Below are 230,686 nucleotides of genomic sequence, written 5' to 3'. Positions count from 1 at the left end.
GCTCATTGTTCAGTTCTCCTTCCGCACCCGCACCGGATGTTTGCTCATAATCGACACTCGATTGAACGCGCCGATAGTGGTGGCAGCCCAGATGAGAACGGACATCTGGTCATCCGATATATGTTGCCGCGCAGCAGCATACTCACGCTGCATGCTTTCCTCATCCGGCAATGAAGTGACGGTCTCGGCCACCGAGAGCGCCGCCTGCTGCAGTTCCGTGAACAGATAGGGGCTGCGCCGCCAGGCGGTGAGCACATCCAATTGCTGTTGCGTGACGCCGGCGTCGCGGGCCGCGCGGGAATGCAGGTCGAGGCAGAACGGGCAGCCGGTGAGCTGGGACACACGTACGTTCACCAATTCCATGACCGCCCGGTCCAGATCGGCTGCCGCGGCGGCGTTCCGGATCGCGAACGCGACACTGTTCAGCGCGTGGAAGACCTCGGGGGATTGCTTGTCGATCCATACCCGGTCGTGAGTTACAGGGGACTGCATAGTGGCTGCATCGTAAGCCGAGAACGTGAACCGTGCCCTCCGGTCTGAAATAACCCGCGGATGTTCTTGGTTCATCTCATCGACACGGTCCTCGGCCTCACTGGAGCAATCGATGAGCAGCAGCCTCGCCGGCGTCCGCACCCGCGTGCGGATCCCGTTGACCTTCGCCGACGGCTACGCGACCACCGCCCAGGCGGTCACCTTCGACGGGTTGGCGGACGGCCGCGAGCACGTCGCCCTCATCCTCGGCGACCCCGACCTGAACGGCTCGGCGACCCCGCTGGTGCGCCTGCACTCCGAATGCCTCACCGGCGACGTCTTCGGCTCCGACCGCTGCGACTGCGGACCCCAGCTGCGCGAATCCGTCGAGCGCATCTCCGGCGCCGGCGGCGTCCTGCTCTACCTCCGGCAGGAGGGCCGCGACATCGGCCTCTACAACAAGCTCGACGCCTACGCCCTGCAGGACGACGGCCTCGACACCTACCAGGCCAACACCGCCCTCGGCTTCGACGAGGACGCCCGCGACTACACCGCCGCCGCCCAGATGCTGACCGCCCTCGGCATCGCCGAACTCGACCTGCTCACCAACAACCCCGACAAGGTCCGCCAGCTCACCGCCCTCGGCGTCAGCGTCCGCGACACCGTCCCCACCGGCGTCCACGCCAACCCCGGCAACCTCCGCTACCTCCGAGCCAAGGCCGAACACACGGGCCACACCATCCGCCTCGTCGGCTGACCGGCCGCAACGACGGAACGGGAAGGGCCCCTCGCGAATTCGCGAGGGGCCCGAGTCGATCGGAGCGGCTGGACTATTCGCGGCCCGCCGAGGTGAAGTTCATGTCGGCGTTGGTCATCGATCAATCCCCCTTGGTAGCACTGCTTTTCGCCCGGGGCGGCGGATCGCAGACCGGGCCGCCCTGGTAGAGGGCGATCTTGCGGTCGAGGACCACCAGCGTGGACCGGAGTTCCTCGATCTGCGCGAGGACGTCCTCGCGGGTGCGGCGGAACATGTCCAGGCGCTCGGGGAAGGTGTGGTCGCCGGCGCGGACCAGCTCCGCGTAGCGCACCATGTCGGCGACCGACATCCCTGTGGAGCGCAGTTTGCCGATGAAGCCGAGCCACTGCAGGTCGCGGTCGCTGAAGCGGCGCTGGCCGGAGTGGTCGCGGTCGACGTAGTCCATCAGGCCGATGCGCTCGTACCAGCGCAGCGTGTCCCGGGTGAGACCGCAGCGCTCGGAGACCTCGCCGATCGAATAGCGCGGACGCTCGAGTTCCACGGTGTCGAGCGGTGCGGCTTCCCGCTGCGCTGCCGGTGCTGCGTTCATCGGTCTCACCCTCCTGTGCCGAACCCTGCCTCCGACGCTACTGGGTTGGAGTGCACTCCAAGCAAGCCTTGGGCGCGCGAAGTTTCGTTCCGTCGGGCGAACCGGCCGATTCCGGGCCTACCCTGGGGGCATGCCTGGAAAAGACATGGATCGGATCAGGGCGCGTTCGGCTCTGGAGACGGCCAAGGAACAGCCGGTGATCACCGCCATCGCGGTCCTGCCGGTGCTGGCGGTGCTCGGCGTGGTGTGGGCGCTGGCCGGGTTCGGCTGGGCGCTGCTGCTCCTGCTGATCATCGCGGGAGTCGTGGTGTGGAAGGGCAAGCTATTCGGCTGAGCCCGGCCCCGGACTAGCGCGGCACGTGGAAGCGCACCAGATCACCCGTGCCCGGGTCGGCGGCCGCCCACGGCCGGTCGAATTCGAGCACGGCCAGCGCCGAGGTGGGGAACTTCTCGCTCAGCTCCCCGGCCGGTCCGGAGTCCCGATTGGCCGCCAATTCCCATGCCGTCCACGGCATTCCGGGGGAGTGGCCGACCAGTAGCAGGGTCTCGACGGCGGGGTCGGTGAGCTGCACCAGTTCGATGAGGGTGTGCGGGGAAGCCTCGTACATCGACTTCTCGTAAGACACCGGCGCGGTGACCTCGGTGGCCGCCAGCGTCTCCCGCGTCCGGGCCGCGGTGGAACACAGCACGGCGTCGATCGCGGGCTGGGTGGCCCGCAGCCAGTCGCCCGCCAATGCCGCTTCCCGCCGTCCCCGTGGAGCGAGTGGGCGGTCGTGGTCCGCCACGCCCTCGGGGTATCCGGACTTGCCATGCCGCATCAAGATGAGAGTCCGCACCATACGGACTACGGTAGGTGTCCTCGAGGAGCGCCGGGAGACCGGTCTCACAGCGGTGCGCCCCGGTGCCGCCGGGAGACACTGCTCACACTCGAGGCACACTGAAGGTGGTGGCACACAGCCGTGCCGACACCCGTTGGAATGCCGCCTATATTAGAACGTGTTCTACCGCCCTGCTCGAACCCCGAGCGGAGTAGCACCACGCGACAGTTTCGAGGATCTGCGAGATATGGCCTATGTGATCACGCAGCGTTGTTGCAACGACGCCAGCTGCGTACCCGAATGCCCGGTCGATTGCATTCGTCCCACGCCTGAGCAACGCGAGTTCGCAACGACCGAGCAGCTCTACATCGACCCGGATACCTGCATCGACTGCGGCGCCTGCGTCGACGCCTGTCCGGTCGACGCTATCTTCTCCGAGGACGACCTGCTCTCCTCGCTGGCGCGGTTCCGCGACATCAACGCGGCCTACTTCCAGCGCCACCCGCTCGAGTCCAACTTCGAGCCGCTGGTCGCCCCGACCCGCGCGCCCAAGGAGCTGGGCACGCTGCGCGTCGCCATCATCGGCGCGGGCCCCGCGGCCTGCTACGCCGCCGAGGAGCTACTGCGCCGCGCCGACGTCGAGGTGGAGCTGTTCGACCGGCTGCCCACCCCGTACGGCCTGGTGCGCGCGGGCGTCGCGCCCGACCACCCGGGCACCAAGTCGGTGGCGAACCTGTTCGAGTCGGCCTTCCGTCGTGAGGCGCTGCAGTACCGGCTGAATGTGGAAGTCGGCAAGCACATCTCGCACGAGGAGCTGCTCGGCCACCACCACGCCGTCATCTACGCCGTCGGCGCGGCCACCGACCGCCACCTCGGCGTCCCCGGTGAGGACCTGCCCGGCAGCCACTCGGCCACCGAGTTCGTCGCCTGGTACAACGGCCACCCGGACTTCGCCGACCGCGAGTTCGACCTGTCGGGCGAGCGCGCGGTCATCGTCGGCAACGGCAACGTGGCGCTCGACGTGGCCCGCGTGCTCACCGTCAACCCGGACGAGCTGGCCAAGACCGACATCGCCGACCACGCCGTGGATGCGCTGCGCCGCAGCAACATCAAGGAGGTCGTGGTGCTGGGCCGCCGCGGTCCGCTGCAGGCCGCCTACACCTCGCCGGAGTTCCTGGCGCTGGCGCACCTGAAGGGCGTCGACATCATCGTCGACCCCGAGGACCTGGTCCTGGACCCGGCCTCGCAGGCCGAGCTGGACAGCCCCGAGGTCGAGCCCTCGCTGCAGCTGAAGTACACCCTCGCCCAGGAATACGCCGCCGGTTCCCGCAACCCGGACAACAAGCGCATCGTGTTCCGCTACCTGGTCTCGCCCACCGCCGTCACCGGCGAGGGCAAGGCCGAGGGCGTGGAGTACGTGCACAACGAGCTGGTCGAGGAGAACGGCCGCACCGTGGCCCGCGCCTCCGACCGCACCGGCAGCCTGGAGGCGTCGCTGGTGCTGCGCTCCATCGGCTACAAGGGCGAGCCGGTCGCGGACGTGCCGTTCGACGAGGCCAGCGGCGTCATCCCGAACGACAAGGGTCGAGTCCTGGCCGACGGCAACCCCGTTCCGGGCGTGTACGTCTCCGGCTGGATCAAGCGCGGCCCGCGCGGCGTCATCGGCTCCAACCGGGTCGACTCGACCGAGACCGTCGATCAGCTCATCGAGGACTTCACCAACGGCAAGCTGGCCGCCCCGCAGGGTGACCGGGCCGCCCTGGACGCCCTTCTCACCGAGCGTCAGCCCGACCAGATCGGCCGCGACGGCTGGAAGGCCATCGACGCCGCCGAGAAGACCGCGGGCAAGGCCGCCGGCCGCCCCCGCGTGAAGTTCACCAGCATCGAGGACCTGCTCAAGGCCGCCAAAGGCTAGACCCAACTCTCGGGACTCTCAGGGGCTTCGCCCTCGAACCCCCTAGGGCGGCACGGGCTCTGCCCCGACCCCCAGGGGCGACGGGGCCCTGCCCTCGAAACCCTGGACTCGGGCGGCCCTGCCGGCCGGAGCCCAGGGGCGTTGGCGGTCCGACCGCTCCGCTCAGGGGCGTCGGCGACCTCGCGGCACGAGACACTGCGGCCCCACCCGAATCGGGTGGGGCCACAGCCGTTTTCGTGGGTTCGGTCAGTTGCCGAGGTTGATGACGAGGCCGTCCTTGGCGCACATGGACGGGACGCCCGGGTTGCCGGGGACGGCGTTGCAGGACCAGCCGTCGATGGTGGCGACATCGGTGTTGCTGACCTGCTGGACGTATTTGGTGGCCACGTTGATGGCCTCGGTGCAGCCGACGCGGCCGGAGGGGGTGCCGACGGCGATGACGGTGCGGGCGCCGCCGCCCGCGTCGGTCACGGTGCCGCAATTGGCGTCCGCGATCGGGGCCTCGCCGGTGGTGGTCGGCGGGGGCGTGGTGGTCGGGAGTGCGGGCGGGTTCGGGGCCGCGCCGCCGCGCAGGCCGATCAGGAAGCCTTCCTTGAAGCAGATGTGCGGGACCGCGCCGTCGGGCTGCGGCTGGCAGGTCCAGCCGTCCACCTGGGCGGCGTCACCGGTTCGGATCGCCTGCACGTAGCGGGTCGCGACGGTGATGGCCTCGGTGCAGCCGGGTACGCCGCCCGAGCTGGCGTAGGCAATGACATTGGCGCTCTGGCCGTTCGCGCCGGTAACCGGCCCGCAATCGACGTCGGCGGCGGACTGGGTGGTGGGGACCGGCGGGTGGGTCGGGCCGGGCGACTGCGTCGTCGTGGTGGCGGATCCGCTGGTGCTGCTCGCCGAGACCGTGGTCGACGTGGCGTTATTCGACGAATCCTTGGAACTGCTACAGGCCGTCATACCGATGACCAGGGCGGGCGCGGCCGCGAGCAGCGCGATATGAGCGAATCGCATGGCGAACGATCTCCTGTCCTCGACCGCCACCCCTGGGCGATCGACCTGCCGCTCAGTGTCGCAGGCAAACGTTCAGCGAACGCGATGCCGAACCGGGAATGTCGCGGCCGGTCAGTCGATTTCGCAGTTGCGACAGGCGTCCCAGGTACGACGCGCGGCCGGGTCAGGCGCCGGGCAGCGGCCCGATGCGCACCGCGGTGGTGGTCACCCCGCCCACCACGAACCACAACCGCAGCGAGGTCGGATGCCCGGCCCGGTCGCCCGGCTCGTACCGGCTGCGCACGCTCACGTGCTGGCGTGCCAGCACCGGCGCCACGTATTCGATAACCGCGCGATGCGGTCCCGCCACCAGCTTCGGGTAGTCGACCAGATACTGCTCCACGGCCTGCCAGTAGGCGGCGTTGTTCACGTGGTTGTACTGGTCGATGTCGGTGGCGCGCACCGGGAACGGCAGGTCCACGTCCGATTCTGGCGGGGTGGGGTCGGTGAGCCAGGGCCGCCAGCGCAGCCGGTGCTCATCGGTGGTGCGGGCCAGCTCGGCCAGGCCCTCGTCGCTGATCCGGGTCGGCATGTTGGTGAACTCGTTGATATTGATCCAGAACCCCTCGGTCTCGATGAGACCGCCGTTCTCGCTGGTGATGCGCACCCGCATATTGGTCCAGCGCGTCGACATGGCCGAGCACCAGCGCCGCAGTTCCACCCGGTCCGGCCAGTGGATGGGCCGCACCACGTCCACCACGGTGCGGCGCACGATCCAGGCCGGATCGGTCCGATGGAAGAAGCCGGATTGCATTTCCTCCCAGGCGATGTCCTGGAGGTAGCGGGCCGTGGCGTCGAATCGCAGCCGCTGATACGGGTCCACATCACCGGCTCGCACCGGCCACGCGGAAGCGAAGCCCATGCCCTCCTGGGGAAGCGGGGCGAGTGGCTCATCGAGTGACACTGGTGCTCCTCGCGCTGCACGGTGTGCCGCATGTCTATCCAGCGGCGCCGGGGTGAGACGCCTGCCGACCGAAGTCGGTGACATGACTCTACGGGGCGCGCGGTACCCGTTCGCGTCGAGTCGAAGGAATGCTGCCCGCTGTTCGAGGGAATGACACTGGGCCTTGCGCCCCGTAGCCTTTCCTGTTGTACATCCAGCAGTAGGGAGGACGACGCGGGTGGCCGCAGGGGAGAGGGCTGGTTCGCGGTTCGGGCAGTACGAGTTGCGGCGGCTGCTCGGCGTCGGCGGCATGGGCGAGGTCTACGAGGCCTACGACACCGTGCGCGACCGCGTGGTCGCCGTGAAACTGCTGGATGTGGATCTGGCCCGGCAGCCCACCTACGTCGAACGCTTCCGCCGCGAATCCCGCACCGCCGCCAAACTGCAGGAACCCCACGTCATCCCGGTGCACGACTGGGGCGAGGTGGACGGCGTCCTGTTCATCGACATGCGACTGGTCCGCGGCCGCGACCTGAAGGCCTACCTGTACGAGGAGGGCCCGCTGCCGCCCGAGCGGGCCGTCACCGTGGTGGAGCAGATCGCCGCCGCGCTCGACGCCGCCCACGAGAGCGGCCTGGTGCACCGCGACGTGAAGCCCGCCAACATTCTGCTCACCGGCGAATTGTTCGCCTACCTGGTGGATTTCGGCATCGCGCACACCGAATCGGACGTCCAGCTCACCCAGACCGGCAACGCCATCGGCTCCTTCGCCTACATGGCGCCGGAACGCTTCGAGCACAACGCCTCCGTCTCGCCCGGCGCCGACATCTACGCCCTGGCCTGCGTGCTCTACGAATGCCTGACCGGCGGCCCCCCGTTCCGGGTGGTCGGCAATCTGGCCAATATCCGCGCCCACATGCTCACGCCGCCGCCGCGCCCCAGCGTCCGCACCGGCATCCCCGTCGGCCTGGACCAGGTGGTCGCCATCGGCATGGCCAAGGAACCCGGCCGCCGCTACGCCACCGCCGGCCAGCTCGCCCGCGCCGCGCGCGCCGCCCTGCTCCGCGCCGCCCACGGCGAACCCACCCGCACCACCGTGCCACCCGCCCCACCGACCATCCCCAGCCCGCCCGTCCGGGCCGGCCACTCGGAACCGCACTCCGCCGATCGCCCCTCCGGCCCGGCCGGTACCCCACGCCCCGGCCCCCAGCAGGGCGGCGACGCCCACGGCATCGACCCCTCCGCACAGGTCCGCTATTCGCCTGGCGTGCAGCCACATCCGTCAGGCCCGGCGGCTACCCCACGTAGCGCGCACGCTCACCTCTCCGGTTCGGGCGATTATTCGCCTGGCGGGTACGCGCAGCCCTTGGGTTCGGGCGACTTTTCGCCCGGCGGGCAGGTGCAGCCTTCGGGCTCGGGGGACTATTTGCCCGGCGGACAGGCGCGTCCATCCGGTCCGGCGGACTATCCAGGTGGCGGGCAGGCGCAGCCCTTGGGGCCCGTGGATTACTCGCGGGGCGGGCAGCCTGGCGGGTCGGTGGATCCTTCCGGGCCGCAGCGGTTGTCCGGGCCGGCGGATTATTCGCGCGGGGAACAGGTTTCGGGGCAGCCGATCTATGCCGCGCAAGGCAACGTGGATCCGACCCTGCGGCGGCAAGGTGTCGTCGGGCAGCCGGGCGGGTATCTGCCCGGGGGCGTGGATCCGGCCGGGCCACGCGACCATCCGTCCGCGCCGCTGCCGCTGCCGCCCAAGGATCGCGGGTCGCTACCGCTGGTGGTGGGCGCGCTGCTGGGCATTGTCCTGGTCCTGGGCGCGGTGCTCGCCTGGGTGTTGTTGTCCGGCAGCGATACCGGCGGCGGCACCGACACTGCCGGGGGCACGACGACTCGCGCGGCGAACAGCACCGGCACGTACACGACGTCGGCCTCCGCCCCGACCACCACGCTGGTCCCGCTGAGCGGTGCCGTATCCGGTACGGACGCACAGGGTTTCACCCAGACGCCCCGCTGCAATGCGAACGACCCCGCCATGTCCATCGGCCGCACCGACAAGTCGCGGCTGGTGGTGTGCCGCAGCCCGACAGGTCGGTACTACTACAAGGGTTTGCGGATCAGCGACAGCGCGGAGATCCAGCTCAACGATCCCGTGCCCGACGGCAACGGCGGCTTCACCGTCACCAACCCCACCGACGGCACCCAGTACAAGATCACCGCCTACGGCCTGGTCATCACCAAGGACGGTCAGGTCCAAGCCAACGAGCCCATGGTCGAATACGCCCACCGCTGAAGGGCCCGGCTGCAGGAGTATGCGGAGGCCAACGGCTTCCGTCCGCCGGATGTATGGTGGCGTTTACTTGACGATGCGTGAGGTGACGACAGATTTCGCGGCGCTCGGGGAAACTCCCCGGGTACGTCCAGAATTCGGTTGGCACCCGACGCAAGTACGGATGCAGGACAGTCGGCGGCTCTCAGCCGCCCGCTGAAGGTACGGAGAGGCGGTCGAGTTCGCGAATGCGCGCAGCTGTGGTGAGCAAGCTGGAAGGCCCGGAAGCGATCGAGGTTCTCGATATCCCGGAGCCGGTCGCCTACCCGGGCGGTGTCGTCATCGACGTGCACGCGGCCGGGATCGCGTTCCCCGACGTGCTCATGACCCGCGGGCTCTATCAGATGAAGCCGCCGCTGCCCTATGTGGTGGGCTGCGAGGTCGGCGGCATCGTGCGTGAGGCGCCGGAGGGTTCGCATGTGAAGCCGGGGGACCGGGTGATCGCGTTGACGCTGCTCGGCAATGCCGCCGCGGAAGTCGCGGTCGCGCCCGCCGACATGGTTTTCGAACTGCCCGACAACGTGTCGCTGGAGTCCGGTGCGGGCGTGCTGTTCAACGACCTGACCGTGCACTTCTGCCTGCGCAACCGCGGCCGCCTGGCCCCGGGTGAGACGGTGCTGGTGCACGGCGCGGCCGGCGGCATCGGCACTTCCACACTGCGCATGGCGCAGGCGCTGGGTGCGGGCCGGGTGATCGCGGTGGTCAGCACCGAGGAGAAGGCCGAGGTCGCGCGCGCGAACGGGGCCACCGACGTGGTGCTCACCGACGGCTGGCTGGCCGCGGTCAAGGAACTGACCGGGGGCCGCGGCGTCGACATCGTGCTCGACCCGGTCGGCGGTGACCGCTTCACCGACAGCATCCGCTCGCTGGCCTCGGGCGGCCGCGTTCTGGTGGTCGGCTTCACCGCGGGCGACATCCCCACCGTGAAGGTGAATCGCCTGCTGCTCAAGAACGTCGAGGTGATCGGCGCGGCCTGGGGCGAGTGGGTGATGACCCACCCGGGCTACCTGCGCGAGCAGTGGGCCGAGGTGGCGCCGCTGCTGGCCAACGGCAAGATCAGCCCGCCGGAGCCGGTGCTCTACAGCCTCGCGCACACCGCGGAGGCGGTCTCGGCGCTCGACAAGCGCACCGCCACCGGCAAAGTCGTGGTGACCCTCCGCTGACCTGTGACGGTCGTGCTGCGCTGACGGGGGCGAATCGGGTGCGGCTCCCGTAGCGTCACGAATCGTGAAGCTGTCCAACCGGGTCCTGAACCGCACCCTGCTCCAGCGTCAGCATCTGCTGGAGCGGTCCACCCTCGGCGTGCACGACCTGTGCGACCACCTGATCGGTCTACAGGCCCAGGACATGTTGCCGCCGTTCGTCGCATTGTGGAGCCGCGCAGCCGATTTCGATCCGGCGGCGGTGTCGAAGGCGCTCGACGACCGCTCGCTGGTGCGAATCACCTTGATGCGCGGCACCATTCACCTGGTCACCCCGCCGGACGCGCTGCGCATCGCCCCGCACATCCAGCCGGAGCTGGAGAAGATCCCCTTCCGCAAGGGCTTCAACTACGGCGCGCTGGTCGGCCTGGACCCGGAAGAGGTTCGCGCCCACGGCGAATCGGTGCTGGGCGACGACGCGACCCCCGCCGGCGCCCTGCGCGAGCACGCCGCCGCTCTGTACCCCGATCGCGACCCCGGCGCGATCGTGCAGGCCTGGCTCTACCAGCTCCCCGTCCTGCAAACCCCGCCCCGCGGCCGCTGGGGCGACAGCAGTCGTCCGGTCTGGTCCCGCGTGCAACCTTGGCTCGGCGCACCTCTCGACCCCGCCTACCCGCTCGAGGAACTCCTGCTCCGCTACCTGCGCGCCTTCGGCCCGGCCACCACCATGGACATGCAGACCTGGTCGAAGCTCACCGGCATGAAGCCGGCCGTCGCGAAACTGGGCGACCGCGTCCGCACCTACACCGACGACCGCGGCCGCACCCTCTACGACGCCGCCGACGCCGATCTCGCCGACCCGGACCTGCCCGCCCCAGTCCGTCTGCTCGGCTGGTACGACAACGCGATCCTCTCGCACCAGGACCGCACCCGCATCGTCCCCGACGGCAACGCCCCGCCCTTGCGCGCCTTCGCCAATCAGGTCTCCCCGATCCTGGTCGACGGCTACCTGACGGGCGTCTACAAGGTCTTCGCCAAGGGCGGCGTGGCCTCGCTGCGAATCAGCCCGAGCGTCGAATGGTCCCGCGCCGACCGTGAGGCGGTCGAAGCGGAAGCGCTTGCCCTGCTGGCGTTCTCGGAACCGGACCGGCAGCCCGTCGTCGAAATCCTCGAGATCGGTGCCGACCTGCGCCCCTGACGTCAGTGCGCGGTGCGGTAGGCCGGGGCCTTGCTCGACCCGGCCGGGGTGAGCGTCCGCAGCAGCGGCAGCGTGCGATGCGGGACGACCGTGGACAGCACCACCACACTGTGCGACCGCACCACCGAACTGGTGCGGTCGATGCTCAGCAGAACGGCCTGCAGCCCGGCGTGGGAGTCCGCGCCGATCCGGCACAGGACGTCGCCCGTGCCGGTGGTGGCGTACGCCTCCAGCACCCCGGGGATGGCGTCGAGGTCGACGCCGACCTCCTCGAGCGCGCCCTGCGCGATCTCCAGGGTGACGAACGCCTGCACGTCGAATCCGGCGGCGGTGACGTCGATCTGCGGGTCGTAGGAGGCGATCACGCCCGCCTCCTCCATGCGCGCGATGCGGGACTGCACGGTGGCGCGGGCGACGCGGGTGCGGCGGGAGAGTTCCAGGATGCCCGCCTTCTGGTACTCGTGCATGGCGGTGAGGATGGCCAGATCGAGATCGTCCAGCCGGGCGGGCGTGCGGGACATGGCGGATCCTCCGCTCGTCGGTTCGCTGCTATTCAAATTGTCCAGCACCGGGTGGTGGATGGTGGTGCAATTCACCACAGTGTTCAGTGAATTTCAGCGATATTGCCTAGTGTCGACCGCTGGCATTTCCTGATCACATGAGCATCGACGCAGGACCTCAGCGCCCCCGGTCCGGCGACCTGCCCGGCGACGACGAGCTGCGCCGGCTGGTCGGCCTGGTGGACCATGACGCCGCCGCCGACCCGTTCCCCGTGCTCGGCTGGGACGCGCTGGTGTGGGTGGTCGGAAATGCCACCCAGACCGCGCACTACCTGCAGTCCGCGTTCGGCATGCGGCTGGAGGCCTACGCCGGGCCCGAGACCGGCAATCGCGACCACAAGGCGTTCGTGTTGCGCAGCGGCGGCGCCCGGTTCGTCGTCAAGGGTGCGGTGGATCCGGCCAGTCGGCTTGTCGCACACCATGATCGGCACGGCGACGGGGTGGTGGACATCGCGCTCGAGGTCCCGGACGTGGACCGCTGCATCCGCCACGCCCGCGCCCAGGGCGCCACCGTGCTGGCCGAACCGCACGACGACACCGACGAGTACGGCACCGTCCGTACCGCGGCCATCGCCACCTACGGCGACACCCGCCACACCCTCGTCGACCGCTCCCGCTATTACGGCCCGTACCTGCCCGGCTATCAGCCCCGCCGCTCCGCGTACGCGCCGCGCCCCGGGCACCCCATGCGCATCTTCCAGGCCATCGACCACGTGGTCGGCAATGTGGAACTGGGCCGCATGGATCAGTGGGTCGATTTCTACCGCCGCGTCATGGGATTCGAGAACATGGCCGAATTCGTCGGCGACGACATCGCCACCGACTACTCGGCGCTGATGAGCAAGGTGGTGGCCAGCGGCAACCACCGGGTGAAGTTCCCGCTGAACGAACCCGCCCCGAGCCGCAAACGCTCCCAGATCGACGAATACCTGGAGTTCTATCGCGGCCCCGGCGTCCAGCACATCGCCTTGGCCACCGGCGACATCCTCACCGCCGTCGACGTGCTGCGCCGCGAGGGCATCGAGTTCCTCGACACCCCGGCCAGCTACTACGAGGACCCGGAACTGCGCGCCCGCATCGGGCACGTCCGGGTCCCGGTCGCCGAACTGCAGCGCCGCGGCATCCTGGTCGACCGCGACGAGGACGGCTACCTGCTGCAGATCTTCTGCAAGCCCGTCACCGACCGCCCCACCGTCTTCTTCGAGCTCATCGAGCGGCACGGCTCGCTGGGTTTCGGCAAGGGCAACTTCAAGGCGCTCTTCCAGGCAATAGAGCGTGAACAGGAGGCGCGCGGAAACCTCTGAACAGCAAAGCAACACGACCGCAAACCCTCACGCCGAGCCGGATCCGGCAAAACCAGTAGAGTTCACGCCATGCGAATGGCGTCAGCGATCGTCGCGGGGTCGGTCCTCGCTTTGCTGCTGTCGGCGTGTGGGGGGACCAAGGATTCGGAGGACACTCCGGGGCTACGCCCGCCGCCGAAGGTGGCGACGCTGGGCCCGTTCGTCGGGGAGTGCGGTCACCTCACCGACGACGAGGTCCGCGACCTGGGTGGGCTCGGCACCATCACCAACGTCTTCAAGAATTCCACCGGCTGCAACTGGCAGGCCGGCGGAATCAGTTCCTCCAGCGTCACTTTCGCCTCCTATCGGGGCAGCCCGATCGACCGCGAGAAGGCGTGGGTGGCCAGCGTCGGCCGCACTCCCGACACCATCGAGGTCGGCGGTCGCAAGGGCTTCCAGGCCCTGGACCCCAGCAATGCCGTGTGCGATCTGGCGGTGCAGCTGGACGACGACTTCTTCGAATGGTCCATCTCCTACGGCGCGTTCAGCAGCGGCAATCTCGGCAACCCGTGCGACCGCACCCGCAAGATGGCAGAACTGACCGTGCAGCGGCTCGGATGAGGGGGACCCGGATGCCCCGTCGTTCCCGGCTGGCGATCGCCGTCTCGGTGCTGGCGCTGACCGCGGGCCTGGCCGGCTGCGGCAAGACGGTGCCCGGCACCGCCCTGCCCGCGGGCGGCACCACCGGCACCGGCGGCGCTCCCCGCATCAACACCAACTTCGACAAGCTGCTGCGCGAGTGCCAGGTGGTCGCCGTCGACGACATCGGTAAGTCGGTCGGCGACAACATGTATGTGGAGCCGTCGTTCAACGGCGCGGTCTGCATGTGGAATCTGACCGGCGGCGCCGCGGGCAGCGGCATGGTGACGCTGAGTTGGTACGAGCTCGGTTCGCTCGCGAACGAGAAGGCCAACAACGATCGCCTGAAGTATGTGACGAACGACATAACGGTGCAGGGCCGGCGGTCGCTCGAGACGCATCGCCCGAACGATCCGGATTCGTGCGGCGTGAGCGCTCCGGCCGCGGACACCGGCATCGTGGGCTGGTGGGTCAACTACCGCAACGGTTCTCGGCACGCGGACCCCTGCGAAGCGGCTCGCAAGCTGGTGGAGTTGACGTTGAACCTGGCTCGTTAGGGGCTCTACCAGCCCCGGCGGGGGGACCCTCTTTTGCCCCCTTCAGAGCCCGCGGGTATCGTGGACCGCTGTGCCCGGAAGCATTCGGGCAAGTTGATGCGCAGTACGTAGGCCAGCGAGAGCGGCTGACCTTTTCAGCGTGCCTTGAAATGGGCTCCGAGCTGCGTACGACACGCCCGACCCCGTGGCGACGAAATGCCGCGGGAACAGGGCGGGAAGCTCGAATGACAAAGACATGAAGTTCCAGACACCTGGTTACTAATAAGGAAAGCCGGTCTATGCCAACCATCAACCAGCTGGTCCGCAAGGGTCGCCGCGACAAGGTCGCCAAGACCAAGACTGCGGCCCTCAAGGGGAGCCCGCAGCGTCGTGGCGTGTGCACTCGCGTGTACACCACGACCCCGAAGAAGCCGAACTCCGCGCTCCGTAAGGTCGCGCGTGTTCGCCTGACCAGCGCGGTCGAGGTCACGGCCTACATCCCCGGTGAGGGCCACAACCTCCAGGAGCACTCGATGGTGCTCGTGCGCGGCGGTCGTGTGAAGGACCTCCCGGGTGTGCGCTACAAGATCATCCGCGGTTCGCTCGACACCCAGGGTGTCAAGAACCGCAAGCAGGCCCGCAGCCGCTACGGCGCCAAGAAGGAGAAGAGCTAATGCCGCGTAAGGGTCCCGCTCCCAAGCGTCCCCTGATCAACGACCCGGTCTACGGCTCGCCCCTGGTGACGCAGCTGGTCAACAAGATCCTGCTGGACGGCAAGAAGTCCACCGCCGAGCGCATCGTCTACGGCGCCCTTGAGCAGGCTCGCGAGAAGACCGGCACCGACCCGGTCGTGACCCTCAAGCGCGCGCTCGACAACGTCAAGCCCGCCCTCGAGGTCAAGCCCCGTCGTGTCGGTGGCGCCACCTACCAGGTGCCGGTCGAGGTCCGTCCGGGCCGCGCCAACACCCTGGCGCTGCGCTGGCTGGTCAACTACTCCCGCGCCCGTCGCGAGAAGACCATGGTCGAGCGTCTGGCCAACGAGCTGCTGGACGCCAGCAACGGCCTGGGCGCTTCGGTGAAGCGTCGTGAGGACACCCACAAGATGGCCGAGTCGAACCGGGCCTTCGCGCACTACCGCTGGTGACCTGTGGCCCGGCCCTCCGTTCGGAAGTGCCGGGAGACGAGTCACATGTCGGGCGCGACCGCTGAGCTGTTGCAAGCGAGGCACTTACGCGTCGCGCCCGACGTTGACACCGAGGGCTCTCGGAAAAATCCGAGGCTCATCCCGTTGAATCCCAACTAGCTACGAGCGGGGAAGTTTCCGTGGCACAGGAAGTGCTCACCGACCTGAACAAGGTCCGCAACATCGGCATCATGGCCCACATCGATGCGGGCAAGACCACCACCACCGAACGCATCCTGTTCTACACCGGTATCACGTACAAGATCGGTGAAGTTCACGATGGCGCCGCCACCATGGACTGGATGGCGCAGGAGCAGGAACGCGGCATCACCATCACGTCCGCCGCGACGACCTGTTACTGGAACGACAACCAGATCAACATCATCGACACCCCCGGCCACGTCGACTTCACTGTCGAGGTGGAGCGGTCGCTGCGCGTGCTCGATGGCGCCGTCGCGGTGTTCGACGGCAAGGAAGGCGTCGAGCCGCAGTCCGAGCAGGTGTGGCGTCAGGCCGACAAGTACGACGTGCCGCGTATCTGCTTCGTCAACAAGATGGACAAGCTGGGCGCTGACTTCTACTTCACCGTTCAGACCATCAAGGACCGCCTGGGCGCGAAGCCGCTGGTCATCCAGCTGCCGATCGGCGCCGAGGACACCTTCGAGGGCATCGTCGACCTGGTCGAGATGAACGCCAAGGTCTGGAAGGGTGAGACCAAGCTCGGCGAGCAGTACGAGGTCGTCGAGATCCCGGCCGATCTCAAGGAGCGCGCCGAGCAGTACCGCGAGGAGCTGCTCGAGACCGTCGCCGAGTCCGACGAGGAGCTGCTGGACAAGTTCGCCGGCGGCGAGGAGCTCTCGGTCGAGGAGATCAAGGCCGCGATCCGCAAGATGACCGTCAACTCCGAGCTCTACCCGGTGTTGTGCGGTTCGGCGTTCAAGAACAAGGGCGTTCAGCCCATGCTCGACGCCGTCGTCGACTACCTGCCGTCGCCGCTGAACGTCGAGTCGGTGCAGGGCCACGTGCCCGGCAAGGAAGACGAGATCCTGACCCGCAAGCCGTCCTCGGACGAGCCTTTCGCGGCGCTGGCGTTCAAGATCGCGACCCACCCGTTCTTCGGCAAGCTGACCTACGTCCGTGTGTACTCCGGCAAGGTCGACTCCGGCGCCCAGGTCATCAACGCGACCAAGGGCAAGAAGGAGCGTCTGGGCAAGCTGTTCCAGATGCACTCCAACAAGGAGAACCCGGTTCCCGAGGCCGTGGCCGGCCACATCTACGCGGTCATCGGTCTGAAGGACACCACCACGGGTGACACCCTGTGCGATCCGCAGAACCAGATCGTGCTGGAGTCCATGACCTTCCCGGATCCGGTCATCGAGGTGGCCATCGAGCCGAAGACGAAGGCCGACCAGGAGAAGCTGGGCACCGCGATCCAGAAGTTCGCGGAGGAGGACCCCACCTTCAACGTGAAGCTGGACCAGGAGACCGGCCAGACCGTCATCGGCGGTATGGGTGAGCTCCAGCTCGACATCTACGTCGACCGCATGAAGCGCGAGTTCAAGGTCGAGGCCAACATCGGTAAGCCGCAGGTGGCCTACCGTGAGACCCTGACCAAGACGGTGGACAAGTACGAGTACACCCACAAGAAGCAGACCGGTGGTTCGGGTCAGTTCGCCCGCGTCATCATCGCGCTCGCGCCGCTGGTCGACGCCGAGGACGGCGCCACTTACGAGTTCGAGAACAAGGTCACCGGTGGCCGCGTTCCTCGTGAGTACATCCCCTCGGTCGACGCCGGTATCCAGGACGCCATGCAGTACGGCGTGCTCGCCGGCTTCCCGCTGGTGAATGTGAAGGCTTCGCTGCTCGACGGCGCCTACCACGAGGTCGACTCCTCGGAAATGGCGTTCAAGATCGCCGGCGCGATGGCCCTCAAGGAAGCGGCCCGCAAGGCCGGTCCGGTGATCCTCGAGCCGCTGATGGCGGTCGAGGTCACCACGCCCGAGGACTACATGGGCGAAGTGATCGGCGACCTGAACTCCCGCCGTGGCCAGATCCAGGCCATGGAGGAACGCAGTGGTGCCCGTGTCGTCAAGGCGCTGGTTCCGCTCTCGGAGATGTTCGGCTACATCGGTGACCTGCGGTCGAAGACCCAGGGCCGGGCGAACTTCTCGATGGTGTTCAATTCGTACGCGGAGGTTCCGGCCAACGTGTCGAAGGAGATCATCGCCAAGGCGACCGGCGAGTAATTCGCTGTTCGGGGCGGATTCGCGAGAGTTCGCCCCGGAGTGGTCGTCGAACGACCCCCTGTAATACAAACCGCACTGCTGCAAAAAAGCACGCACTAACTAGTCCAGGAGGACCACAGTGGCGAAGGCGAAGTTCGAGCGGACGAAGCCCCACGTCAACATCGGCACCATTGGTCACGTCGACCACGGCAAGACCACGCTGACTGCCGCGATCACCAAGGTGCTGGCTGACACCTACCCGGACGTGAACGCCGCGTTCGCGTTCGACCAGATCGACAAGGCGCCGGAGGAGAAGGCTCGTGGTATCACGATCAACATCTCCCACGTCGAGTACCAGACCGAGAAGCGCCACTACGCGCACGTCGACGCCCCCGGTCACGCGGACTACATCAAGAACATGATCACCGGTGCCGCCCAGATGGACGGCGCGATCCTGGTCGTGGCCGCCACCGACGGCCCGATGCCGCAGACCCGTGAGCACGTGCTGCTCGCCCGCCAGGTCGGCGTGCCCTACATCCTGGTCGCGCTGAACAAGTCCGACATGGTCGACGACGAGGAAATCCTCGAGCTCGTCGAGATGGAGGTCCGCGAGCTGCTGGCTTCGCAGGAGTTCGACGAGGACGCCCCGGTCGTGCGCGTCTCCGGCCTGAAGGCCCTCGAGGGTGACCCGAAGTGGGCCGCCTCGGTGCTCGAGCTGATGAACGCCGTCGACGAGTCGATCCCGGACCCGGTCCGTGAGACCGACAAGCCGTTCCTGATGCCGATCGAGGACGTCTTCACGATCACCGGTCGTGGCACCGTCGTCACCGGTCGTATCGAGCGCGGTGTGATCAACGTGAACGAGGAAGTCGAGATCGTCGGCATCCGCGAGAAGTCGCAGAAGACCACCATCACCGGTGTCGAGATGTTCCGCAAGCTGCTGGACCAGGGCCAGGCGGGCGACAACGTCGGTCTGCTGGTTCGTGGTCTGAAGCGTGACGACGTCGAGCGTGGTCAGGTCGTCGTGAAGCCGGGCACCACCACCCCGCACACCGAGTTCGAGGGCCAGGCGTACATCCTGTCGAAGGACGAGGGTGGCCGCCACACCCCGTTCTTCAACAACTACCGCCCGCAGTTCTACTTCCGTACCACGGACGTGACCGGCGTCGTGACCCTCCCCGAGGGCACCGAGATGGTCATGCCCGGCGACAACACCGAGATGAGCGTCAAGCTGATCCAGCCGGTCGCCATGGACGAGGGCCTGCGTTTCGCGATCCGTGAGGGTGGCCGCACCGTCGGTGCCGGTCGCGTCACCAAGATCGTCAAGTGATTCGCTGAATCACCTGGTGATTTCTTGAATCGCTGACGAACGGCGTCGCCCCGAAAGGGGCGGCGCCGTTCGGGTTTTCGGGTGCGACCGCGTTCCCGAATGCGAAAGGGCCGCTTCCCCAGGGGGAGCGGCCCTTTCGTGTGTCCGTGGTCGGTCAGGAAGCGGTGAGCTGGTCGCCGCAGGTCGCGCCGAGTAGTCGGCCGGATTCGAAAGCGGCTGCGGCGGAAGGAAGTTGGGCGAGCCGGCCGGAGGCGAGGATGCGCACCGTGCCGGTGCCGGTGGTGGGCCGTCCCAGGGCGTCCATGCGGCGCAGGGTCTGTCCGGCCACCGCCTCGGCGCTGTCGAAGACGCGCACGCCCGCGGGCAGCGTGGCGAGGATGTCGTCGAGCACCAGCGGGTAGTGCGTGCAGCCGAGCACGATGCCCTCGGTGTCGGCGGGGGTGCGCGCGGCGGCGTCGGCGATGGCCTCGGCGATGACGGGCAGATCGCCGCGGTCGATGGCGTCGGCAAGTCCGTGGCAGGCGACCCCGGTGACCTCGGCGTCGCCGCCGAACTGCGCGATCAGCCCGGCCTGGTAGGCGCTGTCGGTGGTGGCCGCGGTCGCCCAGACCGCGACCTTGGCGCAGGCGGCTGCGGCGGGCTTGATCGCCGGGACGGTGCCGATCACCGGCACGTCGGGCCCGACCATGGCGCGCACGTGTTCGAGTGCGGTGACGCTGGCCGTATTACAGGGCAGCACAATGACTTCCGCGCCCTCGCGCAGGGCGAGGCGCGCGGTGTCCAGTACCCGGTCGACGACCCACTGCTCGGGCTTGGGTCCCCAGGGCGCGCCGTCGGGGTCGTTGAGCAGCAGCAGGTCGAGATCGGGCCGCAGCTTCCGCAACCAGGCGGCCGTGGGCAGCAGCCCCAGTCCGGAGTCGATGAGCGCGACGATCACACCCTGCACGGTAGTGAAGGCACCGGCCTGATCGCGAACCGCGGGTCGGAATGTCGTGGTTGCCGGGATGCTGCCGAACGGGTCCGGCGGCACGCCCGGGCCTCGGTCAGCCGGCGGTCGCCACCGGCTGCAGGTTCGCGGCGAGTTCGCCGCGGGCCTTCATGACCTTGCCGGCCATGCTCGCGCCGACGATCGCGACCAGTTCGCCCGCGCGCCGGTAGTGGGCCAGGAACTTGCGGCCCTTGTCCTCGACGATCTCGATTTCGTCGGCCAGTGCCGGGATGCCCAGCACCTGGATCTTCATGTCGTACTGGTCGCTCCACACGTACGGCACCTGGATCTCGGCGGCCGGTTCGGCGCCCAGCAGCGCGGCGGCCAGGACCTGGGCCTGCTCGCCGGCATTGGTCCAGTGCTCGACGCGCTTGGGGTGGCCGACGGCGTGCGGCCAGGCCGCGACGTCGCCGAGGGTCCAGACGCCGGGTACCGAGGTGCGTCCGGTCTCGTCGGCCAGCACGCCGCCGCCCTGGCCGGGTGCGGCGAGCGGGATGCCGGAGTCGGCCAGCCAGTCGGTGACGGGCACCGAGCCGATGCCGATGACCACCAGGTCGGCGTCGACGACGCTGCCGTCGGCGAGCTGCACGCCGCGCACCGAGTCGCCCTCGGTGACAAGGGTTTCCACGCCGACGCCGCAGCGCAGCTCGACGCCCTCGGCCTCGTGCAGCCGGGCGACCAGTGCGCCGACCTGCTCGCCGAGCGCGGCGAACAGGGGAGTGGGCTGGGGTTCGACGATGGTGACGTCGAGTCCGCGGGCGCGGAAGCTGGCGGCGAGTTCGCAGCCGATGAAGCCCGCGCCCACGATGACGGCTTTACGCGCGGTGCCGAGGTGTTCGCGCATCGCCTGGGCGTCGGCGTGGGAGCGCAGCACGTGCACACCGCTGACCTCGGGCAGGCCGGGGATGCGGCGCGGGCGCAGGCCGGTGGCGATCACCAGGGCGTCGTAGGCGGCTTCGGTGCCGTCGGAGAGTCGGACCCGGCGGGCGGTGGTGTCGACGCCGGTGGCGGTGACGCCCAGGCGCAGCGTGATGTCGTGTTCGGGGTAGAACTCGGCGGGCCGCAGGGCGGTGTCGTCGGTTTCGCCGCGCATGTACTGCTTGGACAGCGGCGGCCGGTCGTAGGGCGCGTGGTTCTCGTCGCCGAGCAGGGTCAGTTCGCCGGTGTAACCCGCACGTCGGAGCTCTTCGGCGGTGCGCAGGCCCGCGAGTCCACCACCAACAATTAGAACCTGTTCTACCGAGTGCGACATGTGCCCACCTTAGCGGTTCCCCGGGGTGGGTACCGACGTGTCGGCAGTCACACCCGAGATGCCGCTCAATCGTATCCATGCATTTATTGATCGGGCGGTCAATCAGGAATACAACGGACTCAGAACATATTTCCTGGCCTTTCAAAGGAGGCATTCCATGTTCACCGTGAGTCGCACCGAGCACGCCCTGACGTTCGTGCTCGGTGCAGTAGCCGCGCTGTCCCCGATCTGGGTGGCGCACAGTGACCGCGCACTGTGGACCCTCGTCGTGCTCGGTGTGCTGATCGCACTCGCGGGCCTGGCGCAGTTGCGCGAGATGGCGACCGGTATGGCGGGCCGTGCGCTCGGCGTGCTGGGCGTCCTGATGTTCATCTCCCCGTGGGTGATGAACTTCCACTCCTTCAGCGGCGCCTCCTGGGTCGCATGGATCGTGGGCGCGTTGACCGTGGTGGTCGCATTGGCCGAGATGCCCGAGGTTGCGGGTCGTTTCGGCGCCGCGGCGCACCACTGACCGGGTCGCGGCGCGCCGGCCTCGGTCTCCCGTACCGACGGGAGACGCCACGAGGCCGGCGTACTCGCGCGATATGCTTGTTCCCTACGTCCGCCCGACCGGTGGCGGCCGCCTCCGCTTCGAAGCGTGAGGAGGAATTCGAGCAGTGCCTGCACCACGCAAGCGTCGTAGCAAGAAGGTCGACGGGGACGCTCGCCAGCTCATTCTGGATGCCGCCGAAATTCTTTTCGCTGCCAATGGATTCGACGCGACCGCGACCGCGGCCATCGCCGAGGCGGCCGGGGTGCCCAAGGGCCTGGTCTTCTATTACTTCCCGACCAAGGACGCGATTCTGTCGGCGCTGATGGCCGAGCGGGTCCCGCCCCAGCCGATCGACGACATCGATGCGGTGGTGGTGCCGGGTGATCCGGCCAAGAGCCTGGTCAACATGGATGCCGCGCTGAATCTGCGCGATCACAATTCGTCGGTGCTGCGGGTGATCATGTGGCGCGAGGCCGACACTCATCCGGATGTGCGGAAGCAGTTGCGCCGCATGCGCGATCAGTTGCTGGACGCGACGGCGCGGGTGCTGGCGGCGAGTGCGCCCGGCCCGGTGCAACCGGGGACGTTGCGGGCGTGCGCGGCGGCGTGGGTGTCGGCGATGCTGGCGATCGCGAGCACGGATCGGTTGCACGCGTTGGACGGGCTGCCGTTGCCGACGGCCGACGAAATCTTGAACGTCGCGAACGTGGTGGCCGCTGGAATGACCCAAATGGGCTGATTGCTGGCGTGTCGCTGGCTCATTCTCGAACACTCCCGACCACACTCTTTGTGGGGCAATCGTGTGATTCTCACTGCGAGGTTCGTGGAGGAACCAGTGAAGGCCAAGTTGTTGCTGCGTGTTCTCGGAGTGCTTTCGGCAGGTCTGACGCTGGCGGGTCTGGCACCCGCGGCGCACGCGGACCCGATCTATCCCGCGCCGGATCCGGACCCGTTCTACGCGCAGCCGGCCGATGTCGCCGACCACGATCCGGGTGATGTGCTGGCGGTGCGGCCGATGCCGCCGCTGCTGATGTTCCCCGAGACCGCGGTCACCATGGTGAAATTCCGGTCCACCAATTCCGAGGGCGGCCCGATCGCGGCCATCACCACGGTGCTCACGCCGCGCGAGCATCAGCCGGGCGGGCCGCTGCTGTCCTATCAGCACATCATCAACGGCCTCGGCGCCCAGTGCGCGGTGTCGCGCGTGCTGTACACCAACGACCCGAATCTGCAGGTGAAGGAAGCCGTCGCGTTGAACGTGGCGCTGCGGCGCGGCTGGTCGGTGGCGCTGCCCGACCATCTGGGCCCGAACTTCGCCTACGGCGCGGCCAAATTGGGCGGTCAGATCACCCTGGACGGGGTGCGCGCCGTCAAACGAGTGCCGGAACTGGGCGTCGCCGACAGCCGGGTGGCGATGGCCGGTTACTCCGGCGGCGGCATGGCGACCGCGTGGGCGGCGGCGCTCGCGCCCACGTACGCGCCGGAACTGGAGTTCGCGGGCGCGGCCACCGGCGGCGTGCCGATGAATCTGGAGAAGATGGTGAGCCAGCTGGGCTGGCAACCGCATCCGGCGTTCGGGCTGGCCATGGCGGCCGCCATCGGCCTGGAGCGGGAGTATCCGGATCGGCTGCCGATCAGTACCCAGATGAACGGTGCGGGCCTGGCCGCGCGCAATGCCATGGCCAATGGCTGCACCAACGAGATCATGGCCATCGGCGCGGGTCACAGCGCGCGCGAATTCGCGGCCGGCGACTCGATGATCGACGATCCGACGGCGCGGTCGGTGTTGCGGGAGAACAGCCTGGAACTGTTCGACGGCGTGCCGAACATGCCCATCTTCGAATGGCATTCGGCGAGTGATCCGCTGATTCCGGTGGACGCCATCGTGAATACCGACAACCGGTATTGCGCGGCCGGGGTGCGGGTGGACGCGGATGTGAATCCGTCGCCGGAGCACCTGTCCGCGGCGGTGCTCGGACTGCCGTCGGCACTGGAGTGGATCGACGCGCGCATGCGCGGCGTACCCGCTCCGACCACCTGCTGAGCCGATCCGGTCCCGGTCCGGGGCAGGCGTCAATGCCCCAATACCGTTGGTCGTGAGCCGGTTTCGTGGCGACCGGGCGCACGGCCGGACCGTGGCCCGAGTCGCACCGGCTCCCGGGGCCCGGTAAGAATGGCGGCCATGGATGCCGATTTCACCACCGGCCCGGGGGATTCGCGCTCTTCGCGTCAGCCGGGCTACCGTCTCACCCACCCGGACGCGCCGGGCACCTCGCCGAATCCGGTGCTGACCGGCATCGATACCGGCGGCCCGGGCCGCAACGGCCACGACGCGCTCGGCCGCAACGGCCATGACGGGCTCAGCCGCAACGGCCACGACCAGCAGGTGCAGTGGTCCTCGGCGCCGGTAACCCTGCGCGGCACACCGGAATCGGACGCGCTGTCGCGCCGGATCGCGCCCGATCTACCGCAGCGCTCCGCCGACCTGCCGCAGCGTTCGCCCGACCTGCCGCAGCGCAATATCGATCTGACGCAGCGCGCTCCCGAACTGCCGCAGCGCACCGCGGACCCCGAGGCGGTGGCCGCCCGCCTGGCCGCGGACAACGAGCCGTTCTCGGCCCGCATCACCACCGACAGTGAGCCGTTCGGCGCGCCCACCACCGATGGCGAGTCCTACAGCTTGCGCCCGGCCGCGAACGGATCGCCGTTCACCCATTCGGTCAACGACAGCGGCGCGCTCACCCGGCCGGCGGCCGACAGCGGCCCGTTCACCCGCTCCGTCGCCGACATCGAGTCTTTCGCTTCGCCGCTCGTGCCCGAGAGCGACACCCTGCGCCCCGCCGCCGAGGCGCCCGCCTACGCTCCGCGCACCGACTCGCACGAGAGGCTCTTCGGCGCCGCCCCGGCGGTCGACTTCGAGGCCCCGGTGTCGCGCCGCTACGCGCCGGACCCCGAGCCGTCGGTCCGGTTCGAGGTCCCGGAACGGCTGGAAGCTCCTGCCCGCCTGGAGAATCTGGACGCCCCCGCCAGCCTGGAGAGCTTGGAGGCGGTCGCCGCGTCTCTGCGGGAGAGCGCCCAGGACGCGCCGCGTGAGTCCGTGCGCCCGACGGGAACCCCGTCGCGTCGTCGCGCCGCGCCGGAACCCGTTGTGGAGCAACTGGATTCGATTGTGACCGAACTCGTGACCGCCACGCCGGCGGCTACCGAGGTGGCCGCCCCGGAGCCGGTGGTGGTGACCGCGCCGGTGACCGAGACCGCCGTGACCGAGTCCAAGGCCGCCGAATTCCGCACCAGCGACGCCACCATCGATCTGCACCACATCATGCGTCTACTGCTCGCCAGCCACGAACTGGAGGTGGCCGCGACCGCCGCCGAATCCGGCGCCGGCGATATCGAGAAGCTGGCCCAAGCCGCGCACCGGACCCGTTCGGCAGCCGTGGAATTGGTGGCCGCCTGGTACGGAGGGGCGGACCATATGCGAAATTTTGGCGAGGTGCTGTTGCAGGCTGCGGCTGAAACAGCATGATGTAGATCTAGGATTCGGGGCGTGACGTCGAATGCGTTGACCGCCGAGGCGGTCCGAGCGGATTTGGCGGCGCTCGCCGATCCGGCCGATGCGGTGCATCTGCAGCGCTTTTTCAAGACCGGGCCGGGGGAGTACGGCGAAGGGGATGTTTTTATCGGCGTCCGGGTTCCGCAGACCCGGAAGGCGGTGAAACGGTTTGCCGGGATGCCGCTTTCGGAGATCGATGTGCTGCTGGACAGTCCGGTGCATGAGCATCGGCTGGCGGCGTTGGTGATTCTGAATGGCGAGATGGCGCGCGCGTCGCGCAAGCGCGGGGCCGATGTGGGGCGGCAGCGCGAGATTGTGGAGTTGTATCTGGCGGCGGTGCGCCGGGGCCGGGTGAACAACTGGGATCTGGTGGATGCGTCGGCGGAGTTCATTCTGGGTCCGTGGTTGCTGGAACGCCCGCGCGATCTGCTCGATGAATTCGCGGCGGGGGATTCGTTGTGGGAGCGGCGGGTGGCGTTGCTGACCACGTTCGCGTTCATCAAACAGGGCGATACCGCGACGACCCTGGAATTGTGTGAGCGGTTGCTCGACGACCGCCGCGATCTCATCCAGAAGGCGGTGGGCTGGATGCTGCGGGAGATCGGCAAGCGGGTGGATCCCGCGATTCTCACCGGATTTCTGGACGCGCACGCGGCGGATATGGGCCGCACCGCGTTGAGCTACGCGACCGAGCATCTGACCTCTGACCGGCGCGCGCACTACCGCGCGCAGCGGTGAGTGTCGCGGCGTAGACCACGCTGCCGGGTAGCTGTGACGGAGTACTCGGGCGATTCGGATTGATTGTTCACCCTGTGTTCAGTTTACGTTCATTTGTCGAGACCACTCTGTGATCAGTCGACGACGACCGATACCAGCTCGAAACGAGTTGGTGCACCACACGCGGAGACCGCCGCCCTTCGGCGAGAGCGTGAACGAACGGTGATAGCTGGGAAATCTCCCGAATCTCGTTCCGCCACCTTGCACATCACAATCCATGCAGTGCATCGACAGGCTCCCCAGGGAGACCCGCCGTGGTCAGCGCTGCGCCAGTGAGACTCGCCATGAATAAATTCTTCGCTCAGCCCGTCAAAACCGTCACCGGCCTGGCCGCCGCCGCGCTCGCCGCGTCGGCCGTGATCGCCGCCGGCACCGCCTCCGCGGACGTCAACGGTGTCCCGCCCGAGTTCCAGGCCACCGCCCAGCAGGTGCAGCAGCAGGCCGTCGGCCTGAACGCGTCACTCCCGGCGGCGCAGCAGGACCAGGTCCGCGCGGCCGTGCAGGGCCTGCCCGCCCCCTTGAATCAGGTGCTGCCCCCGGCCTTCACCAACGATCTCGACGGCTGGATCCGCAATGCCCTGTACGTGCTGAACCAGCACGGCATCCCGGGCAGCTACGACGGCATCTTCCGCAACATTCAGCGGGAGTCCGGCGGCAACCCGCAGGCCATCAACCTGTACGACTCGAACGCCGCCGCGGGCATCCCGTCCAAGGGCCTGCTCCAGGTGATCGATCCGACCTTCCAGGCGTACCACGTCGACGGCACCTCGTGGGACATCTACGATCCGGTCGCCAACATCACGGCCGCCTGCAATTACGCGGCGCACCGCTACGGCTCGATCGACAACGTCTTCTCGGCTTACTGAGCAGCGCACAGCAAACCGGCCGCCACATCGTGAGATGTGGCGGCCGGCTGTCGTTTTCGGGGACCCGCTAGAACTGGATCTTCAGGTGGTCGGTCACCGGCCGCGCCTGGCAGCCCAGGATGTAGCCGTTGGCGATGTCCTCGGGGTCGAGGATCTCCGCGTTCTCCATCTCCACTTCGCCTTCCAGGACGGTGCAGGCGCAGGAGCCGCATTCGCCCTCGAGGCAGGAGTAGGGCACGTCCAGGCCCTTGGACAGCATGATGTCGACCAGGGTCTGGCTGCGCGGCCAGGTCATCTCGTGGGTCTCGCCGTCGAGTTCGACCTCGACGCTGGCGGCGTCGGCGGCTTCCTCGGCGCTGATCTCGGTGGGGGCGACGTCGGCGAACGGGTCACCGGACAGCGAGTTGAACACCTCGGCGTGGGTGCGGTTGCGCGGCATGCCGAGCTGGCCGAGGGCGTCGTGGACCCGGTCCATGAACGGCTTGGGGCCGCACATGAACGCCTCGTAGGCGGTGTAGGGGGCGACCAGGGCGGCGAAGGCGTCGGCGGTCGGCAGGCCCTGGAGGGTTTCGAGCCAGTGGATGACGACGACCCGCTGCGGGTTCTTGTCGGCGAGTTCGCGCAGTTCCCGGGCGAAGATGACCGACTCGTGGTCGCGGTTGGCGTAGACCACCACGATGCGGCCGTTGCCGCGGGCGAGGGCCGACTTGAGGATGGACATCACCGGGGTGATGCCGCTGCCGGCCGCGAACAGCAGCAGGTCCTCGTCGAGGTTCCGGGGGGTGAAGATGCCGGAGGGCGGCAGCACCTCGATGGTGTCGCCGGCTTTCAGGTTGTCGCACACCCAGTTCGACGCGTAGCCGTCGACGGTCCGCTTGATGGTGACCTTGGGCTGGTCGTCGGTGTGCGGCGAGCTGGCCAGCGAGTAGCAGCGGGCGACGGACCCGGTGAGGTCGCTCGGGATGCGCAGCGTCAGGAACTGGCCCGGCTGGTAGGAGAAGCGCTCACGGAGGTCCTCGGGCACGTCGAATACCAGCGAGCAGGCGTCGGTCGTCTCGTTGATGACCGCGGAGACCCGCAGCACGGCCGATCGTGAGCTGTGCGGTACGTCGACGGTGGTCATAGTGTCCTCTCGAACCCGGCAGTGATGGTCAGCCGGAGCAGTCTACCCAAACTAGAACGTGTTCTAGTTTGACTATACGTGGGTGTCGCGCTGCCGGACAAGCTGAGCTTCCAGCCCCGCGATCAGCACATCCATCGAGAAGTCGTAGGAGTACCGGCCGCGCAGATCACCCAGGTGTTTGGTGGCGCGTTCCACGGCCTCGGGCAGCACCCGATCCAGCAGCGACGAACGGTCGCGCGGGTTCACCTTGGAGCGCCCGAACAGGTAGGTGTGAATGGTGGCGTAGGCGGAGAGCACATTGCGCTCGTCGAAACCGGCGTCGAAGAGGATTTCCATCACGGCCGCGATCAGGTCGAGCTGTTTGCCGAGCATCTGCTCGATCAGTACGTCGCCGAGACCCGGGTGCTTGCGCAATTTCTCGTCGATCTGGTCGATCAGGTCGCGCAAACGCATTTGCCACGTACCGAATTCGGGTGGCGGCTTGCGCACGCCGGTCAGCGCCGCGGTCGCCACCAGATCGAGTAGCTCACGCTTGTCGGCGACATAGTAATAGGGGGCCATCGGCGAAACTCCGAGTTCGCGGGAGAGTCGTCGCATGGACAGCTTCTCCACGCCGTCCTGCCGGACCACCCGCAGGGCGGCCTCGACGATCTCGGATTCCGAGAGGGTGTTACCGCCCCCGCCTGTCTGCATGCGCCCGACTCCCATACCGCCTCGACCACCACGGGCACGGATATCCGTCCCTACCTGTTCAACTGCCGATTTTCCTCCCGCAGTGTAGAGCGCCCGCCATGTGACTCGTCGAGCTACGGTCCGATGTGCGCCGGACTCGAATGCGGCTGCGGTGCCACGGGGATGCCGCACGCCCTCGGGTTCGTGGCCGTCCCGATTCCGGATCGAGTGGAGCGGAGGAGCGAACGGCTCCATAGTCCTGCGCCTCGGGGGAGCGGAGGGAGGGAAGAATCGGGACCTCAGGGCCGCGAACCCGCCCGTAGCGAAGCGGAGGGCAAATAACCCAGCGTGGCAATCATCATTGCCAACGGTGTGCTGACTTAGCATTCGGGAATGCGCCATGATCGCCTTCCCGATGGTTTCGGGGTGCGAATCGATCCCAAGGTGCGCACTTATTCCGGTGGACGGCTCCTGGTCGGTGGCACTCCGACACGGTTGCTGCGGCTCGCTCCGGAAGCTGCGGCCTTGATCGGTGACGGGTACCTCGAGGTGACCGACCCGGCGTCGGCCCGGGTTGCCAGACGTCTTCTCGATTCCGGTGTCGCGAATCCGCGTCCGCGGCTGCTGCCGTCGCTGGAGGACGTCACCGTCATCGTGCCGGTGCACAACAACACTCCCGAGCTGTCGCGCCTGCTGTCGGCGCTGCGCGGGCACACCGTGATCGTGGTGGACGACGGCTCGGATCGGCCGGTGCGGATTCCGGAGGCGCGCAGCCGATGCCGGATCACCGTGCTGCGGCGGGATCGCCGGCACGGTGCGGCGGCCGCCCGGAATTTCGGATTGCGATCCGCGTCAACCGAATTCGTGGCGTTCCTGGATCCGGAGGTGGTGCCCCGCACCGGCTGGCTGGAGGTGATGCTGGGCCACTTCAGCGATCCGAAGGTGGCGTTGGTGGCTCCGCGCATCCTCGCCATGGATCCGGATTCCACGCTGCTGGCCCGCTATGAGCACACCCGCGGTTCGGTGCATCGCGGCCGCCGCGAGTCGGCGGTGCACGCGCACGGCCCGGTGCCCTACGTGCCGAGTTCGGCGGTGCTGGTGCGCCGGCTGGCGCTGCTGGCCGAGGGCGGTTTCGACGAGAGCATGGATGCGGGCGGCGATGTCGATCTGTGCTGGCGGCTGGATCGCGCGGGCTGGCGGCTGCGCTACGAGCCGGCCGCCCGGGTCGCGCACAGCAATCCGGTGTCACTACGAAAGTGGTTCGCGCACAAGGTGACCCATGGCACCGGGGTGGCCCCGCTGGCGCAGCGCCATCCGGGTCTGGCCGCGCCGCTGTCGCTGCCGATCTGGACGGCGGTCTCGGCGACGCTGCTGAGCACCATGTCGGGCTGGGGCATCTTCGGCGGCGTGCTGACCCTGGGTGCGACGCTGGTCCGATTACGCCGGGTCTTCGCCGGGCTCGACAATCCGACCCGGGTGGCGGCCATATATATGACGCGCGGTTTCACCGGCGCGATCTGGCGGCTGGCGTCGGCCATGTGCCGCCACTACTGGCCGATCACCTTGCTGGGCATGCTGTGCTCGCGCCGGGTCCGGCACATCGCGATCACCCTGGCCATGGCCGAAGGTCTGGCGGACTGGTTCACCCACCGCGAGCCGGGCAGCCTGGACCCGGTCCGGTACGTGTTCTGCCGCCGGCTGGACGACATCGCCTACGGCACCGGCGTGTGGTGGGGTGCGGCGCGCACCAAGAGTGCGGCGGCGTTGAAGCCGACGCTGCCGACCGGCTGATCAGCGGTAGTAGATCTCCAAGGTGGCGATGCGCCCGTCCGGGTCGAGGCTGAACACGTCGATGGCGTAGGTGCGGTTGCCCGGCGCGCCGAGCGGGCTGGTGGCCTCGAGCTGCGCGACTTCCACTGCCGGGCCCGGGATTACGCGGGTGATCCGGGTCTGTGCCCGGCCCGCGAACACGACATTCCGATAGAACCCCGCGATTTCGTCGTGACCGCTGAAAATGCCGCGGGGATTGCGGAGTTCGGCCCCGGTCGCGAACAGCGCCAGCAGGGCGGATTCGTCGGCGGCGTTGACCGCCCGCACGTAGTCCTCGGCGATGCTCATCGACTCTCCTTATCTCCCTGGAGCCGGACCGGCATGTGCCGCACCCCGGTGTGCTTGTTGCTGCGCGTGTATTCGACGGGCCCGGTCAGTTCGGCGATCTCGACGCCGTCGAGCAGCGCGTCGAAGACCACCCGCATCTCCATCCGGGCCAGGTTGGAGCCGAGGCAGAAGTGCCCGCCGCGCCCGAAGGCGAGGTGCGGGTTGGGTCGCCGGGTGATGTCGAAGGTGTGCGGGTCGGGGAACACGCTCGCGTCGCGGTTGGCGGAGGTCCACCACAGGGTGACCTTGTCCCCGGCCCGGATGCGCCGGCCGCCGAGGTCGGTGTCGCGGGTGGCGGTGCGCCGGTTGTAGGAGGTGGAGGACGCCCACCGCAGCATTTCGTCGACGGCGCCGTCCAATTGGGTGCGATCGTCGCGCAGGGTGCGCCAGACGTCGGGCCGTTCGATGAGCGCGAGCATCCCGACCGCTATGGAGTTGCGGGTGGTCTCGCTGCCCGCCGCGATGAGCAGGCTGAACAGCATCGCCTTCTCCATGTCGGTGAGCGGTTGCCCGTCGATGGTGGCGTGCGCGGCCAGTGACAGCAGGTCGTCGGCGGGTGTGGCGGTCTTGGCGGCGAGCAGTTCCTTGCCGTAGGCCCGGGTTTCGGCGACGGCGCGCTGGGTGCGCGCGGTGGCCTCGCCGAGTTCGCGATCGTCGTAGTCGAGGGCCACGTTGGCCCAGCCGAACAGCCGGTGCCGGTCCTGTTGCGGCACTCCGAGCAGTTGCGCGACGGCCTGCAGCGGGAGTTCGGCGGCGAGGTCGAGCAGAAAGTCGCACTCGCCCTTGGCCAGTGCCGCGTCCACCAGGTCGGCGGCGCGTTGCCGCAGGTCGTCCTCGATGAGTTTCAGGGTTCGTGGTGCGACGCTGGGCATGAGCAGTTTCCGCACGCCGGCGTGCCGGGGGTCGTCCATCATGTTGAGCAGCACCCCGACGGCCCAGTCCACCGGCAGATCTTCGATGAGGGTGCCCCCGCCGCGTCGTTCGCCTCCGGTCTCGGAGGAGTAGGTGACCGAATCCCCGGCCACGGCAACGATGTCGGCGTACCGGCTGACCACCCAGAACCCTTCCCCGTCGGGGGTGTGCGCGGTGGGTGGATGCCACCACACCGGTGCTTCGGCGCGCAGCCGGTCGAAGACCGCGTGCGGGAAGCCGTGCGCGAAGCGGTCGAGGTCGGTCAGGTCGATGTCCTCCACGGACCCACCCTGGCACAGGGCCCGGCGGCGGGACGGTACATTCGATGAACCGTCCAGTCGCAAAAACGTTTCACCGCAAGGGTTTCGATGCGGAGCGCGGATCCGCGGCCCGGTCAGCCGCGCCGCCGCTACCGCGCCCGGTGGAGCGCGACGCGCGGACCACGCGCCGTGACTGAACACGGCGTGTTTAACAAGATGCTGTGTAGCTCACATTTCCCGTGGGCACGGTTGCTGTGTGACCTGCCGGACAAACGTCCGGCTTCCGCCTTGGGCGCTCAGGTGCGCCGGTACCCTTTGGGTGCGGAAAGAAAGGCAAATGGTCAGCAATCTTGCGGGTGGGGGAAACCCTAACCACGGCGTCGAACCGGGCAGTCAACTCGGGGCGCTCGAAACTTACGCCGCCCAGGCACACGGATATCTCAGCCTGGGCGGGGATCAGCTGGGGCAACTGCCCGGCTTGTTGCGTCCGATGGTGCTGGAATCGTGGCTGCGCAGTGTGCGCGGCGGCGTGGACCCCATGGACGACGGGGACGGTCGCGGCCTGCGCGGCTCGGACCTCGAGCGCTATCGCGACGCGCATCCGATCGCCGCGGTCATGCCCCTGGTGGACAAGTTGTTGCTGCGGGACGCGACCAGTACCGGTTTGATCGTGGTGGTGGCCGATCAGTTCGGCCGAGTGCTGTCCGTGCACGGCAACGCCGATCGAGTGCAGCCGGCCGCCGAGGCGGGTCTGCGCGAGGGCAATGACCTGAGCGAACGCCGGGTCGGCACCAATGCGGTGGGCTTGGTGGTGCGCACCGGCCGCGCGGCCTGGATCCACGGGCCGGAACATTTCCTGCATCGCATGCACCAGATCACGGGAGCGGCTGCGCCGGTGCACGATCCGGACGGCCGCCTGGTGGGGGTGCTGATGATCGCCGGTGGCGTGCGGGTCGCGCGTCCGGAGATCCTGGCCCTGGTGAAGGCGGCGGCGACGGCGGCGGAGATGGATCTGCTGCTGGCCGCGGTCCGTTCGGGCCACGACCGGCGTTCACCCGCCGACGCGCCCGCGCCCGAACGACTGGGCCTGGAGGTGCTCGGGCTGGGGCAGCCGCAGCTGACGGTGGCGGGGGAGCGGGTCCCGCTGTCGCAGCGGCATGCCGAGATCCTGTTGCTGCTGGCCGAGCATGCCGAGGGGTTGTCGGCCGATCACCTGGCCCTGCTGCTCGATGACGCCGATCTGGACAACGCCACCATTCGCGCCGCCATGTCGCGGCTGCGCTCGGTGGTCGGTTCGAATGTCTTCGGTTCGCGCCCGTATCGGTTGCGCGTGCCGATCGCCACGGATGTGGAGGCGCTGCGCGCCGCCCTGGATTCCGGGGACGTGGATGCCGCCGTGCGCCTGTACGCGGGCCCGGTGTTGCCGCGTTCGACGGCCCCGGGAGTTATAGACATTCGCGATGAATTGCGTGTGCGCTTGAGAACAGCTGTATTACGTTCCGGCGACGCTTCGGTCCTGAGCCGGTGGACGGCGGGTGCCGAGGGGCGTGACGATGCGGCCGCGTGGGCGGCCTATCGGGCCACCGTGGACCGCGAGTCTCCGCTGTATGCGCAGATCGAGGCCAAGATCCGGGTGCTGGACCGGCGGCTCGGCGCCGATGCAACGCAGTTGCAACGTTTCGACTCCTAATGTCCACTTCCGAAAGTGCGGTTGGTCACACCGCGGCCTTGTTATGTGGTCTGACCCACAGACATCGCGATCTCTGAGCCGGATCGGCTCCCAACTAGACGCTCGTCCAACTTTTTTTCAGGAAAAAGTTCCTTTTTATTGTGTAAACGCCTAGTGTTCGCATGCATGAACGGCATCCCTGTGATGCAGGTGACAGTTGGAGGAGATCGGCAGTAGGACACCCCGGATGCGATGACCCGGAGGCAACCGCATCCCGGCCGGCGAGCCAGTAAGCCCGGCCGATTCGAGCACTAGTTGGATCACGCGCGGATTTCGCCGCGCATTCGTCGAAAAACCCAGGGCGATGCGATACCTCGCGGCCTGGTGCGCCCTCGTCAGCCAAGCGCACCCAGGTCTATTTCGTGATGCCCCGAAACCGTTGGTCGACATAGCAATTCGCCATGACAAGGGAGGCTCTGGTGCAGGGTACGGACTCGAGTGCGCTCGGACCGCGGGAAGTTCCGACGTCGGATATCGCCGCGCCTTTCCCGCTCGGACCCGCTCAGATCGGGCTCTGGTACGCCCAGCTGCTGGCTCCCGAAACACCCCTGGTCCTGGCCCAATACGTCGACATCGAGGGTGATTTCGACCCCGACCTGCTGTTGCGCGTCTCCGAGGACGGCGTCCCGATCTGGCGCTCGTCACAGCTGCGCTTCACCGAGATCGACGGACAGCCCTACCAGTACATCGACCCCACCGCCGGTTCCAACACCGAGCTGCTGGACCTGCGCGCGGAGGCCGATCCGATTGCGGCCGCGCAGGAATGGATGCGCGCCGAGATCGTAGCGCCGCGCGACCTGCTCACCGGCAAGCTCTTCGCGCCGACCCTGATCCGGGTCGCCGATCAGCGCTGGTTCTGGTTCGTGGTCGGCCACCACATCCTGGGTGACGGCTACGCCGCGCTGAACACCATGCAGTGGACGGCGCGCCGCTACACCGCGCTGCAGCGCGGGCTGGAGCCGGACACGGCGAAGGTCGGCACGCTGCGCGAACTGGTCGAGTCCGAGCTGGCCTACCGGGAGAGCAGCCGGTTCCGGACCGACCGCGCGCACTGGCTGGAGCGCACCGCCGGCCTGGAGAGCGCCACCTCGATCAAGGGCCGCACCGCGCCCGCTCGATCGGACAACACCCGCGTCGGCGTAGTGCTGTCGGACGACCTGCTGAAGCGCGCCGAAGCGTGTGGCGCACACCGTGATTCGGGCCTGGCCGGCGTGGTCATCGCGGCCTTCGCGGCGTATATGGCCCGGCTCACCGGCCAGGACGAGGCGGTGCTGAGCCTGCCGGTCGCCGCGCGCACCACCGCGGTCATGCGCCGCTCGACGGGCATGCTGTCCAACATCGTGCCGATGCGTATGGCGGCCGGCCCGGACACCACCTGGGGTGACCTGCTCACCGCCGCGCGCCTGGAGGTCTCCGGCGCGCTGCGGCACCAGCGCTACCGGCACGAGGACATCCGCCGCGACGCCGCCGAGCGGCAGGGCGCCCCGGCCTCGCGCGAGCTGTACGGCCCGATGGTCAATATCATGCTGTTCCACCCCCAGCTGGACTTCGGGGACATCCAGGGCCGACTGAACCTGCTGTCCACCAGCCCGGTCGAGGACATGAGCCTCAATGTCTTCTACGGCGAGAACGACCGGGTGCGCCTCGATTTCGAGGTGAACCCGAACCTGTACACCGAGGACGAGACCCGCCGTCACGTCGAGCGTTTCGTGGCGTTCCTCGAGCAGTTGGTGGATCTTGATCCGGCGGCCCCGCTGTCCGCGGTCGAGGTCACCACCGAGCGGGAGCGCGAGGTGGTGCTGCGCGAGTGGAACGACACCGCGTTCGCGGTGGACCCCGAGGCGACGCTGGTGTCGATGTTCGAGGCGCAGGCCGCCCGGACCCCGCAGGCCACGGCCGTGCGCTTCGGCGGCGAGCCGGCCTGCGATCTGACCTACGCCGAGTTCTCCGGTCGCGTGAATCGTCTTGCCCGCTACCTGATCTCGCGGGGCATCGGCCCGGAGTCGCTGGTGGCGCTGCACCTGCGCCGGTCGCCGGAGCTGCTGGTCGCGGTGTACGCGGTGCAGGCCGCCGGTGGCGCGTACGTGCCGCTGGACCCCGATCACCCGGCCGATCGCATCGCCCACATCCTGGCCACCGCCGCGCCCGCGCTGGTGGTGTCGACCGCCGCGGATCGTCCCGAAACCGATGCCGCCGTCCTGGATCTCGCCGATCTCACCGATGAGCTGCTGGCCGGATTCTCCGACGCGCCGGTGACCGACGCCGACCGGCGCGCCGCGCTGCGTCCCGCGAACACCGCGTACGTCATCTTCACCTCGGGTTCCACCGGCCGCCCCAAGGGTGTCGCGGTGAGCCACCGCTCGATCGTGAACCGCATGGTGTGGATGCGGGAGACCTTCGAGTTGTCCGCGTCCGACGTGATGCTGCAGAAGACGCCGATGACCTTCGACGTGTCGGTGCCGGAGCTGTTCTTCGCGCTGCAGATCGGCGCGACCCTGGTGCTGGCGCAGCCCGACGGCCACCGCGACCCCGCCTACCTGCGGGCCGTGATCGCCGAATTCGGGGTCACCGTGGCGCATTTCGTGCCGTCGATGATGGATCCGTTCGTGGCCGAGCTGGAGGCCGCCGCGGCCGCCGGTGCGCAGCCGCTGCGGCTGCGTCAGCTGTTCGCCTCGGGTGAGGCGCTGCCGGGCCCGATCGCCCAGCGGCTGCGCGCCCTGACCGGCGCCCCGCTCCACAATCTCTATGGCCCCACCGAAGCTGCGGTCGAGGTCACCTCGCACGAGGTGACCGCCGCGGACACCACCGCCGTGCCGATCGGCGCGCCGGTGTTCAATACCCGGCTGTACGTGCTCGACGCACGCCTGCGGCCGGTTCCCATGGGAACTCCGGGTGAGCTGTATCTGTCGGGGGTTCAGCTCGCCCGGGGTTACATGGCGCGTCCGGGTCTGACGGCCGAGCGGTTCGTCGCCGACCCGTTCGCCGCGGCGGGTGAACTCATGTACCGCACCGGCGATCTGGTCTGCTGGACCGAGCAGGGTGAGATCGACTACCTGGGCCGCACCGACTTCCAGGTGAAGGTGCGCGGTCTGCGCATCGAGCTCGGTGAGATCGAGACGGTGCTGGGCGATGTCGAGGGCGTGTCGCGCGCGGTGGTGATCGTGCGGGACGACCAGCTGGTGGCCTACGTGGTCGCCGCCGACGAGGTGGACGCGGTCCGGCTCAAGGCCGCGGCGGCGCGGGCGCTGCCGGCGTACATGGTGCCGAGCGCGTTCGTGCTGCTGGAGGCGTTGCCGGTCAATGCTTCCGGCAAGCTGGATCGGGCGGCGCTGCCCGACCCGGTCCGGGTCGCGGCGGTGCACGAGGCGCCGGTGACGGTGACCGAGCGGGCGGTGGCCCGGATGTTCGGCGAGGTGCTGGGCACCGATGAGGTCGGCCGCACCGATGACTTCTTCGCCCTGGGCGGCAACAGCCTGATCGCCACCCAGGTGGCGTCGCGGCTGAACGCCGAGCTGGGCTGCCACCTGACGGTGCGCGAAATGTTCTCGGCCACCGGCGTGGCCGAGCTGGCCGCCGTGATCGACGCCCAGTTCCTGGATGCCGACGCCGAGTCCGGCAGTGCCGTCGCCCTGGTGCGCCGGGAGCGGCCGGAGTCGCTGCCGTTGTCCCCGGCGCAGCAGCGCATCTGGTTCCTGAACCGCTTCGACACCGCGAGCGCGGGCTACAACATGCCGTTCGTGGTGCGACTGCGTGGCGAGGCCGATCCGCAGGTGATGCGGGCGGCATTGGCCGACGTGCTGGACCGCCACGAGGTGTTGCGCACCGTATTCCCCACGACGGCAGCGGGTTTCGCGCAGCAGCAGGTGCTGCCCGTCGCGGTGGCGGCCGAGCCGGTGGCGCAGGAGTCCTGCGACGCCGACGAACTGGACGCCCGCTTGCATGCCTTCGCCGCCCAGGGCTTCGACCTGGAGCGCGAGATCCCGTTCCGTGCACGACTGTTCACCGTGACCGGCGCGGTCGCGTCGGATTGCGGACTGGGCGGTCCGGTACTTGTCGACGCCGCCGACCTCGACGTGCCCGAGTACGCCGTCGCCATCGTGCTGCACCACATCGCCGCCGACGGCCTCTCGCTGCCGATCCTGGCCCGCGATCTGATCACCGCCTACCTGGCCCGCTCCGGCGGCCAGGAGCCCGGCTGGGCGCCGCTGGCGGTGCAGTACGCCGATTACACGCTGTGGCAGCGGGATCGGCTCGGCGCGGCCGACGATCCGGAGTCGCTGCTGTCGCGGCAGCTGGACTTCTGGCGTGGCGCGCTGTCCGGCGCGCCGGACGTGCTGGACCTGCCCGCCGACCGTCCGCGCCCGGCCGTCGCCACCGGCCGCGGCGGCAAGCTGGACGTCGAGCTCACCGCCGAGTTGCACACGGCCATTTCGGAAACCGCCCGGGCCGAGGGCATTTCGACCTTCATGCTGATGCACGCCGCCCTGGCCGTGCTGCTGTCGCGCCTGTCCGGAGAGTCGGACATCGTCATCGGCACCCCCGTCGGCGGGCGCGGCGCGCGCGAACTCGACGACCTGATCGGCATGTTCGTCAACACGCTGCCGCTGCGCACCGAGGTCGACGGCGAGCTCGCTTTCCGCGACCTCGCGCACCGCGTCCGCGACACCGATCTGGCGGCATTCGCGCACGCCGACGTGCCTTTCGAACAGCTTGTGGAGACACTGAATCCGGTGCGCTCGGCGTCGCGCCATCCGCTGTTCCAGGTGGCCCTGTCGTTCACCGCCGCCGGAGACATCAGTCTCGAACTGCCCGGGTTGCTTGCCACGACGAGTACGCTGGACACCGAGGTGACGAAGTTCGACCTGTCGGTCGCGGTCACCGAAAGCTTCGCCGGTGCCGGTCCCGGGGAAGGTCCGGCACCGGCGGGGATCCACGCGGAGTTCGAATTCGCGATGGATCTGTTCGATCCCGCCACCATCGAGGTCTTCGCGCACCGCTACGTGCGCCTGCTCGAGGCGATCACCGCCGACCCGGCCGTGATCGTCAACGCGCTGCCGCTGCTCTCCGCGGCCGAATACACCGATCTGACAACCCGTTCCGGCGGCACGGTGGACGCGGTCCGCCTGCTGCCCGAGATCATGGCCGCGGCCGTGGCCGAGGCCCCGGATCGAATTGCCTTGATCGAGCGCGATGTCCGGTTCACCTACGCGGAACTGGACGCCACCTCCAATCGCCTGGCGCGCCTGCTGATCGAGCGCGGCCTCGGCCCCGAGAACCTGGTGGCCGTGAGCCTGCCGCGGTCGGTGGAGTACATCGTCGCGGCGTGGGCGATCGCCAAGACCGGTGCCGCCTGGGTGCCGGTGGACCCCGCCTTCCCGGCCGACCGCATCGAGTACATCGTCCGCGACGCCGGCGCGGTGCTCGGCCTGACCGTGGCCCCGGTGCGCGACGCGCTGCCGGACACGCTGTCCTGGTTGCTGCTCGACGACGCCGAATTCACCGCCGCCTGCGCGGCTTTCCCGGCCGCGCCGATCACCGACGCGGATCGGGTCCGCCCGCTGCGCAGCGCCAATGTCGTGTACTCCATCTACACCTCCGGGTCGACCGGTCTGCCCAAGGGCGTCGTGGTCACCCATTCGGGTCTGGCCGGTCTGTCCGAGGCGCAGTACGAGCGCTTCAGCGGTTCGCCCGACGCCCGGGTGCTGCACGTCACCAGCTCCTCGTTCGACGTCTCGATCGGCGAGCTGCTGCTGGCCCTGCGTTCGGCCGCCACCCTGGTGGTCGCGCCCACCGGTGCGCACATCGGTGACGAGCTGGCGGAAGTGATTCGGACGCACGGGGTCACCCACGTCTTCATGACGCCCTCGGGCGCCAGCACCATCGATCCGGCCGACGTGCCCACCCTGCGCCATGTCGCGGTGGGCGGCGAGGCGCTGTCGCCGGAGATGGTGCGGCGCTGGGCCGAGGCCGGGCGCGACATGATCAACGCCTACGGTCCCACCGAGGCCACCGTGGTCGTGAACATCACCGGGGCGATGGAAGCGGGCAAGCCCGTGACGATCGGCCGGCTGGTGCCGGGCGCGCGGGAATGGATCCTGGACAGCCGGCTGCGTCCGGTGCCGGTCGGCGCGATCGGCGAGCTGTACCTGGGCGGCCTGCCGGTCACCCGCGGCTACCGCAACCGCGCCGAGCTGACCGTGAGCCGGTTCGTGGCCTGCCCGTGGGCTCCCGGTGAACGCATGTACCGCACCGGCGACCTGGTGCGCTGGACCGCCGACGGCGAGGTCGAGTACCTGGGCCGCAACGACTCCCAGGTGAAGCTGCGCGGCTTCCGCATCGAGCTCGGCGAGATCGAGGCCGCGCTGGCGGCGCTGCCGCAGGTGCGCCGGGCCGTGGTGGTCCTGCACCACGACGCGGCGCGCGGCGATCAGCTGGTGGCCTACCTGGTGCCGGCCGCCGGCGGCGTGGAGGTCGCGGAGCTCAAGACCGCGCTCGCGGATCGCCTGACGGCGTACATGATTCCGTCCGCCTTCATGGTCCTCGACGCCATGCCGATGACCGTCAACGGCAAGCTCGACTACCGCGCGCTGCCCGCCCCGGTCTTCGCGGCCCGCGAATTCCGCGCTCCCGCAACGCCGATCGAGCTGCTGGTGGCGGAGGTCTTCGCCGAGGTGCTGGGCCTGACGCCGGCCGCCGGTGCGGAGCCGGTGGACGCGGCCCTGACCGCGGCCGTGGCCGCAGCCCCGAACGCGGCCGCCGGTGACGTCACCCTGTCCTCGAATGCGCCTGCGGTGCAGATGGATTCGGAAATCGTCACGCCCGCCGCCGGAGTCGGCGCGGACGACGACTTCTTCGAACTGGGCGGCAACTCGCTGATCGCCACCCAGGTGGTGGCCCGCCTCGGCGCGGCCCTGGACACCACCGTCCCGGTGCGCCTGCTGTTCGAGGCGTCCAGTGTCGCCGAGCTGGCGGCCCGCCTGACCGAACTGGCCGGTCAGGGTGGCCGCGCGCCGCTGGTGGCGGGGGAGCGGCCCGAGGTGGTCCCGCTGTCCTACGCCCAGCAGCGCATGTGGTTCCTGAACCGCTTCGACAACAGCTCGATCGCCGACAACCTGGTCGCGGCGATCCGCCTGGACGGCCCGCTGGACGCGGACGCGCTGGCCGCCGCCGTCACCGATGTGGTGGCCCGGCACGAGACCCTGCGCACCGTGTACCCGGCCGTGGACGGCGTCGGCCGCCAGCTGGTGCTGCCGGTCGAGAACGCCGGTGTCGCACTGGCGGTCGAGCAGGTCGCCGCCGATGAACTGGAGACCCGTATCTTCGGGCTCGCGGTGCTGCCGTTCGCGGTGGACGAGCAGGCTCCGGCGCGGCTGACCCTGCTGAAGGTTGCGCCCGAGACCCACGTGCTGGTGCTGGCCGTGCATCACATCGCCGCCGACGGCTGGTCCATCGCGCCGCTGACCCGGGATCTGATGCTGGCCTACGCGTCCCGGACCGCCGGTGCGGCTCCGGCGTGGACGCCGCTGCCGGTCCAGTACGCGGACTACACGCTGTGGCAGCGGGAGCTGCTCGGCGCCGAGGACGACCCGGAATCGATGCTGGCCGACCAGGTTCGCTTCTGGCGCGCCGAACTGTCCGGCCAGCCCGACACCCTGGAGCTGCCCGGCGACCGGCCCCGCCCGGCCGTGGCCACCCGCCACGGCGCGCAGTACCGGTTCGCCATCTCCGCCGAGCGGCACGCGCGCCTGCGTGACCTCGCCGAGGGCGATCGCGCCACCCTGTTCATGGCGCTGCACGCGGCCTACGCCACGCTGCTCGCGAAACTGTCCGGCACCAGCGACATCTCGATCGGCTCGGTCGTCGCCGGCCGTGGCGAGCAGGCGCTGGACGATCTGGTCGGCATGTTCGTCAACACCCTGGTGCTGCGCGCCGAGGTCGCCCCGGACCGTTCCTTCCGGGAGCTGCTGGCCCAGGTCCGCGAGGCCGATCTGCGGGCCTTCGCGCACGCGGACGTCCCGTTCGAGCGCCTGGTCGAGGTGCTCAGCCCGATGCGTTCGCAGGCCCGCCACCCGCTGTTCCAGGTGGCCCTGGACCTGCAGAACACCACGCAGACCACGCTCGAGCTGAACGGCCTGACCGCCTCGCGGGTCGAGCTGGACCCGGGCATCGCCAAGTTCGATCTGCAGCTGTCGCTGGTCGAGGACCGCGCCGCGGGCGGGCTCGACGCCGTGTTCACCTACGCCACCGACATTTTCGACGAGGCCACCATCGCGGCCTTCGCCCGTCGGCTCGACGTGGTGCTGGACGCCGTCACCGCCACCCCGGACCGCCCGGTCGGCGACATCGACCTGCTGACCGACGACGAGCGCGCCCAGGTGCTGACCGAGTGGAACGACACCGCCCACGACATCGGCTCGGTGCTGCCGGTCGGCGCGTTCGGTGAGACCACCCCCGCGACCCTGGTCGCCCTGTTCGAGGCGCGGGCGCTGACCTGCCCGAACGCCCCGGCCGTGGAATTCGAGGGGACGACTCTGTCCTACGGCGAGTTCTCCGACCGCGTGCACCGCCTGGCCCGCAAGCTGGTCGAGTCGGGCGTCGGACCGGAATCCCGGGTGGCGCTGGCGATCCGGCGTTCTCACGAACTGCTCGTCGGCATGTACGCGATCCTGGCCGCCGGTGGCGCGTATGTCCCGGTGGACCCGGATCAGCCCGAGCTGCGCACCGACTACGTGCTCGACGCGGCGGGCCCGGTGATCATCCTGACCACCGACCGCGACGGCTTCACCACCGCGCGCGACATCCCGGTGCTGGCCATCGACACCGTCGATCTGACCGCCTACGCCGCGACCCCGCTCACCGACGCGGATCGCCGTGCGCCGCTGCGTGATTCGAACGCCTGCTACGTCATCTTCACCTCCGGCTCGACCGGCCGCCCCAAGGGTGTGGCGGTGTCGCACGCCTCGGTGGTGAACCGCCTGGTGTGGGGTCAGTCCCGTTACGGCCTGACCGCCTCCGACGTGGTGCTGCAGAAGACCCCCTTCACCTTCGACGTGTCGGTGTGGGAGTTCTTCTGGCCCTTGCAGATCGGCGCCCGCCTGGTGGTGGCCGCGCCCGACGGGCACCGCGACCCGAAGTACCTGGCCGAGTTGATCATTCGCGCGGGCATCACGCACGCGCACTTCGTGCCGTCGATGATGGCGGTCTTCGTGACCGAGCCGGCCGCGGCGCAGTGCACCGGCCTGCGGGACGTCTTCGCCTCCGGTGAGGGCCTGCCCGTGGCCACCGCCTTCAAGCTGCGCGAGCTGACCGGCGCGCGCCTGCACAACCTGTACGGCCCCACCGAGGCGGCCGTCGAGGTCACCCACCACGAGGTCGTTGACACCGATACCGCGTTCGTGCCGATGGGCCGTCCGGTGTGGAACACCCAGACCTATGTGCTGGACGGCCGCCTGAACCCGGTCGCGCCCGGCGTCGCCGGTGAGCTCTACCTGGCGGGCGATCAGCTGGCCCGCGGCTACCTGGGCCGCCCCGACCTGTCGGCGGATCGCTTCGTGGCCAACCCCTTCGGGACCGGCGCGCGCATGTACCGCACCGGCGACCTGGTCACCTGGACCGCCGAGGGCGAGCTGATCTACCTGGGCCGCACCGACTTCCAGGTGAAGTTGCGCGGTCTGCGCATCGAGCTGGGCGAGATCGAGGCCGCGCTGCTGGCGCAGCCCGGCGTCAACCAGGCGGTGGTGCTGGTGCGCTCGGACGCGCACGCCGGTGATCAGCTGGCCGGTTACCTGCTGCGCGAACCGGGCCACGCGCTCGACCTGGACGCCATCAAGGTGGCGCTGGGCGGCCTGCTGCCCGCGTACATGATTCCGGCCGCGTTCGTGGTGCTGGACGCCTTCCCGGTCAACGCCTCCGGCAAGCTGGATCGCGCCGCGCTGCCCGCCCCGGTCTTCGAGACCGCGGCCTACCGCGCGCCGGAGACCGTGGCCGAGGATGTGGTCGCGGGTGTCTTCGCGGATCTGCTCGGCCTCGACCGGATCGGCGCGAACGACGACTTCTTCTCCCTCGGCGGCAGCTCGCTGCTGGCCGCCCGGGTGGTGGCCCGGGTGGGCGCGGCGCTGGACGCCGAACTCTCGGTGCGCGACCTGTTCGACGCCCCGACGGTCGCCGGACTGGCGGCGGTCGCGGAATCCCGTTCGGGCAGTGGCACTCTCGTGCCGCTGGCGCCGCGGCCGCGCCCGGCCCTGGTGCCGCTGTCGGACGCGCAGCGCCGCATGTGGTTCCTCAACCGCTTCCACGCCGACGCCACCGGGGTCGGCCCCGGCGCGGCGGCGGACAACATTCCGATGGTGCTGCGGGTGACCGGTCCGCTGGCCGCGGCCGCGCTGCGCGACGCCCTGCGCGACGTGGTGGCCCGCCACGAGACGCTGCGCACCATCTACCCCGGCGGTCCGGACGGGCCGGTGCAGCAGGTGCTGGCCGAGGCCGACGCCGAGCTGGTCACCGCTCCGATCACCGCCGACGAGATCGTCGCCCGGGTGGCGGCGGTGGTCGGCCGGCCGTTCGACCTGACCATCGAAACCCCGGTGCGCGCGGCTGTTTTCAGCCTGTCGCCCACCGATCACGTGCTGGTGCTGGTGGTGCACCACATCAGCTCGGACGGCTTCTCGATGGGCCCGCTGGCGGTGGACTTCATGACCGCCTACCAGGCCCGCCGGGCCGGCGACGCGCCCGCGTGGGCCCCGCTGCCCGTGCAGTACGCCGACTACACGCTGTGGCAGGCCGAGCGTCGCGGCGACGAGTCCGATCCGGCCTCGCTCGCCCACCGTCAGCTGGCCTTCTGGAAGCAGCGCCTGGCCGGGCTGCCCGAGCAGCTGGAGCTGCCCGCCGATCGTCCCCGCCCGGCGGTGGCCTCGCTGCGCGGCGGCACCCACCGCATGCACGTGGACGCCGAATTGCACGCCGGCCTGGTCGAATTGGCCCGCACCCATGACACCACCCTGTTCAGCACCGTGCACGCGGCGCTGGCGGTGCTGCTGGCCCGGATCTCGGGCAGCACCGACATCGCGATCGGCACCCCGGTCGCGGGCCGCGGCGAGCAGCAGCTCGACGCCCTGGTCGGCATGTTCGTCAACACCCTGGTGCTGCGCAGCGAGATCGACCCTCGGGCCGGCTTCGGCGCCGTGCTGGACGCGGTCCGCGCCGACGACATCGCGGCGCTGTCGAACGCGGAGGTGCCGTTCGAGCGCCTGGTCGAGGTGCTGTCCCCGGCCCGCTCGCAGGGCCGGCACCCGCTGTTCCAGGTGGCCCTGACCTTCCACAACTACGCGCTGCCCGCGGTGGAACTGCCCGGGCTGACGGTGCGTCCGGAGGCCCTGGACGCCGGGGTGTCCAAGTTCGATCTGCAGTTCACCGTGCTCGAGCAGCACGGACCGGACGGCGGCGCGAACGGCCTCGACATCGAGATCACCTACGCCAGTGAGCTGTTCGACCTTGACACCGTCGCGGCGCTGGCCGGCCGCTTCGACCGCGTGCTGTCGTCGGTGGTCGCCGACGCCGCCGTGGTGGTCGGCGACATCCCGCTGCTGACCATCGAGGAGAGCGCCCGCGTTCTGCACGAGTGGGCGGGCACCGGCCCCGACATCGCCGAATTCACCACGCTGGCAGACCGTTTCGCCACCGCGGCGGCGCTGGACCCGGCCGCCCCGGCGGTGCGCGCGGGCGATGTCACCCTCTCCTACGGCGAGCTCGACGCCCGCTCCAACCGCCTGGCCCGCTGCCTGATCGCGGCCGGTGTCGGACCGGAATCCCTGGTGGCGGTGGCCCTGCCGCGCACCGAGGAGCTGGCGGTGGCGCTGCTGGCCGTGGTCAAGGCGGGCGGCGGCTACCTGCCGATCGACCCCAACTACCCGGCCGACCGCATCGAGTACGTGATCGACGACGCCCGCCCGGTGTGCGCGATCAGCAGCGGTGCGGCGCAGCTGCCGTCCGGCTGGTTCGGCGGTCCGGTGGTCTGCCTCGACACCATCGACCTGGACGGCTACGACGCCGCCCCGGTCACCGACCGCGACCGGCGCGCTCCGCTGCGCCCGGCCGACACCGCCTACGTCATCTACACCTCGGGCTCCACCGGCCGCCCCAAGGGTGTGGTGATCCCGCACCGCAATGTGATCCGCCTGTTCGACAACGCGCAGGGGCACTACGGTTTCGGGCCCGCCGACGTGTGGACCATGTTCCACTCCTACGCCTTCGACTTCTCGGTCTGGGAGCTGTGGGGCGCGCTGCTGTACGGCGGCAGCGTGGTGGTGGTCGACTACTTCACCTCCCGGTCGCCGCAGCAGTTCCGGGAACTGCTGTCCACCGCGGGCGTGACCGTGCTCAACCAGACCCCGTCGGCCTTCTATCAGCTGATCACCGCCGACGCCGAGAGCGACTCCGAGCTCTCGCTGCGCTACGTGATCTTCGGCGGTGAAGCGCTGGAGCCGCAGCGGCTCTCGGGCTGGTTCGCCCGGCACCCGCAGGGCCCGGCACTGATCAACATGTACGGCATCACCGAGACCACGGTGCACGTGTCCTACCGCCCGATCACCCCGGACACCGGTTCGGCCAGCGTGATCGGCGGCGCGCTGCCGGGTCTGACCGTGCGCGTGCTGGATTCGCGGCTGCGTCCGGTCCCGGTCGGCGTCCCCGGCGAGATCTACGTCTCCGGTGGGCAGTTGGCGCGCGGCTACCTGAACCGCCCCGCGCTCACCTCCGGCCGCTTCGTGGCCGACCCGTACGGCGCTCCCGGCGAATCCGCCTACCGCACCGGCGATCTGGCGCGCTGGACCGCTACCGGCGACCTCGAGTACCTGGGCCGCATCGACCAGCAGGTGAACCTGCACGGCTTCCGCGTGGAACTGGGCGAGATCGAGGCGGCGCTGCTGCTGGCTCCCGAGGTGCGCGAGGCCGCGGTCATCGTGCGGCACGACGAGGCCGCCGAGGTCTCCCGCATCATCGGTTACGTGGTGCCCGCGGCGGATGCCGTGGTCTCCACCGCGGACCTGCGCACCGCCCTGGCCCGGGAGCTGCCCGAGCACATGGTGCCCGCCGCCGTGGTGGTGGTGGACCGGATCCCGTTGACCGTCAACGGCAAACTGGATCGCGCCGCGTTGCCCGCCCCGGTCTTCGAGGGCACCGAGTACCGGCAGCCGGCCACGGTCGCCGAGGAGCTCATCGCGAACGTGTACGCGGATCTGCTCGGTGTCGAGCGGGTCGGCGCGGACGACGACTTCTTCGCCCTGGGCGGCAGCTCGCTGCTCGCGGCCAAGGCGGTCGCCCGCATCGGCGCGCTGTTCGACACCACCGTCGGCGTGCGCGCGCTGTTCGAGGCGCCGAGCGTGACGGCGCTGGCCGCGCGCGTGCAGGCCGAGGCCGACGGCCCGAAGCGGCCCGTGCTGGTCGCCGGGGCCCGCCCCGAGCACCTGCCGCTCTCACCCGCCCAGCAGCGCATGTGGTTCCTCAACCGCTTCGACCGCGCGTCGACGGCCTACAACATTCCGGTGGCGCTGCGCCTGTCCGGCGAGTTGGACGCCCCGGCGCTGGAGGCCGCGTTCGCGGCCGTGATCGAACGCCACGAGACCCTGCGCACCGTCTACCCGGAGCTGGCCGAGGGGCCGGCGCAGGTGATCCTGCCCGCGGCCGAGGTGGTCGCGGAGCTGAAGCCGGTCGACCTCACCGAGGCCGAGCTGGTGGGCCGGGTCACCGAGTTCGCCATGACCACCTTCGACGTGACCGTGGACGTGCCGGTGCGGGTGCTGCTGCTCCGCATCGTCGACGCCGACGGCGCGCCCACCGGTGATCACGTGCTCGCCGGTGTGCTGCACCATATTTCGGCCGACGGCTCCTCGGTGGTGCCGTTCGTGCGCGACCTGATGGTGGCGTACGACGCCTGCCTGGGCGGCGCCAAGCCGTCCTGGTCGCCGCTGGTCGTGCAGTACGCCGACTACGCGCTGTGGCAGCGCGCCCTGCTGGGCTCCGAGGACGACCCGGAGTCGGTGGCCGCGGGCCAGCTCGCCTACTGGCGCGAGACCCTGGCCGGGCTGCCCGACCAGCTGGACCTGCCCGCCGACCACCCGCGTCCGGCGCGACAGAGCCTGCGCGGCAGCTACATCCGGCTGCCGCTGGACGCCGAACTGCACGCCGGCCTGACCGAGCTGGGCCGCCGCCACGGCGCGACCCTGTTCATGGTGGTGCACGCGGCCTACGCGGCCCTGCTGTCGCGGCTGACGGGCACCTCCGACATCGCGGTCGGCACCCCCATCGCGGGCCGCGGCGACGCCGCCCTCGACGACGTGATCGGCATGTTCGTCAACACCCTGGTGCTGCGCACCGGAACCGATGCGGCCGAGCCGTTCACCGACCTGCTGGCCCGGGTCCGCGCCGGTGACATCGCCGCCTTCGGCAACGCGGACGTGCCGTTCGAGCGACTCGTCGAGGTGCTCAACCCGGCCCGCTCCACCGCCCGGCACCCGCTGGTCCAGGTGGGCCTGTCCTTCCAGAACCACGAGCGCGCCGCCCTCGAACTGCCCGGCCTGACCGTGTCGGCGGTCGAATTCGACACCCACGTGGCGCAATTCGATCTGCACCTGTTCGCGGTGGACCATTACGCCGAGTCCGGCGCGCCCGCCGGACTGGAACTGACCCTGGGCTACGCCCACGACCTGTTCACCGAGGCCACCGCGCAGCGCTTCACCGCCGCCCTGGCCCGGCTGCTGGAAACCGTTGCCGGGCAGCCCGATACCGCCATCGGCGATATCGACCTGCTGGGCGCGGGCCTGCGGCAGCGCATCCTGCACGACTGGAACGCCACCGCCCGCCCGCTGGCCCCGGCCACCCTGGTCGACCTGGTGGACGAGTCGGCGGCCACGGCCCCCGGCGCGGTCGCGCTGCTGGACGGCGCCGGAACCGCGCTCACCTACTCCGAATTCGACGGCCGGGTGAACCGCCTGGCCCGGCGCCTGATCGCGGCCGGTGTGGGTCCCGAGACCGGCGTGGTGCTGGCCATGCGCCGCGGCATCGACCTGGTGGTCGCCATGTACGCCGTGGTCAAGGCGGGCGGCGCGTACGTGCCGATCGACCCCGACCACCCGGCCGACCGCATCGCCTACATCGTCGAGACCGCCGCTCCCGCGGTGGTTCTCACCACGGCGGCCGACGGTGTCCCGTTCGGCACCGAGGTCCCGGTGTTCGAGGTGGACCGGCTGGAGCTGTCGGGTCTGTCCGCGGCCCCGATCACCGACGCCGAGCGCGTGCGCCCGCTGCGCGAGCAGCACCCGGCCTACGTCATCTTCACCTCCGGCTCGACCGGCCTGCCCAAGGGCGTGGCGGTGCCGCACGCGGCCATCGTCAACCAGTTGCGCTGGCTGCGGGCCACGTTCGAGCTGGGCGCGGGCGACCGCGCGCTGCTGAAGACCCCCGCCACCTTCGACCTGTCGGTGTGGGAGTTCTGGTCCGCGCTGACCACCGGCGGCAGTCTGCTGGTGTCCGCCGCGGGCGACGAGCGCGATCCGGACCGCCTGCGCGCCCTGATCGAGGACCACGGCGTCACCGTCCTGCACCCGGTGCCCTCCCTGCTGGGCATGCTGCTGGCCGGCGGCCCGCTGCCCGAGTCGGTGCGCGCGGTGCTGGCCATCGGCGAGGCGCTGCCCGCCGCGACCGCCGCCGAATTCCTGGACCGGCACCCGGTCGCCGAGAACGCCGGTGGTGCAACGCTGTTCAATCTGTACGGCCCCACCGAGGCGGCCGTGTCGATCACCTCCTTCGAGGTGCGCGAGCGGCACCGCCAGGCCGTGCCGATCGGTGCGCCCGCCTGGAACAGCCGCGTCTACGTGCTCGACGCGCGCCTGTCCCCGGTCCCGGTCGGCGTGCCCGGCGAGCTGTACCTGTCCGGCGCCCAGCTGGCCCGCGGCTACCACGGCCGCCCGGCCCTGACCGCCGACCGCTTCGTGGCCGACCCGTTCGCCGGCGACCGCATGTACCGCACCGGCGACATCGTCCGTTGGCGTGAGGACGGGGCGCTCGAGTACATCGATCGCGCCGACTTCCAGGTCAAGATCGGCGGTTTCCGCATCGAGCTCGGCGAGGTGGAGACCGCGCTGCGCCGGCAGCCCGGTGTCACCGCCGCGGTCGCGGTCGCCCGCACCGCCGCGGACGCCGGTTCCCGGCTGGTCGCCTACGCCGCGGTGCCCGGCACCGCCGCGGAGCGTCGCGAGGAGGTGTCGGCCGCCCTGCGCGCCGCCCTCGGCGCGGAGCTGCCCAAGTACATGGTCCCGGCCGCCCTGGTGGTCCTGGACGCCCTGCCGCTGAACGCCAACGGCAAGGTGGATCGCGCGCAGCTGCCGGAGCCGGTCTTCGCGGTGGCCGCCTACCGCGAGCCGGTGACGGCCGTCGAGCAGGCGGTCGCGGCGGGCTTCGCGGAGGTCATCGGCGCGGCCGAGGGCACCCTGGTCGGCCTCGACACCGACTTCTTCGCCCTCGGCGGCAACTCGCTGATGGCGACCCGCCTGACCGCCCGCCTGGGCTCGGATCTCGGTGTGCGCGTTCCGGTCTCGGCGCTGTTCGAGGCGCCGACCGTGGACGGCCTGGCCACCTGGATCGCCACCGCCGACCACGCCGACTCGCTGCCGCCGCTGGTGCGCCGCACCGACGCGGGCCCGGCCCCGCTGTCGCTGGCGCAGCAGCGCATGTGGGTGCTCAATCGCCTGCACCCGGAGTCGGGCGCCTACAACGTGCCCGCCGCCATCCGCCTCACCGGCGAGCTGGACCGGGACGCCCTCACCGCCGCCCTGCGGGATGTGCTGGAGCGCCACGAGATCCTGCGCACCCGCTACCCCGAGGTGGACGGCGAGGCCGTGCAGGTGGTGCTCGACCTGGCCGAGCTCGACGGCGAGCTCACCCCGATCCCGGTGTCGGAGCAGGACCTGAACGCCCGCCTGCTGGAGGTCGCCACGGCCGGCTTCGACGTGACCGCGGCCCCGCCGGTGCGGGTCCAGCTGTTCGAGCTGGCCCCGGCCGAGCACGTGCTGATCGTGGTGCTGCACCACATCAGCGCCGACGGCTACTCGGTGCTGCCGATGACCCGGGATCTGGTGCTGGCCTACACCTCTCGCCTGACCGGCGCGGCTCCGGTGTGGGCTCCGCTCGAGGTCCAGTACGGCGACTTCGCCGCCTGGCAGCGCGCGGCGCTCGGCTCCGACGCCGATCCGCAGAGCCCGCTGTCGCGGCAGCTGGCGTTCTGGGTGAACGAACTGGCCGGCGCCCCCGAGCAGTTGGCGCTGCCCACCGACCGTCCCCGGCCGGCCCGGCGCGAAATGCTCGGCAAGACCCTGGCTTTCGAGATCGCCGGCGACACCGTCGAGAAGCTGTCGGAGCTGGCTCGGGCCAATGGCGCGACGCTGTTCGGCGCGGTGCACGCCGCGTTCGCGGTGCTGCTGTCGAAACTGTCCGGGCAGCGCGACATCTCGGTCGGCGTCCCCGTCGCCGGTCGTGGCGAGCGGGCGCTGGACGACCTGATCGGCATGTTCGTCAACACCGTGGTGCTGCGCGCCGAGGTGGACGCCAAGCTGGCCTTCACCGACCTGCTGCGGCAGGTGCGCGATCGCGACCTGGCCGCGTTCGACAACGGTGACGTGCCGTTCGAGCGGGTGGCGGAGGCCGTGCTGGCGGCTACCGGCCGGCCCCGCTCGGCGTCGGTCAGCCCGCTGTTCCAGGTGGCCTTCGCGTTCCAGAACATGGCGCCGGTCTCGGCCGAACTGCCCGGCCTGACCGTGCGGGCGCTGGAGCCGGAGCTCACCGAGGCCAAGTTCGACCTGCAGCTCACCGGTATCGAGCAGCACGACGACACCGGCCGGGTGGTCGGCCTGGACATGCGATTCACCTATGCCACCGACATTTTCGACGCCGCTTCGGTGCGCCTGCTGGCGCAGCGGTTGCAGCTGGTGCTCGACACCGTGGTCGCCGATCCGGCGGCGGCGGTGCGCGCCATCGACATCCGCACCGAGGCGGAGCGCACCCGCCGTCCGGGTACGGGCGCGCCGAAGACCGAATCCGTCGCGCCGCGGCAGCCGTCCTCGGACGCCGCCCCGGCCGACCTGCCCGCACTGATCGCCGCCGCGGCGGCGACCGCTCCCGAAGCGGTCGCTCTCACGCACGGCGAGCACCAGGTGACCTACCGGGATCTCGCCGAGAAGATCGCAGTCACCGCCCGCGCCATGGGCGCCGCCGCGAAGCCGGAGGCGCTGGTCAACGTGGCACTCGCCGGGCTGGTGCCCGGCATTCTGGCCGCCCTCGGCGCGGCCGGACTCCATCAGGCCCTGAGCACGCTCACCGCGGACGCGCAGGCCCTGATCCTTCGCTCGGACAGCTCGTCGGAAGGAAGTCTCTGATGCACTACGCAGAGTCGATCGCCACCCATCGGACCGGACGTGCCACGGCCTTGCGCCGGGCCTACGGTGTGGGCGACCTACCATGCTTGATCGCCGTTGTGGCCGAGATCGATGCCGACCGCACGGCCCTGAGTTACGCCGGCGACACCGTCGCCTACGGCGTACTGGCCACCGAGATCGCCATGTTGAGCGAGGCCATGGGCGGCGCCCTGGAGCCCGAGGCGCTCATCCAGGTGGTGGTCTCGGGCCAGCTGCCGGGCCTGATGGACGGTGCGGAGGGCGGGCTGACCGCGGCGCTCGAGGCACTGGTCGACGACGCCGTGCTGGCCGCCGCCGACATCCTCGACCCGAAGCTCGCGCCCGTCGAGACGCTGAGCACGCAGTTCCGCGCGCAGGCGCGGCGGACCCCGGACGCGATCGCCCTGGAGTCCGACGGCGAGACCCTCACCTACGGCGAATTCGCCACCCGCGTCACGGTTCTCGCGCGCCACCTGCGCACCCTGGGCGTCGGCCCGGACGTGCTGGTGGGCCTGGCGGTGCGCCGCTCCTTCGAAATGCTGATCGGCATGTACGCCGTGATCGAGGCGGGCGGCGCGTACGTGCCGATCGACCCCGATCACCCGGCCGATCGCATCGCCTACGTGCTCGACGTGGCGCAGGTGGCGGTGGTGCTGACCACCACCGCGGACCAGCCGGACTTCGCGATCGCCGCCCCGGTGCTGCGCATCGACGAATTCGAGGACAACGCACGGGAACTGGGCATCGACGGCACGCGACTGCTGTCGCCGGCCGACGATCCCGAGCTGCCGCAGCCGGGCCCGGACAACCTGGCCTACGTCATCTTCACCTCCGGTTCCACCGGCCGCCCCAAGGGCGTGGCCGTCACGCACGCCGCGATCACCACGTTCCTGCGCTGGCAGCAGCGCCGATTCCGGCTGACCGAGAACGACCGCGTCCTGGTCAAGACCACCATCGTGTTCGACGCCTCGGTGTGGGAGGTGCTCAGCCCGCTGCAGATCGGCGCCCGGCTGGTCTTCACGACCCCGTACGGTCATCTGGACCCCGCCTACCTGGTGCGCGTGATCCGCGAATCCGGGATCACGGTGGCGGTTTTCGTGCCGTCCATGCTCGCGGTGCTGGTCTCCGAAGTCGAGCGCGGGGGCGTAGAGCTGCCCGAAACCCTGCGCTACGTGATCTGTGGCGGCGAGACCCTCACCGTCGAGACCGCCGCTGGCCTCCGCAGCGTCAGTGGCGCGACTCTGGTGAACGGGTACGGCCCCACCGAGACCACCGTGATCGTCACCGCCCACGAGGTCACCGCCGAGGACGTCGACAATATTCCGATCGGCCCCGCCGGCGACGATGTCGACCTGCTGGTGCTGGACGAGGATCTGCGTCCGGTTCCGGTCGGGGTGGTGGGCGAGCTGTATGTGGGCGGCGTGCAGCTGGCCCGCGGCTACCTCGGCCGCGCGGGGATCTCGGCCGAACGGTTCGTGGCCAATCCCGAAGGCCCGGCCGGTGATCGCATGTACCGCACCGGTGACCTGGTGCGCTGGGTGTCGAATGTGGACGGTGGCCCGGACGAGCTGGAATACGTGGGGCGCAGCGACTTCCAGGTGAAGCTGCGCGGCCTGCGCATCGAGCTCGGCGAGGTCGAGGCCGCGCTGCGGCGGGACGCCGCGGTGGCGCAGTCGGCCGTGCTGCTGCACACCCACCCCAACGGCGAGCAGGCCCTGGTCGGGTACGTCGTGCCGGTCGACGGCCACGAGATCGATTCGGCCGCGGTGCTTTCCGCGGTGCGCGCGCACATTCCCGAGTACATGGTGCCGTCGCTGCTGGTGACGCTGGCCGAGATGCCGGTGACCATGGTCGGCAAGCTGGACCGGCGTGCCCTGCCCGATCCGGTGTTCGCCGAGACGACCCGCGAGTACCGCGCGCCCGCCACGCCCGCCGAGGAGGCGGTCGCGGCGGTCTTCGCCGACCTGCTCGATATCGAGGTGGTCGGCGCGGACGACGACTTCTTCGCCCTGGGCGGCAACTCGCTGATCGCCACCCGCGCCATCGCCCGGATCCGCGAGGCGCTGGGCGTCACCGTCGACGTGCGCGACTTCTTCGAGCGGTCCTCGGTGTCGGCGCTGGCCACGCTGGCCGACGGCGCGGGCGTCGCGGCCCGGCCGCCGCTGCGCCCGGTCTCCCCGCGCCCGGACCACATCCCGCTCTCGCCCGCACAGCAGCGCATGTGGTTCCTCAACCACTACGCGCGCAGCGAATACGATTCGGCCGCCGACGAATTCGACCCGTCGGCGGTGGACAACATTCCGTTCGCGCTGCGCCTGCGCGGCGACCTGGACACCGCGGCGCTGGCCGCCGCCTTCGCCGACGTGGTCGAGCGCCACGAGTCGCTGCGCACCTACTACCCGGCCGGCGAGCAGGGCCCGGCCCAGATGGTGCTGCCCGCCGCGGCCGTGGACCTGACTCCGCGCGAGGTGCCCGAGGATCAGTTGGTCGCGACCGTACTCGGTTTGGCCGCACAGGGATTCGACGTGACCGCCGAGGTGCCGCTGCGCGCCCGGCTGCTGCGCTCGGGCCCCGGCGACCACACCCTGGTCGTGGTGGCGCACCACATCGCCGCCGACGGCGCCTCGATCGGCCCGATGGTGCGCGACCTGGTGGTGGCCTATGTGGCCCGCCAGTCCGGTCAGCGCCCGCAGTACGAGCCGCTGGCCGTGCAGTACGCCGACTACGCGCTGTGGCAGCGGGAATGGATGGGCGACGAGGCCGATCCGGAATCGGTGTCGGCGCGCCAGATCGCCTTCTGGGCCCAGGAACTCGACGAGCTGCCCGCGCAGCTGGACCTGCCCGCCGATCGCCCCCGGCCCGCCGCCTCCAGCGGCCGCGGCGCGATCCTCGAGACGGTGCTCGACGCCGACCTGCGCGCCGCGGTGGACAAGCTGGCCGCCGCGCACCGCGCCACCCCGTTCATGGTGCTGCACGCCGCGCTGGCCGCGGTGCTGGCCCGGCTGTCGAACACCGCCGACATCGCGATCGGCACCCCGGTCGCCGGTCGCGGCGACGAGGCGCTCGACGACCTGGTCGGCATGTTCGTCAACACCCTGGTGCTGCGCACCGAGGTGCGCGGCGCGGATTCCTTCGGCGACCTCATCGCCCATGTGCGCGACCGGGATCTGCGCGCCTTCGCCCACCGGGACGTCCCCTTCGAGCGTCTGGTCGAGGTGCTCAACCCGCCGCGCGCCCGCAACCGCCACCCGCTGTTCCAGGTCGCGCTGTTCATGCAGAACCTCGGCGACCTGACCGCCGGACTGCCCGGCCTGGCGGCCGAGGAGCTGGACTTCGATCCAGGCATCGCCAAGTTCGACCTGCAGCTCACCGTCAACACCGCCGGTGAGGGCTACCGCGTCGAATACACCTACGCCACCGACCTTTTCGACGACCACACGGTGCGCGAGTTCGCGGCCAAGTTCACCCGCCTGCTGACCGCGGCCACCGCGGACGCCACCGTCGCGGTCGGCGACATCGACCTGCTCGACGCCGGGGAATACGACTACGTCACCTCGAGCTGGAACGCCACCGGCTCCCGGGTCCCGGATCTGTTCCTGCACCAGGGTTTCGACGCCCAGGTCGCGCGCAGCCCGAAGGCCCGCGCGCTGGTCTTCGGCGACACCGAACTGACCTACGCCGAGTTCTCGGAGCGGGCGAATCAGCTCGCCCGCCACCTGATCGCCGCCGGCGTGGGCCCGGAATCCCTGGTCGTGCTGGCCATGGCACGCTCGGTGGAGCTGGTCGTCGCCATGTACGCCGTGCTGCGCGCCGGCGGCGCGTACGTGCCGGTGGATCCCTCGCACCCGGCCGAGCGCATCGGCCACATCCTCGCCACCGCGGGCCCGCACTCGGTGCTCACCACCCGCCGCGACGGTTTCACGCTGCCCGAAACCATCGACGTGCCCCTGCATCACCTCGACGAGCTGGAGCTGGGGGAGTACTCCGCGGCCAAGATCGGCGACAAGGAGCGGCGCGGGATCCTGCATCCCGACCACCCGGCCTACGTGCTGTTCACCTCCGGCTCCACCGGCAAGCCCAAGGGCGTCGCGGTCACCCACCGCGCCATCGCCAACCAGCTGGCCTGGATGCAGGCCGAGTACGGCATCCGCGGCCAGGACGTCTACCTGCAGAAGACCGCCACCACCTTCGACGTCTCGCTGTGGGGCTACTTCCTGCCGCTGCGCGCCGGCGCGACCCTGGTGGTCGCCACTCCCGACGGCCACCGCGACCCGCGCTACATCGCCGAAACCATTGCCCGGCACCAGGTCACGCTGACCGACTTCGTGCCGTCCATGCTGTCGGTGTTCGCGGCGCACGCCGAGGCCGGCGAACTCGACTCGCTGCGCGACGTCTTCGTCATCGGCGAGGCGCTGCCGCCCGAGACCGTCACCGCCTTCTGGGCGGTCAGCGACGCCGGTGTGCACAACCTGTACGGCCCCACCGAGGCCGCAGTGTCCATCACCTTCCGGGAGGCGCACCGCTCCGACACCCTCGCCGTCCCGATCGGTGAGCCGGAGTGGAACTCCCAGGTGTTCGTGCTGGATTCGCGCCTGCACCCGGTCGCCATCGGCGTGCCCGGCGAGCTGTACCTGGCCGGCACCCAGCTGGCCCGCGGCTACCACAGCCGCTTCGACCTGACCTCGGATCGCTTCGTGGCCAACCCCTTCGGCCGGCCCGGCGAGCGCATGTACCGCACCGGCGACCTGGTGAAGTGGACCGAGGACGGCGAGCTGGTCTACCTCGAGCGCCTGGACTTCCAGATCAAGTTCCGCGGCCAGCGCATCGAACTGGCCGAGATCGAGAGCGCGCTGCTGCTGGCCCCCGAGGTGGCCCAGGCCGCGGTTCGCCTGATCAGCGCTGACGCCGGTGACTTCCTGGCCGGCTACGTGGTGCCGGCCCCCGGTGTCGAGCTGGACCCGGAAACCCTGCGCGAGGGCCTGACCCGGGTGCTGCCGCCCTACATGGTGCCGACCGCCCTGACCGCGCTGACCGAACTGCCGCTCAACTCCAGCGGCAAGCTGGACCGCAAGGCGCTGCCCGTTCCGGAGCTGCGCGCCAAGACCTTCCGTGAGCCCGTGGACCCCGCGCAGCGACTGGTGGCGGCCGTGTTCGCCGAGGTGCTGAACGCCGAGCGGACCGGTCTCGACGACGACTTCTTCGCCCTCGGCGGCAGTTCGCTGGACGCCGCCCGGGTCACCTCGCGCATCGGCGCGGAGCTCGGCTCGCGGGTGCCGGTGCGCCTGTTGTTCGAGTTCTCCACCGTGGAGGGCCTGGCCGCCGCGCTGGTCGCCGCGAATCCCGATGCGGCCCGGCCGATGCTGGCCGCCCGCCCGCGCCCGGAGCGCATCCCGCTCTCGCCCGCCCAGCAGCGCCTGTGGTTCCTCAACCGCATCGAGGCCGAGGACGGCGAACACAGCGTCTACAACCTGCCGATGGTGCTGCGCCTGCGCGGCGAGCTGAACATCGCCGCCCTCGAGCAGGCCACCCTGGACGTGCTGGCCCGCCACGAATCCCTGCGCACCAGCTACCCGGACTCCGAAGCCGGTCCGTACCAGCAGATCCTGGACGTCGAGGACATCGGCCTGAGCCTGAGCCCGGTGCCGGTCACCGCCGCCGAGGTGACCGGGGCGATCACCGCCTTCGCCACCGCGGGATTCGATGTCACCGCCGAGCTGCCTTCGCGCATCGCGCTTTTCATGGTCGACGACGAGGCCGCCACTGAGACCGAGTACGTGCTGGCCGTGGTCGTGCACCACATCGCCGCCGACGCCTTGTCGCTGGAACCGCTCATCGGCGACCTGATGCGCTCCTACCTGGCCCGGGTCGCCGGCCAGGAGCCCGGCTGGGAACCGCTGGCCGTGCAGTACGCCGACTACAGCCTCTGGCAGCACGAACTGCTCGGCGACGCCGCCCAGTCCGGCACCGTCGCCCACCAGCAGATCGAGTTCTGGCGCGAGACCCTGGCCGGCCTGCCGCCGCAGCTGACCCTCCCGGCCGACCGCCCCCGTCCCGCCGTCGCCACCAATGCCGGTGCGGCCGTGCCGTTCTCGGTCGACGAGACGGTCGCCGCCGGACTGCGCGAGCTGGCCCGCGCGCACGGCGTCACCATGTTCATGGTCGTGCACGCCGCCTTCGCGGCCCTGCTGGCCCGCAACTCCGGCACCGCCGACATCCCGGTGGCCTCCCCGATCGGCGGCCGCGGCGAGCGCGAACTCGACGCCCTGATCGGCATGTTCGTCAACACCCTGGTGCTGCGCACCCAGGTCGACGCCGACCTGTCCTTCACCGACCTGCTGGCCCGCGTGCGCACCGCCGACCTGGCCGCCTTCGCCAACGCAGAGCTGCCCTTCGAGCGCATCGTGGACGCGCTGGCCGTCGACCGCACCACGGGCGCGCCGCCGCTCGCCCAGGTCATGCTGTCGTTCAACGACGCCCGGATCAACAGCGGCGCAGGCACTTTCGAGCTGCCCGGCCTGGCCGTCACCCCGGTCGAGATCGACGACCCCACCGTCAAGTTCGACCTGCACCTGGTGGTCGGTGAACTCGGCGAACAGGCCGGACTGACCGGCAACCTGCGCTACGCCACCGAACTCTTCGACGCCGCCACCGCGGCCTCGCTCACCGAGCAGTTCGGCCGCCTGCTGGCTGCCGTGGCCGCCGACGCCACCGTCCGGGTCGGCGACATCGAACTGCTCGGCGCCGCCGAACGCGAACTCGTGGTCCGCGGCTGGAACGCCACCGCCTTCGACGTGGACGCCGCGCTCGCGCTGTCTTCGGCCGCGGAGTCGACGACCCTGATCTCGCTCTTCGAGGAGCAGGTCGCCCGCACCCCCGACGCGACCGCGCTCACCTTCGAGGGCACGAGTCTGTCCTACGCCGAGTTGGCGGTGCGCGTGCGGCAGCTGGCGCGCTGGCTGATCAGCGAGGGCGTCGGCCCGGAATCCCTGGTGGCGCTGGGCATGCGCCGCTCCCTCGACCTGGTGATCGGCATGTACGCGGTGTCCGCGGCCGGCGCGGGCTACGTGCCGCTGGACCCCGACCACCCGGCCGAGCGCATCGAGTACATCCTCGAGACCGCCGACCCGGTGACCGTGCTGACCTCCGGCGCCGACCTGCTGCTCGACACCGCCCAGGTGCGGATCGACCTGCTCGACCTGACCGGCATCTCCGACGCGCCGGTCACCGACGCGGATCGCAGTGCCCCGCTGCGGGATTCCAACACCGCCTACGTCATCTTCACCTCCGGCTCCACCGGCCGCCCCAAGGGCGTGGCCGTTGCGCACTCCGCGATCGTCAACCGCCTGGTCTGGGGACAGGCCGCCTACAACCTGACCGCCGCCGACGCGCTGCTGCAGAAGACGCCCGCGACCTTCGACGTGTCGGTCCCGGAATTCTTCTGGCCCCTGCAGGTCGGCGCACGCCTGGTGATCGCCAAGCCCGAGGGGCACACCGACCCGGTCTACATCGCTGAACTCATTGCCCGCGAAGCCATCACGGTCGCCCACTTCGTGCCGTCCATGATGGCAGTCTTCGCGGCGGAGGAGGCCGCCGCGCAGTGCACCTCACTGCGCCTGGTGCTCTCCTCCGGCGAGACGTTGCCCCCGAAGACCGCGCACAAGCTGCGCGAGCTGACCGGTGCGGAAGTACACAACAACTACGGCCCGACCGAGACCGCCGTCGAGGTGACCTATCACCGGGTGGTGGACGCGGACGTGGAAACCGCGCCGATCGGCCGTCCGGTGTTCAACTCGCGGGCGTACGTGCTGGATTCACACCTGCGGCCGGTTCCCGTCGGTGTCGCGGGTGAGCTGTACCTCGCGGGCGACCAGCTGGCGGTGGGCTATGTCGCGCGCCCCGGCCTCACCGCGGATCGCTTCGTGGCCAACCCGTTCGGTGATTCCGAGCGCATGTACCGCTCCGGTGACCTCGTCAAGTGGAACCGGGACGGTGAGCTGGAATACCTGGGCCGCACCGACTTCCAGGTGAAGCTGCGCGGTCTGCGCATCGAACTCGGCGAGATCGAAGCCGCGCTCGTCGCGGAGCCGGCCGTCGCCCAGGCGGCGGTCGTGGTGCACGGTTCGGGCACCGACGCGCAGCTGGTCGCCTACGTGGTGCCCGCTGCGGGCGCGGCCCCCTCGGCGGCGGAGCTGAAAGCCGCTCTGGCGCTGCGACTACCGGTCTACATGGTGCCCGCCGCCTTCATGCTGCTAGACTCCTTCCCGGTCGGCAGCACCGGCAAGATCGACCGCCGCGCGCTGCCCGCGCCGGCCGCCGTCGCCACCGCGTTCCGCGCGACCACCGGTCCCGAGGAGCGGATCGTGGCGGAGGTGTTCGCGTCGCTGCTCGGCATCGAGCGGGCCGGCGCGGACGACGACTTCTTCACCCTGGGTGGCAACTCGCTCATCGCCACCCAGCTGGTGGCGCGCCTGGGCCAGGCCGCGGGCGTGCGGATTCCGCTGCGCGCGGTGTTCGAGGACGCCACCGTGGCCGGTCTGGCCGCCCGCATCCGCGCGGCCGACGCCGAGAACCTGGTGGAGCTGCCGCCGCTGGTCGCCCAGGAGCGCGACGGCGACATCCCGCTGTCCATCGCCCAGCAGCGTCTGTGGTTCCTCAACCGCTTCGATATTCGCGACGGCTACACCATTCCGTTCGCGCTGCGGCTCACCGGCAACCTCAATGTCGAGGCCCTGCGCGCGGCCGTGGCCGACGTGGTGGACCGGCACGAGACCCTGCGCACCATCTACCCCGAGCACGACGGCCAGGCGAGCCAGCTGGTGCTGCCCACCGGCACCCGCCTGATCGACCTGGTGCCCGAGCCCGTCACCTCCGGTGAACTGCCCGGCCTGGTGGAAGCGGTGGCGCGCACCGCCTTCGACGTGACCGTCGAGGTGCCGTTCCGCATCCGACTGCTGGAGCTGACCGACGAACCGGGCGCCTACCTGCTGGTCATGGTGGTGCACCACATCGCCGCCGACGGCTGGTCCTTCGGCCCCCTGACCCGGGACATCGCCACCGCCTATGTGGCCCGCTGCGCCGGCGAGGTCCCCAACCTCGCGCCGCTGCCGGTGCAGTACGCGGACTTCGCGCTGTGGCAGCGCGCCGCCCTCGGCGGCCCCGACGACGCTGATTCCGTACTGGCCCAGCAGCTGGCGCACTGGACCCGCCGACTCAGCGGCGTGCCCGACGTCCTGCCGCTGCCCACCGACCGCCCCCGGCCCGCCGTGGCCAGCGGTCGCGGCGCGGGCTTCACCGGCCGCTTCGACGCCGAATTGCACGCCGCCATCCTGGATTTCGCGGCCGCCCGGCGGGTCACCCCGTTCATGGTGCTGCACACCGCACTGGCGGTCACCCTGGCGCGGCTGTCCGGCACCGGCGACATCGTGATCGGCGCTCCGGTGGCCGGTCGTGGTGACCAGGCCCTCGACGACCTGGTCGGCATGTTCGTCAACACCCTGGTGCTGCGCACCGAGGTGCGGCCGGAAGCGTCGCTGAGCGAACTGCTCACCCAGGTCCGCGACACCGACCTGACCGCCTTCGACCACGCCGTGGTCCCCTTCGAGATGCTGGTCGAAGCGGTGAATCCGGTGCGCTCCCAGGCGCACGCGCCGCTCGCGCAGGTGACGCTGACCCTGCAGAACCACGCCCGGCCCAGCGTCAAGCTCAACCGCCTGACCATCGAGGCGCTCCCGGTCGAGGCCACCGCCACCCAGTTCGACCTGGACTGGACCCTGGCCGAGACCACCGGCGCCGACGGCGCCCCCGACGGCATCGACGTCTACATCACCTACGCCACCGACCTGTTCGACGCCGCCACCATCGGCGGCTTCCAGCAGACCTTCGAGCGCGTGTTGCGGGCCCTGCTCGCCGATCCGCGCACCAATGCCGGCGATGTGACGATCATGTCGGGCGCCGAACGCGGTGTGCTGCTGGTGGATCGCAACGCCACCACCCGCGCGCTGCCCGCCGAGACCCTGGCCGGGCTGCTCGACGCCCGCGCCGCACAGGACCCCGACGTGGACGCGCTGATCTTCGAGGGCGAGCGGGTCGGCTACGCGGACCTGGCCCGGCGCGCGAATCGCCTGGGCCGCCTGCTGATCTCGGCCGGCGTCGGCCCGGACGCCATCGTCGGCGTCACCGCGCAGCGCTCCATCGACATGGTGGTCGCGCTCTACGCCGTCGTGTCCGCGGGCGCCGCCTACGTGCCGGTCGACCCGTCGCATCCGGCCGACCGCATCGCCCACGTGCTCGGCACCTCGAACGCCACCCTGGTACTGACCGTCGGCGGCGCGACCCTGCCCGAACTCGACGGCGTGCGCGTGCTCGACGTCGCCGGGCTGTCGGAATCCGGTGCCCTGGACGGTCTTTCGGACCAGCCGATCACCGACGCCGACCGGCTCGGCGTGCTGCACCCGGACAACCTGGCCTACGTTCTGTACACCTCCGGTTCCACCGGTCTGCCCAAGGGCGTGGCCACCAGCCACCGCGCCATCATGAACCAGCTGCGCTGGCTCGAGGAGCGCTACGGCGTCACCCGCGACGACCGCATCATGCAGCGCGCCCCGCTGGCCTTCGACGTGTCGGTCTGGGAGTGCTTCCTGCCCGCCATGGTCGGTGCGCCCCTGGTGATTCCGCGGCCCGGCCTGCTGGAGCTGGACTACCTGGCCGACCTGATGCTCGAATTCGGCGTCACCATCGCCGAACACGTGCCGTCGGTGCTGGCGGCGCTGATCGCCGAGGGCCACGGCGACGCGCTGAAGTCGTTCCGGCACCTGCACACCGGCGGTGAGGCGCTGCCCGTCGAACTGCTCGGCCGGCTGCGCGAACTGGTCGGCGGCGAGGTGCACAACGCCTACGGCCCGACCGAGGCCGCCATCTCGACCATCTACCACCAGTTCTCCGACGCGGACCCGGATTTCGAGGTTGCCATCGGCCGCCCGAACTGGAACACCCGCGCCTACGTGCTCGACGCCCGCATGCGCCCGGTGCCCATGGGCGTCATCGGCGAGCTCTACCTGGCCGGCGCCCAGCTGGCCCGCGGCTATCAGGGCCGCGGCGCGCTCACCGCCGACCGCTTCGTGGCGGACCCGTTCGGGGTGCCCGGTGCGCGCATGTACCGCACCGGCGACCTGGTGCGCTGGAACCGCTCCGGCGATCTGGTCTACATGGGCCGCAACGACTTCCAGGTGAAGCTGCGCGGTCAGCGCATCGAGCTCGGTGAGATCGAGGCCGCCCTGTCGTCCGCGCCCGGCGTGGCGCACACGGTCGTGCTGCTGGCGAAGGACACCACCGGAGCGGACTGCCTGATCGGCTACGTCTCCGGCGACCAGCTCGACGCCGAGACCGTGCTGGCGCACGCCCGCACCCAGCTGCCCTCCTACATGGTGCCCGCGCACGTCGCGGTGCTGGAGGCGATGCCGCTCACCAGCGTCGGCAAGCTGGACCGGGCGGCCCTGCCCGCCATCGAGTTCACCGCCGCCTCGGTCGCCTACCGCGCACCCGCGCCGGGCGCCGAGACCACGCTGGCCGCGCTGATCGGCGACCTGCTCGGCGGCGTCACCATCGGCGCCGACGACGACTTCTTCGCCCGCGGCGGCAATTCGCTGCTGGCCATGCGCCTGGTGGCGCGCGCCAACGCCGCGTTCGGCGCCGAACTGAGCGTGCGCCAGGTGTTCGAGGCCCCGACCGTGGCCGAACTGGCGACCCGCCTCACCGGCGGCGCGTCCGGGGTGCCGCTGCGGCGGATGCCGCGTCCGGAGCGAATCCCGCTGTCGCCCGCCCAGACTCGCATGTGGCTGCTCAACCGCCTCGACCCCGAGTCCGCGGCCTACAACGTGCCCGCGGCCGTGCGGGTCACCGGCGAGATCGACACCAGCGTGCTCGGCGCGGCCATCGCCGACGTGATCGAGCGGCACGAGGTGCTGCGCACCATCTACCCGGCCGGCGCGGACGGCGTCGGCTACCAGCAGGTCCTGCCCGCGCACGCCGTCACCCCCGAGCTGGAGCTGCGGACCGGCGCCGACGCGGCGGACCTGACCTGGATCGAAGGGTTCGTCGGCCGCGGCTTCGACGTCACCACGTCGGTGCCGTTGCGTGCCGCGCTGATCCGCGAATCCGAGCACAGCCACGTGCTGGTGGTGGTGTTGCACCACATCGCCGGCGACGGCCAGTCGATGGATCCGCTGCTGCGCGACACCATCACGGCCTACCTGTCGCGGGCCGCGGGCACCGCCCCGGCCTGGTCGGAACTGCCCGTGCAGTACGCCGACTTCACCCTGTGGCAGCGGGCGTCGCTGGAACGGATCGGTGAGCGCGAGCTGACCTACTGGACCGAGACGCTGGCGGGGCTGCCCGAGGAACTGCCGCTGCCCACCGACCGGCCGCGGCCGCCCGTCGCCTCCGGGCGTGGCGCGCGCGTGCAGGCTCGACTGGACGGCGGCCTGGCCCTGGCGATCCGCCGGGTCGCGGAGGCGCACGACGCGACTCCGTTCATGGTGTGGCACGCCGCGCTGTCGGTGCTGCTGGCCCGGATGTCCGGGTCGGCCGATGTCGCAATCGGCACCCCGGTCGTGGGCCGCGGCCACGCCGACCTCGACGATCTGGTCGGCATGTTCGTCAACACCCTGGCGTTGCGCACCCGGCCCGAACCCGGCCTCGGCTTCGACGAGCTGCTGGCCCGCACCCGCGCGGTCGACCTGGCCGCCTTCGACCACGCGACCGTGCCGTTCGAGCAGGTGGTGGACGCTCTCGGCGTGCCCCGCACGCCGGCCCGCAATCCGCTGTTCACGGTGGTGCTGAGCTACCTGAACCTGGGCGCGCAGACCTACGGGGTGCCCGGCCTGACCCTGGAGCCGGTCGATTTCGAGCAGCGGGTCGCCCGGTTCGATCTGCAGTTCACCGTGTCCGACGAACCGGACGTCGACGGCCACCTGGCCATCGAATTGAACTACGCCACCGACCTGTTCGACGCCACCACCGCCGCCGACCTGCTGCGCCGGCTGACCCGCATCCTCGGCGCGGTCGCCGCCGACGCCACCGTGCGGGTCGGCGACATCGAGCTGATGTCGCAGGTCGAGCGCGCCGGGATGCTGGATCGGGCCGCGACGCGGCAGGTCACGCAGCGCACCCTGGGCGACTACTTCGCCGAGGCCGCCGCGTGGTTCCCCGACGCCGTCGCGGTGCGCCACCGGGACCGCGAGCTCACCTACCGTGAGCTGGACGCCGAGTCCTCGCGCCTGGCCCGGGTGCTCATCGAGCGCGGCATCGGCGCGGAAGACTATGTCGCCCTGGCGATTCCGCGTTCCGAGCTGACCCTGCTGGCGGTGTGGTCCATCGCCAAGACCGGCGCCGCGTTCGTCCCGGTCGACCCGAACTACCCGGCCGACCGCATCGAGCACATGCTGACCGACTCGGGCGCGACCTTCGGCCTGACCGTCGCCGCGAGCCGCGACCGGCTCTCCGGCACAGCCGAGTGGCTGGTCCTCGACGCACCCGAATTCCGTTCGGCCACCGCGGAAATCGCCACCACCCCGATCGCGGCGAGCGAACTGCGCCGTCCGGTGCGGATCGCCAACCCGGCCTGGATGATCTACACCTCCGGCTCCACCGGCCTGCCCAAGGGCGTCGTCGTCTCGCACGGCGGTGTCGCGGGCATCGCGGTCACCCAGCGCGAGCGCTACCGGGTCGACGGCGACGCGCGCGTCCTGCAGGTGTCCTCCCCGAGCTTCGACGCCTACCCGCTGGAGATCCTGATGGCCACGCCGGTCGGCGCGCGCCTGGTGGTCACCCCGGCCGAGGTGTACGGCGGCGAGGAGCTCACCGCCCTGATGGCCGCCGAGGGCGCGACCCACGCCTTCATCACGCCGTCGGTGCTGCAGACCCTGGACCCCGAACGACTGCGCGAGTTCCGTGAACTCTCCATCGGCGGTGAGGCTTTCGGCCCGGAGACGGTGGCCCGCTGGACCACCGCCACCCGCTCGGTGCACAACGGCTACGGCCCGACCGAGACCACCATCACCTGTCACATCAGTGCGCCGCTGCTGCCGGGCGAACCGGTGGAGCTGGGTGCGTCGGCGGCCGGGATGACCCCGGTTGTGCTCGATGCCCGGCTGCGGCCGGTGCCCGTCGGCGTCACCGGTGAGCTGTACGTGAACGGCCCGGGCGTGGCCCGCGGATACCATGCGCGGCCGGGACTCTCGGCCGAGCGCTTCGTCGCCGACCCGTACGGCGCCCCCGGCGAGCGGCTCTACCGCACCGGCGACCTGGTGCGCTGGGTGGATCGGGCCGGTCGCCGCACCCTCGAATACGTGGGCCGCGCCGACCACCAGGTGAAGGTGCGCGGTCTGCGCATCGAGCTCGGCGAGATCGACGCCGCGCTGACCGCCCACGAGACGGTCGAATTCGCGGTCACCCTCGGCCACACCGACGCCGCCGGCGCGGTGGCGCTGGTGTCGTACGTGGTGCCCGCGCCGGGCCGCACCGTCGACGTCGACGAGTTGGTGGCCCACGCCGGCCGCTCGCTGGCCGCGTACATGGTGCCCGCCGCGGTCATGGTGCTCGACCGGATCCCGCTGACCCCGGTCGGCAAGCTGGACCGGAACGCGCTGCCGGAGCCCGTCTTCCGCACCGCCGAATTCGTCGCCCCGCGCACCGAGGCCGAGCGCACCGTCGCCGGTATCGTCGCCGCGGTGCTCGGCCTCGACGACACGGCCCGGGTCGGTCTGGCGGACGACTTCTTCGCCCTCGGCGGCAACTCGCTCACCGCCACCCAGGTGGCCGCGCGACTGAGCGCCGCGTTCGGCGCGCAGGTGCCGGTGCGGACGGTGTTCGAGCACTCGAACGTGGAGGCGCTGGCCGCCGCCGCGCTCGCGGCCGACCCGAACGCCCCGGTCCGCCCGCCGCTGCTGCCCCGCACCGGGGACGGCCCGGTGCCGGTTTCGCCCGCGCAGCAACGCATCTGGTTCCTCAACCGGCTGGATCCGGACTCCACCGCCTACAACATCCCGCTCCCGATCCGCCTGACCGGACCGCTGGACGTGGCGGCCCTGCAGGCCGCGATCGCCGACGTGGTGGTTCGCCACGAGGTGCTGCGCACCGTCTACCCGGAGACGGCAACGGGCCCCGCGCAGGTGGTGCTGCCCGCCGCCGCGGTCGCGGAACTGCCCGCACTGCAAGCGATTCCGGTCACCGAGGCGACCGTCGTCGCCGCGGTCACCGGACTGATCGGCCAGGGCTTCGACGTCACCGCGGCCGTCCCGCTGCGGGCGGCGCTGTACGAGCTGGCTCCCGAGGATCACGTCTTCGTCGTGGTCATGCACCACATCGCGGGTGACGGCACCTCGCTGGCCCCGCTGGCCCGCGACGTCATGACCGCGTACGCGGCCCGCAAGTCGGGTGTCGCACCGGCCTGGACGCCGTTGCCGGTGCAGTACTCGGACTTCGCGGTCTGGCAGCGTGAGGTGCTGGGCGCCGAGGACGATCCGGCCTCGCTGATCTCGCGCCAGCTCGGCTTCTGGACCGAGCGCCTGGCCGGACTGCCGCCGCTGCTCGCCCTTCCGACCGACCGGCCCCGGCCGGTGGTGCTGGAGACCGCGGGCCGGCGCGTCGACTTCACCGTCGACGCCGAAACCCACACCGCCCTCACCGAATTGGGCCGGGCGCACGGGGCCACCCTGTTCATGACCGTGCACGCGGCCTTCGCGACCCTGCTGTCTCGGCTCACCGGTTCGGCCGATATCGCGGTCGGCACCCCGGTCGCCGGGCGCGACGACGCCGCGCTGGACGACCTGGTCGGCATGTTCGTCAACACGCTGGTGCTGCGCACCGGCATCGACCCGGCCGAGGGCTTCGACGCGCTGCTGCGCCGGGTCCGGGCCGAGGACGTCGCCGCTTTCGGCAACGCGGACGTGCCCTTCGAGCGTCTGGTCGAGGTGCTCAAGCCGGAGCGCTCCACCGCGCGTCACCCGCTGGTGCAGGTCGGCTTCTCCTTCAACAACCAGCAGCCGGCCGCCTTCGACCTGGACGGGCTCACCGTCGCCGCCGTCGAATTCGACAGCGACGTCACCCAGTTCGATCTGCACCTGGTGATCGTGGACAGCTACGACGCCGACGGCACGCCCGCCGGCCTGACCGCGACCATGACCTACGCGACCGCACTGTTCGACGCCGCCACCGTGGAGTCCTTCGTGCGCCGCTTCCAGCGGGTGCTCGGCGCGGTGCTCGCCGACGCGACGGTGCCGACCGGCGACATCGACATCCTCGAGGCCGACGAGCGCACGCTCATCCTCGAGGAGTGGAACGACTCCGCGGTCAGCTTCGGCGTCGCACCCGAACCCACCCTGGTCTCGCTGTTCGACGCGGCCGTGGCCGCCAACCCGGACCGCGTCGCCCTGATCGAGGACGGCGCGGGCCGACCGGAGCTCACCTACGCCGAACTCGACGCGCGCGTGAACCGCCTGGCGCGCTTCCTGATCGAACGCGGCGTCAGCCCGCACGACACGGTCGCGCTGGCGCTGCCGCGCTCCGCGGACCTGGTCGTGGCGATCTACGCGGTGATCAAGACCGGCGCGGCGTACGTGCCGGTCGACCCGGCGCAGCCGGGGGAGCGGATCGCCCACATCCTCGACACCGCGCGGCCCGCCCTGGTGCTGACCGCGTCGGATCTGGCTGTGGACGAGTCGATTCCGGCCGTGCGCCTGGCCGAGCTCGAGTTCGAACTCGGCGGGTACGCGTCCGGGCCGATCGCCGCGTGGGAACGCCGGGGCCGCCTGGTCGCCGGGAGCACCGCGTACGTCATCTTCACCTCCGGCTCCACCGGCCGCCCCAAGGGCGTGGCGGTGTCGCACAAGTCGATCGTCAACCGGCTGGTGTGGATGCAGTCCGAATACCGGCTCACCGCCGACGACGTGGTGCTGCAGAAGACCCCGGCCACCTTCGACGTGTCGGTGTGGGAGTTCTTCTGGCCCTTGCAGGTCGGCGCGCGTCTGGTGGTGGCGTCCCCCGAGGGTCACCGCGACCCGGGCTACCTGGCCCGCCTGATCGGCGACGAAGCGGTCACCACCGTGCACTTCGTGCCCTCGATGCTGGCGGCCTTCGTGGCCGAGCCCGCGGCGGCCGGCTGCACCGGGCTGCGCAAGGTCTTCGCCTCCGGTGAAGCGTTGCCCGGCGGCGTGGCCCAACGGCTGCGCGCGCTGACCGGCGCGGAGCTGCACAACCTGTACGGCCCGACCGAGGCCGCGGTCGACGTCACCTACCACCAGGTGGTCGACGCCGACATCGATACCGTGCCGATCGGCCGCCCGGTGTTCAACACCGAGGTCTACGTGCTGGATTCGCGGTTGCAGCCGGTTCCGGCCGGCGTCGCCGGCGAGCTGTACCTGGCAGGTGACCAGCTCGCCACCGGGTATGTGGCCCGTCCGGACCTCACTTCGGATCGCTTCGTGGCCAATCCCTTCGGTTCGGGCGAGCGCATGTACCGCACCGGTGACCTGGTCAAGTGGAACCGCGACGGCGAACTCGAGTACTTGGGTCGCACCGACTTCCAGGTGAAGCTGCGCGGCCTGCGCATCGAGCTGGGCGAGGTCGAGACGGCGCTGACCGCGCTGCCCGGCATCGAACAGGCCGTGGTCGTGGTGTGGCCGGGGCAGGACAGCGGCGGCGAGCACCTGGTCGCCTACGTCGTGCCCGCCGCGGGCGCCGCGGCGCCGGACACCGACGGTCTGCGCCGCGCGCTCGCGCAGCGCCTGCCGTCGTACATGGTGCCGTCGGCGTTCGTGACCCTGGCGGCGCTGCCGCTCAACCCGTCCGGCAAGCTGGACCGCCGGGCGCTGCCCGCTCCGGAGTTCGCGGCCCGCGAATTCCGGGCTCCGGCAACGGAGTTGGAGGCCACCGTGTGCGCCGCCTTCGCCGAGGTGCTGGGCGTCGAGCGGGTCGGTCTGGACGACAACTTCTTCGAGCTCGGCGGCACCTCGCTGGTCGCGGCCCGGTTGGCGTCACGACTCGGTGAGCTGCTCGGCACGCCGGTTCCGGTGCTGTTGCTGTTCACCGCCTTCACCCCGGGCGAGCTGGCCCGGGAACTGGAGTCGGCGAACGGCGCCGCCGCGGAGGCCGCGCTCGACGTGCTGCTCCCGCTGCGGCGGGAGGGCAGTGCGGAACCGCTGTTCTGCATCCACCCGGTCGGCGGCATCTCCTGGTCCTTCGCGGGCCTGGGCGCCTACCTGGACTCGGACCGCCCGATCTACGGGCTGCAGTCGCCCGCGCTGAAAGCCGGTGGCGTGCTGCCGGACTCGATCGAGGACTGGGCCGACGTGTACGTGGCCGCGATCCGGTCGGTGCAGCCGTCCGGGCCGTACCACCTGCTCGGCTGGTCGCTGGGCGGCGTGCTCGCGCACGCGGTCGCGGTGCGGCTGCAGGGCGACGGCGAGCAGGTCGCCATGCTGGCCATGCTCGACAGTCACCTGGCCCCGGCCGGAGTCCGGGCGGTCGCGCACGATTCCGGCGCGGCCCTGGCCGAGGTGCGGGAACTGCTGGGCAGCCTGCTCGGCGACCGCGCCGGCGAACTGGACCTCGGCACCGTCACCCAACCGTCCGAGCTCGCGGCCCGCCTGGTCGCGCTGCCGGATCAGGGTGACGGCTGGAGCCTGGCGGCCCTGGGCGTCGACCGGATCACCGGGATCCTGGCATCGAGCCTGCGCTCGATGGATCTGGCCCAGGCCTACCGTCCGGCTCGATTCCACGGCGACATCACGTATTTCACCGCGGCTCTGGAGGTGCCGGCCCTGGCCGGCGCCGCCGGCTGGACCGCCGCCGTCGACGGCACGGTCCACGAGCACGCGGTCGCGGCAACCCATTGGCAGATGACCTCGCCGGAGGCACTCGCGCCCGTCGCGCGGACGCTGAACGCACTGTGGCGCTGAAGAAACGCACCGTGGCGCTGAAGAAACGCACTGTGGCACTGAACATCCCAGGTGAGAAAGGCTGATCCACCATGAGCAATCCGTTCGACGACGAGAACGCCCAGTTCTACGTGCTCGTCAACGAGGAGGCCCAGCACTCGCTGTGGCCGGTGTTCGCCGCCATCCCCGGCGGCTGGACCGCCGCGCACGGCCCGGCCCTGCGACAGAGCTGCCTGGACTACGTCGAGGCGCACTGGACCGACATGCGACCGGCTTCGCTGGTCCAGGCCATGTCGGTCGAGCCCGAATAGACCAGCGGAATACCACGTTCCGCATCCACAAACCCGGGGCCAAACGGCCCCGTGCGGCGGTCCCGAGAAGAAACCACACATCGAGGGGGTCTGTCCGCGTCGTGAAAGAAAGGGAATCACCATGACTACCACTCCTCCGGATCCCGGCACCGCGCCCTCCGTCGACATCGGCGCCGTCGTCTCCCAGGTTCTGAAGTTCCTGGGCGCCGGCTCCACCGCGAGCTACAACCCCAAGGGCCCGAAGCTCAAGTCGCACGGCGCGAAGTAATTCGCCCAGGCTTCACCGAACAAAATCTCGAAAGGAATTGCCATGCCTCTCTACACCGGCAGCGGCTTCACCGACCTGCTCCTGGCGTTCGCCCACCTGGTCGGCGCCGGTTCGTCCACCTCGGTCACCCAGCCCGGCGGCGGCACCACCCCGGCTCCGGTCGTCTAGGAGGACACCATGTTCAGCGGTAGTGCTGTGAACGACTTCTTCGGTTTCCTGGCGAAGTCGCTGGGCACCGGCTCCTCCTACACCTGGCCGCCGACTACGACGTAGCGCTCGGGTAGGTGTGTGAAGGCCGCCAGGACCGCGCGTCCTGGCGGTCCCGGCGCTCTGTGGTTTCCTTCCCTTTCCGCCTCGTCCGATGCCCGGGCGAAGGTGTCAGCGGCCCAACTGCCGCAGCACCCAGCCCGCGGTGTCGTCACTGGACCGGATCAGCGAGTGATCCACCGGCGCTGCATCCGGAAACAGATCCTCGAATACCTCGTTCACCACTCCCGGCTCGTCGATGACCGAGCAGGCCGGAGCGGGCGTGGCGAGCTGATCGCGACGGGTCGCGATGACCGAATAGGTGACGCCGGGCTGCGTCACCGCGGTGTCGAAAATGGCCTTGTAGACCGGAGAATCCGGCGTCATCTGCATGGCCACGGCGAACTCGTGCGAGCTCGCCGCCAGCGCCGACCGCAGGAACGGCAGCGCGTGCAGCAATTGCACGGGCGTGATCGGCGGATTCGGAATTCCGACGACGCCCGCGCCGTCGCACCCGCGCACCTCGGGTGTCATGAACACGGCATGACTCACCGCGGGCGCTCCGCCCAGCACTTTGAGGTAGTAGTTCGACACAATGCTGCCCGCCGAGTGCGCCACGATCTCGACTTTCGCCGCTCCCGTGGTCTGACGCACCTTCGTGACGAAGTCCGCGACCTGCCCCGCTTCACCGGGCATATCGCCGTTCCAGCGCCGGTCGTTCGAAATGCCGCCTTGGAACAGCAGCGTGCAGTACCCGGCCCCGCGCAATGCGCCGACCATGGTGTCCCATTGCGCGGCAGTCTGTTCCGGGGTGCCGTCCGCGCCGGGCAGCACCACCACGGGATACGGATGCGCCGCGGTCGGCGCGCAATCGATCGGCGGCTCGATGGTCGACCCGACCGGCAGTGGCTGTTCCGCGGACCCGGTGTCCGGCTGGGCTTGCGCCCCGGCGGCCGTCCCGAGGGCTGCGGCCGCGAGCGCGGCAGCGACGATTCTGGAAATTCTGATGTACGACAACGGCTTCCGGTCCCCTTCGTGCAGTCCACCCCGACCGTGCGCGACTCCGCGCGTACCGCACGATACCGGTGATCGGGAGCCGCCGCCCGAACGATCAGTGCGTGTCGACCGGTGTGCGCCGAGCCTGCCGGGGCCGGCCTCGGAGCCGCGTCGCGTGACGACCACCAGTGTGTAACCGGATGATTCGGACATGAGGGGGTGGAGGGGGCTCGGCCGAAACCGGAGAAGCGCGGGCGGAAACGGGCAGCCGAATTCGACTCGCGCACGCAGCTTCCTGGGCGAGCGAATGATTGGCAAATATATTTGTTTAGAAGACAAGCCCCCTTCACCACGAAACAGCCCCCGAAGCGAAGCGGCGAATCCTTTTCGTTGTGACCGCTACTCAGGGATTGGCGATGGTGACAGTTATGAGCCAGAGCGAAGACTATGAGGCCGTGCTCGCGCGAATCATGAATGCGGAGTCCGGCCGCCCGAACTCACGCAATCGCTGACGGTTAGCTATGAGAGGGAAACAATGAGCCGGCCCAAGACTGTCGAACCCCACATCATCGGTCTCTACTGGGACCGCGACGGCGATATCTGGCAGCGCGAGGACGGCGGCTGGCGGCTGATCCTGCAGAGCGGCGTCGCCGTCGACCCGGTCTCGCTGTGGGGGTGGGAGAACGGGCCCGTCAGCGACTACGCGCCGTTCGTGCCCCTCACCGCCCTCGAGGCCTAGACACCGCGCGCTCAGCTGCCGAAGAGGGTGACCTCCATCAGCCGGATCACCCTGGGCTGCGGGCAGATCGACCCGTGCGCGCCGAACTCCCGGCCCAGATCCACCACCAGACCGAACCCGGCCTGCACCAGAATGCGCGCCTCGGCCTCGGACAGCTCCGGGCGCACCGCCACCAGCAGTCGCACCCACTCGGCCACGATGAGCCGCTGCACATTGCGCAGCATGGTGCGCTCCTCCGCCGAGACGTGTCCGAACTCGGCGTAGTACACGAATGTCAGCTCGCGCTCGGCGAACGAACCCGCCACATACAGGTCCACCAGCGTGCGCAGCGCCTCGGCCGGACTCGACGAGGACGCCACCGCCGGGCCGATCGCCCCCGACACCCGGTCCGCCGCCCGGCGGAACGCGGCGGCCAGCAGATCGCCCTTGCTGCGGTAGTACCGGTACACCGCCGAGGCCGCCGACAGATCGGCTGCCGCCGCGATGTCCTCCACGCTCACATTGGGATAGCCGCGCTGATGGAACAGCTCGACGGCCTTCTTCAGCAGCAGCTCGTGCTTGAAGCTGCGCGGGATCTCCGCCGCCCGCGGCGCCTCGGTGACGGTGCCCTCCGGCGGCAGTTCAGTGTCGAGGATCGCGTCGCAGGCCGAATGCAGCAGGGCCGTCAAGGATTTCGCGGGCAGCGTGGCGTGGTGGTCGCCGATGCTGGAGATGACGCTGAGCATCGACACCGCCCGCACCGCGCGATCGTGCCCGTCGAGTTCGGGCCGCACATCCGCGATGAGCGCGCGCAGCGTGGTCAGCGCCACGATGAACTGCTCCTCCAGGATCTGCCGATCGGTGTCGTCGAGATAGCGGCGCTCCCAGCGCACCAGGGTGACGGTGGCGCGATTGGCGATGGTCTCGGCGATCATCCGATCCAGCACCCGGTTCAGCCGCTCCCGCGCGGACAGGCCCTCGGAGTCCTCGGGCAGCGTGGCCGCCTCCGCGGTGAGCCGCGACAGCCGTAGCAATTCCTCCCGGAACAGCGCGTATTTACTCGGATAGTGCCGATACAGGGCGGCGGAGGAAATGCCCAGCCGCGTCGCGATGTCCTCCATGCTCACGCCGTGATAGCCGAGCGATCCGAACGCGGCGGCCGAAGTGGCGGCGATCTGCGCCCGCCGGTTCTTCGGGCGACGGCGGATCACGCGCGGTGGCTGCTCCTCGACGGTCATATCGCAATGGTAGTCACCGGTCGATCTCGGTATTGCCGCAGTGTATGACGCCGAGCCGCCGGTCTGGGTAGTCTGCCGGAATGCGCACGGTCGACGTCGAACGCACCATCGCCGCCCCGCCCGCGGATGTCTTCGACTGGCTCACCGATGTCGCCAATTATCAACGGGTTCCGCTGGTCCGCCGGGTCACCCTGGTCCGCCCCGGAAACACCGCGGGCAACGGCGTGGGCGCGGTGCGGCTGGTGGTCACCCCGCTGATGCGTCTCACCCAGGAGATCACCGAATACGATCCGCCCCGGCTGATGCGCTACCGCGGACTGAAATCCGTTCCGCGCCTGCGACATCAAGAGGGTTTCATCAGCTGCGAGCCGGTCGCGGGCGGCACCCGGGTGCACTGGTCGACCTCCTTCGAGCTCGCCGCGCCTGTGCTCTCACCGCTGTGGACGACCCTGTCCGTGCCGGTGGTGCGCGCCAGCTTCGAGATGGTGCTGCGGACCGCCGCGCGCGAACTGCGCGGTGCGTGACGGGGGTTACCATCTGGGGCCATGGCCGAGATCAAGGTGGAGCGCCTGAACGCCGTGGCGCTCGTGACTGTGCACGACCCCGACAAGCGGAATGCGTTGACGCTGGATCTATCCGCCGATCTCGCGGACGCGGTGGCGGACGCGGAAGCCGACGAATCGGTGCACGCGCTGGTGGTCACCGGCACGCCCCCCGCCTTCTGCGCGGGCGCGAACCTGACCGCCCTGGGTGAGGCGAAGGAAGAGGGCCTGCGGGCCATCTACGAAGGCTTCCTCGCGGTGGCCCGCTGCAAGCTGCCGACCATCGCGGCGGTCGGCGGCCAGGCCGTGGGTGCGGGCCTGAACCTGGCGCTGGCCGCGGACCTGCGCTTCGCGAATCCCGCGGCCCGCTTCGACGCGCGCTTCCTGCGCCTGGGCATCCACCCCGGCGGCGGCATGACCTGGATGTTGCAGCGCGCGGTCGGACCGCAGCAGGCGACGGCGATGACCCTGTTCGGTGAGGTGCTCGACGCCCACGCCGCGGCGGCCGCCGGACTGGTGCACCGGGTCATCGACGGCGATCACGCCGCCCTGGTGGACGCCGCCGTCGAATACGCCTGCGCGACAGCGGAAGTCCCCCGCGAGCTGCTCATCACCACCAAGCGCACCATGCGCGCCACCCGCGCCCTGGCCGCGCACGCCGAGGCGGTGAGCACCGAGGTGATCCCGCAGCTGGCCTCGCTCGAATCCCCGGAGTTCGCGGCCCGCCTGGCCGCGGCGCAGACCCGGATCAGCGGTTCGACCAGCTGAAACTGGCAACGATGAAGTGAAACGAACAGTGGCGCAGTCGGATTCGCATCCGGCTGCGCCATTCTTTTCGGTACTCCGTGCCGCCGTCGGGCTCTCAGCCGAGCGCGGCCAATGCCATGCGGCGCAGCACGGGGCGAGCGCGGGTCGCCAGGGTGGCCGGCGCGCTGTGCGGGGTGGAGTTGATCAGGCCGAAGGTGGCGTGCGCTTGCACTCGCGCGGCCTGCTCGGGTAGTTCCGGGTGGAGTTTGCGCAGCACCTCGACCCAGACCTCGACGTACTGCCGCTGGGTGCGGCGGACCTGCCGCCGGGCCGAGTCGGGCAGATTCTCCAGGTCACGGTCCTGGATCCGGATGAGTTCGGGCTCGCCGAGGGCGAAGTCGAGGTGGAACTCGACGAGCGCCTCCAAGGCCTCGCGCGGTGAGGCCGCATGCTCGGAGACGGCCCGGCCGCCGTCGAGCAGCCGCTGACTGATCCCGACCAGCAGCTCGACCAGCAGCGCCTCCTTGTTGGGGAAGTGCCGGTACACCGCGGGCCCGCTGATGCCGGCCGCCGCGCCCAGATCGTCGAGCCGCATGCCTAGGAAGCCGCGGTCCGCGATCAGTCGCGCCCCCGCCTCCAGCAGCTGCTCGCGTCGTTGCGCCTTGAGCTGCTCGCGACGGGTGAGCCCGGCGGTTTCCGCACTGTTCACCGTGGCTCCTCTCAGCGGTGCTGGACAACTCAGTTAGTGAAGATTATCTTATTTTCCAGTTATTGGTGACTAACCGAGCGGACCGAAAAGGTTGCACGGGGAGGCGGAGCGCATGACGCTGACCGAACAGACGCGGACCGGGAACCGGGACGCGCACCTGGCGTTGGTCGAGGAGTTGCGGGACCGATTGGCCGTCAGTGCGCTGGGCGGACCCGAGAAGTCCCGGGAACGGCACCTGGCCCGCGGCAAACTGCTGCCGCGTCAGCGGGTGGACCAGCTGCTCGACACCGGCAGCCCGTTCCTGGAGCTGTCGCCGCTGGCGGCCAACGGCATGTACGACGACGAATGCCCGGGCGCGGGCATGATCGGCGGCATCGGCCGGGTCTCCGGGCGTGAGTGCGTGATCCTCGCCAATGACGCGACCGTCAAGGGCGGCACCTACTACCCGATGTCGGTGAAGAAGCACCTGCGCGCCCAGGAGGTGGCGCTGCAGAACAACCTGCCGTGCATCTACCTGGTCGACTCCGGCGGCGCCTACCTGCCGCGGCAGGACGAGGTGTTCCCCGACCGCGAGCACTTCGGCCGCATCTTCTTCAACCAGGCCAATATGAGCGCCAAGGGGATCGCGCAGATCTCCGCGGTCATGGGCTCCTGCACCGCGGGCGGCGCCTACGTCCCGGCCATGAGCGACGAGACCGTCATCGTGCGCAACCAGGGCACCATCTTCCTGGGCGGCCCGCCGCTGGTGAAGGCCGCCACCGGTGAGATCGTCACCGCCGAGGAACTGGGCGGCGGCGACCTGCACTCGCGTACCTCCGGCGTCACCGACCACCTGGCCGAGAGCGACCAGGACGCGCTGCGCATCGTGCGCAATATCGTGGCCACGCTGGGCCCGAAGACGCCGACGCCGTGGGATGTCGCACCGACCGTGGACCCCATCGCGCCGCAGGACGAGCTGTACGACGTGGTGCCGGTGGACCTGCGCACCCCCTACGACGTGCGCGAGGTCATCACCCGCATGGTCGACGGCGGCGAATTCCAGGAATTCAAGGCCGAATACGGCAAGACCCTGGTCACCGGCTTCGCCCGGATCCACGGCCACCCGGTCGGCATCGTCGCCAACAATGGCGTGCTGTTCGCCGAATCCGCCATGAAGGGCGCGCATTTCATCGAACTGTGCGACAAGCGCAAGATCCCGCTGCTGTTCCTGCAGAACATCACCGGCTTCATGGTCGGGCGCGACTACGAGGCCGGCGGCATCGCCAAGCACGGCGCGAAGATGGTGACCGCGGTGGCGTGCGCCCGGGTGCCCAAGCTGACCGTGGTCATCGGCGGCTCCTACGGTGCGGGCAACTACTCCATGTGCGGGCGCGCGTATTCGCCGCGCTTCCTGTGGATGTGGCCGAATGCCCGCATCTCGGTGATGGGCGGCGAGCAGGCCGCCTCGGTGCTGGCCACCGTGCGCGGTGACCAGTCGGAGGCGGACCTCGAAGCCTTCAAGGCCCCGATCCGCGAGCAGTACGAGGCCCAGGGCAATCCGTACTACTCCACCGCCCGCCTCTGGGACGATGGCGTCATCGACCCGGCCGACACCAGAACCGTTGTCGGCCTGGCCCTCTCGGCCTGCGCGCAGGCCCCGCTCGAGCCCGTCTCCTACGGCGTCTTCCGGATGTGATGACCTTGATGAACACTGTTCGCACATTTGTCTCCGACAAAGCTCAGCCCGTCGTGTTCGACACCGTCCTCGTCGCCAATCGCGGCGAGATCGCGGTTCGTGTCATTCGCACCCTGCGCGACATGGGAATTCGGTCCGTCGCCGTCTACAGCGACGCCGACGCCGACGCCCGCCACGTGCGCGAAGCCGACACCGCGGTCCGCCTCGGCCCGGCCGCCGCGCGCGAGTCCTACCTGAACATCGACAAGGTGGTCGCGGCCGCCGTGCGCTCCGGTGCACAAGCTGTGCACCCGGGATACGGCTTCCTGTCCGAGAATTCGGCCTTCGCGGCCGCGCTCGACGCCGCGGGCATCGCCTTCCTGGGCCCGTCCGCGCGCGCCATCGAGATCATGGGCGACAAGATCACCGCCAAGAACGCGGTCGCCGAATACGGCGTCCCGGTGGTGCCCGGCATCGCCAAGCCCGGCCTCACCGACGCCGAATTGATCGACGCCGCAACCGAGATCGGTTACCCGGTGCTGGTCAAGCCGTCCGCCGGTGGCGGCGGCAAGGGCATGCGCCGCGTCGACGACCCGGCCGATCTGCCCGCCGCCCTGGTCAGCGCCCGCCGCGAGGCCGGCGCCGCCTTCGGCGACGACACCCTGTTCCTGGAACGCTTCGTCACCAAGCCCCGCCACATCGAGGTGCAGATCCTGGCCGACCAGTTCGGTCACGTGCTGCACCTGGGCGAACGCGAATGCAGCCTGCAGCGCCGCCACCAGAAGGTGATCGAGGAAGCGCCCTCGCCGCTGCTGGACGCGCAGACCCGCGCGCGCATCGGCGCGGCCGCCTGCAACACCGCGCGCAGCGTCGACTACGTCGGCGCGGGCACGGTCGAGTTCATCGTCTCCGCGGACGCGCCGGACGAGTTCTTCTTCATGGAGATGAATACCCGGCTCCAGGTGGAACATCCGGTCACCGAACTGGTAACCGGCGTGGACCTGGTGGAATGCCAGGTGCGGATCGCGGCCGGGCAGAAGCTGGCCGCCGCGCAGGAGGACGTGCGCCTGACCGGGCACGCCATCGAGGCGCGCGTGTACGCCGAGGACCCGGGCCGCGACTTCCTGCCCACCGGCGGCACCGTGCTCGCCCTGTCCGAGCCGGAAGGCCCGGGGGTGCGGGTGGATTCGGGCCTGCGCACCGGCACCGTGGTCGGCTCCGACTACGACCCGATGCTGTCCAAGGTCATCGCCCACGCCGCCGATCGCGGCGCGGCCATCGCCAAACTCGATGCGGCCCTGCGGGACACCCAGATCCTCGGCGTGCGCACCAACACCGATTTCGCGCGTTTCCTGCTCGCCGACCCGGACGTCCTGGCCGGCCGGCTCGATACCGGCCTGCTGGACCGCCGCGCCGCCGACTTCGCGCCCGCCGCCGTCACCGACGAGCAGTTCATCGCGGCCGCCGCGCAGCTGTGGCTGCGGCACTGGCCGACGGGCCCGGTCGACCCCTGGCAGCAGCCCACCGGCTGGCGGGTCGGCGCGCACGCGCCCATCGGCATCCGCCTCACCGGCGGCGACCGCACCGCGCACGTGTTCTTCACCGGTACTCCCGAGCAGGCCACGGCTCAGCTCGAGGACGGTGAGAAGCGCACACTGACAGTCCATTCCGAGGGCGAGGAACTCATCCTCGCCATCGACGGCCTGCGCATCCGCTACCGGGTCGCCACCGCGCCCGGCCACATCTGGGTCGCCGACCGCACCGGCACCGCCCTGCTGCGCGAGGTCGCCGAGGCCGACGTCCGCGGCGGCGACGCCCACGTCGGCGACGCCGAGATCCAGAGCCCCATGCCGGGTTCGGTCATCGCCACCCCCGCCGCCGACGGCGACGTGGTCGCCGCGGGCACGCCCATCGTGGTGGTGGAGGCCATGAAGATGGAACACACCCTCACCGCACCCATCGCCGGCCGCGTCGAAATGCTGGTAGCGCCCGGCGCGCAGGTGAAACTCGAACAGCCGCTGGCTCGCATCATCGCCGAGGAGAACACCCAGTCATGACCGATTTCCTGTCCACCGGAACGCTTCCGGACGAGTACCGCGACCTCGCCCTCACCGTCCGCGACTTCGCCAACCAGGTGGTGGCGCCGGTCGCCGCCAAGCACGACGCCGAGCACAGCTTCCCGTACGAGGTCGTCTCCGGGATGGCCGACATGGGCCTGTTCGGGCTGCCCTTCCCCGAGGAGTTCGGCGGCATGGGCGGCGACTACTTCGCGCTCTGCCTGGCGCTCGAGGAGCTCGGCAAGGTCGACCAGAGCGTGGCCATCACCCTGGAGGCCGGTGTCTCCCTGGGCGCCATGCCGATCTACCGCTTCGGCAACGACAAGCAGAAGGCGGAATGGCTGCCGCTGCTGGCCAGCGGGCGCGCCCTGGGCGCGTTCGGCCTGACCGAGCCGGGCGCGGGCAGTGACGCGGGCGGCACCCGCACCACCGCCGTGCTCGACGGCGACACCTGGGTCATCAACGGCTCCAAGCAGTTCATCACCAACTCGGGCACCGATATCACCCGGCTGGTGACGGTCACCGCGGTGACCGGGGGAGTGGACGGCAAGAAGGAGATCTCCACGATCATCGTTCCCGCCGACACCCCCGGCTTCACCGCCGAGCCCGCCTACAACAAGGTCGGCTGGAACGCCTCCGACACCCACCCGCTCAGCTTCGTCGACGTCCGGGTGCCCGCCGAGAACCTGCTCGGCGAGCGCGGCCGCGGCTACGCCAACTTCCTGCGCATCCTCGACGAGGGCCGCATCGCCATCGCGGCGCTGTCGGTCGGCGCGGCCCAGGGCTGTGTCGACGAGAGTGTCCGCTACGCCAAGGAGCGCGAGGCGTTCGGCCGTGCCATCGGCAGCAACCAGGCCATCGCCTTCAAGATCGCCCGCATGGAGGCGCGCGCCCACATGGCCCGCACCGCCTACTACGACGCGGCCGCGCTCATGCTGTCCGGCAAGCCGTTCAAGAAGCAGGCCGCCATCGCCAAGCTGGTCGCCAGCGAGGCCGCCATGGACAATGCCCGCGACGCCACGCAGATCTTCGGCGGCTACGGGTTCATGAACGAATATGCTGTGGCCCGGCACTATCGCGACAGCAAGATCCTGGAAATCGGTGAGGGCACCACGGAGGTGCAGTTGATGCTGATCGGGCGGGAGCTCGGGCTGTGACAGACGCAGCCCCGAAGCGGGTCGTCCAACGGGGCTTGTGGTTCGACGAGTTCGAGATCGGCGTGGTGTACGAGCACCGGCCCGGGCGGACCATCACCGAAGCCGACAATGTGCTGTTCACGACGCTGACCATGAACACCCAGGCGTTGCACCTGGACGCGGCGTTCTCCGAGGCGCTGCCGCCGTTCCATCAGCGGCTGGTGAACTCCATGTTCACGCTGTCCACGCTGGTGGGCCTGTCGGTCGCGCAGCTGACCCAGGGCACCATCGTGGCCAATCTCGGCTTCTCCGACATCGCCTTCCCCAAGCCGCTCTTCCACGGGGACACGCTGTACGCCGAGACCGTGGTGACCGACCTGCGGGAATCCAAGAGCCGTCCGGGCGAGGGCATCGTGACCTTCGCGCACACCGGACGCAACCAGCACGGTGACATCGTGGCCACCGCGAACCGCAAGACCCTCGTCAGAAAGCAAACTGCATGAGTTGGGAAATGCCCGGCCCCGCTTGGCTTTTCTGCCCCGCGGACCGGCCCGAGCGGTACGGCAAGGCCCTGACCGCCGCCGACGTGGTCATCATCGACCTCGAGGACGGCGTCGCCGAGGCGGACAAGGCGGCGGCCCGCGAGGCGCTGATCGCCAACCCGCTGGACCCCGAGCGCACCGTCGTCCGCGTCAACGCCGCGGGCACCCTCGAGCACATGCTCGACCTGGACGCCCTGGTGCGCACCGAATACCGGCGCATCATGCTGCCCAAATGCGAATCGGCCGAGCAGATCACGCGACTGGCCGACTACGAGGTGATCGCGCTCATCGAATCTCCGCTGGGCGCGCTCGCGGTGGGCCGTGCGGTCATGGTGCGCAATGCCATCGGCGTCATGTGGGGCGCGGAGGACCTGGTCGCGGCGCTCGGCGGCAACTCCAGCCGGCACGCGCACGGCGGCTACCGCGATGTGGCCCGGCACGTGCGATCCCAGTCGCTGCTGGCGGCCAAGGCGTACGGCAAGTTCGCGCTGGACTCGGTGTACCTGAACATTCCTGATCTGACCGGGCTGGCCGCCGAGTCCGCGGACGCGGTCGCCATCGGCTTCGACGCCAAGGTAGCCATCCATCCCAGTCAGGTGCCGGTCATCCGGACCGCCTACGCGCCGGCCGCCACCGAAGTCGACTGGGCGCAAAGACTGTTGGTGGAAGCGCCCAACCATCGGGGTGTCTTCACCTTCGAAGGGCGCATGGTGGACATGCCGGTCATCCGGCATGCCGAACGCATCGTGCAGCGGGCCGACGCGGCCGGCAGCGCGGGATTCGCGTCGTAGGAGGTATTGCGGTGGAACCACAGTGGGTGCCCGGCGACGACGACATCGCCGCCGCGGCCGTGACCAGCTTCGCGTTGTTCGTGGAGCAGCGCACGGGACTGTCCCTGCCCGACTATCAGGCGTTGTGGCAGTGGTCGGTCGACGACCTGGCCGGGTTCTGGGGCGCGCTCTGGGACTACTTCGACCTCGGCGACCGCACCGGCGGGGTGCTCGGATCCACGGAAATGCCAGGCGCGCAGTGGTTCCCGGGCGCCCGGCTGAACTACGTCGAGCAGGTGCTGCGGCAGGTCCGCGACGACCGCCCGGCGATCCTGTCGGTCGACGAGACCGGTGTGATCACCGAGATCTCCTGGGCCTCGATGATCGCCACCGCCGCCGCGTTCGCGCGCACCCTGCGCGACCTGGGCGTGGGCCCGGGTGACCGCGTCGCCGGCTACCTGCCCAACATCCCCGAAGCGGTGATCGCGTTCCTGGCCACGGCCAGCCTGGGCGCGATCTGGAGTGCCTGCGGTCAGGACTATTCCGCGCAGGCCGCGCTCGACCGGCTCGGCCAGCTCGAGCCCACGGTGCTGGTCACCGCCGACGGCTACCGCTTCGGCGGCAAGGTGCACGACAAGACCGCCGATATCGCCGCGCTGCGGGCGGGGCTGCCGTCACTGGCGGGAACTGTCGTGGTGTCGCGCATCGGCGCGGACGTGCCCGACGCGATCGCCTGGGAGAGTGTCGATCCCGGGGACGCGGACGTCGACCTCGATATCGAATCGGTGGACTTCGCGCACCCGCTGTGGGTGCTCTACTCCTCCGGCACCACCGGCAAGCCGAAGGGGATCGTGCACGGGCACGGCGGCGTGCTGCTCGAGCATCTGAAAGCCGTTGCCCTGCAATCGGACATCGGGCCGGAGGACACCTTCTTCTGGTACACCAGCCCCAGCTGGATGATGTGGAACTTCCAGGTCGCCGGACTGCTGGTGGGCGCGACCATCGTCTGCTACGACGGCAGCCCGGGCGCGCCGACGACGGACGCCCTGTGGGAGCTGGCCTCGCGAACCCGCGCGACCGTCCTCGGCACCAGCCCCGGCTACGTCCTGGCCTGCGCCAAGGCCGGTTCCGTGCCCCGCACCGACCACGACCTGTCCGCGCTGCGGCTGGTCGGCATCACCGGTTCGTCGCTGCCGCCGTCGTCCTCACTGTGGCTGCGCGACAATGTCGGTGAGCAGGTGCCGGTGGCCTCGATCAGCGGCGGCACCGACGTGGTGTCCGCGTTCATCGGCGGTGTCCGCACCGTGCCCGTCTGGCCGGGTGAACTGTCGGCCCCGTATCTGGGTGTGGCCCTGGACGCATGGGACGAACAGGGCAACCCGGTGCGCGAGGAGGTCGGTGAACTGGTCATCACCAAGCCGATGCCGTCCATGCCGGTGTCGTTCTGGAACGATCCCGACGGTTCCCGCTATCGCGATGCCTATTTCGAGATGTTCCCGGGCGTGTGGCGGCACGGCGACTGGATCACCCTCACCGGGCACGGCAGCATCGTCGTGCACGGGCGTTCGGATTCGACCCTGAATCGGCAGGGCATCCGGATGGGCAGCGCTGACATCTATCAAGCGGTGGAACGCATTCCGGAAATCGCGGAGGCACTGGTCATCGGCGCCGAACAGCCCGACGGCGGTTACTGGATGCCGTTGTTCGTGGTGTTGACCCCCGGCGTCGAATTGACCGACGAATTGCGTGGCCGCATCAACGCGACCATTCGCACCGAGGTGTCGCCGCGCCATGTGCCGGACGAAATCATTGCCGCCCCCGGCATTCCGCACACCCGCACCGGCAAGAAGCTGGAAGTACCGATCAAGAAACTGTTCCAGGGCGCGGAGGCCGCCACCGTGGTGGCCCCCACGGCCGTCGACGTTCCCGAACTCCTCGACTGGTACGCCGCGCAAAAGCCTGGCAAGTAGCGGAGTTTCTCAGTGTGCACCGTTTCTCAGTGTGCACCGGGCAGCCGTCGCCGCCCGGTGCACACCTCCGACGCCAAATCCTCGTAGCCGACCGCCAATTCGGCCAGGTGCTCCCACGCCACGGTGAGTTCCTGACCGGATTCGCGGGCCAGCGCGGCGTAGGCGGCGGCGGTGAGCCGGGCCAGCCGATCGATGACCGAGCCCAGCGTCTCGGTGTGGATCCGGGCCGCACCGTGCGACGGCGGCAGTTGCGCGGTCACCCAGCAGTCGATCTGGTGCACCAAATCCGTTCGCAGCGAATCGAGTTCGACATGCTGTTCCGGGCGGGCGCTCAGCAGGCGTTCGTGGACCCCGGTCAGATCGTGTGCGGCGCGTAGTAGCGGATGTCCGGGGAAGCCTGTCCCTCGGCAAGCCTGAAGGACTTGGTTCTTGGATGGCAGTGTGTCCCTCATCGCTACTGCTCCTAATACCGCGACCTGCGAATTCCAAGCACGTTAGTCAGCGCAGATGACAGGCACATGTCTGCCGGTTCAACAACCCACTGCCATTCCGCTAGGAGAACCTCCGGTCGGCGGCGCGCAATCGGTGAGATCAGGCGGTGGCGCCGCCGTCGATCACCAGATCATGCCCGATGACGAATGCGGATTCCGGCGAGGCCAGCCACACCACGGCCGCCGCGATCTCCGCCGGATCCGCGACCCGGCCCAGTGGAATTGCCGAGGCCACCCGCGCATCCCGGTCGTCGCGAGTTTCACCGGGACGGAACGACATTCGCGTATCCGTCGCCCCCGGGCTGACCGCATTGATGCGAATGCCGTCACCGATATGATCCCGCGCGGCGGTCTGCGACAGCACGCTCACCGCCGCTTTGGACGCCGCATACGCGGCCAGCCCCGGACGCCGGCCGTGTGAACCGATATTCGACGCCATATTCACGATGACACCGCCGCCGTTGCCGCGCATATGGGCGATCTCGTGCTTCATGGACAGGAAAACGCCGGTCAGATTGATATCCAGCACCCGCTGCCAGTCGGCCTCCGGCAGATCGCCGACCGCGGCCGGGGTACCCAAAATTCCGGCATTGTTGAACGCCACGTGCAGGCCGCCGTGCCGGCGCACGACCTCCTCGACCATGGCGGCCACCTGCGCCGCGTCGGTGACGTCGGCGACCACCCAGTCCGCCTTCCCGCCCTGGGTGCGGACCTGCCCGGCGGCCTCGGCCAGCCGCTCCGCATCGCGGCCCGCCAGCACCACCGTGGCCCCCAGCCCGGCGAACGCCTGGGCCGTCGCGCCCGCGATCGTGCCCGCGCCGCCGGTGATCAGCACAACCTTGTCATCGAAACGTGCGTTCATGACGGTCGACAGCTCCTTATATAGAACGATCAGTCTTGAATATTGACAGACGTGAAACTTGTGGATAGATCGAAAACCGTTCAAACGAGCATGGATACGGCGACCCGCGCGGCATCACGCAGGCGCGCAGCGGAATCCGGCGCGCGCTCCAGCACTCGCACGCCCTGAAAGAAGACCAGGATGAATCGGGCAAGTGCACGCGGATCGGAATCCGGGGCGAGTTCACCCTGTGCGCGGGCCCGGAGCAGGGCCGATGTCAGCGTCGTTTCCAGGTGCGCCCAGCTGGACTCGACGAGTCGCGCGACCGCCTCGTCGCGGTGCGCCAACTCGACCGCGCCGTTCACGACCATGCAGCCCAGATACGAATCAGGACTGGAAGCTTCGCGCACGTAGCGTTCCACCAGGCCCCGCACCGCGGGCAGTACCGGACCCGGCTGTGACAGCTCGGCCATGATCGCCGGATCGGTGGTCTCCAGGTAGCGCTGGAGCGCCTTCAGGTAGAGGTCGCGCTTGCCGCCGAAGGTCGCGTAGATGCTCGCCTTGGCAATCCCAAGATGCTCAACCAGATCCGCCATCGACGTCGCTTCGTAGCCGTGCTCCCAGAACAATTCGAGAGCGCGGCGCAACGCGGTGTCGGGATCGAACTCCTTGGTCCTCGCCATGACGAGCAGCGTACGTCTATCGAGACCGAACGGTCAAATATTGGTCAGGAGATCAGGTCGAAGAACCGCTGGATATCGGCCGCATGCGCCCGGGGTACGTCCATGGCCAGGAAGTGGTTCCCCGTGTTGCCTTCGGGCCAGTACGCGATCGTGTTGTCACGCTCGGCCAGCCGGCGCATGAGCGGTGAACCACCGGAGTACACACCCATCGGGACCAGTTTCTGGCCGACCGGCCAGGCGAAACCGTCGTCGCCGAGTCCGTTGTACATGGGCCAGGACGAGGTGGCTGCGGTATCGGTGAACCAGTAGACGGCGGCATTGGTCAGCAGCTGATCGCGGTCCACCGCCTCCTCCAGGTGGTCCGCCAGCGGCGAGAACTCGTTGAACTTGTGCACCAGCCACGCCAGCAGGCCGACGGGGGAATCGGTCCAGGCGTGCGCGAAGGTCTGCGGCGCCTGACGCAGCAGGACATGGTGATTCACGCCCGACTGCCACTTCTGCATCAGGTCCCATTCGGCGCGCTCTTCGGCCGTCATGGTGGGCACGTCGGCCGCGGTCGGCAGCCCGATGCCGCCGTCGATGTGCACGCCGATCAGGTGGTCCGGATCGGCGATCGCCATCTCCTGAACCACATACGCTCCGAGATCGCCGCCCTGCGCGCCGTACCGGTCGTAGCCCAGGCGGGCCATGAGTTCCACCCACATACGGGCCACGTCGCGCGGCTTCATCCCCGATTCGCGCGGGGCCGCGGAGAATCCGAATCCCGGCACCGACGGAATCACGACATGGAACGCCTGCGCCGATTCCATGCCGTGCTCGCGTGGACTGGTCAGCAGGGGAATGGTTTTCGTGAACTCTACGAAGCTGTTCGGCCAGCCGTGCGTGAGGATGAGCGGCTGTGCGTCCGGATCTTCCGAGCGCACGTGCAGGAAATGCACGTCCAGTCCATCGATCTCGGTGCGGAACTGGGGAAACTCGTTGAGCGCCGCTTCCTGCGCGCGCCAGTCGAATTCGGTGCGCCAGTACTCGGACAGTTCGCGCAGGTAGTCCACCGGGACGCCGCGCTCCCAGCCCTGCCCCGGGAGTTGCCGGGGCCGGCGGGCCCGCGCCAGCCGATCGATGAGGTCGTCGAGATCCGACTGCGGGACGTCGATTCGGAACGGACGGATATCTGCGCTGGTCATCGTGGCTCCCGGTGGTCTCGTCGAACGATCTGAGGACCAAGTTAGGAGTCATATAGGACCATTTCGGTCCTACTTCTGAGGGAGGATGGTGACATGAGCGATACGTCGGCGCGGCTGCTGCGGTTGCTGTCTCTGCTGCAGACCCCGCGTGAATGGCCCGGTAGCGAATTGGCCGATCGGCTCGGTGTCACGGACCGGACCGTGCGCCGGGACGTGGACCGGCTGCGGGATCTCGGGTATCCGGTCGAGGCCACCATGGGGGCGACCGGCGGTTATCGGCTGGTCGCCGGGGCTGCCATGCCGCCGCTGCTGGTCGACGACGAGGAGGCGGTGGCCATTGCCGTCGGTCTGCGGGCGGCGGCGGGCTCCGCGATCTCGGGGATCGAGGAGGCCTCGGTTCGGGCGCTGGCCAAGCTCGAGCAGGTGTTGCCTGCCAAGCTGCGGCGGCGCGTGCGGGTGCTGGGGGCTGCGACCATCGCGCCTGGCGCGGGTGCGAATCCGGTGGATCCGGAACTGCTTACGGCGCTGGCCGCGGCTATCACCAATACCGAGCGGGTTCGGTTCGCGTATGAGGCAGCGGATGGTGCGGAGACTCGGCGCAATGTCGAGCCGGTTGGGCTGGTTCCGTATCGGCATCGTTGGTATCTGGTTGCGTTCGATGTCGACCGTGGGGATTGGCGGAGTTTTCGGGTGGACAGGGTTCGGCGGGTTCAGGCGACTGGGGCTCGGTTCGGGCGGCGGGAGCTTCCTGCTGCTGATCCGGCGGCGTATGTGGCTGGTGCTCGGACGGATTGGGGTACGCCGTCTTTGCATTTTCTGGTGGAGATCGAGGCTCCTGCCGAGGCGGTGATCGGGCGGCTGGGGGAGGGGGCGGGGGATGTGGTGCCGCGTGGGGCTGATGCTTGTGTGCTCGATATGCGGCGGGATGATCTGCCCGAGTGGGTGGCGCATCGGTTGCTGGAGTTGGGGGTTGAGATGAATGTGCGTGGACCTGCTGAGTTGGTTGAGGCGTTTGAGAAGATCCGGGATCGTGCGGGGCGGGCTTTGCGGGATAAGAGCTGAGAGAGCAAAAGCCAAACAAACCAAGAGCCAAAAGACCAAGAGCCAAAGGACCAAAAGATAAAGAGGACTAAAGATAAAAGACGCCCGGAGAAGGGAGAGGGGCTGGCCCGGTTGGGAGGCTCGCTCACCTTCCAGCCTCATTGCGGCTCGGCCGTGGATCGGCCCGGTGTGGGGTACAAGCACTCTGAAGTTGTCGAGGTACACGCACTGTGAGGTGTGCTGGGAGAGAGGGGTTGGGGTCGTCCCGCTCCTCGAGTCTTTGAGTCTTTGGGCTTGTGTCTCGAGAAGGTGATCCGTGCAGTCCGTGGGCCGGGATCGGCGGGTCACGGCTCCCGGCTTGGCGTCAGCCCAGGTGCGGTAGGGCAGGCGAGGCGACCACACTCTATGTAGTTTTGCGCACGCCAGCAGCACACGAGCAGCTCGGTTTCATGCAGCCCGTGATCGCCACTTTCGTGAACTGGAATCGATGGCAGCGGCGATCGACTGCCCCACGTGATGACGATCGTTGACTCGTGGCGTGCCGGTGGGATCAATACTCTTCGGTGCAATCCACCCCGTTCGGCCTCGATGGGGTGAGTCCTTGTCCATGACAACGGTTTTCCACCCATCGGGCCCATCGTTGACGAGCGCGTGGCAGTGATCGCACGCCAAGGTCAGGTTGTTGATATCGGTGGGACCGCCTTTGGCCCAATCATTGACGTGGTGTGCGGCGCACATCGAAGCGGGTTGTTCACAACCCGGACGGGTACATCCCCTGTCTCGTGCAATCAGTGCGAGGCGTTGGGCCCGGTTCGCGGTGCGGCGGGACCGCTGCAGGTACAGCGGCATCCCGTCCCCGTCGAGGACCGCGATCACCGGGTGGGTCCCTTCGGCCATCTTCAGCGCTTCGTTGATGGAGATCTGGGTGCCGGTGTTGGTGGTGGCCACCCCGGTGCCGTTCTCGAGGTCGGTGAGGCTCATGGTGAGCACGACCTCGACGGGCAGGCCCCGGTGCATGCCGAGTGCGCGCATGTTCACGCCCGGCTGCATCAGGGCGAGCATGGCGTCGTGGGTGCGCTGCCCGGCATCACGACGGTCACGGCGCGCGGCAGCATCGAGAACGCTGTCGGCGATGAATCCACCAGAGGCAGAAGGGCTTTCCGGGTCCTCGACGTTGCACATGCCCGGCCGAGCGAGCTTCGCGAACACCGCATCCAGGCACGCCCGCAGTTCCGGGGTGATCCATCCTTCGATCCGGGACATGCCATCCACGCCGGGGCGGCACAGGGTGATCCCGCGCCGACGGCGACGGTCGGCATCGGAAACCACCTTCCCGTTCGGATCCAGGCGGGCGAGGATGTCGCGCCCGATCTTGGGCAGATCATCCGGCCAGCCTTCACGCGAGTAGCCGACGAGAATTTCCTCGGCTTCTGCGCGTGCTTCGGCAGGGATGTCGGTCGGGAGGTGGTCCATCACGTCCATGATGTTGCGCACGTGATCCCGCGAAATATCCCCAGCAGAAAAGGCTTCCGCCATCACCGGCAAAGTCGCCGGACGCAAGTGCCCTGAGGGCTCGAAGAACTCTCCGCAGTGATGGGTCACCTTCACACGCAGGGCCGCGTCGTACCGCGAAAGTCCGAGGGTGTGCCGCAGGAACGGCACCATCTTCCCGGCCCCGGAACGCGCGTGCAGCGAACGCTCTCCGGCTTCGATGATCAGCCGCGTATCCAATGCAGCCAGCTGCCTTTTGCAGGCTTCGAGCTGCTGCATCAACGCCACGACATCCTCATCGGAGAACTGGTCCATCGTCGCGTTCTGAACGGAGTTCGAAAGGGTCGAGACCGCGGCCGCCAGTTCAGCGATACCGCAGTCGTCGAGTGTCACCCCATTCGAATCCATGTGCTAATTCTACGCCCGTTCAATCACCGTGGGAACCCGAAATGTCCGTTCTCCCTTGATAATTCACGCAGCAAGAGCTGCTTTCTGTTGCGTAAGAACACCATCCACCATCCGATAAACGCTGTCCATCTGATCCAAATGCGAAAGATCATGCGTAACCAGCAGCGTCGCCGCCCCGTGCTCCCGCACGATTCCGGTGATCAAATTGATGATCGCCGCCCCACGCTCCTGATCCAACGCACTGGTCGGTTCGTCGATCACCAGCAGCGACGGATCATTCATCAGCGCCCGAGCGATGTTGACCCGCTGCCGCTGGCCACCCGAAAGCTGCGCGGGCCGCTTGTTCTCGTGCCCGGTCAATCCCACCGCATGCAGCAGATCCCGTGCCCGGGCCCGAACCTCACGCCGCTTACTCGGCGACACGAACCAGCTCTGCCCCAGATGCGCCATGGCCTCGAGCTGCTCGATCGTGGTCAATGCCGGCACCAGATTGGACTGCTGGAACACGATCCCGATCGAGTTGCGTCGCAGCGTCGCCGCGTCCCGGCGGCTCAGTTCGGCGAGATTCACGGTCCCCGAATCGGTTTCGAGCTCCACGCGCCCCGAGTCCGGCCGCAGCAGTGTGGACACGGTCGCCAGCAGCGTGGACTTGCCGGAGCCCGACGGCCCCGTGATGGCGGCGATCTCGCCGCCGCGCACGTGCAGGTTCACGTGGTCGAGCGCGGTGATGCGGTCCGCGCCGTCCGGGAAGGTGAGGGTCAGGTCGGAGACGGTGAGTGCGTTGGTCATCGCGATGCTCCTGGGAGACAAGGGGATTGTGGTCATCAGCGGGCCTGGTTGAGGGCGGTCAGCGGATCGGTGGTGACGAGGAAGCGCAGGGCGAAGGCGGCGCCCAGCAGGCCGAGGGCGATCAGCGCGGCGGCCGGGAACAGGGTCGTGCTCAGGCTGAGGACGAAGGGCACCGCGCCGCCCATGAACAGGCCTGCCATGACGGTGATTCCGACGCCCACGCCGACACCGAGCAGCAGCACGATCAGGGCCTGGCTCAACGCGTCCCGGATCAGTGAACCGGTGGTCGCGCCCAAAGCCTTCAAGGTCGCGATGTCCGGCTGGCGCTGCACCGTCCACACCGTGAAGAACGCACCGATCACCAGGGCCGAGATGGCGAACAGCATGACCGTCATCAGGGTCAGCGACCCGTTCTCGGCCTTGTAGGAGGCCATCGCGGACAAGGAGTCCTTGCTGCTGGTCGTGGTGGTGTGCGCGGTGGCGTTGACGGCCTTCTCGTCGCTCACGCCGGAGACGGCGAGGATGGTGGCGGCTCCCGCATGCGGGTTGAGCGCCTGCCAATCCGACAGGGTCATCCACACCACGGGGGTGTGCGCGTACCAGTCGTCGTCGGTCACGCCCGCCACGTTGTAGCGGGACGAACCCAGCTCGACCGCGTCACCGGTCGAGGCCTTCAGGTTCTTGGCCGCCGCCTTGGACAGGATGACCGTGCCCGGCTCGGTAGCCACGCGCTTGCCGAAGGGGGTGCCCTGGACGCCGAACAGTGCCACCTGGGTGGGCGACTCGCCGTTGACGGTCGCGCGGGTGCGGCTGATGCCGATCGGGTCGACGGTGCCGCCCGTCTGCTCCCAGGTCTGGACCTGTTCCGAGGTCAGCGTGGAGGCGTCGAAGGACGGCGCCGAGCCGGTGTCGGAGAAGACCACGGTGTCGGTCTTCAGCGCCTCGATGGCGGAGATGTTCTGGTGCGCCAGGCCGGCGGTCAGGCCGCTGAGAAAGCTGACCAGCAGCGCGACCAGCGTGACCACCAAGGTGATGAGGAGGAAGCGGCCGCGGGCCGCCCGCAGATCTCTGAATGCGACGAACATACTTACACTTTGTCGAGGAAAGCCGCTCCGGCCATCGCGCCGCGGAACGAATCCCGGTCCGCCAACGGCACGGCGGCGTTTCCTACTTTCGATGGATGCCGGGGCAATTGCCGGGCATAAGCTGGTCGCGTGCATCGGTCACCCTTGACGCCCGTTTTCTCCGCGCTGCAGCTCGGTCTGCATGTGCTGGTCGTGGCGTTGACCGTGGTGGTGGCGGTGCAGGAGGTCGTCTCCGGGGCGCATCAGGCGCTGGTGGTCGTGCTCGCGGGGGTCTTCCTGGGCGTCTACTTCACCGGCGGCCGGTTCCGCCGGAACCTGGTGGGAGCGCGGGTCTGGCTGGCGGCGTTGACCCTGCTGTGGCTGGGGCTGGTGTTCGTCGCGCCCCTGGCCGTATATCTGGTCTTCGGCCTGTTCTTCCTCTATCTGCATCTGCTGCCGCGTTATTGGGGTGTGGTGGCGGTGACCGCTGCCACAGTGGTCGCCGTGGTCGGGTTCGCGGCGCATCGGGGTTGGACAGTCGCGGGCGTGATCGGGCCGCTGCTGGGCGCGCTGGTCGCGGTCGCCATCGGGCTCGGCTACGGGGCGCTGTTCCGGGAGGCCGCCGAACGGCAGCGGCTCATCGACGAATTGCTCGCCACTCGAGAGACTCTCGCCGACAAGGAACGCACCGCGGGCAAGATGGCCGAGCGGGAACGGCTGGCACAGGAGATCCACGACACGGTCGCGCAGGGGCTGAGCAGTATTCAGCTGTTGCTGCACGCCGTCGAGCGCGCCGCCCCCGATCATCCGGCGCTGGAACGGATTCGGCTGGCCCGCGAGACCGCCGCCGACAGTCTCGTCGAAACCCGCCAGCTGATCGCGGAACTCACTCCCGCCCCGCTGGAAGGCCAGTCCCTCGCGGGTGCGCTCAACCGGATCACCGAGCGGGCCGCCGCGCCCGGGCTCGACGCCCAGGTCCTCGTCGAAGGCGATCCGCAGGCGCTGCCCATGCCCATCGAGGCCGCCCTGGTGCGCATCACCCAGGGCGCGGTGTCGAATGTGGTGCGGCACGCGCAGGCGCACCGGATGCGGGTCACCCTCACCTACGCCGATGACGCCGTGCACCTGGACGTCGTCGACGACGGCGTCGGCATCGACCCCGCCGTGCTGGCCGAATCCCCGTCCGGCAGCTTCGGTTTGAACGCCATGCGCAGCCGGGTGGAACAGCAGGGCGGCACCATGGACGTCGAATCCGAGCCCGGGCACACCGCGGTCACCGTCTACTTCCCCCTGGAGGACCAATGACACGTCACGCGGAGCGCGGATGATCCGCATCCTGCTCGCCGACGACCACGCCATCGTCCGTGCCGGCCTGCGCGCCCTGCTCGACTCCTCCGTCACCGAAACCGATTCCGATGACATCGAAGTCGTGGGCGAGGTGGCCACCGCCGAGGAGTCCGTGGCCTTCTGTTCCACCACCGCCGTCGACCTGGTCCTGATGGACCTGCGCTTCGGTCCGGGCAAGTCGGGCGCGGACGCCACCGCCGCCCTGCGCGGCCTGCCGAATCCGCCGAACGTGCTGGTGGTCACCAACTACGACACCGACGCCGACATCCTCGGCGCCATCGAGGCGGGCGCGGTCGGCTACATCCTCAAGGACACCCCGCCCGCCGAACTGCTGGCCGCGGTCCGCTCGGCGGCCGACGGCGAGAGCGTGCTGTCCCCGTCGGTCGCCTCCCGCCTGATGACCCGGGTCCGCAAACCCGACACCACCCTGAGCCCTCGCGAGATCGAGGTGCTGCGCCTGGTCGCCGACGGCCACTCGAACCGCGAGATCGGCAAGCGCCTGTTCCTTTCCGAGACCACCGTCAAATCCCACCTGGTGCACATCTATTCGAAGCTCGGCGTGAAATCCCGAACCTCCGCCGTGGCCAGGGCTCGCGAGCGCGGGGCCATCTGAGGTCGTACGGTGTCGCCCATGGCCTCACTGTCCGATCAGCGCGTCCGCGATTTCCTCACCGAGGGCACCCGCACCGGCAAGCTGGCCTTCGTGGCCGCCGACGGCCGTCCCCTGGTCGCCCCGATCTGGTTCGTCCTCGAGGGCGACGAGATCGTCTTCAACACCGGCAAGCACACGGCCAAGGGCCGCTCGATCCTCCGCGACGGGCGCGTCACCCTTTGCGTCGACGTAGCCGAGCCCCCATACTCTTTCGTTCAGGTGCAGGGCGTGACCGAGGTCTCCGAGGATCCCGCCGACCTGATCCGCACCGCCACCGACATCGCCGCCCGCTACATGGGTGCGGACCGCGCCGAGGAGTTCGGCAAGCGCAATGGCGTCCCAGGCGAACTCGTCGTACGGCTGCGCCCGACCAAGGTCATCACCGATTTCAAGGTCAGCGGCTGAGAACTAATTGCGGAACCGCAGGTTCCGTTATAGATTCGGAACCGTGAGTTCCGTATCCGAGGGTGCGCGGCCCGGCCGGCCGATGTCGGCCGGGACCGATCTGGCCGTCCGGGAAGCGACCGTCGCCTTGCTCGCCGAGGTGGGCTACGCCGGGTTGCGCGTGCAGGACGTGGCGACGCGGGCCGGGGTCGGCAAGGCCGCGCTGTATCGGCGCTGGCCGTCGAAAGCAGCACTCGCACTGCATCATCTGATCGGGGACCTGCGACCGCGCGAGTACCGCGACACCGGAAGTCTGCGCGGGGATCTGCGCGAGGTCGCGGCGGACTTCGTCGAGCGGATGGCGAATCCCCGGGTGCGCGCTGTGCTGCCCGAGCTGATGGCGGATCTGATGCGCGACGGAACACTGCAGACGGTGTTCGAGGACGTCTGCCTGCTGCCCGAGCGCGAGCTCATCCGGGCGGTGGCCGAGCGTGCGCTCGAACGCGGGGATCTGGCCGAGCTGCCGGATTTGGCTTGGGCGCACGCGCAATTCGCGGGACCGGTCTTCCTCTGGCTCACCATGCTCGGTGGGCAGGGCGACCCGGCGCTCATCGATCGGGTCGCGGATTCCGTTGCCGCGAGCTGGATATACGAGAAGGAGAAAGACCTGTGAACACCTGGCTGTGGATCGGGCAGATCGTGCTCGCGGCATCGTTCGTGCTCGGCGGCGTCGCCAAGGCGGCGATCGGGAAGGACAAGCTGCGCGGCGGAATGCCGTGGGTGGACGATATGTCGCAGAACGCGGTGCGGGGGATCGGGGCGGTGGAGATCCTGGGCGGGCTCGGGGTGGTGCTGCCGTGGGCCACCGGAATCGCGAAGGTGCTGACCCCGATCGCGGCGGTGGGGCTGGCCGTGGTGATGGTCGGCGGGTTCGTCACGCACGTGCGGCGCGGTGAGTACGGGCGATCACTGTCCAACGTGGTGCTGTTCGTGGTGGCCGTGCTGGTGGCGGCCGGCCGGTTCGCCTGACCGGGTGTGCGAGACTCGCCCGATGACAGTGCACTTCATCGGGGCCGGGCCGGGGGCGGCTGATCTGCTGACCGTCCGCGCGGTAGAACTGCTGCGCCGGTCACCGATGTGCCTGTACGCGGGAACGTATCTGGATCCGGAGGTGCTGGCCCACTGCGCGCCGGAGGCCGAACTGATCGACACTCAGAAACTCGATCTCGACGAGATCGTCGCGCACTGTGCCCGGGCGCACGCCGAGGGCAAGGACGTCGCGCGGCTGTGCTCGGGGGATCCCTCCATATATTCGGCGCTCACCGAGCAGAAGCGGCGGCTGGACGCGCTGGGCATCCCGTGGGACGTGACGCCCGGGGTCCCGGCCTACGCGGCGGCCGCGGCGCTGCTGGGCGCGGAGCTCACGGTGCCCGAACAGGTGCAGTCGGTGGTGCTGACCCGGACCCACGCGCGCTCGACGGCCATGCCCGAATCGGAGTCGCTGGCCAACTTCGCCCGCACTCGGGCCACCCTGATCCTGCACCTCGCCATCACCCGCATCCGGACGCTGGCGCAGGAGCTGGTCCCCGACTACGGCGCGGACTGCCCGGCGGCCGTCGTCTACCGGGCGACCCAGCCCGAACAGCAGGTGCTGCGCGGCACCCTGGCCGATATCGCGGACCGGGTCGAAGCGGCCGGGCTGCGGCAGGCGGCGGTGATTCTGGTCGGCCGGGCGCTGGCCGAAAGCATCGATTGCGCCCAGTCTCACCTGTACGACCCTGGTCGAGATAGGTCACATATCACTGGCTGATTGCGCGAAATGGCACGATAGTCAACGGCTATGGCCCTTTCTGATTGTGGCTTGCGCGCTGGCGGTAGATTGGACCGAGTGTCCGTCACCAAGATTGTGTCTGTGACCCGGCAATGGCCGGGGGGCGTGGTCGCGCCCATGTAACAAGATCGGCCGGCTGGGGGGATACCCCAGGGAGTCTCAATGACGGTGAAGTGAGCCCCTAACACCGGACGCCACGCTGACCACAGCGCTGGCGTCCTGTTCGGGTTTTCGGCGGGGATGCTGCGAGATGTGGTGTTCCGGAAGCGAGGTTTGGGTTGGACCGGCTGGATTTCGGCGGCATCGGCGAAGCTGGCAGCGAAATCGCACCGGGGTCGGGCGAACTTTTTCCGCTGTCGCCGGCGCAGCTCGGCATCTGGTATGCCCAGCATCTGGACCCGCAGGTTCCGATCAATATCGCTCAGTACGTCGAGCTGCGCGGGGAACTCGACCTCGCGTTGCTCGAAGACGCGATGGTGCGCGGCTCGGAAGAGTTCGGATCCGGCTTCCTGCGCATCGTCGAGCGTGACGGCGAGCCCATGCAGATGGTGGACCACTCGCTGGACCGCACCATCTACCACGTCGATCTGAGCGCCGAGGCCGATCCGGCCGCCGCCGCCCACGCCTGGATGCGCGCCGACTACAGCGCGCCCCTGGAAATCACCCGCGACCGCCTCATCCGCACCTGCATGCTGAAACTGGCCGACGGCCATTACTACTGGTATGCGCGCATCCACCACATCGTGCTGGATGGTCTGGGCGCGGTGACCTACATGACCCGGGTCGCCGAGGTCTACACCGCGTTCGTCAATGGCGTCGAGCCCCCGCCGCACAAGCTGACCGACCTGCCCACCCTGGTCGAGCAGGAGTTCGCCTACCGCGACTCCAGCCGCTTCAAGGCCGACAAGGAGTACTGGGCCGAGCGGATCGCCGGGGTCGAGGACGGCACCACCCTGGCCGGACGTTCCGCGCCGCCGGCGGCGATCAACCGGATCGCCACGGCCGCGCTCACCGAGGACCAGACCTCGCTGCTGGACCAGGCCGTGGCCCGCCACGAGTCCTCGCCCGCGGGACTGCTGATCGCCGGTTTCGCCGCCTACCTCGCGCAGTGGACCGGCAGTCAGGACGTCGTCCTCAGCCTCCCCGTGACCGCGCGCACCACCGCGATCATGCGCCGCTCCGGTGGCGCGGCCTCGAACATCGTGCCGCTGCGCCTGCAGGTCGGCCACGACTCGACGGTGACCGATCTGCTCGCGCAGGTGACGGTGGCCGTCTCCGGCGCTCTGCGTCACCAGCGCTACCGCGCCGAGGACATCAAGCGCGACAGCTCCTCCGGTGATTTCTCCGGTGGCGAGGTGGGCTCGCAGTTCTTCGGTCCGTGGGTCAACATCATGTTGTTCCACAACGAGGTCGTGCTCGGCGACATCACCGGTGAATACAGCGTGCTGTCCACCGGTTCCATCGAGGACCTGGGCGTCAACTTCTACCAGTCGGTGAAGGGCACCCGGAACCACATCGACTTCGAGACCAACCCGAACCTGTACTCCGAGGCCGAGACCGAGAGCCACCACTCCCGGTTCCTGGAGTTCTTCGACCGCTTCCTGGCGGCGGGGGCGGAGCAGCCCGTCTGGGGTCTGCCCATCACCACCGCGGCCGAGCGCACCCGCACCCTGCTGGAGTGGAACGAGTCGGCGCACGACGTGCCGGTCACCACGCTGCCGGAGCTGCTGGACCGCCAGATCCCGCTGACACCGGAGAATGTCGCCGTCGAGTTCGAGGGCGAGCAGCTCACCTACGCCGAGTTCGGCGAGCGCGTGAACCGCCTGGCCCGCTTCCTCATCGCCGACGGCGTCGGCCCGGAATCGCTTGTCGCCCTGGGCATGCGCCGCTCGCTGGAGCTGGTCGTGGGCATGCACGCGGTGCTGCGCGCCGGTGGCGCGTACGTGCCGATCGACCCGGACCACCCGGCCGACCGCACCGCCTACATCCTCGAGTCCGCGGCACCGGTCTGTGTGCTGACCACCGCGCGCGACGAGCTCGAGCTGCCGGAGTCCGTGCGGCGCTTGGAGATCGACACGCTCGACGTGTCGGCCTACTCCGCCGAACCGGTGACCGACGCGGACCGGCTGGCGCCGCTGCGCCCGGACAACACCGCCTACGTCATCTACACCTCGGGTTCGACCGGCCGCCCCAAGGGCGTCGCGGTCACCCACCACGCCATCGTCAACCAGGAACTGTGGATGCTCGACGAGTATCCGATGTCCGAAGACGATGTCTACCTGCAGAAGACCGCCACCACCTTCGACGTGTCGCTGTGGGGCTACTTCATGCCGCTGCTGGTCGGCGCGAAGCTGCTGGTCGCCACGCCCGACGGCCACCGGGATCCGCTGTACGTGGCGGAGATGATCGAGCGCCACGGCGTCACGGTGACCGACTTCGTGCCGTCGATGCTGACGGTCTTCGTCGCGCACGCCACCCGCGCCCAGTGCGCCTCGCTGAAGTACGTTTTCGTGATCGGTGAGGCGCTGCCGCCGGAGACCGGCGCGGGCTTCCGCGAGATCACCTCGGCCGGACTGCACAACCTGTACGGCCCCACCGAGGCCGCGGTCTCGGTCACCTACTGGGAGAACACCGCCGCCGACACCGTCACGGTGCCGATCGGTGTGCCCGAGTGGAATGTCGAAGTCTACGTTCTGGATTCGCGCTTGCGGCCGGCCGCCATCGGCGCCTCGGGTGAGCTCTATCTGGCGGGCCGTCAGCTGGCGCGCGGCTACAAGGGTCGCCCGGATCTGACCTCGGATCGCTTCGTCGCGAACCCGCTGTCGGCCACCGGCGAGCGCATGTACCGCACCGGTGACCTGGTGCGCTGGAACGACTCCGGTGCTCTGGAGTACATCGGCCGTACCGACTTCCAGGTGAAGTTCCGCGGTCAGCGCATCGAGCTCGGCGAGATCGAGACCGACCTGCTGGCGCATCCGACGGTCAGCCAGGCCGCCGTTCTGGTGATGGACACCGCCACCGGTCAGCAGTTGGTCGCCTACGTGGTCCCGGTTCCCGGCCAGTCCATCGACCCGGCCGAGCTGACCCGTTTCGCCGCCGAGAAGCTGCCGACCTACATGGTCCCGGCCTCGATCATGGTGCTGGAGGCCTTCCCGCTCAACACCTCCGGCAAGCTGGACCGCAAGGCCCTGCCGGATCCGGTGTTCAGCGCGGACGCCGCCGGTTACCGCGCCCCGCGCACCGCCGCCGAGGAGATCGTGGCGGGCGTGTTCGCCGACGTGCTCGGTCACGACCGGGTCGGTGTCGACGACAACTTCTTCGATCTGGGCGGCAACTCGCTGGTCGCCACTCAGGTGGTGGCCCGCATCTCGGCCGCGTTCAGCACCCGCCTGGGTGTGCGCGCACTGTTCGAGACCCCGACCGTGGCCGGTCTGGCCGCGCGCGTGGAAGCCGCCGGCCCGTCCGATGTTTCGCGGCCGCCGCTGGTGGCGCAGCCGCGTCCGGAGCGGGTGCCGCTGTCGCTGGCGCAGCAGCGGATGTGGTTCCTCAACCAGTTCGACCCGAACGTCCCGACCTACAACCTGCCGTTCGTGGTGCGGTTGCGCGGGCAGGTCGACATCGAGGCGTTGCAGCTGGCGCTGACCGACGTGGTCGCCCGCCAGGAGTCGCTCCGCACCATCTTCCCCGAGTCCGGTGACGGCGGCTTCCAGCAGGTGCTGCCGATGGACGAGGTGGATCTCGGCATCGAGGTGCACGACCTCGCCGAGACCGAATTGCGTTCGGCGCTCGCGGAATTCGCTTCCGCCGGCTTCGATGTCTCCACCCAGCTGCCGATCCGCGTGCGGGTGTACCGGGTCGCCGGTTCGGGCCGCCACGCCGCGCCCGACGCCGGCGAGGTGGATCTCGCGGTCGCGTTCGTGGTGCACCACATCGCGGCGGACGGCTTCTCGTTCGGCCCGCTCTCGCGGGACATGACCGCCGCCTACCTGGCCCGCGTCGGCGGCCAGGAGCCCGCGTGGGCGCCGCTGCCGGTGCAGTACCAGGACTTCAGCATCTGGCAGCGCGAGCTGCTCGGCTCGGAATCCGACGCCGACTCCATGGCCGCGCGCCAGAACGACTACTGGCGTAGCGCTCTGGCCGGTCTGCCGGACCAGCTGGACCTGCCCGCGGATCGCCCGCGCCCGCCGGTGCAGAGCTTCCACGGCTCCCGCGTCACCTTCGAGATCCCGGCCGAGCTGCACGTGCGGCTGGCGGGATTGGCTCGCGCGCAGGGTGTCTCGCTGTTCATGGTGATGCACAGCGCGCTGGCCGTGCTGCTGGCCCGTCTGTCGGGTACCAGCGACATCGCCATCGGCACCCCGGTCGCCGGTCGTGGTGAGCAGGCGCTCGACGACCTGATCGGCATGTTCGTCAACACGCTGGTGCTGCGCTCGGAAGTGGACGGGGCGCAGAGCTTCACCGATTTCCTGGCCCGCACCCGCGAGTCCGACCTGGCGGCCTTCGCCAACACCGATGTCCCCTTCGAGCGGCTGGTCGAGGTGCTCAACCCGACCCGTTCGCAGGCCCGGCACCCGTTGTTCCAGGTCATGCTGTCGTTCCAGGAGATGTCGCACGGCTCCATGGAGCTGCCCGGCCTCACCGTCTCCGCGGACGAGCTCGAGGTCGACATCGCCAAGTTCGATCTGCAGTGGACGCTGACCGAGCAGCGCGGGCTGGGCGGTGAGCCCGCCGGACTGTCGGCGGTGCTGTCCTACGCCACCGATCTGTTCGACGCCGCCACCGTCACCGAATTCGGGCAGCGTTTCCTGCGCGTGCTCGAGACCGCGGTCTCCGCTCCGGACACCGTGGTGCGCGATATCGACGTCCTCGACGCCGGTGAGCGCGACACGGTCGTGCACGAGTGGAACCGCACCGCGCGGGAGATCTCCGGCGCGGCAACGGTTCTCGACCTGTTCGAGGAGCAGGTCCGGATCCGGCCGTACGCCACCGCCCTGATCTTCGATCCGGGTGAGCGCAGCGGCAGCATGTTCGGCCCCGCCGAGGAGCTGACCTACGCGGAGTTCGCCGCGCGGGTGAACCGCCTGGCGCGCAAGCTGATCGACGAGGGTGTCGGCCCGGAGTCCCTGGTGGCGGTGGGTATCCGCCGCTCGGTGGACATGCTGGTCGCCATCTACGCCACGCTCACCGCGGGCGGCGGCTACGTGCCGATCGATCCGGACCACCCGGCCGAGCGCACCGATTACGTGTTGCGCACCGCCGAGCCGGTGGTGCTGCTCACCACCGTCGACGATGCCGTGGAATCCGCGGATTGCCCGGTGCTGCAGCTGGATTCGCTGGATCTCGACGAGTACAGCGATGCCCCGGTCACCGACGCCGACCGGCTCGCGCCGTTGCGTCCGGCCAATGCCGCCTACGTGCTGTTCACCTCCGGCTCGACCGGCCGCCCCAAGGGCGTGGCCATCCCGCACGCCGCGGTGCTCAACCAGATCGCCTGGATCACCGGCGAATACGACATCGACGACACCGATGTGATCCTGCAGAAGACGCCGGTCACCTTCGACGTCTCGGTGTGGGAGCTGTTCGGTTCGCTGGCGGTCGGCGCGCAGCAGGTCATCGCCGCGCCGGACGGTCACCGCGACCCGATGTACCTCTCGGAGGTCATCGGGCGGCACCGGGTCACCATGACCTCGTTCGTGCCGTCCATGCTGAGCGTGTTCGCCTCGACCGCCTCGGCATCCGAATGCCTGTCCCTGCGTGCGGTTCTGGTCGCCGGTGAGGCGCTGCCGCCCGCCACGGTGACCGCGTTCCGCCGCTTCTCCACCGCGGCCGTGCACAACCTGTACGGCCCGACCGAGTTCACCGTGCACGCCACCGCCGCCGCCATCGACGCGCCGGTGGTCACCTCGGTGCCGATCGGCCGCCCGGTGTGGAACGCCCAGACCTACGTGCTCGACGAGGGCCTGCGCCCGGTGCCCGCGGGCGTTCCGGGTGAGCTGTACCTCGGCGGTGTGCAGGTGGCGCGCGGCTACTTCGGCCGCCCGGACCTGAGCGCCGAGCGTTTCGTCGCCAACCCCTACGGCGAGCCGGGCTCGCGGCTCTACCGCACCGGTGACCTGGTGCGCTGGAACCACAACGACCCGGGCGTCATCGACTACATCGGCCGCACCGACTTCCAGGTGAAGTTCCGCGGTCAGCGCATCGAGCTCGGTGAGATCGAGACCGCGCTGCTGGATCACCCCAAGGTGCAGCAGGCCGTGGTGCTGGTCATCGACACGGTGGCCGGCGATCAGCTGGTCGCCTACATCGTGGCCGGCGGCCCGGTGGACCTGGACGGGGTCAAGACCTCGCTGCAGCGCACCCTGCCCGCGTACATGGTGCCGGGCTCGATCATGGTGCTCGACGCGTTCCCGCTCAACGCCTCCGGCAAGCTGGATCGCAAGGCGCTGCCGACGCCGCGGTTCGAGGTGCGCGAATTCCGTGCGCCGACCACGCCGATCGAGGAGATCATCGCCCAGATCTTCGGCGAGGTGCTGGGCATCGCCCGCGTCGGCGTCGACGACGACTTCTTCGAGCTGGGCGGCAACTCGCTGATCGCGACCCAGGTGGCGACCCGCCTGGGCACCGCCCTGGACACCCGCGTGCCGGTGCGCATGCTGTTCGAGGCGGCCACCGTGGAGGCCCTGGCGGCCCGCGTGGAATCGCATGTCGGCGACGGCGGCCGCAAGGCCCTGGTGGCGCGCGAGCGCCCGAACGAGGTTCCGCTTTCCCTTGCGCAGCAGCGCATGTGGTTCCTCAACCGCTTCGACACCGCCTCGGCGGTCAACAACATCCCGGTCGCCATCCGGCTCTCCGGTGAGCTGGACATCGCGGCCCTGCAGGTCGCGGTCATCGATGTCATCGACCGCCACGAGTCGCTGCGCACCGTTTTCCCGGAGACCGCGCACGGCCCGGTGCAGCGGGTGCTCGACGCCGCGCAGATCGTGCCGGACCTGACGCCGGTGCCGGTCACCGAGTCGAATCTGATCGACCACCTGGTCGAGCTGGCCACCATGGCCTTCGACGTGACCGACGAAGTGCCTTTGCACGCGGCGCTTTTCGAGATCAGCGACACCGAGTACATCCTCGGCATGGTGGTCCACCACATCAGCGCCGACGGCTGGTCGATGGGCCCGCTGGCCCGCGACGTGATGGTGGCCTACGCCGCCCGCACCTCGTGGGAGGCCCCGGCCTGGGCGGAACTGCCCGTGCAGTACGCCGACTACGCGCTGTGGCAGCGCGAGGTGCTCGGCTCCGAGGACGATCCGGACGCGTTGATCTCCAAGCAGATCCGCTACTGGACCGACGCGCTGGCCGACCTGCCCGACGAGCTGGTGCTCCCCGCGGACCGGCAGCGTCCGGCCGTGGCCAGCTACCAGGGTGGCACCTACCCGTTCGCCATCTCCGCGGAAACCCAGCAGGCGCTGGTGGATCTGGGCCGCCGGCACAATGCCTCGCTGTTCATGGTCATGCATTCCGCACTGGCCGTGCTGCTGGCCCGGCTGTCGGGCACCTCCGACATCGCGATCGGCACCCCGGTGCACGGCCGCGGTGAGGCCGCTCTCGACGACCTGATCGGCATGTTCGTCAACACCCTGGTGCTGCGCACCGAGGTGGACGGCAGCGAGACCTTCGCCGACCTGCTGGCCCGCTCCCGCGACACCGACCTGCATGCCTTCGCGCACGCCGACGTGCCGTTCGAGCGCCTGGTCGAGGTCATCAACCCGGCCCGTTCGCAGGCCCGCCACCCGTTGTTCCAGGTCATGTTGACCTTCCAGAACACCCGGCAGGCCAGCCTGGAGCTGCCCGGCCTCTCGGTCAACGGCATCGACTACGACGCCCGCCTGGCCAAGTTCGACCTGCAGCTGACCCTGCAGGAGGCGCAGGACGACCACGGCGAGAACGCCGGCATGTCCGCCGAGATCTCCTACGCGCTGGACCTGTTCGACGAGTCCACCATCGAGGCGTTCGCGCGGCGACTGGATCTGATCCTGGAAGCCGTTGTCGCGCAACCGGATCGGCCGCTCGGCGATATCGATCTGCTGGTCGCCGGTGAGCGTGATCAGGTGCTGGACGGCTGGAACGACACCGCGTTCAACCTGTCGTCGGTGCTGCCGGCGCTGCCCGAAGGCACTGACGCGACCCTGGTCTCGCTGTTCGAGGCGCAGGCTCTGACCAGCCCCGATGCGCCTGCCGTGGAATTCGAGGGGACAGCTCTGTCCTACGCCGAGTTCTCGGCGCGGGTGCACAAGCTGGCCCGCAAGCTCATCGCGCAGGGCGTCACCGCGGAATCGCCCGTGGCCCTGGCGATCCGGCGTTCGCTGGATCTGGTCGTGGCCATGTACGCCGTGCTGGAGGCCGGCGGCGCGTACGTGCCGCTGGACCCGGACCAGCCGATGGAGCGCATCGACTACGTGCTCGACACCGCGCGCCCGGTCGCCATCCTGACCACCGGCCGCGACGACTTCGTGACCGGCCGCAACGTGCCGGTGCTCGAAGTCGACACCCTGAACCTGGACGCCTACTCCGCAGCTCCGATCACGGATGCCGAACGGGGACAGGCGATCCGGCCCGAGCACACCGCCTACGTCATCTTCACCTCCGGTTCGACCGGTCGCCCCAAGGGTGTGGCCGTCGAGCACGGCGCGATCGTGAACCGCCTGCTGTGGATGCAGCACGAGTACCCGATCGACGCGAACGACGCGGTGCTGCAGAAGACTCCGGCCACCTTCGACGTGTCGGTGTGGGAGTTCTTCTGGCCCTTGCAGACCGGCGCGCGCCTGGTGGTCGCCAAGCCCGACGGCCACCGCGATCCGGTGTACCTGGCCCACGTCATCGCGGAAACCGGCATCACCACCGCGCACTTCGTGCCGTCGATGCTGTCGGTCTTCGTCGCCACCCTCGGCACCGACAGCGGCGATTCCGCCACCGCCGCACCGCGGCTGCGGCAGGTCTTCGCCTCCGGTGAGGCGCTGCCCGCGCCGACCGCGCAGAAGCTGCGCGAGCTGACCGGTGCGCGGCTGCACAACCTGTACGGCCCGACCGAGGCGGCCGTCGACGTGACCTATCACGAGGTCGTCGACACCGACACCGTCTTCGTGCCGATCGGCCGCCCGGTGTGGAACACCGAGACCTACGTCCTCGACGCCCGCCTGCACCCGGTCGCGCCGGGTGTCGCGGGTGAGCTCTATCTCGCGGGCGATCAGCTCGCACGCGGTTACCTGGGCCGTCCGGACCTGTCCGCGGACCGTTTCGTGGCGAACCCGTTCGTCTCCGGCGACCGCATGTACCGCACCGGCGACCTGGTCTCCTGGACCGCCGAGGGTGAACTGAACTACTTGGGCCGCACCGACTTCCAGGTGAAGTTGCGCGGTCTGCGCATCGAGCTGGGCGAGATCGAGGCGGCGCTGCTGGCGCAGCCGACCATCGCGCAGTCCGTCGTGGTGGTCCGCACCGACGCGCACGCGGGCGATCAGCTCGTGGGCTACGTCGTCCGCGAGACCGACGCCGTGGTCGACGTCGACGGCGTGAAGGCCGCGCTGAGCGCCTCGCTGCCGGCCTACATGGTTCCGGCCGCGCTCGTGGTGCTGGACGCCTTCCCGGTCAACGCCTCCGGCAAGCTGGATCGCCGGGCGCTGCCCGCTCCGGTGTTCGAGGCCAAGCGTTTCCGCGCCCCCTCGACCCCGATCGAGGAGATCATCGCGCAGATCTTCGCCGACCTGCTCGGCATCTCCGGCACGGAGAACGGCCCCGAGCGCGTCGGCGTGGACGACGACTTCTTCGAGCTGGGCGGCAACTCGCTGGTCGCCACCCAGGTGGTGGCCCGCCTGTCGGCCGCGCTGAACGCCGAGATCGGCGTGCGCGTGCTGTTCGAGGCCCCGACCGTGGCCGCGCTGGCCGCGCGGGTGGAGTCGCACGCGGGAACCGGTGTGCGCCAGGCGCTCACGGTCCGCACCCGTCCCGAATACCCGCCGCTATCGCTCGCGCAGCAGCGCATGTGGTTCCTCAACCGGTTCGATCCCGAATCGGCCGCCAACAACATCCCGGCGGCCGTCCGGCTCACCGGCGCACTGGATCTCGACGCCATGCGCGGCGCGATCGCCGACGTGATGGCGCGCCACGAGTCGCTGCGCACCCTGTACCCCTCCCACGAGGGCGTCGCCTATCAGAAGGTGCTGCCCACCGGCCGCGCCATCCCCGAGCTCGAGGTCATGGACGTGACCGAGGGCGAGCTGTTCGCCGCGGTCTACGCGTTCGCGGCGCAGGGCTTCGACGTCACCACCGAGACGGCGGTGCGCCTGCGCGCCTACCGCCTGGCGGCCGACGAGCACGTGCTGGTCCTGGTGGCCCACCACATCGCCGCCGACGGCTTCTCCATGACGCCGCTGGTGCGCGACCTGATGACCGCCTACATCGCGCGTAGCCAGGGCGAGACCCCGGGTTGGACCGAATTGCCGGTGCAGTACGCGGATTACGCGCTGTGGCAGCGCGAAACCCTGGGCTCGGAAGAGGATCCGCGCTCGCTCATCACCGAGCAGCTGGACTACTGGCGCGACACGCTGTCCGGGCTGCCGGACGAGCTGCGCCTGTCCACCACCCCGCGCCCGGCCGTGGCCACCTACGACGCGGGCACCCATCGCTTCCAGGTGCCGGGCGAGCTGATCGCCGGGCTGAACCGGGTGGCGCAGGCCAACGGCACCACCCTGTTCATGGTGGTGCACAGCGCTTTCGCCGCGCTGCTGGCCCGCCTCAGCGGTACCGATGACATCGCGGTCGGCATCCCGGTCGCGGGCCGTGGCGAGCAGGCGCTCGACGACCTGGTCGGCATGTTCGTCAACACCCTGGTGCTGCGGTCGCCGGTGGACACCGGCGCGAGCTTCACCGACCTGCTGAAGACCGTGCGCGAGCGCGACCTGCAGGCCTTCGCCCACGCGGACGTGCCGTTCGAACGCCTCGTCGAGGTGCTCAACCCGGCCCGCTCGCAGGCGCGGCACCCGTTGTTCCAGGTGATGCTGTCGTTCCAGAACCTGGGCCGGGCCTCGCTGGAGCTACCGGGCTTGAGCGTGGCCGAGCTGGCCATCGATCAGCAGTCGGCCAAGTTCGATCTGCAGATGACCCTCAGTGAGGTCGTCGACGGTGCCGCGGCGAGCCGCGAAATGGACACCGCGGCGATGGACGCCGAACTCGTCTACGCGACAGACCTTTTCGACGCCGCCTACGCCGACGTGTTCGCGCAGCGCTTCGTCGCCATGCTCACCGCCGTGGCCGCTGACCCGGCCCAGCTGGTCGGCGATGTCGAGCTGCTGAGCGAGGCCGAGCGCCGTCAGCTGCTGGTCGGCTGGAACGAGACCGCGTTCGAGCTGGACACCGCCCTGCCGGAGATCTCCGAAGGCGCTGCGGCGACGTTGGTTTCGCTGTTCGAGGCGCAGGTCGCGCTGACTCCGGACGCGACCGCGGTCACGTTCGAGGGGACAAGTCTGTCCTACGTCGAGTTCGCGGCTCGTGTGCGCAAGCTGGCGCGCTGGCTCATCGCGGAGGGCGTCGGACCGGAATCCTTTGTGGCGCTGGGCATGCGCCGCTCCGTCGACTTGGTGGCGGGCATGTATGCCGTGGCCGTCGCCGGTGGCGCGTACGTGCCGCTGGACCCGGATCACCCGGCCGAGCGCACCCAGTACATCCTCGAGACCGCGCAGCCGGTCTGCGTGCTCACCTCGGGTGACGACCTGGAAGGTGTCGAGGCCCGCCAGGTTCGGATCGACGAGCTGGACCTGTCGGCGTTCGACGACAGCCCGGTCACCGATGTCGAGCGCCTCGCGCCGCTGCGCCCGGGCAACACCGCCTACGTGATCTTCACGTCCGGCTCCACCGGCCGCCCCAAGGGTGTGGCGGTGAGCCACGCGGCCATCGTCAACCGCCTGGTGTGGATGCACGCCCAGTACGGCCTGGCCGCCTACGACGTGGTGCTGCAGAAGACTCCGGCCACCTTCGACGTGTCGGTGTGGGAGTTCTTCTGGCCCTTGCAGGTCGGCGCGCGCCTGGTGGTCGCCAAGCCGGACGGCCACCGCGACCCCGCGTACCTGGCCGAGATCATCGTCCGCGAGGGCGTGACCGTCACCCACTTCGTGCCGTCCATGCTGGCGGTCTTCGTGGCCGAGCCGGCCGCCGCCGACTGCGTCAGCCTGACCAATGTCTTCGCCTCCGGTGAGGGCCTGCCCGCGCCGACCGCGCAGAAGCTGCGCCGGCTCACCGGCGCTCGCCTGCACAACCTGTACGGCCCGACCGAGGCCGCGGTCGACGTCACCTTCCACGAGGTCGTCGACGCCGACATCGCCTCGGTGCCGATCGGCGCGCCGGTCTTCAACACCCAGGTGTACGTCCTCGACGCGCGTCTGAACCCGGTTCCGGTGGGTGTCGCGGGTGAGCTCTATCTCGCGGGTGACCAGCTGGCCACCGGCTATGTGGCTCGCCCCGACCTGACCGCGGATCGCTTCGTGGCCAACCCCTTCGGCGCCGGCGCGCGCATGTACCGCACCGGTGACCTCGTCACCTGGACCGGCAACGGCGAGCTGGAATACCTGGGCCGCACCGACTTCCAGGTGAAGCTGCGCGGTCTGCGCATCGAGCTCGGCGAGATCGAGTCGGCGCTGACCGCGCTGTCCGCGGTCGCGCAGGCCGTGGTCGTGGTCCGCCACGACGAGCGCACCGGTGATCAGCTGGTCGCCTACCTGATCGCCGCCGACGGTCACCTCGACCTCGACGCCGTGAAGGACGTGCTCTCCGAGCAGCTTCCGGCCTACATGGTCCCGGCCGCCTTCATGGTGCTGGACGCCTTCCCGCTCAACGCCTCCGGCAAGCTGGACCGCAAGCAGCTGCCCGCCCCGACCTTCGCCGCCCAGGTCTTCCGCGCCCCGGCCACCCCGGTGCAGCAGACGGTCGCCGGCGTCATCGCCGACGTGCTCGGCCTGGACCGGGTCGGCCTGGACGACGACTTCTTCGAGCTCGGCGGCAACTCGCTGATCGCCACCCAGGTGATCGCGCGCCTGTCCGCGGCGCTCGACGCAGACATCCCGCTGCGCGCCCTCTTCGAGGCCTCCACCGTGGCTTCGCTTGCCGCACAGCTGGAATCGCGTGTCGGCACCGGCGCGCGGGCCGCCCTGGTCGCCCAGGAGCGTCCGGAGCTGGTGCCGCTGTCGCTGGCGCAGCAGCGCATGTGGTTCCTGAACCGCTTCGACAACCGCACCGCGGTCAACAACATCCCGGTGGCGCTGAAGCTCACCGGCGCCATCGACCCGGCCGCCTTCACCGCCGCCCTAAGCGACGTGCTGGCCCGGCACGAGTCGCTGCGCACCGTCTACCCCGAGATCGAGGGCGACGGCTACCAGCGGATCCTGCCGCTGTCCGAGATCGACTTCGAGGTGCGGACCGAGACCGTCACCCCGGCCGACCTGACCGCGCGCATCACCCAGCTGGCGAGCGTCTTCTTCGACGTCACCCGCGAACTGCCGTTCCGCGCCACGGTGCTCAGCCTCAGCGAGACCGAGCACGTGGTCGTACTGGTGCTGCACCACATCAGCGCCGACGGCGCGTCGCTGCGCCCGCTGCTGCGTGACGTGGTGGCCGCCTACCTGTCCCGTGCCGCGGGCGAGGCCCCGGCCTGGTCGCCGCTGCCGGTGCAGTACGCCGACTACACGCTGTGGCAGCGCGAGATCCTCGGCGCGGAGACCGATCCCGAGTCCATCGCCGCCCAGCAGATCGCCTACTGGACCACCCAGCTGGCCGACCTGCCCGAGCAGCTCGAGCTGCCCGCCGACCGGCCGCGGCCCGAGGTCGCCACCAATGCCGGTGGCGTGCACGACTTCTCGATCGACGCCGACCTGCACCGCGCCCTCACGAGCGTGGCCCGAGAGCACGACGTCACCCTGTTCATGCTGGTCCACGCCGCGCTCGCGGCCTGGTCCGCGCGCCTGTCCCGGGCCACCGACATCGCCATCGGCACCCCGATCGCGGGCCGCGGCGAACGCGCGCTCGACGACGTGGTCGGCATGTTCGTCAACACCCTGGTGCTGCGCAGCGAGGTGAAGCCGGACGCCGCCTTCCGCGACCTGCTCGCCCAGGTGCGCCGCACCGACCTGGCCGCCTTCGCGCACGCCGACGTGCCGTTCGAGCGGCTGGTGGACGTGCTCAGCCCGGTCCGCTCGCAGGCGCACCACCCGCTGTTCCAGGTGGCGCTGACCTTCGAGGCCGCCGGCGCCAAGGACGCGGCCGCGGTCGAGCTGCCCGAGCTCGCGCTCGAGGTCGTCGAATTCGATCCGGGCACCGCCAAGTTCGACGTGCAGCTCACCGTGAGCGAGCGCGCCGACGGCTCGCTGGGCCTGTCCTGGAACTACGCCACCGATCTGTTCGACGCCGAGACCGTCATCGCCTTCGCCGAGCGCCTGGTCCGCATCCTGCGCGCCGTCGCCGAGGACCCGTCGGCCCTGATCGGTGACATCGACCTGCTGGGCGAGGGCGAACGCCACGACGTGGCCGAGTACTGGGTCTCCGCGGGCGAGGACATCGTCGAGCTCGCCGAGACCGCGCGGGCCGCGGTCGCCGAGGCCGAACTCGCCGTCGCCGAGGGCATTTCGGGCATCGCGCCCGAGGCCGCCGCCCTGGCCGCACTGGGCGGGGCCGCCGAGCGCCTGTCCAACCCCCTCGCGGCGCTGGCGAGCCCGTTCGCCGCGGCCGAGGCCACCATCTCGGGCCTGTTCGATCTGGCCGTGGCCGCCCACCCGGAGCGGGTCGCGGTGCGGTTCGGCGACGAGGAGCTCACCTACTTCGAGCTGGATCGCCGCGCGAACGTGCTGGCGCGCAGGCTGATCGGGGAGGGCGCGGGTCCGGAGTCGCTGGTCGCGGTGCTGCTGCCGCGTTCGGCCGATCTGGTCGTGGCGCTGCTGGCCGTGATCAAGACCGGTGCGGGTTACGTGCCGATCGATCCGTCCTACCCGGCCGACCGCATCGCCTTCGTGCTCTCGGATGCGAAGCCGACCAGCGTGATCACCGACTCGACCGTGCAGGTCGAGCTGCCGCGGGACCTGAACACCGTGCTCCTGGACGGCTTCTCGCTCGAGGCCGGGAACATCGTGGACGCGGCCGACGGCCCCGTCACCGACGCCGACCGTCGCGCGGCGCTCAACCCCGACCACGTCGCCTACGTCATCTACACCTCCGGTTCGACCGGCCGCCCCAAGGGCGTCGCGGTCGCGCACCGGAACGTGGTGCGCCTGATGGCGAACACCGATCGCGAGTTCGGCTTCGGACCCGACGACGTGTGGACGCTGTTCCACTCCTACGCCTTCGACTTCTCGGTGTGGGAGCTGTGGGGCCCGCTGCTCTACGGCGGCAAGCTCGTCGTCGTCGACTATTACGTGTCGCGCTCCCCGGAGCAGTTCCTGGAACTGCTGCGCCGCGAGCAGGTCACCGTGCTCAACCAGACCCCGTCGGCGTTCTACCAGCTGGCCGAGGCCGACCGCATCGCTGCGGCCGCCGGTGACGAGCAGGCCCTCGCCCTGCGTTACGTCGTCTTCGGCGGTGAGGCCCTCGAGCTGCGCCGCCTGTCGGATTGGGTTGCCCGCCACGGGGATTCCACCCCGTACCTGGTGAACATGTACGGCATCACCGAGACCACGGTGCACGTGTCCGTGCGTGTGCTCGATGCCGACACCATCGCCGCCGCCACCGGTTCGGTGGTCGGCCGGGCCATCGCCGGTCTGCGCGTGTACGTCCTCGACGACCGCCTGCACCCGGTGCCGGTCGGCGTCGCGGGTGAGATGTACGTCGCCGGTGCGCAGTTGGCGCGCGGCTACCTGGGCCGCCCGGACCTGTCCGCGGCCCGCTTCGTGGCCAGCCCCTTCGGCGCGCCGGGCACCCGCCTGTACCGCTCCGGTGACGTGGCCCGCTGGAACCGCTTCGGCGAGCTCGAATACCTGGGCCGCGCCGACGATCAGGTCAAGGTCCGCGGCTTCCGCATCGAGCTCGGTGAGATCGAGTCCGCGGTGCTGGCGCAGGCCGGGGTCGCGCAGACCGCGGTCATCGTGCGCGAGGACCAGCCGGGCGATCAGCGCATCGCCGCCTATGTGGTGCCGCAGGACGGTGTCGCGCTCGCCGTGGAAGCCGTCCGCGACGGCGCGGCCGAGCTGCTGCCTGCCTACATGGTCCCGTCGGCGGTCGTGGTGCTGGACCGGATCCCGCTGACCGTCAACGGCAAGCTGGACCGCCGCGCCCTCCCGGCCCCGGCCGCGCAGGCCCGCGCCTTCCGCGCGCCGGAGACCCCGACCCAGGAGACGGTCGCCGCGGTCTTCGCCGAGGTGCTCGGTCTGGACCGGGTCGGCCTGGACGACGACTTCTTCGACCTGGGCGGCAACTCGCTCATCGCCACCCGTGTCGTGTCGCGCATCGGCGCGGCCCTGGACACCACGGTCGCGGTGCGCACCCTGTTCGAGGCCACCACGGTCGAGGCCCTCGCGGCCCGCATCGAATCGCACGCCGACGGCGCCTCGCGCGCCAAACTGACCGCCCGCACCCGGATTCCGGGCGAGCTGGTGCCGCTGTCGTTCGCGCAGCAGCGCATGTGGTTCCTGAACCAGTACGACACCTCCTCGGCGGCCTACAACTTGCCGCTGGCGATTCGCCTCACCGGTGAACTCGACACCGCCGCACTGGAACTCGCGGTCGCCGATGTGGTGCGCCGCCACGAGTCGCTGCGCACCAAGTACCCCGAGCACGGCGGCGCCCCCATGCAGGTGGTCGTCCCGGCCGAGGAGATCGCCCTGGATCTGCGGCCGGTCACGGTCGCGCCCGCGGATCTGACCGCCACCGTGACCGCGTTCGCCACGCTGGGCTTCAATGTGGCCGAACAGGTTCCGCTGCGCGCCCGCCTGTTCCGCGCCGGCGGCGAAGACGCCACCGAGCACGTGCTCGTGGTCGTCGTGCACCACATCGCCGGTGACGGTTTCTCCATGTCCCCGCTGGCCCGCGACGTCATGGTCGCCTACACCGCGCGCACCCAGGGTGCGGTGCCCGGCTGGGCCCCGCTGGCCGTGCAGTACGCCGACTTCGCGCTGTGGCAGCGCGAAGTGCTGGGCTCGGAAGAGGATTCGTCCTCGATCATGGCCCGCCAGGTCGCCTACTGGCAGCGCGTGCTCGGCGGCGTGCCCGACGAGCTGGCCCTGCCCACCGACCGCCCGCGCCCGGCCATCGCCTCGCATCGCGGCGCGACGGTGCAGCGGACGCTGTCGCCCGAGCTGATCGCGGCGCTGGAAGACGTTGCCCGCCGACGTGGTTCGTCGCTGTTCATGGTCATGCACTCCGCGCTGGCGGTGCTGCTGGCCCGCCTGTCCGGCGGCGACGACATCGCGGTCGGCACCCCGGTCGCCGGGCGCGGTGAGGCCGCGCTCGACGACCTGGTCGGCATGTTCGTCAACACCCTGGTGCTGCGCACCGGCATCGAACCCGGCGAGTCCTTCACCGACCTGCTGGACCGCGTGCGCCACACCGACCTCGACGCCTTCGGCAATGCCGACGTGCCGTTCGAGCGGCTGGTGGAACTGCTCGCGCCCGAGCGTTCGCAGGCCCGCAACCCGCTGTTCCAGGTCATGCTGGCCTTCCAGAACCTGGACCGCACCAGCATCGAGCTGCCGGGCCTGACGGTCTCCACGCTGGATCTCGACGAGAGCATCTCGCGCTTCGATCTCCAGTTCACGCTGTCGGATCAGGACTCCGGCATGGCGTTGGCCCTGACCTACGCCACCGACCTGTTCGACGAGGCCACCGCGGCCGGCTTCGCGCAGCGCTGGGTACGGGTGCTCGAGGCGGTCGCCGCGAACCCGGAGATCGGCGTCGGCGCGATCGACATCCTCGATTCCGGTGAGCGCGCCGATCTGGTGGCCCGTTTCGGCCTGCCCGCCGTCCCGGCGCGCACCCTGCCGGAGCTGATCGCCGACGCCGTCGCCATCGACCCCGCCGCGCCCGCGGTGGTGTTCGAGGGCCGGAGTCTGTCCTACGGCGAGCTGGATGCCCGCTCGAACCGCATGGCGCGCTTGCTCATCGAGCGCGGCATCGGCACCGAGGATCTGGTCGCCGTGGCCGTGCCGCGGTCGGACGACTCGTACTTCGCCGAATGGGCGGTGTCCAAGACCGGTGCGGCCTTCGTGCCGGTGGACCCGAACTACCCGGCCGACCGCATCGCCCACATGGTCACCGACTCCGGTTCGCCGGTCGGTCTGACCGTCGCGTCGGTGCGCGCGGACATGCCGGACTCGGTGGAGTGGCTGGTTCTGGACGAACTGGACCTGGAGGTGTTCGCGGACACCGCGATCGACGCCGCCGAGCGGGTGCGCCCGCTGCGTCCGGAGCACCCGGCCTACGTCATCTACACGTCGGGCTCCACCGGCGTGCCCAAGGGCGTCGTGGTCACCCACGCCGGCCTGGCCAACTTCACCGTCGAGCAGGCCGAGCGCTACGCGCTCGACGCCTCCTCGCGCGCACTGCATTTCGCGTCGCCCTCGTTCGACGCGTCGATGCTGGAATTCCTGCTCGCCATCGGCAAGGGCGGCACCCTGGTGGTCGTCCCGCCGGGCACCTACGGCGGCGAGGAGCTCGCCGAGCTGATCCGCCGCGAGCAGGCCACCCACGCGTTCATCACCCCGGCCGCGCTGTCCACCTTCGGACCGGCGGGCCTGGACTCGCTGCGCGTGCTGGTCGCCGGTGGTGAAGCGGTGCCCGCCGATCTGGTCGAGAAGTGGGCGGTTCCGTTGGCGGACGGCACGATGCGTGCCTTCCACAATGGTTACGGCCCCACCGAGACCACCATCATGACCAACATCAGCGACGCGCTGGTGCCGGGTGACCTGGTCACCATCGGCGGTCCCATCCGGGGCATGCAGTCGCTGATCCTCGACAACCGCCTGCGCCCGGTGCCGGTGGGTGTCGCGGGTGAGCTGTACCTGTCGGGCATCCAGCTGGCGCGCGGCTACCACGCGCGGCCGGGCCTGACCGCCGACCGTTTCGTCGCCAACCCCTACGTGGACGGCGAGCGCATGTACCGCACCGGTGACGTGGTGCGCTGGACCCCGGACGGCCTGGTCGAATACGTCGGCCGCTCCGACTTCCAGGTCAAGGTGCGCGGTTTCCGCATCGAGCTCGGTGAGATCGACGCCGCCCTGGCCTCGCACGAGACCGTGGACTTCGCGGTCACCGTCGGCCACAAGAACGCCGCCGGCGCGACCTCGCTGGTGTCGTACGTGGTTGCCACGCCGGGTCATTCGATCGATGTGGCCGCGGTGACCGCGCACGTCGAGCAGCGTCTGCCCGCGTACATGGTGCCGTCCTCGGTGATGATCATCGACCGGGTGCCGCTGACCCCGGTCGGCAAGCTGGACCGCCGGGCCCTGCCCGAGCCGGTCTTCGCCACCGAGGTGGTCTTCCGGGCCGCCCGCAACACCCTCGAGCAGACCATCGCCGAGGTGTTCGCCGAGGTGCTGGGCCTGGAGCGGGTCGGTATCGACGACTCGTTCTTCGCCCTCGGCGGTGACTCCATCGTCTCCATCCAGCTGGTGTCGCGGGCCAAGGCGCGCGGCGTGGTGTTCTCGCCGCGCGACGTGTTCGAGCAGCGCACCGTGTCCGGCCTGGCCGCGATCGCCACGGTGTCCGTGGACGGCCAGGGCGATTCGGCCCCGCAGCTGACCGAGCTCCCGGGTGGCGGCGTGGGTGTCATGCCGCTGACCCCGGTGGTGCGGTTCATGGCGGGACGGCCGGGCGAGTTCGGCCGCTTCAACCAGACCATGGCGCTGGAACTGCCGATCGGCATCGACCGCGCGGGCATCGCCGCCACCGTCGGCGCGGTCATCGACCGCCACGACATGCTGCGGGCGCGCCTGCGCCGGGTGCCGGACGCGGACTGGATCGTCGAAACCGCCGCTCCCGGAACCATCGACGCGGATTCGCTGATCGACCGCACCGAGTTCGACGCCGCCGCCACCGACGCGCAGCTGTTCGAGATCGCCACGGCCGCACTGGATGCCACGCTCGACAAGCTGGATCCGGCTGCGGGCCAGGTCATCCGGTTCGTGTGGCTGGAGCCCTCCGACAGCAGCCGGGCGGGCCGCCTGATCGTCGCCGGTCACCACCTGGTGGTCGACGGCGTCACCTGGCGAATCCTGGTGCCGGACTTCGTCGCCGCCTGGGGCCAGCTGTCCGCCGGACAGACCCCCGAGCTGGTCGCCCCCGCCACCAGCATGCGCACCTGGGCGCACGCCCTCGAGCGTGAAGCCGCCACCGACGAGCGCGTCGCCGAACTCGCGTTCTGGCGCGACGTCGTCGAGGGCCCGGACCCGCTGCTCACCGAGCGCGCCATGGACCCGGCCGTGGACGTCACCGCGACCATCGTCAAGCACCGTGTCGAGCTGTCGGCCGAGGCCACCCGCTCGCTGCTGACTACCGTGCCCGCGCTGTTCCACGGCGGCGTGAACGACGGTCTGCTGACCGCGCTCGCGTTGGCGGTGGCCAAGTTCCGCGCCGGCAAGGGTCTGGGGGAGAAGTCTGCCCTCGTCCGCCTGGAAGGCCACGGCCGCGAGGAAGAGGTCGTGCCCGGCGCCGACCTGTCGCGCACGGTCGGCTGGTTCACCGCCATCTTCCCGGTGCGCTTCGATCTCTCGGGCATCGATGTGGACGCCGCCCTCACCGGCGGCGCGGCCATGGGCCGGGCCATCAAGACCGTCAAGGAGCAGCTGCTCTCGGTGCCGGACAAGGGCATCGGTTACGGCCTGCTGCGCTACATGAACTCCGACACCGCTGCCCAGCTGCCCAAGCAGCTGCCGGGCCAGGTCAGCTTCAACTACCTGGGCCGGGTCAACGAGGGCGACGTGCCCGAGGCGCTGCGCGGCTTCGGCTGGATCCCGGCGGCCGACCTGGCGGAGCTGGCGGGCTCCTACGACGCCGACATGCCCGCCATGGCCCCGATCGACATCAACGCCATCGTGGCCGGCGACAAGCTGACCGCGCAGATCGGTTACCCGAGCACGCTGATCTCGGCCACCGAGATCGCCGAGTTCGCCGCCCTGTGGGTATCCGCGCTGGAAGCCGTTGCCGCGCACGCCGATTCGGCCAAGGGCGGGCACACCCCGTCCGACTTCGGCCTGGTCCGCGTCACTCAGCGCGACATCGACGGCTGGGAGAAGCGCTACGGCGCGCTGCACCAGGTGTGGCCGCTGTCCGCGCTGCAGGCCGGTCTGCTCTTCCACGCGCAGCTCGCCGCCACCTCGGTGGATGTGTACACCGCGCAGGCGGTGCTCACCCTCGAGGGCCGCGTCGACGCCGACCGCTTGCGCGCGGCCGCGCAGGCCCTGCTCGACCGCCACGAAATCCTGCGCACCGCCTACGTGAACGACGCCTCCGGCGTTCCCGTGCAGGTCGTCATCGACGGTGTGAAGGTGGCGTGGACCAACCACGACCTCACCGACATCGCCGAAGCGGACGCCCGCGCCGCGCGGGCCGCGGAGATCCTGGCCGCCGACCGGGTCGAGCGCTTCGACCTGACCGCGCCGCCGCTCATCCGCTACACCCTGGTGCGGACCGACACGCACAGCTACCAGCTGGCCGTGGCCAACCACCACATCCTGCTCGACGGCTGGTCCATGCCGCTGCTCATGCAGGACCTGCTGGTGCTCTACGCCACGCACTCCGACACCGCGGTGCTGCCGCCGGTGCGGTCCTACCGCTACTTCCTGGAATGGGTTGCCCAGCAGGACCGTTCGGCCTCGCTGACCGCCTGGCAGACCTCGCTGCGCGGGGTGTCCGAGCCGACCCTGCTCACCCGCCCCGACACCGGCCGCGAGATCACTGCCCTGTCCGGCGAGTACTTCTTCGACCTGGACGAGGCCGCCACCGCGCGCCTGACCGGGCTGGCCGCCGAACTCGGCGTCACCCCGAACACCGTGCTCCAGGTCGCCTGGGGCATCCTGCTCGGCCGCCTCACCGGCCGCGAGGACGTGCTGTTCGGTACCACCGTGTCCGGCCGCCCGGCCCAGCTCTCGGGCGTCGAGTCCATGGTGGGTCTGTTCATCAACACCGTCCCGGTGCGGGTCGCCTTCGACCCGGCCGAGCCGGCCAGCACGCTGCTCACCCGCACCCAGGGCGAGCAGGCCGACCTGCTCGACCACCACTACGTGGGCCTGGCCGACATCCAGACCGCCGCGGGCATCGGCGGACTCTTCGACACGCTGGTGGTCTTCGAGTCCTATCCCGTCGACGCCGAAGGCATCCGGTCCCAGGCCGCCGATATCGACGGCATGGCCGTCACCGGCCTGGACGCCGCCGACGCCACTCACTACCCGCTGACCCTGATCGCGCAGCTCGACACCCGCCTGCGCATCCGCGCCGGCTACCTGCGCGACCTGTTCGACGAGGACACCGTCCACCGGATCGCCGACCGCCTGATCCGGGTGCTCACCGCCATCACCACCGATCCCGCAGCGGCCGTCGGCGATATCGAGCTGGTCGACGCCGCCGAGCGCACCCAGGTCGTCGAGACCTGGAACGACACCGCCTTCGACGTCGAGGCCGTGCTCACCGAGCACAAGGCCGAGACCGCGACCCTGGTCGCCATGTTCGAGGCGCAGGTCGAGCGCACCCCCGACGCGACCGCGGTCGCGTTCGAGGGGACGAGTCTGTCCTACGCCGAGTTCTCCGAGCGGGTGCACCGCCTGGCCCGCTGGCTCATCGAGCGCGGCGTGGGCTCGGAATCGTTCGTGGCGCTGGGTATGCGCCGCTCGCTGGATCTGGTCGTCGGCATGTACGCCGTCGCCGTCACCGGCGCCGCCTACGTGCCGCTGGATCCGGACCACCCGGCCGAGCGCACCGAGTACATCCTCGAGACCGCCGACCCGGTCACGGTGCTGACCTCCGGTGAGGATCTGCCGGTCGACACCGCGCAGGTGCGGATCGACAAGCTGGAGCTGTCGAGCTACTCGGCCGCCCCGCTGACCGACGCCGATCGCCGGGTGCCGCTGCGGGATTCGAACACCGCGTACGTGATCTTCACCTCCGGTTCGACCGGTCGCCCGAAGGGTGTGGCCGTGCCGCACTCGGCGATCGTGAACCGTCTCGTCTGGATGCAGGCCGAGTACGGCCTGACCGCCGACGACGTGGTGTTGCAGAAGACCCCCGCGACCTTCGACGTGTCGGTGTGGGAGTTCTTCTGGCCCTTGCAGATCGGCGCCAAGCTGGTCGTGGCCAAGCCCGAGGGTCACCGCGACCCGGCCTATCTCGCCGACCTCATCGCCCGCGAAGGCGTGACGGTCACCCACTTCGTGCCGTCCATGCTGGCGGTCTTCGTGGCCGAGGAAGCGGCCGCGCGCTGCACCGGCCTGCGCATGGTCTTCGCCTCCGGTGAGGCGCTCGCGCCCAAGCCGTCGCACAAGCTGCGCGCGCTGACCGGCGCGGAGCTGCACAACCTGTACGGCCCGACCGAGGCCGCGGTCGACGTCACCTACCACCAGGTGGTCGACGCCGACATCGATACCGTGCCGATCGGCCGCCCGGTGTTCAACACCCAGGTGTACGTGCTGGATTCGCGCCTGCGGCCGGTTCCGGTCGGCGTCGCGGGTGAGCTCTATCTGGCGGGCGAGCAGCTGGCCCGCGGCTACGTGGCGCGCCCGGACCTGTCCTCGGATCGCTTCGTGGCCAACCCCTTCGGGGACGGCGAGCGCATGTACCGCACCGGTGACCTCGTCACCTGGACCGCGGACGGCGAACTCGACTACATCGGCCGCACCGACTTCCAGGTGAAGCTGCGCGGTCTGCGCATCGAGCTCGGCGAGATCGAGTCCGCGCTCACCGCCCTGGACGCCATCGCGCAGTCGGTGGTCGTGGTGCGCAACGACCCGCACGCCGGTGACCAGCTGGTCGGCTATGTCATCGCCGCGCCGGGCCGCACCGTCGACGTGGACGCGGTGCGCGCCGAGATCGGCGACAGCGTGCCGTCCTACATGGTGCCGTCGATCCTGATGGTGCTCGACGAGTTCTCGCTTAACGCCTCCGGCAAGCTGGACCGCAAGGCCCTGCCCGCGCCGGTGTTCGAGGCCGCGGTGTTCCGCGCACCGGTCACCCCGATCGAGCAGATCGTCGCCGGCGTGTTCGGTGAGATCCTCGGCCTGGAGCGCGTCGGTCTCGACGACGACTTCTTCGCCCTCGGCGGCAACTCGCTGATCGCCACCCAGGTGGCGGCGCGCCTGTCGGCCGCGCTGGACACCCAGCTGGGCGTGCGCGAGATCTTCGAGGCCTCGACCGTGGCCGCGCTGGCGGCCAGGGCCGAAACCCATTCCGGCTCCGGCACCCGCCAGGCGTTGGTGGCGCAGGAGCGGCCCGAGCGGCTGCCGCTGTCGCTGGCTCAGCAGCGCATGTGGTTCCTCAACCGGTTCGATCCCGAATCGGCCGTGGACAACATCCCGGCGGCCGTGCGCCTGTCGGGTCTGGTGGACCGCCAGGCCCTGCAGATCGCTGTCGCCGACGTGCTGGCGCGGCACGAGTCGCTGCGCACCCGCTACCCCGAGATCGACGGCCAGGCGTTCCAGGAGATCGTCCCCACCGGCCAGGTCATCCCCGACCTGACCCCGGTCGAGGTCTCCGAAGCCACCCTGCCGCAGGCACTCTCGGAGCTGGTGCTGACCGCCTTCGACGTCACCGTGGACGTGCCGTTCCGGGCGCGACTGTTCGAGGTCAGCCCCACCGAGCACGTGCTCGCACTGGTGGTGCACCACATCTCCGCCGACGGTTTCTCCATGGGCCCGCTCACCCGGGATGTCATGACCGCCTACGGCGCTCGCGTCGAGGGCGGCGAACCCGGCTGGCAGGTACTCGACGTCCAGTACGCCGACTACGCGCTGTGGCAGCGCGAGGTGCTCGGCGACGAGCGCGACGCCGATTCGGTGATCTCCCAGCAGATCTCGTACTGGCGCGACTCGCTGCGCGGCCTGCCCGACCAGCTGGACCTGCCGTCCGACCGGCCGCGTCCGGCCGTGGCCACCGGCCGCGGTGCGACGCACGTGTTCGACATCGACGCCGGGACCCAGTCGGCGCTGGCCGAACTCGCCCGCAGCCGTGGCACCACCATGTTCATGGTCATGCACTCGGCCTTGGCCGTGCTGCTGTCGCGCCTGTCCGGTGAGTCCGATATCGCGATCGGCACCCCGGTCGCCGGTCGCGGTGAACGCGCCCTCGACGACCTGATCGGCATGTTCGTCAACACCCTGGTGCTGCGCACCGAGGTGGACGGCGGCCGCGGCTTCGCCGAACTCCTGGACGCGGTGCGCGGCACCGACATTCAGGCCTTCGGCCACGCCGACCTGCCGTTCGAGCGCCTGGTGGAGATCCTCAACCCGGCCCGCTCGCAGGCCCGCCACCCGCTGTTCCAGGTCATGCTGTCGTTCCAGAACACCGGCATCACCGAACTGGAGCTGCCCGGTCTGACCGTCAGCGCCGTCGACCTCCCGATCGACACCGCCAAGTTCGACCTGCAGCTGGTGCTGACCGAGAACGCGACCCCGGAGTCCGGCATCACCGCCGAACTCATCTACGCCACCGACCTGTTCGACGCGGCCACCATGGAGCGCTTCGCCGACCGGTTCGACCGGCTGCTGAAGGCTGTCGCGGCCCAGCCGGACCGGGCCGTGGGCGATATCGACCTGCTGGTCGGCGGCGAGCGCACCCGCGTGCTGCGCGACTGGAACCGGACCACCGCCGACGTCGATTCCGTACTCGCGGAACTGACTTCGGGCACTCTGTCGGCCGAGGACACCGCCGCCGGCGAGGTCGTGCGCAGCGCCTCCGGCGACTCGGGCGAGACGCTGGTCGCGCTGTTCGAAGCGCAGGCCGTGCGGACCCCCGCCGCGACCGCGGTCAGCTTCGAGGGGACAAGTCTGTCCTACGCCGAGTTCGCGGGCCGCGTGCACCAGCTCGCCCGCAAGCTCGTCGACATCGGAGTCGGCCCGGAAAGCCTGGTGGCCCTGGGCATTCGCCGTTCGCTGGACCTGGTCGTCGCCATGTACGCGGTCATCGAGGCCGGTGGCGCGTACGTGCCGCTGGACCTGGACCAGCCCGCCGACCGCATCGACTACGTGCTCGAGACGGCACAGCCGGTGTGCGTGCTGACCACCCAGCGCGACGGCTTCACGCATGCGAGCGTGCCGACGATCGCCGTGGACACGGCAGACCTGTCGGACTACTCCATCGCGTCGCTGACCGACGCGGATCGTCGTGCGCCGCTCCAGGCTTCCAACACCGCGTACGTGATCTTCACTTCCGGTTCGACCGGTCGCCCGAAGGGTGTGGCCGTGCCGCACTCGGCGATCGTCAACCGCTTGATCTGGATGCAGGCCGAGTACGACCTGACCGCCGATGACGTGGTCTTCCAGAAGACCCCGGCCACCTTCGACGTGTCGGTCTGGGAGTTCTTCTGGCCGTTGCAGATCGGCGCGAAGCTGGTCGTGGCCAAGCCCGACGGGCACCGGGATCCGGTCTACCTGGCCGAAACCATTGCCCGCGAAGGCATCACGACCGCGCACTTCGTGCCGTCGATGATGGCCGTGTTCGTCGCGGAGCCCGCGGCGGCCGAATGCACCAGCCTGCGTTCGGTGTTCGCCTCCGGTGAGGCCCTGCCCGCCACCACCGCGCAGCAGTTGCGCCGGGTCACCGGTGCCGACCTGCACAACCTGTACGGCCCGACCGAAGCGGCCGTCGACGTGACCTATCACGAGGTGGTCGACGCCGACACCGAGACCGTGCCGATCGGCCGCCCGGTGTTCAACACCCAGGTGTACGTGCTCGATGCGCGCCTGCACCCGGTCGCGCCGGGCATGGCGGGCGAGCTCTACCTGGCCGGCGTGCAGCTGGCCCGCGGCTACGTGGCGCGCCCCGACCTGTCGGCGGACCGCTTCGTCGCCAACCCCTTCACCCCCGGCAAGCGCATGTACCGCACCGGTGACCTGGTCACCTGGACCGCGGACGGCGAGCTGGAGTACATCGGCCGCACCGACTTCCAGGTGAAGCTGCGCGGTCTGCGCATCGAGCTCGGCGAGATCGAGGCCGGGCTCACCGCGCACGACTCGGTTACCCAGGCCGTCGTGGTGCTGCGCTCCGACGCCCGCACCGGCGACGCCCTGGTCGCCTACGTGGTCCCGGCCGCCGCGCCGACCACCGAACCGGTCGCGCTGGACGCGGACGCCGTCGACACCGAGGCGCTGCGCGAGCACCTCTCGGGTCTGCTGCCGTCCTACATGGTTCCGGCCGCGTTCGTGGCCATGGGCGCGTTCCCGCTCAGCGCCAACGGCAAGCTGGACCGCCGCGCCCTGCCCGAGCCCGAGTTCGCCGCCCGCGAATTCCGGGCCGCCGAAACGCGGGCCGAGGAGATCGTGGCGAGCGTGTTCGCCGAGGTCCTCGGACTGGAGAACCCGGTCGGCGCCGACGACGACTTCTTCGAGCTCGGCGGCAACTCGCTGATCGCCACCCAGGTCGTCGCCCGCCTCGGCGCGGCCCTCGACACCCGTGTCCCCGTCCGTACCCTCTTCGACGCCCCGACCGTCGCCGCCCTCGCGGCCCGCGTCGAGGCGCAGGCGGGCACCGGCGGTCGCCGCGCCCTGGTCGCGCAGGCCCGGCCCGACGAGATCCCGCTGTCGCTGGCGCAGCAGCGCATGTGGTTCCTGAACCGCTTCGACACCGCCTCGGCCGTCAACAACATCCCGCTGGCCGTGCGCCTGACCGGCGACCTCGACACCGCGGCCCTGCTGGCCGCCGTCGGCGATGTGCTCGAGCGTCACGAGGTGCTGCGTACCATCTACCCGGAGAACGCCGAAGGCCGTGGCGTGCAGGTCATCCTGCCCGCCGACCAGGTCCGCCTGGACTCGGCCGCCAATGCCGGCATCCACGGCGGCGGCACCGGCCTGGCCCCGATCGAGGTGGCCGAGGCCGAGTTGCGCGAGCGCATCGCCGAACTGGTGCTCACCGGCTTCGACGTGACCGCCGCGGCCCCGGTGCGCGCCGGACTGTTCCGGGTCTCGGACGCCGGAGTGCCCACGCACGTGCTGGTTTTCGTGGTCCACCACATCTCCGGTGACGGCTGGTCGGTGCGCCCGCTGGCCCGCGACGTCATGCTCGCCTATGCCGCGCGCGCCAATGGCGATGCGCCGCAGTGGGCGCCGCTGCCCGTCCAGTACGCCGACTTCGCGCTCTGGCAGCGTGAGACCCTCGGCTCCGAGGACGACGCCGACTCGCTGATCTCGCAGCAGGTGGCCTACTGGAGCAACGACCTGGCGGGCCTGCCCGACCAGATCGACCTGCCCTCGGACCGCCCGCGCCCGGCCGTCGCCTCCAATGCCGGTGGCGTGCACGAGTTCGCGATCGACGCCGAATTGCTGGCCGGTCTCGAGAGCCTGGCCCGTCAGCACGGCGCCTCGCTGTTCATGGTCGTGCACGCGGCCTTCGCGGCCCTGCTGGCGCGACTGTCCGGCGGCGACGACATCGCCATCGGCACCGCGGTCGCCGGCCGTGGCGAGCAGGTGCTCGACGACGCCATCGGCATGTTCGTCAACACCCTGGTGCTGCGCACCGGCGTCGACTCGGGGGAGAAGTTCACCGAGCTGCTGGCCCGCACCAAGGACAGCGACCTGGCCGCCTTCGGTCACGCCGACCTGCCGTTCGAGCGCCTGGTGGAGATCCTCAACCCGGCCCGCTCGCAGGCCCGCCACCCGCTGTTCCAGGTCATGTTGTCGTTCCAGAACACCGGAGAGGCGAAATTCGCGCTGCCGGGCCTGGAAGTGGCGGGCGTGCCGCTGGACGTGGTCACCGCCAAGTTCGACCTGCACCTGAACTTGACCGACCGGGTCGACGGTGAAGGCATGACCGCCGAATTCGCCTACGCCACCGACATGTTCGACGCGGGCACCATCGCCGGGTTCGGTGAGCGCCTGGTGCGCCTGCTGTCGGCCGTGGTCGCCGAGCCGACCGCGCTGGTCGGCGATATCGAGCTGTTGAACGCGGCCGAGCGCCGCCAGGTGCTGCGGTCCTGGAACGCCACCGAATACGACGTCAAGCGCGTCGCCTTGGGCGGCAAGAAGATCGTCGCCGAGGTCACCCTGGCATCGATGTTCGAGAACCAGGCCAAGAACACTCCGAACCTCACCGCCCTGGTTTTCGAGGGGACGCCCGGGCAGAGCCCGGAAATTCCTACACAGCTGTCTTACGGTGAGTTCGCCGCCCGCGTGCACAAGCTGGCCCGCCACCTCATCGCCGAGGGCGTCGGCCCGGATTCCTATGTGGCCCTGGGCATGCGCCGCTCCTTCGACCTGCTGATCGGCATGTACGCCGTCACGGTCGCCGGTGGCGCGTACGTGCCGCTGGACCCCGACCACCCGGCCGAGCGCAACCAGTACGTGCTCGACACCGCACGGCCCGTGTGCGTGCTCAGTACCGCGCGCGACGAGTTCGAAACCACCACGCGCACACTGCTGATCGACGAACTGGACCTGTCCGGCTACTCCGACGCCCCGATCACCGACGCCGACCGCGTCGCCCCGCTGCGTGGCGACGATGTCGCGTACGTGATCTTCACGTCGGGCTCCACCGGCCGGCCGAAGGGCGTGGCGGTCAGCCACACCGCCATCGTCAACCGCCTGGTGTGGATGCAGACCGAGTACGGCCTGTTCGACGACGATGTGGTGTTGCAGAAGACCCCCGCCACCTTCGACGTGTCGGTGTGGGAATTCTTCTGGCCCTTGCAGATCGGCGCGTCGCTGGTCATCGCCAAGCCGGACGGCCACCGCGACCCCGGCTACCTGGCCGACCTGATCATCGAGACCGGTGTCACCACCGCGCACTTCGTGCCATCGATGATGTCGGTGTTCGTGGCCGAGGAGAAGGCCGCGCAGTGCACCTCGCTGCACCAGGTCTTCGCTTCCGGTGAGGCGCTGCCGGCGCCGACCGCGCAGAAGCTGCGCGAGCTCACCGGCGCCCGCCTGCACAACCTGTACGGCCCGACCGAAGCGGCCGTCGACGTCACTTACCACGAGGTTGACGACGCCGACACGCTGTCGGTGCCGATCGGCGCCCCGGTCTTCAACACCCGTGTGTACGTGCTGGATTCGCGTCTGCACCCGGTCGCCCCGGGTGTCGCGGGTGAGCTGTACCTCGCGGGCGTGCAGCTGGCGCGCGGCTACGTGGCCCGCCCCGAGCTGACCGCCGACCGCTTCGTCGCCGACCCGTTCCACGCCGGCGAGCGCATGTACCGCACCGGCGACCTGGTGAAGTGGACGCCGCGCGGCGAGCTGGAATACCTGGGCCGCACCGACTTCCAGGTCAAGCTGCGCGGTCTGCGCATCGAGCTCGGCGAGATCGAGGCCGCCCTCACCGCCATCGACTCCATCGCCCAGTCGGTGGTCGTGGTGCGCGGCGACGAGCGCCTCGGCGAGCAGTTGGTCGGCTACGTCATCCCGACCGCCGGCCACACCGTCGACCTCGACGCCGTGCGCGCCGAGCTCCAGGACGGCCTGCCCGGCTACATGGTCCCGGCCGCCTTCGTGGTGCTGGACGCCTTCCCGCTCAACGCCTCCGGCAAGCTGGATCGCAAGCAGCTGCCCACGCCGGTCTTCGAGGCCAAGGTCTTCCGCGCCCCGTCCACCCCGATCGAGGAGATCGTGGCGGGCACCTTCTCCGACGTCCTCGGCGTCGGACGGGTCGGCGTCGACGACGACTTCTTCGAGCTCGGCGGCAACTCGCTGATCGCCACCCAGGTCACCGCCCGCCTCGGCGCGGCCCTGGACACCCAGCTGGCGGTGCGCGATCTGTTCGAGGCCTCCACCGTCGCGGCCCTGGCCGCCCGCGTGGAGCGCAATGCCGGTTCGGGCCGTCGCCCGAGCCTGGTCGCCGGTGAGCGGCCCGCGCACCTGCCGCTGTCCCCGGCGCAGCAGCGCTACTGGTTCCTCAACCAGTTCGACACCACCACCTCCGCGGTCGACAACATTCCGCTGGCGGTCCGCTTCACCGGCGCGCTGGACCTGTACGCCATGAAGCAGGCCATCGGCGATGTGATCGCCCGCCACGAGGTGCTGCGCACGGTCTACCCGCGCGCGGCCGAGGGCCCGCACCAGGTGATCCTGCCCGCCGCGCAGACCGACCTGACGCTGGTGCCCGAGGACGTCACCGAGGCCGACCTGCTCGGCAAGATCATCGAATTCGCCATGACCACCTTCGACGTCACCGTCGAGGTGCCGCTGGCGGTCAAGATGTTCCGGATCGCCGACAGCGCCACCACCCAGCATGTGCTGGCCTTCACCGTCCACCACGTCTCCGCCGACGGTTCCTCCATGGGCCCGATGGCGCGCGACATCATGGCCGCCTATGTGGCCCGGGTGAACGGCGATGTGCCGCAGTGGCAGCCGCTGCCGGTGCAGTACGCCGACTACGCGCTGTGGCAGCGCGAGGTGCTCGGCGCCGAGGACGACGCCGAATCCCTGGCCGCCAAGCAGGTCTCCTACTGGACCCGTGCGCTGTCCGCGCTGCCGGACCAGCTGGAGCTGCCCACCGACCGGCCGCGTCCCCCGGCGCAGTCGTTCCACGGCAAGGCGCTGCGCTTCGACATCGACGCCGAACGCCACGCCAAGCTGCACGAGCTGGCGCGCGCCAACAACGCCTCGCTGTTCATGGTCGTGCACGCCGCCCTCGCGGTGCTGCTGGCGCGGCTCTCGGGCACCGACGACATCGCGGTCGGCACCCCGATCGCGGGCCGCGGTGAACGCGAACTCGACGACCTGATCGGCATGTTCGTCAACACCCTGGTGTTCCGCACCCAGGTCGACGGCAACGCGAGCTTCGCCGACCTGCTCTCCGAGGTCCGCGAACGCGACCTGGAAGCCTTCGCCAACGCCGACGTGCCGTTCGAGCGCCTGGTCGAGGTGCTCAACCCGGTCCGCTCCACCGCGCGCAACCCGCTGTTCCAGGTGGGCCTCTCGTTCCAGAACCTGGCCGAGACCGCCTTCGAACTGCCGGGCCTGCACGTGGCCGCGGTCGACTTCGACTCGCAGCTGGCCAAGACCGACCTGCACGTCACCCTCTACGACCGCTACACCGAGGACGGCACCCCGGCCGAGATCCTCACCGAATTCGGTTACGCCGTCGACCTGTTCGACGAATCGACCGTGCGGGCGTTCGCCGACCGGTTCGTGCGGGTGCTGGACGCCATCCTGGCCGACACCACCGTCGCCGTCGGTGACATCGACCTGCTCGACGCCGACGAGAACGCGCGAATCCTGCAGCGCTGGAACAACACCGCGCAGGATGTGGACGCGGTCATGGACGGCGGCTCCGCGGCCACCCTGGTCTCGCTGCTCGACCGCTCGGTGGCCGAGGACCCGAAGGCCGTGGCCATCGTCGCCGACACCGCCGACGGCGTGGAGAACCTCACCTACGCCGAGCTCGACGCCCGCGTGAACCAGCTCGCCCGCGAGCTCATCGCGCGCGGCATCGGCACCGAAGACCGGGTGGCCCTGGCCATTCGCCGCTCCACCGACCTGGTCGTCGCCATGTACGCGGTCGCCAAGGCCGGAGCCGCGTACGTGCCGATCGATCCGGACCAGCCCGCCGAGCGCGTCGGCTACATCCTGGAGACGGCCGCCCCCAAGGCCGTACTCACCACGGCCGCGGTCGGTTTCGAGACCGAGCTGGCCGAGGTGCTGCGCATCGACGAGCTGGACCTGTCCGCGCACTCGGCCAAGCCGATCGCCGACGCCGACCGGGTCCGGATGCTGACCGCCGCCAACACGGCGTACGTCATCTTCACCTCCGGCTCCACCGGCCGCCCCAAGGGTGTGGCGCTGCCGCACGGCGCGGTCGTGAACCAGCTGCTGTGGAAGGTCACCGAATTCGGCCTCGACCCGGCCGACGCGGTGCTGCTCAAGACCGCCGCCACCTTCGACCTCTCGGTCTGGGAATTCTGGTCCGCGGCGGCCTGCGGTGGCCGCATGGTCATCGCCGCGCCGGACGGCCACAAGGACCCGGCGTACCTGAACGAGCTGATGGCCCGCGAATGGGTGACCACCCTGCACGTGGTGCCGTCGATGCTGGACGCGCTGCTCACCGACGGGCTGCCGGACTCGCTGTGGCGGATCCTGGCCATCGGTGAGGCGCTGCCCGGCCCGCTCGCGCAGCGCGTGCTGCGGGAGCGTCCGCGCACCGAGCTGTTCAACCTGTACGGCCCGACCGAGGCCGCGGTGTCCATCACCAACCACCGGGTCACCGCGCGCGACGAGCTGTCGGTGTCCATCGGCTCGCCCGAATGGAACTCCCAGGTGTTCGTGCTGGATTCGCGCCTGCGGCCGGTGCCGGTCGGCGTGTCCGGCGAGCTCTACCTGGCCGGTGCGCAGCTGGCGCGCGGCTACTTCGGCCGCCCGGACCTCACCTCGGACCGGTTCGTCGCGAACCCGTTCGCCGACAACGGTTCCCGCATGTACCGCACCGGTGACCTGGTCGCCTGGCAGGCGAACGGCGAACTCGAGTACCGGGGCCGCACCGACTTCCAGGTGAAGATCCGCGGCTTCCGCATCGAGCTCGGCGATATCGAATCCGCGCTGCTGCGCCTGGATTCCATCGCCTCCGCCGCCGTGGTCGCGCACACCGACCCGGTGCTGGGCGACCGCCTGGTGGCCTACGTGGTCGGCGCCGACGGTGAGCCGGACAAGCAGGCGCTGCAGTCGGCGCTGGCCGCCGAGCTGCCGTCGTACATGATCCCGTCGGTCTTCATGCCGCTGAACGCGTTGCCGCTCAACGCCAACGGCAAGCTGGACCGCAAGGAACTGCCCGAACCCACCTTCGAGAAGACGGTCTTCCGCGCCCCCGTCAGCCCGATCGAGCAGATCGTGGCCGGCGTGTTCGCCGAGGTGCTGCGCGTCGAATCCGGTCGCATCGGCCTGGACGACGACTTCTTCCAGTGGGGCGGCAACTCGCTGCTCGCCACCCAGGTCGCGGCCCGCCTCGGCGAGGCGCTCAACACCCGGGTGCCGGTGCGAATGCTGTTCGAGGCCTCCACGGTTGCCGCGCTCGCGGCCCGGGTGGAACGCGACGCCGGGGCCGGTGGCCGCAAGGCGCTGACCGCCGCACCGCGACCGGAGAACATTCCGCTGTCGCTGGCGCAGCAGCGCATGTGGTTCCTCAACCGCTTCGACACCGCCTCGGCCGCCTACAACGTGCCGGTCGCGGTGCGCCTGTCCGGCGCGCTCGACGAGGACGCGCTGCGCGCGGCCATCGCGGATGTGGTTGCCCGCCACGAGATCCTGCGGACCATCTACCCGCAGACCGAGCAGGGCCCGGTGCAGGTCATCCTGCCGCCGGCGCAGGCCGTGCCCGAGCTCGCGGTGCGCACCGTGACCGCCGACGAGGTCGTCGGCGCGGTGGTGGAACTGACCTCCACCGCCTTCGACGTCACCGTCGAGGTGCCGATCAAGGTGGCGCTGTTCAAGATCGAGGGCGACGCGGCGGCTCCGGTCGTCGAGTCCGAGGCGGCCGCGCACGCGGCGGCCTACACCTTCGACTTCGCCGACATCGCCCCGACCGGCCAGTACCCGGCCGTGGACCCGAACGCCCCGGTGAGCGCGGAATACGTGCTCGCCCTGGTCATTCACCACATCTCCGGTGACGGCTCCTCGGTGGCCCCGCTGACCCGCGACCTGATGACCGCCTACGCGGCGCGCTCCATCAAGCAGGATCCGGGCTGGACCCCGCTCGCGGTGCAGTACGCGGACTACTCCATCTGGCAGCGCGAACTGCTCGGTGACGAGAACGACGCGGACTCGCTGGCCGCCAAGCAGGTCGCCTACTGGCAGCAGGCGCTGGCCGGGCTGCCCGACCAGCTGGACCTGCCGGTCGACCGGCCGCGGCCGGCGGTGCAGTCCTTCGCCGGCGGCAAGATCGACATCCGGATCGACGCCGAGCTACACGGCGGTCTGGTCGATCTGGCGCGCACCGAGGGCGCGACGCTGTTCATGGTCGTGCACACCGCCCTCGCGGTGCTGCTCTCGCGTTTGTCCGGCTCGAACGACATCGCCATCGGCACCCCGATGGCCGGTCGTGGCGAGGCTGTCCTCGACGACCTGATCGGTATGTTCGTCAACACCTTGGTGTTCCGCACCGAGGTCGACGGCGGCGAGGCGTTCAACGCCCTGCTGGCCCGGCAGCGCGAGACCGACATCCAGGCCTACGCCAATGCCGACGTGCCGTTCGAGCGCCTCGTCGAGGTGCTCAACCCGGCCCGCTCGACCGCGCGGCACCCGCTGTTCCAGGTGGGTCTGTCCTTCCAGAACCTGACCCGCTCCACCCTGGAACTCCCGGGCCTGAGCGTGTCCGGCCTGGACGTGGACACCGAGCTGTCGCAGTTCGACCTGCACCTGATCGTCTCCGACCTGTACGGCGACGACGGCGCGGCCGACGGCATCACCGGCATCCTGACCTACGCGACCGACATCTTCGACCGGGAGACCGTGGTCGGCTTCGCCGATCGCTTCGTGGCCCTGCTGCGCGAGATCGTGGCCGCGCCGCGGATCGCGGTCGGCGCGATCGAGATCCTGGCCGCCGCCGAGCGGGCCGAGATCCTGGACCGGCGCAATGACACGGCGCACCAGGTGGATTCGACCGCGACGCTGGCGTCGATGCTCGCCGCGACCGTCGCGGCCAAGCCGACCGCCATCGCGCTGATCGGGCCCGACGGCGAGACCCTGACCTACGCCGAGCTCGGCGCGCGGGTCAACGGCCTGGCCCGCCACCTGATCTCGATGGGTGTCGGCCCCGAGGCGCGGGTCGCGCTGGCGTTGCGGCGCTCGGTCGACCTGATCGTGGCCATGTACGCGGTCTCGGTCGCCGGTGGCGCTTACGTGCCGGTCGACCCCGACCAGCCCGCCGAGCGGACCGGGTACATCCTGGAAACCGCCGCTCCGGTGTGCGTGCTGACCAACGCCGCCGCGGAGTTCTCGACCGAGGTCGCGCCACTGGTGCGGATGGACGAGCTCGCGGCCGCCGCGAACCTCGGCCCGGTCACCGACGCCGAGCGGGTCGCCCCGCTCCGCCCGGAGCACACGGCCTACGTCATCTTCACCTCCGGTTCCACCGGTCGCCCGAAGGGCGTGGCGCTGCCGCACGTGGCCATCGCCAACCAGTTGCAGTGGAAGGCAGCGGAGTTCGGGCTCGACGCGGACGACGCCGTCCTGCTCAAGACCGCCGCCACCTTCGACCTCTCGGTCTGGGAGTTCTGGTCGGCCGCCGTCACCGGTGGCCGCCTGGTGATCGCCGCGGCCGACGGCCACCGCGATCCGGCGTACCTCAACGAGTTGATGGCCCGCGAGCGGGTCACCACCCTGCACGTGGTGCCGTCCATGCTGGACGCGCTGCTCACCGCGGGTGACGGCACGCTGAACGACGCGCTGCGCCGGGTGCTGGCCATCGGTGAGGCGCTGCCCGCCGCCGTGGCCCAGCGCTTCCGCGCGTTGAACCGGCAAAGTCGACTGTTCAACCTGTACGGACCGACCGAGGCCGCGGTGTCCATCACCAGCCACCAGGTCACCGACGCCGACAGCGGTTCGGTGTCCATCGGTGCGCCGGAATGGAACTCGCGGGTCTACGTGCTCGATGCGCGCCTGAACCCGGTGCCCGACGGTGTCTCCGGCGAGCTCTACCTGGCCGGCACGCAGCTGGCCCGCGGCTACTTCGCGCGACCGGACCTGACCGCGGATCGCTTCGTGGCCAACCCGTTCGCCGTCGGCGAGCGCATGTACCGCACCGGCGACCTCGTCGCCTGGTCGGACAACGGGGAGCTGGAATACCGGGGCCGCACCGACTTCCAGGTGAAGATCCGCGGCTTCCGCATCGAGCTCGGCGAGATCGAGGCCGCGCTGCTGGCGCTGCCGGAGATCGCGCAGACCGCGGTGCTGGCCAAGCAGGACGCCAAGACCGGTGACCGCCTGGTCGCCTACCTGGTGCCGTCCGGCTCGGGTGTCGATGTGCCGCTGGTGAAGTCGGCGCTCTCGGCCGGTCTGCCGTCGTACATGGTGCCCTCGGCCTTCGTCGTCCTCGACGCCCTGCCGCTCAACGTGAACGGCAAGCTCGACCGGAAGGCATTGCCCGAGCCCGAGTTCGAGACCACCGCCTTCCGCGCGCCGTCCACCCCGATCGAGGAGATCGTGGCGGGCGTCATCGCCGAGGTGCTCGGTATCGAACGCGTCGGCGCGGACGACGACTTCTTCGCCCTCGGCGGCAACTCGCTGCTCGCCACCCAGGTCGCCGCCCGCATCGGCGCGGCCCTGGACGCGCGGGTGCCGGTGCGCGCCGTGTTCGAGGCGTCGACCGTCGCCGGCCTGGCCGCCAAGGTCGAGCAGCACGCCGGAGCGGGAGATCGCAAGGCGCTCACCGCCGGACCGCGACCGGAGACCGTGCCGCTGTCGCTGGCGCAGCAGCGCATGTGGTTCCTCAACCAGTTCGACACCGCCTCGGCCGCCTACAACGTGCCGGTGGCCGTGCGCCTGACCGGTGCGCTGGATGTGGACGCGCTGCGCGAGGCCGTGGCCGACGTGATCGGCCGCCACGAGACGCTGCGCACCATCTACCCGCAGGTGGACGGCGCTGCCGCACAGGTGATCGTGACCGCCTCGCAGGCCATGCCGGATCTGCGGCCGGTCATCGTCACGGCCGAGTCGGTGATGGAGCGGATCGCCGCTCTCGTCACCACCGGCTTCGACGTCACCACCGAGGTTCCGTTGCACGCCAAGCTGTTCCGCGTGGAAGGTTCCACGGAATCCATGGGCGGCGCCGCCGCCGGGATCGAGCACGTGCTCGTCTTCGTCACCCACCACATCGCCGCCGACGGCTGGTCCATGGGCCCGCTCACCCGCGACGTCATGGTGGCCTACGCCGCCCGCGCCGCCGGCGTGCAGCCCGGCTGGGCCCCGCTGCCGGTGCAGTACGCGGACTTCTCGCTCTGGCAGCGCGAGGTGCTCGGCTCCGAGGACGACCCGACCAGCCTCGTCTCCGCGCAGGCCGAATTCTGGCGCACCGCACTGGCGGATCTGCCCGACGAGCTGAACCTGCCCTCGGATCGACCGCGCCCCAACGCGCAGACCTTCCGCGGCGGCCGGGTGCTGTTCCCGATCTCCAACGACCTGCACCGCGGCCTGCAGCAGATCGCGCGCACCAACAACGCGACCATGTTCATGGTCGTGCACACCGCGCTCGCGGTGTTCCTGGCGCGCCTGTCCGGCACCACCGACATCGCCATCGGCGCGCCCATCGCGGGCCGTGGCGAAGCCGAGCTGGACGACCTGATCGGCATGTTCGTCAACACCCTGGTGCTGCGCACCGAGGTGACCGGGCAGACCGGCTTCACCGAGCTGCTCGCCGCCAACAAGGACAGTGATCTGGCGGCGTTCGCGCACGCCGACATTCCGTTCGAGCGGCTCGTCGAACTGCTCAACCCGGAACGCTCCACCGCGCGGCACCCGCTGTTCCAGGTGGCGCTGTCGTTCGAGAACCTGCCCGGCGGCTCCTTCGAGCTGCCCGGCCTGAAGGCCGCCGCGGTCGACTTCGAGAACGAGATCGCCAAGTTCGACCTCATGCTCACCCTGACCGAGGCCCCGGCCGACGCGGACGCGGGCATGTACGCCGAATTCGGTTACGCCCGTGACCTGTTCGACCAGGAGACCGTCGAGGGCTTCGCGCAGCGGTTCGTCCGCCTGCTCACCGAGATCGTTTCCGCGCCCCGCAAGGCCGTCGGCGACCTGGAGATCCTGGCCGCCGACGAGCGGGCCGACCTGATCGCCCGCACCGGCGGTCCGGCCATCACGCCGCGCACCCTGCCCGAACTGCTCGCCGAGGCCGTGGCCAACAACCCGGTCGGCGAGGCCGTCGTCTTCGACGGTCAGGCCCTGGGCTACGCCGAACTCGACGCGGCCTCCTCGCGCCTGGCGCGGGTGCTCATCGAACGCGGCGCCGGCCCGGAAACCCGGGTCGCCGTGGCCATCCGGCGCTCCTTCGAATCGGTGCTGGCCATCTGGGCCGTCGCCAAGTCGGGCGCGGCGTTCGTGCCGGTCGATCCGTCCTACCCGGCGGACCGCATCGCGCACATGGTGAACGACTCCGGCGCGGTGCTCGGCCTGACCATCGACGCCGAACTCGAGGGACTGCCGCCGGTCGCGAGCCTGGCCGGCTGGATCTCGCTCGACGACCCGATGGTGCACGCCGAGATCGCCTCGCACTCGCCCGAACCCGTCACCGACGCCGAACGCTGGGGACAGGTTCGTCCCGAGCACGTCGCGTACGTGATCTACACCTCCGGCACCACGGGCATGCCCAAGGGCGTCGTGGTGACGCACGCCGGTCTGGCCAACTTCTCGACCGAGCAGATCGTCCGGTACCACCTCGACTCCGGTTCGCGCGCACTGCACTTCGCGTCGCCGTCGTTCGACGCGTCGGTGCTGGAGTACCTGCTCGCCATCGGCGCGGGCGGCACCCTCGTGGTGGTCCCGCCGGGCGTCTACGGCGGCGACGAACTGGCCGAACTGATCAAGCGCGAGCGGGCCACGCACGCCTTCATCACCCCGGCCGCGCTCGCCACCCTGGATCCGAAGGGTCTGGACTCGCTGCGGGTGCTGGTCGCCGGTGGTGAAGCCGTCCCGGCCGATCTGGTCGAGAAGTGGGCGATTCCGTTGGAGAACCGCACGATTCGTGCGTTCCACAACGGTTACGGCCCCACCGAGACCACGATCATGACCAACATCAGCGATGCGCTGACGCCGGGCGAGCTGGTCACCATCGGTGGTCCGATCCGCGGCATGCAGGCGCTGATCCTGGACGCGCGACTGCGGCCGGTGCCGGTCGGCGTCGCCGGTGAGCTGTACCTGTCCGGTATTCAGCTCTCCCGCGGCTACCACGACCGCCCGGGCCTGAGCGCCGAGCGGTTCGTCGCCAACCCGTTCGTGGCGGGCGAGCGCATGTACCGCTCCGGTGACGTGGTCCGCTGGACCCCGGACGGCCTGGTCGAATACGTGGGCCGCAACGACTTCCAGGTGAAGGTGCGCGGTTTCCGTATCGAGCTCGGTGAGATCGACGCGGCGCTGGCCTCGCACGAGACGGTCGACTTCGCGGTCACCGTCGGTCACAAGACCGAGGCGGGGGCCACCATCCTGGCGGCCTACGTGCTCCCGGTCGCGGGTCGCAGCATCGACATTCCGGCGCTGACCGAGCACGTCTCGGGCCGTCTGCCGGAATACATGGTGCCGACCGCCATCACGGTCCTGGACGCCATCCCGCTGACCCCGGTCGGCAAGCTGGATCGCCGGGCGCTGCCCGAGCCGGTGTTCACCGCGCGCGACTTCCGCGCTCCGGTCACCGAAATGGAAGCGGCGCTGGCCGAGGTCTTCGCCGACGTGCTCGGCGTCGAACAGGTGGGTGTGGACGACTCGTTCTTCGCCCTCGGCGGTGATTCGATCCTGTCCATCCAGCTGGTGTCGCGGGCCAAGGCGCGCGGCATCAAGTTCTCGCCGCGCGACGTGTTCGAGCAGCGCACCGTCGCCGGACTGGCCGAAGTGGCCACCCTCGGCGGCGACACCGCGCAGGAGAAGCTGGCCGAACTGCCCGGCGGCGGAGTCGGCGACATTCCGCTGACGCCGATCATGCACGCGATTCTGTCGAGCGGTTCGTCCTACGAACGGTTCTCGCAGACCATGCCGCTGCGACTGCCGGACGGCATCACCCGGCCGGTGCTCGTCGGGGCCATCTCGGCCCTGTTCGACCACCACGATGTGCTGCGCTCGCGGTTGCGCGGGAACGCTTCGGAGGGCTTCGAATTCGAGGCCCTGCCGCGTGGAGCCGTCGACGTCGACGCGCTGGTGCACCGGGTCGAACTGGCCGCGGACATCTCCGACGAGGAGCTGACCCGCGTCGGCAGCATCGAATTCGACGCCGCCCTGGGCCGACTGGATCCGGCGAACGCCGCCATGGTGCAGTTCGTCTGGTTCGCCTTCGCCCCCGAAGGTTCCGACGAGGCGCGCGTCCGCCGCGACGTGCTGCTCATCGTCGCGCACCACATGGTCGTGGACGGCGTCTCCTGGCGCATCCTGATCCCGGACCTGGGTCTGGCCTGGTCGCAGGTGGCCTTCGAGCAGCCGATCGCGCTGCCCGAGACCGGCACCTCCCTGCGGCGCTGGGCGCACGCCCTGGTCGAGGAATCGCGCAGCGAGCAGCGGGTCGCGGAACTGCCGTTCTGGCAGCGCGTCACCGAAACCCCGGACCCGCAGCTGGGTTCGCGGGCCTTCGACCCGACGATCGACACCTTCGATACCGTCGAGCGGATCGAGGTCAGTGTTCCGGCCTCCGTCACCGACGCCGTGCTCACCGCCATCCCGGGCCTGTACCGCGGCGGCGTGAACGACGGTCTGCTGTCGGCGCTGGCCATGGCGGTCGCGCGCTGGCGCGGGGAGACCACCGGCGGCTCGGCGCTGATCAAGCTCGAGGGCCACGGCCGTGAAGAGGAAGTCGTTCCGGGCGCGGATCTTTCGCGTACGGTCGGCTGGTTCACGGCCGCCTTCCCGGTGCGCCTGGACCTGCACGGCGCCGACCTCACCGAGGCGTTCGCGGGCGGAAACGCCCTCGGCGACATCGTGAAATCGGTCAAGGAACAGTTGCTGACCATGCCCGACAAGGGTCTGGGCTGGGGCATGCTGCGCCATCTCAACCCCGAGACATCCACGCAGCTGCGGGATGTCGGCCAGATCAGCTTCAACTACCTGGGCCGCATGTCCGCGGGCGAGGCGCCCGAAGGCATGGCCGACATCGGCTGGGTCCCGGTCGACGACCTGGGCCGTCTCGACGGCGACATGGACGCCGACATGCCCGCCAACGCCACCCTCGACATCAACGCCATCGTCACCGACGGCGAGGACGGCCCGCAGCTGGGCGCGGCCTTCTCCTACCCGCGCGGGCTGCTCGAGCGGGAACGGGTGCAGGAGTTCGCCGACCTGTTCGTGGCGGCGCTGACCGCGCTGGCCGCGCACGCCGAGCGTCCCGAGGCCGGCGGCTTCACGCCGTCCGACCTGTCGCTGGTGCGGGTGGAACAGTCCGACATCGAGGTGTGGGAGCGCGCCTACCCGGCGCTCGCCGACGTGTGGCCGCTCTCGCCGCTGCAGTCGGGTCTGCTGTTCCACGCGCTGCTCACCCAGAACACGGTGGACGTCTACACCATTCAGACCGTGCTCGACCTGAGCGGTGTGGTGGATGTGGATCGTTTGAAGGTGGCCGCGCAGGCCATCCTCGACCGATACCCGAGCCTGCGGACCGCGTTCGTCACCGACGCCGACGGTCAGGCCCACCAGGTGGTGCTGGATCGCGTCGAGGCGCCGTTCCATGTCATCGACCTGACGGAACTGCCGGAGGCCGAACGCAATCCGCGGATGCGGGAGATGATCGAGGCCGATCGCGCCGATCACTTCGATCTGTCCGCCGCTCCGCTCATGCGGTTCAACGTGTTCCGGATCAGCGACGACCTGGTGCACCTGGTCATCACCACCCACCACATCCTGGTGGACGGCTGGTCCATGCCGCTGCTCATGCAGGACCTGCTGGTGCTGTACGCGGTGCGTGGCGACATGTCGGTGCTGCCGCGGGTGCCGTCGTTCCGGAACTACCTGGCCTGGCTGGCCGGACGGAACCGGGACGAGTCGATCGAGGCGTGGAAGCGCGCCCTGGCCGGGGTCAGCGAGCCCACCCAGCTCGCGCCGGCCGCGACCCGCGACGAGACCTACGAGATCGGCCGCTACACCGTCGACATCGACGCCGAACGCACCCGCGCGCTCAGCAAGCGCGCCGGGGAACTCAACGTCACGCTGAACACGCTGGTCCAGACCTCCTGGGCGGTGCTGATCGGCCGCCTCACCGGGCGCAGCGACGTGGTGTTCGGCGCGACCGTCTCCGGCCGCCCGGGCGATCTGCCCGGCGTGGAGGCCATGGTGGGTCTGTTCATCAACACGGTGCCGGTGCGCATCCGCGTCGATGACCGCCTGACCATCGGCGGGCTGCTGCAGCGCGTCCAGCACGATCAGGCCGACCTGCTCGAGCACCACCACATCGGCCTGACCGAGATCCTGCAGTTGGCCGGTGCCGGAGCCGAATTCGACACCATGATGGCGTTCGAGTCCTACCCGGTCGACAAGGACGCGATCGCCGCGGCCAGCTCCATCGACGGCATGTCGGTGACCGGTGTGGGTATCAACGACAACACCCACTACCCGATGAGCCTGGTGATCATGGCCGGCGAGACCATCGACATCTCGATGCGCTACCTCGCCAGCCGCTTCACCGCCGACGAGGTCGTGACGCTGGCCGCCCGCTTCAACCGCATCCTCGACGCCCTGGTCGGCGATCCGGACAGCCTGGTCGGCGACATCGACATCCTCGATGCCGGGGAACGCGCCCGCATCCTCGCCGAAAGCGCCGTCACCCCGGCGGATTCGGCGGCCGACGCGGCCCGCGTGGGCACCGCGACCGTGGCCAACGTGCTGGCCGAGGTCGTGGAGGAGGACCCGCAGGCGCCCGCCCTGCTGTCCGGCGGCGAGGAGATCGCCTACCACGTCCTGGACCGTCGCAGCTCCCAGCTGGCGCGTCTGCTCATCGACCGCGGCGCGGGCCCCGGCGACATCGTCGCCGTCGCCCTCCCGCACTCGGTCGACGCGGTGGTCGCGGTCTGGGCCATCCAGAAGGCCGGCGCCGCGGCGCTGTTCGCCGACACCCACTCCTTCGGCGACATCCTCGCCGCCGGAGCAGGTTTCGGCATCACCCTGGAACCGGCCGCCAGCTCCGTCCGCTGGCTGGTCCCCTCGGACCCGAAGGTCCAAGCCGACCTGGCCGCCCGCCCCGCCCACCCGGTCTCCTACACCGACCGAGTCCGCCCCTTGTCCGAAACCGACCCCGCCTTCGTCTACCGCCACGCCGAAACCTGGACCACCCTCACCCAGTCCGAGGCCCTGGACCGTGCCACCACCCTGCGCACGGACAACGAAATCGACTACGAGTCGACGACGTACACCACCGCCTCCACCGGCCCCGCCGCCATCGACGAGTTCCTCTCGTCCGCCACGGCAGGCGCCCTCTCCGTCCTCCCCACCGGCGACATCCCCGCCGACCTGGAAGACGGCGAAGTAACCCACTGGTTCACCGCCGAGGGCGACCCGACCGACGAAGCGGGCGACGAAATCCGCATCATCCCCAGCTAGCGGCAACTCGCCGGTGACGAACGCCCAACCGTTCGTCACCGGCGAGTCATCTGCTTGTCATGAGACTGGGCAGCATTCTCGAAATTGCCGTACCAGAGGGGAGTTTCGTGCTCCCGGAGTCGGAGTCCTGATCGGCGAGGACGAACCGATCCCAGACCTCGTCGTCGGAATCGGCAACATTCCCTTGGATGCCCACGGCATCTCCGCGGCCCAGATCCAACTGGCGGTCGAGGTGGTCTCTCGCTCAACGGCCGCGATGGATCGCCGGATAAAGCCGGACCTCTATGCGGAGGGAGGCATCCCAAATTATTGGCGGCTGGAGACCAGTCGATTCAAGGGCCAATTGCCCGGCGAATGTCGCCGATGGTGACAGTGCGCTGCACGCGGACGACCGTAGACGCAGGCCCGGTCGGCGAGCAATGAAGTATCGCCGTTGCGGCGGCACCACACTCGGCGTTATAGGACGTTGGCAGGAACCTGTTCCGTACGTAGGAGACCGGTCCGCGAATGGAACGCCGTCACCCAGGCGATTGAACGCTTTGCCACCGATCGACATCGCATTGTCCGTCCGCATCGTTCCCTGCCGCGACGACTGTGCCGTCGACGCGGAGTCCTAGGGTGTGGGTCGATCCCGCCGCGATGGCGACGATGTCATGCCACCCGCGAACGTCGCACTGGCCTTGCGTGTTGTCCCCTACCGCAAGGACCGTGCCGCTCGCGAGCAGGCCGACGGTGTGGTAGCTCCCTGCAGCCACCGAGGTGATGTCGGCCCACTCGTCGACATCGCGCGCGCCTGATGCGCGGCGCCCCGCCGCGACCACCGTGCCATCGGCTCTGAGTCCAACCGTGTGCAGGTACCCCGCCGTGATGTCGGCCAGGCCGCGCCACTCACCGACATTGCACTGTCCCCCGCGGTTGTTGCCGACGGCGACCGCGGTTCCGTCTGCCCGGACTCCGACAGAGTGCCAGTCGCCGCATCCGAGCGCGACGATCTCACGCCAATCCCCGACTTCGCACTGTTGCTCGACGTTTCGTCCAGCGAACACCACGGTGCCGTTCACGCGTATGCCGAGCGTGCGGCGCCAGCCTGCAGAGATGGCGGTGATATCGCTCCAATCTCGCACCTCGCACTGCCCGTCACCGTTCCAGCCCGTTGCCACCACGGTTCCGTCTACTCGGAGGCCGACAGTATGCGATCTGCCAGTGTTCGCGGCGGTGTGCACGTTGCCCGCCGCCACGGCGATAACGTCTCGCCATTCGTGCACGTCGCACTCCCCAGCCGCGCCATGGCCCGCCGCGATGACGCCACCGTCTGAGCGGCGACCGACCGAATGACGTCTGCCGGCGGCAATTGCGGCCAATTGTGAACTCCTGCTTCGTAGTTCTCCCGGAGCAAGGTTAGCTGGCACCCTGTTATCAGGAGGCGCCCCACACCGGCCGGTTCGGTCAGTGCGGTGTGCGGCATTCCAGGGCGTGCGTGATCAGTTGTTGGCTCGTTGGATGGAGCGTCGGACCAGGGTGCGGATGCCGGGGAGTTGGATGGCGCGGAGCATGAGTTCACCCGCCCACACGTGTGTGCGTGATGGCGGGGCGAATCGGCTGATTCCTTTCCGGGCCAGTGCTTGTCGTTTGTGTACTTCCGGGCGCAATGACGTTTCCCAGGCGTCGAGGGCGGCGGGAATGTCGTCGCCGTGTGCCGCTAGCGTGGTGCCGAGCCGGTCGGCGCCGTCGAGGGCGAGGGCGGCGCCGTAGCCGGCGAATACCGTTACGCACCAGGCTGCGTCGCCGAGCAGAACGACTCGGTCGCGGCTCCAGCGGTCCATCACGATTTGGCCGACCGAGTCGAAATAGACGGTGGCGGGGTCGAATTGGTGGAGGGCTTCGGCGACACCGCCTCCGAGATCCCCGAACGCTCGGGTAAGGGCGGGACCGGCGTCGAGACTAAGTTCGGCCTGCGGGTCGGGGGAACGGTAAGTGAAGAATGCCGAAGACCGTTCCGGTCCCAGGTTCATCACCGCGGCCGTGCGGCCGGGGCCGATATAGGTGGTGCCGAGGCCTTCGGGAATGTGTTCGGGAACGGTTTGCAGCGGGAATGCGCCGACCATGTGGCCCAGGTCTACGAAATATTCTGGCTCGGCGCCGAATACGAGCTCGCGGACTCGGGAGTGCACGCCGTCGGCGCCGACGAGGAGTTCTCCGTGCAGGCGGGTGCCGTCGTCGAGGGTGACCACGACTTCCCCGGGGGCCTGGGCTATTGCCTGCAGGGTGGTGCCGAAACGAATATCGGCGAAGTCGGCCACGGCGTCGTACAGTGCGGACTCCAAGTCGCCGCGGAACAAGCTCAGTGCCCGTTTCCCGACAGCGGCCTCGGTGACATCGGCTGGGATCCTGAGCTTTTCGCGGCCATCCGCGTGGACGAGCACCGAGGTGAAGAACCCGATATCACGCCGAGTCAGCGCCGGTACCAGCCCGAGCCGCTCGGCGGCGGCATATCCGGGGCCGTGCAGGTTCAGTAGGTAACCGCTGCTGCGACGGCTCGGCGCGCGTTCGACCACCACCACGTCCCAGCCTTGCTGATGCAGTCGCAACGCGGCAGCCAAACCGGCGATACCGGCACCGACGATCAGCGCTCGCCTGCCCGATGCCTCGGCATACCGGGGTGCAGCGCTTTCGAAAGCTTCCATCGCGACTCCTGGGTCGATGTGTTGTCGGCGAAAGCCATCCACGAACCATCGCCATATCGTCAACTAGTAGTTGACTTGAAGTAAATCGTCAACTACTAGTTGACGCATGGTCGCGTGGGTGTGAGAAGGTCACCACATGAAGATCGGTGTTGCGCTTCCGCAGATGGCTCCCGGGTACGGACCGGGTACGACGCTCGACTGGGCCCGGCGAATCGACGCGGGCCCGTTCTCGAGCGTCTCGGTGGGGGAGCGGGTGACGTTTTCGAATCCGGAGATGGTCGCGACGCTGGGCGCCTGCGCGGCGGTGACGGAGCGGGTGCAGGTTTTGGCGAATCTCTTTGTGCTTCCACAGCACCCGGTGGCGATGGTCGCCCAGCAGATCGGCACGCTCGACCAACTCGCGAACGGCCGCCTCGAGGTGGCCGTCGGCGTCGGCGGTCGCGAGCACGATTACCGCGCTCTCGGCGCCGATTTCACGCGACGGCACCAGCAGCTCGATGACAAGGTCGCCGAGCTGAAAGCGCTGCTCGACGGCAAGCCGCCGTTCGACGGCGCGGACCCGGTCGGGCCGGCATGCGTGCAGCCGGGTGGACCGATCATCCTCGCCGGTGCGATGGGTCCGAAGGCGATGCGCCGGGCGGCGCGGTGGGCCGACGGCATCTCCGGCTTCAGCGTCGCGGGCGACGCCGACGAAATCGCCAAAGCAAGCGAGCTCGCGGACCGTTGCTGGGCCGAGGCCGGTCGGGTGACGACCCCGCGCAAGGTGAGCGGCTGCTTCACCGCCCTGGGCGTCACCGACGCATCAGAAGCGTTGCGCTCCTTCACCGCTCACTACCTCGGCTTCCTCGGACCGAAGCTGGCCGAGATGGTCGCCACCTCGGCGCGGGCATCGAGTCCCGAGGTGCTCGCCGACATTCTCGATGGCGCCGAGCAGGCCGGGTGCGACGAGTTCATCCTGGTCCCGGCCGTCACCGACCCGAACTTCCTCGAGGTGGCGACCGAGGTGGTGGCCGCACGCTCCTGACGTCCGAGGAACGGAAACATGGCGAGAAGGCGTATTACCGTTCGACGGTCGCTGAATTGTCGAAGCCCCAGCCCCAGGTAGGGGCGGGGGTGTCACAGTATCCTGGCAGCCCCTTTCCAACCGTACTCAGACGTCAGACAGTGGTCTCAGATGCACCAGACCACACTGCCCAGGGGGAAGCAGATGGCGAGTGATCCATCGACTGGGGTAACCGCGGTCGATGTCGAAGTCGCACTGGGGGCGGCCGAAGCTACCGGAGCTGCGATAGCGCCGAGCGGCAAGGCGATAGCGGTTGCGGCCACGAACTTGATTAGTTTGCTGGACATGTTTGTTCCTTGTGGTGATTGAGTGGCGAAATCGGCGACCGCAGACCTTGGTTCGACTGCTGTCGTTCGCTTCGCCGCCCACCCCGACCAGTTGTCATGGTCCTGCATGGCGAGCGATAGCCACACGATGAAGATTGCCGAACCAGAGCCTGTACGGAATGGCCCGGCGCCAGGCACTGTCACGACCACGTCGACCTGGCGGGCTCCGGTACGCATACTGAGACCGAAGCCGCATCCTTTTCCGCATGATCAGAAAAGGACGATAATTGAGGTTAGCTCTGATCGGGCAGAGTCTGGTAGGGGCTGAGGACCTCATTCGTAGGTTCGGCGATGCCGCGATATCGATTGGGTGGCTGAGGAGACGCAAGCATGCCCGCTCTGGTTGACCTTGCCGTGGGGATCGCACCCATCGCTGGTGGATTGGCTCTCGGTGCGGCCGCGGGATATCTGAAGGGCCCGGACGTCCGCAAGACGATCAAGCAGGATATGGAACTACTGGACCGCATACCTCCGGAGGAGGTCGAACGGCGCGCCGAGCTCCAACGGAGCATCGACAGTCGCATCGACGACTTGGTCGCGACCGTCAATCGATACCGGCCACTGCGCAGAGCGGCCGCCTCCTATCGCGGCGGCTTGCGCGACATCCTGCTGTTTGTCAGCGCGATTCTGTTTACGGCGGTCTGGTGGAGCGTTGATCACAATACGAGCAGCTGGCTACCGATGTTCGTTGTCCTCATTGTGATTTCGGTGTGGGCGGCCGCCTACGCGTTCAGCGGTCTGCGCAGATCCCTACTCAGTTTCCGCCAAGGGAAGGACTGATCGACATCGGCGCCGGCCGGCACAGGTTGCATGGGGGAGCTGGATCGCGATAACTCGTTGAACAGCGGGTTCGACCGTATCGTGGGCTGTGCGCCGTGGGGGCGCTCGAAGGAGGGGCTGTGACCACCGATGGGCAGTTGGCGCTCGAGCTGGATGGGCTGTACAAGAAGTTCGGGGGACCCTGGGTGGTCGAGGGGGTGAGCCTGGCCGTGCCGCCGGGATCCTTCTTCGGGCTGGTCGGGCCGAATGGCGCGGGTAAGACCACCACCTTGTCCATGGCGGTGGGATTGTTGCGGCCCGATCATGGGGCGGCGCGGATCTTCGGGCACGAAGTGTGGGCGGATCCGGTCAAGGCGAAGAGCGTGGTCGGGGTGCTGCCGGATGGGTTGGCGCTGCCGGAGCGGCTCACCGGGCGGGAACTGTTGAACTTCACCGGGTTGCTGCGCGGGATGGACAAGGCGACCGTGGTGGGGCGGGCCGACGAGCTGCTGCATGTGCTCGAGCTGGACGGCGCGGAAAACACTGTGGTGGTGGATTATTCGGCCGGTATGCGGAAGAAGATCGGGCTGGCCACCGCGTTGTTGCACGCGCCGAAGCTGCTGGTGCTGGACGAGCCGTTCGAGGCGGTGGATCCGGTGTCGGCGGGGACCATTCGGACGATCCTGCAGCGGTTCGTGGCCGCGGGCGGGTCGGTGGTGCTGTCCAGTCATGTGATGGCACTGGTGGAATCGATCTGCGATCGGGTGGCCGTGATCAGCCGGGGCCGCGTGGTGGCGGGCGGGACGCTCGCCGAGGTGCGCGGCGACGGGACCCTCGAGGAGGCGTTCGTGCGGCTCGTCGGCGGACGCGTCGGCGGCGAGGAGGGGCTGTCGTGGTTGGCGTCCTGATCCGGATGCGGCTGCGCATCACCGCGCGCAGCATGCGGGAAGGCCGTGCGGCCCTGAACTTCTGGCTCGGCACGCTGTTCGGGGTGCTGGCGGCGATCGCCACCGCACTGATCATCGCCACCGCGCACGAGACCGTGCACGGGGGAGTGACCATCGCGGCCGCGCTGTACGGGGCGTGGACGCTGGGCTGGATCTGCGGGCCGGTCCTCACCGGTAGCAGCGACGAAACCCTGCAACCCGAACAATTCCGGTTGCTGCCGTTGCCACCCCGGCAACTGGCCTACGGGCTCGGAGCCGCCGCCTTCGTGGGACCCGCACCCATCGTCAACCTGATCGCCTTCGGTGGACTGGTCCTGCTCGCCGCGCAGATCGGTTGGGGCGCAACGATAATCGCGGCCCTCGGGGTGGTGCTGCAGCTCGTGTTCGTGGTGCTGCTGGCCCGCACGGTGGTGGCCTGGCTGGGCGCGGCCATGCGCTCGCGGCGCGGCAAGGATCTCGGCGTGCTGTTCGCGGCGCTCATCGGCTTGGCGTATTACCCACTCAACCTGCTGATCTCGACGATCGGCCCGAAGCTGGACGGCGACCACGGCGGCCTGTCGGTCGCGTTGCGTTCCGTGCCCTCGGGCTGGGCTCCGTACGCGGTCGAAGCCGCCGCTCGCGGCAACTACCTGCTCGCACTGGTGCCGCTGCTGGGTCTGGCGCTGCTGTCCCTGGTGCTGTGGCAGTCGTGGGCGGTCCTGCTGGAACGTCGCCTCACCACCCCGGCCGCCCCGGAGAGCCAGGTGCTCGACAGCGGCGGCGGGCTGCTCGACCGCTTCCTGCCCACCACCCCGGTCGGCGTGGTGGTCGCCAAGGAACTCCGCACCTGGTGGCGCGACGGCCGCCGCCGCGCCGCCCTGATCCCGCTGCTGATCATCGGCTTCGTACTGCCGATCTTCCTGTCCGTCCGCGCCGGCGGTAGCGGAACCATCCCGTTCTCCGGCGCTTTCGTGGTGTGGCTGGCCACCATGTCCAGCACCAACCTGTACGGATTCGACGGCACCGCGGTCTGGCAAACGCTGGTGACGCCCGGCGCGGCACGCGCGGACGTGCGCGGCCGGGCCTACGCCTGGGCGCTGCTGGTCGCACCCCTCGCACTGCTCGCGACCCTCATCCTGCCCGGCGCGCTGGGGCGGACCCAGCTCTATCCCTGGGCGCTGTCGACACTTCCGGTGCTGTTCGGCGTGGGTATGGGGGCCGTGGTGTACCTGTCCACGCATGCCGCCTTCGCGCTGCCGCCGCAGCGCGGCAACCCCTTCGCCGGCACCGGCAACCCCGGCTGCATGAAGATGCTCATGCAGTTGGCGGTCGGCGTGGTCCAGTTGCTGGCCACGGCCCCCGTGCTGGCGATCCTGGGAATCGGTGCGGCCCTGCACAATCCGCTGATCCAATGGGCCGCGCTGCCGATCGGCGTGCTGCTCGGCATTTTCGCCGCGCTCCTCGGAATCCGATTGGCGACCACCCGATTGGCGGCCCGGGGCCCCGAACTGCTGGCCGAGGTGAAGCCGCGCTGACCCGCCGCTACTCGCACCGGGACCGATCACACTCCCGAAATCGGGTAGCGCACTACTGCGGCAATCCGGACACGCGATCCGCAGGCTGGATCCCAGGCTCGAATCACTGGGAGACAGCGAAAAGTGGATCAAATCCTGTATTGGAACGCGGTGGCGCTGGAGTCGGACCGCAAGGCGCACACCGAGATCGAACCCGTGGAACCGCGACCCCGCGGTCCGATCGGCAGGTCCCGCGCCCTGGCCATCGTGCACCTGGCCATGCACGACGCCATCTTCAGCATTTTCGGTGCACCGCACGGCACCTGGCTGACCGCGCCACCGGTGGCGGCCGCCGGCGCCCTGCCCGACGCCGCCATCGCGGTCGCCGCCCACACCACCCTGTCCGCGCTCTACCCCGCCCAGACCACCCGGCTCGACAAGGCTTTGCGCACAGCGGGACTGCGCGGGCCGGGAACCCGCAGTGGTGGCAGCCAGGGCCAGACCGTCGCCCGAGCGATCCTGAAGGACCGCGCCGGGGATCCCGGCCCCGGCTGCTTCGCGGTCACCAAGCGCTACACCGCGGATCCGCCGCCGCGGGCCGGCGATCCCAGCTCCTTGTTCCACGCCTGCGACGGGTCCGGGCAGCTCGGTTCCCCGTCGCTGTACAACCTGATCACCCGCGAGTTCGCTGTCACCCAGCGCAATGATGTGGAACAGAACGCCCGGCTGTTCGCCCTGGTCAACACTGCCCTCGCGGACGCCGCGATCCTGTGCCAGGACGATCCGTCCTACCCCTCGGCGCACGCCGCCTTCGGTGGTGCGGCCTTCCAAACCATCCGCCGCTACTACGACGTCGCCGCCGAGGGCCCCGACACCCTCACCGACGGACTGGGTTTCGTCTCCGGAGAACTCGACTGCGGCGCCACCGCTGGGCGCGGTCGCGCGGACCTGTCGCAGCACATCGGTGGCGTCCGGCTCGGTCGGGACGTCGCCGACGACCTGTGGGCCGCCGGACTCCGGCAGGATCAGGCCGCCGGACCGCGGTTGCCCTGAAATGCTTCCGGCAGCACGGTGAGATCCACCGCCCCCGCCATCGCCCGCGCACCCTGGTCGTTGAGATGCATACCGTCACTGTCGAATTCGGGCCGGATGAAGTCCGGTCGCGCCGGATCCGCCACCGCGGCGGCCACATCGAAGACCGCGTCGAACACGTCGGTCGAGCGCAGCCAGGCGTTCACGGCATTGCGCACCGGAATGCCCTCCGCCAGGGACAGGCCCGGGTAGATCGCCCCGGCGAACGGCCCGATGGTGTTGGCGTACACCGGAAGTCCGGCCGCGTGGGCCCGGGCGGCCAGGGCGGTGAACCCGGCGATCAGGTCGTCGGCGGTCGCGGTGCCGGCCAGGATCAGGTCGTTGATGCCGAAGTTGACCCACACGGCCGTCACGCCCGGCACCGACAGGACGTCGCGCTCGAACCGGGCCAGGCCGTGCTCGCCGATCTCGTCGGTGAGCAGCCGGTTGCCGCCGATGCCCTGGTTGACCGCCCATCCGGCGGTCAGCCGCTCGTTGACGACGTCCACCGAGCGCCGGTTGCCGGCGTGGGTGGAGCCGAAGCCCTCGAACCACGAGTCGCCGAAGGCCACCAGCACCGGAGCGTCGGAGTCGACAGCGACGTCGATTCCGGTGAGGAAGAACCGCGACGCGGTCTCCTCGGCATCGGACGGTGCAGCGTCGCCCGTCCGATCGCCGGTGCTGATCCAGCTGCTGTCCATGGGGAACTGGGAGAAGGCGGGCGTCGCCGACTCCGGCAGGTACACGCTCAACGCCAGCTCGGTTCCGGCCTCGACCGGCAGTTCGACCGGATCGCTGACGAGATCGGCGCCCGCCGGGATCCGGACGGATGCAGACTCCGCGAACCGCACCTCCTTATCCGTCTCGGCCACGATCTCGCCGCCCATCTTGCGCACCGCGATCCGGGCCGCGCCGATCACCAGCTCCTCCGTGCCGTACCGGTTGGTGAGAACCACCCGCAGCGCCGAGCCGCCGCCGGCCACCCGCACCACCTGCCGGACCGTCTGGTCGGCGAAGGTGCGCGGCTCGGCCAGCTTGATCGCTTCGGCCGGATTCACCAGCGGCGCACGGTATCCCGCTGTCCAGTGCTGTGTCGTCATGAGAACCTCCATTTAGTTGCGGTGCGGAATATTGCGCTGACAACAAGATATCCCAAATGTTCCGCGTGTCAACTATCCGCATCGAAAACGTCTGGTTTACGCTGGTGGGTGTGGATCCCAAGCAACTCTTCGACGACCCCCGGCTGACCTCCATCGGTCTGCTCTACGAGGCCCACGCCGGGCTCCTCGCGAAGCTCGAGGAGACCTGGAAGCGCAATGGACTCTCCGGTCTCGACCTGAATGCCCTGATGCGTCTGAGTCGCTCGCCCGGACGCAAACTGCGGATGACCGACCTGGCCGCCCAGACCAGCCTGTCCACCAGTGGCGTCACCCGCCTGGTGGACCGCCTGGAACGCAACGGCTTCGTCCGCCGCGAGGCCGACCCGGCCGACCGCCGCAGCTCCTACGCCGTCCTGACCGCCGCCGGGGCTACTCGCGTGGCGCGGGTCCTGCCCGCCTACCTCGCCGACGTGGATCGCTGGTTCACCGGCCTGCTGACCCCCGCCCAGCTCGAAGACCTCACCGCGAGCCTGCGTGTCATCCGCGACGCCACCAACGCCGAGGCCACCCAGATCTCGGACTGATCGATCGCCCATGGTGGTCACGGCCTCGGCGGCGGCGAACTCGGTCCTACATCCATCGAATTGGCCGGACAGCCGGTAGTTTTCGAACCGCAGGGTGTGTTTCACGGCAGTGAGAAAGCGGGAGCGGAATGACGACGGAACGTGCGCTGGTCATCGGCGGCGGTGGAGTGGCGGGGATTTCCTGGGCGACCGGGATCGTCGCGGGGCTGGCCGATGCGGGCGTGGATGTGACCGGGGCCGACCTGCTGCTCGGCACCTCGGCGGGGTCGAACGTGGCCGCACAGGTGAGCAGTGGGGTCGGGATCGCGGAACTGGTCAGGCGACAGGTGGATCCGGCCGTGCAGAGCCGGGAGATCGTGCCGTCGATGGAGAAGTTCGCCGGACTGTGGGAGACGATGACGGCGATCATCGAAGAGACGCAGGGCGATTCGCCCGAGCGGCGGCAGCGGATCGGGGCGCTGGCCCTGAGCGCCGAGACCGTTTCCGAGCCCGAGCGCCGGGCCGTCATCGAGACCCGGCTACCCGTGCACGAGTGGCCCGCACGAAAGCTGCGGATCACGGCGGTGAACGCCGAGACCGGTGAACCGCGGATCTTCGACAAGGACTCCGGCGTCCCGCTGGTCGACGCGGTGACCGCCAGCTCGGCCGTCCCCATGGTGTGGCCGTGCGCCACCATCGACGGCGTCCGCTACACCGATGGCGGCGTCCGGACCTCGGTGAACGCCGACCTGGCCACCGGCTACGCGCGGGTCCTGGTGATCGCGCCGATGCCGGACGAGGAGCTCGAGGCGCAGGTGGCGGGACTGGTCGCGGCCGGCGCGCGCGTCGAGGTGATCGCGCCCGACGAGGCGGCCGTCGCCGCCTTCGGACTCAACCCCCTCGACACCGCCACCCGCGTTCCGTCACTGGAAGCCGGTCGTGCCCAAGGAAAGTCGGACTCCGACCGCATCGCCGCGCTCTGGCAGAACTGACTCCCAGCGACTCCGGTTGATCCAGACGGCCACCCTGGCTGATTGCGCCGACGGCTCCGCTGGATTCAGCCGGCCGCCCCGGCCGCCAGCGCCGCCTTCCAGCCGCCGTATTCGCTGATGTCCTTGGCGGATTCGGCGGCTGCCCCGGCGCAGCCGAATCCGGTGTGCCAGGTGCCGTCGGCCAGTTCGACGGCACCGAGCTGCATCGGGGCGGGCAGACTCGCGAGGAAGCGGCCGAGGGCGGCGGGGGAGAGCAACCACCGCTCCCCGGCCACGGCGACACCGGATTCGGTGGCGGGGACGCGGGTGACGGCCGGTTTGGGCGGAACCGTATCGAGCGCGCCGAGACGATAGTGCGGGGCGGTCTCGACCGGGCCGTGCCAGCGGGCCCCGAGTGTGGTCAGCTGATGCTCGAGGGGCTGACCGCGCAGGTGCGCACCGAAGACGACCAGGTTTTGCGTCGGCGCGACGGTCGCAGGCCAGCAGGAATCCTCGAACTCCGTCCCGGTGATCAGGGCGGCGATATCGATGGCGACGGCGTCCTCGAACGCGCGGGCCAGCACGGTCACACCGAAATGCGGCTCGTCGGTCGGAACAGCCACCGCGCACAGGTCGAAGAGGTTGCAGAAGTTCGTGTACGTGCCCAGCCGGGAATTGACGGCGATGGGGTCGGCGGCGACCTCGGCGATGGTCGGGTGTGTCGGTGTGGTCGGCGTCAGCAGGGCGTCGACACCGGCCAGGCTCGCCATGGCGGTGGCACGCAGGCGTTCCAGTGCGGCCAGGTCCGTGACCAGCTGGTGGGCGGGGAGATCCCGCGCGGCGCGGATGATGGAACCGACTGTGGGGTCGACGGATTCGGGGTGCGCGTCGACGAACTCGCCGACGGCCGCGTAGCGCTCCGCCACCAGCGCTCCGCCGTACAGGAGTTTCGCGGCCGCCAGAAACGGAGTCGCGTCGATCTCGACGATGGACGCGCCCAGATCCCGGAGCCGAGCAACTGTACGTTCGAAAGCCGTGTGCCACTGCGCATCCAGATCCGGCAGCTCGCTGAAGATCGCCACCACCGGCTGCGGGGGTGCGGCCAGCCGAGCGTCGGCGGGCCACGGGCGGCCCGGGGCGCCGGCGGCCATCGCACCCATGGCCCGATCGGCGGTCCGCAGGTCGGCGGCGAAGATCGTCACACAGTCGTAGGACCGGCAAGCGGGCACCACGCCCTCGGTGGAGATCACGCCTACCGTCGGTTTGATGCCGACCAGCCCGTGCAGCGCCGCCGGGACGCGCCCGGAACCCGCGGTATCGGTGCCGATGGCGATATCGGCCTCCCCGTTCGCCACCGCCACGGCTGAGCCGGAACTAGAACCGCCCGAGACATATCCGGGCCGCAGCGCGTTCTCGACGACGCCGTAGGGCGAGCGGGTTCCCACCAGTCCGGTCGCGAACTGGTCGAGGTTGGTCTTGCCGGCCACCACCGCACCGGCCGCGCGGAGCGCCGCCACGGCGGGCGCATCGCGATCGGGCGTATACGCGAAGTCGGGGCAGGCCGCAGTGGTCGGCAGCCCGGCGACGTCCACATTGTCCTTGACGGCCAGCCGCAGCCCGGCCAGCGGTCCGGTGGCGGAGGCGATTTCGGCGTCCACCTCGGCTTCGTCACGTCGGTGGATCCACGTGGTCATGTGAGCTCCTCGAGAGGGTCGGGGCAGTTGTGCGGCGAGATGCGTGTCGGTGTCGGCACCCGCCGCGGGAGTGGCCGGCGGTGCCGGGTCACGGGGTTTCGGCGAGTTCGCCCGCCTCGCGCCAGGAATTGCGTTCAGTGGTGAAGGCCTCGGCTTGGCGGGCGCGGAACTCGGCGATCGGGGCGGCGTTGTCGGCCAGGAACTTCCGGTAGTCCACGAGCCGGAACTCGCCGTCCTCCGCCAGTAGTCGCCCACGGCCCGCGGCGGTGTCGGCGCGCAGGTCCAGCAGCTCCTCGCCGCTCACCGGATACCAGCTGATGCGGTCGAAATAGCGCAGCAGCCACGGGTCTTCGCCGAGACCGGTGGAGCGGTGGTTCCACACCTGGGTGGTGCGGCCGACGAACTGATAACCGCCGGGCCCCTCCATGCCGTAGATGCACAGGTACGCGCCGCCGATGCCGACCGCGTTCTCCGGCGTCCAGGTGCGGGCCGGGTTGTATTTGGTGGTGACCAGCCGGTGCCGCGGGTCGGTCGGGGTGGCGACGGGTGCGCCCAGGTAGACGTCGCCGAGGCCGAGGACCAGGTATTCGGCGGCGAACACGGTGTCGAAAACCTCGTCCACGGAGGCCAATCCGTTCATCCGGCGGATGAACTCGATATTCCACGGGCACCACGGGGCGTCGGCGCGGACACCGTGCATGTAGCGGGTGATGGCCTCCCGGGTGGACGGATCGTCCCAGGACAGCGGGAGCCGCACCGTGCGGCTGGGGACCACCAGCTGGTCGGCGGACGGCAGCTCGGCCTCCACCTCCGCCAGCAGGTCCAGCAGTTTGCGGGTGGGCAGGCGATCGGGGTCATTGCGCACCTGCAGCGACCGGACGCCGGGCGTCAGTTCGGTGATGCCCGGTTCGGCGCGTTCCAGCAGCGCCTGGTGCAGGGCGTGCACGCGGGCGCGCAGCTCCAGATCCAAAGTCATGTCGCCGTATTCGACGAGCAGCCCGTCATTGCCCGCACGCCGGTAGGTGACGCCGGTGTCGGCTCCGTCGCGGCGAGCCAGCACGCCGTCGTCGCCGTCGCCGCCGTTGGACAGGACGATCGGCCAGCCCGCCCGGCGCTCCGCCCCGAGTTCGCGCAGGGAGGCGGCGCGATCCGCGCGCACCGGCACGAACCGCACGCTGTCGCCCGGGGTCAGCTGGCCCAGCTTCCAGCGGTCCGCCGCGACCACGGTGACCGGGCAGACGAACCCGCCCAGGCTGGGGCCATCGGGGCCGAGCAGGATCGGGGTGTCACCGGTGAAGTCCAGGGCGCCGACGGAATACGCGGTGTCGTGAATGTTGGAGGGATGCAGTCCTGCCTCGCCGCCGTCCTGCCGCGCCCACTGCGGCTTCGGTCCGACCAGCCGCACGCCGGTCCGATCGGAGTTGAAATGCACCTCGTAGTCGGTGCCGATGATGGTGTCGAAGTCGTTGCGGGTGAAGAACTCCGGCGCGCCGTGCGGTCCCTCGGTGACCGCCAGTTCCCAGCGCCGGGTCAGGACGGGCTGATCGTCACCGGTCACCCCGGACGTCACCCGGCCCGCCGGGCCGAGCTCGAACTCGTCCCCGGCCGCCAGCGCGCGACCCGTGCCGCCGCCGAACTTGCCGAGCGTGAAAGTCGAACGGCTGCCCAGGTATTCGGGCACCTCGATGCCGCCCGCCGCCAGGATGTAGCACCGCATGCCGGGCCCGCGCACCATGCCCACATCCAGGGTTCCGCCGGCGGGCACCAGCACGCTGCGCCACTGCCGCACCGGGTGGCCGTTCACGGTCACCGGGACCGGTGCGCCCGTGACGCATACCCAGGTGGCGGCGTCGAAGCGCAGAGCCGGGCCGCCGAGGGTGCACTCCAGCCCGGCTGCGCCCTCCGCGTTCCCGAGGGCCCGATTGCCCAGCCGGAACGACAGGTCGTCCATGGGACCCGACGGGGGCACGCCCACGTGCCAGTAGCCGACCCGGCCGGGCCAGTCCTGCACGGTGGTCTGCATGCCCGGGCGGATGACCCGGAAAACCGGTGCGGGGGAGGGGTTCTCGGTCACCGCGAGATCGGGCAGCACGGCGGTCATCGGGTCACCACCATGCGCACCGGGGTCGGATCGAAGCCATTGCAGGGGTTGTTGATCTGCGGGCAGTTCGAGACCAGCACCAGGGTGTCGATCTCGGCGCGCAGGGTGATGGTCTTGCCCGGCGCGGACAGGCCGTCCACGATGCCGAGCGTCCCGTCCGCCTCGACCGGGACATTCATGAACCAGTTGATGTTCGAGACCAGATCCCGCTTGCCCAAGCCCCACTTCAGGCCCTCGGCCAGGAAGTTCTCCACGCAGGCATGCTGGTGGCGGGTGTGGTGGCCGTAGCGCAGGGTGTTGGATTCCTGCGAGCACGCGCCCGCCACGGTGTCGTGATTGCCGACCTCGTCGGCGGTCACCGTCATCAGCGCGGCGCCCGACTCGGTCAGCAGGACGCTGCCGGCGCCCAGGAAGATATTGCGCTGGGCGGTGACGGTGGCCTGGGCGCTGTAGCGGTCGGTGTGATCGGCGGCGTTGTAGAGCAGGCAGTCCACGGCCTGATTGCCGTGCAGGTCGATGATCTCGAGCTGCTCCCCGGCGCGAACGACGGCCGACCAGGGGGCGCGGGCGGGGACCGTCTCGTCGCGGACGACCGTGCGAGTGGTGGTGATGCTCATGCGCGTGCCTCCAGCGTGCGTGCGTGCCAATCCTGTTCGGTGTTCTCCACCGCGCGCAGGTATTCCGGATCCGAGTTGGGGGACAGGGCCAGGTCCCCGGGCGCGGACCAGGCCACCAGGTCCAGCGGGGTCACCGGCGTGGGGTCCAGCGGGTGTTCGGCATTGGCGACCAGCAGCGTCACCGGCAGGTGGACGAGCAGTTCGACCGCCGCACCCGCTCCCGAGCCGCCCGTAATCGTCAGCGCACCATCGGATTCCACGCGCACTCCGCGGAAGAACGACACCGTCGGCCCGATATCGCGGGGTTCGAGACCCTGCTTGACCCCGGCCATCCGCAAGCCCTGGCGGGCCGCGGGCGAGGGTCCGCACAGCGTGTCGTGATGGCCCGAGGTGTCCGTCAGCACCGTGGCCAGCACCCGGCCCTGATCCGACAGCAGCGGATGACCCGCACCGAGGTACGCCTGCCACGGCACCTTCACCGTATCCGCGACATTCAGTCGCTCCCACGGCGATTCGGCCCGCAGGAGCAGCAGGTGCGCGCACGCCCCGCCGTCCGGGTCGGACAACCGCACCCGGGTGCCCCGGGCCAGCACGACATTCGCGTACCCGCCCGCCGGAATCCGCTGGGCGAAGGTGATGCTGGTGGCGTCCACAGCGGCGGGCCGCTCGGGCCCGTCGCCGATGGCGGCCGCCGCCTGGGCGCGGGCGTGGTCCCGCGCCCCCGTGGTGTTGGCTGTGGTCATTGCTACTCCGTTCCTCGGGGGTCGCCGGAAATCCGGCCACTGTCGACACGCCGCTCGCGCCACCGGCGGTATGCGCGGCGCAGCAGGTCTTCGAGCAGCAGGGCCAGTTCCGGTCGCCCGTGCAGTCGTGGGTCGGGTGCCGGCGTGAGCATCGGAATGCCCGCCTGCTCAGGCGATCTGGGGGACGGCCTCGGCGGTGACGCCGCGCGCGGGCGTCATCAGCCGGTGCACCACCGCCCCCACCGCCACCGTGGCCAGCACGAACAGCGGTGCGGCCCAGAGCATCCACCAGCCGCCGCCGTTCGGGGTGTAGACGGCGCTGCGCGGCCAGGCCAGGTTCACCGCCATCGCGAGACCCCACACCACGGCCAGCGCGTTGATCGCGATGCCGTAGCGGCCCAGCGTGAACAGCTTGGTGCCCGCGGCGTCACCGGCCACGTCGGCGGGCCAGCCCTTGATCCGGCGCCGCAGCAGCGGCACCGTGACCAGCAGGTACGCGATGTAGAGCATGACGATGCAGACACTGGCCAGGGTCGCGAAGATGGCCGCGTTGCCCAGGTTCAGCACCAGCAGGCCGATGCCGAGCACGCCGATCGCGACAGCGGGCCACACCGGGGTGCCGAAGCGGGGGTGCACGGTCGAGAGCTGCTTGGAGAAGGGCAGGCGGCCGTCGCGGGCCATGGAGAACAGCAGCCGCGAACCCGCGGTCTGAATCGCCAAGGTGCACACGGTGATCGCGCAGGCCACGCAGGCCAGCACCACCTTGCCGGGCGTGGTGGACAGCTTGGCCTCGATCACGTACGCCAGGCCGCCGCTCGCCAGGGAGCCGTCGGTCAGGCTCGGGGCGGCCATCAGCGCGCCCAGCAGGATCAGCCCGCCGCCCAGCGCCGACACGGCCAGCGCGGACAGGATGGTGCGCGGCGCGACGTGGCGCGGGTTCCGGGTCTCCTCGGAAAGCTCACCGGCGGAGTCGAATCCGACCATGACGTAGGCGGCCATCAGGCCCGAGGCCAGGAAGGCGGCCCAATACGGTCCGGTCGCGGCCTGATCGGTGTGGGTGACCACGCCCGGCCCGCGGTCGGTGTGGGTGAAGAACACCGCGATCACCGCGATCACGCCGATGATCTCGATGGTCACGCCCAGCGAGTTGATCCGCGCCATCCAGTCGATGCCGACCACGTTGATCAGGGTGGTGACGACCAGCAGCACGCTGCCCAGCAGCACCGCGTTCGAGGCCCCGTCACGGGAGGTGAGATCGGTATCGGTGCCGATGAGCTGGAAGCCGGACCAGATGGTCGGCAACACCACCTGCAACGCGATGGCGGCGGCCGCGGCGGTGACGATCTGGGCGATGATCATCATCCAGCCCGCGAACCAGCCCACCACCTCTCCGGCCAGCCGGCGCGACCACTGATAGATGCAGCCCGAGATCGGGTAGCGGGCGGCCAGTTCCGCGAAGTTCAGCGCCACCAGGAACTGGCCCGCGAAGACCAGCGGCCAGGTCCAGAAGAACGCCGCGCCTCCGAAGGAGTAGCCGAAGCCGAAGAACTGGAAGATGGTGGTGAGGATGGAGACGAAGGAGAAGCCCGCGGCGAAGGAGGCGAAGCGGCCGAGCTTGCGGTGCAGCACCGGCTGATAGCCGAAGCGTGCCAGATCGGCGCTGTCGTCGCTGGTATCGAGGCTGGTCGGGCGGTCGGGGGTGATGGCTTCGGCGGAGGCAACCATGGCGGTGAGTCTTTCCCGAGGCGAATATCTATCGCTTGAAAGTTTTCCGCTTGCGATCGCTCCGCCGGTGACGCCGATGTATCGGATGGGTGGCCCGCCGTAACTTCTGCGTTGCCGGTATTTCTATCAAGTGACAGGAAACTCACCCGCCTGGTCGAGCGATCGGTAGGACAGAATGAACTCCGTGACCCAACTCGGACCCGGTCGTCCCCGCCTCGAACCGCGCCGGCGCGCAGGCCAGACGCCGCGTGCCGAAATCCTCGACGCCGCCGCCGAATTGTTCACCAGCCACGGCTACGGCAATACCTCCACGCGGGCCGTCGCCGACGCCGTCGGCATCCGGCAGGCCTCGCTCTACCACCACTTCGCCGCCAAGGACGACATCCTCGACGCGCTGCTCGCCGAAACGGTCACCGCACCACTGGAATTGGCGGGCACGCTGGCCGAACGGGCCGAACCGGCGGTGCTGCGGCTCTACGCGCTGGCCTGGTTCGACGTCAGCCAGTTGTGTGCCAGCCGCTGGAATCTCGGTGCGCTGTACCTGCTACCGGAGCTGCGCAGCGAACGCTTCGCCCGCTTCCGGGAGCGGCGCGACGAGCTGCGCGGCCACTACGAGACGCTGGCCGCCGCCGTCATCGCCGAAGTCGGGACGGGCGCGGTGGCCGGCGCCGAACGACTGCCGTTCCGGCTGGTGGAGTCGGTCATCAATATGCGCTCCGACGAGGGCGCGGCCCCCGAGTACGCCGAACAACTGATCCCCGACGCCATCCTGCGGCTGCTCTGCTGGACCGAACCGCTGGCCGAGACCCGGCTCGCCGCACTCGAACTGGCGCGCCAGGCCGCCTCGACCCAGAGCTGACGAATCAGGACTTGCCCTTCGAGGTGCCCCACTTCAGGCCCCACCCGTAGGCCTGATCCACCGCCATCTTGCCCCAGAACCGGCGGCCCTCCGGCGGCCGCACGAACCGGCCCTCGCGGCGCACCACCAGCTCGCCGCTCACATTCTCGATCAGCGCGAGCACCATCTCGCGCGAATCGTCCTGGCAGCCGCCGACTTCCATCTCGATCGGCGGCGCATCGCGCGGGAACAGGGTCGCGGTGGCGTGCACGCCGCGGAAATCCTGCGCGCCCTCGTAGATCGAGGCGAACACCAGGATCCGGCGGAACGCCGCTGTGTGGTCGAGATTGATGGATAGGTTCTCGCCCGCCGCACTGCTGCCGGTCCGGTCGTCCTGATCGAGTGCGATGAACGGCGGTTTGGTGAGATTGCCGAAGGTGTCCAGCGCGCTCACACACCCGCGCGAGCCGTCGGTCAGCTCCCAGAACGCGCACAGATCCAGGTCCAGGCCGCCCTGGGCGCGCTTGCGCCCGAACAGACCACCCGAACTCGGGACCGACCAGTTCAGGTTCACCCGCATGACGCCGCCGGTCACGCCCTGCTTGGTGAGCGAGACCGCCGGGGCTTCCTTGGTCAGCGAGATCTTGGCCAGATTCACCCGCTGCGGGGGCGTGGGCGGCGGCGCGGCGGCGAACTGCTGCGGTGGGGCGAATTGCTGCGGCGGCGCGGGCGGGGGCGTGAACGGCTGGCTCGGCGGCGGGGGTGCGAACTGCTGCTGCGGGGGAGCGGGCGGCGGCAGGAATGGCTGCGGCGGCGTGAACTGCTGCGGCGGTGGCGGAGGTGTGAACTGCTGCTGCGGCTGTGGGGTGAATTGCTGCGGGGGAGGAGGCGGTGTGAATTGCTGCTGAGGCGGGGGCGGCGGCGCGAACTGTTGCTGCGGGGCGGGCGGCGGCGCTACCGGCTGGGGCGGAATCGGCTGCGGCGCGGGCGCTTCGTCGACCGTGATGCCGTAATCGGTTGCCAGTCCCGCGAGTCCGGAGGCGTAGCCCTGGCCGACCGCGCGGAACTTCCAGCCGCCGTCGCGGCGGTACAGCTCGCCCAGCACGAACGCGGTCTCGGAGGTGGCGTCGGTGCTGTCGAAGCGGGCCAGCTCGCGGCCGCCCGCATCCACCAAACGCACGTGCAGGCCGCGGAATTGGGCGAAGGTGCCACCGTCGGCGGAGGCTGCCAGCACGATGCTGTCGATCTGCGGCTCCACCCGGGGCAGGTCCACCGACAAGGCGTCCACCACCGTCGCGCCCGCCTGCTTGCCGTGGTGGCGGACCGCCCCCGAGGCGTGCAGCGGCTGGTTGTAGAAGACGAAATCGGCGTCCGAGCGGACCCGCCCGCCGGCCAGCAGCAGCGCGGAGGCATCGGCGTCGGGGACCCCGGGTCCCGCTTGCCACCCCAGTTCGATCCGAACCTCGGGGACCGGCACGGGAACGTTGGAACCCTTCATCATCGACACGATTTCCAAGTTATCCGATTCCATTCGCCGCCGTCCCGGGGTTGATGACCGGCAAATGTTCAGCTGTCCAGTCACCTCGGCCTACACTGACAAACGGACAAATCGCGCATTGGTAGCTAACCGGAACATCGGCGTCTTCGGACGACTGTTCAGCGGCGGGAGCGACGCATGACGGAAACCCAGCCCGATCTGGGGCGCAAGAAGTGGATCACCCTCGGAGTGCTGGCGCTCGGACTGTCCATGGTGGTGCTCGACGGCACCATCGTCTCGGTCTCGCTGCCGGTCCTCATCGACCAGCTCCAGCTGAGTTTCACTCAGGCGCAATGGATCAACAGCATCTACGCGGTCGTGCTGGCCGCGCTGTTGATCACCAGCGGGCGGCTCGGCGACCGGCTCGGCCGGCGCACCATGTTCGCCGTCGGCGTCGTCATCTTCCTGGTCGGCAGCATCCTGGCCGCGCGGGCACACGGTGCCGCACCGCTCATCCTCGGCCGCGTCATCCAGGGCGTCGGCGCGGCCGGCGTCATGCCCGGCACGCTGGCCACCATGAACGCGATCTTCCGGGGACGCGACCGGACCATCGCCTTCGCGGTGTGGGGCTCGGTCATCTCCGGTGTCGCGGCCATCGGCCCGCTGCTCGGTGGTTGGCTCACCACCTACTTCACCTGGCCGTGGATCTTCCTGGTGAACATCCCGCTCGGTGTGCTGGTGCTGATCGGACTGGTGCTGTTCGTGCCCGAGACCCGGGCCGGCAAGAACGCGCCCGGACTGGACGTCGACGGGTTCCTGCTCAGCGCAATCGGTTTCGCGCTGCTGGTGTTCGCGCTCATCGAAGGCCAGACCTACGGCTGGTGGAAGCCGCTGCGGGAGTTCCCGATCGCGGGCCGGCACTGGCCGGCCACCGCGCCGATCTCGCCGATCCCGGTGCTGCTGGCGCTCGGCGCCCTGGCGCTGTACCTGTTCGTGCGCTGGGAGCAGCATCGCAATCTGCTCGGCCGCTCCGCGCTGCTGGACCCGGCGCTGTTCAAGATCCCCAGCTTCCGCTGGGGCAACATCACCGCGTTCCTGGTGGCGCTGGGCGAATTCGGTCTGCTGTTCGTGCTGCCGCTGTTCATGGTGAACGTGCTCGGGCTCTCCACCCTCGGCGCGGGCTACGTCCTGGCCGCCATGGCCGTCGGCGCGTTCCTGGCCGCGGGCATCGCCGAGGGCATCGTCCGGCGGTACGGGCCGGTGCGAGTGGTGCAGCTGGGCCTGGCCTTCGAGGCCGTCGCCGTGGCGCTGGCCGCACTGTTCGTCTCCCCGCACATCTCCGGCTGGTGGCTGGCGGTGCTGCTGATCGGCTACGGCATCGGGCTCGGGCTGGCCTCGGCCCAGCTGACCGGGGTGGTGCTCGCCGATGTGCCGCCGCAGAATTCCGGCCAGGGTTCGGCCACCCAGAGCACCGTGCGGCAGGTCGGCTCGGCGTTCGGTACCGCGGTCATCGGTGCGCTGCTGTCCGGAGCGCTGGCGCACGACCTGACCAACCGGCTCGCGAAGGTCCCCGACCTGCCGTCGAAGGCGGCCGACACCCTCGCCACCGCCACCCGCGAGTCGGCCGGTGGCGCCATCCCGGGGGTCCGTGAGCACGGCGCGGGCCCGGCCATCGTGGATGCGCTGAGCCGCGCCTTCACCGACTCCACCCGCACCACCCTGCTCGCCGCCGCTCTGATCCTGCTGGTCGGCCTGGCCTCGGCCAGCCGCATCCCGAACCGGCCCTACACCGGGACACCCGCCGAGGATGCTGCCGAAACCGCGGAGGGGCAGGACAACTGACCGCCGCGACAGCGACCCGATGAGCGTCGGGTCAGTCGATCAGGCCGAGGGCGTGCAGTCGCTGGAAGACCAGTAGGGAGCCGGGCGCGACCTCGTCCATGGCCGCGTATTCGGCGAGGGTGAACCAGCGCAGCTCGGCGATCTCGCCGGAGGCGCGCGGCTCCTCGGTGAGCTCGCCGAGGAAACAGGTCATGTGCAAGCGGGTGCCCGGCGCGTGCCCGTACGCCTCGGCCTCGAACACGCCCAGCTCGCTGACACCGGCCGTACCGACGCCGAGCTCCTCGCGAATCTCCCTGTGCAGGGCCATCTCCGGGGTCTCGCCCGGATCGATCTTGCCGCCCGCCATGTAGAAGACGCTCTTGCCGCCGGACCTGGTCTGCAGCATGCGGCGATCCCGGATGTGCGCCAAGGCCGCGGTTCGAATCACCCGCTCACCCTAGCCAGGGCCGGGCGCGGCGGGTCAGCAGGCCACGCGTCCGAGCCGCTTGCGGTCGAGGGCGGCCACGGCCCGCACGGCGGCGGCGAGTGCGACGACCGGTGGCACCCAGCGCGCCTCGCGCGGCATCACGCCCCAGGCGGTCGCGCGCCGCGCGTCCGGGAGCGGCACCCGCGCGCCGCCGGTGTGGACGATCGCGCCCGCGGCGCGCAGGCCCTCGATCGCCCGGGCGGCCTTGGCCACCCCGGTGACCAGATGGATCTCCCGCCGCTGCGTCCCCGGGACCTCGATCACCGGGCCGGACAGGTTGTTGGCCCGCAGGTATCGGCGCACGCCCGCGGCGGCGGAACCGGAGAGTTCGATGGCCGCGATCCGCTCGTCGGTGATCAAGTCGACGCCATCGCCCGTCGCCTCGATCGTCCATCCGTATCGGCGGTAGTCCTCCGCCACAACGCTCAACGCCACGTTCATCACCCTCACACCCGCTGCTGTGCGCCCGATCCGCCGTGGCTGTGAGGTTCCAGAGAGAACGCTGCGATCACCGGCCACACCAACGATTCTCGGGCGGCGGCGGGTGCGGCCGCATCGGCCTGTGGTCGTCGTTGTCTAGGGGACATCCCCTAGGTGAGAGCCGCGGAATCAGCGGGCGGGCGGGGCGATCTTCCAATGGCGCTGAAGGGCTTCGGCGATCTCCGGGAGAATCGTCACCGGAATCCGCTTGTGCCGCAGCATCGTACGAATCTCGTTGACCTGCTCACGTTTACGCAGGTCATAGGCGTTCGCGACGGGGCGCCGCACCGGCGGGACGGACAGCAGCACCAGCTCCTGATGCGGCTCGTCGCCGCCGTTCAGATCCAGCGCGAGCGTCCAGCGGCCGGACTCGTCCAGCGCGAATCGGCCCGCCACCACCCGCTGCCACGCCACCGTCGAGCGCGCCCACGGCGTCCGCAGCACGATCGCGTCCTCGGTCAATTCCACGCCGTCGCGCCCGAACAGCGCGAACAACAGCGCGACCGCGGCGGCCGCCCCGAAGAACAGGCCGGTGAACACCCGATTCAACCCGAACGCGCCGACCGTCCCCGCGCACACGACGGCCACCGCGAACACGCCCGCCGCCAAGTAACCGGCAATCCGCCGCCCGGGTACCACGCCCGCCCGCACCATCGCTCCACACCTCCCGCCGTCGACTGCGGGTCACCGTACCCGTGCCGTCTCGTCCGCGCCGACTCCCCGCCGATCTCGACACCGACGGCCCGATCGACCTAACCTACGGTGCCCGCCACAACGCGCCGGGCGCCGGTGGTCCCGGACCGCCCGAAGGAGTCACGCATGCCCCACACCGACCTCGAGCGCCGACTGACCGACCTGATCGAGGAGCACGGAGTCCCCGGCGCGCAAGTGGCGGTGCTGACCGGCGGCCGCATCCACGACGCGGCGGCCGGAGTGCTGAACACCGCGACAGGCGTTGTGGCGACCACGGATTCGGTGTTCCAGATCGGCTCGGTCACCAAGGCCTGGACCGCGACCCTGATCATGCAGCTCGCCGCCGAGACACTGATCGACCTCGACGCCCCGGTGCGCCGCTACCTGCCCGAATTCCGGGTGCGCGACGAGACGGCCACCGCGGCGATCACCATCCGGCAGTTGCTGTCCCACACCTCCGGCATCGACGGCGACCTGTTCCTCGACACCGGGCGCGGCGCCGACGCGGTCGAGAAGTTCCTGCCCGCCATCGCCGACGCCCGACAGGTGCACCGGCCCGGCGCGATGTTCTCCTACTGCAACAGCGGCTACGTCGTGCTCGGCCGACTCCTGGAAGTGCTGCGCGGCAAGCCTTTCGACGCGGTACTGCGCGAACGACTGGTGGCACCGCTCGGGCTGACCCGGGTCGCCACCGACGCCGACGCGGCCATCCTGTTCCGAGCCGCTGTCGGGCACACCGGATTCGCGCCGGAGACCGGACCCCAGCCCGCACCGGTGTGGGCGCTACCGGCCTCCAACGCCCCCGCCGGCGCCCGGCTCGCGATGTCCGCGCGCGACCTGCTCGGCTTCGCCCGGCTGCACCTGTCCGGCGGCCGCACCGCCGACGGTGTCGCGCTGCTCCCCGAAGCCCTGGTCCGGGAGATGACCCGGCCACAGGTCGAGGTGCCCGACATCGGATACGGCACGCACTGGGGTGCGGGCTGGCAGCTGTTCGATCCGGCCGGAAGCGGCGTGTTCGGGCACGACGGCAGCACCATCGGCCAGAACGCCTTCCTGCGCATCGCACCCGCCGCCGGGGTCGCGATCACCGTGCTGGCCAACGGCGGCAACGCTTTCGCGCTCTACCGGGACCTGGTCGACGACCTGCTGTGGGAGCACGCGGGCGTCCGGCTGCCCGCCCGCGCCGTACCGCCCGCCCGGCCCGAACCGGTCGACGCCGCACTGGTCAGCGGGCGCTACCGCTCGGCCATGTACGAGCACGCCATCGACGTCGACCCCGACGGCCGCGCCTGGCTCTCCACGATCCCGCTCACCCCCGAGGCGGCCCTGGTCTCCGTCCCGGACCGCATCGAACTGCTGCACCTGCGCCCCGACGCCCTGATCGCCGCCCATCCGATCCGCGGCCGCCACGCCGTCTACGGCTTGATCGACGGTGACGGCCACGCCGCCGCCCGCTACCTGCACACCAGCCGGGCCATGCCCCGCCAGCCCTGATCCTCGCTCAGTTCAGGTCGGCGGCGGAGGCCACGACCACACCGAAGAGGTCGGCCACCGTGGCCAGGGCGCTGTCGTGCAGCTGCGCGGCGCTCACCTCGCCGACCGCGGACTTCAACGGGCGGGTGGCGCAGGCGTCGGCGACCACGGTCACGTGATCGCCGCGCAGGAACGCGCCCTGGGCGGTGAAGGCGACGCACATGTGGGTCATGAAACCGGCGATGACGAGCCGGTCGCGGCCCGCGGCGTCCACCCGGTCGGCGAGATCGGTGCCGACGAAGCCGTTCGGAACCTGCTTCACCACAACGGGTTCGCCCTCGATGGGCGCGACGCGGGGATGGATGCGGCCGATCTCGGCGGTGATGTCGTACGGGGTTCCCGGGCCGCCGTCGTTGACGACGTGAATGACCGGCGCACCGGCGCGACGGGCGCGGGCCAGCAGGTCGGCGGCGGCGTCGAGGGCGGGCTCCCAGCCGGTCAGCTCCATGACGCCGCGGATGTAGGTGTTCTGGTAGTCGACCAGGATCAGGGTCGCGTCGGCCAGGGTGGCGGCGGTCTGATCGAGGCCGCTGAGGTCGCGCAAAGTCTGTGCGGACATGGGGATTCCTCCGAAGGTGCGGGGTCCGGACCGCCCGGTGCGGTGGACGTTTTCCACGCTATGGGCCCGCGGTCGTGTCGGAAATGTCATGTAACCTGCAGATCCGGACATCGTGGTGGGAGGGACGACCAGCCGTGGAAACCGTCGAACGCTTCGTGGTCATCGTGCTGTTCGATCGCGTCGACCTGCTCGACGTCACCGGGCCGCCGGAAGTCTTCGCACTGCTGCAACGAGAGATGAACGGGGCCACCGGATATCACGTGGCGCTGGCCGCCGAGACCCTCGACCCGGTGACCACCTCCGCCGGGGTGCGGGTACTGCCCGAACTCACCTTCGCCGAGCTCGCCGGCCGCCGGATCGACACGCTCGTGGTGCCGGGCTCGGTCGAGGTGGACGGCGACGGCCGGGTGCGGGCGCTCAGCGACCCGGCCGTGGTCGCGCGGGTGCGCGAGCTCGCAGCCCGGACGCGGCGGGTCGCCTCGGTCTGCGTCGGCGCGCACATCCTCGCCGACGCCGGACTCCTCGACGGCAAGCGGGCCACCACCCACTGGTCGACCGCGCAGCAGCTGGCGGCCGAGCATCCGGCCGTCGACGTCGACGCGGATCCGATCTTCATCCGCGACGAGAACGTCTGGACCGGTGCGGGACTCACCGCCTGCCTGGATCTGGCCCTCGCGCTGGTCGCCGACGATTTCGGCGACGCGCTCGCGCTGCGGGTCGCGCGGCAGCTCGTCATGTTCCTGAAAAGGCCCAGCGGACAGAGTCAATTCAGCGTGTCACTCGAACCGATCTCGACCACCCGGCGCATCGACGACCTGCGCCACCACATCACCCGGCACCTGGCCGAACCGCTCACCGTCGCCGACCTGGCCGCGCGGGCGCACGTCAGCGAACGACAGCTGACCCGCATTTTCAAGACCGACCTCGGCACCACGCCGGCGGCCTACATCGAGTCCGCCCGCGTCGAATTCGCCCGCAATCAGCTCGAGACCACCGACCACACGCTGGAACGGGTGGCGACCCTGAGCGGCTTCAACACCACCGACACCCTCACCCGGGCCTTCCGGCGCACGCTGGACACGACGCCGACGGAGTATCGAAACCGCTTCCGGATCAACTGATCACGCCTCCAGCGCGACCGCCGCCTCCGCTGTGTACACCAGGAACGTCAGGCTCTCCTGGAAGTACAGCTGCACCGTCTCGGCATCGTGGGCGAGATAGCCGATGGACAGGTCCTGACCCACCTGCAGGTCGAAATCGCCGCCGCGCGTGGACAACACGAACGCGCCGTCGATGGCCGGGGCCCAGATGATGTCGCCGTCGATGAGCCGCTCGATGTGGGTGCGGATCGGGTGGCCGTGGTCGGAGGTCTCGCTCACCGCCGTGTACAGATCCGCCGACAGCAGCACCGAATACGGTCCGTCCACACCGGCCAGCCGCAGCTTGCTCAACGCCTGCGCCACCGCTTCCGGGGCCAGCCGCGGGTCGCCGGGCAGCTTCACCGGCTCGCACGACGTGGCCGAACGGATACCGGTGATCCCGGCCGCCGGATAGCCCTCGAAAATCGCCCGGTCCTCGGCGAACGCGATCTTCTTGGCCGCCGCCTTCACCGGGTCCAGATCGGCGTCCTGTGCGCCGCGCTCCACCGTATCGAGCTCCGCGCGCGAGAGCGCGAACGGCACCCGCAACTCGACCAGCGGAACCACCGCGCGCCGCCGCGCCTGCACGCCGTCGCCGGGGGACTCGATCGCCGTGGTGCGGCCGGTGCCCACCGCGGAATAGTCGACGCCGTGCGGCCCGGACAGGTCGACGACCCGACGACCGGCGATGTGCCGCTTGAAGGTTCGCGTCGCCTCCTCCTCGATGGCCTTCCAGGCCTCCGCGGTGATCGGCGCGAGTTCGCGATGCAGGTTGTTCATCCGTCAGCTCCGTTCGGTTCGACGATTTCGTAGGTACTCAACGATTTCGCAGCGCGCCGATTCCCAGCGAGCCGCTTTCGGTCCCGCCGCCATCGGATTCCGGCGCGCCGGCCGCCGCGACCGCCGGGGCGGGCGCGTCGGGCAGTGCGTCGAAGAACGCCACGGGCGGGGTGAAGAAGGAGGTGCCGGTGACGGCGGTGGAGAAATCCAGGATGCGGTCGTAGGCGGCGTCCGCGCTGCCCAGGAACATGCGGGTCAGCATGGTCTCGGTCACCGCCGGATCGTCGGCGTAGGCGATGTAATAGGTGCCGAACTCGCCGTCCTGAACCGAGCCGAACGGCATATTGGCGCGCACGATATTGCCGCTGACCGCCTGATCGTTCACGGCAACATGGGAATTCGCGGGCTGCTCGGCCTCGTCGAGCTCGTAGTCGTCGAGTTTCGTTCGCCCGATCACCTTTTCCTGCTCGGTGGTCGAGAGCGCCTTCCACGAATCCAGGTCGTGCAGGTACTTCTGCACGATCACATAACTGCCACCGGTGAATTCGGGATCCTCGTCACCCACCAGCGCGGCGGTGACGGCGAGCTGACCCTCCGGATTCTCGGTGCCGTCCACGAAACCGAGCAGATCGCGCTGCTCGAAATAGCGGAAGCCCACCGTCTGATCCACGATGGTGCCCGCCCCGGCCAGCCGTTCGGCGAGCTTCATCGCCAATTCGAAACAGGCGTCCTGGGTTTCGGCCTTGAGGTGGAACAACAGATCTCCGGGCGTGGCCGGGGCCTGATGCTTCTCACCCGCGAAACCCGGAAACTCGTGCAGCTGTGCGGGTTTCGGCCCCGCGAATAATCGGTCCCAGGCGGCGGATCCGATGCTCGTGATGCACGTGAGGCCGGAACCGGGGACCCGGAAGCCGACCGAACGGCGCAACCCGGGCAGATCTGCGAGCAAATCCCGCGCCACCGCCTCGCCACCCTCGTCGATCGTGACGACGAGGAACATGGCAGCCGGTGTCAGCGGGTCGAGGATCGACTGTGGCTCACCCATGGGGCCCAGCCTAGGCGAGGCCGCCGAGCACCCACCCTTCCGGTACGGCCGTGTCAGGCTCCCGGCCCCGCCGGCTACTTGGCGACGGTCAGCAGAAACGCCACGTCATCGATGGCTTTCACACTGTGCCGGGCATTCGGAATGACGATCAGGTCACCCGCCGAGCCCTTCCACTCGTTGGCGCCACTGATCAGCACGAGCACACCGCTGATCACGACCAGCGTCGCCTCGCCCGGATTCTCGTGCTCGGCCAGCGTCTGTCCGGCTGTCAGCGCGATCACGGTCTGCCGCAGGCTGTGCGCGTGGCCACCGTAGATGGTCGACGAGCTGCGCCCGCTCGAGGCGGTCGCGGCCAGCTTCAGCTGCTGGCGAGCAACCGCGGTCAGCGACTTCTTGTCCATGGACTGCCTTTCGCCGGAGTATCGCTGAGTATGCCGGACACACCCGGGCGGCTCGGCGGTTTCGAGGCGGTGTGTGCAGGAATTGCCGGACGAGGAATGGTCGCGTTATACGACGGGCCGCGTATAACGGCGGAAGCGATAGCGCAGACCCGTCGAGGACTCGCGCCAATCCGCTGCCTCGGCCCGCCACTGCCGGTCGATCGCGGGGGCCCTGGTGTCGCCGTCGATCTCCGCGTCGATCTCGGTGACGATCAACTCGGTCGCGAAAGGCATTGCGGCGCGATAGATCTCGCCGCCACCCATGATCCACACCGACTTCCCGGCCGTCATGTCCAGGGCCTCGTCCAGGGAACCCGCGCGCTCGGCGCCGTCCACCGACCAGTCCGGCTGCCGGGTCACGACGATATTGCGGCGCCCGTCCAGCGGCCGGAAACGCGCGGGCAGCGAATCCCACGTCTTCCGGCCCATCACCACCGGATGCCCGAAGGTCACGTCCTTGAAATGCGCCATGTCCTCGGGCACGCGCCACGGAATCGTGTTGTCCCGCCCGATGATTCCCTGCGTCGTCTGCGCCCAGATCAGGCCGACGGTCCTGCTCACGCCGCGATCACTCCCGTACTCACACCGCCACCGGCGCCTTGATCGCCGGATGATGCTGGTAGCCCTGAATTTCCACGTCCTCGTACGCGTAGTCGAACAGCGAGGGCGCCGGCCGCAGATGCAGTGCCGGGAACGGGTAGGGCTCGCGGCTCAGCTGCTCGCGCACCTGGTTCACGTGATTGTCGTAGATGTGCACGTCGCCGCCGGTCCAGATGAACTCGCCCGGCTGCAGCTCGGTCTGCTGCGCCACCATCAGGGTCAGCAGCGCGTAGCTGGCGATATTGAACGGCACCCCCAGGAACAGGTCGGCGCTGCGCTGATACAGCTGGCACGACAGCTTGCCGTCGGCCACATAGAACTGGAAGAAGGCGTGGCACGGCGCGAGCGCCATCCGGTCCAGCTCGGCCACATTCCACGCCGACACGATGATGCGGCGTGAATCCGGGTCGGTGCGCAGTGTCTGCAGCACCTGCGAGATCTGATCGATGTGGGTGCCGTCCGGGGACGGCCAGGACCGCCACTGCACGCCGTAGACCGGGCCCAGTTCGCCCTGCTCGTCGGCCCATTCGTCCCAAATGGTGACGCCGTGCTCGTGCAGCCAGCTCACGTTGGAATCACCGCGCAGGAACCACAGCAACTCGTAGACGATCGACTTGAGATGCACCTTCTTGGTGGTGATCAGCGGGAAGCCCTGCGACAGGTCGTAGCGCAGCTGATGTCCGAAGATGCTGCGTGTGCCGGTGCCGGTGCGATCCGCCTTCGGGGTGCCGGATTCCAGCACCAGTCGGAGCAGGTCCTCGTACTGGGTATCTCGGGCGCTCTCCACGCCTGGCAAGCTTACGCATCGTGCGAAAACTGTTTGTGATCGGAATCGGGGCGGGGGACCCGGACCAGGTGACGGTGCAGGCCATCAAGGCGATGCGCCAGGTAGACGTGTTCTTTCTGATCGGCAAGGGGGCCGAGAAGCAGGAGCTGACGGATGTGCGCGCCGCCATCCTGGCCGAACACGTGCAGCAGCCGCACACGATCGTCGAGATCACCGACCCGCCGCGCGACCGGACCGTCCCCGCCCGCCGCGCCGACGCCGCCTACCAGGGCGCGGTCGCCGACTGGCACGAGGCGCGCGCCGAACTGCTGGAGCGGGCCTTCGCCGAAACCGACGGCGTCGGCGGCATTCTCGTCTGGGGCGACCCGTCGCTCTACGACAGCACCCTGCGCATCGTGGAACGGGTGCTCGAACGCGGCAACCTCCGCTTCGACTACGACGTCATCCCCGGCATCACCAGCATCCAGGCCCTGGCCGCCGCCCACCGCACCGTGCTGCACGAAATCGGCGAACCCCTGCACATCACCACCGGCCGCCGCCTGCGCGACGAGGGCCTCGCCGACGGCCAGTCCACCCTGGTGATGCTCGACGGCGAATGCTCCTTCACCCAACTCCCCGGCGACGACATCTACATCTGGTGGGGCGCCTACCTCGGCATGCCCGACGAGATCGTCATCGAAGGCCCGCTGCGCGTCGTCGAGAACCGCATCACCCGCCGCCGCGCCGCCCTCCGCGAGGCCAAGGGCTGGATCATGGACATCTACCTGCTGCGCCGCTCGCTCTAGCGCGTGCTCAGTTCCCGGCCGCGGCGCGCGCCCGCTCGATGTCGTTGATGTGGGACTCGGTCCAGTGGCGCAGCGCCGCAATGGGTTCGGCGAGGCTGCGGCCCAGGTCGGTGAGTTCGTATTCGACGCGGGGCGGGATGGTGGGGTGCACGGTGCGGGTGAGGAATCCGTCGGTCTCCAGGCTGCGCAGGGTTTGGGTGAGCATCTTCTGGGAGACGCCGCCGATGCGGCGGGACAACTCGGTGTAGCGCATCGTGCCCTCGTCCAGCAGTGAATCGATGACCAGGACGGTCCATTTGCCCGCGATGTGGTCGAGCACCTGCCGGGTGGGGCATTTGGGGGAGTAGACGTCGGCGGGGAGGCCGGAGGATTCCACGATCGTCACCTCCAGGAGAGTAGCGCACTAATTAGTGCCTTCTTCCCAATAGAGAGTCACTCTCCAATAGTTAGTGGCATGACATCGATGAGCGTCGCCGACGCGATCCGCACCCGCCGCACCGTCCGCCACTACCGCCCCGACCCGGTGCCGGCGGCCACCCTCGACACCCTGCTCGAGCTCGCCATGGAAGCGCCCTCCAGCTGGAACCTCCAGGACCGGTCGCTGGTCGTGGTGACCGACCCGGCCGGGCGTGAGGGCCTGACCTGGGCCACCGGCGGCCAGCCGCAGCCCGCGGAGGCCCCCGTCATGCTGGTCTTCGTCGCCGAACCGCAGGCCTGGCGCGCCGATCGGTCCGACATCTTCGAACTGGCCCGCGGCACGCACGCCTGGACCGAGGAGTTCAGCAGCGGATTCGCCGCCGCCTCCACCGCATTCCAGCAGGACCTGGCCGACCGCGGGCTGCTGCGCGAATACGCGGTGAAGGACGCCATGATCGCCGCGAGCTACGTCATGCTGGCCGCCACCGAGCTCGGCCTCGCCACCTCGCCGATGAACGGGTGGGACGAGGACCGGGTGAAGAAGGTGATCGGCATCGAGGACCGCCCGGACCTGGCGATCGCGCTGCTCATGTCGGTCGGGTACGCCGCGGAGACTCGGCGGCATCCGGGTCGTCGACCGCTCGGCCGCACCGTGTTCCACGGGTCCTACCCCGCGCGCTGATCCGCTCGGGTGTCGGGGGCCGGGGTTAGGGTGGAGGCCGATCATCCAGGTCGCAGGCTTCCGGGTGGATGCCTCGGGGATTGGAGGAGATCCGTTGCCCGAACTACCGGAGATAGTGGCGCTCGAACAGTTTCTGGTCGAGCATGCGGTGGGGGCCGTGGTCGGGCGTGTCGACGTGGCCGCGCTGAGTGTTCTGAAGACCTTCGATCCGCCGGCGACCGCGCTGTCCGGGCGCGACGTGACCGGGGTGGGGCACTGGGGCAAGCACCTCGGAATGGATTGCGACGGGCTGTGGTTGATCACTCACCTGTCGCGCGGCGGCTGGTTGCGTTGGATCGACGAGCCCGGGGCCAACCCGCCCAAGCCCGGTAAGGGCCCGCTCGCCCTGCGCGTGCACTTCTTCACCCCCGAAGGAGCCACGCCCGCCTTCGATCTCACCGAGGCGGGCACCAAGAAGCGCCTGGCCGTGTGGGTTACGGCCGACCCGCTCTCGGTGCCCGGCATCGCCCGCCTGGGCCCCGACGCCCTCGCGGTCGGCGAACCCGAATTCGCCGAAATCCTCGGCGGCACCTCCCAGCGCGTCAAGAACGCCCTCACCGACCAGACCCTGCTGGCCGGCATCGGCAACGCCTACTCCGACGAAATCCTGCACACCGCAAAACTTTCGCCGTTCGCCAACTCCGGCACCCTGGACGCCCGGCAGGTGTCGCGCCTCTACAACGCCATGCGCGCCACCCTCTCCGACGCCATCGAACGCTCCGTCGGCCAGGACGCCGCCCGCCTCAAGGGCGAAAAGCGTTCCGGCTTCCAGGTTCACGCCCGCACCGGCCTGCCCTGCCCCGTCTGCGGCGACACCGTCCGCGAAGTCTCCTACGCGGACAAGTCCTTCCAGTACTGCCCCACCTGCCAAACCGCCGGCAAGATCCTCGCCGACCGCCGCATGTCCCGCCTCCTGAAGTAGCGCCCGGCCTCAGACCGAGGCCGTCACCTCGGTGCAGCGATCCAGCACGTACGCCGGAACCTCCACTCCCGCATCCAGATCGGCTGCGGGGATGGGGGCGTCGAAGACCTGGCGCAGGGGGAGGACGCCCGCCCAGACGCCGCCGGTCGCGATGTCCTCGGGGGTGTCGCGGGGGCCGCCGGTGCGGATCTTGACCGAGGCCTCGGTGAGGTCGAGGGCCAGGACCAGGGTGGCGGCCATTTCCTTCTTGTCGGGGGAGCGGACCGTGTCCCACGCGCCGGGGGCGGCCTGGTCGACGATGACGCGCAGGGCGTGCATGCGTTCGGCCGGGTCGGTCAGTTCGGTTGGGCGGGCGTGGATTACGGCGGAGCGGTAGTTCATCGAGAAGTGCATGGCGGAGCGGGCGTAGACGATGCCGTCGACGTGGGTGACGGTCAGCGAGACATCGCCGGTCATGGCGGTGCGCAGGTTGCCGGCGCCGGTGGAGCCGTGCAGGTACAGGGTGTCGCCGTCGCGGCCGTAGATGGTGGGGATGACCACGGGCGCGCCGTGCATCAGGACACCCAGGTGGCAGATGAGACCGGCGTCGAGGATGGCTTCCAGGTCGGCGCGGTCGGTGCGGCCCCGCTCCTTGGCGCGGGTGAGGCTGCTGCGCGGCGTGGGTGACAATGGGGTCCGGGTCGACGCTGTCTCACTCATGTGACCAGTTTCGGCCGGGAATTGGCATTGCTGAATAGCCAATTCCGCGGAAGATCAGTGGACCACTTGGGGGAATTCGTGCCGTTCACACTCGCGCATCCGTCGGCCGTCCTGCCACTGCGGCGGGTGCTGTGGTTTCCGGGACTGGTCGCCGGGAGCATCGCGCCGGACCTGCCGTACTACCTGTGGACGGGTGTGGATGGATCGCTGACGCATTCGCTGCCGGGCCTGCCGGTCGACGCGCTGCTCGGGGCGATCCTGGTCGCCGTCGGCGCGATGCTGCGCGGCACGGTGTCGGGAATGCTCGGCAAGGCCATCGCCATCAGCCGGCCACGGGTGGCGACTGCCGTGGCGGCACTCGTGATCGGCGCGGTCACCCACCTGGCCTGGGACGAATTCACCCACACCGACGGTATCGCGGTGCAGCATTGGGAGCTGTTGCGGGAGTCGGTGATCGGGCCGCACCGGGTGTACAACGTGATCGGTTACGTCTCGTCGATCGGCGGCATGCTCCTGCTCGCGGGCTACGCTATCGCGTGGTACCGCCGCGCTCGGCCCATCGACCCGGATCCCTTGCGCGCGTGGGTTATCGGCGCGCTGGCCAGGGTCGCGGCGCTCACCGCGCTCTACGCGCGCACCGATCCGATCGCACGGGTGAGCCTTTACGACTGCGTCCGGCACATGACGATCTACGCGATCACCAGCGCGGCGATCGGCTTCCTGCTCTACGCCCTCTGGTCCCAGGTCCGGCGGCGTCGAGTGGCATCCTGACATCAACCGGTTGCCGAATACCCAGGAGTCCACTTGCGAGCGAATCGCCTGGTCGACGACGACCTCCCGTTCGCCATCGAGCGGGACGGGCGGGTGCCGCTCGCCGCGCAGGTGGCCGACGGGCTGCGGCGGGCCGCGACCAGCGGCGCACTGCGCGGGGGCGACCGGCTGCCGTCGTCCCGCGACCTGGCGCAACGGCTCGGGGTGAGCCGGACCGTGGTCACCGCCGCCTACGACCAGCTGCACGCGGAAGGCTGGCTGGACGGGCGGCACGGGTCGGGCACCTACCTGACCGCCACGCCCCCACCGGTGGACGCGCAGACCGCCGGGCCGCAACGGGTCGACCCGCTCGCGGGACTACTGGACCTGGGCTCGGGCGCGCCGTCCATCGAGACCATCGACCCCGCCGCCTGGCGGCGCGCCTGGCGGGCCGCCTCCGACCGGCCACCCCTGATCCGGCGGGACCGGCGCGGGGAGGCGGCGTACCGGGACGCCGTCGTCGAGCATCTGCTGCGGCATCGGGGATTGGGCGCGGGCAGCGGGACGGCGGTGCTCGCCACCGCCGGAACCAGCGCGGCGGCAGGCGAACTGGCGACGGCGCTGCTGCGCCCCGGCGACGTGGTGGCGATCGAGGACCCCGGATATCAACGGGCGGCCGGGGCGTTCCGGGCGGCGGGCGCGCGGCTGGCACCGGTGCCGGTCGACGCCGAGGGACTGCGGGTGGACCTGCTGCCCGAGACCGCCCGCATGGTGTATTGCACGCCCGCGCACCAGTTCCCGATCGGCGCGCGCATGCCCGCCGCCCGGCGGGTCGAGCTGGTCGAGTTCGCGCGGCGCACCGGCGCACTCGTGATCGAGGACGACTACGACGGCGAATTGCGCTACGACACCGCGCCTTTGCCGCTGCTGGCCACCCTCGCCCCGGACCGGGTCGTGCACCTGGGCACCACCAGCAAGATCCTCACCCCCACGCTCGGGATCGGCTGGCTGGTGGCGGATCCGGCCGTCGCCGAGGCCGTGCTCGCGTATCGCGAACTCACCGGCACCAGCCCGGCGCCCGCCGGGCAGCAGGTGGTCGCCGAACTGGCCCGCAACGGCGATCTCGCCCGGCATCTGCGCCGCCTGCGCCGCGACATGCCCGCCCGGCGCGCCCTGGTGCTGGCGGAGCTGGGCCGCCACGGCCTGGAGGTGCGCGGCGACGACGCGGGCTCGCACGTCTTCCTCCCGCTCGCGACCGCGGACCAGGAGGATCGCGCGATCGCCGCCGCCCGCGCGAACGGCGTCTACCTGGACGGGCTGGCCCGCCACCACGTCGGCCCCCGGCGCACCTTCGGCATCGCCCTCGGATACGCCGCCCTACCTGCGGCGGACCTGCCCGGCGCGGTCCGGTCGGCCGGGTCCGCGCTGGCCCGGGTCGTACAGTGGACCGCATGACCGAAAAGGACATCCACGCGCGTATCAAGGAACTCGTGGATCGTGAGCATGAGCTGCGCGCCCAGACCACCGGCGGCGAACTCGACCCGGAGGCCGAACGCCGCCAGCTCGCCGATATCGAGGTCCAACTCGACCAGTGCTGGGACCTGCTCCGTCAGCGCCGCGCCCGCCTCGACCAGGGCCGCAACCCCGACGAGGCCCAGCCCAGCTCCCCTCGCCAGGTCGAGGGCTATCTGCAGTAGCAACCCCAGCACCCGCAGGCCGGGGCCGCCCACACCGAGCGGCCCCGAATCTGTGTCCGGCCCAGGTCGGGACCGGCGTGCCGGCGCGGCCGGCCGGACCGAGCCGGGCACGCGGTGCAAGGGAATCGGCGGAGGGGCAAGGCCTGGTGCCCGTGGGATTCGGGGCCGGTAAGGCCCTGGGAGGTCCCCCGAGTTCGGTTTACCCTTTTTCAATGGTGGCAACGACAGACATCACGACCGCGGACGGGGTGGTTCGCGGAATCCGTGGCCGCCGCGTTTCGCGCTGGCGGTCCATTCCCTTCGCGGCGGCTCCGGTCGGGGAGTGGCGTTTTCGTGCGCCGCAACCGGTCCAGCCGTGGAGCGGAGTGCGCGAGGCGACCGACTTCGGTTACGCCGCAATGCAACAGCGTGAAGGCGCCCGGCTCGGGCCGCGACAGGTGCAGCCGACGGGGGAGGACTGCCTCACCCTGAATGTGGCCGCGCCGAATACGCCCTCGGCCGCGCCACGGCCGGTGATGGTGTTCATCCACGGCGGCGGCTACATGGTCGGAACCTCCGCCCTGCGCCTGTATTCCGGGGCGCGGCTGGCGGCGCGCGGCGACGTCGTCGTGGTGTCGGTCAACTACCGGCTCGGCGCGTTCGGCTACGTCGACTTCGGCGAATACTCCACGCCCGACCGGCAATTCGATTCCAACCTGGGACTGCGCGACCAGGTCGCGGCCCTGGAATGGGTGCAGCGCAATATCGCGGCCTTCGGCGGCGACCCGAACAATGTCACCATCTTCGGCGAATCGGCCGGCGCGCACGCGGTGCTGTCGCTGATGGCCACACCCGCCGCGGCCGGACTGTTCCATCGCGGCATCGCGCAGAGCGCGCCCGCGGACTGGGCGCCCAGCCAGGCCGAGGCCCGCCTGTTCGCCCGGCGCTGCCTCGACCGGATGGGCATCGACCCGGCGGACGCGGCGCAAGCGCTGAGCACGGCCCCCGCCAACGACATTCGCAAGGGAGTCGACCACGCGCTGGCCCGCGTCATGCACGAACAGCCGGGCCTGTTCCCGGTGGCCCCGACGGTGGACGGCGACTTCCTGCCCGTCGCGCCGGTCTCCGCGTTCGTCAACGGCACCGCGCATCGGGTGCCGCTGATCCTGGGCACCAACCGCGACGAGGCCACCCTGTTCGTGCGCCTCGACGACACCCTGCCCACCACCCCCGACCGCATGCGCTGGCTGCTGCACCACGTCGACCAGACCCTGGGCACCGACGACGAGGGCCCCATCTTCACCAAGCTGGGCCGGGCCATGCCGACCTCGGAGGAACGCCTGCACGAGCGGCTCAGCGAATACGGCGCCGCCGTCGAATCCCGGGTGGCCGCGGCCTATCCCGGCTTCCCCGGCCGGAAGGCCACCGTCCGGATGGGCGGCGACTTCACCTTCTGGCGGCCCTCGGTCCGAGTCATGGAGGCGCACAGCCGGTTCGCGCCCACCTACGCGTACCGCTACGACTTCGCGCCGCGCGCACTGCAATTGAGCGGGTTCGGTGCGACCCACGCCCTGGACCTGGTCCCGGTGTTCGGCGCGGTCGACTCGGTGGTCGGCCGGGCCATGACGGCGCTGGGCGGGCATCGCGGATTCCGTGCGGTGTCACGCCAGTTCCAGGACAACTGGCTGGCCTTCGCGCGCACCGGGAGCCCGCTGCCGAACTGGCCCGCCTACACCGAGGAGCGGCGGGCCACCATGATCATGGATTCGCCCGGTCGCGTCGAATTCGATCCGGAGGGCGCCAAACGCGTGGCCTGGCAAGGGGTTCGGATTCCCGCCCTGACCTGAGCGGCGGTCACCACCGGGTGTGCGGCAGGCCGAGCGCGGACAGTTCCGCCTCGGCCAGCGCCGTGAGCGCGGCCGAGGTCGGGACGGCGTCCGGGTCGAGGCCGACCAGCGACAGCGTGTAGGTGTCGGCGATGCGGGTCAGATACCCGGACAGCCGGGTGCGCGGCAGCGCGTCGAGCCGCAATCCCGGGTGGATGGCGCGCGCCGCCACCCCGGTGCAGGCGTGCGGCCCCAGCGCCAGCAGGGACTCCGGGAGGTTTCCGATGTTGGAGCACAGGATGTCCCGCTCGCCCGCGCCCTTGGCCAGCCGATACGCCAACCGGTCGGGCACGACCTGGAGCAGTTCCTCGGGGATGCCGCCGGGGCTGGTCATGCGGTGCTCGTAGGCCGCGCGGGCCTTGCGCCGCAGCGACGCCGGGGTGTCGTCGCGGGTGATGGCGATCTCGGTCATCGACATGTCGTTGTCCACCCGAGGTTCGTCGCGGGTGTCGACGGGCAGGCTGGCGGCGATGGTGTCGGCGGTGAATCCACTGGCCCACAACATCTTCGCGATCAGGTGCACGAACAGGCTGTTGGCGGTGCCCTGGTGCGCGACCGCGACGCGATTCCAGTCGCGGGCCGGAATCTGGAAGGCGGTCGCGCGGCTGGCCGCAACCGTCGGCCGCTTCGATTTCCCGTTGCCCGCGAGCGTCTTTCGATGCGCGACCGGCGCCGGACGCTCCGGGATGCCGCGGCGCAGCGCGCGGGCGGTCCCGCCCAGCACCGTCGCCCACATGCTGCGCGCGTCGGCCCAATCCGAATGCCCCGTCACGGGCGCCGCGAGCGGGATACCGGACAGCGCGTTGTCGATGGCCAGGGTCAGGGCGCGGCCGTCGGCCAGGGCATGCGAGCAGGTCAGCGCGACCACGCAGCCGCCGTCGTCGAGCCGCGCCGCCGAGAGTCGCCAGCCGGGCCCGGTCTCCGGGTTGAGGTCGTCGCCTTGGCGGTCGGCCCAGTCCAGCATCGTGCCGGCCGGAATCGGATCGGTCGTCATGGTGAACGGGTACGCGGACTCGTTGGGCTGCCAGCGCGGGCGCGCCCCGGGCACCCGCGAGCGCACCACCCGGCGGCCGAGCGGCCCGGTGCGCAGATCCCGGTGAACCCGCCACAGCAGCGCCGGATGCACCGGTTCGGCGGTACGCCAGAGTCCCTGCAGGACGATCGGGGTTCCGAGGCCCCGATGCGACCGCAGGAAGATCTCGTCCAGCACGCTCAGCCGATTCATCGAACGGCTAGCGTACCGATCGGTCCGGCAGCGCGCTGCCGGGCGTATACGGGGCTTCCGCGCACCCCATGCTGCCCGTCCGCACCGAGCGGTGCTGCCCGTCCGCACCGAGCGATGCCGCCGCCCGTGCCGAGCGATGCCGCCGCCCGTGCCGAGCGATGCCGCCGCCCGTGCCGAGCGATGCCGACCTCACCGGCGCGACCGTCCAGGTCGCCGCCGATCGCTGTCCCGCGCCCGCCGTCGTCCGGTGCGTCAGGCGCTGCTGCCGTGCCGGCCCGCACCCGCCGCGAAACGCTGCGCACCATCCAGGGCCCCGTCCATCAGCGCCTTCATCCCGTGCCGCAGTTCGTTGGCGATCGCCTCGGGCTCCTCGAGACCGTCCTGCTCCAGCACCGACATCCGGTCCGAGCGCAGGCAGGTCTGCGGCAGCGCCGCCAGTTCGAGCGCGAGTTCCTCTGCGGCGCGCCGGGATTCGCCATTCGGCACCACCCGGTTCACCAGGCCGATCTGCAATGCCTCGGTCGCGCCGACCGCGCGGCCGGTGAGGATCAGGTCCATGGCGCGGCCCTCGCCGATGACGCGCGGCAGCCGCACCGTGCCGCCATCGATGAGCGGCACGCCCCAGCGGCGGCAGAAGACGCCGAAGGTGCTGTCCTGCTCCGCGATTCGCAGATCGCACCACAGCGCCAGCTCGATGCCGCCCGCCACCGCGTAGCCGGAGACGGCGGCGATGACGGGCTTGGACAGCTTCATCCGGGTCGGTCCCATGGGGCCGTCGCCGTCCTCGGTGACCTGGTTGGAGCGTTCGGTGCCCAGCGCTTTGAGGTCGGCGCCGGCGCAGAAGGTGCCGCCTTCGCCCCACAGCACGGCCACCGCCGCGGTGGGGTCGGCGTCGAAGTCGCGGAAGGCGTCGGCGAGGGCTTTCGCCGTGGGTCCGTCGACCGCGTTGCGGGCTCCCGGGCGGTGCAGGATCACGGTGTAGACAGGGCCGTTGCGCTCCACTCGTACTGTCACGAACCCGACGTTACGCCGTAAACCGGGGGTTGCGTCAAGAAATGAATCGGTGGTTCACTTCTTGTATGGCCTACCGGAGAACACCCGCTGTCCAGGCACGTCTGGATGCTCAATCCGGGTCGATCGTGCGCGCCGCCATGACCGTGCTGTCCCGCGACGGCTTCACCGGACTGTCCATGGCAGCGGTCGCCGCCGAGGCCGGAGTCGCCACCGGCACCGTCTACAAGAACTTCAGCGGCAAGGCCGAACTCGTCACCGCCGTCTTCCGCGAAGTCGTCACCCGCGAGGTCGACGCGGTTCGCGCGGCCGGGGCGGCGGGGGCGGGCCGTACCGCGCCGGACCGGGTCACCGCCGCCGTCGAGACCTTCGCCGGCCGCGCCCTCAAGAACCCCAAGCTCGCCTACGTGCTGCTCGCCGAACCCGTGGACACGGTCGTCGACGCCGAACGCCTGCGCTTCCGCCGGGCCTTCGCCGAAACCTACGTGTCCGCGATCGCCGACGGCATCGCCGATGGTCAACTGCCGCCGCAGGATCCGCGCACCTCCGCCACCGCGCTGGTCGGGGCCATCGGCGAAGTGCTGGTCGGCCCGCTGTCCGAACAACTCCAGAGCGAATCGGTGCTGCCGGAACTGGTCGCCTTCGCCCTGCGCGCCCTCGGCGTTCCCCCCGAAAGCCTCGGCGTCCCCCACGAATAGGAGTCACCCGCAATGCACACGCACGACGTCTTCAACCAGGTGCCGCCGATCGCCCCGTTCGACAACTCCCGCAATCCCGCGCTGATCGAGAGCCTGCACCGGGAAGGCGCGGGCTGGGCCGAAGCCGAAGTGCGGGAACTGGGCATCCTCGCGGGCGGGACGGAAGCCCAGGAGTGGGGCCGCGTCGCCAACGAGTACCCGCCCGTCCTGCACACCCACGACCGCTACGGCCACCGCATCGACGAGGTGGAATTCCACCCGTACTGGCACAACCTGATGGACGTCGCGGTGACGCACGGGCTGCACGGCGCGCCCTGGCAGGACGACCGTCCCGGCGCGCACACCGCCCGCGCGGCCAAGTTCTACACCTGGGGCATCGCCGACGCCGGGCACATGTGCCCGATCTCCATGACCTACGCCGTGGTGCCCGCGCTGCGCCACAATCCCGAACTCGCCGCCACCTTCGAGCCGCTGCTCGCCTCCCGCGTCTACGACTTCGGCCTGCGCGAACCGTCCACCAAGGCCGGACTCATCGCGGGCATGTCGATGACCGAGAAGCAGGGCGGCTCCGACGTCCGCGCCAACACCACCACCGCCACCCCGCTGCCCGACGGCACCTACCGCATCGTCGGCCACAAATGGTTCACCTCGCACCCCATGGGCGACATGTTCCTGACCCTCGCCCAGGCGCCGGGCGGACTGTCCTGCTTCATGCTGCCCCGGGTACTGCCCGACGGCACCCGCAACGCACTGCGCATCCAGCGACTCAAGGACAAGCTGGGCAACAAGTCCAACGCCTCCTCGGAACTGGAGTACGAGAACGCCATCGGCTGGCTGGTCGGCGCGGAGGGCGCCGGCGTGAAGACCATCATCGAAATGGTCAACATGACCCGCCTGGACTGCGTGATCGGTTCGGCCACCGGCATGCGCGCCGGGGTCGTGTTCGCCACCCACCACGCGCGCCACCGGGAAGTGTTCGGCAAGAAGCTCGTCGATCAGCCCGCCATGCGAAACGTGCTGGCCGACCTGGTGATCGAGTCCGACGCCGCCACCACCGTCATGATGCGCCTGGCCGGCGCCACCGACCGCGCCGACAGCGACCCCGCCGAGGCGGCGCTGCGCCGCATCGCGCTCGCGGTCACCAAGTACTGGGTGTGCAAGCGTGCCCCCGCGCACGCGGCCGAAGCGCTGGAATGCTTCGGCGGCAACGGATACGCCGAGGAATCCGGCATGCCGCGGCTGTACCGCGAAGCCCCACTCATGTCCATCTGGGAAGGCTCGGGCAATGTGGCGGCGCTGGACGCGTTGCGCGCCATGGGACGTCAGCCCGAGACCGTCGAAGCCTTCTTCAACGAGGTGAACCTCGCGCGCGGCGGCAACCGCCACCTCGACGAAGCGATCGACCGAATCGGCAAGGAGCTCACCGACTTCGCCGACATCGAATACCGCGCCCGCCGCGTGGTGGAGCTGATGGCGCTGGTGCTGCAGGGCGCGCAACTGGTGCGGCACGGCCACCCGGCCGTCGCGGACGCCTTCTGCCGGACCAGGTTCGGCGGTGACTGGGGCATCGCCTTCGGCACCCTGCCCGCCGGCGTGGACGTCGAGTCCATCATCCAGCGCGCCTACGTCGACTGACGCGGATCAGCCGAAGTCGAGGCCCTGGGCGAACCAGGGCCTCGCGCAACACCCGAATCGCCTTCGGGCCCATACCGTGCAAGGCCAGTAGCTCGCGCTCCCGCACCCCGGCCAGCTGCTCCAGACTGCGATACCCGGCGGCGGCGAGGGCCCGCGCCGCCGGAGCGGAGACGCCGCGGGGCCAGATCGGATCGCTCATGGCCCGAGCCTAGGCCGCTACCTCACCCGCCTGTGGAAAGCCGGCAGCGACGCGACGCGCGGGCTGCAACGAAGGCCACGCTTCCGGCCGGGGCCCTGCGGTAATAGCGTCGAAGCATGCCTCGTACAACGACGTACAGCCAGTGGATCGCCCTGCCGCCGCAGCAGCTGTGGACCGTGCTCGGGGATCCGGCTCGCCTGCCGGAATGGAATCCCGCTGTCGCCGCGCTGACCCTGCACGGCGCGCCCGCCGCGGGCGTCAGCGGTGACTACCTGCCGCGCGGGCGCGTCACCGGTGCCGTGCACGACAGGCTCGCGAAACCGTTCGTGCTCTCGACCTTCGTGCCCGATCGCGAGATCACCCTCGAACAGCCCGAACCCGCGGGGACCATGCGGATGCGCTGGGTGCTGACCCCGCGCGACGGCGGCACCGAACTCGGTCAGCAGCTCACCTTCAGCGGGCCGTCGGCCGCGGTCATGCGCAAGGTCGTCGGCGACCTGCTCGAGACCGACGCCCACACCTGCTTCACGCGGCTGGCGCAACTGGCCGGACTGCGCCCCGCCGAGGACGCGCTCACCATCGTGATCGCCGGCGGCACCGGCGCACTGGGCCGCATCCTGGCCGCCGACCTCGCCTGCCGCGGGCAGCGGGTCGTCATCCTCACTCGGCGCACCCTGCCGGAACTGCCCTACCCGCAATACGAATGGGACGGCCGCGGCGTCGGCGCGTGGGCCGACGCCCTGCGCAACCCGGGCCGTACCGCGGTCGTCAACCTCGCGGGCAAGCTCGTCGACTGCCGCCCCACCGCCGGCAATATCGCCGAATTGCGCCGCAGCCGGGTGGATTCGACCCGGGCGCTGGTGGAGGCTTCGAAGGCGCTGGACCGGCCGATCGACTACTGGATCCAGGCGAGTACCACCGCCATCTGGGCCGACGCGGGGGAGATCCGGTGCGTCGAGGGCACCCCGCTGCCCGAACCCGGCCTGCCGCAGATGACCGGCGTGGCCGCGCCCTGGGAGGCCGCCTTCGACGGGGCCAACGCCACGCATCGGATCGTCCTGCGCACCTCGATCGTCCTGGACCCGGACGCCCCCGCGCTGAAACGCCTGGCCCAGCTGACCAAGGCGGGCCTGGGTGGCAGCGTCGGCAACGGACGACAGTGGTTCAGCTGGATCCACTTCGAGGACTGGCTGGCCATCGTGCGCGCGGGCCTGGGCCTGGACCCCCGGGTCGCGCTGCCCAACGGCGTGGTGGTCGCGGCCACCGACTTCCCCGTACGCAACAAGGAACTGATGGCCACCCTGCGCCGGCAACTGCGCCGCCCGTGGTCGCCGCCCACCCCCGCGGCCGCCCTGACCGTCGGCGCGGTGCTGCTGCGCACCGACCCGGCGCTCGGCCTGACCGGACGGCACGCCACCTCGGAAGTGCTGCGGCACAACGGGTTCCGCTTCCGCTACCCGACCCTCGACGAAGCCCTGTCGAACCTGCTGCCGCGGTAGCCGCGGCCCGGGCAACCGGGCGACTGTGATCTACGACAATCTGTCGTAATCGGATGTCACGTTTCCGGGCCCGCCGGCGTCTCATGGTCATGACCGCCACCGCGAACCGCGCCGATGCCGCCGACCAGCGGTATCACCTCGCCGCGGGCCTGAAACGCTCCATCAACAAGGTGTTCCCGACGCACTGGTCGTTCCTGCTCGGGGAGATCGCGCTCTACAGCTTCATCATCCTGCTGCTGTCCGGCGTCTACCTGACCCTGTACTTCGAACCCTCCATGACCGAGGTCACCTACAACGGCGTGTACCAGCCGCTGCGCGGCGTCCGCATGTCCGCCGCCTACCGCAGCGTTCTCGACATCTCCTTCGACGTGCGCGGCGGACTGTTCGTCCGGCAGGTCCACCACTGGGCGGCTCTGCTGTTCGCGGCGTCGATGATCATCCACCTGTTCCGGGTGTTCTTCACCGGCGCCTTCCGCAAACCCCGCGAAGCCACCTGGGTGATCGGCGCGATCCTGTTGATCCTGGCCATGTTCGAGGGCTACTTCGGCTACTCGCTGCCCGACGACCTGCTCTCCGGCACCGGCCTGCGCTCACCCCTGGGCGGCATCACCATGGCCGTCCCGGTCATCGGCACCTGGACCCACTTCTTCCTGTTCGGCGGCGAATTCCCCGGCACCGTACTGATCCCGCGCCTCTACATCACCCACGTACTGCTGTTCCCTGGCATCATGCTGGCGCTGATCGGCGCGCACATCGCCCTGGTCTGGTACCAGAAGCACACCCAGTTCCCCGGACCCGCCCGCACCGAGCGAAACGTGGTGGGGGCGCGCATCGTTCCGGTGTTCTCCCTGGACCAGGGCGCGTTCTTCGCCTTCACCCTCGCCACCGTCGCGCTCCTGGGCGGCCTGTTCCAGATCAACCCGATCTGGAACCTGGGGCCCTACAACCCCGCCCAGGTGTCGGCCGGCTCCCAGCCCGACTTCTACATGATGTGGACCGACGGCCTGGCCCGGCTCATGCCGCCCTGGGAGATCTACCTGGGCGGCTACACCATTCCCGCCGCGTTCTGGGTGGCCGTGGTGATGGGCCTGGTGCTGGCGGTGATCCCGCTCTACCCGTGGATCGAGAAGCGGCTCACCGGCGACACCGCGCACCACAATCTGCTGCAGCGGCCCCGAGACGTGCCGGTGCGCACCGGAATCGGGGCCATGGCCATCGCCTTCTACCTGATGCTCACCTTCGCCTGCGTGAACGACATCATCGCGCTGAAATTCTCGGTCTCGCTCAACGCGACCACCTGGTTCTTCCGGATCGCCCTGCTGCTGGCGCCGCCGCTGGCCTACACCGTCGCCTACCGGTTCTGCCTGGGACTGCAGCGCGGTGACCGGGCGGTGCTGGAACGCGGGATCGAGACCGGGATCGTCAAACGGCTGCCGCACGGCGAATACATCGAGGTGCATCAGTCGCTGGGGGCCGCCGAATACCAGGGTGCGCCGGTCCCGAAGAAGATGAGCAAGCTCGGGGCCGCGGGCAAACCCGGCGCCGGCGGGTTTCTGGCGGCGGATCCGGCCGCCGAGCGCGAGGCTCTCACCGCCTCGAGTCATCATGAGGAGCGCGCGCAGCTGATGGTGCTGAAAGCGAAGCAGGACAACGGGAGTCGAGGATGAAACTCCGGACACGCACCGACGACGGGGAATACGGGCTGCTGGTGGCCGCCGCCACCGCCTACGACATGCAGTCCGCGCGGGCCGTGCGGCAACTACTGCACACCCACGGGGTGCGCGCCACCCTCGGCCCGGCGCGCATCCACCGGTGGCGAAACCTGAAGGACCACTTCCGGATCCTGGTCTTCCCCGAGGACGCCGTCCGCGCCTACGACGTCCTCAGCCGCCACACCAGCTAGAGCTTGGTCAGGGTCCGGCTGTAGGAGGGGATCAGCCGGATCTTGCCCGCGGTGCCGAAATCGATGGTGACCGTGGCCAGCGCACCGAAACCCTCCGCGGCGATGACCCGGCCCAGGCCGTACTTGTCGTCGTTGACACGATCGCCCACCGCGAGCACCAGACCGCTGTTGTTGCGCTTGGCCCCGGCCCCGGCCGCGGCGGGGGCCGGACGCCGCTCACCACGGTCACGCAGACCGGGGCGGGTGTCCGACCAGCCGTCGCCGCGGGTCCAATCCCGTTCCAGGCCATCGTCTTCGCCGCGCCGGCGGAACCCGCGAGAGGTCTGCGACGGCGCGGGCTCCAGCCGCTGCCAGTCCATCAGATGTCCCGGAATCTCCTGCAGGAAGCGGGATTCCGGATTCGACACCGGCTGCCCCCAACCCGAGCGGACCACCGCGCGGGTCAGGTACAGGCGCTTGCGGGCGCGAGTGATGCCGACGTAGGCCAGCCGGCGCTCCTCCTGCAGTTCAGCGGGATCGCCCAGCGCGCGCATGTGCGGGAACTGGCCGTCCTCCCAGCCGGTCACGAAGACCACCGGGAACTCCAGGCCCTTGGCGGTGTGCAGGGTCATCATGGTGACCACGCCGGAACCCTCTTCGGGAATCTGATCGGCATCGGCCACCAGGGAGACGCGCTCCAGGAACGCCGCCAGCGAACCCGGCTCCGGCTCGCCCTCGGCCTGCTCGGGCACCAGGCCCTCGTCCCGCGCGGCCTCCACATTGTTGCGCGCCTCGGAACTGAATTCCCGTGCGACGCTCACCAATTCGTTGAGGTTGTCCAGGCGGGCGCCGTCCTGCGGATCGTCGGAGGCCTCCAGCTCGGCCCGGTACCCGGTGCGATCCAGCACCGCCTCGACGATCGAACCCACGTCGGGGAAGTCCATATCGGCTTGCGCCCCGGCCGCCCGGATCTCCTCCAGCAGCTCCAGGAATCCCGAAATAGCCTTCTGCGAACGGGAATTCAGCAGGGCTACCTTGCCCGCTGCGGCGTCCCGCAGCGCCTGCGCGAAACCGATGTTCCGCTGCTCGGCGTGCACGGCCACGCACGCCTCCGCGCGATCGCCGATGCCGCGGCGCGGGGTGTTGAGCACCCGGCGCAGGCTCACCGCGTCGTCCGGATTCTCCAGCACCCGCAGGTAGGCCACGATGTCGCGGACTTCCTTGCGCTCGTAGAAGCGCACGCCGCCGACCACCTTGTAGGGCAGGCCCATCCGGATGAAGATCTCTTCCAGCGCGCGCGAATTGTTGTTGGTGCGGTAGAAGACCGCCACATCCGCGTAGTTCGCGTCGCCCTGATCGACCAGCCGGTCGATCTCGCGGGCCACGAACGAGGCCTCGTCGTGCTCGTTGTCGGCCACGTAGCCGACGATGAGATCGCCGTCGCCCTGATCGGTCCACAGCTTCTTGTCGCGGCGGCCCTCGTTGCGGGCGATGACCGCGTTGGCCGCAGTCAGAATGTGCTGGGTGGAGCGGTAGTTCTGTTCCAGCAGAATGGTTTCCGCGTCCGGGAAGTCGCGCTCGAACTCCTCGATATTGCGGATGGTGGCGCCGCGGAAGGCGTAGATCGACTGATCCGCGTCACCCACCACGCACAACTCCGAGGGCGGCACCCGGTGCTCCGAGCCGGTGTCGGGGTCATCGCCCCACACCCCGCCCCGGTGATGGCCCACCAGCTCACGCACCAGCGTGTACTGCGCGTGGTTGGTGTCCTGGTACTCGTCGACCAGCACGTGCCGGAAGCGCCGCCGGTAGTACTCGGCCACCTGCGGATGCCGTTGCAGCACCGACACCGTCTCGCCGATCAGATCGTCGAAGTCGAAGGCGTTGGCCGCGCGCAGCCGCCGCTGATACTCGCCGTACACCCGGGCCACGATGCGCGGCAGCTCGCTGTCCTCGGTCTCGGCGTCGGCCGCCGCCTGCGCGGCGTCGACGAGCTCGTTCTTGAGATTCGAGATGGCGGTGGACAGCAGGCGCGGCGAATACTTCTTCGCGTCGATCTCGAAATCGCGCAGGATCATGCCCAGCAGCCGGCGCGAGTCATCGGCGTCGTAGATGGAGAAGTTGGAGTTCATCCCCTGCAACAGCGACGCCTGGGTGCGCAGGATCCGCACGCAGCTGGAGTGGAAGGTGGACACCCACATGCCCGCCGCGCGCGGGCCGACCAGCCCGGCGACGCGTTCCCGCATCTCGGCGGCGGCCTTGTTGGTGAAGGTGATGGCCAGGATCTCGCTGGGCCGCACGCCGCGCGCGTCCAGCAGATAGGCGATACGACGGGTCAGGACCGCGGTCTTGCCCGAACCGGCTCCCGCCACGATCAGCAGCGGGGTGCCGGTGTGCATCACCGCGGCGCGCTGTTGTGGATTCAAACCCTCGAGCAACGCTCCGTCTCGCCGCGCCTGCTCGGTCTTCTGCTCGCCCTTTGCCACCGTCGTATTCATCGCCCATCCACGCTACCGGCGCGCACCGACAGCCGCTGGGCCGGATCGCACAGGTGTCCGATTAGTGCCGGTCCGGCGAATTTCCGGTGAACCGAGTGACAGAAGGAAACTCAGGAGATTCATAAATGTACCCGTTTTGCTCAGGTACCTCGCCGTGGCAGACTCGTCCCATGACCGGGTCGAAGGTGACGCATTGCACTTGAGCACCGACACGCACCGCACCTGACCCCCATCCCGGGGAGACCAATTCTTGCCAGGGGGGACAATGTATGGCCGACAGGTCTGATTCTTGGTGAAGAACCGATCGGTAACAGGATGGGTCCACCCACCGATCGACGTTCTGGACCACGAGGAGTTGAAAGTATGAGCATCTCGACGACGGGACATTCCGAGTCTGCCACTGGCTCGGACTCCGCCCTGCCCACCGAGGCAGAGATCGACAAGCTGCGTTTGGAAATCGACAAGCTGGACGCCGAGATCCTCGCCGCCATCAAGCGCCGCACCGAGGTCTCGCGCATCATCGGACGGACCCGAATGGCGAACGGCGGGCCCAAGCTCGTCCACTCCCGCGAGATGAAGGTACTCGAACGTTTCAGCGAGCTCGGCCAGGAAGGCCACACCCTCGCCATGCTCCTGCTGCGCCTGGGCCGCGGCCGGCTGGGCCACTGACACTTCCCTGTTAACGACGAGCACCGCTCGATCCGATACAACGAGCGGTGCCGTTCCGCGCGGCCACCACACCGAGCCACGCTGCATGCGGAGCCACGGATGCAGCAGCCCCAGGCCGCCCCGGGTGTTTCGACCCCGGGGCGGTTCTTTCATTCCTAGGGCAGGGCGATGTACTTCGTGTCGAGGTACTCCTCGATGCCCTCGTAGCCGCCCTCCCGGCCGAAACCGGATTCCTTCACGCCGCCGAAGGGCGCGGCCGGGTCGGAGATGACACCGCGATTCACGCCGACCATGCCGGTCTCCAAACCCTCGGCGACCCGCAACGCCCGGTCCAGACTCCGCGTGTAAACGTATGCGACCAGGCCGAATTCGGTGTTGTTGGCGGCGGCCAGGCCCTCGGCCTCGGTATCGAAACCGACGATCGGGGCGACCGGTCCGAACACCTCCTCACGCAGGATCCGAGCGTGCGCCGGGACATCGGTGAGCACGGTGGCCGGATAGAACCAGCCCGCGCCGCCCGGCGCCTTGCCGCCCAGCTTCACCTGCGCGCCCGCCGCCACCGCGTCGTCCACCAGATCGCTCACGGTGTCGAGCTGGTTCTCGTTGATCAGCGGGCCCAGCGTGGTATCCGGGTCCACGCCATTGCCCAGCCGGTACTCGGCCATGGCCGCCACCAGCTTGTCGGTGAATTCCTGGCGAACCGAATTCTGGACGTGGAAGCGGTTGGCTGCGGTGCACGCCTCCCCGCCGTTGCGCAGCTTCGCCAGCACCGCGCCCTGCACGGCGGCATCCAGATCGGCGTCGTCGAAGACCACGAAGGGCGCGTTGCCGCCCAACTCCATCGAGGTGCGCAGCAGACCGTGCGCGGACTGCTCGACCAGCTTCTTGCCGACCGGGGTGGACCCGGTGAAGGTCAGCTTGCGCAGTCGCGGATCGTTCAACAGCGGCGCGGTGACCGCGCTCGAACGCGAGGTGGTGATCACCGACAGCACGCCGTCGGGCAGCCCGGCCGCACTGCACAGCTGAGCCAGCAGCAGCATGGTCAGCGGGGTCTCGCCCGCGGGCTTCACGATCATCGTGCACCCGGCCGCCAGCGCCGGGCCGATCTTGCGAGTTCCCATGGCCAGCGGGAAGTTCCACGGCGTGATGGCCAGGCACGGCCCGACCGGCTGCTTGTGCACCAGGATTCGCCCGACCCCGCCCGGGGCGGGCTGGTAGCGGCCGTGCACCCGCACCGCCTCCTCCGAGAACCAGCGGAAGAACTCCGCGCCGTAGCGCACCTCATTGCGGCTCTCCGGCAGGGCTTTACCCATTTCCAGGGTCATCAACAGCGCGAATTCCTCGGCCCGCGAGGTGATCGCCTCGAAGACCGCGCGCAGGATCTCGCCACGCTGCCGGGCCGGGGTCGCGGCCCACTCGGCCTGCACGGCCGCGGCCGCGTCGAGGGCGCGCATGGCGTCCTCGGGGGTCGCGTCGGCGACCTGGGCGATGACCTCGCCGGTCGCCGGATTGTGGACCGGGAACGTCGCGCCGCCGGTGGCGTTCACCGGCCCGCCGATCCAGAGCTGTGTGGGAATGGACGACAGGAGCTCAGTCTCAGACACCATGTCCGCCAGCCTATGCCTCGCGTTCGAATTTCACTCCGCGCTGCGCGAACCCCCGGGATTAGCCGCTGTTACCTGCGAGTCGCAATGTGGACGTTGTAACCTCCCGGGAGTGAGCAGCGACATCACCGCGTCGGCGGTCTGGCGGAAACTGCACGATCACCACTCCTCTCTGGCGTCGCGGCACCTGCGCGAGTTCTTCGCCGAGGATCCCGAGCGCGGCCGGGAGCTGATCGTGCGGGTCGGTGACCTGCATATCGACTACTCCAAACACCGGGTGACCCGCGAAACCCTGGATCTGCTGGTCGAATTGGCGGAGACGGCCGGGGTGGAGCGGCGCCGCGACGCCATGTTCGCGGGCGACCGGATCAACACCTCCGAGGACCGCGCGGTCGGGCACGTGGCGCTGCGGGTACCCGCCGGCGGGCACATCGACATGGACGGCGAGGACGTCGTCCCCGAGGTGCAGGACGTGCTCGAGCGGATGGGCGCGTTCACCGACGACGTGCGCTCCGGGCAGTGGCGCGGCGCGACCGGCGAACGCATCACCACCGTGGTGAACATCGGCATCGGCGGCTCCGACCTCGGCCCGGCCATGGTGTACCTGGCGCTGCGGCACTACGCCGACGCCGGCATCGCCGCCCGCTTCGTCTCCAATGTCGATCCGGCGGACCTGGTTTCGAAGCTCGACGGCCTCGACCCGGCCACGACGCTGTTCATCGTCGCCTCCAAGACCTTCTCCACCCTGGAGACGCTCACCAACGCCACCGCGGCCCGCCGCTGGCTGGTGGCCGCGCTCGGCGAGGCCGCGGTCGCCAAGCACTTCGTCGCGGTGTCCACGCACGCGCAGCGGGTGTCCGAGTTCGGCATCGACACCGCCCACATGTTCGGCTTCTGGGACTGGGTCGGCGGCCGCTACTCGGTGGACTCGGCCATCGGACTCTCGGTCATGGCCGTCATCGGCAAGGAACGGTTCGCGGAGTTCCTGGCCGGAATGCACACGGTGGACGAGCATTTCAGGCAGGCGCCGCTCGCCGAGAACGCGCCGGCCCTGCTCGGCCTGCTCGGCGTCTGGTACTCGAACTTCTTCGGCGCGCAGTCCCGCGCCGTGCTGCCCTACGCCAACGACCTGGCCCGCTTCCCGGCCTACCTGCAGCAGCTGACCATGGAGTCCAACGGCAAATCCGTACGCGCCGACGGCACCCCGGTCACCACCTCCACCGGTGAGATCTTCTGGGGCGAGCCCGGCACCAACGGCCAGCACGCCTTCTACCAGCTGCTGCACCAGGGCACCCGGCTGGTGCCCGCCGACTTCATCGGATTCGCCCGTCCCACCGACGATCTGCCCACCATGGACGGCACCGGCAGCATGCACGACATCCTGATGAGCAACCTGTTCGCCCAGACCAAGGTGCTGGCCTTCGGCAAGACCGCCGAGGAGATCGCCGCCGAGGGCACCGCCCCGAACCTGGTGCCGCACAAGGTGATGCCCGGCAACCGCCCCTCCACGGCCATCCTCGCGCCCCAGCTCACCCCGTCGGTGCTCGGCCAGCTGATCGCCCTCTACGAACACCAGGTCTTCACCGAGGGCGCGATCTGGGGCATCGACAGCTTCGACCAATGGGGCGTCGAGTTGGGCAAGCAGCAGGCGCTGGAGCTGGCCCCGCTGCTCACCGCCGCGGAAGCGCCCGCCCCACAAGCGGACTCCTCGACCGACGCGCTGATCCGCTGGTACCGCACGAACCGCCGGTGACGCAACGGGCCCGCATCGGCCCGCCAGAACGAGAAAGGCGCGTCCCGAGAGGGGAACGCGCCTTTCGCTGTATTCGGGGGTGTCAGTCCCTCTCAGGGCCCAGGGAGATGCCGCGGGAGGCGAGCCAGGGCAGCGGGTCGATCTTGTCGACGCCGTTCAGCCAGACCTCGAAGTGGCAGTGCGGGCCGGTGGAGAAGCCGCGATTGCCGACCGTGGCGATCTGATCGCCGGCCATCACGCGCTGGCCCTGGGAGACCGTCGCGGTGTCGATGTGGCCGTAGATGGTGACCGTGCCGTCGTCGTGCAGCAGGCGGACCCACATACCGAAACCCGAAGCGGGACCGGCCTCGAGCACGGTGCCGTCGGCGACCGCGTAGATCGGGGTGCCGATCGGGGCGGCGATGTCGACACCCTGATGCGCGACGCCCCAGCGGATGCCGAAGCCGGAGGTGAAGGTGCCCGCGGCGGTGAACTTGGTCCACAGCGGCCGGTACTTCGACGCCTCCTGGTTGGCCATGTCGGCGGCGAACTGCTTGCCCTTGGCCAGAATGTCGTTGAACTGATCCAGGTTCGCCGGTGCGTTCGGGTTCAGGACCTGCGGGGCGCCGGGCGCGCCGTCGCCGACCACCGAGGTGGCCGCGACTTCCTTGACCTGGTTGGCGGCCTGGTAGTCGACATTGCTGGTGTCGTGGCTCGCGGCTTCGACGGTGGCCTGTCCGGCCGCCACGACCGCACCGGCCGCGACCGCGACCACGGCCGCACGGCCTTTGAGCGCGGAGGGCGGGGCGGGTAGGCGGTGCGAGCCGCCGGCGCGGCGCTTGCCGCCGGAGCGGGTGGGGCGCGGCTCGTCGTCCGAATAGTCGTCGAGCGCACCGTGATCGACACGGGCGCCGTCACCGGAGAACTGGAGCTTCTCGCCGGACGCGGTCTTGAAGGTGTAGACCGGTCGGTATTCGTCGGAGGGGGTCGGGTCCGCGCTCGCATCCCAGTTGGTCCGCGACTGCGCGGCCCAATCGCTCGGATTCGGTGCGGCCCAGCCGTTCACCGTGGTCTGGGCGTTGTAGTCCCAGTTCGGCTCGGGCTGCCACTCGGCCGGTTCGGCCTGCCACTGCGGGGACTCGCCCCACTGCTGCTGGGGTTCACCCCACTGCTGGGCGCCGTTCCAGTCGGCGTCGGACTGCCACTGTGCCTGCGGATCCCACTGGGTCTGCTGCTCCCACTGCTGGGCGGGCTGCTCCCAGCGGGAGCCGCCGTTCCACGCCTGGGTGGCGTCCCAGTCGCCGTGGGCGACCGTGCCGGTGGTGTTCGGGGAATCGAATGTCGTTGCGCCGCCGGGGTTATCCGCGTCCTCGCGATAGCGATGGCCGCGGCGGGGCCGGTGCTGCGAAGGGAACGAGCCGTCGCTCAAAGCCTGCCGTCCTCCTGTCCGTGACCGGGTTGTGACATCGAACGCAACGACGGTAACGAAACGATTGCGGCTCAGCAAGCGATGGACCCCGTTCGACACACTGCTGTGACATTGATCACGTGTGACGCCGGAATGCGCTCACTGTGCTCCGGGTAACCGAGTGAGGTTTGTCGACGACGCTGCGTAGTAGCCAGTGTCACTCTCCGGGATTCGCTGGCCCCACCTGGCGCCGGGCCAACAAGCTACCCGCCAGTAGCATTGACGAGGGGTTTTAGGGGCGCGGAGACAGTACCGTGACCTGCGCCACTTAGGCTGTATGCGGCTGATTTTCGCTCCGTGTGACTGATTAGAGTCCGAGCCGACCCCGCTGACCCTCCCGCGCGACCTGCAAACAGTCGCCGAGGGGTCGACGACGGGCCGCCAACCAAGACGTTGTCACAACAACGCAGACGAGACGGTGAGTACATGGATCTCTTCGAATATCAGGCGAAGGAACTCTTCGTGAAGCACGGAGTGCCTTCGTCGGAGGGCCGCGTCACGGACTCCGCCGAGGACGCGCGTGCGATCGCGACCGAACTCGGCAAGCCGGTGATGATCAAGTCGCAGGTCAAAGTCGGTGGCCGCGGCAAGGCCGGTGGCGTGAAGTACGCCGCGACCCCGGATGACGCCTTCACCCACGCCAACAACATCCTGGGCCTGGACATCAAGGGCCACGTCACCAAGAAGATCCTGGTTGCCGAGGCCAAGGACATCGCCTCGGAGTACTACATCTCCTTCCTGCTCGACCGTTCCAACCGCACCTACCTGGCCATGTGCTCGGTCGAGGGCGGCATGGAGATCGAGGAAGTGGCTGCCACCAAGCCGGACCGTCTGGCCAAGGTCGCCGTCGACGCCGTCAAGGGTGTCGACCTGGCGTTCGCCCGTTCCATCGCCGAGCAGGGCCACCTGCCCGCCGACATCCTGGACGCGGCCGCGGTGACCATTCAGGCGCTGTGGGAGGTCTTCATCAAGGAAGACGCGACCCTGGTCGAGGTGAACCCGCTGGTTCGCACCCCCGACAACGAGATCCTGGCCCTCGACGGCAAGGTCACCCTGGACGAGAACGCCGAGTTCCGCCACCCCGACCACGCCGAGTTCGCGGACATCGACGCCACCGACCCGCTCGAGCTCAAGGCCAAGGAGAACGACCTCAACTACGTCAAGCTCGACGGTGAGGTCGGCATCATCGGCAACGGCGCGGGTCTGGTCATGTCGACCCTCGACGTCGTCGCCTACGCCGGCGAGAACCACGGTGGCGTGAAGCCCGCCAACTTCCTCGACATCGGTGGCGGCGCCTCGGCTGCCGTCATGGCCGCCGGTCTCGACGTCATCCTGAACGACGCGCAGGTCAAGTCCGTGTTCGTGAACGTCTTCGGTGGTATCACCGCGTGTGACGCGGTCGCGAACGGCATCGTCGGCGCGCTCAACACCCTGGGCGCCGAGGCCAACAAGCCGCTGGTCGTCCGTCTGGACGGCAACAAGGTCGAAGAGGGCCGCAAGATCCTCGCCGACTTCAACCACCCGCTGGTGACCCTCGCTCAGACCATGGACGAAGGCGCCGACAAGGCCGCCGAGCTGGCTGCGGCCAAGTAAGGACTCGAACCAAAATGTCTATCTTCCTGAACAAGGACAACAAGGTCATCGTCCAGGGCATCACCGGCGGCGAGGGCACCAAGCACACCGCGCTGATGCTGAAGGCGGGCACCCAGGTCGTCGGCGGCGTGAACGCCCGCAAGGCCGGCACCACCGTCAAGCACGTCGACAAGGACGGCAACGACATCGAGCTGCCGGTCTTCGCGACCGTCGCCGAGGCCATGGAGAAGACCGGGGCCGACACCTCGATCGCCTTCGTGCCGCCGGCCTTCTCGAAGGACGCCATCATCGAGGCCATCGACGCGGAGATCCCGCTGCTCGTGGTCATCACCGAGGGCATCCCGGTGCAGGACTCCGCCTACGCGTGGGCCTACAACGTGGAGAAGGGTCAGAAGACCCGCATCATCGGCCCGAACTGCCCCGGCATCATCACCCCGGGTGAGTCGCTGGTCGGCATCACCCCGGCCACCATCTCGGGCAAGGGTCCGATCGGCCTGGTCTCCAAGTCGGGCACCCTGACCTACCAGATGATGTTCGAGCTGCGGGACTTCGGTTTCTCCACCGCCATCGGCATCGGCGGTGACCCGGTCATCGGCACCACCCACATCGACGCCATCGAGGCGTTCGAGAAGGACCCCGAGACCAAGCTCATCGTCATGATCGGCGAGATCGGCGGCGACGCCGAGGAGCGCGCGGCGGCCTACATCCAGGCCAACGTCACCAAGCCGGTCGTCGGCTACGTCGCGGGCTTCACCGCGCCGGAGGGCAAGACCATGGGCCACGCCGGCGCCATCGTCTCCGACGGTGCGGGCACCGCCCAGGGCAAGAAGGAGGCCCTCGAGGCCGCGGGCGTGAAGGTCGGCAAGACCCCGTCCGAGACCGCCGCCCTGGCGCGCGAGATCCTGGAGAAGGCTTCCATCAGCGCCTGATGTTCTCGTGCCCCGCTGTCTGACGACAGCGGGGCACAGGGCAAGGATTTCGGGCGGGTGCTGCCCGCCCGAATGGCTGACAACGAAGGCCGCCTGTCGAATTCGACAGGCGGCCTTCGTGATTCACAGGAATGTGAGCAATCAGTCGTGCGGCGGGTGTTTGCGGGCCGGGGCGGCGGGTAAAGCGGCCGGGTCCTGCGCCGATTCAGCTATTGCGGTAAGGGCACGGGTGGTGGTAGATGCTGCCACCGGCCGTGCGGTGCAGTAGCGTCGGTGGAGGTTCGTGAACGACTCGATAGGAGACGACGACATGGCTTACCCGACCGGGGGCTCGGGATACAACGCGCCCCAGCCGACGCCTTCCTCCGGATCCGGATTCGGCGCGGGCGCTCCCGCAGCCGGTTCGGGGACCTCGCCCATCGCGGGCAAGGGACTGCCTTTCTTCCTCACCGTGGGCGTCGCGGCGCTCGGCGTCATCAACTTCCTGCTGGGCTTCGCGCCCTATGTCGGCACCAAGGCCGTCGAGATCGGCAACACCCGGGTCGGCGGTGACGCCACCTTCAGCCTGTTCGAGAGCGCGGGTTCCGCGGCGCTGGTGACCATCCTGCTGATCGCGGGCCTGGTGGCGGGTCTATCCCTGCTGCCCAAGCAGAGTGGCAATACCGGTCTGGTGGCGGCGGCTTCGCTCGGCGCGTTCCTGGGCATCCTGTTCGGCTCGTTCAACCTCGGCGACAGCATGACGCTGAAGTGGGGCGGCTGGGTGATCCTGTTCCTGTCGTTCGTGCAGGCCGTGGTGGCCGTGCTGGCGCTGCTGTTCGAGGCCGGCATCGTGAAGGCGCCGGAGCCGAAACCGGCCGCGCCGCAGGGCGGTTACGGTCAGCAGCCGTTCAGCACGACCGGCGGGCAGTACCAGCAGCAGTCGTTCGGTCAGCAGGGCGGTTACGGTCAGCAGCCGCCGCAGTCGTTCGGTCAGCCGAGCGCGCCGCAGCCCGCGCAGCCGTCCTACGGTCAGCAGCCGTCCTACGGTCAGCCGGCCGGGTACGGTCAGCAGCCCGCGGGGTACGGCACCGGTTCGCAGCCGACCTACGGTCAGCAGCAGCCGTCCTACGGTCAGCAGCCGCAGCAGCCGGGTTTCGGTCAGCAGTCGCCGTACGGCGCTCCGCAGCAGCCGGCCGGCAGTGCCGACGCCACCCAGCATTTCGGTGGTCAGGCGCAGCGTCCGGCGCAGCCGTTCGGCGGTGAGCAGGCGGCGGATCCGGCGGCGGACGCCACCCGCGCCTTCCGTCCGGGCCAGGACGACAAGTAGTCCTTTCGCGTCACAGGGCGGCCTCCGGTATCTGACCGGGGGCCGTTCTCTTTGCTCGCGCGCCGGCCGCCCGGCGCGCCTGACCCTACGGTTTCCGAGATGCTGCCACGCTGGTTGTCCATGAGTGCCCCGAGAACTGCCCTGGCTCGCCTGAGCGACCCCGATCTGCGGGCGCCGCGACGGTCGCCGCCGCGGCAGCGGGGCGGGGGCGGCGGCGGTGGATTCGGCTCGCTGACGCCGGAATTCGCACGGGTCCTGATGCTGGTCGCGGCCCGGGCGTCGGCCATCACGCTGCTGATCATCTTCATCCTGGTGTACGCCACCCTGTTCGCGGCGGGCGGCGGCACGGGCGGGTCGTCCGGTGCGATCGCGGCGAGCTGGCTTGCGGTGCATCAGGTTCCGCTGGTGATCGGCAAGACCGGGATCGGGCTGTGGCCGCTGCTGCCGACCCTGCTGATGCTGTGGCTGGTGGCCCGCGACAGCGCGCAGGCCGCCGACTCCGACTGCGAGATCAACGATCTGGGCTGGGTGGTCGGCGCCGCCGTGGGCGGCCCGCTGCTGATCACCGCGGTCTGCCTGGCCGTGGCCGAGGACGCGGCGGCCCTGGTGCCGCTGCAGCCGCCGGACACGCTCGCCGCGTTCGCCTGGGTGGCCTGGCTGAATCTGCTGGCGGCGGTGGCGGGCATCGGGTCGCGGCGTTGGCGCGAGTTCGCCGACCTGCTGCCGATTCCGCTGCCGGACTGGGTGGTTCCCGGGGCCCGGGCCGGTGCGCGGGCGGTGGGCCGGCTGCTGGCGGCCTCGGCCCTGGTGGCGGTGGTGTCGTTCCTGCTGCACTGGTCCCGGATCGGCGACACCTATCACGCGGCCGCCGGAAGCATCTCCGGCGCATTGGGTTTGAGTCTGCTGTCGCTGGCCTACCTGCCGAATGTCGTGGTCGACGGGGTGAGCGTGCTGGTGGGCGGCCAGGTCGAGATCGGCCCGGGCTCGTTGAGCCTGTTCGGGATCGAGGGCGCGCCGGTGCCCGCGGTGCCGGTGGCGGCCGCGGTGCCCGCGGGCCCGGTGGCGTTGTGGTGGCTGGCGCTGCTGCTGGTGCCCGCCGCGATCGGGGTGCTGTCGGGCCTGGAATGCGGCCGCTCCTCCCATGATCGGGCTGCCGCGCCCTGGGCGACGCTGACCGCCGCCGGTGTCGCGGCCGTCGCGATGGCGCTGCTCGGCGCTGTCGCCGGGGGCGAGCTCGGCACCTTCGGCCGGATCGCGCCGACCGTGCTGGGCGCGGCGCTGGTGTTCGTCTGGCTCGCGGTCGCCGGCTATGTCGGCATGCTGGGCGCCCGCCGGTTCGGCGGCCCGGCCGCGGTGCCCGCCGTCGCCTACGACGACTACGAGGACGACGAGTACGAGTACGAGGACTACCCGGACGACGGCTACGACTACGCGGACGACGAGTACGACGACGATGACTACGACGACGAGTACGACGACCACGACGACGAACTCGACGACGAGGACCCCGCCGAGGACGAGCCGCACGCCGAGAGCGGCTGGTACGACGACGAGGACCTCGACGGCGCCTTGGTAGCGGAACTGGTCGACGACCAGGACGGCGACGAGCCCGTGGCCGGTGTGAAATCCGTCGACAACCCCGACATCGTCGACGCCGAAGTGGTAGAGGGAGACCTGCCGGACAAGTAGCGGGGGCACGGTCGTTAGGCTGTTGGCGGCGGATAGTTTCCCGCTGTCCCCTTCCCGCTCCGATCGACAGGGAGTAGTGCGCTGACGTCCACGCCCGCCCCGATGTTGCCGCCGACCGCACCCGCGTCCGTCGTGGTGCTCGCCTCCGGCACCGGGTCTCTGCTGCGTTCTCTGCTGGAAGCGACCCGGCAGCCGGGTTATCCGGCGCAGGTGGTCGCCGTCGGGGTGGATCGCGATTGCGCCGCCACCGAGCATGCCGAGGCCTTCGACGTGTCGTCGTTCAAGGTCGCGCTGGGTGAGTTCGCCGATCGCGCCGAGTGGGATCTGGCGTTGACCGAGATCGTGGCCGCTTTCGAACCCGATCTGGTGGTGTCGGCGGGTTTCATGAAGATTCTGGGTCCCGCGTTCATGGACCGTTTCGGCGGTCGCATCATCAACACCCATCCCGCGTTGCTGCCCGCGTTCCCGGGGGCGCACGGGGTGCGGGACGCGCTCGCGTACGGCGTGCGGGTGACCGGTTCGACCGTGCACCTGGTCGATTCGGGCATCGATACCGGGCCGATCCTGGCGCAGGAGGCGGTCACCGTGCTGCCCGATGACGACGAGGCGACCCTGCACGAGCGCATCAAGGTCGTGGAGCGCCGGCTGCTGGCGGAGACCGTCGCCGCTGTCGCTACCCGAGGCATTGTCTCCGATGGACGAAAGGCAGTTATCCCAGATGAGCGAGTTCTCCGGTGAGTGAACGCAAGCCGATCAAGCGGGCCCTCGTAAGCGTCTACGACAAGACCGGTCTGATCGAACTGGCTACCGGTCTGCACCAGGCCGGTGTGGAGCTGGTGTCGACCGGCTCGACCGCCGGCAAGATCGCCGACGCCGGCATCCCGGTCACCAAAGTCGAAGACCTGACCGGTTTCCCGGAGACCCTGGACGGCCGGGTCAAGACGCTGCACCCGCGCGTGCACGCCGGCATCCTGGCCGACACCCGCAAGGAAGAGCACGTCGACCAGCTCGTCGAGCTGGGTGTCGAGGCCTTCCAGCTCGTCGTGGTGAACCTGTACCCGTTCACCCAGACCGTGGCGTCGGGCGCGAGCGTCGACGAGTGCGTCGAGCAGATCGACATCGGCGGCCCGTCCATGGTGCGCGCCGCCGCCAAGAACCACCCCTCGGTGGCCGTGGTCGTCAACACCGGTGACTACGCCGAGGCGATCGCCGCCGTGCAGCAGGGTGGTTTCACCCTCGCCGAGCGGACCGCCCTGGCCGCCAAGGCTTTCCAGCACACCGCCACCTACGATGTGGCCGTCGCGAGCTGGATGACCAGTGTCGCGGTCCCGGCTGTGGCGCCGGAATCCGATGCCGCGCAGCAGTTCCCGGAGTGGATCGGCGGCACCTGGCAGCGCGAGGACGTGCTGCGTTACGGCGAGAACCCGCATCAGGCCGCGGCGCTGTACACCAACCAGGGTGGCCCGCAGGGGCTGGCGCAGGCGAAGCAGTTGCACGGCAAGGAGATGTCGTACAACAACTACACCGACGCCGACGCCGCCTGGCGCGCCGCCTACGACTTCGACGCCCCGGCCGTGGCGGTCATCAAGCACGCCAACCCGTGCGGCATCGCGGTGGGCGCGGATATCGCCGAGGCGCACCGCAAGGCGCACGCCACCGACCCGGTCTCCGCGTACGGCGGCGTGATCGCGGCCAACCGTGAGGTCTCGGTCGAGATGGCCGAGCAGGTCGCCGAGATCTTCACCGAGGTCATCGTGGCCCCGTCCTACGCCGACGGCGCGGTCGAGGTGCTGGCGCGCAAGAAGAACGTGCGTGTACTGGTGGCCGAGCCGGCCCAGCGCAAGGGCGCGGAGCTGCGTCCGGTCAGCGGCGGCGTGCTGCTGCAGGACCGCGACATCCTCGACGCCGAGGGCGACAGCGCGGCGAACTGGACCCTGGCCGCCGGTGAGGCTGCCGACGAGGCCACCCTGCGTGATCTCGAATTCGCTTGGCGTGCTTGCCGTGCCGTGAAGTCCAACGCGATCCTGCTGGCCGACGAGGGTGCGGCCGTGGGTGTCGGTATGGGCCAGGTGAACCGGGTCGATTCCTGCAAGCTGGCGGTGGAGCGGGCCGGTGAGCGCGCCAAGGGCGCGGTGGCCGCGTCCGACGCGTTCTTCCCGTTCTCGGACGGGCCGCAGATCCTGGTCGCCGCGGGCGTGCGCGCCATCGTGCACCCGGGTGGTTCGATCCGCGACAAGGACACCATCGAGCTGTGCCGTGAGGCTGGAGTCACCTTGTACCTCACCGGGTCTCGGCACTTCGCGCACTGAGCGGCGCCGCGGTAGCGGTATCACGTAATCGGGACAGGGCCCGGATCGCATCGCGGTCCGGGCCCTGTCGCGTATTCGGGATCAGTTGGCGCTCAATACTTTCCGGTCACCGAGTGGGGCTTTCAGCGGTATCTCGAGGTTGCCGAAGACAGCGATCATGGTGCACATCTTGCCCACCGCGTCGGGTCTGGTGCCCGATTTCAGGTCGACGGTGACGGTGGTCGAGGTCTCGGTGACGCTCGCGTCCACGCCGTAGCATTCGGGGGAGCCGGTCTGGAAGTTGACGGCGATCTTGTCGGGGGCGATGCGGGTCCAGCTGTCGAACGGAATGCCGTGCGGGCTGACGATGCTCGGGTCGGCGGTGAAAGCCCGTCCCGTTTGTCCGTCTCGAGCTTCGGTGGGTGTGGCGGTGGTGCTGGTCGCGCCGGTGCTGGTCGTCGATCCGCCGCCGTTGTCGGAGTTCCCGCAGGCGGTGATGGTGAGCCCGATCAGCGTGGCTGCGGCGGCAGCGATCAGGCGGCGTCCCCGTGTCCCGTACATGGCTGACACCCTAATGTCCCGCGCTCGGGCCTCCGGTTCGGAGCGCCGGTTACGTCCCGCTGGCGAATTTCTGGCGAAGACACGCCGAAATCTTCGCAGAACCGGCGCGTAACGATGCGGTGACGGGGGCGGACTCGGTACTGTCGTCACCAGATGTGCGAATGCAGTTCCGCGACATCGGCTTATCTCATGTTCCCCCCTCCCGAAAGGACGCACCGTGGGCGACTCGTTGAAGGTTGGCGAAGAACTCGGTCGTGGTCAGTCGCTGCAAGGCGGCGCTTACACCCTGACTCTGCAAGATGATGGCAACCTGGTGCTGTCCGACCCGAGCGGCAAGGTCGAATGGGCTTCCGGCACCAACGGTCAGGGCGTCGTGAAGGCGACCCTGCAGGATGACGGCAACTTCGTCCTCTACAAGGAGGACGGCGCCGCCTGGTCCACCGAGACCAATGGCAAGAGCGCGGACCGTCTGGTCGTCCAGGCCGACCGCAATGTCGTGCTGTACGGCTCCGACGGCGGCTCGCTGTGGTCGTCGGGCACCAACACCGACAACCCGCTGCCCGCTCCGGAGCCGGTCCAGACCCAGGCCGCCGCGGTCGAGGACGTGCCCCCGCCGCCGCCGGCCGCCCAGACCTACACCGTCGAGCCGGGTGACACCCTGTGGGCCATCGCCGAGCGCTTCTACGGCGACGGCAACCGCTACCAGGAGATCGCCAACGCCTCCGGTATCGACAACCCGGACGCCATCAACCCCGGTCAGGTCCTGACCATCCCGTAAATCGAGGCGCCGCCCAGGTTTTCGAGACAACAGCAGAGGCTCCGATGCGAAAGCATCGGAGCCTCTTGCGTTTTCGTCCTACCGAGCCGACAACTACCGGCTGGTGAAGGGCAGTAGCGCCATTTCGCGCGCGTTCTTGACGGCGACGGCGACCTGACGCTGCTGTTGCGGGGTGAGCCCGGTGACGCGGCGGCTGCGGATCTTGCCGCGGTCGGAGATGAACGTGCGGAGCAGGTTCACATCCTTGTAGTCGACGGTCTCGACACCGGCCGCGATGAGGGGGTTCTTCTTCGGGCGGCGGGCTTGCTCGGCCCGCGTCTTCTTCGACGGTGCTCGCTTCACTGCCATGTCAGCGTTCCTCACTCACGAATCGTGGATGCTTACCAACTCGATTTGTGCACACCGGGCAGCTCTCCTCGATGGGCCATCGCGCGAACGCGCACACGCGAGAGACCGAACTTGCGGAGATGGCCGCGTGGGCGTCCGTCCGCGGCGTCCCGATTGCGCAATCGTACCGGACTGGCATCGCGCGGCAGCTGCTGTAAGGCGGTCTGTGCGGCCGCCCGTTCCGCGTCGCCGCTGGTCGGTTTGCGGATGATCTCCTTGAGTTCCGCGCGCCGTTCGGCCCAGCGGGCCACGATCAGTTTGCGCTGTTCGTTCTTGGCGATCTTGGACTTCTTCGCCATGTCAGCGGTCCTCGCGGAAGTCGACGTGCTTGCGGACGACCGGGTCGTATTTCTTCAGAACCATGCGATCGGGGTCGTTGCGCTTGTTCTTGCGGGTGACGTAGGTGTATCCGGTTCCGGCGGTGGACTTCAGCTTGATGACGGGCCGGATGTCGGTGGATTTGGAGGCCATCTGTTGCCTTTCAGATCTTCTGGCCGCGGGCGCGCAGCCGGGTGACGACCGCTTCGATGCCGTCGCGGTCGATGGTCTTGATCCCCTTGGTGGAGACGGTCAGCGTGATGCGCCGGCCTTCGCTGGGCAGGTAGTAGGTCTTGCGCTGGATATTGGGGTCCCAGCGCCGGTTGGTCCGCTTGTGCGAGTGCGATACGGACTTGCCGAAGCCCGGCTTGCGGCCGGTGACCTGGCAGATGGCCGACATGGGCACTCCCTTCCGGGGTTCAATGGTTATGACAACCGTTTTCGACAACGAACGTATTCCAAGGTACCCTCACTCCTCGGTAATTGAAAATCATTGTCGAAAGGGGGACCGGTGGCGTCCCAACGCAAGCCTGTGCTCGTCCTCGCGGGGCTCCCCGGACGCGCGGCCGACGGCGTCGAACAGGCGGCCCGCCTGCTGGGCGAGAAGCCCGGCACCGTCGTGGTGCGGCACGACCTGAGTGAGCTACGCGAGGGCGTGGTGCGCCGGACGGTCCGCCTCGACGGGCGCGAGACCGTCACCGTGCTGGAACTCGCGCACGGCTGCGTCTCCTGCACCCTGCGCGCCGACCTGCTGCCCTACCTGTGCCTGCTGGCCGCGCGGGATTCGGTGCGGCGCATCGTGCTCGCACTGGATCCGGCCTTCGAGGCGGAAGCGGTGTGCCAGGCCATCGATGACGTGCCGGTGGCCGGTGTGGCCGATCGCGCCGACGGCCCGGCCGGGCGCGATGTGCGCATCGATTCCGTGCTCACCTGTATCGACGCCCGTGACTGGCTGGCCGACGCCACCGGCGACGAGACGATCGCCGAGCGCGGCCACGCCACCGCCGAGGACGAGCGCACCGTGGCCCAGCTGGCCGTCGGCCAGGCCGAATTCGCCGATGCCCTGTTGGTTTTCGATGCCGGAGCCGATCTGGTGGACCGCGAGCGCACCAATGCCGTGCTGGTGCGGCTGGCCCCGCGCGCGCCCATCAGCTGGGTGGCCGATCCCGCCACGCTGGATGTCGACGATCTGACCTGGCTGCTGCGCCGGGTGCCCGCGGACGCGCGCCGCGGCGCCGGGTTCGACCCCCACGCCTCGCTGCTGGCCGGTGCGCCCCCGCTGGAATCGGATTCCGGTGTGGCGCTGGTGGAATTCGCCACCGACCGCCCCTTTCACCCCGATCGACTACATTCGGCCATCGATGTGCTGCTGGACGGCGTGGTGAGCGCGCGCGGCCGGGCCTGGCTGGCCACCCAGTCCGACGAGGTGGTGTGGCTGGAATCGGCGGGCGGTGGGCTGCGGGTCGGCGGCGCCGGTAAGTGGCTGGCGGCCATGACATCCCGCGAGTTGGCGGAGGTGGATCCGGAGCGCCGCGCGCTGGCCTCGCTGCGCTGGCACGAGCAGTTCGGCGACCGTCACACCTCGCTGGTCATCCTGGTCGCCGACGCCGATCCGGACGAGATCCGCGCGGCGCTGCACTGGGCGCTGGTGGACGAGGACGAATTGCGGCAGCTGCGTTTCGCGCCGGAGCGGGTCGCGCTGTGGTCCGACCCGTTCGGCGATCAGCACGAGGAACCGTGTGACACACCCCGTTCGGGCGAGGCGCGGGTGCGGGGCAATCAGAGTTCGACGACAAGTGAGGAGAACCGATAATGGCCGTTCCGAAGCGCAGGATGTCGCGCGCGAATACGCACAGCCGCCGCTCGCAGTGGAAGGCGAGCCCGCTGGATCTGGTGCCGGTCACGGTCGGGGGAGTGGTGCGGATGGTGCCGCGGAGGCTGGTGCGAGCCGTCGAACGCGGGCTGATCGATCTCGGGAAACTCTGAGTTTCGAGGGGGTTCGGGGGCTTGGCCCCCGAACCTCCCCGCTGCCGGTCCGGGGTCGCCCCCGGTTCCGGTCAGCCTTCCTTCGCGGCCAGGTCCACCAGGGTGGCGGCGAGGCGGAAGTACTTGTTCTTGCCGAGATCGGCGATGGTCTTCACACCGAGCGCCTCGAGCAGCTGGGCGTCGTGCTTCTCGGTGAGTCCGGCCAGCGCCGACGGCGGGGCGGCCAGGATGTCGTCGAGAGACTTGGATTCGTAGGCCTTGTCGAGAGCTTTGTCGAGTACCACGTTGACGGCCACGAGAGCCTCCTTCGTTTGGAACTGAGCAAGAGAACGGACGAGGCAGACACTAGCCTTGAAGTTGCTGTCTCGCCAGGGATCTACCGGGGTGTTGCGACGGTGTGAATCACCTGTGTGGTTTTCGCGAGGGTGCGAAAAAGTCTTCCTAAAGTTGTGAACTCGTGGCCTGGTGCCGGTATTCTCGTGCCTTGAGGGCGGGTTCTTCTGATTACAGAAGAACCCGCTCATCGCCACTTCAGAGGCGGTTTCGGGCTTGTCGCCGACGGAAGAGATTCCGGCAAATCGCCCAATTCAGTTGTCGGATACGGCTTTCGAAACGCTGCCCGCCGGCGCTTGTCCACTCGCGGCCGGACTATCGGAATGTCCGTTCGGTCCGGTTCCCCAGCCGGGCAACGGCACATCCGGCAGCAACTGCTCCAGTTTTGCCAGCTGATCGGCGAAGGCGGTGGCCGGACCCTCGACGAGCGAGAACGGGAACGGCCAGCGCTGCTTGCCCGATACCCGGTCCAACTCCGCCTTCAGTTCGGCGGTGGTGGCCTCCAGATCACTGATCTCGGTGCGCAGTTCGTCGATCCGCGCGAGCGCGGCCGCCAGCCCGTCGACCACCGTCCGGTTGCGACCCTGGGCATCGGTGCCCAGCTGGGGCCAGCCGTTGAGGCCGGGTCCGCGCAGCTGGATCTGGATGTCGCGCAATGCCGCGTCCTGTTCGGGTGTCAAGTCGGGTTCCTCCGTTTCTGCATCCCACTGACCGAAATCCATTCGGTCGGTTTGATTCACGTCGCATTCCACGCCGTCGATGGTGACCTGCTCGCCGTTCTGATAGATCGCGATCCGCGGATCGACCCGGCCGCCGGACCAGGCCACCGTCTGCCACGCCCAGGTCGCCGTCCCGCCGTCCAGCGCCCGGCTCACCGGCCAATACCCGCCGTAGATACCGACATTCGAGCGCCCGAGGACACTGGCCGCGCCGTCCAGGTAGGCGTCGATCGGCACCTGCTGCTGCGGCGTCGCGTCGAAATCGGCGGAGAAGTAGATGGGCCGATCGGCCCGCCCGCCGCAACGCAGCACCTGCGCCAGCGCCGCGCGCGCGTCGGTCACGCCCGCACCGTAGCCGTCGAGCATGCGGGCGGCGGTGGTCTCCCAGTTGGCGACGATGGAAATCCCGTGTGCGCGCAGGTCATCCGCTTCGGCGGGGGTGAGCAACTTGCCCGGCAGGCTGGGCCCGCCATCGGACAGATAGCGAACCACGAAGTCGTAGCCGTTGGCCGTGATCGCACTCGGCGCGGGCCGACCTGCGGCGTAGTCCAGCCCGAAACGCATGACTCCCACTGTAATTCGACGGACACGCGGAAATGGGCGGAATGCGGTGGTTGACTGGTCGGCCATGGCCAACGTGACAACTGATCTCGTGCGATCGGGGTAACTCGTCGGGAACGTCCAGAATCGGGTTGGCTCTCAACTTCACTTCGCATGCATGCCTCTCAACGGCTCTCAGCCGGGCGCTGAAGTCGCGGAGAGGCGGAAAAGGAATGCCGATGCCTGTACGCGACGGGGCCTGGCCGCCGGGAACACCGTGCTGGGTCGACTGCCAGGTCGACGATCCGGCCGGGGCCGGCGAGTTCTACGCCGGCCTGTTCGGCTGGGACGTTCAAGGCGGCGGGGAGGACGCCGGGGGATACCTGATGGCGCTGCGCGACGACCGGGCGGTGGCGGGGATCGGCCCGAAACCCGAGGCCGGGGTGCCGTCGGTGTGGACCACGTATTTCGCGGTGACCGACGCCGACAAGTGCGCTCAGGAGGTGATCGCCGCGGGCGGCCGGCTGCTGGTACCCGCCTTCGACGTGATGGAATTCGGCCGCATGTTCGTGGCCGCCGACGCCTCCGGCGCGGCGTTCGCGGTGTGGGAGGCGCGCGCCCACGACGGCGCGGCGGTGTACAACGAGCACGGCGCCTACGTCTGGAACGACTTGCACACCGGCGATTTCGCGGCCGCCAAGTCCTTCTACGCGGAGGTCTTCGACTTCACCTTCGCCGAATTCGACGACGAGGCAACGCGATACGCCACCTTCACCCCGCCCGGCGGGACCGGCTCGGTCGGCGGCATCAACGACGACAGTGTGAACGGCGTCGCCGCGGCCCAGCCCTACTGGCTGACCTGGTTCCAGTTCGAGGACATCGATTCCGGCCTGACTCGCGCCGTGGAGCTGGGGGCGACGGTGCTCATGTCCGCCACCGACGGACCGTTCGGGCGGATGGCGATCATGGCCGCGCCGCAGGGCGAGTTGTTCGGTCTGCTCGATCCCCGGGAAGTCCCGCGGTAGGTCCGCTCAGAGCACCGATTCCGGCCGTCGCGCACCCGGCTGCGTCGCGGCGTGCTGCGAGGCCGCCTGCAGCGAAGTGCTGTGCACGTCCGCCGGCTCGGGGGTGCGGCTCGGGGTCCGCGCCTCGCGCCGGTCGGGGGCGACCAGGATGGCGGTGATCGGAATCGCCAGCGAGAGCGTGCCGATGATGAAGAACGGCACGAAGAAGGTGAACAGCACGTTCCCGTGCGGCGCGGGCGCGTTCGGGTCGACGTGCACCTGCAGGCCGGTCAGTCCGGCGTAGTGCATGCCGGTCACCATGACGGCGTACAGCACCGCGCCGACCAGCACCATCGGCACCGAGCCGACCCACAGGCTGAACCACAGGGTGAGCGCCGAGAGCACGAACGCGATCACGTACACCGCGACGGTGGACACCAGGCTGCGGTCGACGGTGCCCTGGATCCGCAAGGCGCCCAGCAGCAGCTGGTGCACGTCGCCGAACCCGAAGGCCATCACGGCCGCCGCGACCAGCAGCCGCCACCAGACCAGCGTCTTGCCGGTGATGAGCAGTGCCAGGAACACCGTGATCGCCGACAGCACCGAGAACAGCGTGATCGACAGGTTGTCGTAGCGCAGCTGGGTGCCGCGCACGTCGAAGCCGAGCATCGAGACGAAGACCGGCATCGCGACGCCGACGCCGCCGACCGACACCGCCGCCACGAACAGCCACACCATCCGGAACTTCTGGGTCACCGACTTGGCGGACTGCCGGATGCAGGCCAGGCCGCAGGCGGCTCCCGCGAACGACACGATCACGGCCAGCGCGAGGACCCAGTAGCCCATCGAGAAGTAGATCATCCAGACACCCCTGTCTTCGTACATCCGAACCCGGATCGGCGAACGCTAACCCTGCTGCGCGGTTTCGCGTTGCGCGGCCATCAGCCTTTCGATCGCGTACTCGGTGACGGCGGCCAGCGAGCGGCGTACCTCGGCCGGGTCGCGCGCGTCGATGTCCACGATCGGCACGCCATCGCGGACGCTGAGCGCCTCACGCAGTTCGGCGACCGGGAAGCGCGGCGCGTCCGGGAAGCGGTTGACCGCGATCAGGAACGGCAGCGACTTGGCTTCGAAGAAGTCGACGGCCGCGAAGCTGTCCTCGATCCGGCGGGTGTCGACCAGCACCACGGCGCCGATGGCGCCCTTGATCAGGTCGTCCCACATGAACCAGAACCGTCGCTGCCCGGGCGTGCCGAACAGGTACAGCACCAGGTTGCCGGGCAGGATGATGCGCCCGAAATCCATGGCCACGGTGGTGGTTTCCTTGCCCGGCGTGGCGGCGAGGTCGTCGACCCCGTCCGAGTAGCCGGTCACCATGGCCTCGGTGCGCAGCGGCACGATCTCGGAGACGGCGCCCACGAAGGTGGTCTTGCCCGCGCCGAACCCGCCCGCCACGACGATCTTGGTCGACGCGGTGCGCGCCTCGTCGCCCAGCCGCTGCGGGATCTGCAGGGCCGGGTTCGGGAACTGACCGGTCGTATACGCCGGACCCCCGTGCGGGCCGGCGGGGTAGCCTCCGCCGTTATAGGGCGCGGAGTCCATGCAGGGTCCTCTCCATCAGGGACCGGCGCTCGTCGAAGGTCGCCTGATCGCTCAAAGTCGAATGCACACGCAGGGTTCCGGCGACCACCAGGTCGCCGATGACGACCCGGACCATGCCCAGCGGCCGGCCCAGGTGCGCCGCGATCTCGGCGACCGAGAGTCGCGCGGTGCCCAGCCGCAGGATTTCGGTGCGCACGTCGCCGGCGGGCCAGTCGAAGTGGGCGGTGTAGGACAGGGTTTCGACGACCGCTTCCAGCGGTAGCTCCACCGCCGGCTCGGTACGGCCGGAGGTCAACGCGTAGGGGCGAACTCGGGTGGTCGGTGGCCGGTTGCCGCCGTGGGGATTCGTCATGTTCGGCTCATCTAGGCAGTGCGGGCGGTGGCCGAGACGACGGACCCGACCCGGTCGACCAGGAGGGCCATCTCGTATCCGATGCGGCCGATGTCGTGCTGCTTGTTGGCCAGCACCGCCAGGTGCGAGCCGTTGCCGACACTCATGACCAGCAGGTAGCCACGCTGCATCTCCACGATGGACTGCATCACCTTGCCGCCCTCGAAAAGCTGTGCGGCGCCGGCGGACAGGCTGGCCAGACCGGCGGTCACCGCGGCCAGCTGCTCACCGCGATCGGAGGGCAGGTGCGGGCTGGTGGCCTGCAGCAGACCGTCCGCGGAGACCAGGACGGCGTGCGAGACACCCGGCACTTCCTTGGTGAAGCGGGTGACCAGCCAGTTCAGATTCTCATCGGTTTTGGTGCTCTGGGTGTCGGTCATGCATGCCCTCCGTCGTTGTACTGGGAGTCGGCCCGCCCGGAGTGGACGCCGCTGAGATGCCTGCTGAGGCTGTTGCGGATCTCTTCCGGGTCGCGGCCGGAACCGTCGTCCTCCTGGGCGACCGCGCCCGGCACCAGCTGGGCGCCGGGCCGCCGAATCGGCAGGCCGCCTTCGGTACGACTGGTTGTGGTCGGGTTGGCCGCGTCTTCGGCCGCGGCCCAGCCGAGGTCCGAACTCGACGACCAGGCGGCGCCGGTCTGCTGTCCGTCGGCCGGTTCCACCAGCCACTCGGAGACCATGCGCTGATAGATCGGGGTCGGAGCGCCCTCGACCGGACGCAGGCCGGTCTGCGGGGCGGCCGGGCGGTTCCCGGCGGGGGCGGCGTCGTTGCCGTGAATGACGTTCTCGGCGTGGTCGTTGCCGTCGATGGCGCCGTCGGGGACCGTGGGACGGTCGTTGTCACCGAAGGCGCTGAATCCGTTGCCGAAGTAGCTGCCGGTGTCGGGGCCGTTCGGGTTCTGGCCGTAGCCGTTGCCGCCGTTGCGGCCGTGGGTGATCGGGGCGGTCGGTTCGGGCAGCTGCGCGACCGGCTCGGGGACCGGCACCACGCGTTCGGGAATCTGCACGACGCGCTCGGGCAGCGGAACGACCCGCTGGGGCAGCTGCGCGATCGGTTGCGGCGCCGGGGCGATCGGTTCGGGGGTGTGCGTGACCGGTTCCGGCGCCATCGGTTCGGGCGCCATGACCTGGTCGGGAACCGTGGTGTGCGGGTCGGCCGGGGTTTCGGGAGTCCCGGCCTCGCCCCAGAAGTTCATGTGCGCGGCCGGTTCCGGTCGCGCCGCGCTCGCACCGTACGCGCGAGCGTCGTCGGCGGTGAAGGCGTCGGTGAAACCGTCGGAGAAGCGATCCTGCGGCTGTGGCGGTTCGGTGTACGCGGGGACGATCGGGTGCTCGCCGGTGTCGGCGCCCGGCCTGCGCTGCGGCAGACCCGAACTGGTGGTCCCGAAGCGTCCGGTGGTGGTCGCGGCGGGTTCGGGCAGATTCGGTACCGGCGTCAGCCGCGGCGGGTTGACCACGGGGTTCGGACCGGTGGGCGGCCCGGCGGGCATCGGAATCTGGCCGGGTCCCATCGGGAGCTGGCCGGCGTCGGCCGGGATCGGACCGGAGAGCAGGGCGGCGGCCGGGATCGGGCCCGAGGCCAGCGCGGCCGGGGGCATCGGCAGTGCGGACGCCACCGGGAACTGACCGGTCGGGTCGCCGACGCGTTCCGGCGCGGGCGAGACCAGGCTGCCCGGCAGGTGCACGCTGGCGGTGATCCCCGGCTGCTGCACCATGGCCGAGGTGCGGCGCAGGCTCACCGTGATGTGGTGCCGCTTGGCCAGGCGGCCGACGACGAAAAGACCCATCCGGCGGGCGGTCTCGACATTGACCTCGCCACCGGAGGCCAGGCGGTCGTTGATGCCCTGCAGGTCCTCGGCGTTCATGCCGAGGCCACGGTCGGTGATCTCGATCAGGTAGCCGCCGTCCACCGCGCGCGCCACCGACACCGCCACCGGGGTGGTGGGCGGGGAGTAGCGCAGCGCGTTGTCGATCAGCTCGGCCAGCAGGTGCTCGATGTCGACGGCCGGCTCACCGGCGACGATGCCGTCGGGCACGGTGCCGATCTCGACGCGCTGATAGTCCTCCACCTGGGAGACCGAGGACCACAGCATGTCCGACAGCGGCACCGGCGCGAGATGTCCACGCCGCAGCGCGGTTCCGGCCAGCACCAGCAGGTTGTCGCCGTTGCGGCGCATGCGGGTGGCGAGGTGGTCGAGGCGGAACAGCGACTGCAGACGCTCGGAGTCGTCCTCGTCGCGCTCGAGTTCCTCGATCAGCGACAGCTGCTGCTCCACCAGGGATTGGCTGCGGCGCGAGAGGGTTTCGAACATGTTGCCGATCTGCAGGCGCAGTCGCGCCTGTTCGGCGGCCAGGTGGAGGGCCTGGGAGTGGATGTCGTCGACGGCTCGGGCCAGCTGCCCGATCTCCTCGGTGGTGTGCACGTCGACCGGCGAGATCTCCGGGGTCGCGCCGCCGGCGCGCACCACCTCGAGCTCCTGGGGCAGGTCGATGTGGGCCACCTGCAGGGCATCTCGCCGCAGGCGGCGGACCGGGACGACCAGCGAGCGCGCCACGATCAGGGCGAGCGCCAGACCGGCCAGCAGCATGCCGATCACGACCGAGGTATCGCGCAGCACGTTGTTGCGGGCCTCGGTGGTCAGCTGGGACAGCTTGGAGTCCATCGAGTTCGCGACGCTGGCGGTCTCGTTGCTGTAGGCGTCCGCGCTGGCGCGCAGCGAGTCCTGCATGGCGGGCAGGTTGCCCGGGTCGGGCACGTTCTGCATCAGGATGCCGACACGCGCGCCGGCGTTGTCGCGGAGCACGTTGGCGTTCTGGGCGGCGTCGGGCGCCATGCCGCGGTACACCTCGATCATGGTGATCTCGGCGCCGATGGCGGTGAGCAGCTTGGTCCGCAGCGCGGGGTTGGCGGCCGCGCCGGGCGCGGCCAGCATGATGCGTTCCTGGGTGAGCAGGCGCGAGGAGGTCAGCGCCGCACCGAACTGCAGGAAGGACTGCTGCACCCGCAGGTCGCCGATGGTGGGCGCGCCGGCGAGCGCGTTCTGCGCCCGGGTCTGCACCTCGTCGGCCTGATCGCCGATGGTCTGGGGGGAGCTGGTGCGCAGGCTGTTGCGCATGGTCTTCGACACCGCGACGGCGGTGCTCAGTTCCTTGACGACGCCGGGGTCGGCGTTGGAGGACTTGAGGGCGGTCTCGAGCTCGGCCTGGGCCTGGTCGAATTTGGCGGTGGCGGCGTCGAGGTCGGCGTCCACGTCCTGGTTGCCGCCGACGATGGCGGCGACCGCGAGTTCGTTGGTGCTGGTGAGGAATTTGACCGTGGGGCGGAGCACGTCCATCTGCTCCGAGGCCGCGCTCAGTTTGGAGATGGTCTGCAATTCGCTGTTGATGCGCAGTACCGCGAAGGTCGCGGCGAGGAGCACCGGGAGCACCAGCACGATGCCGACCTTGCGGGTAACGGGCCAGTTGGACAGGCTGAATTGCCACGACCGGGGTGCTGCTTCCATCCCGCTTCCGTCGCCTCCGCTTTCACGATTGACCCCCGGGTACGTATGCGGTTGTACGGCTTTGGGGTCTAACCCGCGCAGAACCAACTAAGGGTCTTCTTTTCCGGCCTGCAACATACCGCGTGAGCTGAGTAACGGCAATTCGGGCGACCTCATGTATAAGCCTCCGAATGCGGGCTTGCCACAACGGGTTTCGCGTCGAAAAGGGTGACACTGCAACCACTCAGCATTGGGGGTCCACAAAACACGCAGGTCATCTGCCTCACCCGCTCGGCGTGTCGGAGGCGCCCTTCTCAGTCACCTCTCAGTCGTTGTGGGCAGACTGATTGCCATGCGCATTCTGGTAGTCGACGACGACCGCGCGGTTCGTGAATCGCTGCGTCGCTCGCTGACCTTCAACGGGTACACCGTCGACCTCGCCGTCGACGGTCTGGACGCCTTGGAGAAGACCGCCGGTCAGCGACCCGACGCCCTCGTCCTGGACGTCATGATGCCCCGCCTCGACGGCCTCGAGGTGTGCCGCCGCCTGCGCAGCACCGGCGACGATCTGCCGATTCTGGTACTCACCGCACGCGATTCGGTATCCGAGCGGGTGGCCGGCCTGGACGCCGGCGCCGACGACTACCTACCCAAGCCCTTCGCGCTCGAGGAGCTGCTGGCCCGGCTGCGCGCCCTGCTCCGCCGCACCACCATCGACCAGGGCGACGCCTCCTCGGAGGCGATGTCCTTCGCCGACCTCTCGCTCGACCCCGTCACCCGCGAGGTCACCCGCGGCGAACGTCCGATCAGCCTCACCCGCACCGAGTTCTCGCTGTTGGAGATGTTGATGGCCAACCCGCGCCGGGTACTCACCCGCAGCCGCATCCTGGAGGAGGTGTGGGGCTACGACTTCCCCACCTCCGGCAACGCACTCGAGGTGTACATCGGCTACCTGCGTCGCAAGACCGAGGCCGACGGCGAACCGCGGCTCATCCACACCGTGCGCGGCGTCGGCTACGTGCTGCGCGAGACCCCTCCGTAGGAAGGGCGCTCGTGGGTAGAACCGTTCCCCGGCGGACGGTGGTCGCCGGCCTCGGGTCGAAGACGGACGCGGACGGACTCCGGCCGCCGATGCCGCTGACCCGTTCGGTGTCACTGCGCTGGCGGGTCACGCTGCTGGCCGCCTCGGTGGTGGCCGTGGCCGTCGCCTTCACCTCCATCGCCGCCTACGCCATGGTGGCCCGTTCGCTGTACGCGGACGTGGATTCGCAACTGCGGGCCCGCGCCTCGGTGATGATCGACAACAACCTCGACAGCCTCGGCTTCCAGTCGCTGGTGTTCGCGGGGCTGTACTCCAGTGACGTCGGGGTGGCCCTGGTCTTCGCCGACCAGTCGCAGTACGTGCCGCCGCAGACCACGATCCCGCCGATCGGCCCGCAGGAACGTCAGGTGGCCCGCGGCGAGATCGGCTTCTCCCTGCGCACCGTGGACGACCAGCGAGTGCTGGCCCGCCGCACGCATTCCGGGTCCACCCTGGTGGTGTCGCAGCGGCTGCAACCCACCAAGGAAGTGCTCGACCGGCTGGCCTGGCTGCTGTTCGTGGTCGGCGGCTGCGGGGTGATCGTGGCCGCGGCCGCCGGAACCACCGTGGGCCGCACCGGGTTGCGGCCCATCGCCCGGCTCACCGCCGCCACCGAACGCATCGCCCGCACCGACGACCTCACCCCCATTCCGGTCACCGGCGACGACGAACTCGCCCGGCTCACCGAGAGTTTCAACACCATGCTGCGCGCACTCGGCGAATCCCGGGAGCGGCAGCGTCGGCTGGTGGCCGACGCCGGCCATGAGCTGAAGACGCCACTGACGTCTTTGCGCACCAATATGGAACTGCTCATCGCCTCCTCCCGGCCGGGCGCGCCTCGCATCCCCGACGAGGACATGGCCGAACTGCGCTCGGACGTGATGGCCCAGATCGAGGAGTTGTCCACGCTGGTCGGCGATCTGGTCGACCTGGCCCGCGAGGACGCCCCCGAGACCGTGTACGAGCGCATCGACCTCGGCGACATCGCCGAACGCGCGCTGGAACGAGTCCGGCGGCGGCGCACCGGAATCGACTTCGACGTCCAGCTGCGGCCCTGGTTCGTCTACGGCGACGAACCCGGCCTGGAACGCGCCCTGCTCAACGTCCTCGACAACGCCGCCAAGTGGAGCCCGGCGGGCGCGAAGGTGTTCGTCACCATGCGCGAGAACGGGCGCGGACTGCTCGAGTTCGCCGTCGACGACGCAGGGCCCGGCATCCCGCCCGCCGAACGGGAGCTGGTCTTCGAGCGCTTCTATCGGACCACCGCCTCGCGCTCGATGCCCGGTTCGGGGCTCGGCTTGGCCATCGTCAAACAGGTGGTGACCAAACACGGTGGCACCATCAACATCGACAGTTCCGACCGAGGGGGCGCGTTGATCCGTATCGTCCTGCCTGGAGAAACCGCCCCGCCCCTGCCCGCCGAGGCGGACAACTGAATCCGGAAAGCTCGGCGAAAAGCAAGCACGGTCTCAGTCCACTCTCAGTCGTTCCCGCCAGGCTTGGCGACGAGACTCGAGGAGAAAACGAGAAATGACCGAGGATTCGAACCAGCGAGGCCCCGAGCCCGAAGGCCACGCCGCGTCCGACAGCGCGGCCCCCGGGCCCGCCGGCCCGGCGTCCGGCCTGCCCCAGCGGGATCCCGCCGGGTCGGCCGCCCCTGAGGCCGAGACCTTCAACGGCTTCGCGGCCCCCGCGGCGCCGGGTACGGCCGGGTCGGCTCCCGCTTCCGGCGGATTCGCGCCACCGGCGCACCCGGGCCAGGCCGCCGGTCCCGCGCCGAGCGCCCCTGGTTTCGGTGCGGCTCAGTCCTTCTCCGGCGGCGCCTCCTACGCCCAGAGCGGCGGCCCCGCGGCCCCCGGACCGCAGTCGCCCGCCGGCTCCGCACCGGCCTTCGGCGGACCGGGCGGGACGGCGTACGGCGTTGCGGGGCAACCGGGTTCGGGTGCGGTCGACCCGGCCACCCAGGTGCTGCCGGGCGCGGGTCACGGTGCGCCGCAAGGCAGTCCGGCCTACGGCGCGGCTTTCGGCGGGGCACAGCCCTATTCGCAGCAGTTCGGGTCCGGGCAGCAGCCCGGGTACCCGACCGGCTCGTATCCGGCCTACGCCACTGGACAGCACCCGGCGTATGCGACCGGACAGCATCCGACCCAGGTGCTGCCGGGCATGCCCGGAGGTCCGGGCGGGCCCGGGCTGCCGGGCGACCCGGGGCTGTCCTACGGGGGCGCGCCCGGGCCGAAGCGGTCCGGCAAGGCCGGGCTGGTCGCCGGCGCGGTGGTGCTGGCGCTGCTCAGCGGCGGCATCGGCGGCGCGGTGGGCGCGCTGGCCACCCACGACCGCGACCACGGCTCGGTGAGCAACGCCCTGGATCAGCCCGCGGGCAAGGGCAAGGCGGCGCCCGCGCCGGAGGGTTCGGTGCAGGCGGTGGCGCAGAAGGTGCTGCCCAGCGTCGTCATGATCCGGGTCGCGGGCTCGAAGGCCGAGGGCGAGGGCTCCGGCGTGATCCTGTCCTCGGACGGTCTGATCCTCACCAACAATCACGTGGTCAGCGGCGCGGGCCCGAACGCCAAGATGGATGTGGCGTTCAGCGACGGCTCGACCGCTCCCGCCACGGTGGTGGGCGCGGATCCGGTCTCCGACGTCGCGGTCATCCGGGTCACCGGCAAGTCGGATCTGAAGCCGATCGAGCTGGGTCAGTCGGGCAATCTGCAGGTGGGTCAGGGCGTGGTGGCGATCGGTTCGCCGCTGGGCCTGGCGGGCACGGTGACCAGCGGCATCGTCTCCTCGCTCAACCGCCCGGTGTCCACCAGCGGTGAGCCGGGCTCCCAGGGCACGGTCATCGACGCGATCCAGACCGACGCGGCCATCAACCCGGGTAATTCCGGTGGTGCGCTGGTCGACATGAACGGCAAGCTGGTCGGCATCAATACCGCCATCGCCACCATGGGCACCGCCGAGTCGGCGGGTGCGCAGAGCGGCTCGATCGGGCTCGGTTTCGCGATTCCGGTGGACACCGCGCGCCGGGTGGCCGACGAGCTGATCAAGAACGGCAAGGCCACCTACGCCCAGATCGGCATCACCGTGCGGGCACAGGACGACGTGAACGGCGCGCGGGTGATGGACGTGTCGCCCGACGGCCCGGCCGCCAAGGCGGGCATTCCGAAGAACGCGATCATCACGAAAATCGACGACCAGGTCGTGGATTCGGGTAATTCGCTGATCGCCGGCGTGCGTTCGCACCGGCCCGGCGACAAGGTCAAGGTGACCTACACCGACGACCAGGGGAAGAACCCCAAGACCGTCGAGGTCACCCTCGGCGAGGCAGCCGCGGAGGGCGGACGATGAGCAACCGTGTCAATGGTAGAGAACCGGTACCGGCGATCCGTGTCACCTCCGATGGGGGATGGGAGCTGTTGTCGGACAAGGGCGCTACGGTGAGCACCATGGAAATCGATGCCGCTGTGGCGGGCCGTGCTCTTGTCGTGGTCGTCGACGATCGAACCGCCCATGGCGGCGTGGACTCGCTGGGGCCGCTGGTCACCGAGCTACTCACCGAGGCCGGGTTCCTGGTGGACGCGTCGGTGTCGGTGGCGGCCGACGAGGTGGAGATCCGCAATGCGCTCAATACCGCGGTGATCGGCGGTGTCGATCTGGTCATCTCGGTCGGCGGCACCGGCATGTCCCCGCGTGACGTGACCCCGGAGGCCACCGAGGAGGTGCTGGACCGGGTGCTGCCGGGGATCAGCGAGGCGCTGCGCTCCTCCGGGCTGGCCTCGGGTTCGCTGGACGCGGGCCTGTCGCGCGGTCTGGCCGGGGTGTCGGGCAGCACGCTGGTGGTGAACCTGCCGGGCTCGCGGGCCGCGGTCCGGGACGGCATGGCCACCCTGGGCCCGCTGGCGAGCAAAGTCATCGATGAATTGTCCGGTCTGTCGGAATGACCGACGCCGGGCAGTCTCCTGATCCCTCGGGATCGCCTGATTCCTCCGAGTCACCCCGTCCGGCCGAGCGCCGGGCGGGGTCTCGTCGTTTGACCCCCGCCGAACGCGCCCGGCTCGCGCGCATCTTCGGTGACGAGCTGCCGTCCACGACCGCGGACGAGCGCACTCCCGAGCCGGATTCCGTTCAGTCCTCCGATGATTGGCTGCGCGCGCAGAAGCCGCCCCATCACGGTTGAGATCCGCTTTACATCACGGCTGCCGAGAATTAGCCATAGCTCGGAAGCTGTGATTAGGCGCGTCTGTTATCTTATTGTTGCCAAACGGTAACTGTTGTGGCTAAAATCTCCTTGGGGTCAACAAAGCTACGGCTGTAAAGAATATGAGCAGCGCGCTTGATAGTTGCTCCTGCCGAGTTCTGTGCCGTAGTGGCTCTCTTCAGCCCCGGTGGTCGGGGTTGTCCGCAAAAAAACTGATGAGGGAACAATGAGCGAGAACCGGACCGCCGGTTTGCGTCGGGCCGCGCGTGTCGCGGGTATCGGCGCAGCCGCCTCCGTGGCTTTCGGCCTGCTGTCGACCGGCGCCGCCAACGCCGACACCTTCGTACCGTTGCCGGACGGTCAGAAGGTTGGGCCGGGCGTGACCATCAAGCGAATCGGCGAGCACGCCGTAATCTCGCCGTCGCTGTCGGCGAACGGCGCGGGCCGCACCGCCTGGCTCTCGGGCAAGGTCGCCGCCGACGTCACCGACACCCCCGCGGGCACCGTCGGCCCGAACAACGGCCCCACCAACGCTCCGGGCTCCAACAACTCCTCCACCCATGGCGCGTCGCAGGTCAACACCGGCTACATCATCGGATGCCAGGTGAACATCGCCGACAACGCCATCTCCGCCGGCATCTCCGGCGGCGTGAGCATCACCGGCGCCAATGCCGGTGGCTCCATCGGCGTGAACCTGGGCCCCGGCCAGGTGACGTTCCTGCAGATCAACTCGAAGGACATCCTCGAGGCGGGCACCTACTCGATCGATTACAAGGATGTGCCGGTCGACGTGCAGGGCTGCGCGGGCTACGCCCAGGCGCGCGCCTACACCGTGGTCGAGATCATCGGTGACCACTACTCGAAGACCACCCTCTACGGGCAGCCGTTCAGCCTCGGCTGACGCGTGGTCAGACACCCGATTCATCTCTCGCGTAAGCGAATTCGACCCCAGAGGGAAATCATCATGAACGTTCGCAAGACGATGGCGCGGGCCGCCGGGATCGGCGCCGTCGCCACCGCCGCCCTGGGCCTGTTCTCGACCGGTGCGGCCAATGCCGACACCTTCATTCCGCTGCCGGGCGGCTCCATCACCGAGACCATGGACGACGGCACCGTCGTGACCATCTCGATGACCGGCGAATCGGCCAACATCAACCCGTCGATGGGCGCCACCCCGCTGCACCGCAATGCCTGGGTTTCGGGCAGCGCGCAGGTGCAGCTGTCGGGCACCAACGGCAATGTCGGCGGCAAGATCGTCCCCGGTTACGTGGTCGGCTGCCAGGTCAACATCTCCGGCGGCGGCGCCAACGGCGGTCCGAGCGCGGGCGCCAACTACGACGGCACCAGCCCGTCGGCCGGTGCGAATGTCGGCGGCAACCTGACCCTGGGTCCGGGCCAGTCGCAGGCGTTCTACGTCCTCGATCAGGAAGCGCCGGACGATTTCGGCAGCGAGGCGCACTACAAGCGCAACAAGTTCTCGGGTAACTCCGGTTCGGTGACGTGGTCCGACGAGACCATCAACCTGAACGGCTGCGGCGGCTACGCGCAGGCGCGTTCCTTCATCGCGGTTCAGGTCGAGACCGACCATGTGATCACCGCCTACACGCTGTGGGGTCAGCCCTTCAGTCTCGGCTGATCAGTTTCCGCTCAGCGGAATCCCAAGGGGCCCGGTGCGATTAGCACCGGGCCCCTTTTGCTATCCGCGACTTTCTCGGGATACCTGCGGGTTTGTGTGGGCGAGTGACCGATCCTGTTCGCTCACGTCTCAGAGGTCACAGCTGTGATGTAAAGTGCCCTGCGTCGCTACGTGAAAAGAATTTGTAACGAGTAACACAGTGGCAACAATGTGGCGACAAACTCAACCGGGGATTCGCAAGAGTCCCATTTCAACCTCGGTGGTCGAGGTTGACCGCAAGAAACCTGATGAGGGGAAGTATGAGCGAGAAGCGCTCCCACGGTCTGCGTACCGCGGCCCGTTTCGCGGGCATCGGCGCGGCTGCGGCCGTGGCCATCGGCCTTTTTTCCACTGGTGCCGCTAATGCCGACACCTTCGTGCCGTTGCCGGACGGCCAGAAGGTGAACCCGGCGGGCACCGTCACCATCACTCGGACGAGCGAACACGCCATCGTGTCGCCGTCGCTCGCTGCCAACGGTGCCGGCCGTACGGTGTGGGTGAGCGGCGCCGCCTCCGCGGTTGTCACCGAAACCCCGGACGGCACAGTCGGTCCCAACAACGGCCCGGCCGGCATCCCCGGCTCGAACGCCTCGTCGACTCACGGCTCGTCGCAGATCAACACCGGCTACATCGTCGGCTGCCAGATCTCGATCGGTGAGGATGCGATCTCCGCCGGTGTCTCCGGCAGCATCAACCTCGACAGCGCGAACATCGGTGGCTCGATCGGCGTCAACCTCGGCCCCGGCCAGGTTGCGTTCGTGCAGATCGACTACAAGGACATCACCAAGGCGGGCACCTACTCGGTCGAGTACCGCGACGCCGAGATCCAGATTCAGGGCTGCGCGGGCTACGCCCAGGCGCGTGCGTACACGGTTGTCGAGGTCATCGGCGACCACTACTCGAAGACCACCCTCTACGGCCAGCCGTTCAGCATCGGCTAAGTGGTCACCGCCCGCCAAATCCTTTCTCGCGCAAGCGAATCAAAACCTGAGGGACAACCAGAAATGAACATCCGTAAGACCGCGGTGCGGGTGGCCGGTGTTGGTGCCGTCGCCGCCGCAGCCCTTGGCCTGTTCTCCACCGGTGCGGCCAACGCCGATACCTTCGTGCCGCTGCCGGGCGGCGAAATCACCCAGACCCTGTCCGACGGCACCGTGGTGACGGTGAAGCTGGTCGGCGAGTCCGCCAACATCAGCCCGTCGATGGGCGCCACCCCCGTGCACCGCAACGCCTGGGTCTCGGCCTCGGCGCAGGTCCACATCGACGGTGACACCACCGCCACCGGCGGCAACATCTACCCCGGCTACGTCGTGGGTTGCCAGGTCACCATCGACGGCGGCAACGTCAGCGGTGGCGCGACCGGCGGTGCGAGCTGGGACAGCAGTGGCAACGCCACCCCGACGGGCGGCGTCACCTCCGGCGCCAACCTGACGCTGGGTCCGGGCCAGGCCAAGTCGTTCTACGTCCTGGACCGCGAAATGCCGGACGACTACGGCAAGGAATCGCACAAGACCAAGAACAAGTTCAACGGCTCCGACGGTTCGGTGACCTGGTCCGACGAGACCATCGGCCTGAACGGCTGCGGCGGCTACGCCCAGGCGCGTGCCTTCGTCAACGTCGAGGTCGAGACCGACAACGTGATCAGCTGGATCACCCTGTGGGGCCAGCCCTTCAGCATCGGCTGATCTACACCCCGGTGTAATACCAACGGACCCGGCGCTTTTCGCGCCGGGTCCGTTTGCCGTGCCGCACTGCGGAGTTCACCGCTGCGGGTCGGAGGTGCGCTCGGCGAGCAGATCCCGGATCTGGTGCAGCAGTTCGTTGTCGGTGAGTGCGTCGTCGTCCTCGACGCCCATCATCTTCTTGGCCTTCTTGGCCGGCACCACCAGGATGAAGTAGAGCAGGGCCGCGATGATCAGGAAGTCGATGCCCGCGGTGATGATCGGCCCGATGGCGATGAAGGTGGCCGGTTTGTCGGCGATCAGCTGGAAGCCCAGACCGAGCTGATTGGTGCCGCCGAACACCGCCAGCAACGGCGTGATGATGCCGTCGGTGAAGGCGGTGACGACCGCGACGAAGGCCGTACCCATGACCACGGCCACGGCCAGATCGACGATATTGCCGCGCATCAGAAAGTCTTTGAAACCCTTGAGCATTGCCGAAACTCCTCTACCTGAGGGATCGAACGCAGAGTTATAGGGGGTGTACGGCGATGCTAGCGGCGTGAGCCGCGCGGCCGCCGCACCGGCACGCCGGTTCAGTGGAGCACGACCGTGAGCGCCGTCCGGAGGGAAGTGGCCGCCACCTGGGTCGCGCGCCGGGAATCCAATGCCACCAGCACGACTCGGTCCGTGCGCCCGCGGGAGCCGTCGGCTCCGGGCACCAGCACCACGGCCGCGTCGGCGGCGAGTAGCCGGGCCGGGCGGCCGTTGCCCCCGGAGTCCTCGCCGGCCACCAGGTCCACCCGGTCGCCGGTGCGCAGGATCTCGGCGACGGCGTTGTCCGCCAAGCGAATCGGGACTATGCGCGCATCGGGGGAGTGGGCGGCCACGGCGGCCAGCCGCGGGCCCAGCACTCGGACGTCGGTGACGATCTCGCCCTCGGTCAGCGCCGCGGCGAGGGTGGCGCCGCGCAGCCGGGCGGCGTCGCGGACCGCACCCGCGGGCAAGGTCGCGGTCTCGCGAGCGGCCGGTCGCACATCGTCGTCGCCGAGCACCTGCCCCGGTGCCAGCTCCCGCGCGGCCACCAGCACCGGCGTCCGGCCCGCGGCGGGGTCGGCGCGGACCGCCAGGAAGCCCGCCGCGACGAGCAACGCGACCGCCCCGGCCCGCCGCAGTAGCACCGTGTCCGCCCAGGCCAGGCGGCTACGGAACTCGTGCAGCAGTGCTCGATACGGTCGCGTCATGGGGGCAGCGTACGGTCGCCCCGGCACCGAAACGCCCGGGCGGAACCCGGGCTGTGGATAACTCTCGGTATGTGGATAACGAGCTCGTGGAGAGCTCGGATCAGGCGGCGGAGGTGCTCGAACCGCTGGTCGACGACGAGGTCGAGGTGCTCGGCGCGGCCGAAGCGGACGGAGTGGAGCTGGTCCCGCTGTCCGACGAAGAGGACGACGGCTTGGCCGGTTCGGCGGAGGTGGAGCCGTTGCGGCTGTCGGTGCGGTAGAAGCCGCTGCCCTTGAAGACGATGCCGACGGAGTTGAACAGCTTGCGCAGCTTCCCGTTGCAGCGGTCACACGTGGTCAGTGCGTCTTCGGAGAAGGACTGCACGATGTCGAACTTGTTGTCGCACTCGGTGCATGCATACGAGTAAGTAGGCATCGGGAAACCTCCACGCTCTTCGTCGAATTAGCACTCTACAGCTGGCAGTGCCAACGCTGCCAATCGGGTGTCAATTCCCGGCCCGATCTTCGAGCTGTCGCAGCCCGCCCAACGGGGTCAGTGCCCACCCCATTCGATGGTCGTGCGACTCCTCCGGCAAACGGTCCACGAGTTCCTCGTCGCGCACCACCGCGATCAATCGCGCATCGGCGCGAGAGGCGCTCAAACTCCGATCGTAATAACCGGCTCCGCGTCCCAATCGGACCCCGCGCCGATCCACCGCCAGGGCCGGCACCAGAATCGCCGCGGCCATCGCGATCCCATTCACGACCGGGTCGCCTATCGGTTCGCGCAGCCCGAACCGGCCGCGTCGTAAGCCCTCCGGTCCGGTGTACTCGGCCCATTCCAGGGGACCCGGCTCGCCGGTGACCGGGAGCAGCACCCGCGCCCCGCCCGCCCGCAACGCGTCGAGCAGGGCGAGTGAACCGGGCTCGCCGCCGACGGGCACATAGGCGCACACCCACGTCGTCCCGTCGGCCGTCCCCGTCGCCTGCCCGGGCTCGGCGACCGCTGCCACCAGCTCGCCCGCGGCCGCGGCGAGGGCGGTCGCCTCGCGCTCGCGGACCTCGGCGGGCAGGGCCTTGCGGCGCGCGAGGATGTCCGCGCGCCACGCCGTCTTGTCCCGTTCGTCCGTCACGCTCCCACCCTAGGACGGCCGGGTTTCAGCGATCCGAACGCGGCCGGGTGAGGGTGAAGGTGTCGACGGCCTTCAGTTCGCTCGTCGGCCCGGTCAGGGCGTAGTAGGTGCCTTTGATGGTGGTGTTCCCGCCGGGGGTGCCGGGGTCGACGTCGAAAGCGCAGAAGCCGTACGGGTGTTCGGCGTCCTTGAACGCCGACCAGGGCGCGTCCTCGAGCACGTAGACCGGGGTCTTCTTGCCGGTGGCCGGGTCCGGCGCGCCCACGGCGGTGATGACCCGGCACTTGTCGCCGGGGAAGAACAGCTGATTGGACGGTGCGGAGGTGCCGCCGCCCCCGATCACCAGGTGCACGGTGCCCTTGCCGGTGTCGACGACGTCCTTGCGGGTGTCGGCGGGCTTGGGGGTCAGCGTCTCCGAGCCGGTCACGCCGCGCACGGGATGTGAACGCTCGTAATGGTGTTCGTGCCCGCACAGCACCAGGTCGACCTGGTACTTGTCGAACAGTGGCAGCCAGTCCTGGCGGATGCCCAGGTCGGCGCCGTTGAACTTGTCGGCCGAGGAGATGGCGACCTGGTGCATGAACACCACCACCCAGTCGATGCCCCGGTCGGCGCGGGCTTTCGCGAGTTCGCTCTCCAGCCAGCGTTTCTGGGCGCCGCCGGAGTAGCCCTTGACGTAGCTGTTGCCGCCGTCCTGCAGGCAGATGTCGTCGTTGGCGACGGCGATCACGCGCATGCCGCCGACGGTGAAGGAGTACCAGAGGCCCTTGGCGTGGTCCTCGGCGCCGGCGTCGGGGACGGTGAAGTAGGTCTGGAACGCCGCGTAGCCGATGTCGCCGTTGCCGAGTTCGTTCTCGTGGTTGCCGGGCGCGGGCATCCAGGGCCGGTAGCGGGCGGAGCGAGAGTTGTTGGCCCACCAGTCGTTCCAGGTGCGGATGCGGTCGGTGGCGATATTGGCGTAGCAGAGGTCGCCGTTGACCAGGTTGAACAGCGGGGCCAGCGATTCGACCGCGGAGGTGACGTCCCCGGCGTACTGGGAGCCGAGGTTGTCGTTGACGGCCTTGCCGTCGACGATCTTGCCGACGGTCGGGGTGCCCTGGTCGCCGAAGCTGGTGAACCGGAACTTGGCGCGGCCCGCGGGTGCGGTGCGGATGGTGCCGAGTTCCGGCGGTGCGCCGTCGTGCCCGGCGGCGTAGACGTAGTCGGTGTCGGGGGACAGTCCGGTGAGGCGGGCGTGGTGGGCCTGGATCTCGATGCCGGACTTGGCATCCCGGTAGGTGCGGGTCTGCGCGGTCACGGTGGTCCCGAATCCGGCGTCGGCGGTGCCGTAGCGGACGGTGGGCGCGGTGACCGAGCCGGTGGTGTGCCAGGTGACGACGACCTCGCGGGCGGCGTCGGACCCGAATTGCAGGTGCAGTCCGGAGACCCGGGGCGCGGCGGCGCGGTCGGGGGAGACGACGAGTTCGGCGGAGCGGGGCCAGGCGGTCGCGGTCGATCCGGTGTTCCGCAGCGCGACCGCGCCGCCCGCGCCGGCGGCGAGTCCGGCCAGGCCCGCGACCGCGGAGGCGCCGAACAAGCGGCGGCGGCTGAGCCGGTTGGTTGCGTCGGGGGAGCTCGCGGCGGGCGCGGCGGGCTGGTCCGGCGTGGAATCGGAGTTGTGGGAATCCTCACCATCGGTCATGGGTGTCAGTCAACAACCGCTGGGTACGAGGGAGGTCACAGTGCGGCGAACGCCAAATGAAAAGAACGGGTCGGTCGGTGGGAATGGCCGCGCTCCGGCGTTCGGTGCGCTCGCGCCGCCCCCGCCCCTTAGGCTCTCGGGGATATCGAGGCGGCCACGAGCCGCTCTCGGGCATGTGACGGATGGATAGGGTGAAATTCATGACAGCGAATGGCGGCGGAACCGAGTCGTGCTTCCGCACCGCGGTGGTTCCCGCGGCGGGGCTCGGCACCAGGTTCCTGCCCGCGACCAAGACGGTCCCCAAGGAGTTGCTGCCGGTGGTCGACACCCCGGGCATCGAATTGGTCGCCGCCGAGGCCGCGGAGTCCGGCGCCAATCGGCTGGTGATCGTGACCTCGCCCGGAAAAGACGGCGTGGTCGCGCATTTCGTCGAGGACCTGGTGCTGGAGAGCACCCTCGCCGAGCGCGGCAAGTTCCATCTGCTGGAGAAGGTGCGCAAGGCCCCCGCCCTGCTCGACGTCACCTCGGTGGTGCAGGAGGAGCCGTTGGGCCTGGGTCACGCGGTGGCGCAGGCGGAATCGGTGCTCGACGCGGACGAGACCGCGATCGCGGTGCTGCTGCCCGATGACCTGGTGCTGCCCGGCGGCGTGCTGGAGCTGATGGCCGACGTGCGCAACACCTACGGCGGTTCGGTGCTGTGCGCCATCGACGTGCCGAAGGAAGAGGTCAGCGCCTACGGCGTCTTCGACGTCGAGGAGCTGCCCGACAGCCCGTGCGACGTGCTCAAGGTGCGCGGCATGGTGGAGAAGCCGGCCGTCCACGAGGCGCCGTCGACCTTCACCGCGGCCGGGCGATACCTGTTGGACCGCGCCATCTTCGACGCGCTGCGCCGCATCACGCCCGGTGCGGGCGGCGAATTGCAGCTGACCGACGCGATCGCGTTGCTGATCGCCGAGGGTCACCCGGTTCATGTCGTGGTCCATCGTGGGTCGCGGCACGATCTGGGCAACCCGGGCGGTTATCTTCGTGCTGCGGTCGATTTCGCTCTGGAACGCGAGGAATACGGTCCCGCCCTGCGCGAGTGGCTCGAGCACCGGCTCGGTCCGGACTGGAATCCGCAGCTGACCACATGCGAATGAGGCGACGAGCAGGCGCGACAACGGAAGGGCGGCATGCGCTCGGTTGAGGATCAGCAGATCAAGGTGACCGCAGCGGCTGTGGCCCCACGGCCCGTCCGGGTCGCGATCAGCGAGGCACAGGGACTGCTGTGCGCCGAGGACGTGGTCACCGAGCGCCCGCTGCCGGGCTTCGATCAGGCCGCCATCGACGGATACGCCGTGCGCAGTGTGGATGTGGCCGGCGCCGGCGCGAATATCCGTGACGAGGATGGCAATTCGGTGCACCTGAGCCTGCCGGTGGTGGGTGAGGTGGCGGCCGGTTCGCGTCAGCCGATCCGTCTGCAGCCCCGCCAGACCGTGCGGGTGGACACCGGTGCGCCGCTGCCGACGCTGGCCGACGCCGTCCTGCCGCTGGAGAACACCGACGGCGGCCGTGCCCGGGTGAAGGTCTACGAGGCGGTCCGCTCGGGCGACTACGTGCGCCGTATCGGTGACGACGTGCAGCCCGGTGATCTGGCCGTGCGCGCGGGCACCATCATCGGTCCCGCGCAGGTGGGCCTGCTGGCCGCGGTCGGCAAGGACAAGGTGCTGGTGCATCCGCGGCCCCGGTTGTCGGTGCTGTCGGTGGGCGGCGAGCTGGTCGATATCGATCGCACGCCGGGACCGGGCCAGGTCTACGACGTGAACTCCTACGCCTTGGCCGCCGCCGCGCGCGACGCGGGCGCGGACGTGAATCGGGTCGGCATCGTGAGCGCCGATCCGAAGCGGCTGCGAGATGTGGTGGAGGGCCAGCTGGTTCGCTCCGAGGTGGTGGTGATCGCGGGCGCGGTCGGCGGCTGGGCCTCCGAGCAGGTGCGTGAGGCCCTGGAGGGCCTGGGCGAGCTGGAGATCACCCGGGTGGCGATGCATCCGGGTTCGGTGCAGGGTTTCGGCCTGCTGGGTCGCGACGAGG

156 protein-coding genes (2 of these 156 cut by a window edge) are annotated in these 230,686 nt (G+C 69.7%); 90 read left to right on the top strand and 66 right to left on the bottom strand.

Translation table 11 applies throughout. From position 1 onward, the window contains the following. A protein-coding gene (locus ACYVKL_RS17140; RefSeq protein ID WP_246598326.1) for a GNAT family N-acetyltransferase crosses the window boundary here: on the bottom strand, nucleotides 1-6 show its 5' portion. It extends 315 nt beyond the left edge of the window; 6 of the gene's 321 nt are visible here — the first part of the coding sequence; it begins with the start codon at nucleotides 4-6; the stop codon falls past the left edge of the window. 3 nt (nucleotides 7-9) lie between these two features. Continuing rightward, nucleotides 10-567, bottom strand: coding sequence for a carboxymuconolactone decarboxylase family protein (locus ACYVKL_RS17135; RefSeq protein WP_379164510.1), 558 nt, complete (start codon nucleotides 565-567; stop codon nucleotides 10-12). Nucleotides 568-604: 37 nt separating this feature from the next. Here ACYVKL_RS17135 and ACYVKL_RS17130 point away from each other — a divergent pair, with 37 nt between their 5' ends. Continuing rightward, a complete protein-coding gene (locus tag ACYVKL_RS17130; protein ID WP_379164508.1) occupies nucleotides 605-1,228 on the top strand; it encodes a GTP cyclohydrolase II in 624 nt (207 codons plus the stop codon). Between the two features lie 121 nt (nucleotides 1,229-1,349). Here the strand turns inward: ACYVKL_RS17130 and ACYVKL_RS17125 are convergent, their stop codons facing one another. Further along, nucleotides 1,350-1,817 carry a MerR family transcriptional regulator gene (locus ACYVKL_RS17125; protein ID WP_379164506.1) on the bottom strand — a complete coding sequence of 156 codons (468 nt, stop codon included), beginning with the start codon at nucleotides 1,815-1,817 and terminating at the stop codon, nucleotides 1,350-1,352. Between the two features lie 130 nt (nucleotides 1,818-1,947). Here ACYVKL_RS17125 and ACYVKL_RS17120 point away from each other — a divergent pair, with 130 nt between their 5' ends. Then, on the top strand, nucleotides 1,948-2,151 hold the full coding sequence (locus ACYVKL_RS17120) for a hypothetical protein (protein WP_379164504.1): 204 nt from the start codon (nucleotides 1,948-1,950) through the stop codon (nucleotides 2,149-2,151). Nucleotides 2,152-2,164: 13 nt separating this feature from the next. Here ACYVKL_RS17120 and ACYVKL_RS17115 read toward each other — a convergent pair whose 3' ends face one another. After that, on the bottom strand, nucleotides 2,165-2,656 hold the full coding sequence (locus ACYVKL_RS17115; RefSeq protein ID WP_379164502.1) for a SixA phosphatase family protein: 492 nt from the start codon (nucleotides 2,654-2,656) through the stop codon (nucleotides 2,165-2,167). Nucleotides 2,657-2,882: 226 nt separating this feature from the next. Here ACYVKL_RS17115 and ACYVKL_RS17110 point away from each other — a divergent pair, with 226 nt between their 5' ends. Then, nucleotides 2,883-4,550, top strand: a complete 1,668-nt coding sequence (locus ACYVKL_RS17110; protein WP_379164500.1) for an FAD-dependent oxidoreductase — start codon at nucleotides 2,883-2,885, stop codon at nucleotides 4,548-4,550. Nucleotides 4,551-4,796: 246 nt separating this feature from the next. On the opposite strand, the gene ACYVKL_RS17105 is transcribed toward ACYVKL_RS17110, so the two are convergent. Then, nucleotides 4,797-5,552, bottom strand: coding sequence for a hypothetical protein (locus ACYVKL_RS17105; RefSeq protein ID WP_379164498.1), 756 nt, complete (start codon nucleotides 5,550-5,552; stop codon nucleotides 4,797-4,799). A gap of 163 nt (nucleotides 5,553-5,715) precedes the next feature. Beyond that, nucleotides 5,716-6,495, bottom strand: coding sequence for an acyl-[acyl-carrier-protein] thioesterase (locus ACYVKL_RS17100; RefSeq protein ID WP_213559230.1), 780 nt, complete (start codon nucleotides 6,493-6,495; stop codon nucleotides 5,716-5,718). Nucleotides 6,496-6,712: 217 nt separating this feature from the next. Between ACYVKL_RS17100 and ACYVKL_RS17095 the strand changes: the two genes are divergently transcribed. From ACYVKL_RS17095 to ACYVKL_RS17085, 3 genes are all read left to right on the top strand, one after another. Further along, on the top strand, nucleotides 6,713-8,761 hold the full coding sequence (locus ACYVKL_RS17095; protein WP_379164496.1) for a serine/threonine-protein kinase: 2,049 nt from the start codon (nucleotides 6,713-6,715) through the stop codon (nucleotides 8,759-8,761). 224 nt (nucleotides 8,762-8,985) lie between these two features. Beyond that, entirely contained in the window at nucleotides 8,986-9,960 is a 975-nt protein-coding gene (locus ACYVKL_RS17090; protein ID WP_379164494.1) for an NADPH:quinone oxidoreductase family protein, read from the top strand. 64 nt (nucleotides 9,961-10,024) lie between these two features. Next, nucleotides 10,025-11,137: a winged helix DNA-binding domain-containing protein gene (locus ACYVKL_RS17085; RefSeq protein WP_379164492.1), complete on the top strand. Its 1,113-nt coding sequence runs from the start codon at nucleotides 10,025-10,027 to the stop codon at nucleotides 11,135-11,137. A 2-nt stretch (nucleotides 11,138-11,139) separates the two neighbouring features. Here ACYVKL_RS17085 and ACYVKL_RS17080 read toward each other — a convergent pair whose 3' ends face one another. Further along, nucleotides 11,140-11,658 carry an Lrp/AsnC family transcriptional regulator gene (locus ACYVKL_RS17080; RefSeq protein ID WP_379164489.1) on the bottom strand — a complete coding sequence of 173 codons (519 nt, stop codon included), beginning with the start codon at nucleotides 11,656-11,658 and terminating at the stop codon, nucleotides 11,140-11,142. Nucleotides 11,659-11,795: 137 nt separating this feature from the next. Between ACYVKL_RS17080 and hppD the strand changes: the two genes are divergently transcribed. From hppD to tuf, 7 genes are all read left to right on the top strand, one after another. Further along, a complete protein-coding gene (hppD, locus tag ACYVKL_RS17075) occupies nucleotides 11,796-13,001 on the top strand; it encodes a 4-hydroxyphenylpyruvate dioxygenase (RefSeq protein ID WP_379164486.1) in 1,206 nt (401 codons plus the stop codon). Nucleotides 13,002-13,070: 69 nt separating this feature from the next. Further along, nucleotides 13,071-13,601, top strand: coding sequence for a DUF3558 domain-containing protein (locus ACYVKL_RS17070; RefSeq protein ID WP_213559234.1), 531 nt, complete (start codon nucleotides 13,071-13,073; stop codon nucleotides 13,599-13,601). 11 nt (nucleotides 13,602-13,612) lie between these two features. Continuing rightward, nucleotides 13,613-14,176, top strand: coding sequence for a DUF3558 domain-containing protein (locus ACYVKL_RS17065; RefSeq protein ID WP_357190570.1), 564 nt, complete (start codon nucleotides 13,613-13,615; stop codon nucleotides 14,174-14,176). Between the two features lie 278 nt (nucleotides 14,177-14,454). Next, a complete protein-coding gene (gene rpsL, locus ACYVKL_RS17060; RefSeq protein ID WP_014353064.1) occupies nucleotides 14,455-14,829 on the top strand; it encodes a 30S ribosomal protein S12 in 375 nt (124 codons plus the stop codon). Further along, nucleotides 14,829-15,299 carry a 30S ribosomal protein S7 gene (gene rpsG, locus ACYVKL_RS17055; RefSeq protein ID WP_040813378.1) on the top strand — a complete coding sequence of 157 codons (471 nt, stop codon included), beginning with the start codon at nucleotides 14,829-14,831 and terminating at the stop codon, nucleotides 15,297-15,299. The genes rpsL and rpsG overlap by 1 nt, the downstream gene beginning before the upstream one ends. A 179-nt stretch (nucleotides 15,300-15,478) precedes the next feature. Beyond that, nucleotides 15,479-17,584, top strand: coding sequence for an elongation factor G (gene fusA / locus ACYVKL_RS17050; RefSeq protein ID WP_379164481.1), 2,106 nt, complete (start codon nucleotides 15,479-15,481; stop codon nucleotides 17,582-17,584). Between the two features lie 118 nt (nucleotides 17,585-17,702). Next, a complete protein-coding gene (gene tuf / locus ACYVKL_RS17045) occupies nucleotides 17,703-18,893 on the top strand; it encodes an elongation factor Tu (protein WP_379164477.1) in 1,191 nt (396 codons plus the stop codon). Between the two features lie 154 nt (nucleotides 18,894-19,047). On the opposite strand, the gene ACYVKL_RS17040 is transcribed toward tuf, so the two are convergent. Further along, the gene (locus tag ACYVKL_RS17040) at nucleotides 19,048-19,830 is read right to left on the bottom strand and encodes a glutamate racemase (RefSeq protein ID WP_379164474.1); all 783 of its coding nucleotides are present in this window, start codon (nucleotides 19,828-19,830) and stop codon (nucleotides 19,048-19,050) included. A 106-nt stretch (nucleotides 19,831-19,936) separates the two neighbouring features. Next, entirely contained in the window at nucleotides 19,937-21,133 is a 1,197-nt protein-coding gene (locus ACYVKL_RS17035) for an NAD(P)/FAD-dependent oxidoreductase (protein ID WP_379164471.1), read from the bottom strand. Nucleotides 21,134-21,290: 157 nt separating this feature from the next. Here ACYVKL_RS17035 and ACYVKL_RS17030 point away from each other — a divergent pair, with 157 nt between their 5' ends. From ACYVKL_RS17030 to ACYVKL_RS17005, 6 genes are all read left to right on the top strand, one after another. Then, the gene (locus ACYVKL_RS17030) at nucleotides 21,291-21,644 is read left to right on the top strand and encodes an SPW repeat protein (protein WP_379164468.1); all 354 of its coding nucleotides are present in this window, start codon (nucleotides 21,291-21,293) and stop codon (nucleotides 21,642-21,644) included. Between the two features lie 145 nt (nucleotides 21,645-21,789). Next, complete coding sequence (locus ACYVKL_RS17025; RefSeq protein WP_379164465.1) at nucleotides 21,790-22,404, top strand: TetR/AcrR family transcriptional regulator; 615 nt, start codon at nucleotides 21,790-21,792, stop codon at nucleotides 22,402-22,404. A 111-nt stretch (nucleotides 22,405-22,515) separates the two neighbouring features. Next, complete coding sequence (locus ACYVKL_RS17020) at nucleotides 22,516-23,709, top strand: lipase family protein (RefSeq protein ID WP_379165764.1); 1,194 nt, start codon at nucleotides 22,516-22,518, stop codon at nucleotides 23,707-23,709. A gap of 138 nt (nucleotides 23,710-23,847) precedes the next feature. Continuing rightward, nucleotides 23,848-25,191, top strand: a complete 1,344-nt coding sequence (locus ACYVKL_RS17015) for a hypothetical protein (RefSeq protein WP_379164462.1) — start codon at nucleotides 23,848-23,850, stop codon at nucleotides 25,189-25,191. Nucleotides 25,192-25,212: 21 nt separating this feature from the next. Then, nucleotides 25,213-25,956, top strand: coding sequence for a DNA alkylation repair protein (locus ACYVKL_RS17010; protein WP_357190580.1), 744 nt, complete (start codon nucleotides 25,213-25,215; stop codon nucleotides 25,954-25,956). Nucleotides 25,957-26,279: 323 nt separating this feature from the next. Beyond that, a complete protein-coding gene (locus ACYVKL_RS17005; protein ID WP_379164458.1) occupies nucleotides 26,280-26,861 on the top strand; it encodes a transglycosylase SLT domain-containing protein in 582 nt (193 codons plus the stop codon). A 67-nt stretch (nucleotides 26,862-26,928) separates the two neighbouring features. Here the strand turns inward: ACYVKL_RS17005 and ACYVKL_RS17000 are convergent, their stop codons facing one another. Then, nucleotides 26,929-27,984, bottom strand: coding sequence for a 2Fe-2S iron-sulfur cluster-binding protein (locus tag ACYVKL_RS17000; RefSeq protein ID WP_379164455.1), 1,056 nt, complete (start codon nucleotides 27,982-27,984; stop codon nucleotides 26,929-26,931). A 72-nt stretch (nucleotides 27,985-28,056) separates the two neighbouring features. After that, nucleotides 28,057-28,677, bottom strand: coding sequence for a mycofactocin system transcriptional regulator MftR2 (gene mftR2 / locus ACYVKL_RS16995; protein ID WP_213559245.1), 621 nt, complete (start codon nucleotides 28,675-28,677; stop codon nucleotides 28,057-28,059). Nucleotides 28,678-29,049: 372 nt separating this feature from the next. On the opposite strand from mftR2, the gene mftF reads away from it, so the two are divergent. After that, nucleotides 29,050-30,447 carry a mycofactocin biosynthesis glycosyltransferase MftF gene (mftF, locus tag ACYVKL_RS16990; protein WP_379164452.1) on the top strand — a complete coding sequence of 466 codons (1,398 nt, stop codon included), beginning with the start codon at nucleotides 29,050-29,052 and terminating at the stop codon, nucleotides 30,445-30,447. Here mftF and ACYVKL_RS16985 read toward each other — a convergent pair whose 3' ends face one another. Further along, nucleotides 30,448-30,774 carry a nuclear transport factor 2 family protein gene (locus tag ACYVKL_RS16985; protein WP_379164449.1) on the bottom strand — a complete coding sequence of 109 codons (327 nt, stop codon included), beginning with the start codon at nucleotides 30,772-30,774 and terminating at the stop codon, nucleotides 30,448-30,450. Further along, entirely contained in the window at nucleotides 30,771-32,024 is a 1,254-nt protein-coding gene (locus ACYVKL_RS16980) for a cytochrome P450 (protein ID WP_379165763.1), read from the bottom strand. Before ACYVKL_RS16980 ends, ACYVKL_RS16985 begins: the two co-directional genes overlap by 4 nt. A gap of 298 nt (nucleotides 32,025-32,322) precedes the next feature. On the opposite strand from ACYVKL_RS16980, the gene ACYVKL_RS16975 reads away from it, so the two are divergent. The 6 genes from ACYVKL_RS16975 (at nucleotide 32,323) to ACYVKL_RS16950 (ending at nucleotide 71,833) form a co-directional block, all read left to right on the top strand. Beyond that, the gene (locus tag ACYVKL_RS16975) at nucleotides 32,323-33,675 is read left to right on the top strand and encodes a GAF domain-containing protein (protein ID WP_357190589.1); all 1,353 of its coding nucleotides are present in this window, start codon (nucleotides 32,323-32,325) and stop codon (nucleotides 33,673-33,675) included. Between the two features lie 440 nt (nucleotides 33,676-34,115). After that, the gene (locus ACYVKL_RS16970) at nucleotides 34,116-52,136 is read left to right on the top strand and encodes a non-ribosomal peptide synthase/polyketide synthase (protein ID WP_379164446.1); all 18,021 of its coding nucleotides are present in this window, start codon (nucleotides 34,116-34,118) and stop codon (nucleotides 52,134-52,136) included. Continuing rightward, nucleotides 52,136-71,107: a non-ribosomal peptide synthase/polyketide synthase gene (locus ACYVKL_RS16965; RefSeq protein WP_379164443.1), complete on the top strand. Its 18,972-nt coding sequence runs from the start codon at nucleotides 52,136-52,138 to the stop codon at nucleotides 71,105-71,107. The genes ACYVKL_RS16970 and ACYVKL_RS16965 overlap by 1 nt, the downstream gene beginning before the upstream one ends. 71 nt (nucleotides 71,108-71,178) lie before the next feature. Continuing rightward, nucleotides 71,179-71,397 carry an MbtH family protein gene (locus ACYVKL_RS16960; protein ID WP_213559250.1) on the top strand — a complete coding sequence of 73 codons (219 nt, stop codon included), beginning with the start codon at nucleotides 71,179-71,181 and terminating at the stop codon, nucleotides 71,395-71,397. Nucleotides 71,398-71,518: 121 nt separating this feature from the next. Further along, entirely contained in the window at nucleotides 71,519-71,665 is a 147-nt protein-coding gene (locus ACYVKL_RS16955) for a hypothetical protein (RefSeq protein WP_213559251.1), read from the top strand. 42 nt (nucleotides 71,666-71,707) lie between these two features. Beyond that, nucleotides 71,708-71,833, top strand: a complete 126-nt coding sequence (locus ACYVKL_RS16950; protein ID WP_379164439.1) for a hypothetical protein — start codon at nucleotides 71,708-71,710, stop codon at nucleotides 71,831-71,833. 210 nt (nucleotides 71,834-72,043) lie between these two features. Here the strand turns inward: ACYVKL_RS16950 and ACYVKL_RS16945 are convergent, their stop codons facing one another. Beyond that, complete coding sequence (locus ACYVKL_RS16945; protein ID WP_379164436.1) at nucleotides 72,044-72,928, bottom strand: esterase/lipase family protein; 885 nt, start codon at nucleotides 72,926-72,928, stop codon at nucleotides 72,044-72,046. Between the two features lie 514 nt (nucleotides 72,929-73,442). On the opposite strand from ACYVKL_RS16945, the gene ACYVKL_RS16940 reads away from it, so the two are divergent. Further along, nucleotides 73,443-73,646, top strand: coding sequence for a hypothetical protein (locus tag ACYVKL_RS16940; protein ID WP_379164433.1), 204 nt, complete (start codon nucleotides 73,443-73,445; stop codon nucleotides 73,644-73,646). Between the two features lie 11 nt (nucleotides 73,647-73,657). Here ACYVKL_RS16940 and ACYVKL_RS16935 read toward each other — a convergent pair whose 3' ends face one another. Continuing rightward, nucleotides 73,658-74,863: a TetR/AcrR family transcriptional regulator gene (locus ACYVKL_RS16935; protein ID WP_379164430.1), complete on the bottom strand. Its 1,206-nt coding sequence runs from the start codon at nucleotides 74,861-74,863 to the stop codon at nucleotides 73,658-73,660. A gap of 80 nt (nucleotides 74,864-74,943) precedes the next feature. On the opposite strand from ACYVKL_RS16935, the gene ACYVKL_RS16930 reads away from it, so the two are divergent. Beyond that, complete coding sequence (locus ACYVKL_RS16930; protein ID WP_379164427.1) at nucleotides 74,944-75,387, top strand: SRPBCC family protein; 444 nt, start codon at nucleotides 74,944-74,946, stop codon at nucleotides 75,385-75,387. A 21-nt stretch (nucleotides 75,388-75,408) separates the two neighbouring features. Next, nucleotides 75,409-76,173 (top strand): enoyl-CoA hydratase, encoded by a 765-nt coding sequence (locus ACYVKL_RS16925; RefSeq protein ID WP_379164424.1) that lies wholly within the window; start codon nucleotides 75,409-75,411, stop codon nucleotides 76,171-76,173. Nucleotides 76,174-76,267: 94 nt separating this feature from the next. Here ACYVKL_RS16925 and ACYVKL_RS16920 read toward each other — a convergent pair whose 3' ends face one another. Next, nucleotides 76,268-76,861, bottom strand: coding sequence for an SACE_7040 family transcriptional regulator (locus ACYVKL_RS16920; RefSeq protein ID WP_357190606.1), 594 nt, complete (start codon nucleotides 76,859-76,861; stop codon nucleotides 76,268-76,270). Nucleotides 76,862-76,973: 112 nt separating this feature from the next. Between ACYVKL_RS16920 and ACYVKL_RS16915 the strand changes: the two genes are divergently transcribed. The 6 genes from ACYVKL_RS16915 to ACYVKL_RS16890 are packed head-to-tail and all read left to right on the top strand — an operon-like array spanning nucleotide 76,974 to nucleotide 84,990. Next, a complete protein-coding gene (locus ACYVKL_RS16915) occupies nucleotides 76,974-78,536 on the top strand; it encodes a carboxyl transferase domain-containing protein (RefSeq protein ID WP_379164421.1) in 1,563 nt (520 codons plus the stop codon). Between the two features lie 8 nt (nucleotides 78,537-78,544). After that, a complete protein-coding gene (locus ACYVKL_RS16910; protein WP_379164418.1) occupies nucleotides 78,545-80,572 on the top strand; it encodes an acetyl/propionyl/methylcrotonyl-CoA carboxylase subunit alpha in 2,028 nt (675 codons plus the stop codon). Then, nucleotides 80,569-81,729, top strand: coding sequence for an acyl-CoA dehydrogenase family protein (locus ACYVKL_RS16905; protein ID WP_213559257.1), 1,161 nt, complete (start codon nucleotides 80,569-80,571; stop codon nucleotides 81,727-81,729). The genes ACYVKL_RS16910 and ACYVKL_RS16905 overlap by 4 nt, the downstream gene beginning before the upstream one ends. Next, entirely contained in the window at nucleotides 81,726-82,211 is a 486-nt protein-coding gene (locus ACYVKL_RS16900; RefSeq protein WP_213559258.1) for a MaoC family dehydratase, read from the top strand. Before ACYVKL_RS16905 ends, ACYVKL_RS16900 begins: the two co-directional genes overlap by 4 nt. Beyond that, on the top strand, nucleotides 82,208-83,041 hold the full coding sequence (locus ACYVKL_RS16895; protein WP_357190614.1) for an HpcH/HpaI aldolase/citrate lyase family protein: 834 nt from the start codon (nucleotides 82,208-82,210) through the stop codon (nucleotides 83,039-83,041). Before ACYVKL_RS16900 ends, ACYVKL_RS16895 begins: the two co-directional genes overlap by 4 nt. An 11-nt stretch (nucleotides 83,042-83,052) precedes the next feature. After that, nucleotides 83,053-84,990, top strand: a complete 1,938-nt coding sequence (locus ACYVKL_RS16890; RefSeq protein ID WP_379164413.1) for an acetoacetate--CoA ligase — start codon at nucleotides 83,053-83,055, stop codon at nucleotides 84,988-84,990. A 26-nt stretch (nucleotides 84,991-85,016) separates the two neighbouring features. Here the strand turns inward: ACYVKL_RS16890 and ACYVKL_RS16885 are convergent, their stop codons facing one another. The 4 genes from ACYVKL_RS16885 to ACYVKL_RS16870 all read right to left on the bottom strand — a co-directional run bounded on the left by ACYVKL_RS16885 (nucleotide 85,017) and on the right by ACYVKL_RS16870 (nucleotide 88,189). Further along, nucleotides 85,017-85,442 carry a DUF4254 domain-containing protein gene (locus ACYVKL_RS16885; RefSeq protein ID WP_213559260.1) on the bottom strand — a complete coding sequence of 142 codons (426 nt, stop codon included), beginning with the start codon at nucleotides 85,440-85,442 and terminating at the stop codon, nucleotides 85,017-85,019. Between the two features lie 139 nt (nucleotides 85,443-85,581). After that, complete coding sequence (locus ACYVKL_RS16880) at nucleotides 85,582-86,343, bottom strand: SDR family NAD(P)-dependent oxidoreductase (RefSeq protein ID WP_379164410.1); 762 nt, start codon at nucleotides 86,341-86,343, stop codon at nucleotides 85,582-85,584. 80 nt (nucleotides 86,344-86,423) lie between these two features. After that, nucleotides 86,424-87,005: a TetR/AcrR family transcriptional regulator gene (locus ACYVKL_RS16875; RefSeq protein ID WP_379164407.1), complete on the bottom strand. Its 582-nt coding sequence runs from the start codon at nucleotides 87,003-87,005 to the stop codon at nucleotides 86,424-86,426. Nucleotides 87,006-87,049: 44 nt separating this feature from the next. Next, nucleotides 87,050-88,189, bottom strand: a complete 1,140-nt coding sequence (locus ACYVKL_RS16870) for an epoxide hydrolase family protein (protein WP_379164404.1) — start codon at nucleotides 88,187-88,189, stop codon at nucleotides 87,050-87,052. A gap of 93 nt (nucleotides 88,190-88,282) precedes the next feature. Here ACYVKL_RS16870 and ACYVKL_RS16865 point away from each other — a divergent pair, with 93 nt between their 5' ends. Next, on the top strand, nucleotides 88,283-89,251 hold the full coding sequence (locus ACYVKL_RS16865) for a helix-turn-helix transcriptional regulator (protein WP_379164401.1): 969 nt from the start codon (nucleotides 88,283-88,285) through the stop codon (nucleotides 89,249-89,251). Nucleotides 89,252-89,677: 426 nt separating this feature from the next. Here the strand turns inward: ACYVKL_RS16865 and ACYVKL_RS16860 are convergent, their stop codons facing one another. The 3 genes from ACYVKL_RS16860 to ACYVKL_RS16850 form a co-directional block, all read right to left on the bottom strand. Continuing rightward, a complete protein-coding gene (locus tag ACYVKL_RS16860; protein ID WP_379164398.1) occupies nucleotides 89,678-91,129 on the bottom strand; it encodes an HNH endonuclease signature motif containing protein in 1,452 nt (483 codons plus the stop codon). Nucleotides 91,130-91,192: 63 nt separating this feature from the next. Then, on the bottom strand, nucleotides 91,193-91,918 hold the full coding sequence (locus ACYVKL_RS16855) for an ABC transporter ATP-binding protein (protein WP_379164395.1): 726 nt from the start codon (nucleotides 91,916-91,918) through the stop codon (nucleotides 91,193-91,195). 35 nt (nucleotides 91,919-91,953) lie between these two features. Further along, on the bottom strand, nucleotides 91,954-93,003 hold the full coding sequence (locus ACYVKL_RS16850; protein WP_379164392.1) for an ABC transporter permease: 1,050 nt from the start codon (nucleotides 93,001-93,003) through the stop codon (nucleotides 91,954-91,956). 129 nt (nucleotides 93,004-93,132) lie between these two features. Here ACYVKL_RS16850 and ACYVKL_RS16845 point away from each other — a divergent pair, with 129 nt between their 5' ends. The 8 genes from ACYVKL_RS16845 to ACYVKL_RS16810 all read left to right on the top strand — a co-directional run bounded on the left by ACYVKL_RS16845 (nucleotide 93,133) and on the right by ACYVKL_RS16810 (nucleotide 141,923). Further along, nucleotides 93,133-94,287 carry a sensor histidine kinase gene (locus ACYVKL_RS16845; RefSeq protein WP_379164389.1) on the top strand — a complete coding sequence of 385 codons (1,155 nt, stop codon included), beginning with the start codon at nucleotides 93,133-93,135 and terminating at the stop codon, nucleotides 94,285-94,287. A gap of 19 nt (nucleotides 94,288-94,306) precedes the next feature. After that, complete coding sequence (locus tag ACYVKL_RS16840) at nucleotides 94,307-94,942, top strand: LuxR C-terminal-related transcriptional regulator (RefSeq protein WP_213560835.1); 636 nt, start codon at nucleotides 94,307-94,309, stop codon at nucleotides 94,940-94,942. 18 nt (nucleotides 94,943-94,960) lie between these two features. Beyond that, nucleotides 94,961-95,386 (top strand): PPOX class F420-dependent oxidoreductase, encoded by a 426-nt coding sequence (locus ACYVKL_RS16835; RefSeq protein WP_213559268.1) that lies wholly within the window; start codon nucleotides 94,961-94,963, stop codon nucleotides 95,384-95,386. A 43-nt stretch (nucleotides 95,387-95,429) separates the two neighbouring features. Continuing rightward, nucleotides 95,430-96,038, top strand: coding sequence for a TetR/AcrR family transcriptional regulator (locus tag ACYVKL_RS16830; protein WP_379164385.1), 609 nt, complete (start codon nucleotides 95,430-95,432; stop codon nucleotides 96,036-96,038). Next, on the top strand, nucleotides 96,035-96,394 hold the full coding sequence (locus tag ACYVKL_RS16825; protein WP_357190635.1) for a DoxX family protein: 360 nt from the start codon (nucleotides 96,035-96,037) through the stop codon (nucleotides 96,392-96,394). Before ACYVKL_RS16830 ends, ACYVKL_RS16825 begins: the two co-directional genes overlap by 4 nt. Before the next feature lie 22 nt (nucleotides 96,395-96,416). Continuing rightward, complete coding sequence (gene cobM / locus ACYVKL_RS16820; RefSeq protein ID WP_379164382.1) at nucleotides 96,417-97,175, top strand: precorrin-4 C(11)-methyltransferase; 759 nt, start codon at nucleotides 96,417-96,419, stop codon at nucleotides 97,173-97,175. A gap of 299 nt (nucleotides 97,176-97,474) precedes the next feature. Next, a complete protein-coding gene (locus tag ACYVKL_RS16815) occupies nucleotides 97,475-141,553 on the top strand; it encodes a non-ribosomal peptide synthase/polyketide synthase (RefSeq protein WP_379164379.1) in 44,079 nt (14,692 codons plus the stop codon). A gap of 13 nt (nucleotides 141,554-141,566) precedes the next feature. After that, nucleotides 141,567-141,923, top strand: a complete 357-nt coding sequence (locus ACYVKL_RS16810) for a Uma2 family endonuclease (protein WP_379164376.1) — start codon at nucleotides 141,567-141,569, stop codon at nucleotides 141,921-141,923. A gap of 148 nt (nucleotides 141,924-142,071) precedes the next feature. Here the strand turns inward: ACYVKL_RS16810 and ACYVKL_RS16805 are convergent, their stop codons facing one another. Both ACYVKL_RS16805 and ACYVKL_RS16800 read right to left on the bottom strand, forming a co-directional pair. Continuing rightward, nucleotides 142,072-142,818, bottom strand: coding sequence for an RCC1 domain-containing protein (locus ACYVKL_RS16805; protein ID WP_379164373.1), 747 nt, complete (start codon nucleotides 142,816-142,818; stop codon nucleotides 142,072-142,074). Nucleotides 142,819-143,034: 216 nt separating this feature from the next. After that, on the bottom strand, nucleotides 143,035-144,237 hold the full coding sequence (locus ACYVKL_RS16800; RefSeq protein WP_379164370.1) for an FAD-dependent oxidoreductase: 1,203 nt from the start codon (nucleotides 144,235-144,237) through the stop codon (nucleotides 143,035-143,037). 136 nt (nucleotides 144,238-144,373) lie between these two features. Here ACYVKL_RS16800 and ACYVKL_RS16795 point away from each other — a divergent pair, with 136 nt between their 5' ends. From ACYVKL_RS16795 to ACYVKL_RS16775, 5 genes are all read left to right on the top strand, one after another. After that, the gene (locus tag ACYVKL_RS16795; protein WP_379164367.1) at nucleotides 144,374-145,261 is read left to right on the top strand and encodes an LLM class flavin-dependent oxidoreductase; all 888 of its coding nucleotides are present in this window, start codon (nucleotides 144,374-144,376) and stop codon (nucleotides 145,259-145,261) included. Between the two features lie 695 nt (nucleotides 145,262-145,956). Continuing rightward, nucleotides 145,957-146,406: a hypothetical protein gene (locus ACYVKL_RS16790; RefSeq protein ID WP_379164364.1), complete on the top strand. Its 450-nt coding sequence runs from the start codon at nucleotides 145,957-145,959 to the stop codon at nucleotides 146,404-146,406. A 119-nt stretch (nucleotides 146,407-146,525) separates the two neighbouring features. Further along, the gene (locus ACYVKL_RS16785) at nucleotides 146,526-147,293 is read left to right on the top strand and encodes an ABC transporter ATP-binding protein (RefSeq protein ID WP_213559281.1); all 768 of its coding nucleotides are present in this window, start codon (nucleotides 146,526-146,528) and stop codon (nucleotides 147,291-147,293) included. Beyond that, complete coding sequence (locus tag ACYVKL_RS16780) at nucleotides 147,278-148,846, top strand: hypothetical protein (protein WP_379164361.1); 1,569 nt, start codon at nucleotides 147,278-147,280, stop codon at nucleotides 148,844-148,846. Before ACYVKL_RS16785 ends, ACYVKL_RS16780 begins: the two co-directional genes overlap by 16 nt. Nucleotides 148,847-148,969: 123 nt before the next feature. After that, the gene (locus tag ACYVKL_RS16775) at nucleotides 148,970-149,878 is read left to right on the top strand and encodes a hypothetical protein (protein ID WP_379164358.1); all 909 of its coding nucleotides are present in this window, start codon (nucleotides 148,970-148,972) and stop codon (nucleotides 149,876-149,878) included. Here the strand turns inward: ACYVKL_RS16775 and ACYVKL_RS16770 are convergent. Beyond that, nucleotides 149,851-150,996, bottom strand: coding sequence for a GDSL-type esterase/lipase family protein (locus ACYVKL_RS16770; protein WP_379164355.1), 1,146 nt, complete (start codon nucleotides 150,994-150,996; stop codon nucleotides 149,851-149,853). The two genes, ACYVKL_RS16775 and ACYVKL_RS16770, sit on opposite strands and share 28 nt — an antisense overlap. Before the next feature lie 110 nt (nucleotides 150,997-151,106). Here ACYVKL_RS16770 and ACYVKL_RS16765 point away from each other — a divergent pair, with 110 nt between their 5' ends. Together ACYVKL_RS16765 and ACYVKL_RS16760 are read left to right on the top strand one after the other, a co-directional pair. Next, nucleotides 151,107-151,580 (top strand): MarR family winged helix-turn-helix transcriptional regulator, encoded by a 474-nt coding sequence (locus ACYVKL_RS16765; RefSeq protein ID WP_379164352.1) that lies wholly within the window; start codon nucleotides 151,107-151,109, stop codon nucleotides 151,578-151,580. 128 nt (nucleotides 151,581-151,708) lie between these two features. Further along, a complete protein-coding gene (locus ACYVKL_RS16760) occupies nucleotides 151,709-152,551 on the top strand; it encodes a patatin-like phospholipase family protein (protein ID WP_379164349.1) in 843 nt (280 codons plus the stop codon). A 65-nt stretch (nucleotides 152,552-152,616) separates the two neighbouring features. On the opposite strand, the gene atzF is transcribed toward ACYVKL_RS16760, so the two are convergent. From atzF to ACYVKL_RS16735, 5 genes are all read right to left on the bottom strand, one after another. Continuing rightward, the gene (atzF, locus tag ACYVKL_RS16755; RefSeq protein WP_379165762.1) at nucleotides 152,617-154,353 is read right to left on the bottom strand and encodes an allophanate hydrolase; all 1,737 of its coding nucleotides are present in this window, start codon (nucleotides 154,351-154,353) and stop codon (nucleotides 152,617-152,619) included. Continuing rightward, the gene (locus ACYVKL_RS16750) at nucleotides 154,313-156,247 is read right to left on the bottom strand and encodes a 5-oxoprolinase/urea amidolyase family protein (RefSeq protein WP_379165760.1); all 1,935 of its coding nucleotides are present in this window, start codon (nucleotides 156,245-156,247) and stop codon (nucleotides 154,313-154,315) included. The genes atzF and ACYVKL_RS16750 overlap by 41 nt, the downstream gene beginning before the upstream one ends. A 74-nt stretch (nucleotides 156,248-156,321) precedes the next feature. After that, complete coding sequence (locus tag ACYVKL_RS16745; protein WP_379164346.1) at nucleotides 156,322-156,942, bottom strand: urea amidolyase associated protein UAAP2; 621 nt, start codon at nucleotides 156,940-156,942, stop codon at nucleotides 156,322-156,324. Continuing rightward, nucleotides 156,939-157,685, bottom strand: coding sequence for a DUF1989 domain-containing protein (locus tag ACYVKL_RS16740; RefSeq protein ID WP_379164343.1), 747 nt, complete (start codon nucleotides 157,683-157,685; stop codon nucleotides 156,939-156,941). Before ACYVKL_RS16740 ends, ACYVKL_RS16745 begins: the two co-directional genes overlap by 4 nt. A gap of 168 nt (nucleotides 157,686-157,853) precedes the next feature. After that, entirely contained in the window at nucleotides 157,854-159,410 is a 1,557-nt protein-coding gene (locus ACYVKL_RS16735) for an amino acid permease (protein ID WP_379164340.1), read from the bottom strand. Nucleotides 159,411-159,585: 175 nt separating this feature from the next. Between ACYVKL_RS16735 and ACYVKL_RS16730 the strand changes: the two genes are divergently transcribed. Beyond that, on the top strand, nucleotides 159,586-160,269 hold the full coding sequence (locus tag ACYVKL_RS16730; RefSeq protein ID WP_379164338.1) for a TetR/AcrR family transcriptional regulator: 684 nt from the start codon (nucleotides 159,586-159,588) through the stop codon (nucleotides 160,267-160,269). A gap of 4 nt (nucleotides 160,270-160,273) precedes the next feature. On the opposite strand, the gene ACYVKL_RS16725 is transcribed toward ACYVKL_RS16730, so the two are convergent. Beyond that, entirely contained in the window at nucleotides 160,274-161,749 is a 1,476-nt protein-coding gene (locus ACYVKL_RS16725) for a TerD family protein (protein ID WP_379165759.1), read from the bottom strand. A gap of 174 nt (nucleotides 161,750-161,923) precedes the next feature. Here ACYVKL_RS16725 and ACYVKL_RS16720 point away from each other — a divergent pair, with 174 nt between their 5' ends. Continuing rightward, nucleotides 161,924-163,567 carry an MFS transporter gene (locus tag ACYVKL_RS16720; protein WP_379164335.1) on the top strand — a complete coding sequence of 548 codons (1,644 nt, stop codon included), beginning with the start codon at nucleotides 161,924-161,926 and terminating at the stop codon, nucleotides 163,565-163,567. A 31-nt stretch (nucleotides 163,568-163,598) separates the two neighbouring features. Here ACYVKL_RS16720 and ACYVKL_RS16715 read toward each other — a convergent pair whose 3' ends face one another. The 3 genes from ACYVKL_RS16715 to ACYVKL_RS16705 all read right to left on the bottom strand — a co-directional run bounded on the left by ACYVKL_RS16715 (nucleotide 163,599) and on the right by ACYVKL_RS16705 (nucleotide 165,167). After that, entirely contained in the window at nucleotides 163,599-163,994 is a 396-nt protein-coding gene (locus ACYVKL_RS16715) for an NUDIX hydrolase (RefSeq protein ID WP_213559294.1), read from the bottom strand. A 33-nt stretch (nucleotides 163,995-164,027) separates the two neighbouring features. Then, nucleotides 164,028-164,474, bottom strand: coding sequence for a hypothetical protein (locus ACYVKL_RS16710; protein ID WP_379164332.1), 447 nt, complete (start codon nucleotides 164,472-164,474; stop codon nucleotides 164,028-164,030). 168 nt (nucleotides 164,475-164,642) lie between these two features. Further along, nucleotides 164,643-165,167, bottom strand: coding sequence for a hypothetical protein (locus ACYVKL_RS16705; protein WP_379164329.1), 525 nt, complete (start codon nucleotides 165,165-165,167; stop codon nucleotides 164,643-164,645). 165 nt (nucleotides 165,168-165,332) lie between these two features. Between ACYVKL_RS16705 and ACYVKL_RS16700 the strand changes: the two genes are divergently transcribed. Next, nucleotides 165,333-166,700 carry a serine hydrolase domain-containing protein gene (locus tag ACYVKL_RS16700; RefSeq protein WP_379164326.1) on the top strand — a complete coding sequence of 456 codons (1,368 nt, stop codon included), beginning with the start codon at nucleotides 165,333-165,335 and terminating at the stop codon, nucleotides 166,698-166,700. 7 nt (nucleotides 166,701-166,707) lie between these two features. On the opposite strand, the gene ACYVKL_RS16695 is transcribed toward ACYVKL_RS16700, so the two are convergent. Continuing rightward, nucleotides 166,708-167,298, bottom strand: coding sequence for a cysteine hydrolase family protein (locus tag ACYVKL_RS16695; RefSeq protein ID WP_379164322.1), 591 nt, complete (start codon nucleotides 167,296-167,298; stop codon nucleotides 166,708-166,710). Nucleotides 167,299-167,432: 134 nt separating this feature from the next. Between ACYVKL_RS16695 and ACYVKL_RS16690 the strand changes: the two genes are divergently transcribed. Then, the gene (locus ACYVKL_RS16690; RefSeq protein ID WP_379164319.1) at nucleotides 167,433-168,419 is read left to right on the top strand and encodes a GlxA family transcriptional regulator; all 987 of its coding nucleotides are present in this window, start codon (nucleotides 167,433-167,435) and stop codon (nucleotides 168,417-168,419) included. On the opposite strand, the gene ACYVKL_RS16685 is transcribed toward ACYVKL_RS16690, so the two are convergent. From ACYVKL_RS16685 to ACYVKL_RS16665, 5 genes are all read right to left on the bottom strand, one after another. Next, the gene (locus ACYVKL_RS16685; RefSeq protein ID WP_379164317.1) at nucleotides 168,420-169,217 is read right to left on the bottom strand and encodes a family 1 encapsulin nanocompartment shell protein; all 798 of its coding nucleotides are present in this window, start codon (nucleotides 169,215-169,217) and stop codon (nucleotides 168,420-168,422) included. Nucleotides 169,218-169,254: 37 nt separating this feature from the next. Continuing rightward, nucleotides 169,255-170,262, bottom strand: a complete 1,008-nt coding sequence (locus ACYVKL_RS16680) for a Dyp-type peroxidase (RefSeq protein ID WP_379164314.1) — start codon at nucleotides 170,260-170,262, stop codon at nucleotides 169,255-169,257. Between the two features lie 74 nt (nucleotides 170,263-170,336). Beyond that, nucleotides 170,337-170,663: a cupin domain-containing protein gene (locus tag ACYVKL_RS16675; RefSeq protein WP_213559299.1), complete on the bottom strand. Its 327-nt coding sequence runs from the start codon at nucleotides 170,661-170,663 to the stop codon at nucleotides 170,337-170,339. A gap of 105 nt (nucleotides 170,664-170,768) precedes the next feature. Further along, a complete protein-coding gene (locus tag ACYVKL_RS16670) occupies nucleotides 170,769-171,263 on the bottom strand; it encodes a dihydrofolate reductase (RefSeq protein ID WP_379164311.1) in 495 nt (164 codons plus the stop codon). A gap of 19 nt (nucleotides 171,264-171,282) precedes the next feature. Further along, entirely contained in the window at nucleotides 171,283-172,089 is an 807-nt protein-coding gene (locus tag ACYVKL_RS16665; protein ID WP_379164308.1) for a thymidylate synthase, read from the bottom strand. A gap of 20 nt (nucleotides 172,090-172,109) precedes the next feature. Between ACYVKL_RS16665 and cobF the strand changes: the two genes are divergently transcribed. After that, a complete protein-coding gene (gene cobF, locus ACYVKL_RS16660) occupies nucleotides 172,110-172,874 on the top strand; it encodes a precorrin-6A synthase (deacetylating) (RefSeq protein WP_379164306.1) in 765 nt (254 codons plus the stop codon). 7 nt (nucleotides 172,875-172,881) lie between these two features. On the opposite strand, the gene ACYVKL_RS16655 is transcribed toward cobF, so the two are convergent. Then, nucleotides 172,882-173,250 carry a winged helix-turn-helix transcriptional regulator gene (locus ACYVKL_RS16655; protein ID WP_379165758.1) on the bottom strand — a complete coding sequence of 123 codons (369 nt, stop codon included), beginning with the start codon at nucleotides 173,248-173,250 and terminating at the stop codon, nucleotides 172,882-172,884. 78 nt (nucleotides 173,251-173,328) lie between these two features. Between ACYVKL_RS16655 and ACYVKL_RS16650 the strand changes: the two genes are divergently transcribed. Together ACYVKL_RS16650 and ACYVKL_RS16645 are read left to right on the top strand one after the other, a co-directional pair. Then, nucleotides 173,329-173,973 (top strand): nitroreductase family protein, encoded by a 645-nt coding sequence (locus tag ACYVKL_RS16650; protein ID WP_379164303.1) that lies wholly within the window; start codon nucleotides 173,329-173,331, stop codon nucleotides 173,971-173,973. 94 nt (nucleotides 173,974-174,067) lie between these two features. Next, entirely contained in the window at nucleotides 174,068-174,934 is an 867-nt protein-coding gene (locus tag ACYVKL_RS16645) for an Fpg/Nei family DNA glycosylase (RefSeq protein WP_379164300.1), read from the top strand. A 9-nt stretch (nucleotides 174,935-174,943) separates the two neighbouring features. On the opposite strand, the gene ACYVKL_RS16640 is transcribed toward ACYVKL_RS16645, so the two are convergent. Then, nucleotides 174,944-175,633 carry a pyridoxamine 5'-phosphate oxidase family protein gene (locus ACYVKL_RS16640; protein WP_379164297.1) on the bottom strand — a complete coding sequence of 230 codons (690 nt, stop codon included), beginning with the start codon at nucleotides 175,631-175,633 and terminating at the stop codon, nucleotides 174,944-174,946. 57 nt (nucleotides 175,634-175,690) lie between these two features. Here ACYVKL_RS16640 and ACYVKL_RS16635 point away from each other — a divergent pair, with 57 nt between their 5' ends. The 4 genes from ACYVKL_RS16635 (at nucleotide 175,691) to ACYVKL_RS16620 (ending at nucleotide 179,906) form a co-directional block, all read left to right on the top strand. Beyond that, complete coding sequence (locus tag ACYVKL_RS16635; protein ID WP_379164294.1) at nucleotides 175,691-176,404, top strand: DUF4184 family protein; 714 nt, start codon at nucleotides 175,691-175,693, stop codon at nucleotides 176,402-176,404. Between the two features lie 33 nt (nucleotides 176,405-176,437). Beyond that, nucleotides 176,438-177,838 (top strand): MocR-like pyridoxine biosynthesis transcription factor PdxR, encoded by a 1,401-nt coding sequence (gene pdxR / locus ACYVKL_RS16630; protein ID WP_379164291.1) that lies wholly within the window; start codon nucleotides 176,438-176,440, stop codon nucleotides 177,836-177,838. After that, the gene (locus ACYVKL_RS16625; protein ID WP_213559312.1) at nucleotides 177,835-178,080 is read left to right on the top strand and encodes a DUF2630 family protein; all 246 of its coding nucleotides are present in this window, start codon (nucleotides 177,835-177,837) and stop codon (nucleotides 178,078-178,080) included. The genes pdxR and ACYVKL_RS16625 overlap by 4 nt, the downstream gene beginning before the upstream one ends. A 212-nt stretch (nucleotides 178,081-178,292) precedes the next feature. Next, the gene (locus ACYVKL_RS16620; RefSeq protein WP_379164288.1) at nucleotides 178,293-179,906 is read left to right on the top strand and encodes a carboxylesterase/lipase family protein; all 1,614 of its coding nucleotides are present in this window, start codon (nucleotides 178,293-178,295) and stop codon (nucleotides 179,904-179,906) included. 7 nt (nucleotides 179,907-179,913) lie between these two features. On the opposite strand, the gene ACYVKL_RS16615 is transcribed toward ACYVKL_RS16620, so the two are convergent. Continuing rightward, nucleotides 179,914-181,170 carry a hypothetical protein gene (locus ACYVKL_RS16615; RefSeq protein ID WP_379164285.1) on the bottom strand — a complete coding sequence of 419 codons (1,257 nt, stop codon included), beginning with the start codon at nucleotides 181,168-181,170 and terminating at the stop codon, nucleotides 179,914-179,916. A 252-nt stretch (nucleotides 181,171-181,422) separates the two neighbouring features. Continuing rightward, on the bottom strand, nucleotides 181,423-182,184 hold the full coding sequence (locus ACYVKL_RS16610) for a crotonase/enoyl-CoA hydratase family protein (protein ID WP_379164282.1): 762 nt from the start codon (nucleotides 182,182-182,184) through the stop codon (nucleotides 181,423-181,425). A 65-nt stretch (nucleotides 182,185-182,249) separates the two neighbouring features. Between ACYVKL_RS16610 and ACYVKL_RS16605 the strand changes: the two genes are divergently transcribed. Then, a complete protein-coding gene (locus tag ACYVKL_RS16605) occupies nucleotides 182,250-182,879 on the top strand; it encodes a TetR/AcrR family transcriptional regulator (RefSeq protein ID WP_213559316.1) in 630 nt (209 codons plus the stop codon). A gap of 12 nt (nucleotides 182,880-182,891) precedes the next feature. Then, nucleotides 182,892-184,514, top strand: coding sequence for an acyl-CoA dehydrogenase family protein (locus tag ACYVKL_RS16600; protein ID WP_379164279.1), 1,623 nt, complete (start codon nucleotides 182,892-182,894; stop codon nucleotides 184,512-184,514). Here ACYVKL_RS16600 and ACYVKL_RS16595 read toward each other — a convergent pair. Then, nucleotides 184,489-184,713, bottom strand: a complete 225-nt coding sequence (locus ACYVKL_RS16595; protein WP_379164276.1) for a helix-hairpin-helix domain-containing protein — start codon at nucleotides 184,711-184,713, stop codon at nucleotides 184,489-184,491. The two genes, ACYVKL_RS16600 and ACYVKL_RS16595, sit on opposite strands and share 26 nt — an antisense overlap. A 116-nt stretch (nucleotides 184,714-184,829) precedes the next feature. On the opposite strand from ACYVKL_RS16595, the gene ACYVKL_RS16590 reads away from it, so the two are divergent. Genes ACYVKL_RS16590 through ACYVKL_RS16580 form a run of 3 tightly spaced genes read left to right on the top strand, consistent with a single transcriptional unit; the run spans nucleotide 184,830 to nucleotide 188,115 of the window. Beyond that, nucleotides 184,830-186,212, top strand: coding sequence for a DUF1731 domain-containing protein (locus ACYVKL_RS16590; protein ID WP_379164273.1), 1,383 nt, complete (start codon nucleotides 184,830-184,832; stop codon nucleotides 186,210-186,212). 53 nt (nucleotides 186,213-186,265) lie between these two features. Continuing rightward, the gene (qcrB, locus tag ACYVKL_RS16585; protein WP_379164270.1) at nucleotides 186,266-187,879 is read left to right on the top strand and encodes a cytochrome bc1 complex cytochrome b subunit; all 1,614 of its coding nucleotides are present in this window, start codon (nucleotides 186,266-186,268) and stop codon (nucleotides 187,877-187,879) included. After that, nucleotides 187,876-188,115: a hypothetical protein gene (locus ACYVKL_RS16580; RefSeq protein WP_379164267.1), complete on the top strand. Its 240-nt coding sequence runs from the start codon at nucleotides 187,876-187,878 to the stop codon at nucleotides 188,113-188,115. The genes qcrB and ACYVKL_RS16580 overlap by 4 nt, the downstream gene beginning before the upstream one ends. Here the strand turns inward: ACYVKL_RS16580 and pcrA are convergent. Beyond that, on the bottom strand, nucleotides 188,112-190,592 hold the full coding sequence (pcrA, locus tag ACYVKL_RS16575) for a DNA helicase PcrA (RefSeq protein WP_379164264.1): 2,481 nt from the start codon (nucleotides 190,590-190,592) through the stop codon (nucleotides 188,112-188,114). The two genes, ACYVKL_RS16580 and pcrA, sit on opposite strands and share 4 nt — an antisense overlap. 363 nt (nucleotides 190,593-190,955) lie before the next feature. On the opposite strand from pcrA, the gene ACYVKL_RS16570 reads away from it, so the two are divergent. After that, the gene (locus ACYVKL_RS16570) at nucleotides 190,956-191,261 is read left to right on the top strand and encodes a chorismate mutase (RefSeq protein WP_213559321.1); all 306 of its coding nucleotides are present in this window, start codon (nucleotides 190,956-190,958) and stop codon (nucleotides 191,259-191,261) included. A gap of 155 nt (nucleotides 191,262-191,416) precedes the next feature. Here ACYVKL_RS16570 and ACYVKL_RS16565 read toward each other — a convergent pair whose 3' ends face one another. After that, nucleotides 191,417-192,868 (bottom strand): NAD-dependent succinate-semialdehyde dehydrogenase, encoded by a 1,452-nt coding sequence (locus tag ACYVKL_RS16565; protein ID WP_379164261.1) that lies wholly within the window; start codon nucleotides 192,866-192,868, stop codon nucleotides 191,417-191,419. A 109-nt stretch (nucleotides 192,869-192,977) separates the two neighbouring features. Here ACYVKL_RS16565 and pgi point away from each other — a divergent pair, with 109 nt between their 5' ends. Further along, entirely contained in the window at nucleotides 192,978-194,618 is a 1,641-nt protein-coding gene (gene pgi, locus ACYVKL_RS16560) for a glucose-6-phosphate isomerase (RefSeq protein WP_379164258.1), read from the top strand. Nucleotides 194,619-194,700: 82 nt separating this feature from the next. Here the strand turns inward: pgi and ACYVKL_RS16555 are convergent, their stop codons facing one another. Next, nucleotides 194,701-195,663 (bottom strand): M23 family metallopeptidase, encoded by a 963-nt coding sequence (locus tag ACYVKL_RS16555; protein WP_379165757.1) that lies wholly within the window; start codon nucleotides 195,661-195,663, stop codon nucleotides 194,701-194,703. Between the two features lie 828 nt (nucleotides 195,664-196,491). Here ACYVKL_RS16555 and sucC point away from each other — a divergent pair. The 6 genes from sucC to purH all read left to right on the top strand — a co-directional run bounded on the left by sucC (nucleotide 196,492) and on the right by purH (nucleotide 203,891). Beyond that, nucleotides 196,492-197,658, top strand: a complete 1,167-nt coding sequence (gene sucC / locus ACYVKL_RS16550) for an ADP-forming succinate--CoA ligase subunit beta (protein WP_379164255.1) — start codon at nucleotides 196,492-196,494, stop codon at nucleotides 197,656-197,658. Nucleotides 197,659-197,672: 14 nt separating this feature from the next. Further along, nucleotides 197,673-198,587, top strand: coding sequence for a succinate--CoA ligase subunit alpha (sucD, locus tag ACYVKL_RS16545; RefSeq protein WP_379164252.1), 915 nt, complete (start codon nucleotides 197,673-197,675; stop codon nucleotides 198,585-198,587). A 310-nt stretch (nucleotides 198,588-198,897) separates the two neighbouring features. Next, complete coding sequence (locus ACYVKL_RS16540) at nucleotides 198,898-199,893, top strand: DUF5336 domain-containing protein (protein WP_379164249.1); 996 nt, start codon at nucleotides 198,898-198,900, stop codon at nucleotides 199,891-199,893. Nucleotides 199,894-200,013: 120 nt separating this feature from the next. Continuing rightward, nucleotides 200,014-201,582, top strand: a complete 1,569-nt coding sequence (locus ACYVKL_RS16535; protein WP_379164246.1) for a cell division protein PerM — start codon at nucleotides 200,014-200,016, stop codon at nucleotides 201,580-201,582. A gap of 102 nt (nucleotides 201,583-201,684) precedes the next feature. After that, on the top strand, nucleotides 201,685-202,320 hold the full coding sequence (purN, locus tag ACYVKL_RS16530; protein WP_213559327.1) for a phosphoribosylglycinamide formyltransferase: 636 nt from the start codon (nucleotides 201,685-201,687) through the stop codon (nucleotides 202,318-202,320). Beyond that, a complete protein-coding gene (purH, locus tag ACYVKL_RS16525; RefSeq protein ID WP_213559328.1) occupies nucleotides 202,317-203,891 on the top strand; it encodes a bifunctional phosphoribosylaminoimidazolecarboxamide formyltransferase/IMP cyclohydrolase in 1,575 nt (524 codons plus the stop codon). The genes purN and purH overlap by 4 nt, the downstream gene beginning before the upstream one ends. A gap of 81 nt (nucleotides 203,892-203,972) precedes the next feature. On the opposite strand, the gene ACYVKL_RS16520 is transcribed toward purH, so the two are convergent. Next, nucleotides 203,973-204,431, bottom strand: a complete 459-nt coding sequence (locus ACYVKL_RS16520; protein WP_379164242.1) for a hypothetical protein — start codon at nucleotides 204,429-204,431, stop codon at nucleotides 203,973-203,975. A 217-nt stretch (nucleotides 204,432-204,648) separates the two neighbouring features. On the opposite strand from ACYVKL_RS16520, the gene ACYVKL_RS16515 reads away from it, so the two are divergent. After that, nucleotides 204,649-205,209, top strand: a complete 561-nt coding sequence (locus ACYVKL_RS16515) for a LysM peptidoglycan-binding domain-containing protein (RefSeq protein WP_213559330.1) — start codon at nucleotides 204,649-204,651, stop codon at nucleotides 205,207-205,209. 93 nt (nucleotides 205,210-205,302) lie between these two features. Here the strand turns inward: ACYVKL_RS16515 and rpsR are convergent, their stop codons facing one another. The 4 genes from rpsR to rpmB are packed head-to-tail and all read right to left on the bottom strand — an operon-like array spanning nucleotide 205,303 to nucleotide 206,314. Next, nucleotides 205,303-205,557 carry a 30S ribosomal protein S18 gene (rpsR, locus tag ACYVKL_RS16510; RefSeq protein ID WP_213559331.1) on the bottom strand — a complete coding sequence of 85 codons (255 nt, stop codon included), beginning with the start codon at nucleotides 205,555-205,557 and terminating at the stop codon, nucleotides 205,303-205,305. Between the two features lie 32 nt (nucleotides 205,558-205,589). Continuing rightward, nucleotides 205,590-205,895, bottom strand: coding sequence for a 30S ribosomal protein S14 (gene rpsN, locus ACYVKL_RS16505; protein ID WP_379164238.1), 306 nt, complete (start codon nucleotides 205,893-205,895; stop codon nucleotides 205,590-205,592). Nucleotide 205,896: 1 nt separating this feature from the next. After that, complete coding sequence (gene rpmG, locus ACYVKL_RS16500) at nucleotides 205,897-206,067, bottom strand: 50S ribosomal protein L33 (protein WP_357190734.1); 171 nt, start codon at nucleotides 206,065-206,067, stop codon at nucleotides 205,897-205,899. A gap of 10 nt (nucleotides 206,068-206,077) precedes the next feature. Continuing rightward, complete coding sequence (gene rpmB / locus ACYVKL_RS16495; RefSeq protein WP_213559334.1) at nucleotides 206,078-206,314, bottom strand: 50S ribosomal protein L28; 237 nt, start codon at nucleotides 206,312-206,314, stop codon at nucleotides 206,078-206,080. 111 nt (nucleotides 206,315-206,425) lie between these two features. Between rpmB and mrf the strand changes: the two genes are divergently transcribed. Together mrf and rpmF are read left to right on the top strand one after the other, a co-directional pair. Then, nucleotides 206,426-207,727 (top strand): ribosome hibernation factor-recruiting GTPase MRF, encoded by a 1,302-nt coding sequence (mrf, locus tag ACYVKL_RS16490; protein WP_379164234.1) that lies wholly within the window; start codon nucleotides 206,426-206,428, stop codon nucleotides 207,725-207,727. Further along, nucleotides 207,727-207,900 carry a 50S ribosomal protein L32 gene (rpmF, locus tag ACYVKL_RS16485; RefSeq protein ID WP_379164231.1) on the top strand — a complete coding sequence of 58 codons (174 nt, stop codon included), beginning with the start codon at nucleotides 207,727-207,729 and terminating at the stop codon, nucleotides 207,898-207,900. The genes mrf and rpmF overlap by 1 nt, the downstream gene beginning before the upstream one ends. Before the next feature lie 71 nt (nucleotides 207,901-207,971). On the opposite strand, the gene ACYVKL_RS16480 is transcribed toward rpmF, so the two are convergent. Next, the gene (locus ACYVKL_RS16480) at nucleotides 207,972-208,196 is read right to left on the bottom strand and encodes a hypothetical protein (RefSeq protein WP_213559337.1); all 225 of its coding nucleotides are present in this window, start codon (nucleotides 208,194-208,196) and stop codon (nucleotides 207,972-207,974) included. A 291-nt stretch (nucleotides 208,197-208,487) separates the two neighbouring features. Further along, nucleotides 208,488-209,516, bottom strand: coding sequence for a DUF1906 domain-containing protein (locus ACYVKL_RS16475; protein WP_379164227.1), 1,029 nt, complete (start codon nucleotides 209,514-209,516; stop codon nucleotides 208,488-208,490). A 215-nt stretch (nucleotides 209,517-209,731) separates the two neighbouring features. On the opposite strand from ACYVKL_RS16475, the gene ACYVKL_RS16470 reads away from it, so the two are divergent. Continuing rightward, nucleotides 209,732-210,517, top strand: a complete 786-nt coding sequence (locus tag ACYVKL_RS16470; protein WP_379164224.1) for a VOC family protein — start codon at nucleotides 209,732-209,734, stop codon at nucleotides 210,515-210,517. Nucleotides 210,518-210,523: 6 nt separating this feature from the next. Here the strand turns inward: ACYVKL_RS16470 and ACYVKL_RS16465 are convergent, their stop codons facing one another. Genes ACYVKL_RS16465 through ACYVKL_RS16445 form a run of 5 tightly spaced genes read right to left on the bottom strand, consistent with a single transcriptional unit; the run spans nucleotide 210,524 to nucleotide 215,991 of the window. Continuing rightward, the gene (locus ACYVKL_RS16465; protein ID WP_379164221.1) at nucleotides 210,524-211,357 is read right to left on the bottom strand and encodes an MHYT domain-containing protein; all 834 of its coding nucleotides are present in this window, start codon (nucleotides 211,355-211,357) and stop codon (nucleotides 210,524-210,526) included. A 45-nt stretch (nucleotides 211,358-211,402) separates the two neighbouring features. Next, nucleotides 211,403-212,098, bottom strand: coding sequence for a GTP-binding protein (locus ACYVKL_RS16460; protein WP_357190746.1), 696 nt, complete (start codon nucleotides 212,096-212,098; stop codon nucleotides 211,403-211,405). Next, nucleotides 212,079-212,450, bottom strand: a complete 372-nt coding sequence (locus ACYVKL_RS16455) for a DUF742 domain-containing protein (RefSeq protein WP_213559340.1) — start codon at nucleotides 212,448-212,450, stop codon at nucleotides 212,079-212,081. The genes ACYVKL_RS16460 and ACYVKL_RS16455 overlap by 20 nt, the downstream gene beginning before the upstream one ends. 11 nt (nucleotides 212,451-212,461) lie before the next feature. Beyond that, entirely contained in the window at nucleotides 212,462-212,869 is a 408-nt protein-coding gene (locus tag ACYVKL_RS16450; RefSeq protein ID WP_357190748.1) for a roadblock/LC7 domain-containing protein, read from the bottom strand. Then, nucleotides 212,866-215,991 (bottom strand): ATP-binding protein, encoded by a 3,126-nt coding sequence (locus tag ACYVKL_RS16445; RefSeq protein WP_379164216.1) that lies wholly within the window; start codon nucleotides 215,989-215,991, stop codon nucleotides 212,866-212,868. Before ACYVKL_RS16445 ends, ACYVKL_RS16450 begins: the two co-directional genes overlap by 4 nt. 325 nt (nucleotides 215,992-216,316) lie before the next feature. Here ACYVKL_RS16445 and ACYVKL_RS16440 point away from each other — a divergent pair, with 325 nt between their 5' ends. The 9 genes from ACYVKL_RS16440 (at nucleotide 216,317) to ACYVKL_RS16400 (ending at nucleotide 224,603) form a co-directional block, all read left to right on the top strand. Continuing rightward, nucleotides 216,317-217,012, top strand: a complete 696-nt coding sequence (locus tag ACYVKL_RS16440) for a response regulator transcription factor (RefSeq protein ID WP_379165756.1) — start codon at nucleotides 216,317-216,319, stop codon at nucleotides 217,010-217,012. An 89-nt stretch (nucleotides 217,013-217,101) separates the two neighbouring features. Then, nucleotides 217,102-218,487 carry a sensor histidine kinase gene (locus tag ACYVKL_RS16435; protein WP_213560841.1) on the top strand — a complete coding sequence of 462 codons (1,386 nt, stop codon included), beginning with the start codon at nucleotides 217,102-217,104 and terminating at the stop codon, nucleotides 218,485-218,487. Between the two features lie 727 nt (nucleotides 218,488-219,214). After that, nucleotides 219,215-220,393, top strand: coding sequence for a S1C family serine protease (locus ACYVKL_RS16430; protein WP_379165754.1), 1,179 nt, complete (start codon nucleotides 219,215-219,217; stop codon nucleotides 220,391-220,393). Between the two features lie 98 nt (nucleotides 220,394-220,491). Next, nucleotides 220,492-220,986, top strand: a complete 495-nt coding sequence (locus ACYVKL_RS16425; RefSeq protein ID WP_213560843.1) for a MogA/MoaB family molybdenum cofactor biosynthesis protein — start codon at nucleotides 220,492-220,494, stop codon at nucleotides 220,984-220,986. A gap of 89 nt (nucleotides 220,987-221,075) precedes the next feature. Then, a complete protein-coding gene (locus ACYVKL_RS16420) occupies nucleotides 221,076-221,222 on the top strand; it encodes a hypothetical protein (protein WP_213559344.1) in 147 nt (48 codons plus the stop codon). Between the two features lie 247 nt (nucleotides 221,223-221,469). Continuing rightward, nucleotides 221,470-222,144, top strand: coding sequence for an MspA family porin (locus ACYVKL_RS16415; RefSeq protein ID WP_213559345.1), 675 nt, complete (start codon nucleotides 221,470-221,472; stop codon nucleotides 222,142-222,144). 63 nt (nucleotides 222,145-222,207) lie between these two features. After that, nucleotides 222,208-222,879 carry an MspA family porin gene (locus ACYVKL_RS16410; protein ID WP_213559346.1) on the top strand — a complete coding sequence of 224 codons (672 nt, stop codon included), beginning with the start codon at nucleotides 222,208-222,210 and terminating at the stop codon, nucleotides 222,877-222,879. A gap of 299 nt (nucleotides 222,880-223,178) precedes the next feature. Beyond that, complete coding sequence (locus tag ACYVKL_RS16405) at nucleotides 223,179-223,859, top strand: MspA family porin (RefSeq protein WP_379164211.1); 681 nt, start codon at nucleotides 223,179-223,181, stop codon at nucleotides 223,857-223,859. Between the two features lie 63 nt (nucleotides 223,860-223,922). Next, nucleotides 223,923-224,603, top strand: coding sequence for an MspA family porin (locus tag ACYVKL_RS16400; RefSeq protein WP_379164208.1), 681 nt, complete (start codon nucleotides 223,923-223,925; stop codon nucleotides 224,601-224,603). Nucleotides 224,604-224,678: 75 nt separating this feature from the next. On the opposite strand, the gene mscL is transcribed toward ACYVKL_RS16400, so the two are convergent. The 5 genes from mscL to ACYVKL_RS16375 all read right to left on the bottom strand — a co-directional run bounded on the left by mscL (nucleotide 224,679) and on the right by ACYVKL_RS16375 (nucleotide 228,616). Further along, on the bottom strand, nucleotides 224,679-225,074 hold the full coding sequence (gene mscL, locus ACYVKL_RS16395; protein ID WP_213559349.1) for a large conductance mechanosensitive channel protein MscL: 396 nt from the start codon (nucleotides 225,072-225,074) through the stop codon (nucleotides 224,679-224,681). A gap of 101 nt (nucleotides 225,075-225,175) precedes the next feature. Beyond that, nucleotides 225,176-225,823, bottom strand: coding sequence for an SAF domain-containing protein (locus ACYVKL_RS16390; RefSeq protein ID WP_379164205.1), 648 nt, complete (start codon nucleotides 225,821-225,823; stop codon nucleotides 225,176-225,178). A gap of 100 nt (nucleotides 225,824-225,923) precedes the next feature. Further along, complete coding sequence (locus tag ACYVKL_RS16385; RefSeq protein ID WP_213559351.1) at nucleotides 225,924-226,238, bottom strand: FmdB family zinc ribbon protein; 315 nt, start codon at nucleotides 226,236-226,238, stop codon at nucleotides 225,924-225,926. Nucleotides 226,239-226,308: 70 nt separating this feature from the next. Beyond that, nucleotides 226,309-226,935: a 5-formyltetrahydrofolate cyclo-ligase gene (locus tag ACYVKL_RS16380; RefSeq protein WP_379164202.1), complete on the bottom strand. Its 627-nt coding sequence runs from the start codon at nucleotides 226,933-226,935 to the stop codon at nucleotides 226,309-226,311. Nucleotides 226,936-226,960: 25 nt separating this feature from the next. Continuing rightward, complete coding sequence (locus ACYVKL_RS16375; RefSeq protein WP_379164199.1) at nucleotides 226,961-228,616, bottom strand: purple acid phosphatase family protein; 1,656 nt, start codon at nucleotides 228,614-228,616, stop codon at nucleotides 226,961-226,963. A gap of 200 nt (nucleotides 228,617-228,816) precedes the next feature. Between ACYVKL_RS16375 and ACYVKL_RS16370 the strand changes: the two genes are divergently transcribed. Together ACYVKL_RS16370 and glp are read left to right on the top strand one after the other, a co-directional pair. Next, a complete protein-coding gene (locus ACYVKL_RS16370) occupies nucleotides 228,817-229,755 on the top strand; it encodes a UTP--glucose-1-phosphate uridylyltransferase (RefSeq protein WP_213559354.1) in 939 nt (312 codons plus the stop codon). A 33-nt stretch (nucleotides 229,756-229,788) separates the two neighbouring features. Next, on the top strand, nucleotides 229,789-230,686 hold the 5' portion of the coding sequence (gene glp / locus ACYVKL_RS16365) for a molybdotransferase-like divisome protein Glp (protein WP_379164195.1). 362 nt of this gene lie beyond the right edge of the window; only the first 898 of its 1,260 coding nucleotides appear in the window; its start codon is at nucleotides 229,789-229,791; its stop codon lies off the right edge, out of view.

The sequence above is a fragment of the Nocardia tengchongensis genome (assembly GCF_054781395.1).
The sequence above is the reverse complement of the archived record's forward strand: the minus strand, read 5'-3'. Positions and strand labels throughout refer to the sequence as shown.

Bases quoted from the DNA above. Each gene is read 5' to 3' on its own strand.
- ACYVKL_RS16730 (WP_379164338.1), top strand. From the start codon at position 159,586: ATGAACTCCGTGACCCAACTCGGACCCGGTCGTCCCCGCCTCGAACCG.
- ACYVKL_RS16725 (WP_379165759.1), bottom strand. From the start codon at position 161,749: ATGATGAAGGGTTCCAACGTTCCCGTGCCGGTCCCCGAGGTTCGGATC.
- ACYVKL_RS16975 (WP_357190589.1), top strand. From the start codon at position 32,323: ATGGTCAGCAATCTTGCGGGTGGGGGAAACCCTAACCACGGCGTCGAA.
- ACYVKL_RS16940 (WP_379164433.1), top strand. From the start codon at position 73,443: ATGAGCCGGCCCAAGACTGTCGAACCCCACATCATCGGTCTCTACTGG.
- mftR2 (WP_213559245.1), bottom strand. From the start codon at position 28,677: ATGCAGACAGGCGGGGGCGGTAACACCCTCTCGGAATCCGAGATCGTC.
- ACYVKL_RS16955 (WP_213559251.1), top strand. From the start codon at position 71,519: ATGACTACCACTCCTCCGGATCCCGGCACCGCGCCCTCCGTCGACATC.
- ACYVKL_RS17125 (WP_379164506.1), bottom strand. From the start codon at position 1,817: ATGAACGCAGCACCGGCAGCGCAGCGGGAAGCCGCACCGCTCGACACC.
- ACYVKL_RS16415 (WP_213559345.1), top strand. From the start codon at position 221,470: ATGAGCGAGAACCGGACCGCCGGTTTGCGTCGGGCCGCGCGTGTCGCG.
- ACYVKL_RS16705 (WP_379164329.1), bottom strand. From the start codon at position 165,167: ATGGTGCGGGCGGGCGTGGTACCCGGGCGGCGGATTGCCGGTTACTTG.
- ACYVKL_RS16855 (WP_379164395.1), bottom strand. From the start codon at position 91,918: ATGACCAACGCACTCACCGTCTCCGACCTGACCCTCACCTTCCCGGAC.
- ACYVKL_RS16410 (WP_213559346.1), top strand. From the start codon at position 222,208: ATGAACGTTCGCAAGACGATGGCGCGGGCCGCCGGGATCGGCGCCGTC.
- pcrA (WP_379164264.1), bottom strand. From the start codon at position 190,592: ATGAATACGACGGTGGCAAAGGGCGAGCAGAAGACCGAGCAGGCGCGG.
- rpmG (WP_357190734.1), bottom strand. From the start codon at position 206,067: ATGGCCTCCAAATCCACCGACATCCGGCCCGTCATCAAGCTGAAGTCC.
- ACYVKL_RS16465 (WP_379164221.1), bottom strand. From the start codon at position 211,357: ATGATCTACTTCTCGATGGGCTACTGGGTCCTCGCGCTGGCCGTGATC.
- rpsL (WP_014353064.1), top strand. From the start codon at position 14,455: ATGCCAACCATCAACCAGCTGGTCCGCAAGGGTCGCCGCGACAAGGTC.
- ACYVKL_RS16520 (WP_379164242.1), bottom strand. From the start codon at position 204,431: ATGTACGGGACACGGGGACGCCGCCTGATCGCTGCCGCCGCAGCCACG.
- ACYVKL_RS16475 (WP_379164227.1), bottom strand. From the start codon at position 209,516: ATGCGTTTCGGGCTGGACTACGCCGCAGGTCGGCCCGCGCCGAGTGCG.
- ACYVKL_RS17135 (WP_379164510.1), bottom strand. From the start codon at position 567: ATGAACCAAGAACATCCGCGGGTTATTTCAGACCGGAGGGCACGGTTC.
- ACYVKL_RS17065 (WP_357190570.1), top strand. From the start codon at position 13,613: ATGCCCCGTCGTTCCCGGCTGGCGATCGCCGTCTCGGTGCTGGCGCTG.
- ACYVKL_RS16570 (WP_213559321.1), top strand. From the start codon at position 190,956: ATGAGCATCTCGACGACGGGACATTCCGAGTCTGCCACTGGCTCGGAC.
- rpsN (WP_379164238.1), bottom strand. From the start codon at position 205,895: ATGGCGAAGAAGTCCAAGATCGCCAAGAACGAACAGCGCAAACTGATC.
- qcrB (WP_379164270.1), top strand. From the start codon at position 186,266: ATGTCACGTTTCCGGGCCCGCCGGCGTCTCATGGTCATGACCGCCACC.
- ACYVKL_RS16850 (WP_379164392.1), bottom strand. From the start codon at position 93,003: ATGTTCGTCGCATTCAGAGATCTGCGGGCGGCCCGCGGCCGCTTCCTC.
- ACYVKL_RS16885 (WP_213559260.1), bottom strand. From the start codon at position 85,442: ATGAGGGACACACTGCCATCCAAGAACCAAGTCCTTCAGGCTTGCCGA.
- mscL (WP_213559349.1), bottom strand. From the start codon at position 225,074: ATGCTCAAGGGTTTCAAAGACTTTCTGATGCGCGGCAATATCGTCGAT.
- ACYVKL_RS16390 (WP_379164205.1), bottom strand. From the start codon at position 225,823: ATGACGCGACCGTATCGAGCACTGCTGCACGAGTTCCGTAGCCGCCTG.
- ACYVKL_RS17130 (WP_379164508.1), top strand. From the start codon at position 605: ATGAGCAGCAGCCTCGCCGGCGTCCGCACCCGCGTGCGGATCCCGTTG.
- ACYVKL_RS16385 (WP_213559351.1), bottom strand. From the start codon at position 226,238: ATGCCTACTTACTCGTATGCATGCACCGAGTGCGACAACAAGTTCGAC.
- ACYVKL_RS16985 (WP_379164449.1), bottom strand. From the start codon at position 30,774: ATGAGCATCGCCGAGGACTACGTGCGGGCGGTCAACGCCGCCGACGAA.
- cobM (WP_379164382.1), top strand. From the start codon at position 96,417: ATGACAGTGCACTTCATCGGGGCCGGGCCGGGGGCGGCTGATCTGCTG.
- ACYVKL_RS16600 (WP_379164279.1), top strand. From the start codon at position 182,892: ATGCACACGCACGACGTCTTCAACCAGGTGCCGCCGATCGCCCCGTTC.
- rpsR (WP_213559331.1), bottom strand. From the start codon at position 205,557: ATGGCAGTGAAGCGAGCACCGTCGAAGAAGACGCGGGCCGAGCAAGCC.
- ACYVKL_RS16450 (WP_357190748.1), bottom strand. From the start codon at position 212,869: ATGACCGACACCCAGAGCACCAAAACCGATGAGAATCTGAACTGGCTG.
- ACYVKL_RS16740 (WP_379164343.1), bottom strand. From the start codon at position 157,685: ATGACCACAGCCAACACCACGGGGGCGCGGGACCACGCCCGCGCCCAG.
- ACYVKL_RS16895 (WP_357190614.1), top strand. From the start codon at position 82,208: ATGAGTTGGGAAATGCCCGGCCCCGCTTGGCTTTTCTGCCCCGCGGAC.
- ACYVKL_RS16735 (WP_379164340.1), bottom strand. From the start codon at position 159,410: ATGGTTGCCTCCGCCGAAGCCATCACCCCCGACCGCCCGACCAGCCTC.
- ACYVKL_RS16675 (WP_213559299.1), bottom strand. From the start codon at position 170,663: ATGGACAAGAAGTCGCTGACCGCGGTTGCTCGCCAGCAGCTGAAGCTG.
- ACYVKL_RS16800 (WP_379164370.1), bottom strand. From the start codon at position 144,237: ATGGAAGCTTTCGAAAGCGCTGCACCCCGGTATGCCGAGGCATCGGGC.
- ACYVKL_RS16565 (WP_379164261.1), bottom strand. From the start codon at position 192,868: ATGGTGTCTGAGACTGAGCTCCTGTCGTCCATTCCCACACAGCTCTGG.
- ACYVKL_RS16445 (WP_379164216.1), bottom strand. From the start codon at position 215,991: ATGGAAGCAGCACCCCGGTCGTGGCAATTCAGCCTGTCCAACTGGCCC.
- ACYVKL_RS16970 (WP_379164446.1), top strand. From the start codon at position 34,116: ATGACAAGGGAGGCTCTGGTGCAGGGTACGGACTCGAGTGCGCTCGGA.
- sucC (WP_379164255.1), top strand. From the start codon at position 196,492: ATGGATCTCTTCGAATATCAGGCGAAGGAACTCTTCGTGAAGCACGGA.
- ACYVKL_RS16915 (WP_379164421.1), top strand. From the start codon at position 76,974: ATGACGCTGACCGAACAGACGCGGACCGGGAACCGGGACGCGCACCTG.
- mftF (WP_379164452.1), top strand. From the start codon at position 29,050: ATGCGCCATGATCGCCTTCCCGATGGTTTCGGGGTGCGAATCGATCCC.
- ACYVKL_RS16910 (WP_379164418.1), top strand. From the start codon at position 78,545: ATGAACACTGTTCGCACATTTGTCTCCGACAAAGCTCAGCCCGTCGTG.
- ACYVKL_RS16405 (WP_379164211.1), top strand. From the start codon at position 223,179: ATGAGCGAGAAGCGCTCCCACGGTCTGCGTACCGCGGCCCGTTTCGCG.
- ACYVKL_RS17000 (WP_379164455.1), bottom strand. From the start codon at position 27,984: ATGACCACCGTCGACGTACCGCACAGCTCACGATCGGCCGTGCTGCGG.
- ACYVKL_RS17090 (WP_379164494.1), top strand. From the start codon at position 8,986: ATGCGCGCAGCTGTGGTGAGCAAGCTGGAAGGCCCGGAAGCGATCGAG.
- ACYVKL_RS16400 (WP_379164208.1), top strand. From the start codon at position 223,923: ATGAACATCCGTAAGACCGCGGTGCGGGTGGCCGGTGTTGGTGCCGTC.
- ACYVKL_RS17120 (WP_379164504.1), top strand. From the start codon at position 1,948: ATGCCTGGAAAAGACATGGATCGGATCAGGGCGCGTTCGGCTCTGGAG.
- ACYVKL_RS16590 (WP_379164273.1), top strand. From the start codon at position 184,830: ATGCCTCGTACAACGACGTACAGCCAGTGGATCGCCCTGCCGCCGCAG.
- ACYVKL_RS17015 (WP_379164462.1), top strand. From the start codon at position 23,848: ATGGATGCCGATTTCACCACCGGCCCGGGGGATTCGCGCTCTTCGCGT.
- ACYVKL_RS16615 (WP_379164285.1), bottom strand. From the start codon at position 181,170: ATGAATCGGCTGAGCGTGCTGGACGAGATCTTCCTGCGGTCGCATCGG.
- ACYVKL_RS16905 (WP_213559257.1), top strand. From the start codon at position 80,569: ATGACCGATTTCCTGTCCACCGGAACGCTTCCGGACGAGTACCGCGAC.
- ACYVKL_RS16760 (WP_379164349.1), top strand. From the start codon at position 151,709: ATGACGACGGAACGTGCGCTGGTCATCGGCGGCGGTGGAGTGGCGGGG.
- ACYVKL_RS17005 (WP_379164458.1), top strand. From the start codon at position 26,280: ATGAATAAATTCTTCGCTCAGCCCGTCAAAACCGTCACCGGCCTGGCC.
- ACYVKL_RS16960 (WP_213559250.1), top strand. From the start codon at position 71,179: ATGAGCAATCCGTTCGACGACGAGAACGCCCAGTTCTACGTGCTCGTC.
- ACYVKL_RS16605 (WP_213559316.1), top strand. From the start codon at position 182,250: ATGGCCTACCGGAGAACACCCGCTGTCCAGGCACGTCTGGATGCTCAA.
- ACYVKL_RS16790 (WP_379164364.1), top strand. From the start codon at position 145,957: ATGCCCGCTCTGGTTGACCTTGCCGTGGGGATCGCACCCATCGCTGGT.
- ACYVKL_RS16430 (WP_379165754.1), top strand. From the start codon at position 219,215: ATGCCCGGAGGTCCGGGCGGGCCCGGGCTGCCGGGCGACCCGGGGCTG.
- ACYVKL_RS17105 (WP_379164498.1), bottom strand. From the start codon at position 5,552: ATGCGATTCGCTCATATCGCGCTGCTCGCGGCCGCGCCCGCCCTGGTC.
- ACYVKL_RS16370 (WP_213559354.1), top strand. From the start codon at position 228,817: ATGACAGCGAATGGCGGCGGAACCGAGTCGTGCTTCCGCACCGCGGTG.
- ACYVKL_RS16455 (WP_213559340.1), bottom strand. From the start codon at position 212,450: ATGACGAATCCCCACGGCGGCAACCGGCCACCGACCACCCGAGTTCGC.
- ACYVKL_RS16680 (WP_379164314.1), bottom strand. From the start codon at position 170,262: ATGGGTGAGCCACAGTCGATCCTCGACCCGCTGACACCGGCTGCCATG.
- ACYVKL_RS16710 (WP_379164332.1), bottom strand. From the start codon at position 164,474: ATGAACGTGGCGTTGAGCGTTGTGGCGGAGGACTACCGCCGATACGGA.
- ACYVKL_RS16860 (WP_379164398.1), bottom strand. From the start codon at position 91,129: ATGGATTCGAATGGGGTGACACTCGACGACTGCGGTATCGCTGAACTG.
- ACYVKL_RS16535 (WP_379164246.1), top strand. From the start codon at position 200,014: ATGAGTGCCCCGAGAACTGCCCTGGCTCGCCTGAGCGACCCCGATCTG.
- ACYVKL_RS16930 (WP_379164427.1), top strand. From the start codon at position 74,944: ATGCGCACGGTCGACGTCGAACGCACCATCGCCGCCCCGCCCGCGGAT.
- ACYVKL_RS16620 (WP_379164288.1), top strand. From the start codon at position 178,293: ATGGTGGCAACGACAGACATCACGACCGCGGACGGGGTGGTTCGCGGA.
- ACYVKL_RS17110 (WP_379164500.1), top strand. From the start codon at position 2,883: ATGGCCTATGTGATCACGCAGCGTTGTTGCAACGACGCCAGCTGCGTA.
- ACYVKL_RS16795 (WP_379164367.1), top strand. From the start codon at position 144,374: ATGAAGATCGGTGTTGCGCTTCCGCAGATGGCTCCCGGGTACGGACCG.
- ACYVKL_RS16720 (WP_379164335.1), top strand. From the start codon at position 161,924: ATGACGGAAACCCAGCCCGATCTGGGGCGCAAGAAGTGGATCACCCTC.
- ACYVKL_RS16745 (WP_379164346.1), bottom strand. From the start codon at position 156,942: ATGAGCATCACCACCACTCGCACGGTCGTCCGCGACGAGACGGTCCCC.
- ACYVKL_RS16965 (WP_379164443.1), top strand. From the start codon at position 52,136: ATGCACTACGCAGAGTCGATCGCCACCCATCGGACCGGACGTGCCACG.
- hppD (WP_379164486.1), top strand. From the start codon at position 11,796: ATGAGCATCGACGCAGGACCTCAGCGCCCCCGGTCCGGCGACCTGCCC.
- ACYVKL_RS16865 (WP_379164401.1), top strand. From the start codon at position 88,283: ATGAGCGATACGTCGGCGCGGCTGCTGCGGTTGCTGTCTCTGCTGCAG.
- ACYVKL_RS17030 (WP_379164468.1), top strand. From the start codon at position 21,291: ATGTTCACCGTGAGTCGCACCGAGCACGCCCTGACGTTCGTGCTCGGT.
- ACYVKL_RS17070 (WP_213559234.1), top strand. From the start codon at position 13,071: ATGCGAATGGCGTCAGCGATCGTCGCGGGGTCGGTCCTCGCTTTGCTG.
- ACYVKL_RS16580 (WP_379164267.1), top strand. From the start codon at position 187,876: ATGAAACTCCGGACACGCACCGACGACGGGGAATACGGGCTGCTGGTG.
- ACYVKL_RS16540 (WP_379164249.1), top strand. From the start codon at position 198,898: ATGGCTTACCCGACCGGGGGCTCGGGATACAACGCGCCCCAGCCGACG.
- ACYVKL_RS16835 (WP_213559268.1), top strand. From the start codon at position 94,961: ATGGCCTCACTGTCCGATCAGCGCGTCCGCGATTTCCTCACCGAGGGC.
- ACYVKL_RS16470 (WP_379164224.1), top strand. From the start codon at position 209,732: ATGCCTGTACGCGACGGGGCCTGGCCGCCGGGAACACCGTGCTGGGTC.
- rpmB (WP_213559334.1), bottom strand. From the start codon at position 206,314: ATGTCGGCCATCTGCCAGGTCACCGGCCGCAAGCCGGGCTTCGGCAAG.
- ACYVKL_RS16700 (WP_379164326.1), top strand. From the start codon at position 165,333: ATGCCCCACACCGACCTCGAGCGCCGACTGACCGACCTGATCGAGGAG.
- purN (WP_213559327.1), top strand. From the start codon at position 201,685: ATGTTGCCGCCGACCGCACCCGCGTCCGTCGTGGTGCTCGCCTCCGGC.
- ACYVKL_RS16685 (WP_379164317.1), bottom strand. From the start codon at position 169,217: ATGAACAACCTGCATCGCGAACTCGCGCCGATCACCGCGGAGGCCTGG.
- ACYVKL_RS16640 (WP_379164297.1), bottom strand. From the start codon at position 175,633: ATGAGTGAGACAGCGTCGACCCGGACCCCATTGTCACCCACGCCGCGC.
- ACYVKL_RS16425 (WP_213560843.1), top strand. From the start codon at position 220,492: ATGGAAATCGATGCCGCTGTGGCGGGCCGTGCTCTTGTCGTGGTCGTC.
- ACYVKL_RS17115 (WP_379164502.1), bottom strand. From the start codon at position 2,656: ATGGTGCGGACTCTCATCTTGATGCGGCATGGCAAGTCCGGATACCCC.
- ACYVKL_RS16460 (WP_357190746.1), bottom strand. From the start codon at position 212,098: ATGGACTCCGCGCCCTATAACGGCGGAGGCTACCCCGCCGGCCCGCAC.
- ACYVKL_RS16435 (WP_213560841.1), top strand. From the start codon at position 217,102: ATGCCGCTGACCCGTTCGGTGTCACTGCGCTGGCGGGTCACGCTGCTG.
- ACYVKL_RS17035 (WP_379164471.1), bottom strand. From the start codon at position 21,133: ATGTCGCACTCGGTAGAACAGGTTCTAATTGTTGGTGGTGGACTCGCG.
- ACYVKL_RS16695 (WP_379164322.1), bottom strand. From the start codon at position 167,298: ATGTCCGCACAGACTTTGCGCGACCTCAGCGGCCTCGATCAGACCGCC.
- ACYVKL_RS16650 (WP_379164303.1), top strand. From the start codon at position 173,329: ATGACATCGATGAGCGTCGCCGACGCGATCCGCACCCGCCGCACCGTC.
- rpsG (WP_040813378.1), top strand. From the start codon at position 14,829: ATGCCGCGTAAGGGTCCCGCTCCCAAGCGTCCCCTGATCAACGACCCG.
- ACYVKL_RS16625 (WP_213559312.1), top strand. From the start codon at position 177,835: ATGACCGAAAAGGACATCCACGCGCGTATCAAGGAACTCGTGGATCGT.
- ACYVKL_RS16595 (WP_379164276.1), bottom strand. From the start codon at position 184,713: ATGAGCGATCCGATCTGGCCCCGCGGCGTCTCCGCTCCGGCGGCGCGG.
- ACYVKL_RS16870 (WP_379164404.1), bottom strand. From the start codon at position 88,189: ATGACCAGCGCAGATATCCGTCCGTTCCGAATCGACGTCCCGCAGTCG.
- ACYVKL_RS16770 (WP_379164355.1), bottom strand. From the start codon at position 150,996: ATGACGACACAGCACTGGACAGCGGGATACCGTGCGCCGCTGGTGAAT.
- ACYVKL_RS16950 (WP_379164439.1), top strand. From the start codon at position 71,708: ATGCCTCTCTACACCGGCAGCGGCTTCACCGACCTGCTCCTGGCGTTC.
- ACYVKL_RS17080 (WP_379164489.1), bottom strand. From the start codon at position 11,658: ATGTCCCGCACGCCCGCCCGGCTGGACGATCTCGATCTGGCCATCCTC.
- sucD (WP_379164252.1), top strand. From the start codon at position 197,673: ATGTCTATCTTCCTGAACAAGGACAACAAGGTCATCGTCCAGGGCATC.
- ACYVKL_RS16840 (WP_213560835.1), top strand. From the start codon at position 94,307: ATGATCCGCATCCTGCTCGCCGACGACCACGCCATCGTCCGTGCCGGC.
- ACYVKL_RS16750 (WP_379165760.1), bottom strand. From the start codon at position 156,247: ATGCAGACCACCGTGCAGGACTGGCCCGGCCGGGTCGGCTACTGGCAC.
- ACYVKL_RS16875 (WP_379164407.1), bottom strand. From the start codon at position 87,005: ATGGCGAGGACCAAGGAGTTCGATCCCGACACCGCGTTGCGCCGCGCT.
- ACYVKL_RS16925 (WP_379164424.1), top strand. From the start codon at position 75,409: ATGGCCGAGATCAAGGTGGAGCGCCTGAACGCCGTGGCGCTCGTGACT.
- rpmF (WP_379164231.1), top strand. From the start codon at position 207,727: ATGGCCGTTCCGAAGCGCAGGATGTCGCGCGCGAATACGCACAGCCGC.
- ACYVKL_RS16880 (WP_379164410.1), bottom strand. From the start codon at position 86,343: ATGAACGCACGTTTCGATGACAAGGTTGTGCTGATCACCGGCGGCGCG.
- ACYVKL_RS16375 (WP_379164199.1), bottom strand. From the start codon at position 228,616: ATGACCGATGGTGAGGATTCCCACAACTCCGATTCCACGCCGGACCAG.
- ACYVKL_RS16935 (WP_379164430.1), bottom strand. From the start codon at position 74,863: ATGACCGTCGAGGAGCAGCCACCGCGCGTGATCCGCCGTCGCCCGAAG.